The sequence below is a fragment of the Pseudomonas sp. LBUM1673 genome (genome assembly GCF_059695645.1).
Genome location: NZ_CP166780.1, coordinates 4,002,811 through 4,232,907 on the forward strand (window position 1 = coordinate 4,002,811; position 230,097 = coordinate 4,232,907).

Consider the following 230,097-nt stretch of genomic DNA (forward strand, 5'->3'; position numbering starts at 1 on the left):
AGCGAACATGATCAGGTACTCCATCAGCAAGGTCGCGTTGCAACCTTGCGTGCTTATTGTTGTTATCGAACGGACGGACTATTTGAACGTGTCGACGTTTTGCAGCGTGATCAAGCGATACGGCACCCACACGGCCGGCTCAACCGGTTCGTTCTTGGCCATTTTCACCGCCGTGTCGATCGAACCGTCCGCCTGACCCTTGGCATCCTGGAACACCGAGACCAGCAGAGAGCCCTTCTTCACCGCGTTCAAACCGTCGGGCGTACCGTCGACACCGGCGATCAGCACACTGCCTTTGGCGACGCCAGCCTGTTGCAGGGCCATTGCCGCGCCAATCGCCATCTCGTCGTTGTTAGAGACCACCGCGTCGAATTTGCGGCCCTGGGTCAGCCAGTCGTTGACCAGGGTCATGCCCTTGTCCCGCGACCAGATGCCGGACTGCTCTTGCTCGATCTTGATGTTCGGGTACTTGGTCAGCACCTCTTTTACGCCCTTGGTGCGGTTGGTGGTGGAGTTGTTGGCCAAATCACCGAGCAGAATCACGATGTCGCCCTTGCCGCCCATTTTTTCGGCCAGGTACTGCATCTGCATCTGGCCGGCTTCCAGATCGTTGGAGGCGACAGTGACCACGCCTTTGGGCAGGTTCAGGTCATCGGGACGACGATTGACGTACACCAGCGGAATACCGGCCTTGACCGCCGCTTCGGTGATTTTTTTGGTGGCGGCGGTATCCACCGGGTTGACCACAATGGCGTCGACCTTCTGACTGATGAAGCTTTCTACCTGGCTCAACTGCCTGACCACGTCGCTGCGGGCGTCTTCGAACTGCAGCTTGACGCCATCGGGATAGGACTTGGCTTTGGTGTCCATGGATTCGCGCAGGTAGGTCAGCCAGGTGTCATCGAACTGCGACATGCTGACGCCGATCTTCATGTCAGCGAGTGCGGCGCCGCTGGCGAACATCAGGGACAAGGCCAGTGAGACGAAACGGATCTTGGTCTTCATGAAAAGTCTTTCTCCACATTCTTGTTGGTTTTATGGATAAGGCGTGACGATTTCAGTGAGTGGGCAAGCGGACAATCGGTGCCCCCGGAATACAGCAGACCTGGGCGCCGTTGCGTTCGACGCAAAGCAAGCGAAAGAAGGAATGGAACGAGACGCGAGGCAGATCGCGAGAGAGGTGCAGCGCGGAACGTAAAGCATGCAGAGCAGAGTTGAAGGTTTTCATCGACGGTACCTGGCTTTTGTTTCTTGTTTTTGGTGCGTCCTTCACTCGTTCAAGGCCTGCTTGAGCGTGATCGGACGTTGATAGTCGGCAACCTGGAAATGACTTTATTGGAAAATAATTTCTATATCAACTCATTTTAGAATTTTATTCTGATTTTATTCCATGACTCTCGAACGGGCTCAGCGCCACCACTTGATGCCGCTCGAAGCTGAGCCGCGCAGCGTCTAGTACGCGGGTGGTCGCCAGTGCATCACGGGCGTCGACCGGCAGTGGGCCACCGCTCTGTAACGCGGTTTGTAGCTGCAAATAGAACTGATTCCAGCAGCCACGCTCGGACGGCACCCGCTCACGCACCTCGCCCTGCTCGAACCACCCCCAGCGCCGGTGCTCTTCGACGCCCCAGCGCTCGCCTTCGGATTTCGGCGTAAGCCCGGCAAGGGTCGACGCCTCTTGCCCATCCAGACCGTCGACGCTGTAGCAGCCCTGGGTGCCGGTCACGCGAAAGCGCGGGCCGGGGGTGTTTTGCAGGCAACTGCCGCCCAAGTGTGAGATCACGCCGTTGGCATGGGTCAGGGACATAAAGAAGCCGTTGTCGAAAACCTGGTCTTTTTCGAGGTAATCCAGTTCGGCGTAAACCTGGGTGACAGGGCCGAACAAGAGCAGCGCCTGATCCACCAGATGGCTGCCCAGATCGCGCAGGAAACCGCCGCCGCTGCCGTTGTTCACCGACTGTGGCCAATAGCGCTCGATCCGCGATTCGAAACGGGTGATCTGGCCCAACGCACCGGACTCGATGAGTTTGCGCACGGTGAGAAAGTCCGAGTCCCAGCGCCGGTTCTGGTAGACGCTCAGTTGCACGCCCTGACGCTCGGCCATGGTAATCAGGGTTTGCGCCTGTTGCGCATCGGCCGCGAATGGCTTGTCGCTGACCACCGCCACACCGTGTTCGATGGCGTCGAGCACCAGCGCCGGGCGACCTTTGAGCGGTGTGGAGATCACCAGCACATCGACCCCGGCTTCGACCAGTTGGCCGATTCTGTCGAAGGCCGGCACGCCGGGATGTTCCGCTGCCAACAATTGCCGGCGCTCGGCGGAACGGGTGACCACGCCCACGAAGGTCGCCGCCGGTAAACTGCTGATCAGCGGAGCATGGAAAAACCGGCCGCCATGGCCGTAACCGACAAGTCCGATACGCATGAAAGTATTCTCCTTATAGAACGCAGCCCCTGTGGGAGCGGGCTTGCCCGCGATAGCGGTCTGACAATCACAGAGATGTTGAATGTGCCGCCGTCATCGCGGGCAAGCCCGCTCCCACAGGTTTTGTGTATGCCGCGGTTATTGACAGAGTTCGCGGGTCACGCGTTCGAGCATCATGCGGTTGGACTCGTCCGGCCGGTCTTCCCAGGCGAATACCGAGACGGTCGCGATGCCATCGAACTTGATCTCGCGCAGGGTGCCAAAAAAAGCTTCCCAGTCGACCTCGCCCTGGCCGATATCCAGATGCTGGTGCACGGTGGCGGTGACGCCCGGCGGGTTGACGATGTAGCGCAAGCCCGAGGAAGCCTTGTGGTTGTAGGTGTCGGCAATGATCAGGTGCGTCAGTTTCGATCCGGCGTACTTGAGCATCGAGGCGATATCACCGACACCGTCGTCATAGAAAAACGTGTGCGGCGCGGCGTAAAGGTAGTTGATCCAGTCACGGTCCAGACCGCGGATGATGTCCACCGACTCGTTGTTGCGCTCGCAGAAATCATAAGGGTGGGCCTGGATATCGAGCTTGATGCCTTCGCGTTCGAACTCGGGGATCAGTTCGTCCATGGAGCGCATGAACTGGTTTTCGCACACCAGCGGATTGTCCGACTGGCCAGTGAACTCGGTGTTGACCAGTTCGCAGTCCATCTCCACGGCAATCTGGATCGCGCGCTTCCAGTTACGCACCGCGGCCACGCGCAAACCTTCGTCGGCGGCGGCCCAGTGGTACATCGGTAATAAAGAAGAGAGTTTGACCCCGGTGTCGCTCAGGGCTTTGCGAAATTCCTTGATCCGCGCCTTGTCGACCCGCGGGGCTTTGTAGAACGGCAGGAAATCTTCCCGAGGCGACAGCTCGATGTGTTCGTAACCGAGCTCGGCAACCTTGTCGACCATCTTGCCCAGGGACAGGCTGCGGTACATGTAGGGGTCTAGTGCGATGCGCATGTTTTTTTGTTCTCCTTAACCAAGATCTCAGCCTTGTCCCCCTGTGGGAGCGAGCCTGCTCGCGATGACGCCAGCACATCCAACATCAATGTGACTGTCAAATCGCAATCGCGAGCAGGCTCGCTCCCACAGGGGATTTGTGGTTAGCCGTAGAAGCGTGGGCGGTCTGGCAGGCCGACTTTGACGATCTGGCCGCTGTTTTGTGCTTCGATGCACGCATCCGCCGCCACCGCTGCCGCGTAACCATCCCATGCCGACGGCCCGCCGACCTGCCCGGCCCGTACGCCATCGATGAACGCCTGCAACTCGACGTCATACGCGGCGATGAACCGGTCCTTCCAGTCCATCAGAATCGCATTGGACAGCTTCGCCCCGCTGCGCAATTGAACCTGCGACGGTTCCGGCAGTTTGGCGATGCCGGTCTCCCCCACCACTTCGCACTGGATGTCGTAGCCGTACTGGCAGTTGACGAACACTTCCACGTCGATGCGCGTGCCCTTGGCGGTTTCCAGCAGCACGATCTGCGGGTCTTTCAAATGGGCGTGGGCCTTGCTGGTCTTGCGCGGGAACACCACTTGTACCGACACGTAATCGTCGTCGAGCAACCAGCGCAACACGTCCAGTTCATGGATCAGCGTGTCGGTGATCGCCATGTCGGTCTTGTAGTTTTCACCCACGGTCGGGTTGCGATGCGCGCAATGCAGCATCAACGGCTCGCCGATCTGGCCACTGTCGATCACTGCCTTCAACGCCCGGTAACCTTCATCGTATGGGCGCATGAAACCAACCTGCACCAGACGCTTGCCATGGGCCACTTCGGCCTCGACGATCTTGCGACAGCCTTCGGCGGTGACCGCCAGCGGCTTTTCGCAGAACACCGGTTTGCCGGCGGCAATCGCCGCCAGCACGAACTCTTCGTGGCTCGGGCCCCAGGAGGTCACGAGGATCGCCTCGACTTCGGGTGCCTTGATCAGCGCATGGCCGTCGGGATAGACCTCGGCAGTCAGCTTCAGATCGGAAACGACCTTGGCCGCTTGCTGCAAATTGATGTCGGTGACCGCGACGACCTGGCTGTTGAGCAAGGTCTGGCTGCAACGACGGATGTGATCCTGGCCGATGGCCCCGGTGCCGATGACGCCAATGCGCAACGAATTAGAAAGCAAAGACATGTAAACACTCCTGTTTGTTCGTTTCAGGGCAATCAGTACTGACGGGCCTTGGCCAGTCGTTCGTTCAGGGTCTTGGCCACCGCATCGGTGCGGGCGCTGCTGGAGACTTGCGCCACGCCGACCCGCCACCACGACAGGTATTTGTGAATCATGGTTTTGGGCAGGACCTTGATATCGATCAGCGTCGACACCGTCTGCAACCGCGCATCCGCCAACGCAGATTGCAACTCTTCAACGGTGTTCACTTTGTAAGTCTTGCAGCCGTAAGCCGCCGCGCTCATGGCGAAATCCACCGGTACGAAACCACCATCGAGCTTGCCGGTTTCAGGATTGCGGAAACGGAACTCGGTGCCGAAGCTGTCCATGCCGTGTTCCATTTGCAGGTTGTTGATGCAACCGAAGGTCATGTTGTCCAGCAGCACCACGTTGATCTTGCGCCGCTCCTGGATCGAGGTCGCCAGTTCCGAGTGCAACATCATGTAGGAGCCGTCGCCCACCAGCGCATAGACCTCACGCTCAGGCTCGGCGAGCTTCACGCCCAGTGCAGCGTTCACCTCATACCCCATGCAGGAATAGCCGTACTCGACGTGGTAGGTGTTCACGCCCTTGCTGCGCCAGCTGCGTTGCAAGTCGCCGGGCAGGCTGCCAGCGGCGGCGACGATCACTGCATCATCGGCCAGGGTGTCGTTGAGCACGCCGAGCACCCGGCTCTGGGTCAGGCAGGAACCGGTCAGCTCGATGAATTCGCGCAGCACCGCCGAGTCCATGTGGTCGTTGATTTCCGGGACGAAGTCCTGAGTCTGGTATTCGACCTGATAGATGCGGTCCACTTCTTCGTCCAGTTGCGACTTGGCCTGTCTGGTTTGATCGCCCCAGCTGGAGCGATAGTCCCCCAACACATCAGCCAACGCCTGCAAACCGGTTTTGGCGTCCGCCAGCAGCTGCACGCCGTCGAGTTTCAGGGCGTCGCAGGGGCTGATATTGAGGTTGAGAAATTGCACCTGCGGGTGTTTGAACAAGGATTTCGAGGCGGTGGTGAAATCGCTGTAGCGCGTGCCGACGCCGATGATCAAATCAGCATCCTTGGCCAACAGGTTCGCCGCCAGGCAACCGGTTTCGCCGATCCCGCCGACGTTCAGCGGATGGCTGGACACCACCGCGCTCTTGCCGGCCTGGGTTTCGGCGAAGGGAATCTCGAAGCGCTCGGCAAAGGCCTGCAATGCGGCGTTGGCGCCGGAGTATTTGACCCCGCCGCCACAGATGATCAGCGGTTTACGCTTGCCTTTGAACAGCGCCAGTGCATCACCGAGCATCGCTTCGGTGGCCGGACGGCGCTCGATGCGGTGCACGCGTTTTTGCAGGAAGTAATCGGGGTAGTCGTAAGCCTCGGCCTGCACGTCTTGCGGCAAGGCCAGGGTCACGGCGCCGGTTTCGGCGGGATCGGTGAGCACGCGCATGGCGTGGATCGCCGCGGTCATCAGTTGCTCGGGACGGTTGATGCGGTCCCAGTATTTGCTCACGGCCTTGAAGGCATCGTTGGTGCTGATGCTCAGGTCGTGGAACTGCTCGATCTGTTGCAGAACCGGGTCCGGTTGGCGGCAGGCGTAGACGTCACCGGGCAACAGCAGCAAGGGAATACGGTTGGCGGTGGCCGTCGCGGCAGCGGTCAGCATGTTCGCCGCGCCCGGGCCCACCGATGAAGAGCAGGCGTAGATCTTGCGCCTCAGGTGTTGCTTGGCGAAACCGATGGCGGCGTGGGCCATGCCTTGCTCGTTGCGCCCCTGATGGACGATCAGGTCGCCGCTGTCCTGTTCCAGGGCCTGCCCCAGACCCAGCACATTACCGTGGCCGAAAATGGTAAAGATCCCGGCGACGAATTTGCTCTGAACCCCATCGACCTCGATGTACTGATTATCGAGGAATTTCACCAGGGCCTGGGCCATGGTCAGTCTTGTTGTGGTCATGCTTGCACCTTTTTGTGAATGCAAATCCGATCAATGTGGGAGCGGCGGTGCGGCGATCCGACTTGCTCGCGAAAGCGGTGTGTCAGGCGGCTTCAATGTTGAATGTGCCGCCGTCTTCGCGAGCAAGCCCGCTCCCACAGTTGATCTCCATAAGCCTTAAAGCGGTGTCAGGTCAGGGATTTCTGCAGGTGTTCCATGCTCGCACCGATCGCCGTCTGGATATCCGCCAGGCCATGGACGCTGTCGGCGAACGGCTCGAACGACAGGTAGCCGCTGTAGCCGGTAGCGAGCAAGGTTTCGATCTGCGCCGCGTTGCCGAGGATGTCGCCCTCGCCCACCAGCACCCGATGACCGTCGCGGATAGTCGCCAGCGGCGCCTCGGCATCTTCGACACCGGAGATGTGCACCAACCCGGTCAGCTCGGGGAAAAATTCATGTTCACTGGCCAGGTGATGGTGAAAGGTGTCATGCACCAGACGGAACACATCCAGCCCACCGATGGCTTTGATTGCATCGACCGCCGTGCGTTTGCGTCGTAGCGAGCATTCTTCGAAACCCAGCGGTTCGATGAAGCCGAGGATGCCGTGATCACGCAGGATCGGCGCCAGTTCACTCAGCGCCGTGCGCAGCCCGCAAGCACGCTGCGCCTCGGTGCGTGGATCGGCCCGGTCGTTCAACGGGCACATGACCAAACCCTGCGCACCGCAATCCCGGGCATAAGCAGCGAGCTTCACGGCTTGCGCACGGCGTTCGTCATTCCAGACATCGAACGGATACAGCGCGTTGATCGACAGCACGGTAATGCCTTTGGCCGCGCACAGCTCACGCACGTGTTCGGGCGCGGTGCCGTCCTCGATCTCGACGCCCTTGAGGTCGTTGCGGATCTCGATGGCGTCGGCCTTGAGGGTCACCGCCAACTCGATGAACGCGGGCAGGGACAAACGTGGGGCAACCATACGGTTCAAGGCGAAACGCAGGGGTTTGCTCATTATTTTTGTTCTCCGCACAAGTGAATTATTTGGCCGTCGGCATGCTGAATTCAGGGCCCTTGGCAATGCTGTCGGGCCAGCGCTGCATCACGCTTTTATAGCGGCTGTAGAAGCGGATGCCTTCTTCGCCGTAAGCGTGGTGATCACCGAACAGCGAGCGCTTCCAGCCGCCGAACGAGTGCCAGGCCATGGGCACCGGAATCGGTACGTTGATGCCGACCATGCCGACCTTGATGCTGCGTGCAAACGAGCGGGCGATGCCGCCGTCGCTGGTGAAGCAGGACACGCCATTGCCGAACTCATGGGCGTTGATCAGCGCCACGGCGCTGGCGAAATCCGGCACGCGCACGATGCCCAGCACCGGGCCGAAGATCTCTTGCTGGTAGATGCTCATCTCGGTGGTGACATCGTCAAACAGCGTCGCGCCGACGAAGAAGCCATTCTCGGCCCCCGGCACCTTGAAGTTGCGTCCATCGACAATCAGTTGTGCGCCCTGGGCCACGCCTTCGCCGATAAAACCCTCGACTTTGGCCTTGTGCTCAGCCGTCACCAGCGGCCCCATGTCGCTGTCGCCCTGCATGCCGTTGCCGACCTTCAGTTGATCGATGCGCGGCAGCAGTTTGGCAATCAACTGGTCGCCGACATCACCGACGGCCACGGCAATCGAAATCGCCATGCAGCGCTCACCGGCCGAACCATAAGCCGCGCCAATCAGCGCATCTGCCGCTTGATCCAGATCCGCGTCGGGCATGACGATCATGTGGTTCTTCGCCCCGCCCAGCGCCTGTACACGCTTGCCGCGCGAAGTCGCTTGCTGGTGGATGTATTCGGCAATCGGCGTCGAACCGACGAAGGAAATCGCCTCGATGTCCGGGTGTTGCAGCAAGGCGTCGACCGCGGCCTTGTCGCCCTGGACCACGTTGAACACGCCGTCCGGCAATCCGGCTTCGGTCAATAATTTCGCCATCAGCAAACTGGCCGACGGGTCGCGCTCGGACGGTTTGAGGATGAAGCAGTTACCGGTGACCAGCGCGATCGGAATCATCCACAGCGGCACCATCACCGGGAAGTTGAACGGCGTGACTCCAGCGCAAACGCCCAGCGGCTGGCGCAGGTTCCAGTTGTCGATGCCACCGCCGATGTTGTCGCTGAAATCGGTTTTCAGCAGGTTCGGCGCACCGCAGGCGTATTCGACGATCTCGATGCCGCGCGTCACTTCGCCCTTGGCGTCCGAGAAAACCTTGCCGTGTTCGCGGCTGATGATTTCCGCCAGTTCGTTGTGATGGCGATCGAGCAATTCCTTGAACTTGAACATCACCCGCGAACGGCGCAAAGACGATTGCTCGGACCAGGCCGGGAACGCCTTCAGGGCCGAAGCGACGGCGTTGTCCACGGTCTTCTGGCTGGCCAGTCCGACCCGCGCCTGAACGCTGCCGGTGGCCGGATTGAAGACATTGCTGAACCGCTCGCTACCACTGTCCTGCACCTGACCGTCGATGTAATGGCCTATTACCGGGGCGTCGCTCATTGTTCTTGTTCTCCGTTCGGATGTTGGAATTCAGAGATCCAGCAGCCAGCTATGCTGCGGATCGTTATGGAACTGCCAGACGCGTTTCGGCCCGGCCATCACGTTCAGGTAATACGACTCGTAGCCGTAGGGCACGCTGACCGGGTGATAGCCCTTGGGCACGACGACCAGGTCGCTGTTTTCCACGGCCATGGCCTGATCGATGCTGCGATCGTCGGTGTAGACCCGCTGGAACACGAACCCTTGGGGCGGGTTGATCTGGTGGTAGTAGGTTTCTTCGAGAAAGCTCTGGTGCGGTAGATCGTCGGTGTCGTGCTTGTGGGGTGGATAGCTCGACGAGTGCCCGGACGGCGTCCGCACTTCCACCACCAGCAGCGAATGGGCGGGCTCGGTGTCCGGCAGGATGTCGCAGACGTAACGGGTGTTGGCGCCCTTGCCGCGCACGCTGCGTTTCATGCTGTCGGGTTTGATCAGCCGGGGACCGAGGTTTTTGGTGGTCGAACCGGGTGCGGCGCAAACGGCGATTTGCACATCACTCAACGCCACCACTTGCGCCTGACTGCCCGGTGGCAAGTACGCGGCGAACGGGGATTTGTCTTCGAACACCGACTGGCGATCGCCGATGTTGTCCCAATCGAACGCGCCCTGCCCCGGCGCCTCGCCTTTGATGCTGACCCGACCGCTGAGCAGCACCAGGCACAGCTCCTTGTCAGCTGCACCGACCGGCAGGGTTTCGCCAAGGCTCAGGCGGTAGGCGGCAAAGCCGACGTATTCCAGCTCCCCCTGCCCCAATTCGACCATGGTCCGGCCGCGGGCCTTGCTTTTGACCAACAGGCTCATCGTGCAACCCTCTCGTCGAGCAGTGCACGCAAGGTGTCGTAGCCTTTTTTGGCGTAGACGTAACTTGGTGCCACCGCTGGGTCCTGTTCGGCCTCGACCACCAACCAGCCGTGGTAATCAGCGGCCAGCAGCACGTCGAGCAAGGCGCCGAAGTCGATGTCGCCATCGCCGGGCACGGTGAACGTGCCGTTGATGATGCAGTCCGGGAAGCTCCACAGGTTGTTGCGCGCCAGTTGCACCACAGGTTTGCGCACGTCCTTGAAATGCACGTGGCAGATGCGTTCGATGTGTTTGCGCAACACCTGCAACGGTTCACCGCCGCCCATGTAGCAATGGCCCGAATCGAACAGCAGGCCGACTTCGCTGCCGGTCAACGCCATCAGTTTGTCGATGTCAGCCGGGGATTCGACGTAGGCACCCATATGGTGGTGATACGCCAGACGCACGCCTTGGGACAGGGTGAAACGTGCCAGTTCGGTGAGTTTGTCGGCGTATTCCTGCCAGGCCTGCTCGGTGTGAAAACGCGGGCGCTCGACCAGTGGAATGCGCTGGCCTTGAATGGAGTCGGCGACTTCGCCGTACACCAGCACCTTGGCGCCGTTCTTGGCCAGCAGCTCGACATGGCTGCCGATGGCGTCGATTTCCTCGGCCACGGAACGGCGGGCCAGACGGCTGGAGTACCAGCCGGAGACCAGCGCCAGATCGTAAGGCCGCAGCACGTCACCGACGCCTTTGGCATCCTTGGGGAATTTACCGTTGAGTTCGAAACCTTCGTAGCCGATGTCCTTGCCTTCGCCGAGGGCGGTGCTCAACGGCGTCTCGCCACCGAGGGACGGCAAGTCGTCGTTGCTCCAGGAGATCGGGTTGATGCCAATTCGGATAGCGGGCATGGCTGCACCTTTTATTGTTTTTACTAAAATGTTCAACCGATCACCTGTGGCGACGGAGCTTGCTCCCGCTCGGCTGCGAAGCAGTCGCAAACCTGTGAATGCGGTTTACCTGATATACCGGGCCGGTTGATTTGGGACTGCTTCGCAGTCCAGCGGGAGCAAGCTCCCTCGCCACAAAAGCCCGATCAATCAGCTAATTTGTTCAAGCGCGGGCCGTGCGCCAGGCATCGATCAGTTCGACGAAGGTGCCCTGCACCCGGTGGATCAGCGTTTCGTCGTCGATTTCACCGGCCATCCACGCGCGGCTCGGTTCCTGGAAAATCGTCCGGCCCACGGCAAAACCACGGCAGGTCTGGCTCTGGCTGGCCTGCTGAAACCCTTCGGCCAACGCCGCCGCCGGGGCATTCAGGCCCAGCAGCACCACGCCACGGCAATACGGATCGCGCTCTTGAATCAGTGCGTCGAGTTGTTTCCACTCCTCCGCGCTTTGCGCTTCGATCTTCCACCACGCCGGGTAGATGCCCAGGTTGTAGAGGCGTTTGAGGGCGCGATACAGCACGTCCGGATGGGTCGACGGGTGATCCTTGGGCGGAATGATCTCCAGCAGCAGTTCATGACCGCTGACTTGCGACGCCTGATACAAACCCTTGATCTGCGCTTCCTGCTCCAGACGCAGCAGCGGCTCGTCGTCGGGATGGAATTGCACCAGGCATTTGATGATCTGTTCTTGTGGCCAGGCGATCAGGTTGCTGCCAATCGAACGCCCGTGTTCGAACGCCAGTGGCCGCGAACCCTGCACTTCCACCGGCCGTGCCACCCACCAGCCGCGACCGGTGGCGGCGTTCAACGCGTCCTGACCGAAACGTTGATCGGCCAGCAAGCCGACATTGGCGTCGACGCCCTGCTCACGCAAATCCGCTTCGACCCGCTCCACGGCTTTGATAAAGAGTTGTTTGAGTTCACCAATGCTGTTCAGGTCGCGGCCACCCTTGTGCGCCAGTTCCACCAGTTGCCCGCGATGGTCGAAGGCAAAGATGAACAACTGCTTCCACTGTTTGCGCGGCACGCTGACCTGATGCAAACGCTGCAACACTACGTCCTGATCCGGCCGGGTGATGGGCACCGGGCTGTTGAACAGGTAATCGAGTTCGGCGCGGGTTGGCATGGCTGGGGCACAGGCGTGGCGCGACACCACCAGACCACCGCAGGCATTGGCCAACTGGCAGCAGCGCTCGTCGCTCGCATCCTCCAGCCAACCACTGAGGAAACCCGACATGAAGGCATCGCCGGCCCCCAGCACATTCAACACTTCTACCCGAACGCCGGGATAAATGGCGCCGTCTTCGAGACGTTCCGGGATCACCCCGTGAATCACCGTGCAGCCTTGCGGGCCGAGCTTGACCACCAGGGTGGCCGCACTCAGGCGCCGGACATTGCGCAGGGCGGTGAGCAAATCCTCGGAGCCGCCGGCGATCAGAAACTCCTCTTCAGTGCCAACGATGAGGTCGAAACGCGGGAGGATTTTCTGCACGTGCTGGCTGACGTTCTGGTCGGCGACGAAACGGGTTTCGCCATCAGCCTTGCCCGCCAGGCCCCAGAGTACCGGGCGGTAGTCGATGTCCAGCACCCGTTTGACGTTGTGCTTCTCGGCGTAGTCCAGCGCCTGGATGCTCGCCTTGTAGACACCGTCGCTGGAGAAATGGGTGCCGGTGATCAGCAAGGCTTTACTGGAGGCAATAAAGGCTTCGCTGATGTCTTCGGCGCGCAACGCCATGTCGGCGCAGTTTTCGCGGTAGAAGACCAAAGGAAAGGTTTCGCGATCCTTGAGACCCAGCAGGACCATGGCGGTCAGGCGTTCCGGATCGACCTTGATGCCGCTGACCTCGCAGCCTTCACGGGCCAGGGATTCAACGAGGAAGCGACCCATGTGGTCGTCCCCTACCCGGCTCAGCATCGCCGACTTCAGACCCAGCCGAGCGGTGCCGAAGGCGATGTTGGCGGACGAACCGCCGAGGTATTTGGCGAAGCTTGAAACATCCTCCAGCCGCGCCCCGACTTGCTGCGCATAGAGGTCGACGCCAAGGCGCCCCAGGCAAATCAGATCCAATTGACGCCCACTGGCAAAACGAGTCTGGCCCATGCTGGCTCCTGTTATTTTTATCAGCCTGCGTTCGGGGCGACGAAGGCGCCGAACACTCTTGGTGGATGCAGACTAAAACGACCGAGGCCGAACAATCAATAATTATTCTAAATATTTTTTACATGGAATATTTTTTCCAATAAACTTTGGCGCAAGCGTTCCAGACACATGCATCGTTTCAGCAAACCCCATTGCGGCCGCAAGCTCAAGATTTTATTCCGGCCGACCCTGTAGACTGCGCACAGCCAACCTAGTGTCAGGGGATGACGCGACCTGTCATCTCTATAAGAACAAGCCAGAAGGATTTCTTATGTCCCGCACCGATCAGCCGGCTACGCCCGAGAGCACGCCCGACAGCGATCTCGCCAGCCCCCCGATCAATGCCGAGCGTCTGCTGCAGCTGATCACCAACGAATACGAAAGCCTGCCGCGCCAGCTCAAACGCATCGCCAGCTACATGAGCCAGCAGAGTGACCGGATCATGGTCGACCGCATCAGCGACATCGCCCGCGAATGCGAAGTGCACCCGTCGGCCATCGTGCGGTTTTCCCAGCGTTTCGGCTTCAGCGGTTTCAGCGAAATGCAGGCGTTGTTCCGCGAGGCCTACACCCACAAGACCACGCCGGTGCAGAACTACCAGCAGCGCATCCGCAGCATGATCGCCAACAAGTCCCAAAAGGCCAGCGGCGGCGATCTGGCGCGCGAATGCATCAACGCAACCCTGTCGGGTATCGAACGGTTGGGGCTGGAACTCGATGACCAGGCCTTCGACAAGGCCGTGGACCTGGTGGTGAATGCCGACAACATCTACGTGGTCGGGGTGCGCCGCTCGTTCGCGGTGGCCGATTACCTGGTCTACAACCTGCAACACACCAACAAGCGCATCCACCTGGTGTCGGGCCTCGGCGGCAGTTACCGCGAGCAGATGCGCAGCGTGCGCGCCAATGACCTGGTGATCGCCATCAGCTTCACGCCCTACGGCAAGGAAACCCAGCACTGCCTGCGCATCGCCCAGCACCATCAGGCGAAAACCCTGATCATCACCGACAGCAACCTCTCGCCGTTGGCCAAACGCGCCAATACCGTGCTGCTGGTCAACGAGGGCAGCTCGTTTGCCTTCCGCTCGTTGAGTGCGACCTTGTGCCTGTGCCAGGCGCTGTTTATCGCCGTGGCTTATCGGCTGGAATTGAAGGTCGATGAGATTCATGAGCAGGTAGGCTTTGAGGATTAGACTTCGAGGATTAGCGCGAGACCGTTTGCAGGTCGCTGAACCTCAGCTAAGGTTGTCCGTCCCCCAAGGACCGTCTGCAGGAGAGGCTCAATGAAACTGATCGGCATGCTGGATTCGCCCTACGTGCGGCGCGTCGCCATTTCCGCCAAATGCCTGGGCATACCGCTGGAGCACGAGTCGGTTTCGGTATTCAGGACCTTCGAGCAGTTCCAGCAGATCAACCCGGTGGTGAAGGCACCGACCCTGGTGCTCGATGACGGCGAAGTGTTGATGGATTCGACGCTGATCATCGACTACCTGGAGGCCCTGGCCGCGCCGGGTAAAAGCCTGATATCCAACGATCTGGATCAACGATTGAGCTCATTGCGACTGATCGGCCTGGCATTGGCGGCGTGCGAGAAGTCGGTGCAGCTTTACTACGAACGCAATCTGCGACCAGCGGAGATTCAGTACACGCCTTGGGTGGAACGGGTCGAAGGGCAATTGGCGGCGGCGTATTCGGCGCTGGAGCGGGAACTGGAAAAACAGCCGCTGAAGACCGACGGTTCGATCGCGCAAGACGGGATTACCCTGGCAGTGGCCTGGAGCTTTACCAACCTGGTGGTGCCGGATCAGGTGGGTGCCGTGCGGTTCCCACGGATCAACGCGTTCACGGCGTATGCCGAAGGGCTTGAGGTGTTTGTTGGTACACCGATCAACTAGGCAGCACGCAGTAAGCTGAAACACCACAAATCCCTGTGGGGGCGGGCTTGTGTGGCGAGGGAGCTTGCTCCCGCTCGACTGCGCAGCAGTCGCAAAGCTTTGGGGCCGCTTCGCGCCCCAGCGGGAGCAAGCTCCCTCGCCACACAAGCCCGCTCCCACAGGTTCCGCACTGGGCTAGCTTCCCCATCACAGGAACTTGCGCCCGATTGTGAGAGCGATCTGGCTAATTACTGCTTGGCCAACTCCATAATCATCCGCGACAACAGATAAATCCGCGGTGCCACGCTCTCAACCTCGGCATATTCCTCCGGCGTATGGATGTTCCCGCCGACAATCCCGAACCCGTCCAGCGTCGGCGTGCCAACACCGGCCGAGAGACTGGCATCCGCCGCCCCGCCGCTGCCTTCTTCCGTCAACTTGCGGCCGATTTCGCCGTAAATCCCCTGGGCCATGGCCATCAAGCGATCCGACTCCGCCGTTTGCGGCATCGGCGGCAAGCCGCGCTTGAGGGTGGTGGTGACTTCGGTTTCGGGAATCAGCTTGTCCTTGGAAACCCGCGCCAGATCCTGCTCGATCCGATCGAATTCTTCCGGCACCGCTGCGCGCACGTCAGCCTTGGCGGTGGCCTGATCCGGGATCACGTTGGTGCGGTCCCCGGCCTTAAGCACCGTGAAGTTGATGGTGGTTTTCTTCTGCGCATCGCCCAGTTTGCCGAGTTGCAAAATCTGGTGCGCGGCCTCCATCGCGGCGTTGCGCCCCAACTCCGGAGCGACGCCTGCGTGAGCCGCCTTGCCTTTGACCTCGACCACGGCGGTGGCGCTGCCTTTGCGCCACACCACCAGGCCATCCGCCGGGCGGCCCGGTTCGAGGTTGAGGGTCACGTCGTGGGCCTTGGCGGTTTTTTTGATCAGGTCGGTGGCGACGTCCGAGCCGGTTTCTTCGCTGGCGTCGAGCAGGAAGGTGATCTGCGCGTAGTCCTTGAAGTCGAGGTTCTTCAGGACTTGCAGCGCGTAGATCCCGGCGACGATACCGCCCTTGTCATCCATCACGCCCGGCCCGTAAGCGCGGCCGTCCTTGATGTGGAACGGGCGCTCAGCGGCCGAGCCTTCCTTGAACACGGTGTCCATGTGCGCCATCAGCAGGATTTTCGCCTTGCCGGTGCCTTTGAGCGTGGCCAGCACATGGTTGCTCTTGTCCGGGGTGTTGGGCACGAGTTCGATGGTGGCACCGAGTTTCTTCAACTCTGCGATGGCGATGTCACTCACCTGGGTCAGGCCTGGTTCATAACCGGAGCCGGAGTCGATGTTTACCAGCCGTTCCAGCAATTTCAGGGCTTCGCCCTTGTACTGTTCGGCATCGGCGAGGACTTGTTTGTGGGGTTCGGCAAAGGCTGCGGGGGTGAAGGCGCCGAGGGCGAGGGTCAGGCCGAGGCTGGTGGCCAAGAGGGAGCGAGAGCGCTTGAACGTCATGAATCGATCCTTGTTTCGTGTCGGGGGTCGAAAATACCCTACCTGACTACGACGCAAGGCTCTACACCGGATGCGACATACACAAACCCGATTGACCACATATCCCCTGTGGGAGCGGGCTTATGTGGCGAGGGGGCTTGCCCCCGTTGGGGAGCGAAGCACCCCTAAAACCAGTCACCACGATCTTGAATTAGACCGCGGTGACTGGTTTTACGACTGCTTCGCAGTCGAACGGGGGCAAGCCCCCTCGCCACATAAACCCGCTCCCACAGGGGATTTGGGGTGATCGGTCAGACCGAATCGAGCAACGCTTTATGCGGTTTACCATCGCTGTGGCAGATGACGCGGTTGCGGCCGGTGGTCTTGGCTTCGTAGAGCGCCTGGTCGGCGTCGTTGAGCCACAGGGTCGCGTCGTCGTGAGCCGGGTTGAAGGCCGCCAGGCCGATGCTCAAACTGACTTTCAACGCCGGGTTCTGCTCGTAGCCCAGCGTGGCGAAACGATCACGCAGCGCATCCATCGCCACGGCGGCGCGATCCAGCGGCAGGTCCGGCAGCAGCACGCAGAATTCGTCGCCGCCGTAGCGCCCGGCGACATCGGCTGCCCGCAGGTTCTGCTTGAGCATTTTGCTCAGCTGACGCAGGACGATGTCCCCGGCGACATGGCCGTAAGTGTCGTTGATGACTTTAAAATGGTCGATGTCGATCAGCGCGATCGCCCCACCCTGCTGCTGGCGTTGGCAACGCTGAAATTCGATTTCCAGTTGATCTTTCCAGGCGCCGTGGTTCAGCAGGCCGGTCAGGCTATCGGTGCGGCTCAGGGCCAGCAACTCGCGCTTGTGCCGGCCAAGGGTGTGGGCCTGACGGAAACAGATCCAGCCCAGGCTCATCGGATAAATCGACAGCAAAGGCAAACAGGCGTACAGCTGAAGCGGATTGGTCTGCGGGACAAAAGCCGGCATGAACACCAGCAGCCCGAGGCCTATCCCGAGTATCTGCGCGACGGCGCCCACCAACAGAAAACGCAAACCGCCGATGGCCACGTTGTGCATCGCCATCATCGACAGCGTTGCCGCGCTGGGCAGCGGATTGAACTGCATGGCGGCCACCCAGAAACCGCCGAGAAACGCGTCCACCAAGATGTTGCGATGTTCGGCGTGGAAAGGAACGTTCGCCCGACGCGCCCATTGATAAGCCACATGCGGCCAGAGCAGCCCGTTGATCAGCATCACCACCCAGACCCATGGCGCCGGGTCGAGAGGATACATCCCTGCGCCGACGCACAATAATCCAAGGGCCAGCCCCAGGATTCGCGACCCATAAAGCCTCCTGGCCAGTGAAAGTCCCTTTCCTCCCTTTTTTTCCATAGCGGCCTCTGTACCACTGAACGGAGCCAGACAACACACGGGATTGAAAGTGTGTTTGAAGTCTATCAGGGCAACGGCAAATAGCCATCACCGGTTGGCGGTCTGAATTACCAGGCATCGCCATGAGGCGAGTGCCCAATGTTTGTCTATACATGAAGGGAGGGATCGATAAACAACGATGGGGAGGTCCATGCAGAGTCCTGCCGACCACATTCTGTCCTGATCACTGCAAGGAATCGCCTGATGCTTTTGTTGGTTGTCGTTATCGCAGTCTTCGTGGCCTGGAGCTGGTTGAGTTACCCGGCCATCGGTTACTGGCTCTATGACTTGAACATGGCGCTGGAGGCCCGGCTGTATCGGCTGCACAAGATCGTCGTGCCGATCGCCGAAATGACCGTCTCGACCTGGCAAGGCGGGCCTTACGAAGCCTCCAGCAGTGTGCTGATGCTGCACGGCTGCAGCGCCGACAAGAACATCTGGCTGCGCTTTGCCCGGCATTTTGTCGACGACTACCGGGTGATCATCCCCGACCTCGCCGGCCATGGCGAAACCGGCTTCAAGGCTGGCGGCGGTTATGACATTCCGGTCCAGGCCAAACGGTTGATCCAGTTGCTCGATGTCTGCGGGGTCGAGAAGGTGCATGTGATCGGCAACTCCATGGGCGGTTACATCGCGGCGTGGCTGGCAGCCACTTACCCGGAGCGCATTATCTCGCTGGCGCTGCTCGACCCGGCCGGCGTCACCGCCCCGGAGCTCAGCGACATGGAGCGGCACCTGGCCCGCGGCCACAACCCGTTTTTGATTCATTCCCGGGAAGAATTCCAGTATTTCTACGCCATGACTATGGCCTCGCCGCCGTGGGTGCCGGGGATCGTGCTGGACGCCGTCGCCCAGCGTTATGAACAGCAGCGCGACGAGCTGGAAGAAATTTTCAGGGACTTTCACGCCAGCCCGCCGATGGAGCCGAAACTGCCCGACATCAAGTGCCCGGCGTTGCTCCTGTGGGGGCGCAAGGACCGCTTGATCGACGTCAGTAGCGTGCCAGTCTGGAGCAAGGGCATCGCCGATCTGCAGGTGGAAATCTGGGACGGTGTCGGTCATATGCCGATGGTTGAGCAACCGGCCAACACGGCGCAGTTGTACCGGGAGTTTTTGGAGACACATCGCCCGTAGCAGCTGCCGAGCCTGCGAGGCTGCGTTCGGCTGCTCAGCAGTCGTGAATCCGGCTGATGCGGTTTGCCTGATGCACCGCAGGTTCTGGCTTGACGACTGCTTCGCAGCCGAACGCAGCCTCGGCAGCTGCTACAGGGATGTTCGGGGTGATGTTCGCGATTCATACGAGGCGCGATGATGAACATTCTTTACGACGAACGCATCGACGGTGTGCTGCCGAACGTAGACAAGGCGGCGCTGCTCAAGGCCTTGCAACAGGAGGTGCCGGACCTGGACATCCTCTGGCGCGAGGAAGAGCTCAAACCCTACGAGTGCGACGGTCTCTCGGCCTATCGCACCACGCCAATGCTGGTGGCCCTGCCCCGGCACCTGCAACAGGTGCAGGCGCTGCTCAGGCTCTGCCATGCCCGGAATGTGCCGGTGGTGGCGCGCGGGGCCGGCACCGGGTTGTCCGGTGGTGCACTGCCGCTGGACAAAGGCGTGCTGCTGGTGATGGTGCGGTTCAACAGCATCCTGCACATCGACCCCGCCGCCCGCACCGCACGGGTCCAGCCGGGGGTGCGTAACCTGGCGATATCCCAGGCGGCGGCGCCCTTCGGTTTGTATTACGCGCCGGACCCGTCCTCGCAAATTGCCTGTTCCATCGGCGGCAACGTCGCGGAAAACGCCGGCGGCGTGCATTGCCTCAAGTACGGCCTGACCGTGCACAACCTGCTGAAACTCGAAGTGCTGACCCTCGAGGGCGAACACCTGACCCTCGGCGCCGATTCGCTGGACGCGCCGGGGTTCGACTTGCTGGCGCTGTTCACCGGTTCCGAAGGCTTGTTGGGGATCATCACCGAAGTCACGGTCAAACTGTTGCCCAAACCCCAGGTCGCCAAAGTTTTGCTGGCCAGCTTCGATTCGGTGGAAAAAGCCGGCCGCGCGGTGGCCGAAATCATTGCCGCCGGGATCATCCCGGGAGGCCTTGAGATGATGGACAACCTGGCGATCCGCGCCGCCGAGGATTTTATCCATGCCGGTTACCCGGTGGACGCCGAGGCGATCCTGCTCTGCGAACTGGACGGTGTCGAAGCCGATGTCCATGACGACTGCGAACGAGTCCGCGAGGTGTTGCAACAGGCCGGCGCCAGCGAGGTACGCCAGGCGCGGGACGAAGCCGAACGCGTGCGGTTCTGGGCCGGGCGCAAGAACGCCTTCCCGGCAATCGGCCGCCTCTCGCCGGATTACTACTGTATGGACGGCACCATCCCCCGCCGCGAACTGCCTGGTGTGCTTAAGGGCATCGCCAGCCTGGCGCAAGAATACGGCTTGCGCGTGGCCAACGTGTTCCATGCCGGCGACGGCAACATGCACCCACTGATCCTGTTCGACGCCAACCAGCCCGGCGAACTGGAACAGGCCGAAGCCCTCGGCGGCAAGATCCTTGAACTGTGCGTGAAAGTCGGCGGTAGCATCACCGGCGAACATGGCGTCGGCCGGGAGAAAATCAATCAGATGTGCGCGCAGTTCAACAGTGACGAGTTGACCCTGTTTCACGCCGTCAAAGCCGCGTTCGACCCAAAGGGTCTGCTCAACCCTGGCAAGAACATCCCGACCCTGCACCGCTGCGCGGAATTCGGCGCGATGCACATCCACGCCGGGCAACTGCCGTTTCCTGAGCTGGAGCGTTTCTGATGCCGGACTTCGATGCCAGTGAAGCTCTGCTTGAGCAGGTCAAACAGGCGCGGGAGAACGCCACGCCACTGCGCATTCAGGGAGGCAACACCAAGGCGTTTCTCGGCCGGGAAGTGGCCGGAGAAATACTCGACATCCGCGCCCATCGCGGCATCGTCAGCTACGACCCGACGGAGCTGGTGATCAGCGTTCGCGCCGGGACGCCGTTGAGCGAACTGTTTGCCGCACTGGATGCGGCGGGGCAAATGCTGCCCTGCGAGCCACCGTCATTCGGCGAAGGCGCCACCGTCGGCGGGATGATCGCGGCGGGGCTGTCCGGACCGCGGCGCCCGTGGTCCGGCTCGGTACGGGATTTTGTCCTGGGGACGCGGGTGATCAGCGGCCTCGGCACCCATCTGCGCTTTGGCGGCGAAGTGATGAAAAACGTCGCCGGCTACGACCTCTCACGCCTGATGGTGGGCAGTTATGGCTGCCTCGGCGTGCTGACCGAAGTCTCGCTCAAGGTGCTGCCCAAACCCCGGCAATGCTTGAGCATCAGCCTGGACATCGACTGCGCCCGCGCCTTGGCCAATCTGGCGCAATGGGGCCAGCAACCTTTGCCCATCAGCGCCGCCAGCCACGATGGCCAACGTCTGTATCTGCGGCTGGAAGGCGGTGAAGGTTCGGTGGCGGCTGCCCATCAACGGCTCGGCGGCAAACCGCTGGACTCCGGTTACTGGGCCGACCTGAACGAACAACGACTAGACTTTTTCAATGAGGGCTTGCCGCTGTGGCGCTTGTCATTGCCCAACAACCTCGGGCCTCTGGACTTGCCCGGCGAGCAACTGATCGACTGGGGCGGCGCACAACGCTGGCTGAAATCCGCGGCCGACAACATTCAGTCGCGGGCCCTTGAACTCGGCGGCCACGCCACCTGTTTCAGCCATGGCGTCAGCGACACGCCTTTCCAGCCGCTGGCCCCGGCACTGCTGCGCTATCACCGGCAACTCAAGGCGCAACTGGACCCGCAAAGGCTGTTCAACCCCGGCCGGATGTACGCGGAGCTTTAGGGGGCGCTCTCCATTAGTTTCCCCGCCGCGTTGTCGCCTTAAAGCGGGCCAGGCAAGGCGCAGGCCGCTGTGGGAATGGTTGTTCCCTTTCCAAGGCCTGCAACGCAGTCTGGCCCGCTTTAAGGCACAACCCGAAGGGCCGGGCCTGCTGTTGTGCAGGGCTGCGTTGCTCGAAGCTTATTTGGAATGACCAAACCACGCTCCTCGCGCCTTGCCCTGCACAACAGCAGACCCGGCGCGGCGGGGAAACTAATGGAGAGCGCCCCCTATGCAAACCAACCTCAGTGAACAGTCTCGGCAACTGCCCCGCGCCGAAGAAGCGGACAAGATTCTGCGCACCTGCGTGCATTGCGGGTTCTGCAACGCCACGTGCCCGACTTACCAACTGCTGGGCGACGAACTGGACGGGCCGCGCGGGCGCATCTACCTGATCAAGCAAGTGCTCGAAGGCGCCCCCGCCACGGCCAAAGCCCAATTGCACCTGGATCGCTGCCTGACGTGCCGCAACTGCGAAACCACCTGCCCGTCCGGGGTTGATTATCACAACTTGCTGGATATTGGCCGCGCCGTGATCGATCAAGCGGTGCCGCGCCCGGCCAGTCAGCGGCTGTTGCGTCAAGGACTGCGGGCACTGGCGCCGAACCCGAACCTGTTCAAGATCTTGCTGCAAATCGGCGCCACCTTCCGGCCGTTGCTGCCACGGGGCGTTGAGGCGAAGTTGCCCCACGACCTCCCCGCCACCGGCGAGCGCCCTGCCCCTCGGCATGCGCGTCGGGTGTTGATGCTCGAGGGCTGCGTGCAGCCCGGTCTGTCGCCCAACACCAATGCCGCAACCGCGCGGGTGCTGGATCGGCTGGGGATCAGCGTGATCCCGGCACCCGAAGCCGGCTGCTGCGGCGCGCTGGACTATCACCTCGATGCCCAGGCCATGGGCCTCAATCGCGCCCGACGCAACATCGACACCTGGTGGCCACATCTGGAAAACGGCGCCGAAGCCATCGTGCAAACCGCCAGCGGTTGCGGCGCCTTCATCAAGGATTACGGGCATCTGCTGGAGCGCGATCCGGTCTATGCGGCCAAAGCCCAGCGGGTCAGCGAATTGGCCCTGGACCTGGTGCAAGTGTTGGCCGATGAACCTTTGGAACGGGTCTGCGCCGCCACCGACCGACGGATCGCCTTCCATTGCCCCTGCACCTTGCAGCACGCACAGAAACTTGGCGGCGCGGTAGAAACCGTACTGACCCGATTAGGCTTCAACCTCACGGCAGTGCCCGACAGTCATTTGTGTTGCGGATCGGCCGGCACCTACTCGATCACCCAACCGGAACTGGCGCGGCAACTGCGCGACAACAAACTCAACGCCCTGGAAAGCGGCCACCCCGAGGTCATCGCCACCGCCAACATCGGCTGCCAGAGCCACCTCAACAGCGTCGGACGAACGCCGGTCAGGCACTGGATCGAACTGGTCGACCAAGTGCTGCAATAACCGAACACCCCTGCGTTACTAGAACAGTCCTTGGCAGAATGAAGTTCGTCAGAAACTTCGTTTGTCGGCGCCGCCGAAGGCTGCGATCTTTTCCGGCATCCGTTACGTCACTGCGCCAGGAAACTTTTCATGAGCCATCCGAACTTCGTCAGCCCTGACCTGATCCGCCAACGCTTCTCCAAAGCGATGTCCGACATGTACCGCGAAGAAGTGCCGCTGTACGGCGCGCTGATGGAGCTGGTGGAACAGACCAACCGCCACGTGCTGGACAGCGACCCACAGATCGCCCGACAGTTACACAGCACCGGAGAAATCCAGCGGCTGGACCTGGAGCGCCACGGTGCGATCCGCGTCGGCACCGCCGCTGAACTGGCGACCCTCGCCCGCCTGTTCGCGGTGATGGGCATGCAGCCGGTGGGCTATTACGACCTGACCCCGGCCGGCGTGCCAGTGCATTCCACCGCGTTCCGCGCCGTGCATGAGGCGGCGCTACAGGTCAGCCCGTTCCGGGTGTTCACCTCACTGCTGCGCCTGGAACTGATCGAAGACGCCGAACTGCGGACCTTTGCCCAGTCAGCGCTGGACAAGCGGTCGATCTTCACTCCGGCAGCGCTGACCCTCATTGAACGCGCTGAAACCCAGGGCGGCCTGACCGAATACGAGGCGCAGGACTTCGTCGCACAAGCCCTGGAAACCTTCCGCTGGCACCACAGCGCTACCGTCACCGCCGAGCAATATCAGAAACTCAGCGCCCAGCATCGGCTGATCGCCGACGTGGTGGCGTTCAAAGGCCCGCACATCAACCACCTGACGCCCCGCACCCTGGACATCGACATCGTGCAGGCACAAATGCCCGCCCATGGCATCACCCCTAAAGCGGTGATCGAAGGCCCACCCCGCCGGCAATGCCCGATCCTGCTGCGTCAAACCAGCTTCAAGGCGCTGGACGAGCCCATCGCCTTCACCGATCAAGCCCAAACCCGTGGCAGCCACAGCGCCCGCTTCGGTGAAATCGAGCAGCGCGGCGCGGCGCTCACCCCCAAGGGCCGGGCGCTTTACGACCGTTTGCTCAACGCCGCCCGGGATGAACTCAAGGACTTCCCCAACGAAGCCAACGCCGCACGCTACAACGCGCTAATGGCGCAGCACTTCGGCGAATTCCCTGACACCGTCGAGGACATGCGCCAACAGGAACTGGCGTACTTTCGCTACTTCGTGACAGAAAAAGGCTTGGCGGCGGATGAACTGAAAGGCACCTCGCTGGGGGATTTGCTCCGTGACGGGTATGTACGGGTAGAACCGCTGGTGTACGAAGACTTCTTGCCGGTCAGTGCGGCGGGGATTTTTCAGTCGAACCTGGGGGATGCGGCACAAACTCACTATGGCGTGCATTCGAATCAGCAAGCCTTCGAGAAGGCCTTGGGGCGTTCGACGATTGATGAGTTGGGGTTGTATGCGCAGACGCAGCGGCGCTCGATCGAGGACTGCTGCAAGACCTTGGGATTGCCGAATCTGATTTGACCCAAAGAGTTCTCGGTCAAACGCACTTTGGCGCGAGGGAGCTTGCTCCCGCTTGAGTGCGTAGCACTCACAAAATCTCCGCTCGTACGCAGAATTTTGGGGCCGCTACGCAGCCCAGCGCGAGCAAGCTCGCTCGCCACATAAATTTCGACCCGCTGGCTATCTGGCTTACCCCAACTTCGCCAACAGCGCCTTGGAGTAGAGGCCACCGTTGGCCTTTTGCGCCCATTGCCGGGGTGACGGCTCATGGCCTTGATGCGCAAGAAATTGCGCAACCGTATCTCTGAAAAAGCCCCCCAAGCGACGCTGGACGCCCGGCTTATCAAGCCCTCCAGCCGAGTGAGCAAGAAGTTGCGCAGTGGTGCGCAACTTCTTGCGCACATTCTCAGGTGATCGTTGCCGGAAAACCTTTCGGTGCTTGGAAAATAATCTCAACCGACTGATTTATATAGTTTTAATCGCCTATGGCACGGACATTGATAACAGTCAGGCACCCACCGGGCGATACCGCCTCCCGGGCACCCTCACTCTTATTTAGCAAGGAGAGCATCCATGGCTACACCCGCGTATATGTCCGTTACTGGCGAGAAACATGGCCTGATCACTGCCGGCGCCTTCACCGCCGACTCCGTTGGCAACACCTACCAGGAAGGTCATGAAGACCAGGTCATGGTTCAGGGCTTCAGCCACGAAGTGATCATCCCGCGTGACCCGCAGTCCGGCCAGCCAACCGGTCAGCGCGTTCACAAGCCAGTTGTCATCACCAAAGTGTTCGACAAGGCCTCCCCGCTGCTGCTGGCGGCCCTGACGTCGGGCGAGCGCATAACCACTATCGAAATCAAGTGGTACCGCACCTCGGCTCAAGGCACCCAGGAGCACTACTACACCACCACACTTGAAGACGCGATCATCGTCAACATCAAGGACTACATGCACAACTGTCAGGACCCGTCGAACTCGCACTTCACCCACCTGGAAGACGTGCACTTCACCTACCGCAAAATCACCTGGACCCACGAAGTATCCGGCACTTCTGGTTCCGATGACTGGCGTTCCCCGGTCGCTGGCTAAATCTGGCCGACCGTTTCAAGCATCGGCCAGCTCTGCTGGCCGATGTTGTTTGTGCCCTTCAAGAATTTCAGCCCCCGCGTAATGCTGTTCACTTAAGCCGTGATGCGATCTGTAGCAGCTGGCGAAGCCTGCGTTCGGCTGCGAAGCAGTCGTAGAATCAGTCATTGCGGTGCGTCAGGTACACCATGGCAGCCGAACGCAGGCTTCGCCAGCTGCTACAAAAAATGCGTCGCGGCTGAAATTGCTCAAGTGAACAGCATTACGCCCCCGCGAGGCTTCTGCTGCACTTGCGCCAGACACTGACTCACTATCGCGAACACTGAAAGACCAAAAACTGGCTATTCGGTCAACTAATCCTTCCCCCGTTAAAAACATCAGCAGCGTCGGTAAACACACGACTTGTTTCCTTCTCAATATAAGCGCCGTCATCACCCGGAAAGAGCAAAACAACAAAACAATGGTTTTCAGTCAGTGTTCAAACTATGCTTGGGCATGCAGTATGGAGGCTGTGATGTTCAAACTCAGACTAAAAATATGGGTTTTGCTCTTGGTTTACATCGTAGGTGTCAGTGGCTATATCTACTATCTCTACGCCGAGACTCAACAAATACTCACTGAAAATATCAATAGCAAGCTGCTGCATGCCGCGTTGGGTGCTTCGGCCATCCTCGGCGATCGCTACCATGACAATCTGATCGACAAACAGTCCAAATCCGAAGCAGAAGATTGGGCTGCCATTCAGCGACTCTCCGGGTTCAACGAGTCCATGGGGACTGCCTTTGTCTACAGCGTGGTCAAACGCGCGGGCGAGGCTTATCTAGTCAGCTCCAGCGCCTCTAAAAAAGAGATTCTGGACAAGAATTTCGTACGCTTTTTCGATCCCTATCCGGATGCCAGTCAGGCGTTGCTCGAAAATTTCGAGCGCACCGAACCCACCTGGATAGATTATTCGGATCATTGGGGAGACTTTCGCGCCGTCTTTGTCCCATTAAAATCGCAAGACGGTACGGTTTATATTGTGGGTGCGGAGATGACGTTGGCGGACTATCACAACCAACTTAATCAGGATTCCCTGCACCATATCATCCTTGCCATTCTGGTATTTCTCGCCTTCAGTCTATTGTTCGTGATCAATTTACACATGCGTGCTCATCTCCAACAATTGCAAATAAACGAACAGGTATTGAATCAGGCAAAAAATGCCGCCGAGGACGCTGATCGTTCAAAAACCAGATTTCTGGCTACCATGAGTCATGAAATCCGCACACCCATGTATGGCGTCATCGGCGCGACAGAGTTGCTGGCGGGGTCCGCGCTGAATCCCGAGCAAAGCAGTCTGCTAAATACGATTCATACGAGCGGACAAACTTTGCTGTCTCTTATCGATAACATTCTCGACCTTGCAAAAATCGAAGCAGGCAAACTTGAATTGAAGCCTCGTGTGTTCGAAGTGAGAGCCCTGGTTTCATCCAGTATTGAAATGATCCGGCAAAACATCCAGGACAAACCAATAGTCCTTGAGGCCCAGGTTTCACCGGACGTACCTTTCCTGGTCAAAACCGACACCGATTGCCTTCGCCAGATATTGATCAACTTGCTGGGCAATGCGGTCAAATTCACCGAAGCCGGAACAGTATCGCTCGTGGTCACGACCAGGGGTTACGGCCCTCGAGCCCGACTCGACTTCTCCATACGCGATACCGGCATAGGTATCCCCATGGAACGGCAAGGCAGTCTATTCAAACCCTTTGTTCAGTTCAAAGGGCCAGCCAGTCAACGCTTTACCGGGAGTGGACTCGGTCTTTCGATCTGCAAAACTCTGGTCGAGGCGCAACAGGGGACTTTATCCTTCACCAGTCAGCCTGGCGTCGGATCGACGTTCTCTTTCTCACTCCCCATGGAGCTTTTTTCAGCCTCGGAACTACCCATCGGGAACGATCATGTATTCGTTGGTTTCGACTCATCTTTTGCCAGGGATTACCCGCTTGATATCCTCTTGGTAGAGAATCATCCCGTGAGTCAGAAAGTTGCCATGGCGATGTTACAGGAGTTGGGTTATACACCCGCCCTTGCGTCAAATGGCCTGGAGGCGGTCAATGCGTATATGACTTCGACTCCAGCTATCATTTTGATGGATATCAATATGCCTGTTATGAATGGGCTAGAGGCCATCCATCACATCCGCGAACTACCACTTGGCGATAGATGCTACATCGTTGCTTTCACCGCAAGCGCATTTGCGAGTGAGATTGATCGTTTCAGGGCTGCCGGTGCCAATGATATTTTAACCAAACCGGCAAACTTTCAGGCCTTGACCCGAGTGCTTCAACGTGCGGCCAATTACCGGCAGCAGCTCCAGGCCAGCACTGCGGTAGTGGATGCAACTTCAAGTCGCAATGGACTCAGGGCACAAACACCATCACGGAAACAGGAGAGCCCGATCTCTCTTTAAGCCGAGCACGCCAAAGCTGTTCTGTTGGTGGCGTAAACGTAGCCTGCCCTGGATCAACTCCATTCCCTGGGCGGGACGCTTGGTGTGTGATACGGAACTGTTGCAAGCGTTCACGCGGGTGTTGGCCATCCCGTTGCGTGACGGCTGCGATTGGCTGGATGTGGTCGGGTGGCGGTTGCGGGGTGCAGCTTTAAGCCAGCCAATAAAAATGGGCGACTTCAAGGTCGCCCATTTTTTATGTCCGAAACTTTTAACCATTGCGTTCCAGAGGAGGTGTTCGCCCAGTGTAATGGCCTGGCAATCCATGCACCGGTAAAGAGCCCTGACACCGGGCGAACGGGAAGGATTTTAATAGAATTTGGCCGATATGTCCTCGGTATAAACATGAAATTTATGCACGTAATATTTCGTAAGTCTTTGTTAAAAATCGGATACAAATTTCTTGAACTCACCAGTTCGACCATCAAAACTGATTGTTCTTGTACCACTATTTGTACAAGAACAATCAATACGTACAACTAATGATCAGCTTGGATGCTGGCTGGTGACTTCCAACCTATCGGTATCGATCACCACAACGCCCTGTTCTACGTTCAGATCTTTCATTTTCACCTGCATAGACGCTGCTCAGGGAGTGTCCGCCGTTTCTTGTGCGGTGGATTCTCCGCTGTCTGTGCCCTTGCCGCTTTCCTTGCGCCGGGTTGGGTCGGTGGGGCGCAGGGCGTCGTTGTCGCGCTCGACTTCGCCTGGTGGCCGGGGTTCGTCGGGGTTTTCCGAAGGGGTGGTCGGTTTGGGATTCATGGGGTTTTCCTCAGGCTTCGGGATCGTCGACTTCATGGGCGACGTTCACGGCGGGCGAGTATTTGTGGGATTGATCGGCCTTGGTTTTGAGGATCTGCCATTGATCGAGGTCTATGGCGCCCTGCCCCAGCAAATCGTCGGCGATGCGCAGCAATTCGCTGTAATGCGCGTCGGGAGATCGCTGCCAGTAGGCTTTGTCGTCGAACAGCCGCTGCCAGGCGGCAAGGTCGGGCGGTTTGAGGTCGTCGCTCATGACGGGCTCCCGTGAATGGGCTTCATTACGTAGGAAAACGGCGTGGTGTCGAGAGTTCCGGGTCAATACCCGGTCATTTCCAGATACCCCTGCCCCCCATGACTGCCGCGCAGCCGCACCGGCCCTTCCCAATAGGGAATGCGCAAGTCCATCCAGGCCTTGGGGTTGAGAGCGTCGATAGTGATATCGAGTTGTTTGTCGGGGATTTTGATCGACCAGCGCACGGGCATCGAACGCCCGGCCACGTTGGCGGTGTCTTGGGGTGTAAGGATGATGTCGTCGGCGTGCAGTAATTGCGTCTGCCCTTGAGCGTCGATCCAGGTGCCGGTGAGGTATGGCGCACCGTCCTTTTGGCGCATGCGGTAGAGCATGACCTGTTCGCCGCTGTCCAGGTGCAGGGAGAACCAGTCCCAGCCGGTCTGGTTGGCGGTCAGGGGTTGGCTGCTCCACTCGCGGTCGAGCCAGGCCGGGCCGCTGACCGTGTAGGTTTTACCGTCGATTTCCAGGGTACCGCTGGCTTGGAAAAACGGCTGACTGTAGTAGTACGACGCCTGGCCTTGTTCGGATTTCTGGCTGAAGCCTTTGTCTCCCTGAAGCACCAACGGCCGGTTTGAGGTCAATCGAAGCTGGTAGCTGAAAGCCTTGTCGCGAGCGCTGAGTTGCAGGTCCGCCAGCGGGTTTTCATCGGTGGCCTGACTGCCGAAATGCCAATCGTCGATCCATGCCTTGAACGGCGCCAGGCTCACTCCAGCCTGGCCGACGCCACCTCGGGCGTAGCGTTCGGCGGCGTGGTGAATAGTGGCGGAAGTCACGGCCGCATGGCCCAGCCAAATGGTCGGATTGCCCCAGCCAGGTTGCTCGGGCGTCGCTTTCAAGGCGCTGCGAAACAGTGTCCATTGCGCGCCGAACTCTTGGCCCTGATCGTCCTTGAGGTTGGCGGTGACGTACCACCATTCAATGCGAAAGCCATCGTGGGGGCCGTGGTCCGCCGGGAAGCTGAACACTCGTCCGGGCACCACCGGGGTAAATGCAGCGGCCTGATGGCCCAGGCCGGCGAAGCCCTTTTCCGGCGCAGGCGCGTTGTCGCATCCGCTCAGCAGCGCCAGTAACAACATGCCGACCTTAATCTTCATGAGCAAACGTCCTCAGCAGATCCGCCGGTTGCGTGCGATACAGCGAGTACAACGGCCACGCCGACGCCAGCAACGTGGCGAGTAACGCCAGGCCCATCAACTGCAACAGTTGCAGTGGAAACACCCGTAGCGGCAAGCGCCAGCCGAAGGCCTGAACGTTGACCACCGTGTCCAGGCACCACGCCAACGCGATGCCCAACGGTAATGCCAGCACCAGCGTCAAAGTCGCCAGCAACCAGGTTTGCCCGAGGTTCAGCAGCATCAGCTGCCGCCGCGTCACGCCCAACGCCCACAGTGGCGCGAGTTGTCCGAGGCGGCTCTGACTCTGGGTCAGCAAGCTGATGAACAACGCCACGCCTGCGACGCAAAGGGTCAGGCTGTTGAGCGCGGCGGTGGCGGCAAAGGTGCGCTCGAACACTTGCGTGGACCAGCCCTTAAGCCGGGCCTGATCGACGATGCGGCTGTCTTCCAGGGCGAAGCGGGCTTGCAGCGCGGTCAGCAACCCGGGGATCGATGCCGGGTCGATGCGCAGGTTGAAACGGTTGGGCGTCAGCTGCGGCCAGCCGCGCAGCAGGTGATTGATGTTGACCAGCAAGTGGCCTTTGGGATTGCCGTAGTCGGCGTAGATCCCGACGATCCGCGGCGACCATGGGCCGTTGGGCGTGGGAATCGTCAGGTGATCACCGAGCTGCACCTTCAACCGCCGGGCCAGTTGTTCGCTGAGCATCAGCGCGTCGTCCTTGGCCAGTCGCTCCCAAGGGTTGTCGCCCAAGGCTTCCAGCAGCGGCCAGTGCTGACGATAGGTCGGGTGGTCGATCACGCCAAAGACGTCCGCCGGCCAGCCCTGCAACTGAATCGACACCTGCCAGTTCGGCAGCACCGCCGTGACTTGGGGTTGCTGTTTGAGCCAAGTGTGCAGCTCTCGGGCCTGGGCGGGATTTTGCGGACTGAGGTACAGCTCGGCGGTCAGGCGTTGTTCAAGCCAGTTGCTGAATGTCTGACGGAAACCAGCGGTCATGCTGCCGGCGCCGATGTTCGCCGCCAGCGCCAACAACAGCGCCATCAAGGCCAGGCTCAGGGCCGGCAGCTGTTGTCGGCAGTCAGCGAGAAACCATTGGCCGAGCACGGAACGACTTCGCTGAAGCACCAGGTTGAGCAGAGTGTTGAGCACCACCGGCAAGGCCAGTGCGGCGCCGATCAACAACGCGGCCATCAGCACGAAGCCGCTGGTCAGGCTGTCGCCCAGGATCAACGTCAACAAGGCGATCACCGCAGCTATCACCGCGACCCAACCCTGGCGTCGCAACCAACGCGCATGGGCCTGATGCCAGGCTTGCGGATTGGCCAGCGCCAGCAACGGCAAACGCGCCGCCCGCAGCAAACTGTTGGCGCCGGCCAGCAAAACGCCGAGCAGACTCAGGCCGATACCGCTGAACCACCACAGCAGACTGAGATTCAACTGCCCCGGCACTTCGGCACCGTATAAGCCGCGCAAACTGGCGGCCACGTCCGGCAACAGCACGCCGGCCAGCAGGTAGCCGCTGACGACGCCAGCAAGGCCACCGATCAGCGCCAGCCCCCCCAGCTCGACGGCGAGACAGGCAATCAACATACGCGCGCTCACGCCACAGGCGCGCAGGGTTCTGAGCAAGCCTCGGCGTTGCTCCAGCGCCAGGCCGATCGCTGCGTGAACGATGAACAGACCGACCACGAACGACAGAAAGCCCAAGGCATCGAGGTTCAGGTGGAAGCTCTCGGTCAGGCGCGCGAGATTGTTTTCTTCGCCGCTGCTTTTGAACTGGAGTTGGCCCTTTAACTCATCAGGCAGGGTCGCGGTGAAATCCTTGGGCAGCAGCAGGCGCGACAATTGATCGGGCAACTGCAGAATCTGCTGGGCGAAGCCGATGTCCACCAGCAACACACCGGGCGCCATGTCGGTCTGGACACGCAGCGGCGGCAAGGTGATGCCGCTCTGGGCCACCGGTGTTTCACCTTCGTGCAAGCCCAACGCCTGCAAGGTCTGCGGCGAAATCCAGGTGCTGCCCGGCGGGGTGAAAAACTCGACAACCTGCTCGATCGCCAACGACCGCCCGGCCACTGCGGAACCGGTGGGCAATGACACCGGCTCAATGCCCATCAACTGTAAGCTCTGGTCTTCATGGCCCTTGAGCATCACTCGGCCTCGCAACACAGGTGAAACCGGCCAACCCGCACGACGCAGGTCAACAAACAATTGCTGAGCGAACACCCCACCGCCGGGCGCACGGAGGCTGGCTTGCGGTTCGCCGCCGATCAACTGACTGGCCCGGGCGTAGCTTTCTCGCGCCTGGCTGTTCAGCGCTTGCACGCCGGTCAGCAGGCTGGTGGCGAGCCAGAGCCCGGTCAGCACGCTGAAAAATTGCACCGGGTGCTGTCGCCAATGGCTGAGCAGCGCCCGCAGCGTCTCGCGAAAAATCCGCACCTCAGCGCTCGTCCGCGCCAGCCAGACGGCCACCGTGCAGCACCACTTTGTCCGCTAGTCGCGCGGCGACTCTTGGGCTGTGAGTGACCATCAACAAAGTCGTCGGGCTGTCGTCGAGCAGCTCCAGCAACAACTTCAACACCTCATCGCTGGTGGCTTCATCGAGGCTGCCGGTCGGCTCGTCGGCCAACAGCAGTTTCGGTTGCGATGCCAGAGCACGGCCCAACGCAACCCGTTGCTGTTGCCCGCCGGACAACTGTTCTGGATAGCGCCGCAGTAGATCTCCCAACCCGAGACGTTGCACCAGATGCGCCTGCCAACGCGGATCGTGGCGCCCGGCCAGACGCGCCTGAAATGCCAGATTGTCCTCGACCCGCAAGCTGCCGATCAGGTTGAACTGCTGGAACACCAAGCCGATTTCAGTCCGCCGCCAATTCGCCAATTGGCCTTCGCTCATTTGTTCCAGCCGGTGTTCGCCGCTGCGGATGCTGCCGCGATCGACCTTGTCCAGCCCGGCGATCAGGTGCAGCAAGGTGCTCTTGCCACTGCCCGACTCGCCCATCAGCGCCAGGCTGCTGCCGGGTTTCAAAGTGAGGTCGACGCCTTGCAGCACGGGCAATGGGCCTTGGGGGGTGGCGTAGCTTTTGAAGACGCCCTGGACGTGAAGCATGAGGGGGAACTCTTTTGATGAGCGAGGGGCAAGGATAGAAGAGTACACCCGATAATCTTGGGTTGAACGGTCTGACGCCTTCGCGGGCAAGCCTCGCTCCTACAGGTACGATATTGCGCACGACATAGATCCGTAGGAGCGAGGCTTGCCCGCGAAGAGGCCCGCTCAATCGCTCAAAAACTCACTGCCCCACCGCCACACTCGGCACCACCTGCCCCGGCGTGACGATGCTGTTCAAATCGATGTACTTCCACGCCGGCACAGCGCCGAGCCGCGCATTGAACCGATAGTTAAACGTGAAATCGTCCCCCGTCAGCACACTCAACGGTTTGCCATACACCGCCTCAACCCCCGCCAGGTCATAACCCATCAACTGCAGCAACGTCGGGAAGATGTTGTAGTGACTGGAGCGATCCTTGTTGGCCGGCAACTGCGCCTGCCAGTCCAGGGCCTTCAAACCGCTGCCCGAAATCACCACCAGGGGCACCAACCCCTCCTCCTCCACCGGATCACCACCGCAGTGAGTATTGAGCCCCGGGTTACCACGCTCGTGCAGATCCTGCCCGTGATCCGAGGTGTAAATCAGCAGCGCATGGCTCAAATCCGCCTGGGCGAAAACCCGCGCGAAAAACTCGCCGACATTCCACAGCACAGTATTTTTGTAGGCGTTGCGGTACAGCAACCAATCATCCGGCTGACCGTTGAAACCGTCGCGTTTGCCCGTGTCCGCCACCTCGACAAACTGCCCCCGCGGCAACGTCGGACGGTAAGCCATAAACGCGTCCGGGTACTTGTCATGCACCGGGAAATGCGCGCCGACCTTGTTGATCACCACCAGTTCCGGCTTGCCGTCGTTGACCAACTCGATCAGCTTGGCGGCCGCCGCCATATCACGGTCACGCACGCTGGTCCGGTCGAATTGCACGAACTCGTCGATGTCCTTTTTCTCGGCCGCATCCATCAGGTTCTGCAAGTTGCCGCCGGTGCGCTGGGCATCGATGTAAACGGTGCGCAGCCCGGCCTTTTTGGCGTACTGCCAGATCGACGGCAGCGTGCTGTTGATCCGCATGTAGTCGCCGCGGGTACCGCCATAGCGCAGGGTGACATTGGTGTCGGCGCTGCAATTGGCGATGGACGCCGCGTAGCCGTAATTGAAAATGTCCACGCCCGGGCGCGGTTCCTTGAGGTTGCTGTGCACACCGAACGGCGTGTTGATGTCCAGGTAGTTGCCGGAAATGCTCTCGTCGATGATCAGCACAATGTCGTGCCCCACCGGCTGATCGATGCGCGTCAGGCTCACCGGTTCACGCGGGCCGACGGTGTTGTGCAGCGCTTCATAGGTAAACAGATTCAAATAGGCCAACGGCGTGTACATGATCGGCAAGCCACGGGCACCTTCGCCAGAGCGCACGAACAGCACCGCACTGAGCAGTAGCACCCCGAGCACTGGCGACGCCACCAACAGCGCCCCCGGCAATGGCAGCCGTCGACGCGGCTTGAGCCCGATACCGAACAGTAGCAACAAACCACTGACCGTCCCGCTGATGATTGCATCGCGGTACTGGAACGCCGCCTCTTGAATGAACCCACCGGAATACACCAGCGACACAAAACTGCTGTAGGTCATGTAACCGGCAGTCACTTGCGTATAGACGTCGAAGAACACCGCCGAGCCAAACATCGCCAACGCGAACAGATGACGGATCAGCGTCTGACGGATGTACGCGGTCATGAACAGCGCCACCGTCAGTGCCACGAACATCGCGCCATACAGCAGCATCGGGAAACCGATGCCCAGTGCAGTGAGGCGATCAAGGTAGTCGTCGTAGTTTTTGAGTAAATACAGAACCAGCAACAGTTCCTTGAGGTATCGGATCATGGCAGTTGGAGTCACTCCGCGAACAACGTTGGCCAATAGATTGTCGGCCATTTTCTGACACTAGCACCGGGCCTTCGAAGCGCAAGAAATGCCGGTTTTTTTCCTAAAGCGTCAAAAAAACGTTGCCTCAAATCTGACACACTCAAACGTCTGTAACCCTTGTGTTTCAAGCCTTACGACCGTTTATCGCTTTCTTCAAATCCTCACCAACCCCTCAAAACCGCGGCAAATCCAGCAGTGGCAAGCACTTGATGTCAAATAGCCCATGAAATAGGGGTTTTCCAGGTCGAGTTACCCGTCATTTTGCTGACACGCTTTCCCACGGCTGGGCTATACCCCTTTTGACAGTCTCATTTCAGTTACATCCACCGTCTTACGAGGCACGCCAATATGGACGTGAGCGTATTTGGTACGGGCTACGTCGGCCTGATTCAAGCTGCAGCATTGGCTGATGTCGGACATCGGGTGTTGTGCGTCGATATCGACCCCAACAAGATCAAACAACTGCAGCAAGCCGTGCCCCCGATCAGCGAACCGGGACTGTCCAGCACACTGGAAGACAACATCAAGGCCGGTCGCCTGCTCTTCTCCACTCAGGCCAGCGACGCGGTCGAGCATGCCGAGCTGATTTTCATCGCGGTGGGTACTCCCGCCGATGAAGACGGTTCCGCCGACCTCAGCCATGTACTGAATGTAGCCCGCCAGATCGCCAGTTTCATGGAGGCCGATCGCACCCTGATCATCAAGTCCACCGTGCCGGTCGGCACCGCGGACAAGGTGGCGAGCGCCGCCAACGAAGAACTGCAACGTCGTGGCAAAGAGGCGTTGAACGTGCGAGTGGTGTCCAACCCCGAGTTTCTCAAGGAAGGCAGCGCCCTGGCCGATTGCATGCGCCCGGACCGGATCATCGTCGGCACCAATGACGATGAGGCGCGCAACCAGTTGAGCGAACTCTATGCACCGTTCTGCCGCAACCGTGAAAAGCTCATGTTCATGGACAACCGCAGTGCCGAGCTGACCAAGTACGCGGCCAACGCGATGCTCGCCACCCGCATCAGCTTCATGAACGAACTGGCTAACCTCACCGAGCTGCTGGGGGCCGACATCGAAGCGGTGCGCAAAGGCATCGGCTCGGACCCGCGCATCGGTTACCACTTTATCTACCCCGGCTGCGGCTTCGGTGGCTCGTGCTTCCCCAAGGATTTGCGTGCCCTGCTGCACACCGCCGAACACAATGGCATGCCATTGCGTCTGCTGCGTAGCGTCACCGAGGTGAACGACAGCCAGCGGCACATTCTGTTCAGCAAACTGCAGGCGCGATTCCCGCAAGGGCTGGCCGGTAAATCCATCGCGATCTGGGGCCTTGCGTTCAAGCCCAACACCGATGATATGCGCGAAGCCCCCAGCCGTTACCTGATGGAGGCGCTATGGGCCGAAGGCGCGAGCGTGCAGGCTTACGATCCGGAAGCCATGTCCGAATGCCGGCGCATTTACGGCTATCGCAATGAGCTGCACCTGTGCGCCACCCGCGACGACACCCTGGAAGATGCCGACGCGCTGGTGATCTGCACTGAGTGGAAAAATTTCCGTGTGGTCGATTTCGACCTGCTGGCCAGCAAACTGCGCGCGCGGGTGATCGTCGACGGGCGCAACCTCTACAACCCGGAACATGTGGCGGCGGCCGGTTTGCACTACAGCGGCATCGGGCTTCGGCACTACGCTCCCGAGGCGCCACGGCCATGAAAATACTCGTCACTGGAGCGGCCGGTTTCATTGGTGCCCATTGCGTGTTGCGGCTATTGCGCGACGGGCATCAGGTGTGTGGCCTGGATAACTTCAACGACTTCTACGACCCGCAACTCAAACACGACCGCGTGGATTGGGTACGTGGGCAAGTCGGTGATTTCCCGCTTTCGAAAGTCGATGTGGCCGACGCCACGGCCCTCGACGCTCTGTTTGTTCGTGAGCAACCGGAGGTAGTGATTCACCTCGCGGCTCAGGCCGGAGTGCGTTACTCCCTGGAGAATCCCCGGGCCTACCTCGACAGCAATCTGAGCGGGTTCCTGAACATCCTCGAAAGCTGCCGCCACCACCCGGTCAAGCACTTGATCTACGCCTCGTCCAGTTCGGTGTATGGCGCCAACCAGCACACGCCTTACTCGGTCAAGGACTGCGTCGACCATCCGTTGTCGCTGTACGCCGCGACCAAAAAAGCCAATGAGTTGATGGCCCACAGCTACAGCCATCTGTTCGGCATTCCCTGTACCGGTCTGCGTTTTTTCACCGTGTACGGACCCTGGGGTCGGCCAGACATGTCGCCGATCCAGTTCGCCCGGGCGATTGCCGAAGGTCAGCCGCTGAAGCTGTTCAACTACGGCCAGCACCAGCGTGATTTCACCTACATCGACGACATCATCGAGAGCATCGCCCGTCTGATCGAGCGCGCCCCCCAAGCGGCACCGGACTGGAACCGCGAACAACCGGACCCGGCCAGCAGCATGGCGCCATGGCGCATTTACAACATTGGCGGACAACAGCCAGTGGAGCTCAAGGACTACCTGGCGCTGCTGGAAAAACACCTCGGACAAAAAGCCCTCGTCGAGTTGCTGCCCCTGCAACCGGGCGACGTGCTCAACACCTGCGCCGATGCCAGCGATCTGGCCCAGGCCACCGGTTTCCAGCCACGGATCGAGCTGGATGAAGGACTCGGACGATTCATCGCCTGGTTCCGTGACTACTACCCACTGCGCAACGCCCACTCGCCACTCGCGTCCGGGCTTCAGCGGAGGCTTCTATGACTGGACATGAAAAAGGCGTGTTGCTCAATCACATGCAGCGCGACAAACGCCTGGACCCCGAACACCGAATGCGCCTGGACACGGCGATCCACATGCAGGGTCGCGGCTGGCTGACCGGTCGCGATGGCGGTCGGCCCTGGACCCTGTCGCGAACCAACCGGGTGGTTGCATGCCTCGGCGCGCTGGTGATTCTGCTGCTGATCTCCCCTGTGCTGCTGGGCCTGGCACTGGTGATCAAGTTCAGCAGCCCGGGGCCGGTAATGTTCGTGCAAAAACGCACCGGCTACCGCGGCCGCCTGTTCGGCATGTACAAGTTCCGCACCATGGTGGCCAATGCCGAGGAGCTCAAGGAGTCCCTGCGGTACCTGAACAAGCACGGCGCCGACGCCATCGACTTCAAGATCGACAACGACCCGCGGATCACTCCTATCGGCGGCTTTTTGCGGCGCAGTAGCCTCGATGAGTTGCCGAACCTGATCAATGTGATCACCGGTGACATGCGTTTGGTAGGTCCGCGACCGACCTCGTTCAACGCTTATCGCTACAAGGACAACCACCTTGCTCGCCTGAGCATCTACCCCGGCATGACTGGCCTGTGGCAGATATCCGGGCGCAGCAATATCGACTTCGACCAGCGCGTTGAGTTGGACCTCAGCTATATCGCCGAGCAGAGCCTTTTGCTTGATCTGAAGATCCTGTTGAAAACACCTTTCAAAGTATTCAGCGGCCACGGAGCAAGTTAAATGGACGGTTCATCGAACAAAAGCCTGACCATTGCCAGCCCGAGCGAGTCCAACCTGACCTCGACCGTGCTCGACCTGGATCTGCGGATCCTCTTTCTGACCGCCGCCAACACCGGCGCCGGCACCACCACCAGCGCCCTGGCGCTGGCCAGCCAACTGGCGTCAATGAGCAGCGGCCAAGTGCTGCTGGTGGACGCCAGCCAGTCGGAGAGCAACCTCACGCAACAGCTGGGGCTGATCAAAGAGCGCGGCTTTCGCGACCTGCTGTTCAACGCCTCCCCGCCGCTGCTGCAGGACTGCTTGGTGAATATCTCCAGCCTGCCCTTCCACATCCTGCCGAACGGGCGGCACATCCGCGGCGCCGAGCACCTGACGTCCGAACAGCTGCGCCCGTTGCTCAAGCAACTGGGCAGTCGCTATCGCTTTGTGGTGATTGACGGCGACGCGGTGTATTCGGCCGCCGACACCTTGGTCATCAGCACCTTGGTGGACGGCGTGATCATGGTGGTGCGCGCCGAAGACACGCGTTGGGAAGTGGCCCAGGCCGCGGTCCAGCGCCTGACCCAGGCCGGCGCAAAACTGGTGGGCAGCGTCTTCAACCGGCGCAAGTACTACATGCCCAAATGGCTTTACAAAAACCTGTAAGCAAACCGCAGAAAAGGATGACGCCATGAACGCCAAAATGCTTGTCCTGCTGTTGCTGCCGCTTGCAGGTTGCTCCAGCACCAGTGAAACCCAGCATATGCCGGTGCAAATTCTCACGGCCGAGCCGGCCAATGCCCAGGCCACCGACATGCCGAGGGTCGAACAGACCCTGCGGCCCAAGGACGTGCTGGATGTGATCTTCCACATCAGCACCACCAGTGGCTCGGGCGCTTACCGCATTCAGTCGGGTGACCAGGTCGCCCTGAACTTCACCGCGGCCAGCCAGCTCAACGGCACTCAACTGGTGCTGCCCGACGGCACCATCGAACTGCCGGGGGCCAATACCGCGGTAAAAATCGCCGGGCTGACGGCTGTCGAAGCGCGGCAGGAGATCCAGCGCACCTATGAGCGCAAATCCCTGTTCCAGCCCAATCGCAACCAAGTGACTGTGCTGGTCACCAGCCCGCTGAGCAGTGAGCAGAACCTCAAAACCACCCTGAGCCAGCCCGGTACCGGTATGACCCGGGAGATCACCGTGGGCAACGACGGCTATGCGAGTTTCCCGGAAATAGGCTCCGTACCGCTGCAAGGCATGACGGTCAACCAACTGGAAACTTTCCTCAATCAACGTTACGCGCAACTGCCGGGGCGGATGAGGGTCGACGTCATGCTCAAGTCCACGTCGGGCAACGAAATCTATGTGCTGGGTGAAGTCGCGCAACCGGGCTCCTACCCGATTCGCCGGCCGGTCTCGGTACTCGAAGCGTTGACCCTGGCCCGTGGCACGAGCGTCAAGGCACGACTCGATTCGGTGGTGATCATGCGCCGCACCGGCAACCAGGTGCAGGCCGTGCACTACGACGTGGAAAAAGCCTTGTCCGGTGACGCGTCGCAGATCGCCTACCTGCAACCTGACGACATGCTCTACGTGCCCAAGACCAAACTGGCCAGCGCCGGTGAGCTCGCACGGCAATTGGCGGACGTGGTGTTATTTCAGGGGGTCGGCTTCAGCTTCGGCTACCGCGTCGACAACAAAGGCAGTGATAACTAACGCTCAGGTGACCGACCATGAACCCAAAGGAAAACTACCTGCATGAGTTCTTCAGGATCTTCTTCGCCAACAAAAAGTTGGTGAAGCGAGTCTTCCTGGTCTTTGCAGTGATCGCCCTGATCTTGCCGCTGATGCTCAAACAGAGCTTCGACATCACCGCGCAGGTGATCGTGCAGTCCAAAAAACTCTCCCAGGGAGACGCCACCACATCCCTGACCCAAGGTGATGCCTCATTCATTCCGCCCTCACTGGCAGACATGGAAACCGAGAGCAATATCCTGCGTTCGCCGGCCCTGATCCGTCAGACCATCAGCGACCTGCGGGATAAAGGCGAGTACGCGCCCAACCCCGGGATCTTCAGCAAACTGGTGACCGAACCGATCAAACGTTTTGTGACCACCCCCTTGCGTGAATACGTGGTCAATCCGGTGCGCGATGCGTTCGGGCTTGACACCGATCCCGTGCGCGATACCGACCTGGATGTCTTCACCCAGCAGGCCACCGAAAACCTGAAAATCGAAACCCTGCCGGGTTCCAACGTAATCTCCATTGTCTACAGCTTTGGCGATCCCGCTCAGGGCACCCGGTTTGTCGCGGCGCTGCTGCAAAATTACCTGGCCAACCGTCAGGAACTGCAATCGATCGAACTGCCGCAGAGCTTCTACGAAACCAAGAAGAAGCAATATCAGGTGCGTCTCGATGGCCTGGAAGGCACTCGACTGACGTTGCTCGAAGGGGTGGGTTCTTCCGATCCGAAGGAAGAAATCACCTTCCGCCTCAACGCCATCAACACTGAGGAACAGGCCCTGAACCTGTATCAGGATCGCCTGTTGCAAAGCCAGCGCTGGCTCGACTACCTGAAAACCGCCCTGACGTCAGCCACCAATACGTCCCGGCTCAGCGATTACACCTTTCCCTACACCTTCACCACCACGGTGGACAACATTGCGTTCGAAGACCGGGAGATCAGACAGCTCGGTGAGCAACTGACGACTCAGGTCAGCCGCTACATGAACGACCTGGCGATCTTCCAGCCGGGCAGTGAACCGATGCTGTTGACCCGCGAGCAGATTTCCCGCACCCGTCAGCAGTTCCTGAAAATCGTCAGCAACCGGATTCAGGAGCGGACCAATGACCTGGCGATTGTCACCTCGGTGATCAAGCAGAAAACCGCGCGCATCGCCGAGTTCAAGGACCGCATCCATCAGTTGCAAGTGGCTCAAAGCAAGTTGCAGCAGATGGGCACCGAGATCACTGCCTTGCACGCGGCGTTCTCCACCTACGCCCAACGCTTTGCCGAAAGCAGCTCCGCCGGTTTGCTGGACAACGATATGTCCAACGCCCGGGTACTCAGCCCGCCGTACGAACCGACCGACGCAGCGTTTCCCAAACCGATACTGATCATTCCGTTCGGGATGCTGACCGGTCTGCTGCTGGCGATTGCCTTCGTCTACGTGCGTGAGTTCTTCGATCACCGCTTCAAACACCCAGCGCAAATTACCCATGAACTGGGCTTGCCAGTGCTGTTGGTGATTAACGAGCAAGACGTCCTGCCGAACAACCCGCACAAGAACTGGACCGTGCCTAGCTTCATGCATTGGGTGCGCCATTGAACGGGCCGCTCAGCGCCAGCGCTCTGCCGATCATGCATTTGATCAGCAGCGGCGGCTTCTATGGGGCTGAGCGGATGCTGCTGGACCATTGCCTGGCGACGCCGGGGCAGCACCAAGTGCTGTTTCTCGATGCGCCGCCAGCGCTGATCGCGCGATTTCGCGGAGCCGGGGTCGACTGCCGCGGCTGTGCGGGATTGAGGGAATTGCTGCGTCATTTACGTCAGCGGCGGGCTGAACAGCCGCTGATCAACACGCACAATTTCAAAGGTTTGTTGTTTGGCTGGATGGGCGCGACGTTGCTGGATTTGCCGTTGGTGATTACTCAACACGGTTTCACCCCGCGCAGTCGCAAGCAACGCTTCTACGGCTGGCTGAGCCTGCAACTGTGCCGCACAGCCTCGGTGCATCGCGTGGTTTGCGTGGCCGAAAGCATCGCCGTGCTGCACCGCAAGGCCAGTGTCCGGATGGAGAAACTGCAAGTGATTCCCAATGGTCTGCCCAAAGCCAGCGGCCTGCTGCCCCACAATGCCAGACACCCGCGCTGGCTGGCGGGCTACGTCGGTCGGCTGAGCGATGAAAAAGGCCCGGACCTGTTTCTCGATGCCCTGATTCCGCTCTGTCAGCAACACCCGCAACTGGACGCCGTGATGCTCGGCGACGGCCCCGAACGGGAAACCCTGCTGGCGCGGATTGCCGCTGCCGGCTTGCACAAACGCATCACCTTGCCGGGCTATCAGACCGACATGAACCGGTGGTGGCAGCAACTCGATGCGCTGGTGATCAGCTCGCGCACCGAGGGCACGCCGATGATTTTGCTGGAGGCGATGCAGGCCGGGGTGCCAGTGGTGGCGTTCAGCGTCGGTGGGATTCCCGATGTGCTGGAGGACCGGGACAACGGCCTGCTGGCGACACCCACCGACAGCGCCGCCCTCGCCCGGCAGATCGATACGCTGCGGAGTGAGCCGGCACTGGCTCGCAAACTGATCGACAACGCAAAACGTACGCAACTGGACCGTTACGACCTGAAGGCTTTGGCCGAACGCTGGTCGCAGCTTTATATCCGTACTGCACGGGAGGCACGCGCGTGATCTTTCCGCTCTCGATCGTCAGTCTGCTCGCCCTGGTCTGCCTTGGTTTGCTGGCCAGCCCTTACCCGTATCTGGCGCCGGGCGCCGTGCTGGGCGTGGTGGCTGTCGGTGTGCTCTACCGAAAACCCGCCTGGGGTTTATTGGGCATCGCGGCGCTGGTGCCCTTCGAAGGTTTCTTCAAGGGCAATGCGCTGTCGGGCACCAAGTTCATCGGGGCGTCACTGGCACTGATCCTGATGTTGCAACTGGCCATTCACCAGATTCCGTCCGAACGCCTGCGCAGCAACATCTGGCGCTACCTGATCTGGTTCATGGTGTTGTACTTGTTGAGCATGATCAATACCGACAACCTGGACATGTCCCAGAGTCATCTGCGGGAGCTGTCTGTCGGCCTGATTCTGTTTGTGATTACCTTGCTGATCGGCCGTGAGCTGAACCTCGATCTGTTCGCCCGGCTGGTGACCCTCAGCGTCAGCGCGACCTGCGTGCTGGCCATGTTTTCCATCAAGTATCAGGACCAGGGGCGCGCTGCCGGGTTGCTGGAAGACCCGAACTCGTTTGCCCTGCTGATCGCCTTCGCCGTGCCGTTAGGCCTGCTGCTGGTGATCCGTGGCCCGAACCTGTTGCACCGATTGTTCTGGGGCGGCTGCTGCATTTTGCTGCTGGGCGGCATGACCAAGACCGAATCCCGTTCCGGGCTGGTGGTGCTGTTCCTCAGCTTGATGATCGGCGCCTGGCACTACCGCGCCCAGCTGCCACGCATCCGTCCACGCCACCTGGGTTTTGCCATGCTCGGTCTGGTGCTCGTGATTCCGCTGGCCATTTATTCGATGCCGGCCGGTTACGTCGCGCGTATCCAGTCCTTGAGCATCTTGAAGGCCGGTGCCAAGAGCCAGGACGAATCCCTTGGCCGTCGCGCGTCATACCTTGTGGTCGGCAGCCAGGTCATTAGTGAGCACCCGTTACTCGGTTCCGGCCCCGGCACCTTCCCGCTGCAGTACGCCACCACCGGGTACGCCAAGGCGTTTTCCGCCAACCGCAAGCCGGGTGACCTGTACCGCCGTGCTCACAATACTTACCTGGAAATCTTCAGCGAAGTGGGGATTCCCGCCGGGCTGTTGTTCGTCGGCATGCTGGGCCTCGGGATGTACAACCTGGTCCGCGCCCGACACGCCTGGTTGCTGCGACGCAACTGGGAACAGGCCGACCTGATCACTCACCTGGGCATGAGCTATCTGTCGCTGATGTTGTTTTTGATGTTCCTCAGTGCACCGAATCACAAATACCTGTGGATCATGCTCGCCCTGACCTGCGTGTTGCGCCTCAAGGCAGAAGAACATTCGCCGACGGAGGCCAAGGCATGAGCCGCATCAGCCTCGTCATTCCGATGTACAACGAAGCCCGACACATCGCCCGGACCCTGCTCGCTGCACAACGCGCCGCCAATGCCGCAGGGCTGGAATGCGAGTTGATCGTGGCCGACAACGGTTCCAGGGATCAAGGGCCGCACATTGCGCGGCAGATGGGCGCGCAGGTGCTGGTTCTGCCGGGGCTGCTGATCGGCGCGCTGCGTAATCGCGGCGCCGCCGTTGCCACAGGCGAATGGCTGGCCTTCATCGATGCCGACATCGAAATGCCCGAGGACTGGCTCACGCTGTTGTTGAGCATCCAGCCCGTGGTTCAGGTCGACGTCCTGGGACTGGACCTGCACACCCCGGCCGAAGCCCCGTGGTATGCCAATGCCTGGCAACGCCGCACGTTGCGTCCGAACGATGAATCGGTGAAAACAGTGCGATGGCTGCCCAGTTCCAACCTGTTGATGCGTCGTCCATGGTTCGACAAGGTCGGCGGCTTCAACGAAAACCTGCGCACCGGCGAAGACAAAGATTTCACCATGCGCCTTTCCCACTCTGGCGCACGCCTGCTGTCCGTCAACCAGAGCGTTGCCCTGCATTGGGGTTACGAGAGCAGTTGGCGCGAATGGATGGGCAAGGAGTTCTGGCGTCAGGGCAGTCACCTGCAATTACTGCGCAGCCACGGCATGAATCTGCGTTTACTGCGTTTCCCGATGCTGTCGATCATCGCCTGGGTGTTGGATTTCATGGCGCTATCCGCCCTGCTCAACGGTTCCCCCCCACTGGCGCTATTGATGCTGTTCGTCACCAGCCTGCCAGCGCTCGCCCAGAGCCTGCGGCAAAGCCTGATACACCATGACCTTCGCCTGATGCTGCAACTCTGGGGCCTGCACTGGGTGCGTCTGCACCTGGCCGGTGCTGCGCTCATTTTGAGCCTTTGTCATTGGAATGCCAGGAGGCCGGCCCGTGGCTGAATTCATTTTCTGGTTGTGCCTGTTGCTGCCGGTGTATACCTGGCTCGGCTACCCGCTGCTGCTGACGCTGCTCGCGCCATTGTTTCCCGCGCGGCGTCATGCGCCAGCAGAACCGATGAACGTCAGCATCATCATCGCCGCGCACAACGAGGCCCGGCATATCGAAGACAAGCTGCGCATCCTGCTCGCCCAGGATTATCAGGCGCGCTCGCTGCAAATCATTCTGGCCAGTGACGGCTCCACCGACGACACCGTGGCCTGCGCCCACAAGGTCATCGACCCGCGCATCAGCGTGCTCGACCTGCCCCGTCAGGGCAAGGCGGCCACCTTGAATGCCGGGGTCGCCCTGAGCACGGGCGAGATTCTGGTGTTCACCGATGCCGACAACCAATGGTCGACCGACACCCTCGGCCAGTTGCTCGCGCCCCTGGCCGATCCAGAGGTCGGGGCCTGCGCCGGGCACATGTTGATCCCGGTGCCGGGCAAGGGCCTGAGCCTGGGCGACAGCCTTTATCGGCATTACGAAGGCTGGTTGCGCAAGGTGGAAAATCGCACCGGCTGCATGGTCTCCGCCGACGGCGCCCTGCTCGCCCTGCGCCGCGAGTTGTTCCAGCACGTGCCGGCGGAGGTCAATGACGACTTCTTTATCAGCACCTGCGCGCCAGTGGCGTTCAAACGCATCGTCTATGTGCCCGAAGCACAAGTGAGCGACCAGGGCGTCGACGAAATTGCCAAGCAATGGCGCCGTCGCCAGCGCGTCACCGTCGGCGGTCTGCAAAGCCTGGCCCAGCGCCGGGAGCTGCTGAACCCTTGGAAGTATGGCCTGTATGCGATTGCGCTGATCAGCCACAAGCTGATTCGACGCCTGGCACCGATCCTGTTGCTGCCGTTGCTGCTGAGCAATTTCTGGCTGTGGAATGTACACGACCTCTATCGCCTGAGCCTGATCGCGCAACTGCTCGGTTACGCGATGGCCATCGTCGGTCTGCTGGATGTGCAACACCGTTTGCCCAAACCCTTTCGCCTCGCCGCGTTTGTTCTGGTGACCCTTGCCGGGATGAGTATCGGTCTGTGGCAGTTCTTGCGCGGCCAGCGGTACGCGCAATGGAACCCCGAGCAAAATCGTTGAAAGGACCGTGCCATGGCGATCAAACAATTATTAAAACGCACCAGTGGCTGGCTTTATCTCAACTCGCCCGTAGGCCGTCACCAATTGCACGGTGCCGGGGTGATCCTGATGCTGCACCGGGTGCTGGCCAATGACCGCGCCGCCGACCTGCCCCATCGCAATGAACTGTGCGTCGGGCCGAAGGCCTTTGCACATCTGCTGCTCTGGTTGAAAAAACACTTCGACTGCGTGCCGCTGATGGATATCTTGCAACCCGGCTCCGTCAGATCCGAACGGCCAAAAGTCGCGCTGACCTTCGACGACGGCTGGCGCGACAACGCGCTGAACGCTTTCCCGTTGCTAAAGAAGTATCAGGTGCCGGCGAGCATTTTTCTCTCCACCGATTTCATTGGCAGCCGGCAACGCTTCTGGTGGGAAAGCCTGGGGGAAACCCTGTGGCACAGCCACGGTGAAAAAGCCCGGACGCATTTGATTGAGTACCTGCAACAGCTTGGGCGACCGCTACCGGTGCTGCTCGATGATCTGGATGTGCAGCGCCGTAGCCTGGCGCTTTTGCATTTTTTGCAAAGTCTGAAAACCCTGCCCCCGGGCGAACTGAACCGGCTCACCGATCAATGCCCGGAGGAGTCGTTGCCCCAGGCGCTGGACTGGCATCAGGTACGCGCGCTGGAAGCCAGCGGGTTGATCCGCTTCGGCCCCCATGGCGCCAGCCACGCGATTCTCACCGGCCTTGACGATCAACGCCTGGATGAGGAACTGAGCCGCAGCCGCAATGCCCTGCTGAACGGTTGCAACCGGCCACTGCCGGTCTACTGCTACCCCAATGGCAACCATGACGCGCGGGTGCGCGAACACGTGGCCGCCCATGACTTCCCGTTTGCCCTGGGCACCGTCGCCGGGATTTATCGTGGCCTGAACGATCCATTGGCCTTGCCGCGTATCGGCATCAGCCATCGCACGGCGCGCAATCCGGAGTTGCTGTCCTGGCGCATCTACCGCGGAGCCCGGCCATGAGTCGCAGCCACTACCTCAAACACCTGGCCCTGAGCATGGGCACCAAACTGGCGATGATCGCCTTGCGGCTGCTGCGCAACGTGTTGCTGGCGCGGATTCTGGGGCCCAGCGAGCGTGGTCTGTTTGCGCTGCTCAGTACCCTGCCCGACTTGATCAGCGCCGCCACCAGCGGCGGGCTGAATTCGGCGGTGGGTTATCAGGCGGCCAAGCAACGGCCCATGGGACTGTTGCTGAGCCAGGTGCTGGTGTTCGGTTGTCTGCTGGCGGGTTTGCTGACGTTGCTGGTGGTGGCGCTGGTGCGCGAGTTCGGCAGCGAACTCGACGTCACCACGCAACTGGGATTGCTCGCCTGGCTGTTGCTGCTGGCGGTGCCGCTGACCGTGCTCAAGAGCGGCCTGCTGACCCTGCACAATGCGTCGGGCGGCGTGGGGGCGTTCAATGCCTTGCGGCTGGTGGAATCCCTGGCACCACTGCTGCTGTTTCTGGCCTTGTTCTGGATGTGGAAAGACGCCGCGCTGGAAGCGGCGCTGATCAGTTGGCTGGCCGGCATCAGCCTGGTGGTGCTGGCGGGTTGGTTCTGGCTCAAACGCGCTCAACCCTTGAAATTGCAATGGGACCGCGCCAGCCAGAATGAACTGTTGCGCTACAGCGCCCGCAGCCATCCAGACCTGCTGTTCCAGCAAGTGATTTTGCGCTCCGATTACCTGTTCATCGGCGCCCTGCTCGGCAGCACCGCGTTGGGTCATTACGCCATGGCCAGCGCTGCTGCCGAGTTGCTGCTGATCGTGCCGGAAGCGGTGACCACGCCGCTGATGAAACGCCTGCTGCAACAGGACGAAGGCATGGATCGCCTGACACCGTTGGCCCTGCGCCTGACCGCTACGGTGATGCTCGGCGGCTGCCTGACCATGGCGGTGATCGGTGAATGGCTGATCGTCACGCTGTTCGGCATTGCGTACCAGCCGGCTTACCCGGCGTTGCTGGCGCTGCTGCCGGGGCTGTTCGGTCTTTGCTATGCGAGCATCCTGCGCCTGGACTTGCTGGGCAAAAATCGCCCTGGCACGATTTCGCTGTTGATGGGCCTCGGCGCGTTGCTGAACCTGGCCCTGAACCTGTTGCTGATCCCGATTTATGGCATCGTCGGCGCCGCAACGGCATCGTCCATCGCCTACCTGGCAGTCACCCTCGCGTTGCTGGTGATGTACTGCCGGTTAAGCGGCGTACCGGCCTGGCAAACCCTGATCATCCTGCCCAGCGATGTGGCACCGATGCTTCAAATGCTGCAACGGAAATCGGCATGAAACGCCTCATGCTGCTGTTGAGCCTGAGCCTCGGTTTGAGCGCCCAGGCGGCGCCCATGCGCTGGGCCGATATTCGCGACGGCAGCCTGTACCTGCAAGCAGACCGCCCCGACACGCTGACCGTTCGCTGGGTTGCGGCGTGGCAGGCCGATGCCAACGAAGAACACCTGTACCTGCTCGACGGCAATGGCAACCTGAAGGGCGAACGCCTGATCGCCGCCAGCGAAACCCGAGGCAAGCAGAGCTGGCCATTGGCACCGAGTGCCGCCAGTTATCGACTGGAAATTCCGGGCTACAGTTTCCGCCGCTACACGGTCGAACATGACGAACGCACCCTGGCGTTGTTCGCCCCGGCCAAGGTGCATTTCAGCGCCGAAACCCGCGGCGGCGATGAGCTGTACTTCAAGGTAGCACCGGGGGAACACGCGGTGCTGGCCGGCAAGTTTCACGGGGGTGTCAGCGCCCTGCTGGCCCAGCGTGTGGGCGATAACAAACAAGTGTCCCTGGCACTGAAACCCTATCGCGGCTATTGGCAATTCGATCATGTGGCATTACCCGTCACTCAGGACGAACAAGTCTGGCGCCTGCGCCTGCAAGGCAGCGGCAAAGTTGCGTTCTGGCTCGATGGCACGGCGAACCTGTTCGCCCAGAACCCACAGCAACTCAAACCGCTGCGCGAGGACGATGGCCAGACCCGCTTGACCCTGCATGCAGAGATGCTCGGCCCAACCCCGAACCTGGGCATTTACTTGCCCTACGTGCTGCCGCCTCAATCCAGTTTCGCGGTGCTCGATGCCCTCAAGCCCCAGGCGGGCACCTATTACAGTTTCGTCGACGTCACCGCGCAAAATCCGCACCACGAAGATGCGTTCCGCCAGCTCTATCAGAACCGCTTCGGCATCACCCAGGACATCACGCTGCTGGCCGGCAGCCAACGCCAGGCCGATCTGCGGGCCGACACCCTGAGCAACGCCGGCCTCGACGCCTGGCTCGCCGCCACTCGCGCCCTCGGCGGCAACGGTACTCACTACATCGCTTTCGCCGACGAGCCGAACCTCAATTACCCGAGCTACGCCGACTACCAGGCGATCTTCAACAGCATGGCCCGGCAAGTGCGCAGCGACCCGGCCAACGCCAAGGCTGGTGTGCGCATCGCCATGCCGGCCACTTCGCGCTTCGTCAACGGTCCGTTCGCCGACAACGCCGTCGACAAGCGCGGTATCGACTGGGCACGGCGCCTGTTGGCCGAATCCGGCGAGCAGATCGACGCCCTCGCCTGGCACGAATGGATGATTCGCGACCTGCTGGCGACCCGGGTTTATCGCGACAGCGTGCGCCGTGCCGCCGAACTGGTGGGCCTCGATGCCAAGGGCCGGCCACGCAAGGCCTTGCTGCTGGACCAGACCAACCTGTCCAGCGGCTCAAGCCTGAGCCCCTACGATCAGGAAACCCATTACGCCTCGCTGTGGTGGACTTCGGTGGTCATCAACTCGGCGCAGGATGGGTTGCTGGACATGCTTAACTGGTTTCAGGCCGCCGACGAACCGACCTACCCCAAAGGCATGGTGCGGGTGCTTGGCGGCGATCGTTTCGAACTCAAGCCGGTGGGCCTGGCCCAGCAATTCATCCAGCAGCATTGGCTGAAAAACGTGATGCGCCTGGACAACGACGCCTTCGAAGTCGATGTACTGGCCATGGCCACCGAGCGCCAACGCAGTTTGCTGGGGGTCAATAAGGGCATGCGCTTGCAGCGTGTCGATCTGGTCGGGGCGACATGCCCGCTCGCCAAGGGAGCGCTTGTATATTTCGGTGCCGATAGCCGCAGCCGCAGCGCTCAGTTCAACTGTCACGAGGGCCGCGTCAGCTTCGACCTGCCGGGCGAAACCCTGTTCGCCCTGAGCTGGAGCGCCTCATGAACGTCCATGATTTATGCGGCAGCCTGAACCTATGATGACTCGATTCGAATGGCGCACGTCGCTGTGCGCTCCGGACTTTCCGACCGCCACCTATGAGGGGTTGCGCTGGCGCGTGACGGACCACACGCCGTTCAACACCCTCGCCTGGCTGCGCGCATCGGAACAGGCACTGACCGCTGAGGAACACTTGCACGTTCTGCTCGGCTGGCAAGGCGACGAATTGGCTTTGTGCCTGCCGCTGGTGGTCTCTGTGGAGCGCTTTGGCGGGCTACCGTTTCGGGTCCTGCATCACCTCGGTTATCCCCTTGCCGATCGCCTGGCCCTGCTCAGTTGCCTCGATGCCGACAGCATGCGCAAGGCGCTGGTGATCATCCGCCGTCGCTTGCCCCATGCGATGCTGCAACTCAATGAATTGTCGGAACCCATCGGCGAAGAAAGCGCGCTGACCACATGGATGGCCCACAGCTCGACCGGCGAGCGCCGCCTCAGTTGCCAAGTGCCGGTGCATTTGATCAGCGAGACCGACCGCCAGGAAGTGTCCGGCGACCCGCGCTATAAATTGCGCCGGGCGCGTAAACGCATCCTGGCCTATGGTGCCCAGGTCCGCCGCATAACCCCTGACGCGGCCACCATCGGGCCTTTATTGCAGGCCCTCAGCGAAGTCGAAGCGCAGAGCTGGAAAGGCCTTGAAGGCATCGGGATTTTCACCAGCGGCAGCCGACAATGGATCGAGCAGGCCTTCACCGCCCTCGCCGAACAGGGCCTGATGCGGGCGGTGGTGCTGGAACTGGATGGGCGCTGCATCAGCTACCGCATCGGGTTGCTGGAACAGGGCCGGCTGTACGACTACAACCTGGCGTTCCTGCCGCAATACGCCGACCTGGGCAGCGGTCGTGTGCTGCTCGAAGAGTGGATTCACTGGGGCCTGGACGACAACTGGCGCTGGATCGACGCTTCGCGGGTCAGCCTGAAGAACTCCAGCCATCAACTCCAGGAGCGCATGACCGGGCAACTTGAGCACTGGCGCTGGAGTTTCTACTCCTGGCGCCCCAGCGGTCTCGCCCTGGGGCTGGCCATGCGACTCTGGCACCGGCTCAAGCCCTGGTTGAAAAAGTGGCAGGCCAGGCAAGCAGCGCTGGTCGTTCCTGCACCCGCTCCGGCCGACAAAGGCCCTGCGCCTACCGAAAAAACCAAGGAGGGCGAACATGCCTCGCCAAGTCATAGTCAACGCTGACGATTTCGGCCTCAGCCCGAGCGAAAACGCGGTGATCCTGGGCGCCTTCCAGGCCGGGGTCATCAGCTCCGCCACCGCCATGGCCAACATGCCGGCCTTCGAAGCCGCCTGCGTCCTGGCCCGGCAGCCGTTGCTCAAGGGGCGGATCGGGCTGCACTTCAACCTCACCTATGGCCGGCCGTTGAGCCCGTCGATTCTCTTGCGTTCGACCTTCTGCGACAGCCAGGGCGAGTTCGATCTCAACCTGCCCCGCCACAGTCTCTGGCTCAACCGCCTGGATCGCGAGGCAGTGCTGGAGGAGCTCGAAGCCCAATGGCAATGCTGCCTGGACAACGATCTGCGCCCCAGCCACCTCGATTCCCATCAGCACGTGCACAACATCTGGCCCATCGGCGAAATCCTCGCGCGCTTCGCCGCCCTCCAAGGGGTGCCCGTGCGGCTGGCGCGCCATTTGGGCAATAACCTGAGTGTGCCCAAGCGAGTGTTCAAGACGTTGCTAAACCATCGGTTAAATCGTCTGGCCGGAGCGGCCGCCCAATACGTATGCACCCCCGTCGACCTGCGCAACGTGGCAATGCCGCTCGATGGCCTGCTGGAAATCGTTGTCCATCCGGTCCATATCGGCACCGACTTTGGCGATGCCTACCTGAACCCGGGAGAGTCTCTGAGCTACGTACTGGAACAACGGCTTGGGGGTGTTCCAAGAGTGTCCTATGCCATTGTGCCAAAAACTTTAAAAAAGGAGCCGCCACACTTGACCGAGCTAAGCACGGTACAACCTTGACTTATCGCCATCGAAAGCATCATCCACAACACCCTGGCGTCAGCCTCGGAGGACTTCATGAGCGTCATCGACAAGCTTCGCGAACGCATCAAACAAAAAGGTCTGCTCCACACGCTCCAGTCTCTCTGGAAGCGCTATGTGTACTTTCACCGGGAGTTGTTGTGGCTGGGGCGCGATCTGGTCACCCCGGTGGCACCGCACAAACTAAAGCCCTATACGGGCTTGCGTCTGGTGACCATCACCCCGGAGAACGCCACGGCTTTCAGCAAGTATTACGGTAACCGCGTCAAAGCCATGGCCGAAATCGCCGCCGAGGGTCACACCGGGCACATGTACGTGGACGAGGCAGGTGATGCCATCGGATTTATCTGGGGCAGCGCCAGGGACTACTTCGACCGGCACTATTACGGCTGCTGGTTCCGGGTCAATCCCGGTGAATTTTTCGAGTTCGGCGGTGAAATGATCCCACTCTACTTTGGCACCAGTCTGTCGGTAGACGCCCAGTTCAATCTCTGGAATGCGATGCGGGCCAAAGGGTACAACAAGATCGTAGACGTCTGCGATACCCGCAACATCCAGGCCATGAAAATGCACATCCGCATGGACTACAAGGAGCAAGGGCGCATCACCCACGTCTACGACCTGTTCGGCCGCTGGCGCTTCTTCCGCGAAACCCACTACAGCGGCTCGCGGCTGACTGAGCTGCGCAAACCGGAGCAGTCGAGGGTGACCGCGGCGCAGGCCTGATTGGTTTTGCGGTCGACTCGGACCGATGTGGGAGCGGGCTGGCTCGCGAAAGCGGACTGACAGTCGACATCGATGTTGAATGTTGAATGTTGAATGTTGAATGTTGAATGTTATGACGCCTACACAGTTCAGGGAAAATTACACGCTAGACCAGAGAATGACCTGACTGCTCGTCTGTATTCATATGGATACAGTCGAGCAATGAATTATCTTATTCAACAAACCACAAATTTCGTGGCATGGCATGCCTCGATTCGCGACTTGCGGGCCAAGGTTGCTATTGCTCGTCGCATTGACCGCGCCTCTACAGGTAATCTGGGTGATATCAAGCCGGTGGGTGATGGCGTCTCCGAAATGCGCGTGGACGTCGGTGCTGGCTATCGGGTCTACTTTACGATGCGAAATGGCGTCGTCATCGTGTTGCTGGCAGGTGGTGACAAGTCCTCGCGAAACACTGATATCCGGCGGGCGAAAAAATTGGCAAGGGAGGTTTAAACATGGGCCAGACTTTGACTGCATTCAACATGGCGGCACTGCTCGACAGTGACGAAGCCATCAGCGAGTACCTCTCTCAGGTACTGGCAGAAGGCGACAACGAAGAATTTCTTCGTGCTATCGGCTACGTGGTAAAGGCCCGTGGCATGACACAAATTGCCAAAGATTCTGGAATGGGGCGCGAAAGCCTGTACAAAGCCTTCGCACCAGGTGGAAACCACGTTTTGATACGGTTCTAAAGGTTATTCATGCCCTTGGCATCGATCTCTGCGCACAGCCTGGACATGCGGCAAATCACTCCACTCGCTGAGAATGACCCTGGCACTACGTTGCTCGCTTAACCGCCACCAACGTGTAGCACAACGGCAACTGCGCCTTTTGCTGCTGATACTGATCGTAGAGTTCTTCGCGATTGGAATGCGGGTACTCCTTGAAGTGGCTGATCTGCAACCCTGCCTCGACCGCACCGGTGAAGATGGCGCCCAGGGTGTGGACGAACCAGTAGGACGCCGAGGCCTGCTGTTCCACTTTGCCTTCGTAGACGATCGGCTGGTTCTGGACGAAAGGTTCGCTGCGAAAATACGAACTGTCCGGGCGATAGGGATCGGCTGACTCGGGGTCGAACATTTCCAGGAACGGATGGGTTTCATACACCACAAGAGCACCGCCAGGTTTGAGGGTTCTCGCGGCATGGCGCAAGAATTCGGCGATGTCCGGCATCCAGTTCAATACACCGATGGTAATCAGCGCCACGTCGAAGCGCTGATGCAGTTCAGCCGGCAGGCGATGGATGTCAGCCTCGATGAATTCGGGCTCATGGGGCGAACGGGATGCCAGCTCCCGAGCCTGATCGAGAAAGGCGACGGACTGATCGACTCCCACCACGAAGCGGGCACCCAGCGCAAACAGCGAAAGACTTTCCCGTCCGTTGTTGCAGCCCAGTTGCACCACATCCTTGCCGTCGACACCGACCTGCTGGAGTAATTCGGTGAGGGTGTCATCCAGGCAGGAAAAATCGTCATGACTCACGGCGTTCAGGCGCGCCCGCCACTCGGGGGTGTCTTTGTGGTGTTGGGCGGAGTCGTTCCATGCATCGCGATTGCTGGCGATGGCTTTTTCTTTTGTCGGCCTTTCCATTGCGCACTCCAGAACCCAGGGTTTCGATTGACCGGCACGAGTCTAGATCGGTGTCAGGAAAAACCACATTCGGGCTTTGTTGCGATCTTGTAATCAGCGGTGGTGCGAACCCTCGCGGTTTTGCTCGCGAAAGCGGTGTACCCACCAACATCAATGCTCAATGACCCACCGCCTTCGCGAGCAAGCCCGCTCCCACATTTGATCGAGGGTGTCCGCATCATTTGTGCCTGGCACCAATCCCCCTGTGGGAGCGGGCTTGCTCGCGAAGACGGCGTGTCGGCCAACATCAATCCCATGACTCAGCGAGCATTCAGCGCAACCGCCCGCCAGGGACGGGGTGGACTCAACAGATCATCCAGCACCGCCATACCCTCTTCACACAGCATCAATATCTGAATAAGGTCTTTTGCCTCGAAGATAAACGGCTCGGTTTTGTAGGTCATGGCAAAAAAACGCTGGGCCAGTAACGCGCCGCCACGTTGCAGGGCGGCTTGATCGGCGCGACTGATGCGGCCCGGAAAAAACGCCGACATGACCGCCGTTCCCAAGGCGCGCATACCTCGCGACGGTGTGAAGTAATCCCAGTGCCAGCGCCCCTTGGCTGGACAATACGTCGGGTTTTCGTCCCCGAGCATGTAACCCCACTCCTTGCTGTCCCACATCCATTGTGGTGCCAATAGCCACGAGCCAGGCCTGATTGTCACCTCATGAGTCTGCGTATTGCCCCAAAGACTGAAGGGCCAATCCTGAAAGTGCGCCCTGACCTGCCTGAAGAGACCGGCCTTTCTGATTTGCCAGGCCAGATAATCATTGACCTGCGACTGGGTAGCGCCATTCGCGACAGCAAGCACCGTTTCGCCCAGGGACTCCCCGCGCCCATGGAGCGTCGTCAGGTTCAAGTACGTTCTACCCGCCAGCGGCTCCGGCAGGTGAGCTTCACATCCCGGCTCAAGGATCATCGGTATGATCTTCACGTCGTCAGCGGTGGCCATTCCAGCCAGCAACTTCAACTCCCTGTGCAGCCCGGAACCGACGATTTGCGCAGACTTCAGATAATCGGCATCGCAAATGCAGAAAACACTGATCGGCCGCGGGCTGAGGGCCTTCGCGATACAGTGATCGATCGACTCCCCGAAGCCAATGCTGTCACGGTCCCAGAACACCGAATATTTCCAGTCGAGGCTTTTGACGATGTCTTGCCTGATCCATTCCTTTTTTTCCAGCCCGCCACCCCAAGCGTAGGAAATGAAAATGGTCCCTTTGCTTTCCGTTTCGCTCATCTGCTCCCATCCATCAGCGTCAACACCGTTCCCTGATTCAACCTAAGTACACAGCAGGCCGTTACGCCAGCGAAAAAATCCCCTTCATCGCCGCATATTGCAGCAACATAATAGTCTTCGCATCGCAGATCTCCCCGCGATAAAACGCCTCGAGTGCATCGTCGAACGTCCACTCCAGTACTTCCAGTTCTTCGGTTTCTTCCTCCAGCCCACCGCCCTCACTGACTTTCGAAGACGCGTCGTACTCGGCAATAAAGAAATGCAGTTTCTCCGTGACCGACCCGGGGCTCATGTAGGCCTCGAAAACCTTCTGCACATGGTGAACGCGATAGCCGGTTTCTTCTTCGGCTTCAGCGCGAATGCGCTCTTCAGGCGCAACGCCTTCCAGCAGGCCCGCCGCCACTTCAATCAGCAAACCATCGTGGCCATTGACGAACACCGGCAGCCTGAACTGACGGGTCAGCACGACGGTTTTCTTCTCGCGGTTAAACAGCAGAATCGCCGCGCCGTTGCCCCGGTCGTAGACCTCGCGAGTCTGACGCTGCCAGTCACCATTGTTGCGTAAGTAATCGAACGTGATTTTCTTCAGCAGATACCAGTCGTGGGACAGCACCTGGGACTCGATGATGTTGACCCGCTCGGCTGTGTTCGACATGACTATCCATCCTTATTTTCGTCAGAAGGCGTCCATGTTAGGCGAAAACAGAAAAGCCCGGCATGGCGGGTTCCTCAGTTCCATGGGATAGAACAATTGCCGCGACCCAGATAGGATCCGGTCTCACCGCCATAAGGATGTAGCCATGACCCTGCGAATCGAACTGTCGCCCAATGCCACTCAGGAAGAGCGCGAGGCCATCCTCACACCCCTGCGCGCCTACAACGTTTCAAAGGCCGGGCCCACGGTGTCAGAGCAGATTGCTTTGCTGGTACGCGATGACCGCGACGAGATTCTCGGCGGGCTTTATGGCCGAGTGTTTTACCAATGGTTTTTTATTGAGTTGTTGTCGGTGCCGGAGCAGGCCCGGGGACAAGGGATGGGCTCGAAGCTGATGCAGATGGCCGAAGACCTGGCGCGGGAGAAAAAGTGCATCGGGATCTGGCTAGACACCTTCGACTTCCAGGCGCCGGCGTTCTACAAGAAACACGGTTACAGCGAGTTAGGGCACATTGCTGATTACCCGCCAGGCCACAAGCGCTTCTTTTTCCAGAAACGCCTGACTGATTAAAACGCAAAACCTGTGGGAGCGGGCTTGCTCGCGAATGCGGTGTATCAGTCAACATTGATGGCGACTGACACTCCCTCTTCGCGAGCAAGCCCGCTCCCACATTGGAATGGCGCCGGCCGGCCGTCTGGGGATTGAGCCTCAAAACTGGCTCAGAGGCAGGTAGCCAACGCCGCCAATCGGCGCTTGGCGACAAAATCGTCATGTTGGGCGTAGTAGCTCAAGGCCGTGCCTGAAGCATCGGTGGTCACGTCCACGAAGGACTCGGCCGAACGGGTGTAGACCGTCGAGCCACCCTTCTTGCCCGGCTGCAAATACGCGCCCGCATCGACGCCGAACACCGCCTCGTCCTGCCAGGCAAACTGCACGCACTGGGCGACGACTTTTTCCGGTTTGTCCGAGGTCAGGGTTTTGTACGGGGTTTTGGTGCGGGCGTCGTTCATCGCCGATCCGGCGCAGCCCGCCAGCAAGGTTGCGGCCAGCGCCATCATCAGAATTCGCATTGCGTTCGCTCATCAAGAAAAAGCGGACTGTATCACCGCAGCACGGCGTATCGTTCTGCTTTACTTCATTTATACCGCGACACCGCCCAACGATTCGCGCACCCTGTCGCGCCATTAACGCCGCATCGCCCATTTTTCCGGGCCCATTTTTCTGGAAAGGTCATGACACCCAACGCCGAATACTACAAACCGACCGCTGAATACGCCGACAAGCTGATCAGCCAGATCGGTCAGACGCCTTCCTGGATTGCCAAGCGAATTGGCGTTACCGACAAGCGGATTCGTTACATTCTCGACGGAGAAAGAACCGTCAAAGGCGAAACCACGCCCATCCAGATGACCTACCCCGAGCAGTTTGCCCTCGAGTGTCTGGCCGCGGCCGCCAAGGCGAGCAAAAAGCAGTCTTCGTAATCCCCCTCAAGGAGTGACCATGGCGGCAACCGAACAGCAACACGAGCAGGCGCTGAAAAGATTTCTCGATGAGCGTCCTGAGCTGCACATCGAACTGGACAACCTGAATCCACTGTTGGCCCAGGCCAAGGGCGAGACAGTGGCGCAGTACCGCGACGAACGCTTGCATGAGGCGTTCGAAGCCGAGGCTGAGCGCCTGGGTTTGTTTGCCTGGGAACTGACGCTGCAACTGACCACAGCCACGCCTGAGGATTACCAGGCCCAACGCATGGAGGTGCACAAGGAAGTCGCGGAGATGGCCGGCATGGACTGGCTGGAGTATTGCGAGTTATATGGGTTAACCAAATAATCATCGCTGCTCAAGGAAGCTTTCGCCGATGCTGCCTTCGCCCTTAAGTACCCGGGCCACGCCGGGCCATTTGCATACCCATAAATGGCGCGGCCGCATCGGCCTGTCTCTGGTCGCCAGTTTGTCGGTGCTCGCCGGCATGACCGATGCCATCGGCTTCATGGCCAGCGGCGACTTCGTGTCCTTCATGAGCGGCAACACCACCCGCCTGGCCGTGGCAATCAGCGATGGCGACCTGGGGCTGACCCTGCGTTTGATAATCCTCGTGACCACATTTGTCGCCGGCAACGCCCTGGGCATTGTCGTCAGCCGTTTCGGTGGTCGACGGGCGTTGCCGTTGCTGCTGTGCATCGCCACCCTGCTCTGCGGCGCTGCGGCCTGGCCCTACGAGACGCAATTGCCGGTGTTGTTGGCAGCGATCATCGCCATGGGCATGCTCAATGTCGCCGTGGAAGAAGTGAACGGCCTGCCGGTCGGGCTGACCTACGTCACTGGCGCGTTGTCGCGATTTGGCCGCGGGCTGGGGCGGTGGATGCTTGGCGAGCGGCGCAACGGCTGGCGGGTGCAACTAATCCCGTGGGCCGGGATGTTTGCCGGCGCGGTGCTTGGTGCCGTCCTGGAACATCATCTTGGGCTCAAGGCCCTGTTTGTCAGCGGGCTGCTGGCGGGGGTGCTGGGGTTGGTGTCGTTGAAGATACCGCGGCGTTGGCAATTGGGTTATATGCCACGCTGATCGGGTTATCACATTCAACATTGATGGTGCCTGACACTCCGCTATCGCGAGCAGGCTCGCTCCCACAGGGGGCTGTGGTGGATTTCAATGTTCTGTACGACACCAATCCCTTGTGGGAGCGAGCCTGCTCGCGATGGCAGCGACTCGGTCTACGAGTAAACGCCCTTCGCCGCCCCGCCGATAAAGCTTTATCATGGCCGCAGTTTTGCTGATCGAGTCCGTCATGAAGTTCGCCATTGCGCTGTTTTCCGCCGCCCATGCGCCCTCCTCGCGCCGAGCCTTGCTGTTTGCCCAGGCCGCGCTGGCCGGCGGGCATGAGATTGTCCGGCTGTTTTTTTATCAGGATGGCGTCTACAACGCGTCCGGCAGCGTGGTCACGCCTCAGGATGAGCAGGACTTGCCCAAACAGTGGCGCAACTTTGTCACCGAGCATCAACTCGATGGCGTGGTCTGCATCGCCGCCGCCCTGCGCCGCGGTGTGTTGAACGAGAAAGAAGCCCAGCGCTATCAGCGTGAAGCGGTCGCGGTGGGTGCGCCGTGGGAATTGTCCGGCCTTGGCCAGTTGCATGACGCGGTGCAGGACGCTGACCGTTTGATCTGTTTCGGAGGCGCTTGAGATGGCTAAATCCTTGCTGATTATCAGCCGTCAGGCGCCGTGGTCCGGGCCGAATGCGCGGGAAGCGCTGGACATCGTGCTGGCCGGTGGCGCCTTCGATCTGCCGATCGGCCTGCTGTTTCTCGATGACGGCGTGTTCCAGCTCGTCGCGAAACAGGACGCCAAGGCCCTGCAACAGAAAGACCTGAGTGCCAACCTGCAAGCCTTGCCGATGTTTGGTGTCGAAGACCTGTTCGTGTGCGGTGAAAGCGCCGCGGCCCGTGGTCTGGACCCCAAAGGTCTGTCGCTTGAAGAAGCCCGGGTGCTGGCCGCCCAGGAAATCACCGCCCTTATTGACCGTTACGACCAGGTGATCACCCTCTGATGTCGACTTTGCATGTGTTGTCTCATTCCCCTTTCGGCGACGAGCGTCTGAGCAGCTGCCTGCGCGTGATCGGCGCCGACGATGCGCTGCTGCTGAGTGGCGACGCGGCTTATGCCTTGCAGCCAGGCACCGCACCGTTCAGCGCGCTGCATGCCCGCAGCCTGAAACTGTTCGTGCTGGCCGAAGATGCTCAAGCTCGGGCGCTGGAAATCCCGGACTGGGCCAAGGCCATCGATTACCCGGCCTTCGTCGAGCTGTCGATTCACTACGACAAGGTCAACAGTTGGCTATGAAATCCCTGACGGTCGGCGCCCGCGCCATTGAACTGGACAAGGACGGTTTCCTGGTCGAACTGAGTGACTGGTCTGCCGAGGTGGCCGCGGCCCTCGCCGCTGCCGAAGACATCGAGTTGAGCCCGGAACATTGGGAGATCCTCGAACTGCTGCGCAGTTTTTACGACGAGTTCCAGCTGTCTCCGGCGACCCGCCCGCTGATCAAGTACACCGCATTGAAACTCGGCCCCGACAAGGGCAACAGCTTGCACCTGAACCAACTGTTCAAAGGCACCCCCGCCAAACTCGCCGCGAAACTGGCGGGTCTGCCCAAACCGACGAATTGCTTATGACCGACTATCCAGCGCTGACCCTTGAAACACCTGCAGAGCACCCGTTCGCGCAATTCGTGCGGATCCTTGGCAAAGGCAAGCGTGGCGCCCGCGACCTGACCCGAGAGGAAGCCCGCGAGGCCATGGGCATGGTGCTCGACGACAAGGTCGAGGACACCCAGCTCGGCGCCTTCCTGATGCTGTTGCGGCACAAGGAAGAAAGTGCCGAGGAAATGGCGGGGTTCACCCAAGCCTTGCGTGAGCGCCTGAATCCACCGGCGCTGGCGGTCGATCTGGACTGGCCGACTTATGCGGGCAAGAAGCGTCACCTGCCGTGGTATCTGCTGGCGGCCAAGTGCCTTGCACACAATGGCGTGCGCATCTTCATGCACGGTGGCGGCGCACACACGGCGGGTCGGCTATACAGCGAACAACTGCTCGAGACGCTGAACATCCCACTGTGCCGCAACTGGCAGCAAGTCGGCGTGGCACTCGATCAGAGCGGCCTGGCATTCATGCCGCTGGTCGATTGGGCACCGCAGCTGCAACGAATGATCGACCTGCGCAACACCTTGGGCCTGCGCTCGCCAATCCATTCCCTGGCGCGGATTCTCAACCCGATGGGCGCCCGTTGCGGTCTGCAAAGCATTTTCCACCCTGGTTACCAAGCTGTGCATCGCGATGCCAGCGGTTTGCTCGGGGACACGGCGATCGTCATCAAGGGCGATGGCGGTGAAATCGAGATCAACCCGGACGCCGACAGCCACCTGTATGGCACCACTGGCGGCGAAAGCTGGGATGAAGAATGGCCGCAACTGTCGGCCCAACGCCACGTCAAACCAGCGAGCCTGGATCCGGAGCATTTGAAAGCCGTGTGGCGTGGTGACGTGGTCGACAGCTATCCGCAAATGGCGTTGATCTCGACCATGGCCCTGGCTTTACGCGGCCTCGGCCAGCCCCGCGAGCAAGCGTTCGAAACCGCTCAGCAGTATTGGGATGCGCGGGACAGATCGATTTAATCGATCATGAACCCCCAACCTTTGTACTTTTTGTTCGAACCTATGCGCATAGACTCCTCTCCAACGCTTATGGGTTGAGGAGTCAGGAAAATGGGTTTGTTAGTCGAAGGCCGCTGGCAGGATCAGTGGTACGAAAGCAGTAAGGACGGCACATTCCAGCGTGAACAGGCGCAGCGTCGCCATTGGCTGACCGCCGACGGCAAGCCAGGCCCGACCGGCGTCGGTGGATTTGCCGCCGAGGCCGGCCGCTATCATCTCTACGTGTCCCTCGCCTGCCCGTGGGCCCATCGCACGCTGATCCTGCGTAAGCTCAAAGGCCTCGAAAGCCTGATCGATGTGTCGGTGGTCAGTTGGTTGATGCTGGAAAACGGCTGGACCTTCGACAAGCACCTCGGCTCGACCGGCGACAAACTCGATCACTTCAATTTCATGCACCAGCGCTACACCGCCGATACCGCCGACTACACCGGCCGCGTCACCGTGCCGGTGCTCTGGGACAAGCAGACGAATCGCATCGTCAACAATGAATCGGCGGAGATCATCCGCATGTTCAACAGTGCGTTCGATGACTTGACCGGCAATGAGCTGGATTTCTACCCGGCACCGCTGCGAAGCGAAATTGATGCGCTGAACGAACGGATTTACCCGGCAGTGAACAACGGCGTGTACCGCGCAGGGTTTGCCACGTCGCAGCAGGCTTATGAAGAAGCATTCGATGAGTTGTTTGGAGAGCTGGATCGGCTGGAGCAACTGCTGGGCGCGAATCGGTACCTGACGGGTGAATACCTGACGGAAGCTGACATCAGGCTGTTCACCACCCTGATTCGTTTTGATGCGGTGTATTACGGCCACTTCAAATGCAATCTGCGACGGATTGCCGATTATCCGAATCTGTCGAACTGGCTACGGGAGCTGTATCAGTGGCCGGGGATAGCGGAGACGGTGGATTTCACCCACATCAAGCACCACTACTACGGCAGCCACAAGACCATTAATCCGACCGGGATTGTGCCTAAAGGACCGGCGCAGGATTTCACCGCGGCTCATGATCGGGCGCGGTTGAGCGGGAAAGGGGTTTGGCGTAAAGCCTGATAGAACACTGAAACCTGAGAGTGATCACGATCAATTGTGGCGAGGGGGCTTGCCCCCGTTCGGCTGCGAAGCAGTCGCAAACCGGCGGACGCGGACTTTCAGTAAGACCCCGTTCTCCGCTTTTAGGGCCGCTGCGCGCCCCAACGGGGGCAAGCCCCCTCGCCACAGGTCAGACCTGCGCCTGAGCCCCTTCGAACCACGCCAGTTTCTCACGCAGTTGCACCACTTCCCCAACGATCACCAGCGTCGGCGCATGCACTTCATGCTCCGCCACCAGCCGTGGAAGGTCGGCCAGGGTGCCGGTAAACACTCGCTGATTGACCGTGGTGCCCTGCTGGATCAACGCCGCCGGGGTATCAGCCGCGCGACCGTGCTTGATCAACTGCTCGCAGATGATCGGCAGGCCCACCAGCCCCATGTAAAACACCAGGGTTTGCGCCGGCGCGACCAGGTCGGCCCACGGCAAATCGGTGGAACCGTCCTTCAGATGCCCGGTGACGAACCGCACCGACTGCGCGTAATCGCGGTGAGTCAGCGGAATCCCGGCATACGCCGCGCAACCGCTGGCGGCGGTGATGCCCGGTACGACCTGGAACGGGATGCCATGGGCCGCCAGTTCTTCGATCTCTTCGCCGCCACGCCCGAAGATGAACGGATCGCCGCCCTTCAATCGCACCACGCGCTTGCCGGCCTTGGCCAGATCCACCAGATGCTGGTTGATCTGTTCCTGAGGCACGGTGTGATCGGCACGGCGCTTGCCGACGTAGACCCGCTCGGCATCGCGACGGCACAAATCCAGAATCGCCGGCGCCACCAGCCGGTCATACAGCACCACATCGGCTTGCTGCATCAGACGCAAGGCGCGGAAGGTCAGCAGATCGGGATCACCCGGCCCTGCACCTACCAAATAGACTTCGCCAGTGGCTACAGGCGCTTCACCATTGATCTTCGCCAGCATCAAGCGCTCGGCTTCAGCGCCCTGCCCGGCCAGTTGCCGGTCGGCAATCGGGCCCTGGAATACATCCTCCCAGAACGCCCGGCGCTGCTGCACATCCGGGAACAGACCTTTGACCTGAGTGCGAAACCGCGCCGCCAGACCGGCCAGTTGACCGTAGGTGGAAGGAATCCAGGTTTCCAGCTTGGCGCGAATCAACCGCGCCAGCACCGGGGCATCGCCGCCGCTGGACACGGCAATGATCAGCGGAGAACGGTCGACGATTGCCGGGAAGATCACACTGCACAGGGCCGGCGCGTCCACCACATTGACCGGCACGCTACGTCGATGAGCATCGGCGGAGACTTGCGCGTTCAGCGGTTCGTCGTCGGTGGCGGCGATGATCAGCCCGCAACCGTCCAGATCCGTCTCGACGTAGCCACGCAACAGACATTCGCCACCGCTATCGCCCACCAGTTTGCTCAGTTGCGGTTCGATTTCAGGGGCGACCACCCGCAGCAGCGCACCGGCTTCGGCCAGCAGGCGGGATTTGCGCAAGGCAATCTCCCCTCCGCCGACGACCAATACACGACTGCCGCGAAGGTTATGAAACAGCGGCAGATAGTCCATTTAGCCGATGACCTCAAGGCCACCCATGTACGGCTTGAGCACCTCAGGCACACGGATCGAACCGTCGGCCTGCTGGTAGTTCTCGAGCACCGCCACCAGGGTACGACCGACCGCGAGGCCGGAACCGTTCAGGGTGTGAACCAGCTCAGGCTTGCCGGTTTCCGGGTTGCGGAAACGCGTTTGCATGCGGCGGGCCTGGAAATCGCCACAGTTGGAGCACGACGAAATCTCGCGGTATTTGTCCTGGCTCGGAATCCATACTTCCAGGTCGTAGGTCTTGACCGCGCTGAAACCCATGTCACCGGTGCACAGTGCCAGGGTGCGGTATGGCAGCTCCAGCAGTTGCAGGACTTTCTCGGCGTTGGCGGTCAGGTTTTCCAGCGCTTGCATCGAGGTCGACGGCTCAACGATCTGGACCATCTCGACCTTGTCGAACTGGTGCTGACGGATCATGCCGCGAGTATCGCGACCCGACGCACCGGCCTCACTGCGAAAGCACGGCGTGTGCGCCACGAACTTGATCGGCAGCAGTTTCGGGTCGACGATTTCGCCAGCGACGATGTTGGTCAGCGACACTTCAGCGGTCGGGATCAGGTACAGATCGGCTTCACCTTCGCGGCTGATCTTGAACAGGTCTTCTTCGAACTTCGGCAGCTGACCGGTGCCCTGCAACGCAGGCGCTTGCACCAGGTACGGGGTGTAAGCCTCTTCGTAACCGTGTTCGTTGATGTGCAGGTTGATCATGAACTGGGCCAGCGCACGGTGCAGACGAGCGATCGGGCCACGCAACAGGGCGAAACGGGCACCGGACAGCTTGGCGGCGGTTTCGAAGTCCAGCCAGCCGAACTTCTCGCCCAGGGCCACATGGTCCTGAATCGGGAAATCGAAAGTCTTCGGCGTGCCCCAGCGGCGCACTTCAACGTTGCCTTCTTCGTCATCGCCGACCGGCACCGATTCGTGCGGCAGGTTAGGAATGCCCAGCAGAATCGAATCCAGTTCGGTCTGGATCGCGTCCAGCTCGACTTTACCGGCACCCAACTCACCCGCCATGCGCTCGACGTCCGCCATCAACGGCGCGATGTCTTCGCCGCGCTGCTTGGCCTGACCGATGGACTTGGAGCGCGCATTACGTTCAGCCTGCAGCGCTTCGGTGCGGGTCTGGACGGTCTTGCGCTGTTCTTCCAGCGCTTCGATACGCACAACATCCAGGGCAAAGCCACGGGATGCCAGGCGGTCCGCTACGTCCTGAAGGTTGCTACGTAACAGTTTGGAATCGAGCATGTCGGTTTCTCGTTATCAAAGTTTGGTCAAGGACAGGCCGGCCCAAGTGGCGAGCAGCCCGCCGAATACGCTGATCGCCGCATAGCCCAGGGCCATCGGCATTTGCCCGGTTTCCAACAGGCGCACCGTATCCAGTGAAAAGGATGAAAAAGTCGTCAGCCCCCCAAGGAAGCCGACCATCAACCCGGCACGCACCTCAATCGGTACTTCCGGGCGTATCAAAAACAGACCGTATAGAGCGCCGATCAGCAGACAGCCCACGATATTAACGGCCAGCGTCGCGGTATAGAAGTGCCGCGGCCAATTAGCGTTGATCCAGTTGCCGGTGGCGAAGCGCAACAGCGTACCGGCGGCACCGCCGACAGAAACAGCAACGATCAATGGAATCACTATTTTCTCCGCTGCCGGGGACTGAGACGGTCGAGTTGAGCGAGGTGGTTGAGCTTCTCGCCGATCTTCAGCTCCAGGCCACGTGGCACGGGCTGATAGAACGGTTGCGGCTCAAGCGCTTCCGGAAAGTAGTCTTCACCAGCGGCGTAGGCCTCCGGTTCATCGTGGGCATAACGGTATTCGTCGCCATAGCCCAATTGCTTCATCAGCTTGGTCGGCGCGTTGCGCAGGTGCAGCGGCACTTCGAGCGAACCGTGTTCGGTGGCGCTGCGCATCGCGGCTTTGAAGCCCATGTACACCGCGTTGCTTTTCGGCGCGCAGGCCAGATACGTAATGGCCTGGGCCACCGCCAATTCACCTTCGGGGCTGCCGAGGCGCTCCTGCACTTCCCACGCCGCCAGGCACAGGCTCAGGGCGCGGGGGTCGGCGTTACCGATGTCTTCACTGGCCATGCGCACCACGCGCCGGGCCAGGTACAGCGGATCGCAACCACCGTCGATCATCCGCGCGAACCAGTACAACGCGCCATCGGGATTGGAGCCGCGCACCGATTTATGCAGGGCGGAAATCTGATCGTAAAAGGCTTCGCCGCCCTTGTCGAAGCGCCGACGGGTATCGCCGAGCAGACTTTGCAGCAGATCGACGCCGATTTCGCTGTTGTCTTCGGCCAGGTCCGAGGCGTTTTCCAGCAGGTTGAGCAGACGCCGGCCATCGCCATCGGCGGCGGACAGCAGCATCTGGAAGCCCTCATCGCTGAGGGTCAGTTGCCGCTTGCCTAGCCCGCGCTCCTCGGTCAACGCGCGATGCACCAGCTTGCGCAGAGCCGCTTCGTCGAGGCTTTTGAGCACATAGACGCGCGCCCGGGACAGGAGCGCGTTATTGAGTTCGAACGAGGGGTTTTCGGTGGTTGCGCCGATGAAAATCAGCGTGCCGTCTTCAACGTAGGGCAGGAACGCATCCTGCTGGGACTTGTTGAAGCGGTGCACTTCGTCGACGAACAGGATGGTGCGTTTACCGTACTGGCCGGCCTGTTGCTTGGCGACTTCCACCGCCTGACGAATCTCTTTGACCCCGGCCAGCACCGCCGAAACCGTTTCAAAGTGCGCATCCGAGACTTCCGCCAGCAGCCGTGCCAGGGTGGTTTTGCCCACCCCCGGCGGCCCCCAGAAAATCATCGAGTGCAGGGCACCCTGCTCCAGGGCTTCGCGCAAAGGCTTGCCGCGAGCGAGCACGTGTTCCTGACCGACGTACTCGTCCAGATTGGCCGCACGCAAGCGGGCGGCCAAGGGCTGAGCAATCGGGGCACTGCGAAACAGGTCCATCACTACTTATGAAACCTCACTGGGTCCTGATGCCGATCAGTCAAAGCGCTAAACACCACAATCCCTGTGGGAGCGGGCTTGCTCGCGAAGAGGGCGTGTCAGTCGCCATCAATGTTGTCTGATACACCGCCTTCGCGAGCAAGCCCGCTCCCACAGGTTTTGCGTTTATTCCTGGATCACGTCCGCACCCTTGGGGATGTCGAACTTGAACTTGGACGCCGGAATCGGCTCGTTGGCCTTCACGCCGGTGAACAGAATGTTGGTGCGCTGGCCGACGCTGTCGATCAATTGCATGTCATTGACCAGACCGTTACGGAACGACAGACGCAGGCTGTCGAACAGGGTGTCTTTGGTCTTCGGCTTCAGCGTGAAATCAATCACGCCGCCGGCTTCCTTGGCGCTGATGTCAAAGCTCTGGCTGATCTTGGACACGTCACCGGACAACAACAGTGCCGGAGTCTGGGTCAGACGCTGGTCGAGGGTCTTGATGGTGACCTGTTCCAGGTCCGGGTCCCACAGGGAAACCTTCTTGCCATCGGACACCATCAGTTGCTCTTGCGGCGCATCGGTGTGCCAGTAGAACAGGCCCGGGCGCTGCAAAGACATTTGACCGGCGGTTTCCTGCAACTGGGTGCCGCTGCCATCAAGCGTCAGTTGGGAGAAACGCGCGGTCAGGGTCTGGGATTTTTCCAGCAGTTGAGTCAGACGCGCCACGTCCTTGTCATCGGCGTGGGCCGAGAGCGTGGTCAAAGCCAGTACCGGCAGCAACAGCATGCGGATAAGACGCATGGGAGTCCTCATAAACATTCGTGGGAGTGCGGGCGGCGCCTCAAGACGCCGCCCCTTTCAAAACCGGATCAGTCGCGTACCGGGCCAGGGGCCAGGACTTCACGCGAACCATTGGTGTTCATGGACGTCACGACCCCGGCCATTTCCATGGCTTCGATCATGCGCGCCGCGCGGTTGTAGCCGATTTTCAGCTTGCGCTGAACCGCGGAGATGGACGCACGACGGCTTTCCAGTACGAACTGCACCGCTTCGTCGTAGAGCGCATCGGTTTCGGCATCATCGTCACCGCCACCGCCGCCGTTTTCAAAGCCGCTACCGGCCTCTTCGACACCGGCGAGGATGTCGTCGTTGTATTCCGGCGCGCCGCGCAGTTTCCAGGCTTCAACCACCCGGTGAACCTCGTCGTCGGACACGAACGCGCCGTGAACACGAATCGGCAGGCTGGTGCCCGGCGGCATGTACAACATATCACCGTGGCCCAGCAGTTGTTCGGCGCCGCCCTGGTCGATGATGGTCCGCGAGTCGATCTTGCTCGATACCTGGAACGCCATACGGGTCGGGATGTTCGCCTTGATCAGACCGGTGATCACGTCCACCGACGGCCGCTGGGTCGCGAGGATCAAGTGGATGCCGGCCGCACGGGCCTTCTGGGCGATACGGGCGATCAGTTCTTCAACCTTCTTGCCGACGATCATCATCATGTCGGCGAATTCGTCGACGACCACGACGATGGTCGGCAATTTCTGCAGCAGCGGTGCCTCGTCGTGGATGCTTTCGCGCTTGTACAGCGGATCGCTCAACGGCTCGCCGGCGTCCTGGGCTTCCTTGACCTTGGCGTTGAAGCCCGACAGGTTGCGCACGCCCATCTTCGCCATCAGTTTGTAGCGCCGTTCCATCTCGGCGACGCTCCAGCGCAAGGCGTTGGCGGCGTCCTTCATGTCGGTGACCACCGGGCACAACAGGTGCGGAATGCCTTCGTAGATCGACAGCTCAAGCATTTTCGGGTCGATCATGATCAGCTTGGCGTCTTCCGGGCCAGACTTGAACAGAATCGACAGGATCATCGCGTTCACACCCACCGACTTACCGGAACCGGTCGTACCGGCCACCAGCAAGTGCGGCATTTTCGCCAGGTCAGTGATGACCGGTTTGCCGCCGATATCATGACCCAGGGCCAGGGTGACCGGAGACTTGAAGTTATCGTACTCGGGGGTCGACAAGACCTCGGAGAACCGCACGATCTGCCGGTCTTCGTTAGGGATCTCGATACCGACCGTGGTCTTGCCCGGAATCACTTCCACGACACGCACACTGGTCACGGCCAGGGAACGGGCCAGGTCTTTCGCCAGGTTGGAGATGCGGCTGACTTTGACGCCGGCCGCTGGCTGGATTTCGTAACGGGTAATCACCGGGCCCGGGTGAATCGAATCCACCGAGACTTCGACGCCGAATTCCTTGAGCTTGATTTCCAGCAAGTGGCCGACGGCCGCCAGGGATTCAGGCGAATAATTGAGTTGTTTCTTTTCCGCGGGGTCGAGAATCGAGATCGGCGGCAAGGTGCCTTCCACGGCACTGTCGACGAACAACGGCGCCTGTTTCTCTTTCTGTACGCGTTTGCTTGGCTCGGGCGCCCTGGTCGGAGCCGGGGCAATCACCGGCGGCACCTGCTTCTCGCGCTCGGACATGTGCTTGCTCAGGGCCTGCTCACGCTCGATCAGGCGCTCCTTGACCTTGGCTTGTTCGCGTTTGTCGGTGACGGTCGGCGCGACCACGTCATGCACGCGATCGTCGACTTCACGCAATTGGGCGACCAGTTGCTTGCGTTCGTTACGGGCCGCCCACCAGCGATTGGCCGCGCCCTGAAACAGTTCGAACAGGTCAAGGGTGATCTTGCCGGTGACGTCCATCACCTTGAACCACGACAGGTCGGTGAACACCGTCAGGCCAAACAGGAACAGCGCGATGAACAACAACGTGCTGCCCTGGATGTTCAGTGCGTTCCTGGCCAGATCGCCGAGGCTTTCGCCCAAAGCGCCACCCGCGCCGGCCGGCAGACCGGTCGCCGCATGAAAATGAATGTGGGCCAGCGCCGCGCCCGACAACACCAGAAACACCAGGCCGATCAGGCGCCAGGAGAACAGCCAGCCGCTCCACTGCCACGGCTCGTGGCGCTGGCGGAAGATCTGATAGGCCTTGATCGCCAGCAGCAACGGGAAAATGTAGGCGAAGTAACCCAGGACCATGAACAGGATGTCGGCGCTGTAAGAGCCGGCAGGCCCGCCGAAGTTCTGCACATCGTCGATCTTGCTGTTATGGCTCCAGCCTGGATCGTCCTTGCCGTAGGTCAACAAGGCCATCATCAGGAACAGGCACAAGGCGCCGATAGCAATCAATGCACCTTCCTTGAGCCGGTAGTGCAAGTGCTGGCGCCAGGCCGGAACGACTGTTTTAGGTGCTGCGGTGGATTTCTTCAAAACGCTTCTTTTCCTGCGCCCATGGCGCGTCCATCTGTTGAATGACTATAAAAACTGCCCAATCCAGGCAGGTAAAAAAGTTAACAGGTGCAACTGGGACTACTTTTAACACTGCGCCCCGGTTTTTCGAAATACGGCACGCACCGCTTTTTTGATACAAACACTGTTACAAGCAGGCATTGTACGGGTTTGTTCGCCCAATGCCATGCTTGAGACCCTTGGGTGCAGCCTAGCCAACAGCACAGTACGCGCAGTCCAATTTGAGCATGCATTCTCTTTTGTGACAAAGGCTTATGAGGTGTTTTTATGAGTGAAGCGAAGCATTCCCGCCTGATCATTCTGGGGTCCGGCCCTGCCGGTTACAGCGCAGCCGTTTATGCCGCTCGCGCCAACCTCAAACCCGTTGTCATCACCGGCATACAGGCAGGTGGCCAGCTGACCACCACCGTCGAAGTCGACAACTGGCCCGGCGACGTCGAAGGCCTAACCGGCCCGGTACTGATGGAACGCATGCAAAAACACGCCGAACGCTTCGACACCGAGATCGTTTACGACCACATCCATACCGCCAAGTTGCAACAGCGCCCGTTCGAGCTCATCGGCGACAGCGGCACCTACACCTGCGATGCGCTGATTATCGCCACCGGCGCTTCGGCACAATACCTGGGGTTGCCATCGGAAGAAGCCTTTGCCGGCAAAGGGGTTTCGGCTTGCGCCACCTGCGATGGCTTCTTCTACCGCAACCAGGTGGTCGCGGTGGTCGGCGGAGGCAACACGGCCGTTGAAGAAGCGTTGTACCTGTCGAACATCGCCAAGGAAGTTCATCTGATTCACCGTCGCGACAAACTGCGCTCGGAAAAGATTCTCCAGGACAAGCTCTTCGAAAAAGCCGCCAATGGCAATATCCGCCTGCACTGGAACCAGAATCTGGACGAAGTACTGGGCGATGCCAGCGGCGTGACCGGTGCCCGCCTGCGGCACAGCCATACGGGCGAAACCAATGATTTGTCGCTGGCTGGCGTATTCATCGCCATCGGCCACAAGCCCAACACCGACCTGTTCCAGGGCCAGCTGAAAATGCGTGACGGCTACCTGCTGGTCAAGGGTGGCAGCGAAGGTGACGCCACCGCCACCGACATCGAAGGCGTGTTCGCCGCCGGTGATGTGGCCGATCATATTTACCGCCAGGCGGTGACGTCCGCCGGGGCCGGCTGCATGGCCGCGCTGGACGCCGAGAAGTATCTCGATGACATCCCCACCGTTTGACGGTTAACCTCCTTCAAGGCGGGCTCAACGGCCCGCCACCGCCCTCCCCTTCTGCAAAGCCCGGATGCCATGCTGACTTGGTTACAACGCAACACCCTGACCTTCCCGCCGCTGGAAAAAGCCATGCGCGCCCCCAACGGGCTGCTGGCCGCGGGCGGCGATTTGTCCGCCGACCGTCTGATCCAAGCCTATCGCCACGGCTGCTTTCCGTGGTTTTCGGAGGGCCAGCCAATTCTCTGGTGGTCGCCGGATCCGCGTACGGTACTGTTTCCCGACGAACTGCATGTCTCTCGCAGCCTGAATAAACTGTTGCGCCAACAGCGCTATCAAGTGACCTTCGATCGGGATTTTGCCGCGGTCATCCGCGCCTGTGCCGCACCACGCGAGTACGCCGACGGCACCTGGATCACCCAAGCGATGCAGGACGCCTATGTCGAACTGCACAGGCGTGGTTATGCCCATTCGGTGGAGGTCTGGGACGATGGTGTGCTGGTCGGCGGGCTCTACGGCCTGGCCATGGGGCAGTTGTTTTTCGGCGAGTCGATGTTCAGTCGCGCCGACAACGCCTCCAAATATGGCTTTGCCACACTGGTGCGACATCTGAAAGACTCGGGTTTTGTGCTGATCGATTGCCAGATGCCTACCGATCATCTGCACAGCCTCGGTGCCCGAGCGATTCCCCGCAGCGAATTTGCCGGCTACCTTGCGCGGCATCTGGATCAACCCGACCGTGCCACCTGGGTTTGCTGAGCGACTTTTGCGCGCGTGGCTTACACTTAATGCGGGGGAAACGAATTGAGAACACCCCCTAATCAAAAGTTTATCCCGAGGGTTGATCATGACCGAGTTGGCGCGCTTGAAGTTCTATGCCACTCAGCCTCACTCTTGCAGTTATCTGCCCGAGGAGCAGGCCACGACGCTGTTCCTCGACCCTAGTCAGCCCATGGATGTGCACGTCTATGCAGATCTGTCGGAAATGGGCTTTCGTCGCAGCGGCGATCATCTCTACCGGCCCCATTGCCAGCATTGCAATGCGTGCGTACCGGCGCGCATTCCTGTGGCGCAATTCACCCCCAACCGTCAGCAAAAACGCATTCTCAAACGCAATGCCGATTTGCAGGTGCGTCCGGCCAGGCCAAAATTCAGCGAAGAGTACTTCGACCTCTATCAGCGCTACATCGAACAACGTCATGCCGATGGCGACATGTATCCGCCGAGCCGCGATCAGTTTTCGACGTTCCTGGTGCGTGACCTGCCATTCTCCCGTTTCTACGAGTTTCGTCTTGAAGGCCGACTGCTGGCAGTGGCTGTCACCGACCTGCTGCCCAACGGTCTGTCAGCGGTCTACACCTTCTACGAACCCTGCGAGGAACGCCGCAGCCTGGGGCGTTACGCGATCCTCTGGCAGATCGCCGAAGCCCGGCGCCTGGGGCTGGAAGCGGTTTATCTCGGCTACTGGATCAAAAACTGCAAAAAAATGAGCTACAAGACCCAATATCGCCCTATCGAACTGCTGATTAATCAACGTTGGGTCATCCTGAACTAGAACCCCTTGGCTTAAACCCCATTTTTCGGGCACAATGCACGCCGCTTTTGCCTGGCGCAGTTGCACCGGGCCATTCATTGGACACCGAGGGCTTTACTGCATGTCGAAAGAAGACAGCTTCGAAATGGAAGGCACTGTCGTCGACACCCTGCCCAACACCATGTTTCGTGTGGAGTTGGAAAATGGGCACGTCGTAACCGCGCATATCTCCGGCAAGATGCGCAAGAACTACATCCGTATTCTTACCGGCGACAAAGTGCGCGTCGAGCTGACGCCCTATGACTTGAGCAAAGGGCGCATCACCTACCGCGCTCGCTGATCAAGTCAATACAAAACGCCCGGCTATGCCGGGCGTTTTTGTTTGCGCGTGAATTGGCCGCCACATTTCGAGCCATTGCGCAGATCCTGTGGGAGCGGGCTTGCCCGCGATAGCGGTGGGTCTGCTTGCTGGATGCTGAATGTGCCGCCTTCGCGGGCAAGCCCGCTCCCACAGGGTTTTGTGTTAATTGCTTGAAATCAACCAGAAAGCAAAAAGGCGCCAATCGGCGCCTTTTTGCTTTGTTGCGGTTTAACGTCAGGCCATTTCAGCCGTGGTCTCGAACTCGAAGGTCAGCTCGCCGTCCTTGATGTCGATGTGTACCACACCGCCATGCTCGGCCAGTTCGCCAAAGAGGATCTCTTCGGCCAGCGGACGCTTGATCTTGTCCTGGATCAAACGCGCCATTGGACGAGCGCCCATTGCCGAGTCGTAACCACCGGCCGCCAGCCAGCTGCGAGCAGCATCGGTGACTTCCAGCAGTACACGCTTGTCTTCCAGCTGCGCCTGAAGTTCGGTAAGGAACTTGTCCACCACGCTTTTGATGACCTCATGGCTGAGGCGACCAAACTGGATAATGGTGTCCAGACGATTACGGAATTCCGGCGTGAAGCTCTTCTTGATCACTTCCATCGCATCGGACGAGTGGTCCTGATAGGTGAAACCGATCGAAGCACGCGCTGCGGTCTCGGCACCGGCGTTGGTCGTCATGATGACGATCACGTTACGGAAGTCCGCCTTGCGCCCGTTGTTATCGGTCAGCGTACCGTGGTCCATGACCTGCAGCAGCAGGTTGAAGACTTCCGGATGCGCCTTCTCGATTTCATCGAGCAACAGCACGCAGTGAGGCTGCTTGGTGATGGCCTCGGTCAGCAGACCACCCTGGTCGAACCCGACATAGCCTGGAGGCGCACCGATCAGACGCGATACGGTGTGGCGCTCCATATACTCGGACATGTCGAAGCGAAGCAGCTCGACCCCCAACGCTTTGGCCAGTTGCCGCGCGGCTTCGGTTTTACCGACACCGGTCGGCCCTGCGAACAGGAACGAACCGACAGGCTTGTCAGGCGACTTGAGGCCGGCACGGGACAGCTTGATCGCGGTCGACAGCGAGTCGATCGCCGCATCCTGGCCGAATACCGTGAGCTTCAGGTCACGCTCGAGGTTACGCAGCAGTTCTTTGTCGGAGCTGGTGACGTGTTTTGGCGGAATTCGCGCGATTTTCGCAACAATGTCCTCGACCTGAGGCACTTCGATGCGTTTCACGCGTTTCTCGATCGGTTGCAGACGCTGATAGGCACCCGCCTCGTCGATGACGTCGATGGCCTTGTCCGGCATGTGCCGGTCATTGATGTAACGTGAGGCCAGTTCGGCAGCGGCGCGCAGGGCTTCATCACTGTATTCGATGTTGTGGTGCGCTTCGAAACGCCCTTTCAGGCCACGCAGGATGCCAATGGTGTCTTCCACCGAAGGTTCCGACACATCGACCTTCTGGAAACGCCGAGCCAGAGCACGGTCCTTCTCGAAGATCCCACGGAATTCCTGGAACGTGGTCGAACCGATGCAGCGAATATCGCCCGAAGACAGCAATGGCTTGAGCAGGTTCGAAGCATCCATAACACCACCGGACGCAGCGCCCGCACCAATGATGGTGTGGATCTCGTCGATGAACAGGATCGCCTGTGGACGTTTTTTCAGCTCATTGAGCAGCGCCTTGAAGCGCTTCTCGAAATCGCCGCGGTATTTGGTCCCGGCCAGCAAAGCCCCCAGATCGAGGGAATACACCACGCTGTTGGCCAGCAGGTCAGGCACCTGGTTGTCGACAATGCGCTTGGCCAGGCCTTCGGCAATCGCGGTTTTACCCACGCCCGCCTCGCCCACCAGCAGTGGGTTGTTTTTGCGACGACGCGCCAGGATCTGCGCGACGCGCTCGACCTCCAGCTCACGGCCTACCAACGGATCGATACGACCCTGGCGCGCGAGTTCGTTGAGGTTGCTGGCATAAGCATCCAGAGGATTGCCTGAAGAAGAAGACTCACCGCCCTCGTCGTCCTGCATATCTTGTTCACCTTCAGAGTGATCGCCGTGCCCTGGCACTTTGGAAATGCCATGGGCGATGTAGTTGACGACATCGATGCGCGCAACGCTCTGCTGTTTCAGCAGAAACACTGCCTGACTCTCTTGCTCACTGAAGATTGCGACCAGCACGTTGGCGCCAGTCACTTCGCGTTTGCCCGAGCTCTGTACGTGAAAGACAGCACGCTGCAATACACGCTGGAAGCCCAGGGTTGGCTGGGTTTCACGATCCTCGTCATGAAGGGGGATCAATGGCGTGGTGGAGTCGATGAACTCCTGCAGATCATGCTTGAGTTTGTCGAGGTTTGCGCCGCAGGCACGCAAAACGGTGGCGGCAGCCTCATTATCCAATAGGGCCAGCAGCAGGTGTTCGACGGTCATGAATTCATGACGTTTCGAACGAGCCTCCTTGAAGGCTAGATTGAGGGTGACTTCGAGCTCGCGGTTTAACATAGCTTCACCTCATACCCAAGTGGTCGGCGATTAACCGTCCTTCTCGATTTCACAGAGTAGCGGATGCTGGCTTTCCCTGGCGTACTGGTTGACCTGCATGGCCTTAGTCTCGGCGATGTCGCGGGTAAACACTCCACATACTGCCCGTCCTTCTGTGTGGACGGCCAGCATGACCTTGGTCGCCAGCTCGCGATTCAGGTTAAAAAACACCTCGAGCACTTCGACGACGAAATCCATCGGTGTGTAGTCATCGTTGAACAAAACCACCTTGTACATCGGTGGTGCCTGTAAAGCAGGCTTAGCCTCCTGAACAGCAATGCCTGCGGAATCGTCGTCGTGTAAATCAGGGCGATCCTGATTGAATGTTAGTCGAATCTGGCTGATTGCATGCATGGAAAGAAAGGTTCGTCAGTTGTGCAAATACAGTGGTGGGGGCGGCTATGAACGTTTTCAACTCCGACGGCCCGGTCACCTTGACTATCGGAAAATCGGTGTTACAACCAATAGAGCCCACAGTGGGTAAAAAAGGTCCGCGGAGTCAATCTATTTGCAAGATTAGACTGCGGATTAACTGGATGATACTCCAGTGATGGAGTCTGTTGCAGAGGGATATGGGTATGTCAGTCGGCAAGGTGAAATGGTTCAACAATGCCAAGGGGTTCGGTTTCATTAACACCGACGCCAGAGAAGGTCGTGACGAGGATGGCAAAGAAATCGATTTCTTTGCCCACTATTCGGCCATTGAGATGGATGGATACAAGACCCTCAAGGCTGGGCAAGACGTTAGCTTCGAGATCGTTCAGGGCCCCAAAGGGTTGCATGCGGTAAAGATCGCAGCCACGCCCTCAAACCAACGGACCGCACCTGCCGCCCGGCAAGAAACAGTGTCGAGCTGACGCGACCTGTCATCCAGTCATAAAAAAACCGCCCGAAGGCGGTTTTTTGTTGTGCCCGGATGACTTACATGTGCGAAATCAGCGCATCACCAAACGCAGAAGACGACAGCAGTTTCGCGCCATCCATCAAACGTTCGAAGTCATAGGTCACGGTTTTGGCGGAGATCGCGCCGTTGGTGCCTTTGATGATCAGGTCGGCCGCTTCGGTCCAGCCCATGTGACGCAGCATCATCTCGGCTGACAGGATCAACGAACCCGGGTTGACCTGGTCCTTGCCGGCGTATTTCGGCGCGGTGCCATGGGTCGCTTCGAACATCGCCACGGTGTCGGACAGGTTTGCACCCGGTGCAATGCCGATACCGCCCACTTCGGCCGCCAGGGCGTCGGAGAGGTAGTCGCCGTTGAGGTTCAGGGTCGCGATCACATCGTACTCGGCCGGGCGCAGCAGGATCTGCTGGAGCATGGCGTCGGCGATGGCGTCCTTGACGATGACGTTCTTGCCGGTTTTCGGGTTCTTGAACTGCATCCACGGACCGCCGTCGAGCAGGGTTGCGCCGAACTCTTCAGCGGCCACTTCGTAGGCCCATTCCTTGAAGGCACCTTCGGTGAACTTCATGATGTTGCCTTTGTGCACGATGGTCAGCGAGTCGCGGTCATTGTCGACCACATACTGCAGGGCCTTGCGCGCCAGACGCTTGGTGCCTTCCAGAGAAACCGGCTTGACACCGATACCGCAGTTTTCGTCGAAACGGATCTTGGTAACACCCATTTCTTCTTTTAGAAACTTGATGACCTTGGTCGCTTCCGGCGAACCGGCCTTCCATTCGATACCGGCATAAATGTCTTCCGAGTTTTCGCGGAAGATGGTCATGTCGACATCGCCTGGCTTCTTGACCGGGCTCGGCACGCCTTCGAACCAGCGCACCGGGCGCAGGCACACATACAGGTCGAGTTGCTGACGCAGGGCCACGTTCAGCGAACGGATGCCGCCGCCAACCGGAGTGGTCAGAGGGCCCTTGATGGAAACCACGTAATCCTTGACTGCGTCCAGGGTTTCCTGAGGTAGCCAGGTGTCCTGATCGTAAACCTGAGTCGCTTTCTCCCCGGCGTAGACTTCCATCCAGGAAATTTTGCGCTCGCCGCCGTAAGCCTTCTTAACAGCAGCATCGACAACCTTGATCATGACCGGGCTGATATCAACGCCAATACCATCGCCTTCGATGAAGGGGATGATCGGGTTGTTAGGAACATTGAGAGAATGGTCCGCGTTGACGGTGATTTTGTCGCCGACGGCTGGAACCTGAATCTTCTTGTATCCCATGCTGAACTCCATTGTTTGGATTGAACATCTGGCTGCGTTCGAGCGTACCCCAGTTAAATCGGCGCGCAAACCCTATGTTCCGCCCATCTGCCGCAAAGCTGCACAGTTCGCGACGTACAAGCCTGAAAGCAAAGGGAAAAGCGCCAAACTCAAGCACGGCGAACGACTCTACGCCCCACACCGGCCTGCGACCTTTAGACCAATGGACGAAAAACGTTGCATATGAACCATCGGCAGATTGCCAGCTACCTATGTATAATGCCGCCGCTGACCACAGAGTCACGACGGCCGACCGCTCTATCACAAGACGTTGGGCCCGAATAAGCCGGATTGCTACCGCAGTCCACCCGCTTGACGCTCGACTGATGCACCCAACATCACCGCGAAGAAACCTCGACATTCGGCTCATGGATGACTTTGAACGAACGCGCTTACCCGGCGCCCCTCGAGTTTCTGCGCACGCTTTAGCAAAGAAGAGAGAGTTAATCCGAATATGCCCACCCGCTCGAAGATCATCTATACCTTCACCGACGAAGCCCCAGCCCTCGCCACCTATTCACTGTTGCCTATCGTAGAGGCCTTCACCGCCTCCGCTGATATCGCCGTTGAAACCCGCGATATCTCTCTTGCAGGGCGCATCCTGGCCAGCTTCCCCGAGCAATTGGGTGACAAAGCCGTAGCCGACCACCTCGCCGAACTGGGCGACCTGGCCGTTACGCCTGAAGCCAACATCATCAAGCTGCCGAACATCAGTGCTTCGGTTCCGCAACTGCAGGCCGCGATCAAAGAGCTGCAAGCCCAGGGCTTCGCACTGCCGGACTACCCGGAAACCGTGACCAGCGATGCCGACAAGCTCGCCAAGTCGCGTTACGACAAGATCAAGGGCAGCGCCGTGAACCCGGTTCTGCGCGAAGGCAACTCCGATCGTCGCGCACCACTGTCGGTCAAAAACTACGCGCGCAAGCACCCGCATAAAATGGGCGCCTGGGCTGCGGACTCCAAGTCCCACGTGGCTCACATGAGCACCGGCGATTTCTACGGCAGCGAAAAAGCGGCCCTGATCGACGCCGCTGACGCCGTTAAAATCGAACTGATCGCTCAAGACGGCACCACCACCGTCCTGAAAGAAAAGACCACCGTACAAGCCGGTGAGATCCTCGATTGCGCGGTCATGAGCAAAAACGCGCTGCGTAGCTTCATCGCCGCCGAGATCGAAGACGCCAAACAACAAGGCGTGCTGCTGTCGGTCCACCTGAAAGCCACCATGATGAAGGTCTCCGACCCGATCATGTTCGGCCAGATCGTTGCCGAGTTCTATAAAGACGCCCTGGCCAAGCACGCTGACGTGCTGGCCCAGATCGGCTTCAACCTGAACAACGGCATCGGCGACCTGTACGCTCGCATCAAGGCTTTGCCTGCCGAGCAACAAGCGCAGATCGAAGCGGACATCCAGGCGGTCTACGCCGTTCGTCCGTCGTTGGCCATGGTCAACTCCGACAAAGGCATCACCAACCTGCACGTGCCAAGCGACGTCATCGTCGACGCCTCGATGCCGGCCATGATCCGTGACTCCGGCAAAATGTGGGGCACCGACGGCCAACTGCACGATACCAAGGCAGTGATCCCGGATCGCTGCTACGCCACCATCTACCAGGCGGTGATCGAAGACTGCAAGCAACACGGCGCCTTCGATCCGACCACCATGGGCAGCGTGCCAAACGTCGGCCTGATGGCGAAAAAAGCCGAAGAATACGGCTCCCACGACAAGACCTTCCAGATCAAGGCGAATGGCGTGGTCCGGGTTTCCGACGGCGCTGGCCGCACCCTGCTGGAACAAACCGTGGAAGCCGGCGACACCTTCCGCATGTGCCAGACCAAAGACGCGCCGATCCAGGACTGGGTCAAACTGGCCGTCAATCGTGCTCGCGCAAGCGCAACTCCGGCCATTTTCTGGCTGGACCCAATGCGCGCCCACGACGGCGTAGTGATCGAGAAAGTTCAGGCGTACCTGAAGGATCACGACACCGCAGGCCTGGACATCCGCATCATGTCGCCAGTCGACGCGATGAAGTTCACCCTGGCTCGCACTCGCGAAGGCAAGGACACCATCTCGGTGACCGGCAACGTATTGCGCGACTACCTGACTGACCTGTTCCCGATCATGGAACTGGGCACCAGCGCCAAGATGCTGTCGATCGTTCCGCTGATGAATGGCGGCGGTCTGTTCGAAACCGGCGCCGGCGGTTCGGCACCTAAGCACGTTCAGCAGTTGCTGGAAGAGAACTTCCTGCGCTGGGATTCCCTGGGTGAGTTCCTGGCCCTGGCCGCTTCCCTCGAGCACCTGGGTGTTACCTACAACAACCCTAAAGCGTTGGTGCTGGCCAAGACCCTGGATCAGGCCACCGGCCAGTTCCTGGATAACAACAAGTCGCCATCGCGTAAAGTCGGCAACATCGATAACCGCGGCAGCCACTTCTACCTGGCGCTGTACTGGGCTCAAGCCCTGGCCGCCCAGACCGAAGACGCTGCACTGCAAGCGCAGTTCGGCCAGCTGGCCAAGACCCTGACCGAGAACGAAGCGACCATCGTCGCCGAACTCAACGCGGTTCAGGGCAAGCCAGTGGACATCGGCGGTTACTACCACGGCAATGCCGAGCTGATCAGTAAGGCCATGCGCCCAAGCAACACTTTCAACGCCGCGATCGCTGCGCTGGTTTAAGGTTGTAAGGATGCAAGGAAACCCCGGCCCAGTGCCGGGGTTTCTGTTTGTGCCCCCCTGCGATGTGAACACCGACTAAATGTGGGAGCAGACTGCTCGCCGCGAAGAGGCCCTCACCGTCGCTGCAATCTCAAACAGCCAGCAACCGCTCCCGCAACTTGCCAATCTCGTCGCGCAGCTGTGCCGCGGCTTCGAACTCCAGGTCGCGAGCGAGCTGGTACATCTTCTCTTCCAACTGACGAATGCGCTTGGTGATCTCGCTCGGCGAGCGTAGTTCGGCCTCGTACCTGGCGCTTTCCTCGGCGGCCTTGGCCATGCCTTTGCGCTTCTTGCTGCGCGAACCCGGCACCGTAGCGCCTTCCATAATGTCCGCAACGTCCTTGAACACACCCTTGGGCGTTATGCCGTTGGCCAGGTTGAAGGCGATCTGCTTGTCGCGACGACGCTCGGTTTCGCCAATCGCCCGCTCCATGGAACCGGTGATGCGATCTGCATACAGAATCGCCCGGCCGTTGAGGTTGCGCGCCGCCCGACCGATGGTCTGGATCAGCGAGCGCTCGGAGCGCAGGAAACCTTCCTTGTCGGCGTCGAGAATCGCCACCAGCGAGACTTCCGGCATGTCCAGACCTTCACGCAGCAGGTTGATACCCACCAACACATCGAAGGTGCCAAGACGCAAATCACGGATGATCTCGACCCGTTCCACGGTGTCGATGTCCGAGTGCAGATACCGCACGCGAACGCCGTGATCGGCCAGATAATCGGTCAAGTCTTCGGACATGCGCTTGGTCAGTGTCGTGACCAGCACCCGCTCTTCCAGGGCCACCCGCTTGCCGATTTCCGAGAGCAAATCATCGACCTGGGTCAGCGCCGGGCGAATTTCGATTTGCGGGTCCACCAAACCGGTCGGGCGCACCAATTGCTCGACCACGCGCCCCGCGTGTTCCGCCTCGTAATTGCCCGGCGTGGCCGAGACAAAAATCGTCTGCGGACTGATGCCTTCGAATTCGTCGAAACGCATCGGCCGATTATCCAGCGCCGAGGGCAGGCGGAAACCGTACTCCACCAGCGTCTCTTTACGCGATCGGTCGCCCTTATACATGGCGCCGACCTGCGGCACGCTGACATGGGACTCGTCGATTACCAGCAAGGCGTCGGCCGGCAGGTAGTCAAACAAAGTGGGCGGCGCCTCGCCGGATGCACGGCCTGAGAGGTAGCGCGAGTAGTTTTCGATGCCGTTGCAATAGCCCAGCTCCAGGATCATCTCCAGGTCGAAACGGGTGCGCTGTTCCAGTCGCTGGGCTTCCACCAGTTTGTTGTTGGAGCGCAGGTATTCCAGGCGCTCCTGCAACTCGACCTTGATCCCTTCGACGGCGTCGAGCAGGGTTTCCCGCGGCGTCACGTAGTGGCTCTTCGGATAGAAGGTGAAACGCGGCAGTTTGCGGATGACCTCACCGGTCAGCGGGTCGAAGGCGGACAGGCTCTCCACTTCGTCATCGAACAGCTCGATGCGGATCGCTTCAAAATCGGATTCCGCCGGGTGGATATCAATCACATCGCCGCGCACCCGGAAGGTTGCCCGGGCGAAGTCCATGTCGTTGCGGGTGTATTGCAAGTCGGCCAGACGACGCAGCAGCGCACGTTGATCCAGCTTGTCGCCGCGATCCACGTGCAACACCATCTTCAAATAGGTTTCCGGACTGCCCAGACCGTAGATGCACGACACGGTGGTGACGATGATCGCGTCCTTGCGCTCCAGCAACGCCTTGGTGGCCGACAGACGCATCTGCTCGATGTGGTCGTTGATCGACGCGTCCTTCTCGATGAAGGTGTCTGACGATGGCACGTAGGCTTCGGGCTGGTAGTAGTCGTAGTAGGAAACGAAATATTCAACAGCGTTGTTCGGGAAGAACGCTTTGAACTCGCCATACAATTGCGCAGCCAGTGTCTTGTTTGGCGCCAACACCAGAGTCGGACGCTGCACCTGGGCGATCACATTGGCGATGCTGAAGGTCTTGCCCGAGCCGGTCACACCGAGCAGCGTCTGGTGCGCCAGCCCGGCCTCAATGCCCTCGACCATCAGGCGGATGGCTTCCGGCTGATCGCCGGCGGGCTCGAAGCGGGTGACTAGCTGGAATTCAGACATAAGTACCTCTCGGTTCTCGGTGCGGTGTTTCTCATTCCTGCCCGATTGCTCAGGACAGGAATGAGAAACACCGCAAACGACCGATGTCGCCCGAGGAAAAAACTGGATTGTGCTCAATGTGGAGCCGATTGCCATCGTTTTCAAGGTAAACGTCCTACATCAGGTAAAACCTTTAACGATGCCACTCGACCAACGACCGAAAATTAATTCAAAAAACTTACCGTAAAAGCCAAATCGCCTGTCGCCATCAATCGGTAATGGCCTCTATACTAGCTCCCCGTTTGTACACCGCTCTAGTGCATTCGGCTGGAGCGCGACACGTCCCTCCTCACTCCATTCAGAGCCGCAATAATGAGCCTGTTCTCCGCTGTCGAAATGGCACCCCGCGATCCAATCCTGGGTCTCAACGAAGCATTCAATGCCGATACCCGTACCAACAAGGTCAACCTGGGGGTTGGTGTTTACTGCAACGAGGAGGGACGAATTCCACTCCTGCGCGCCGTTATCGAAGCCGAGACGATTCGCGCCGCTCAACATGCTTCCCGTGGTTACTTGCCGATCGACGGCATCGCCGCCTACGACCAGGCCGTGCAAAAACTGCTGTTCGGCAATGATTCGCCGCTGATCGCCGCTGGCCGGGTCATCACCACCCAAGCCGTCGGCGGTACCGGCGCGCTGAAAATCGGTGCCGACTTCCTCAAGCAACTGCTGCCGAACGCCGTCGTGGCAATCAGCGACCCGAGCTGGGAAAACCACCGCGCACTGTTCGAAACTGCCGGTTTCCCGGTGCAGAACTACCGCTACTACGACGCCGCGACCCACGACGTAAACCGCGCGGGCCTGTTGGAAGACCTGAACGCCCTGCCGTCCGGCTCCATCGTTGTGCTGCACGCTTGCTGCCACAACCCGACCGGCGTGGACCTGAGCCCGGCGGACTGGAAAAACGTGCTGGAAGTGGTGAAAGCCAAAGGTCATGTGCCGTTCCTCGACATGGCCTACCAGGGCTTTGGCGACGGTATCGATGAAGACGCCGCTGCCGTGCGCCTGTTCGCCGAATCGGACCTGACTTTCTTCGTCTCCAGCTCGTTCTCCAAATCCTTCTCGCTGTACGGTGAGCGCGTTGGCGCCCTGTCGATCGTCAGCGATTCGAAAGAAGAAAGCGCGCGCGTCCTGTCGCAAGTCAAACGCGTGATCCGCACCAACTACTCCAACCCGCCGACCCACGGTGCAAGCATCGTCGCCGCTGTGTTGAACAGCCCGGTACTGCGCGCCCAGTGGGAAGAAGAACTGGCAGAAATGCGCCTGCGGATTCGCGGCATGCGCATTCAGATGGTCGACCTGCTGGCGAAAAACGCTCCACAGCGTGATTTCAGCTTCGTCGGTCGCCAACGCGGCATGTTCTCCTACTCCGGCCTGACGGTTGAGCAAGTGACCCGTCTGCGCAACGAGTTCGGCATCTACGCCCTGGACACCGGCCGTATCTGCGTTGCCGCTCTGAACCAGAACAACATCGACGCCGTGACCAAGGCCATCGTTCAGGTGATCTGAGTCGTGCGGTGATACGAAAACGGGAAGCCACATGGCTTCCCGTTTTTTATTTGTCTTCGATAATTCCCAGCTCGGGATCCGGTCGCTCTAGACTGCACACAGATCAAAAAATGTGGGAGCGGGCTTGCTCGCGAAAGCGTTCTACCTGTCACATTGATGCTGGATGTGCCGCCGTCTTCGCGAGCAAGCCCGCTCCCACAAGGTTTTATGTACACCCGAGATTTTTTGAGAACCCACATGAAAAACGATGACCTACGCGCCGACCGCGACGAGCTGGACCACTTCGTGCCCCGCTCCTCGGCCAAACGCGGTAATAACCTGGTGCTGCAAGTGGCTGCGGGCGTGTTCCTTGGCGGCCTGGCCTTGTGGCTGGTGCAACTGGCCGCCACGATGCTGTACGCCAAATTGATGCTCGGCACCATTACCTTCGGCGGTTAGGCCAGTTCGCTCGCGCGCTGGCTGGCCGCGTCGTCATAGGCCACATAAAGCGACTCGGCCACCTGGCTTTTGATGGCTTTGGTGCTTTCCAGGCCCAGGACAAAACCTTCGGCCTTGCCGCCCGCGCGGTTCAGCTCATCCGCCGTGCTGGCCTGAGTGATTGCGTCGAATAGCTTCTCGGCGTGCGGGCCGACACCTTTGGGCAGGCTGATCTGAGCGATGCTCATGCGAACACCTCGCTATTTTGAGGTGTGAGAGTCAGGTGATTCATGGCGCGTACCTTTTCGGCTGAGGGCCGGCAGCGCGTGTCACCACTTCCGGGCGGCCATGGTAGACCTCTACCGCGCTTCTGGTAACCGCCAATGGCCGATAAACCACCCTCTGATCCGATGAAAACATCAAGTTGCCAACAGAAGCTTGACTTCCCTTTTTGAATCAGTAACATAGGCGCCATTCCGCGATAGCTCAGTTGGTAGAGCAAGTGACTGTTAATCACTGGGTCCCTGGTTCGAGTCCAGGTCGTGGAGCCAGACAGCAAAACCGAGAAGCCCCTGAATCGAAAGATTCAGGGGCTTTTTTGTGCTCACCATAAAGTCAAAAGATCGCAGCCTGCGATCTTTTGATCTTCCGGCTTTAAGCCGTCAGACATGCTCACTGCTTTTCGCATGCACTGCCCGCGGCTCAGCATGCCCATGCTCTGTCTCCACCACCGGGATCTCATTCCCGTCGCAGTCATGCAGCTTACCTTCGCTGAAGTAATCCCCTTCCCGCAACGCCGCCAGGTCCTGATAACGCAGGACTCGCTCGGTACCGGCCGCAAACACCGATTGTTGATCCGAGTTGCCGGCAGTGAGGTGGTTGAAGGTCAGGTTCAGCACGATGGCCATGATCGCCGAGGAGCTGATGCCCGAGTGGAAGATCGTCGCGAACCAGCTGGGAAAGTGGTCGTAGAAGTTGGGTGCGGCGATGGGGATCATGCCGAAACCGATGGAAGTGGCGACGATGATCAGGTTGACGTTGTTGCGGTAGTCGACCTTGGACAGCGTCCGAATGCCGCTGGCGGCGACAGTGCCGAACAGCACGATGCCGGCGCCGCCGAGCACGGAGGTCGGCACGGCGGCGATGACCCGGCCCATGAATGGCAGCAATCCGAGCACCACCAGAAACACCCCGCCGGTGGCCACCACGAAACGGCTCTTGATCCCGGTCACCGCCACCAACCCGACGTTCTGGGCGAAAGCACTCTGGGTGAAAGAGCCGAAGATCGGCGCGATCATGCTCGACAGCATGTCGGCGCGCAGGCCATTGCCCAAACGTTTGGAATCGACTTTGGTGCCGATGATTTCACCGACGGCAAGGATATCGGCGGAGGTTTCCACCAGAGTCACCATGATCACGATGCACATCGACAGGATCGCGGCGAAGTGGAAGGTCGGCATGCCGAAATGGAACGGTGTCGGGAAGCCGAACATCGGGCCTTGGGTGACGGACGAGAAATCCGCCATGCCGAGGAACACGGCAATGACCGTGCCGATGACCATCGCCAAGAGGATCGATAAACGGGAGATGGTCGCGCTGCCGATCTTGCTCAGCAGCAGTACCAGCACCAGCGTCACCGCCGCCAGACCGATGTTCGCCATGCTGCCGAAATCCGGGGCGTGGCTGTTGCCGCCCATGACCCAGCGCGCAGCCACCGGCATCAGCGTCAGGCCGATGGTGGTGATCACAATGCCCGTCACCAGTGGCGGAAAGAACTTGGTGATTCGCGAAAACACCGGCGTGATCAGCAAGCCGATCAGCGACGCGGCAATCACCGCCCCGAGAATAGACTGAAAGCCGCCCTCCCCACCGCTGCTGACAATCGCCACCATGGTCGCAACGCCGGAGAATGACACGCCTTGCACCAGCGGCAACTGACAACCGAAAAACGGCAAACCCAGGGTTTGCAGCAGTGTTGCCAGCCCCCCTGCAAACAATGAAGCAGCAATCAACAAACCAATGTCCGCCGGCGAGAGCCCGGCCGCCTGGCCGATGATCAAAGGCACCGCGACGATACCGCCATACATGGTCAGAACGTGTTGCAGGCCGTAAGCCATATTCGCGCCGATCCCGAGATTCTCGTCCTCAGGCCGTTGGTGTGAAACATGGGGTGTTTTCATGGTTGGGGGGATCCCTGGTTTTTGTTGTGCGCACACTGTATGCAATAGTCAGGACAAATGTCTATAGAGTTGTATACAACCAACCAGTCAGATTATGGACATGTGTCCATGCCGTCCTTTTGCCCATGGCACCTCCAACCTAAAACTCTTGCAATACATCCTTCCTCCCCTTTCCCTCCCCGCCGCTAATCTTTTGCTTTCCAAGCGACCGCCGGCACGGACGCCCCTCGCTTATACATATAAAGTATGCATAATGAAGTCATTCGAAATTCAGTATCACAAGGCAAAGAACGCGGCCAACAAACTAAAGCATCAAGGCGTCAGCCTCGCCGAGACAGAACCCGTGTTTTATGACGAACGAGCCCTGACGCTTCAGGACAACCACCACGATGAGCAGCGATGGATCATCATCGGGCTGGATGCCAAAGGTCGCTTGCTGGTCGTTGCATACACCTACCGCGATCCGAATTTCGTGCGAATCATTTCTGCGCGCATCGCCACCAAAAACGAGCGTCGCCACTATATGGAGGCTTGACCGATGAAAGATGAATACGACTTCAGCAACGCCAAGCGTGGAGCGATTGCCTCCAGCAAGGGCAAGACCCGAATCACCATCATGCTCGATGATGTCGTCATAGAGACCGCACGCGCACTGGCAGAAAGCGAGGGGTATGGCTACCAGACGGTGATCAACAATACCTTGCGCCAGGCATTGCTCAGCGATAAAGGCAACATGGCGAAGCCCGATCAGAACACTGCCGGTGCAAATGTCGGGCATTTCAAAAAAGGCATCACCGCCTCCGAGCTGAAAAGCCTGGAGAAAAAATTGTCAGAAGCCCTCAGCGAAATCCATCACGTGATGGAGCTTGAAGTTCGTTCCTAGCCCCCTACCCACGCCTGGATCGACCAACAGAAAAAGGGGCGAATTGATCAAATCCGTCCCTTTGCATCGCGCTCAATTTGCCTGCTACACAGACCCGATCAACCGCTCAAACACCTGCTTCAACGCCTCCTGCGCCGGCACTCGAATCCCGAATTCACTTTCCAGTAACCCGATCAATTCCTCAGCGTCTGTCACCTGCCGCCGCTCGCTCTCGCTGCCCATGCGATGAATGGCAAAACTGCCGTTGTTCAGCGTACGCCGCCATCCCTCCCCTGTTCGCGCCACCATCAGTTGTTTGATGAAGGACGATTCGGGATGGGTCGAGACGTACCAATTACCGAGGACATAATCGATGTCTTCCTGACGTTGCAGGTCGAAGATATACATCGCCCGCCACTCGCCGCCAACGTTGGCGCGCAGGGTGTAGCCGTCTGCATGGGGCTCGATGCGATAGGGTTCGTGGGGTGTCAGCTGTTCGGCTTCGGTGTCGAGCATCAGCGGTGCGGTGGGCACCATGCCGCCGAAGCCGACGTCGGTGATGTAGCGCACGCCGTCGAGGGTTACCAGGCTCAAGCGGTGAGTACGGGCGGTCCACGCGCCTTCGGACTGGTTCATGACCACGCGGCCGGTGATGCCGCGAGCCTCGAAACCCAGCGTCTGAAGCAAGGCCAGGAACAGGTTGTTGAGTTCATAGCAGTAGCCACCACGACCATCGTGCAGGACTTTCTGCTCTATGGACGGCAGATCGATGAGCACCGGCTCGCCCAATAACGTGGTGAGGTTTTCAAACGGAAAGGCACCGGTGTGGCGCAGTTGCAGTTGACGCAGGGTTTGCAGGGTCGGTGCCGGGGGCGCGTCGAAGCCCAGGCGTTGCAGGTACAGCGCAGGATTCGTCAGTCGTGTCTCGCTCATCGCTCAATCCTTTATGCAGAGGTCCGCGGATCGCTCCGCCGATGGGCGCCATGTATAAGGGAAAAAGCGCTCGGACTGACAATTGATTTAGCCAATCGCCGCACACGCCAGAATTATCACCGCTTGCGCGTGCCCAATCGAATCCACGCCGGCGCATGATCGCTGGCATGAGGTTCATTGCGAACCCAGGCATCCACGCCGGCCTCTTGCAGATAAGGACTCAGGGCCGGGTTGAGCAGCAGATGATCGATGCGCAACCCCGAGTTTTTCTGCCAGTGCTGACGGAAATAATCCCAGAAAGTGTAGATCCGCTCCTCTGGATACAGATGACGCAGGGAATCGGTCCACCCCTGATCCAGAAGCCGCTGATAACACGCGCGGCTTTGCGGTTGCAGCAGCGCATCCTTGAGCCAGGAGCGCGGATTGTAGATGTCCAGATCGGTGGGCACCACGTTGTAGTCGCCGGCCAGCACCACCGGATGCTCGCTGCTCTGGAGGTCCTTGGCGTGCGAGATCAGCCGCTCGAACCACGCCAGTTTGTAATCGAACTTCGGCCCCGGCTGCGGATTGCCATTGGGCAGGTACAAACAGCCCACCAGAACCCCGTGCACGGCGGCTTCCACGTAGCGGCTATGGGTATCGCTGTCATCACCCGGCAAACCGCGCCGGCTCTCCAGCGGTTGCGCATCGCGCGCCAGAATCGCCACCCCGTTCCACGCCACCTGGCCGTGCCAGATGGCGCCATACCCGGCCGCCTCCAGTTCGGCGACGGGGAATGCGCCGTCGACCGATTTGAGTTCTTGCAAGCAGGCGATGTCTGGCTGTTCCCGTTCCAGCCACGCCAGTAGATTCGGCAAACGGGCGCGCATGCCGTTGACGTTGAAGGTGGCGATTTTCAGGTTCTTCATGATCCGACGCTCGCAACGGATTGGGCGGTATCCAGTTGTGACCGGGGTGCGCCACGGCAGTTGCCGCGGCGAACGAAACAGGCGACTAAAGGCGCGAGCTTACAGCGGATAATCGTCCCATGATGCCTTGAGCAACGGCAGCAGCGCATACCTGTCAACCGGGCGACTGAGGTAGAACCCTTGTACTTCATGGCACTGGTCCGAGATCAGGAAGTCCAGTTGCTCCAGCGTCTCGACCCCTTCTGCGGTGACGGTCAGGCCCATGGCCTTACCCAGATTGATGATCGCCTGCACCACGGCGCGGTCATTGCTGCCGTTGCTCATGGACGAAATGAAGCGCTTGTCGATCTTGATCCCGTCGAACGGATACGTGCGCAGGTAACCCAGCGAAGAATATCCGGTACCGAAGTCGTCCATGTTCAACCGCACGCCCAACTCCTTGAGCGCGCTCATGGTCGCCAGGGCGCCATCGACGTCGTTGAGCATCACGTTTTCAGTGATCTCCAGCTCCAGCCGACTGGCGGGCAAGCGGGTCTGGATCAACACTTCCCGAACATCCTCGATCACATCGCTACGGGAAAACTGCACCGGCGACAGGTTGACCGACACCATCATCGTGCCCGGCCAGGTCAGTGCCGTCTCGCACGCCTCGCGCAACACCCAGCGCCCTAATGGCACGATCAGATCGGTCTGCTCGGCCAACGGAATAAACTCGTCAGGGCTCAACAAACCTTGCACCGGATGCTGCCAGCGCAGCAGCGCTTCGACCGAGACGATCTGCTTGCCATCGACGTGATAACGCGGTTGGTAATGCATCACGAATTCGTTGTTCTTGATCGCCTGACGCAGGTCATTTTCCAGTTGCCGGCGGTGCTGGATCTGATCGCTCATGTGCGCCGCAAAGTAGCACCAGGTCCTCTTGCCATCAGATTTGGCCTGATACAACGCGATATCGGCACAGCGAATCAGCTCCTCCGGGAAGTGCCCCTGGCGCCGACTCAGGGCGATACCGATACTCGCGCCAATGTGCAGCGTGTGGTGATCGTAATGAATCGGCTGATGCAGGCTGTCGAGCAAGCGCTGGCAAAACCGGTCGATTTCCGCGTGGCTGTCCATGCCATGGAGCACCAGCACAAACTCGTCGCCGCCCAATCGGGCGACCAGGTCAATGTCCCGCGTGCATTCACGCAAACGGACCGCCACTTCCAGCAGTACCGCATCACCGGCCGGGTGGCCCAGGGAATCGTTGATCGGTTTGAAGTTATCCAGGTCGATCATCAACAGCGTCAGTGCCGCCGACTGCTCTTTCAGCGCCAGCGCCTCTTCGAGGTAGCGCGCCAGTTTGTTGCGGTTCGGCAGGCCAGTCAGGGCATCGTGCAACGACAGGTGCTGGATCTGCGCATGGGCGGCGACTTCATCGGTGATGTCGCTGGCCGTCCCGCGAAAACCCAGCACCACGCCCTTGCGCTGGATCGGTCGCGCCGACACCCGGCAGACCCGTTGTTGCCCCGAGTGATCGCGGTAGGAACAGCGCAAATGGCTGACGGACTGTTCTTCATCGAGTTTGTTCAGCCACAGCGACAAAGGCGTGGTATCGCAGTTGAGCAGTTGCTCGATGTTCTGCCCCAGCCATTGCTGATCGGAGAACCCGGTGACGGTGCTGAAGCGTCCCGACAGGTAAGTGATGCAATGCCGGTCATCGATTTCCCAGATCCAGTCGGAGGCGGCCTCGGCCACCGCACGAAAACGCTCTTCACTGGCCTCCAGCGCCTGATTCGACAAGTCGAGGTGGGTGTAGCTGGCGTCCACATGGCGGGACGTGCGCAAGACATAGCGAAAGAAATAAGCGGTCAACAACGTCAGAATCAACAGCGCCCCGCCCAGCGGCGGCAACAGCGACCAGAGCAATTGATGGCCCGGCTGCTCGAGCCGGGATACCAGGCTGTAAGTGGTGCCTGCGAGAGTGACGGCGGGTTGACCGGGAGCGACAGCGTCGTCGGGCGTCAGGCTCAAGTCATGCAAACCGTAGTCGGCACTCAATGCGCTGAGCTTTTCAGGGTTCAACTGGTCGACGTAGATCAGCACCGAAGTGCTCTTGGGATCGACCGCCGGGCGTTCGTCATTGGGCACGATCGCGGCAGCCGTCAACAGCGCCGGTTTGCCCTCGAACAAGGTGTACCGGCTGACAGGGTCGATGAGGCTCTCCTGACTTTGAACCTCCTCAACCAGACTCGCCATCGATGTCGACAGATAAGCCGTCGCCTCATCTTGCACCTGAAGCCCGCGCACCACGGCGTATTTGGTTCGCTGACGATCGACCACGAAAACGCCATCGTAGCGATCGATAGTAAATAAGGTTTTACCCAAGTTCTGGTCGATGTAGGCCCACTGAACATCGACCTTGCCGTTCAAGTGGTCGTAGGCGGTCGTCCAGTTGGCATAACTGGCGATATAGTTTTTCGTGGCGGTGATACGGTTTTCCAGTGCGCGCTGGGTATAGAAAGTGGTCTTGGCCAGGTCCTGGGCATCGAGCCGTCCGGCAATACTGAACAGGGCGATCAGCGCGATCAGTACCCCAACGACAAACAACAGACCGACGACCAACATCAGGTTACGGGTGATCGGGGTATGGCGTGCGGGTGCAGCGGTAATGGCGGTCAATTCCATGCATTTGATCCTGTCGATCGATCGCCTGATCGGGTGAGACCGGCGGGGTCTGGTCTAACGATCATGACAGCCAGGCTCTCGACTGACCATAGCAGCCATGCTCGGTCATCGCCCCTGGACTGTAGCAGCTGCCGAAGGCTGCGTTCGGCTGCGGAGCAGTCGTGAATCCGGCTAATGCGATCTGCCAGATGTACCGCAATCTCTCTGATTTTACGACTGCTTCGCAGCCGAACGCAGCCTTCGGCAGCTGCTACACAGTGTGCATCGTTTTACCCCCCAGCCATGGTGGAAAGTTTCAACGATCCGAGCGCATCAGCGCCTCGACGCCCCCTTCCATGGACAACACCGCCGAGCGATTTCGCCCCGAGTGCTTGGCTTGATACAGCGCCGCATCCGCCCGCTCGATAAACATATTGGTGCTGTCGTGCCCCGTCGGCACAAACGAATAACAGCCAAGACTGACCGTCACGTAGCCCGTGGGTGAACCGCTGTGGATGATGTTTTTGTCCATGACGCTGCGGCGGATATGCTCGGCGATGGTCAGCGCGCCATGGATGTCGGTATCCGGCAGCAACACCGCGAACTCTTCACCGCCGTAGCGCACGGCCAGATCGGCTTTGCGTTGACAGCAACTCTTCAGCGCCCGCGCCACTTCGGCCAGGCAATGGTCCCCGGCCACATGGCCGTAAGTGTCGTTATAGCGTTTGAAGTAATCGATATCGAGCATGATCAAGCTCAGCGGGCTCGACCGCCGGGCACCGCGCCCAAACTCGATCTCCAGCGCCCGCTTGAACAATCGACGGTTGGCCAACCCGGTCAGGCTGTCGTGGGTGGCGATCAACTCCAGCGTTTTCTGCGCCTTGCGCAAATCCGCCTCGATGCGCTCGCCCGCGCGCACCTGATGAATGAACACCCAACCGAATAACCCCACGCCGAGGACGACCAGAGCGACGATCACACTGGATTGAATCGCCGTGTCGTACCAGTCCTTGAGGATTGCGTCTTTGGAGGATGCCGCCGCGACCACCACTGGATAGGCATCGAGCTGACGATAGCCATACAACCGAACGATGCCATCCACCACCGAGTCGATCATGGCGTTACCGGAGGTTGCATTGGGCAAGAGCTTTTGAAAGATTTCACCCTGGGCCAACGACGTACCAATCTGCGATTCCACAAACGGCCGTCGCGCCAGCAGTGTTCCGTCGGTCAATCCCAAAAACATCGCACCGTTGTCATCGATGCTGAAGCTTTTGAAGAACTGATCGAAGTACGACATCTTGATCCCGGCCAGCAACACGCCCTGGAAATCGCCGTTCTTGTCGTTTATCCGTTTGGAAACCGGAATGATCCACTCGCCATTTTCCCGACTGCGAATGGCCGGGCCGATGTGCGCCAGGGTCGACACGTTTTGCTGGTGAAACCTGAAATAGTCACGGTCCGCCACACTCGGCCCGCGGGGCAGATTCTTGAACGACGTCACAGCCCATTGCCCCTGCCTGTCGAACAGAAATATACCGTGCAACTGATGCAGCGCCTGTACCCGCCGCGCGAAGGTTTTCTGCAAGTGTGGCGTCTGGTCAGCGTCGAAACCATCAGCCTGAATCCAGTCCACCAGACTGGTCAGCACCAGGTCGGCTTTCATGAACGTGTCTTCGGCCTGCTGCGCCATAGCCCGGGTCAGGTTCGACGACGACACCTCGGCCAACGCCAGATCGTGCCGGCGCGACTGCTCCAGCTGCAGGAAAAGCAGACCACAGAGGCAGAGGCACACCGCCACGATAAACAGCACCGCAGCCTTGAGCAGAGGCAGCCGTTTCAAGGCACCGCCGGGCGTGGGGTGCGGATCGTGAATGGGGATAGGCAAAAGCATGTCCTGAAAGGGTAAGGCATGGGCAGAGGCCCAAAACCCTTATTTTTTGTGAGCGTAGTCTACGGGGTTGTGCGGGACAAACGCAGGGTTGGGGGATCAATGGTCATAGCGCTTAGTATTACTGAGCCAGTACTTGTGGCTTTCCAGAAGGCAAGACCATTGGCCGGAACATGACGCCGGGCAAAACCCGCATTACCTTGGAGGAGCTACGATTAACTGACATCACGACAGGAAATCGACATGAGTAAAGCAGACGAGCTCGCCGTGAAGCTGAAACAATCCCGGCAAACCAGTGCCGATGCGACCATCGCCGATCAGGCCATCGACAGCTGGCCCACCCAGGTCTACGAGCTGTATCACCAGATTGAAACCTGGCTACAGCCACTGATAGAGGTGGGCCTGAAGCTGCGACGCAATTCCACTCACGTGTTCGAGAGTGCCCCGGACGGGGCGACCTACGAATACGCCATCGATCAACTGCTGATCGAAGGCAACCACCACAGCATCACCTTCGACCCCGTCGCTCGCTTCACCGCAGACGGTGCCGGGCGGATCGAGGTCCACTCGATCGGCAAGGAACTCGCGCTGTTGCGAACCGTGAACGAACACGGCGAGACGCAGTGGTGGCTTCAGGCGATCGAACAGTCCGGACAACAACCGGATGCGATCGCCCTGACAGAACACAACCTGCTCCTGGCAGTGCAGGAGGGGTTGGGGCTTTAAGGGCTACAACTTGCTCTGCCCCACCGCCATCGAGGGAGGCGCCGCTCGCCTCCCGTCCAGCGTTGGCCGTTCCGAAGGCAGGTTCAACGCCCGCAATACCGGGGTGTCGTACCCATACACATCAGGCTTGAACGTCACGCGCCCATCAAGACTCAGGTCCACTGTCCAATAGGCCAACAGCACCGGCACTTTCACCGGGAGCCTGATGTTCTCCGTCTTACCGTTGGCTAACTGCTTTTGAATCCCTGCGCTGCTCCAGCGAACCGGGTCGTTGAACAACAGCTCCACCAATTGCAGCGGGTTTTCTACCCGGATACAGCCGGAACTGGTCGCGCGATTGGATTGCGCAAACAACTCGCGATGCGGTGTGTCGTGCAGATAAATCGCGTAGTCATTGGGAAAGCGAATAACCACCTGCCCCAGCGAGTTATCCGGCCCTGCATCCTGACGCAGCGTAAGGCCACGCGGGTTGTCCCAATCGACGGTGAACGGGTCGAGCACATTGCCTTCTCGATCGATCACGCGAATTCGATTGGCATCCAGATAACCAGGATTGTTGCGAATCTTCGGCAGCATGTCCTTGACGAGAATCGTCGGCGGCACGGTCCAGGTCGGGTTGAACGTGACGTAGGTGACCTCCGATTGAAAAATCGGCGTGCTGCGAAACGGTTTACCGACCTGCACTCGAGAACGCCATATCGGCTTGCCATCGCGATAGAAAGAAACCTTGTACCCGGCGATGTCGACGATGACAAAAGTGCCCTGGAGTTTGTACAGCAGCCATCGCGCCCGCTCCATGTTCACCCGCACTTGGTCGATTCGCGCCTCGACCGGTACGTTCAACGCCGCGAGGGTCGCCGGCCCCGCTACACCGTCTGCCCCGAGGTATTGCTCGGCCTGATACTTCTTCACCGCCGCCGTGACGGTGTCGTCGTAGTCGGTGCGCGCGGTCATTTGCGGGGCCAGATAACCACCCGCCGCCAAACGGGCACGCAACTGCGCAACCGAGGCGTCGTCCATGCCGGGCCTGAGCGTCTGCCCTTCGGAAATCTTCGGCCAGCCGCCACTGCCGCGAACCCTGCGCAGTTGCGCCAGGCCCTGTCGCAACGTGCCATAAATCGCTTCTTGTGGCGGCGCCTGGGTGAATGCGCGCGCGACGTCATGGCTGTCGAGTGCGGCGAAGAAAAGATTGACGTCCTCTCGAGGGTCGATGCCGACCGGGTCGAAATTCCAATGAATGTCCAGCCGCGAAGGGTCGACCTTGCCACGCCGCAATTGCAGCAGCGCCGTGATGAACGTCTGGGTCGCCGAGATATCAAAAGCTGCCCGTTGCCCGGGGGTTGGCGCGGTTGTCTGCATCGACGTTCTGGCCGTGACCAGTTCGGCAATTCGAAAATCCGCAGGGTCCAGGCCATCGACCTCGGTGTCGCTCAGGCTTTTCAACAACTGGACGACATCGTCATCATCCGTCCAGGCAGCGCGATAGCCACGATGGCTATAAAAATCCAATACCGCTCGGTTGATGTCGGTCCGTTGATGTCCCGGTGATGTGAGCAACGGAGGAAACGCCGAGCTCAATGGCGCCAACGCCGCCTGAATCGCCTGACCGGTGTAATCGCCCGGCGCGGCATCCGCACCGACGCTAACGGGAGATGGCGGCTCAATCGGCGAAGTTTCCGCGATTGCCATGCCGCTTATCAGAAAGCCCATAAAAAAGATGCGGCTTATGACGAATAACCTTGTTAACTGCCCCATGGATAATCCTTAATCTCCCGTTTTCAACCGGCTAGCGTCGTGCGCGCTGCTAGACTCGAAACAATCAGATGAGACTTGCATATGGCCCTAGACCGCTTCGGTTTTTTAATAACGGCCCTGTTGCTGACCGCGTTTACACTACCGGCAGCCTACGCCGATTCGCTTGAAGCCGCGCTGATCAAAGCGGCCCCAAAGGCCAACGCCAAGGTCATTGCCCTGGCCGTACGCGCCTCTCAATGCAGCCGGGCCCAAGGCACGGCCCCGGTTCAAAGACTAGCAGTCATCGATTATTCCCTGCCCTCGACCGCGCAACGTCTTTGGGTGTTCGACCTTAAACAACGCAAGTTGTTGTTCCACGAACTGGTCGCCCATGGTCGCAACAGCGGCGAGAACATGGCCCGTCAGTTCTCCAACCAGAATGCCAGCTACGCCACCAGTCTCGGTTTGTATCGCACCCAATCCAGCTATGTCGGGCAAAACGGTTATTCGTTGCGCATGGAAGGTCTGGAACCGGGCTTCAACGACAACGCCTTCGAACGGGCGATCGTCATTCATGGCGCGCCGTATGTCAGTCCGGACCTGGCGCGGGCAAATGGCCGGATCGGCAGAAGTCTGGGTTGCCCGGCTGTAAGACCTGCGATTGCGCATCAGTTGATTGACTCGATGAAGGATGGGCAACTGTTGTTTTCTTACTATCCGGATCAACGCTGGTTGAAGTCTTCTTCGTATATCAATTGCGGTAACGCCACCGTGGCGGACTCGTCCAAGCCCAATAGAAGCCATTGAACACCGCGTGAAACTGTCAAAATTGTAATCTTGGCTTCAGCCTGCTGAAAGGCGCCGCCCGTTAGCCTCGCCTTATAGACGTTCTCTGCCCTCCGCTCAGGATGGACCCGAGGGCTTCACCAGGCTGACGGACGGGAAAAAACGGCATGCATTCCAACACCTCAAGACGCACCTTCGTGAAGGGCCTGGCCGCTGGCGGGGTTCTCGCTGGCCTCGGGCTGTGGCGCACGCCGGTCTGGGCGGTGACCAGCCCCGGCGAACCGAGCGTGCTGGCCGGTTCCGACTTCGACCTGTTCATCGGTGAAACCCCGGTCAACATCACCGGCAATCCTCGAACCGCAATGACCATCAACGGCGGCATTCCCGGCCCTCTGCTGCGTTGGCGTGAAGGCGACACGGTCACGCTGCGGGTGAAAAACAAACTCAAGGACAGCACTTCCATTCACTGGCACGGCATCTTGCTGCCGGCCAACATGGACGGCGTGCCGGGCCTGAGTTTTCACGGCATCGAACCGGATGGGATGTACGTCTACCGGTTCAAGGTCCGGCAGAACGGCACTTACTGGTATCACAGCCATTCGGGCTTTCAGGAACAGTCCGGGGTTTATGGCCCATTGGTGATCGACGCCAAGGACCCGGAGCCTTTCCAGTACGACCGCGATTACGTGGTGATGCTCACCGACTGGACCGACGAAAACGCGGTCAGCCTGATAAAGACGCTGAAAAAGCAGTCCGATTACTACAACTATCACAAACGCACTGTGGGCGATTTCATCCACGACGTCAGTGAGAAAGGCTGGGGGTCGACGGTCGCCGATCGCAAGATGTGGGCCGAGATGAAGATGAACCCCACCGACCTGGCCGACGTCAGCGGCGCCACTTACACCTACTTGATGAACGGCCAGGCGCCAGACATGAACTGGACTGGCGTATTCCGTCCCGGAGAAAAACTGCGACTGCGGTTTATCAACGGCTCCGCCATGACCTACTTCGACGTGCGCATCCCCGGCCTGAAAATGACCGTGGTCGCGGCGGATGGGCTGTACGTCAAACCGGTGAGCGTCGACGAATTTCGCATCGCGGTGGCGGAGACGTTCGATGTGATCGTCGAGCCGACCCAGGACGCCTACACCCTATTCGCGCAGTCGATGGATCGAACGGGTTATGCGCGAGGCACCCTTGCGATGAAGGCAGGATTGTCGGCGCCGGTGCCACCGCTGGATCTGCGGCCGCTGGTGACTATGGATGACATGGGCATGGGCGGGATGGATCACGGCAGCATGGGTGGCGACATGGCGGGCATGGATCACAGCGCCATGTCAGGCATGGCCGGCATGCAGTCCCATCCGGATACGGAAAAAGACAACCCGCTGGTGGACATGCAGGCCATGAGCACCTCGCCAAAACTCGATGACCCGGGCCTGGGCCTGCGCGACAACGGCCGCCGCGTGCTGACCTACTCCGATCTGCGCAGCACCTTCGAAGACCCGGACGGCCGCGAGCCCGGCCGCACCCTCGAGCTGCACCTGACCGGCCACATGGAAAAATTCGCCTGGTCGTTCAACGGCGTGAAATTCTCCGACGCCGAACCGCTGCGACTCAAGTACGGCGAACGGGTTCGGGTGGTGCTGGTCAACGACACGATGATGACTCACCCCATTCATTTGCATGGCATGTGGAGCGACCTCGAAGACGAGAACGGCCAGTTCATGGTGCGCAAACACACCATCGACGTGCCGCCGGGATCGCGGCGCAGCTACCGGGTCACTGCCGATGCACTCGGGCGCTGGGCCTATCACTGCCATCTCCTGTACCACATGGAAATGGGCATGTTCCGTGAAGTTCGCGTGGAAGAATGAGGCGCTACCCATGACCAGACTGACTAGCTCCACCCGCCTCGCTTTGGCACTCGCTGGACTCACGGCTTTTTCGGCTATGGCCGCCACCGACGACATGCAGAACATGGACCATAGCCAGATGCCGGGCATGGATCACAGCCAAATGCAAAGCATGGACGAGGGCCAGATGCAGCCCGCCACGCCAACCCAAAGCCGCACACCGATCCCGGCATTGACTGACGCCGACCGCGCCGCCGTGTATGTCAGCCCCGCCGGCCACAGCGTGCATGACACCGCGCTCAACTATTACTTCCTCGCCGACAAACTCGAATGGCAGGACGCCGATGACGGCAGCGCGCTGGCGTGGGATCTGTCCGGCTGGATCGGCGGTGACATCGATCGTCTGTGGCTGCGCTCCGAAGGCGAACGCATCAACGGCAAAACCGAAGACGCCGAGGTCCAGGCCCTCTGGGGCCACGCCATCTCCCCCTGGTGGGACGTGGTAGCCGGCGTGCGTCAGGACTTCAAACCCGGCGACCCGCAAACCTGGGCCGCGTTCGGCGTGCAAGGCATGGCGCTGTACAACTTCGAAACCGAGGCCACCGCCTTCATCGGCGAAGGCGGCCAGAGCGCTGCACGGCTGGAGGGCGACTACGACATCCTGCTCACCAACCGGCTGATTTTGCAGCCGACCGCCGAGCTCAACCTCTACGGCAAAAACGATCCGCAACGGGGCATCGGTTCCGGGCTGTCCAACACCGAAGCAGGCCTGCGGCTGCGCTATGAAATCCGCCGGGAATTCGCGCCCTACATCGGCGTGACCTGGAACCGCACCTACGGCAAAACCGCCGACTACGCCAGGGACGAAGGCGAGGATCGCAGCGAAGCCCGTCTCGTCCTCGGCGTTCGGCTGTGGTTTTAAACGCACTCACTCAAAATCTAAAAACCAACCGCTTCGCGCGGTAAGGGGCCTTGCATGCGCATGATCAAAACCACCGCTGTTGCCATCGCACTTTCCACCGGGCTGCTCATGAGCACACTGGCTCAAGCCCACCCGAAACTGCTCTCCTCCACCCCGGCCGAAGGCGCGGACGGCGCAGCACCCAACAAAATAGAACTGCACTTCTCCGAAAACCTCATGACCCAATTCTCCGGCGCCAAACTGGTCATGACTGCAATGCCCGGCATGGCCCATTCACCCATGCCCATGAAAGCCAAAGTCTCCGGCGGCAGCGACCCGAAAACCATGATCATTACCCCGCTCTCACCACTGCCCACCGGCAGCTACAAAGTCGAATGGCGCGCGGTGTCTTCGGACACTCACCCGATCACCGGCAACGTTACGTTCAAAGTGAAGTGATGAATGAGCGACTCGGTCGGCATTGCCCTGCGGTTTGCGTTGTATGTGGATTTGATGCTGTTGTTCGGGGTGGCGCTTTTTGGGTTGTACAGCCTTAAAGGGCAAGAACGAGTGTCGGGAGCGGTGTTGCCGTTCCGGTCGATGTTGGCGGGGACGGCGGTGCTGGGTGCGGTGTTGTCTATCGCGAGCATGGTGATGATGACGAGTGCCATGAGCGGAGAATCGGACTTCGCCGATCTGCGTCCGCACATCGAGATGATGGTGTTCGAGACGGATGTGGGATTGGCCTGGGGGGTTCGCATCGTTGCGCTGGTGGTTGCTGGTTCAGCGGTGATGCTCCGTGCGCCTGGTTTCAGTTTGTTGGTCGCGGCTTTTGCCGGTGGTGTCGCCCTCGCCAGTGTGGCCTGGAGCGGGCATGGGGCGATGGATGAAGGCAGTCGTCGTTATTGGCATTTCGCGGTGGATGTTCTGCACTTGCTGGCGGCGGGGGCATGGGTTGGGGCGTTGGCGGCGTTTGCGTTGATGGCGAAGATTAATGCTCTGCAAACCGAAGTACGCATCAGGTTGTTGGTTCGCGCGGTTAATCGGTTTGAGGTGATTGGCGCGGTCATCGTGGTGCTCATCACAGTGACGGGGGTTGTGAATTATCTGTTCATCGTTGGGCCGAAGCTGGATGAAGTTTTTCTTAGCACTTACGGGATTTTGCTGTTTATCAAAGTGGTGCTGTTTGCCGGAATGCTCGTGCTCGCCGCATTGAACCGGTTTCACCTTGGGCCGTTTTTGCAGCGGTCGTTGCAGGACGGGCAATACACAGTCGCCGCCAATGCGTTGCGGCGCAGCGTGGTGGTGGAATGGGCGGCGGCGGTGTTGATTGTGGGGTTGGTGGCTTGGTTGGGGACATTGAGTCCGGAGATGGACGCTCTGTAGAAAATTACGCAGGGAGACACTATCTACATCATCCGATGACCGGCCAAAGCAGTCAGTGGACAGGATGAGGGTCCTTTACTAGCGTCTAACCACACCAGATTTCAAGCCAAGGGTTCAACACCCAAGCGCCAAGGTGAAAAAGAGGCGCAATTATCGAAAAGGAGATCGAAAATGGCTGAAGTAATGAAAGTAGTGGATGTCGAGTTAAAAATACTTAAATCAAACCCACCGCAGCTACACATATCGGCAATTGGCCTCGTGGGTTCTGCTGGATGGACAAACCCGAGATTGGAGCCACGGGTTTATATACAGTTCCCGCCTGACGGCATTCAAGACTTCGATTTTGTTGCTGATCCGCCCCAAGGAACTGTTATACAGGTCGTCCTTCCCATCGACGCATCAACGCTTTGGAAAGAGCCGCCACTCGATAAACTCAAGGGAGTAAGAGTCCACTCTGCTACCAATTCAGTTGAAGCGTCTGTTGAGAGTTGTAAGTCTTTGGCTGTTGGATAAACAACTCATGTGGAGGGGTACGTGCCAGGCCTTGCCTGGCACGTATCACCCATCGGAGTGAACGGGATTTTGGACGGTGGATGACAGCCAAGAAGTGCTTTGACTACACTGATTCCCGCTTGAACCCCACTCCATCACAAAAGCCCGATAACCATGAAAACCATAAAAAGCACAATGATGCTCTGTGGCCTGCTGGCGCTATCCTGCGGCGCTCAGGCAGAGCAAAACCCTTCGCACCTGGACACCGTCCTGCAACAGGGCCAACTGCGCGTTTGTACGACGGGCGACTACAAACCCTATACCTACAAAGGTGAGGACGGCGAATACTCGGGGATCGACATCGCCATGGCACGCACGTTGGCCGACAGCCTGGGGGTGAAGGTTGAGTGGGTCCAGACCACCTGGAAAACCCTGATGCCCGACATGCTCGCGGGCAAATGCGACATCGGCGTCGGCGGCATCTCCGTCACGCTGGAACGTCAGAAAAAAGCTTTCTTCAGCACCACACTGGATGTCGACGGCAAAATCCCACTGGTGCGCTGCGAAAATCAGGCGCAATACCAGACCATCGAACAAATCAACCAGCCTTCCGTTCGCCTGGTCGAACCGGCCGGCGGCACCAACGAAGCCTTCGTTCACGCCTTCCTGCCCAAGGCGCAATTGCGGCTTCACGACAACGTGACCATCTTCCAGGAGCTGCTGGACAAAAAAGCCGACGTGATGATTACCGACGCCTCGGAAGCGCTCTACCAACAGAAACTCAAACCGGGCCTCTGCGCCGTCAACCCGACGCAATTCATGCAGTATGGCGAGAAGGCTTACCTGCTGCCGCGCGATGACATCAGCTGGAAGTTGTACGTCGATCAGTGGCTGCACTTGGCCAAGGTGACAGGCAATTACCAAAAAATCCTGGGTCAGTGGATAGCAACGCCAGAGGCTAAATAACCCGCCGCGATCCATTCCATGTAGCAGCTGGCGAAGCCTGCGTCCGGCTGCACAGCAGTCGCAAAATCAGAACACGCATTACATCAGGCAAATCACGCAACGGCGGAAACCTCAGCCGTTGCGTCACCTTTAATCGTGCAGCAACCCCGAGCTGTACTCATTAAAGCTATTGCCGATGGCGCTGCCGCCAAGGTTCAACTTGTTGGGGCTATGGCCATCAAACTGTTGGCAGTCTTCTGAAAAGCAGGAACTGGTGCTCACACCCGAACAGGCGCTCAAGAGCAAAGCACCGGCGATCAGCACGACTTTGAAGAGGTTCGAGATCATTTTTCAGTTCCCTGTGGGCTGCAAGCGTGGCGACGTGATCTTAGGTGGTCATCCTATGCCGCAAGCCTGCCGGACTTGATGAAACATTGCTGAGCGACAGCGTTTGTTCAGCTAGTGCGGTTTTTTGAGGAAAAAAGGGTGCTCCCCAGACAAACTGTGAAAAGAGTAGCGTCCTACACCACACTAGGAATTGTCCGTACACTTATCCATTGCTGCGCTTTTGTCACGAGGCCTATAGTCCACCCGACGCCCAAATGGCGTGTCGGGTTTGGCGACTCGATGGCAATTGAACTGAAGCCTTCGACCATTTTCGGAGCGCTTCGGAACGCACCTAGCTGCCTGTTTTATGGTGGCTGTGCGCGGGAGACCTTAGGGTCATCCTGACGTCAAAAAGGGGCGCCCTCCCCGGACGCCCCTTCGGCCTCATCGAAGTCAGCCGAAAAATGCCGCCCCGTGTACCGCTGTCGCGGTTTGCCCGGATCCCTTCAATCACATAAGCTGGTCAGCATGAATACACATCCTTCGGAGGCTCCGATGGCCACCACTAAAAAAACCGACAAGCCCCGCAGAAAGGTCGTCCATAAAGAACTGACGTTCCTGGATGTTCGGGAAGCAGCGCGTGATGGGCAGAAAGTCTTTGATACGTTTGTGATCACTGGCAAGCTTCCTATTACAAAGTAGGCCTGGATGCCGGCAGTCAAAATTGCTGCAGTTTTTCAAGAAGTAAAACACTGGGAAATAATTACCGCACAGTTCTACAACTACAAGTTGTTCGGTGACCTGCCTGCCATCTTTGGTAGAGACGAGAAGCTCGACCTGAGCGAAATGCATCATATCCACCTCGCGAGCACAGAAGAGATACAAACCCGTTGGGCAAAAATCAGTCGTCAGTATTATCGCACCGCACTTGTTGATGATCCTGACAATGACTTCTGGCTCATCTATGCTTACGACGACTTCAGAGATGAATACTTACTGCTCACGGTCACGGGGGGCCGGATGCTCACAATCGTAAAGAATGGGGTTCGTTCCTGCGTACGATGCGCAACGATATCGTAGAGCCCTGGATTGTCGGCAAGATCAGATTCCCTGATCTGGATGATCTGTGAACTGTCCGCAAAAAACCCGGCGCTTGACCGGGTTTCTTTGATTACTACTTACCGCGAAAAAGCAAATCGAAAAAAACTTAAACCATTTCTGCAGCCTCTTCCTCGTTAGCCTCCTTTACTTTGAACTCTGGCACGAAAGAGAAGCCTGCTGCCTCCCAATCACGCCAGTCGGGCTTGACGCCCTCACGCCAAGGAGACTCGAACGGCCTGATAGGGTGATACTCAAATTTGTCATCGGCCTCCAATTTCAGATACCAGCCTGCCTCCACCCCATCCGGCTTTTCAACGGCAAGAGCCAGGACATGGTCTTCACTTTGAATGCCTTCCAACCGCCAATCGGGACGAAGCTTCTTTTTAATGTCATGTAAGCGTTGCGTCTGCAACTCTTTCAACACATCCGCCAACTCTTCATAGCCGCAACTACGTTGCTTATCCCCGACGCCCACAAACTTCGAATAGCCGATCGACTTCTGATCGAGCGCCAACTTATCCAGCTCCTCGCCCGTTCGAACGTGGAACACTATGTCTCCGACATCCAGATCGCTGTCGTTGAAGGTGATGCCGGACTTCATTTCCGCAAGGATGTAGAACTGCGCAGGAAACACAGTTTCCTTGAGGTTCTTGTCGTTGATGATGTTCCAGCGACAGGTCTTGTTCAACCGCCAGTTGGCGGGAGAAGCAGTACTCTTGATCTCGACCGTAGCACCCCACGTTAGCTGGAGATCGAAAACATCACCGTGGGGCTGCACCCTGTAGTGTTTGTCGATGCTATTGCTCAAATCACCATCACCCAAGTTGTAGGTGGTCAGCCTGCTTACCGTTTCACCAACAATCTTGTCGCATTGCGAAATCAGCTTTTTGGCAACGAGGTATTCGATCAATACGCCACGTAGCACAGGCACGTCCATATTGGAAAACGCCCATTGCCAGAAATCGTTGGCCGTATGAGCGGTGGTTGATTCACCAAAGGAAAATTTCGTTTGAGCGTCCAGTAAACGCTTCAGATTGATGTTCGACATTTCTTCCCTGCTTTAGTCAATGATGATTCAACCCTGACATGGGGCAAAATGATGGCACCTTCAAGTCCCGGCAAAAAATCCCACCCACTGTCGTGATGACAGTTCGAAAACTCCTTTCACTACACTGATTGTTGGCCGACAGCCTGGGCGTGAAGGTTGAGTGGGTCCAGACCACCTGGAAAACCCTGATGCCCGACATGCTCGCGCGAAAATGCGATATCGGCGTCGGGGGCATCTCCGAGGTATCGGCTAGCGCATGGTGGTCGAGCGCCCGTACCTTTCCTCATGCAACATGATCTACACAAAGCCATGATTCTAAAAATCCGGAAATCGCTTTTTCGAAGGCAAAGAAAAACCCGGCATTTCTGCCGGGTTTTTCATACCGCTCTAAGCGCGCCGTTTGATTGCGACCTTCGACCAAAGGGTAAAGGCAACTGGTGGTGTCCAGCCTAAGTTTGATGTGTGCTCTTGCAGGCACAAGTACCTATTGCCTTCGTAAGTCACGCCATCCTCCTTGCGATACCGATGGTTCAATTGCCATTCAGGATACTCTGGGTCTGTTATGTCTCCAGCGGTTCTAACGCTCAGGCTCTTGCTTGGAAGCGACTCTTTTCCCGAAGAGTCTGTTGCCGTAACAAAGTAGCTGTATTGAGTGTTCGACGTTAGACCTGAGTCTTCCAGTGTCAAGGTCGCCGTATGGCCTATTGGAGTCCCATTTCGGTACAGCGTGTATGTCTCGATCGGACGAGGACCGGCTGAAGCCCCCCAACTCAAGGTCATGCTGGTTTCAGCCACGTCCCTGGAGGACAAATTTTCGGGAGCCGTTGGCCGGTCACCAATACCCGTCTCACCGTGAATCAACGGAGCATAGCGATTGTAGAACTCCCAATCGTAGGGAACATTGTCCTTGCTAACGCCATCGTCCCAGTTGATCGACCAGGTCATCAGCCCTTTGATGGAATGGCCGGCAGCATCGAGACGTTTGAAAGCATTTACCACTGCTGCTGGATCAATCACATAGCCGGTGGCCGCAGCGTCAACGTTGGCGGGTAAGCCAATGACAAACTTGTCCGCGGGAATGGCGATGTAGTCCCGAATGCCAGTGACCAGGCTTTCGGTCAGGTAGTAAAGAAAGTCCTCTTTCATCGCATCATTGTTCTGCGCAATCCAGGCACCTTTACCGTCATCGGCCTCTTGAACCCAGATCCCGTCGCCACCCTGGTTGTAGTATTGAGGCGCAATGAAATCGTAGTACCCCTCGAGCGCCTGAATGTAACCAACGTACTTGCCGTCAACCCTGAGATAGGGAAACTCAGGCGCCATGCTGATGATGAAATGTTTCCCCTCACCCTTGTAGTGATCCTTCACCAGTTTCAAGGCTGCAGGCAGCACCGTCTTGTTGTCAGCGAAATCAATGGCGTTTTGCTCAAGGTCGATATCCAAGCCATCGAAGCCGTAGATTTCAACCAAACGGATGATCTCATTCGCCAGAGGTTGTTCATCCCCTTTGTGCAACTCGATATGAGCGTCGGCGCCACCCAACGAGATCAAGACAGCCCTTCCCTGGCTGTTCAGCACGCCTACCTGGCGGCGAAACTCGTCATCGGAGAGGTTATAGGGTTTGAAAGTAGGAATGCCCTGGCCTTTCATAAAAGCCACAGCAACAACGTTGTAGTCCTTGGGTACATCCACCAGATCCAGATTGGCGAACTGCCCACCTTGATAACCGTCAGCATGGCCAGCTGGCCAGTTATGCCAGAAACCCATCAGAATTTTTTTATTGGCAATACTAGGCATCAAAGATGCTGAATCACTTACTTTTGACTTCAGCAATGAAAAATCAATCTTGGACATTGTTCTATTCCTTCAGAACTATACTAGGAGCCGTACATGGCCCGATTTTATTTAAAGTTTACGTCAAACGCCTGATAGAACGCATTACCCGTATCAGCAACAACCCACAGCAGGACAATAACATGATGACCTTGCTTACCCATTGGCAGCTTCACTTCATGTTCAACCTTCGCCTTCAATTCGGCGGCATGTTCGTAGAAGGGAACCTGAGTATAAAAATCATCATAGAAGGACTTTGGCTCAAGCTGAGCGCGGCTGATACGCTTTTCAGGATCCCAACCATCCTTAGTAATAAACCAGCTAAAGCCCCGAGTCACGTGAGGCATGGTGTATACCCATTTGACATGAAACGCCTGGCCCGGATCGACATTCAATAGAGGCCAGGTAAATGGGCGATTTAGTTTTTGGCTCATTTCCTCGTTGGTAAAGTTAACGCAGTCGCGTTCATCAGTCTGGCCACCGCTGAGGATATAACCATCCGCCGGTGGCACCAGGCTCGCGAAGTCAGTCTCATAAGGTCTTGGGAATGGGCCTGCCGTCAATGATGGAAAGTTCTTACCTCCTTCCATTGCATTAGCATGCCAGTCAAGAATAAGGCCCTCGTCTGTAGCAATAGCAGAACGACTAGGAGGGGAAATTACACGACCGTGCCTCAACTGCGGATTGGATTCTGGCTTATTCATTGATTCATTCCTTTGATTAATTGATCTCCTCTCTAGAGGAGCACCCTCAGGCTAGCGCAAGGTTTTAGATTGTCCACCATAAAAAACAAATACGACTCAAAAGCAAAAGAACACAAACCGGTGAACTCTCCCAACACCCGTCTCTCACCGCTTCTACCCAAAAAACGGACGGAACGGTACTACCAAGCGGAGACATATCTATAACCTTTCGAAATAGATATCCAAAAACGTATAGCTTTAGCTTCTTGAACAAGAAGCATGGGCCCTGAAAATGTCGGCTAAGGTGAGACAGCGCCCTAGTGAGATGCGCATTTAAACTCCGATTGGGCGAGAAAAACTCAGGACACTTGCGCAGAGCATGGCGCATATTCTTTTGCAAGGAGGCGTACAAACATGGGCACTACAAAAGGCACTTCGGAATTCATTACAATCACTGAGGATAACAAGACATTTTCAACCTTACAGAAAGGCTTTAATCTCCGATGGCCGCCAAATGCCGGAACGGGAGCGAAACGAATCTACGTATGCAAAGCACCAGAAGAAGTACTGGACGCTGCGAATGAAGCTCTATCGCTAGACTTTCGGATCACCGTCAGGAGCGGAGCGCATTGCTATGAAGGCTTCGTATCGAACCAGCTAAACAACGAAAACCTGGCAATTATTGACGTGGGCGAACTCAAAGGTTTTTCTCATGATACTGACGGTAACATTCAGCCTTTATATAAACATGACAGCAATACCCCAACAAATTATAAATACGCCGCATTCACAGGCAGTCAGAACTGGGATGGTTATGTGGCAATGTATAAACAGAGCGGTAAGACAATACCTGGTGGTTCGTGCTACTCCGTAGGGGTCGGTGGCCACATCAGCGGCGGCGGATACGGTTTACTGTCTCGCCTTCAGGGGTTGACTGTCGACTGGGTAACAGGAGTGGACATCTTGATTCCGGACCCTGCCAATAGCGGCAAATCGTTAGTCCCTGTCCATGTCAGCCCGAGTTCAACTTCTAAAACACATCGAGAACTTTTCAAGGCTTGCTGCGGGGCGGGCGGCGGCAATTTCGGCATCATTATCCGATACTACTTCAACGACCTGCCCGAGGCCCCACAAAAAGCTTATTGGACGACCCTCTCGTGGGAGTGGTCAGACTTCGATAAAATTAGCTTTAGAAAGTTTCTGCGCGGATATCATGACTGGTTCGCCAAAAACGACTCAGACGCAACCTCCAATACTTTATCAAAAGCAAACGGTGGTCTTTTCACCCTACTGAAACTGAATCACATCGACTCCAACCCGAAAGTTATTCTGGCCATCCAATACACGGGGCGCGATGGCATGGTGGGCGATCATGAACGAGATGCACCCTTTAACGATTTTCTCTCAGCAATAAACAGTGCAGCACCAGGTCACGGCAAACTGTACGACGGCTTCGTATTACCAAACATCGCACCAAGACCTCATAGCATGGCGGGCAGTGCTATCACCAAAGCGTCGCCAGGACTTCTTATGGACTGGTTCTACATCACCCAGATGATTAATGCGTCAGGAAACAATCAAAGAGGAAAATACAAATCTGCCTACCAAGTGGATAATTTTACCGACGAAGAATGCGATGCATTTTACAACAATCTCAGCATCCCTTCCAAAGATGGGACATTCAGTCAATCGCTTGTCCAAATAGACTCTTATGGTGGAAGAATCAATAGCTTCGGCCAAGGAGATACCGCAGTACCGCAGCGCAAATCCTTATTAAAATCTCAATATCAAACCTACTGGACTGACCCTGCTCAGGATAACGTTCAACTCGCATGGATCAATAAAATCTACGAAGACGTCCACGCTAGTCAACCCGACAAGCGACCTGGCGTCGAGGGGCGATATGAAGGGTGCTACATCAACTATCCGGATGTGGACATGCTATTGGTAAACGGCACGTCCAATGATAGTTGGCTTGAGCTTTACTATGGAAATGCGGGTTTGGTAGAGGAGTTAATTACCTTGAAAAACCAGGTAGACCCTAACAACCTTTTCAGGCACCAGATGTCGATACCCCTCGCACGAGACCGTAAAAGACAATAAGGGACACACATTCCCGACTGCATGCACTGCTTCGGCAGTGCGTGCGCCTTCTTTGGGATCAATTAGCCGCCTGACAGGCCACCAGTGCGATCAGTCCTTGGTCGCCGGCATCCTCAACACCCACGCCTCCTCCCCCAATCCTGATAAACTCTGTCATCGCCTCACCCTCATTCTATTTAGATATCTCCATGTCCCCAGCAACCACGCCAACCGCCGTCCCAGCACTCTCCCGCCGCTTCTCCGTCGCCCCGATGATGGATTGGAGCTACTAAGCTTGAGAACCATCGCAATAAAGGCCTCCATAGATGGAAAACTTTTCTCGTACCACTTTCGTACCAGCGCTATTTGTTAGACAGCCTCAAGTTGCTGCTTAAGCGGGCCGATGTTGACAATCGAGTTACGGCCAGGGCAGCCCTACTACCCTTTCTAGAATGGAGCCGCTAAGTAGCGGTGGTCAAACCACAGAAAAAGAGACGACAGAGACTCCGAGCAAACCTATAACTGTCTACCGGAACTCACAATTATAGTTATTTTCCATTCGCACTCATTGCGGAACCATTAATCGCTGCCCCAAGAACACCAATTGATTTATCAACAATTTCATTTTCAGCCATGTCAGGATGGGCCTCCTGGAGCTTATTTATAAAGCTACTATAATAGCTATCCCCCCCTACCATCATCAAAGATGAATTTACCAGCGAGTTATATGTCTCCACCACTTTCATCGCACTGTTTGGCTCCAGCAGTGCACCTGCTTCTGCTACCACAGAACAAACTATATCCTTTTCAGTACCATCCTTCTTTTTTTCCGTCTCTTTACATTTATTAGTAAAATAAATATTTGCCAGTACGGTTGACATTTTAGCGCTAGACACTATCAACTCAGGATTGTTGATAGTAAAAGCACTGCTTACTCCTGATACTTCAACAGCACTTACCTCAAAAGTCGCTAACGCTATTAATCCTACTATGGCTGATCTCATATGTTGGCTCACTTTATCCAATCACTTTTTGGCTGTTTTCCGCCCCCAAACAAGATCAATGACATCCTTGTCCTTTTATATTTTTAGCACATATGGGGGAAAACGCAGTGATTATAGCGTCCAAAAACCAGCCCCTTCTGGTTTCAGAGCCCCCACCGATGACCTCTAACTGTTGAACGAGGGGCCCCCTTCTTGACCTGTGACCGCTTCAGACCAATAAGGCCTTGGTGTTTTGCTTCTCGCTTGGCGTACTGCGGTCTTTGGCGGCCCTTGATTTTCTCTGAATTTGCACAAGACCTAAGGCTTATCATAAAAAGAAAGCATCGCTACTTAACGGAGACCAAGACATCGTTCTAGCCGGTCAAGCTGGGCAGGGATGCCGGGTACCACGAGCGGGCCGCGCTTGCCGTACGCCTCTCGCAGGCCGAGCAGGCCCATCGCTGCAATCGGGGGGGCTACCGCTTTGCCGCTACGATGCACGCCCTCCTGACAGTCGATAATTGAAACCAAGCATAGCCTTGGTATCAGTACCACGCGCCGATTTTACTTGGTGCCCTGTACTCCCAAATAACTCGTTGGCAGGTGAAGCGCAACGATGTGCAGGCCAAGAAAGATCGCAAGCTTGAGCTACTCAGTCCTTCCAGCAGCACGCGGGAGAGGCGGTCTATCAAACGCCACCAGCAATACAGGGCCCTTGGAGACGGATCACGAATGGACTCTGCGATAGCAGGCTACTCTCTAAGAGAAGTCACTCACCAAAAGCAGGGAAGAAGAATGGTCGATTTTAAAAAGCGGTTAAAAAACAAAACAGTTGAGTCCAGGGTGGAACCTATTGAACTCTACGACTCATTAGATCGTCGGAGCGAGGCGGGCCCATTACGTGAATCTCAGCGCGCTATTCTTACAGAGTGGCATCAGTCTAAAAGAACAGATAAAGACGTAATCGTAAAACTCCACACTGGCGAAGGAAAGACTCTGATTGGATTACTCATACTGCTATCAAAGTTAAACGAAACGGGGGAACCATGCCTGTTCCTTTGCCCAAACATCTATCTCGCGACGCAGGTTAGATCTGAAGCAAAAAAATTCGGCATCCCCTATTGCGAAATCGAAGAAGACAATGAAATACCCGATGGATTCTTACTAGGAAAGAACATACTCATAACTCACGTACAAAAACTTTTCAATGGAAAAACAAAATTCGGACTAAATAACAAATCAATCAGTACGGGAACGATAATACTTGACGACTCCCACGCGTGCATTGATTCGATAAGATCATCTTTAACCATCAAAGTGAAAAGAGACCATAAGCTATACGACCGCCTTTTAGCTATTTTTGAGCAGGAGTTGCGGGACCAAGGGGAAGGTAGCTACCTGGAAATAGAAAGCGGTAGTTACTCAACAATGCTGCCTATACCTTATTGGGCCTGGTCAGAAAGAAAGGACGAGGTGATACCTATATTGATGGAATATAAAAAGGATACCGAAATTGCTTTTGTGTGGGAGCTAATCAAAGACAACCTCCAAAATTGCCAAGCATTCGTTTCAGGAGCGTTCTTAGAAATCTCTCCTATTTTGATGCCTATTGATGCATTCGGCACTTTCTCCAAAGCGAACCAAAGAATACTCATGTCCGCGACTACGCAAGATGATGCATTTGCTATAAAAGGACTTGGTTTTGATGTTAGCTCAATTCGCGCTCCCTTAACAAACACCAATCTTCGATGGTCTGGAGAAAAGATGATTCTCTTGCCATCTCTTATAGATGCCACTCTTGATCGAGAAACAGTAATTAACTGGTTAGCGAAACCGTACGATTCAATGCAGTTTGGCATCGTATTCCTTACACCAGATTTCAGCAAAAGAAGCCAGTACGAACGTATAGGGTCAAGAGTCGCGGATACGGGTAACATATTTGAATATGTTCAAAAGCTTAAGTCTGGCGAGCACTCCACACCTATAGTATTCGCCAATAGATACGACGGCATCGACTTACCGGATGACGCCTGCAGAATATTAATTCTTGACTCCAAACCTTATTTTGACTCTCTCCTTGATCGATACGAAGAAGACTGCCGCGTAGATAGCGACATAATCAATATCAAAATCGCACAAAAAGTGGAACAAGGTCTAGGCCGCAGTGTCCGGGGCGAAAAGGATTATAGCGTTATTCTGGTAACTGGCGGCGACCTTACAAAATTTATAAAAAGCCAATCAAGTAAGAAATATTTTTCACCACAAACCATAAAACAAATTGATATAGGAATCCAGAGTACGTCATTTGCAAAAGAAGATCTAGAAACCGACACGCCTGCAAAAAAAGTTCTGGCCAACCTGGTTAATCAGTCATTAGCCAGAGACGCCGACTGGAAAGAATTCTATATAGAAGGAATGAATGAAATTACTGAAACAGCACAACCCGAAGGTATCTACGACACATTAAATCAAGAATATCAGGCTGAACGTGAATTCGCTGCTGGGAAAATTCAAAAAGCCTGTGAAATAATGCAGGGGCTTTGTGACAAGTTCAATGACATAAAAGCAGAAAAGGGTTGGTACACACAGCAACTTGCTCGATACAAATACGGCATCAGTAAAATCGAGTCAAACACCATTCAAATCACTGCATTCGGATTAAACACCCAACTACTAAAGCCAAAAACAGGAATAACGTACAAATCTATAAACTATATAAATGAAAATCGCCATGCACGAATAAAAACCTGGATAAAACAATTCAAAACCAATGAAGAACTACAACTTTACACCAATGGATTACTGGATAACTTAGTATTCGGTGTTGCATCGGAAAAATTTGAGGCCGCGCTCAAAACGCTAGGAAATGCTCTCGGTTTTGTCAGTCAGAGACCAGACAAAGAAATCAAGAAAGGCCCAGACAACTTGTGGTGCATAGGGACAAATAGTTATATTTTACTTGAATGCAAAAATGAAGTAGATGGTAGCAGATCAGAAATAAACAAACATGAAGCTGGGCAGATGAACACTCACTGCGGATGGTTCGAAGAGAACTACAACGATGCCGACTGTAAACGCATACTAATCATCCCACCAAAAAAATTATCTTACCATGGTAATTTCACTCACGAAGTTGAAATCATGAGAAAAACCGAATTAAACAAACTCCGCGCCAACTTCAAATCATTCATAATGGAACTGTATGCTACCGATCTGGATCACATAGATGATGGCAACCTTCATAAACGCATACAGTTCCATCAGCTCGACATTCAGAGCCTGCTAAACTATTATTCCACACCATATATAAAATCAAACAGCTGACAAACCGCTCAGTTTGAAAAATGCCAGCCACATAGTAGGGGCCTCTCACAGTTTAGAAAAATAGGCGCGAAGCCCCTACCGATTTCGTAAATAAAAAATCGGTCGCTCCCCGCCTTATTTCAAGAAAATAGCGTTATTTTCGGCGCTTGAAAGACAGAACCGTACCTTGTGATCTTGTTGAATCCACATCATGGCCATGATCTGCGATCACCAGGGGCTTTGAGGGACCGATTGTAACGGTGAGCATGGGGTGTTCAAGCATAACGCACACAGACATAAAACGATCTCCAGTTTTCGAGACAGCACTCGGAAACGAGTAAGATTGGTAAAACGCGCCACAATCTCGACTTAGAGTTTTGATTTCATTGGCTTTCGAAGACAGCGAGCACGGTAATTTTTAAGTAATGTAGAAGCAAGGTAATTACTCTTTAGTAATGTAATTTTTATTTTTACAAAACTCTTTATAAATCAATAACTTAAGCTAATTTTACCTTTCTCATTACTCAAAATCACCTTCCGAAGTAATCCAGCAAAGCTAATGAATACAGCGCTTTCGAAGATCCCGTCGTCCTCGCATTTCTCCATTACCTTTTTCCGATAGCCTTCCCGAAAATCCATGCTCGCTTGATCGATCAATACAGAGCAGCCAAACGCCGCCGTGGCGACCTCTCGCTTTTTTGCCTACACCTCGCAGGGATACGCGGGCTTCTTTCACCCTATAACGCCCTCTCCAGCGCCCAGCCTTTGCCGTCCTCAGACTGATGCAGCTATGCAGAAAAAAAGACCTATTTAGCCCGCAGGCGAGGTGGGGGGACGACGGCGCGCGCCGGGCATGTAGCAGGTCACCACCCCACAACGGGCACCAAAACAGTGCGAAAATATATTCCGTTCAGTCCCCTTCGAAGTGAATCTTCACAACCTATACTTGGCCTTGATGTGAACAATCCTGCCGAGAGAAGAATTAAATGCGAAGAGACATGGACTTGATCCGCGCCATTGTCCTCAAGTTGGAGTCATGGGAACTACGACCGGGGGCAATCATTGTTATCACTGACTTCGAGAATGACTTCCCGATTGAGGGGTATACTGCTGAACAGATTCGTTACCACATCAAGTTGATCGAAAGTGACGGATGGATCGATTCGGGCGGGCGGGGCTCGCTCTCCGCGTTCACATTCCGTAGCCTCACCTCTCGGGGTCACGATTTTGCCGACTCAGTCCGAGACGACAACATTTGGGCCATGACAAAGGACGGAGCGCTCAAAGCCGGGGGGTTCACTCTGGAGTTGTTGGGGAATCTTGCGAAAGGATTTGTCAAAAAGCAGTTGGAAAAACACACTGGCATCGAACTTTAAGCACGCAGCGAATAGCTGCATTGGGATTTTCCACCCACCTAGAATTTCTAGAGGCAGAAAAAAGTCACCAATCCAGGCGGCTTGTTGTGGTGGGGGCGCTGATTGCTATGAAGTGGGGCTCAACTCAAACGGCTTGAACCGTACCACCACCTCACCGACCCGGCCATTGAGCAACGCCAAACGCGGCTGGGTCGCTTTCAACTCCATGGTTGTTCTGACCTCCTCTGCCTCCTTCGGAGGGCCAAAGCCCCCAGCATTATTCGGCACGATGCACGTCTGCATGGGATAGACCCGCACCACTTCAGTAAAAACCAGGATGCCTAGTTGATTCTGCCGCTCTTATGAGACAGAGTACTTAGCTTTTACAAACTGGCTAAGACACACCTACCAACAATAGAGAACGATTATGATAGAAGTTAAAGAAGCCGTACTTGCTGCAAAAACAGCCGCCAAGGACTTCCTTTCCGACGACGTAGAATTAACAGAGCTACTTCTGGAAGAAGTTGAGCTAGATGAACGGCAGGGAGTATGGGTAATCACTCTTGGCTTCAACATGCCCAACAGAAACGCCCTAACAGGCCTCGGAACGGTCTTCAGCAATGACCGTTTCATTCGCAAATATAAAATATTCAACGTTGACATTAATACCGGCGCGGTCAAGTCGATGAAGATTCGGGATCTATGATCGAACATTACATAGCAAAGTATCGTACAAAAGGTATTTTGGTAGACACCAATCTTTTGCTGCTGCTCATGATCGGCAGGGTGTCGGAAGATCAGATACAGACATTCAAAAGAACAAAGATATTTACTAAATCCGATTTCCACCTCTTACTAAAAACAATAGACAAATTCGACAAACTCATAATAACACCAAACATACTCACTGAAGTCAGTAATCTTTCGAATGGTTTATCCGGCAGGAGCTTGGAGAGTTTTCACGACTCAATCAGATTTTCACTAGAAACAATTAAGGAAGTTTACATCACTAGTACTGTAATAACGGAAATTAACGGATTCTCAAAGTACGGCTTGGCTGACTCGGGGATCATTGCTGCCGCAAAAGATAACTACCTTGTTCTTTCTGACGACCTAAGATTCACAGGCTTTGCAGCACAACGAGGAATTGACTGCATCAATTTTAATCATGTGCGCGATGCGGAGTGGAGGCAATAATCTCTATTCACGAAGTTGATGTGTTCAACTCATAGGGCGAAAATTGAATCACCTCCTCCCCGATCCAATTATTCAATTGCATCATCCGTGACTGGATAGGCTCCAGCTCATTGGCTACCCAGATCTCGGTTGCCTCCCTAATCGAGCCAAAACCGCCCGCGTTCTGGGGAACAATGCCCATCAGTTGCGGCGGTATCCGTAGGCTGGCCAGCACATCATCACGGGTCTGATTCTTGATCGAGTTGAACTCGTCCTTTGCCGCCACCTCACTGACCGGGATCAGCTGAATTCCGTCTTTCTTGCCGGTCGGCGAGTACACAAATAGATTGCGAAAATTCCCCGGCCCCTTCGCATCCTTGAGCGCTTTACGCAGTGCATCGATATCGGCCTCCGTCTGCGCGGCGTCGGTCATGTACAAGATGAAGCCAGCATGACTGCCATTCTCGTAGTACTTACGCCGGAACAGAGTCGCGGACTCGTTGAGCAAGGCTGATTGCAGTGCGCTGATCCACTCCGGCAGCCCATAAATCTCCTGGTGCAGATCCGCCTCACGCAGGTGAAAGACGCTACCCGATTCGAACGCATGCTCATTTTTGAAGCCCTGCACCTGGTAGAACTTGCCCTCTGGCCCCGCCCGCATGTACTTCGCCAGCGGCGGTACCAGTTGCCGAGTGCCACCCAACACCGAGCGGCGGCGCTCCAGGTAACCGTTACCCAGGCATAACGAGTCCAGAGCGAATTGCTCAAATGCGGCTCGGGAAAACATCGGGTGCGGGATAAACGTCTTGCTCAGCAAGTTGCGCTTGAACATCAGTCCTGAGTGCAGGTGCACGCTCGCCCCGACCGAACGGGCCAGGCCGTCCAGGGACAGCGGCGGCTCGTACCAACGGCCGTTGAACCAACATTCCAGGTAATCGAAAACCTCCCGACCACCCAGTACGGGCGACGGGTCACCGAAACTGAAAACCTGCGTGCCCTGGCTAACTGGCGGCGTTTCGATGGCTGCGGGCACCAGGGCCTGATTGGCGTGCTGTTCGGTCATTTGAAAATCTCCATCCGCCCAGTATTGGCAGCGGTCTGCCCCTCAAGCGGTTCGTGATGCAATGCATGAAAGAGCGCCCACGCCAGGTCGGCATGGCCGGTGTTGTCGTTGCGCCCTGCGGTGTAGGTGTATTGGCGGCCGCCAGCGGTGACGGTCTTGCGTATCGCCATCAACGACTGCGCCATGTCCGTCCAGCCAGCATCGAACTCCAGCCGCCCCTTGTGGATCACGTCGTAGGCCTTGAGCACCAAACGGGTTTTCACTTCAGGCGAATAGCTGAAGGTGGTCACGGCCGGGAAGAACTGGCGAACCAGCTGGGCCACGCCGCTACCCAGCCCGGTGACATCAATGCCGATGTAGGTCACCCAGTAGCGGTCGCAGACGCTCTTGATAAAAGCGGCCTGCGCCGCAAAGTCCATCCCGCGAAACTGATGCCGCTCGAACACACGGAATTTGCCGCCCGGTACCAGCGGCGGCGCAACCACCACCAGCCCCGAACAGTCGCCCGTCTCGGCCGGGTCATAACCAATCCACACCTGCCGGTCGCCGAACGGCCTCATGGCAAACGGCTTGTAGTCCTCAGCCCACTCGACCCAGCTGTCGACCATGCAGGACTGCAACAACGCCAACGGGAAGATGCTCGCCCCATCGTCGACAAAATCGCACATCAGCAGGTTCGCGAATGCCTCGGGGCTGTACTCGCGGCGCAGCTCTTCGATGTCGAACAGGTCACAGCCACCCTGCTCCGCGTCGAGGATGTTGACGATCTGCCGCCACAAGCGATCCTCGCAGAGCCGCCCCTGCTGGAGCGCTCCATGGGACACGTCCACCTTCGTGTGCTGCGCCGCAGGCTTACCCTTGTTAAAGCGCTCACCCGTCCAGAAGGTGTACGCCTCATGGGCCATGCTGGACGGCGTCGAGAAGTAGGTTTTACGCCACTTCTTATGCATCGCCATGCCCGAAGCGACCTTGTTCAGCTCTTCAAACTTGAACGTCCAGAAGAATTCGTCGAAGTAGAAATTGCCATGGTAGCCCTGGGCAGTACGGGCATTGGTACCGAGGAAAAACAGCTCAGCGCCGTTGGGCAGCACAATGGGATCGCCGGTCAGCTCGACGCCGATCACCTCGCGGGCAAAGGCTTGGATGTAACCACGAAACAGGTACGCCTGGTTCTTCGAGGCCGACAGAAAAATCTGATTGCGCCCGGTGTCCAGGGCATCAATAAACGCCTCGCGGGCGAAGTAGTAAGTCGCGCCGATCTGCCGGCTCTTGAGGATGACACGAGTCCGCTGATTGCCGGCCCGGTACCAGTCTTTCTGGTAGTCGAAACAGCCATCGATAAACGCCTCGCGCAGCAGCTCGATCTGCTCTTCACTGATGTCGTTTTTCGGGGTTTTCTTCTTCGGCCCTTCGTTGCGCTTGGCCAGGTTCGGGTTAAGGTCGGTTTCGGTACCGCCGCTCTGAAAACGCTGAATGCGTGCCTGACGCTCAAGCTGCCGGTGCAGCAGATCGATCTCTTTGAAATCGCCGCCGCTCTTGTTGTCCTTGAGGATCAGCTGTACCAGCCGCGCCTCCAGCGCCCCGCCAATGCGCTCGACGTTGTCCGCCCGGTCCCACTCGTCGCGAGCCTTCCAGCTGTGTAGCGTTTTTTCCTTTTCGCCCGTAGCCTCGGCAATCTCGCAGACGCGCCAACCCATCCAGTACAGAAACTTGGATTGACGGCGGGGATCGATGGGCAGCAGTGCGGTCGTAGTCATGGCCGCGATGCTGCCGCCCATGCCTGCGACTCATATAGCACCATCCGTTGTATCCCGCGCCCCTACAGTCCCACCACGTTGTCGCCACTCGCGCGCGTCACGACCATGCCCCTCATCGCACCGCTTTCAGCGCCCCACGCATTGAGGATTCCCGGCATGAAGAAGTTTCGCAGCAACTGGTTCCGCGTCGCCGTCGAGGGCGCGACCTCGGACAAGCGCACTATCAAACGCGACTGGCTGGAACAGGCCGCCAAGAACTTTAACCCGTCCACCTACGGCGCCCGCATTTGGCTGGAGCATTTCCGCAGCCTGCTTCCGGACAGCCCGTTCAAGGCCTACGGCGATGTCCTCGCGGTGAGAACCGAAGAAATCGACATCAACGGTCAGAAGAAACTGGCGCTGTTCGCTCAGGTCGAGCCCACCGCCGACCTGATCGCCATGAACAAGGCCAAGCAGAAGATCTACACCTCGATTGAAATCGACGACAGCTTCGCCGACACCGGCGAGGCCTACATCGTCGGTCTTGCGGTCACTGATTCCCCGGCCAGCCTCGGCACCGACGTCCTCGCCTTCTCGGCACAGAAGCCGGACGTCAGTCCGTTCAAGGACCGCCACTATTCCGCGACCTCGATGTTCACCGAGGCGGTGGAGACCGAGTTGAAATTCGAAGAGTTCGAAGAAAAACCGAGCCTCGGCGCCCAGCTCTTCAGCAAGGTACAAGTCCTGCTCAAGGGCAAACAAACCAAGGACGACAACGAGTTCGCCCAGTTCAGCGAAGCGGTCGAAGCCGTCGCCGAACACGTCAAGGATCTGCCCGAACAACTTGCCGCCGAGAAGGCATTCACCGCTGGGCTAAAAACCCAGCTCGATCAACTGAGCCGGGACTTCACCGAGCTGAAAACCAAGCTCTCGACCACCCAAGACCACAACCAAAAAACACGTCCTCCGGTAACCGGCGGCGGAAACCAGGTCATGACCGACTGCTAACAGCCGGCCCACCCAGCCCCGAATAACCAAGGACGACTTCCATGCGCAACGACACCCGCAACCTCTTCAATGCCTACCTCGGCCAGTTGACCAAACTGCACGGCGTACCCGACGTCACCACCAAATTCGCCACCGCACCCAGCGTCACCCAGACATTGGAAACCCGCATGCAGGAGTCCAGTCAGTTCCTCAGCGCGATCAACATCTACGGCGTGACCGAGCAGATGGGCGAAAAGATCGGGATGGGTATTGGCGGGCCGAACGCCGGCACCACCGACACCACCCAGAAGGATCGCGAAACCACCGACATCACCACCCTTGATGACCGCGGCTACTTCTGCTCGCAGACCAACTTCGACACCCACCTGCGCTACAGCAAGCTGGATGCCTGGGCCAAGTTCCCCGACTTTCAGGCGCGCATCCGTGACGCGATCCTGAAGCGCCAAGCGTTGGACCGCATCCTGATCGGCTGGAACGGCACCAGCCGCGCCGCCACGTCGAACCCGGTGACCAATCCGCTGCGCCAGGACGTCAACATCGGTTGGCTGCAAAAGATGCGCACCGAGAACGCCGCCCGGGTGATGAAGGAAGTCGTCGAGGGTACAAACAAAATCACCATCGGTGCCGGCAAAGACTTCACCAACCTAGACGCCCTGGTCTTCAGCATGATCGAAGAATTCATTGCGCCCTGGTATCAGGAAGACCCGGATCTGGTGGTGATCTGCGGTCGCCAGCTGCTGGCTGACAAGTATTTCCCGATCATCAATAAAGAACACGCCCCGACCGAAATGCTGGCTGCTGACATCGTCACCAGCCAGAAGCGCCTGGGCAACTTGCCGGCGGTACGTGTGCCCTACTTCCCGGCTCGCGGGCTGCTGGTCACCAAGCTGGAAAACCTGTCGATCTACTGGCAGGAAGGCAGCCGCCGTCGCACCGTCCTCGACAACGCCAAGCGCGACCGCGTCGAGAACTACGAATCGGTCAACGACGCCTACGTCATCGAAGATCTGGAATGCGCGTCCCTTGCGGAAAACATCGACATCGCGGACGGCGGCCGCCCATGACCAATCCCTGCCGCCGTCATTTCCAACGCGTCACCGCCGCCATCGAGGCAGCAGCGGTCGCGCCCAACCAAACCATGGCCGGTGCCAACGCTTACGAACATCAGCTCAACCAGCTGCTGCAAGACCGCCTGCGCCTGAAACAGGTGCAATCGAATCAAGGCAAGGCCGAACTCAAACGCCAGTTGCTGCCGGACTACGTCCCCTACGTGCAAGGTGTACTGGAGGCCGGTCTGGGTGCGCAAGACGAAGTGCTGACCACCGTCATGGTGTGGCGCTTCGATGCTGGCGACTTCAGCGGTGGCCTCGACATCGCCATCTACGTGCTCAAACACAACATGGTGATGCCCGATCGCTTCGCCCGCACGTTGGGCTGCCTGGTCGCCGAAGAAGTCGCCACCGCGGCGTTCAAGGCCCAGAAAATCGGCGAGTCGTTTGACCTGGCGATTCTGCACCGCACCGCGCAACTGACCGACCCCGAAGACATGCCCGACCAAGCCCGCGCCAAGCTGTTCCTCGCGACCGGCCGCGCCACGTTGGAAGGCATTGCCGATGAGCAACCCGGTCAATCCGGCCAGCTGCAAGCGGGCATCGACCTGCTGAAAAAAGCCATCGCATTGCATGACGCTTGCGGCGGCAAAAAGGATCTGGAGCGGGCCGAACGCCTGCTCAATAAATTGACCGCCACTGGCGGCTAACCGAGCGTCCCCACGCACCCCGCCGGCTCGGGGCGGATCGGCCAGGCCACGTAACTGAACGTGAAGCCCCGACCACCGGCGACCCATTGAAGAGCGCACTGACATGAGCGGATTCATCGCCAGCGGCAAAGCGCCCGCCGGCCACATCAACACCGACCCCTTCTGGCCCTCCATCGACCTCGACGACGTGCGCGGCACCCTGCGCCTCGACGCCAGTGTCACGGCGATCCGGCTGGAAACCGCGACCATCGCCGCCGCCATCAGCCTCAATCGCGAACTCGCGGATTGGCACCAGACCAAACAAGCCGACGGCTATGCCACGCTGGCCGATGTGCCAGCCGGCAAGATCAAAAACGTGTCCGAGTACATCCACCTCTACCGGCGTGCCCTTTACGCCGCCACCGGCGCGGAAATCTGCGAACGCTATCGCTCCTACGACACCACCCACATTGGTCACCAGAACGCCGACGACCTCACCCCGGCCATCGACGAACTACGCCGCGACCAGCGCTGGGCCGTGCGTGATTTCCTCGGCCTCGGCCGCACCACCGTGGAGTTGATCTGATGCCCGTCACTGTCCGCACCCAGCAACACGACACCGTCGACGTGCTGTGCTGGCGTCACTACGGTCGCACCGCTGGCGTGACCGAAGCCGTGCTCAAAACCAACCCCGGCCTCGCCGATCACGGCCCGGTTCTGCCCCAGGGCCTAACCGTGCAAATGCCTGAAGCGCAAACCGCCGCGCCGCAGCGGCAGATGGTGAACCTATGGGACTGACCTACCACTCTGGACACTGGAGCCATGCGCATGCCTGACCGTCCCGACACCTGGGCCTGGCTCGAACAGCACTGGCCGACCCTCTACGCCGGCTTGCTGGCCCTGATCATCGCCGCCCTTCGCATCATCTACGGCGGTGGCACTTTGCGCCGCATGACCATTGAAGCCCCACTGTGCGGCGCACTGGCACTGGCCGCCAGCCATGGCTTGCCATTGCTGGGTATTTCCGCCACCACTGCGCCTTTTTTCGGCGGTATTATCGGCTTGCTCGGCGTGGAAGGAACCCGCGCCGCAGCCAGGAAATTTTTCATTCGCAAGGAAGCCTCACGATGAGCTCATTACGTCACGGCGACCGCTCGCAAGCGGTACGCCACCTGCAAACCAACCTGAACAATAACGGCGCCCGACTGATCGTTGACGGGCACTACGGCGACGCCACTGAAGTAGCCATGCGTGCCTATCAGCTGAGCGTCGGTCTGGTCACAGATGGCATCGCCGGCAGCAAAACACTGGCAGCGCTCGCCGGCGATGACTGCGAGCAGTTGCTGAAGCACGCAGACCTGGTCAACGCCGCACAACGTCTCGACATGCCGCTGGCAAACCTCTACGCCGTCAACGAAGTCGAATCAAAGGGCCGCGGTTTTCTCGACATCGGCAAGCCGGTGATCCTGTTCGAGCGGCACATCATGTACCGCCAGCTTTCGAAAGTTCGCCATGAACGCGATAACCCCGGCGAACTCAAACGCCGCGCCGATCAACTCGCCACCGCCCACCCGACCATCGTCAACCCGAAAGCCGGTGGCTACATCGGCGGCGCCGCCGAACATCAGCGGCTAGGCAGCGCCCGCGTTCTTGACAACATTTCCGCCCCGGAATCCGCCTCCTGGGGCGCCTTTCAGATCATGGGCTTTCACTGGAAACGCTTGGGCTATGCCAGCGTGCAAGACTTCGTCGCTGCCATGAGCGCAAACGAGTCACAACAATTCGACGCCTTCGTCCGCTTCATCGAGACCGACCCCAGCCTGTACAAGGCACTGAAGACCCGCCAATGGGCTGTGTTCGCCAAGCACTACAACGGGCCAGACTATCGACGAAACCTGTACGACATCAAACCCCAACGCGCCTACGAACGGCACGCTAAATGTGACTGCGGGCAGAACCGCGTCGATGCACCGCGGCCTGCAAGCGTCCCTCAACAGCAGCAGGCCTCCCCATGAACAAACCCGAAAGCCTGCGCACCCATCTGCTCGCCACCATACCCGAACTCCAGCACAGCCCCGACCGACTGCTGATCTTCATCGACAATGGCAAGGTCCGCTGCACAGCGGCCGCGAGCCTGTCATTCGAATACAGTTATGAGCTGCAGATCATCCTCACTGATTTCGCCGGGCATCCCGACAGCGTCATGCTGCCGGTGCTTGGCTGGGTAAGCGTGCATCATTCTCAGTTGCTGGAAAACCTGAACAAATCCGCTGACGGCATTCAGTTCGAGGCCGACATCCTTGACAACAGTAAAGTCGATCTGAGTTTGACTCTGCCACTGACCGAACGGGTGGTGGTGGGTAAGGACGACCAGGGCAACACCACCATCCGACATCCCGGCGAACCACAGAGGGCCGCCGCATTCCTCGATCCAAACTGGGTACCCGGAGCGCAGGGCACCGGTAGCGAATGGGTGCTGCCAGAATGACCAACCGCCTGGAAGCGCTGGAAGACTGGGCAGCCGGCCTGCTTGGGCAGCTTGAACCGGCATCGCGGAACAAGCTGGCTCCCAGCCTCGGCCAGGCGTTGCGCCGCAGCCAACAGCAACGAATCATTGCCCAGCGCAATCCGGATGGCAGCAAGTACGCGCCGCGTAAACAGAGTAATCTGCGGGGTAAACAGGAACGGGTGAAGCGAAAGGTTCAGATGTTCCAGAAGCTGCGTACCGCCAGACTTTTGAAGGTCCGGGTTGATGGCAATATAATCAACGTTGGATTCACGGGACGCATTGCGCGAATTGCCAGGGTGCACCAGTACGGTTTGAAAGACCGCGCCGAACATGGTGCCCCTTATGTGCAGTACGTACAACGGGAAGTGCTAGGCTTTACAGAAACGGACATTTATCTAATTCAAGAAGTAATACTCCGAAACCTAACACCACAACAAAAACAGAATAAAAAACAAAACCTTAAAACAACTAGACACTAAACAGCGGGAAAAATAGCCGATTCATCACACAAAACTTTAATATATTCTTTGTCAGGCTGCGCCCCCGCAATGCTAGCTAGTTCGCACCCTACGCCAGTAAAGGGAAACACTTTCGTATAAGCCACATCCAACCTCTTATCAGAAGATTCAGGAACAATATAATAACCATCAGAAAAATAATTCAGAAAAACTTTATCAGGATCATCTTCTTGAGCACCATACCAAATAAATCCATTATTCAGCAGGCCAATATCCTTAAGATGAGTTTCATTGTCAGTTGTAAGACCATTTACTCGTACAAACTCATAAAAACCCGTTGAAAAAACTGGTAAAACTCGACTTCCATCGTCCATCAAAAAAGAAAAACTACACAATCGAGTGAACAGATTTGCCTCCTCTGGAGTAAGAGACTTTACGGCTTGAAGAGTACGGGGCTTAAAACTCCCCGGCCTTGCTACCTCTCCGGCTAAAAGCTTGGACCAAATCTTTTGCATCTCAACATTGCCAATATCTTGTCCGAGATCAAAAAAATTGACAATCCAGTCTTCATCTACCTCCTGTACCGAAACTTCATTCGGGAGATATTCAGCGGCCCCTATCACTATTGCATCAATATTGTTTTGACGCCTAATTTCTCGGTAATTCATACGTTCCAACGCTCTGAGCGATACCGCATCGACTTGAGCATTCGCCTTTGCCAAAATCAAATTTGCTTTGGCTTCTGCCTTAGCATTACGAACTTTTCCAGTAGGCTCGTACAAAGCACCAATGCCCTTTGAGACCGACTCAATTAGCTTCGTCAGTGGTTCTGAGATGCCTTTAATATCGATCAAAGAAAACCCATCACTCATATCTACCGCCCCTTTATTCAACGCCATTAAATATTATAACGACTCAAAACCTCATAGGAGCTAAAGCAGCTAGCCACTTGAGAAATTTCGCTCAATACAAACACAAAAAATACATGTTGTTTGTAGTAAGTGACACTACAAACAATATTACGTGCTTGCACGAAGGTCCAGCGCCACCATTGGTGACATGAACGACTTAGCCACCCTTGCCCGCCTGATCGAAAACCTCATCCGCTTCGGCACCATCGCCGCCGTCCAGATGAAGCCCCCGCGTGTGCAGGTCAAAACCGGAACACTGACCACCGGTTGGCTGCCGTGGATCGCCCCGCGAGCCGGCGCCGACCGCGAGTGGAACCCGCCCACCGTTGACGAGCAAGTCATCCTGTTCAGCCCCTCTGGCCAGCTCGGCAATGGCATCGTCCTGACCGGTCTGTTCAGCGATCACACCCCGGCCAACGGTGACCGCGAAGGCCTGCATCGCTGCACCTACCGCGACGGCACCGTGATCGAATACGACAGCATCACGCATCACCTGAACGCCACGCTGGCCGAAGGCGGCACCACCAACCTGACCAGCACCGGCGGCATCCGCATCGTCGGCCCAATCACCCATGAGGGTGACTACACCCAGACCGGCAATCAGACCATCACCGGCAAGGTCACCGTGTCGGTGGATGTGGTCGCGGCCGACATCAGCTTGGTCAACCACCCGCATGGCGGCGTGATGACTGGCAGTGGCAAAACAGGGAAGCCGGAATGAACCGAGAAACCGGCGCCACCCTCGGCCTGGTCGAACACATCGCCCAGTCCATCACCGACATCCTGACCACCCGAATAGGCACCCGCGTAATGCGCCGCGAGTACGGCAGCTTACTGCCCGAGCTGGTGGATCAGCCGTTCAACGATTTCACCCGCTTGCAGGTCTACGCCGCCACCGTCATGGCCCTGATGCGCTGGGAAACCCGCATCAGCCTTAGCCGTGTGCAGTTTGTCGGGGCGAATCTGCAAGGTCAGGCGTCACTGGACTTTGAGGGCACCATTGTCGACGGCAACCAGCCGCTGAGCCTGAGCGTGCCTCTGCACTTGGGGGGCAGCGCATGAACACCTTCGTCGCCATCGACCTCGGCCAACTGCCGGCGCCACAGATCGTCGAACAGATCGACTACGAGCAGATTCTCGCCGAGCGCAAGGCCTACGCCATCAGCCTCTGGCCAGCCGAAGAACAAGTGGAAATCGCCGCCCGCCTCGACATGGAATCGGAGCCGCTGACCAAATTACTCGAAGAAAACGCCTACCGCGAAACCATCTGGCGTCAGCGGGTCAATGAAGCCTCCGTCGCCAACATGCTCGCCCTGGCCAAGGGGACCGACCTCGAAAACCTGGCCGCTAACTTCAACGTCAAGCGGCTGCTCATTCAGGCAGCCAATCCCTCGGCCGTACCTCCGCTTCCAAAACTGATGGAAAGCGACGACAGCCTACGCGAGCGCGCGCAAATGGCATGGGAAGGCCTCAGCACCGCCGGCCCGCGCAATAGCTACATCTTCCATGCACGCTCCGCAGACGGTCAGGTCGCCGACGCCACCGCCGAAAGCCCAGCGCCGGCCGAAGCCGTGGTCACCGTGCAATCCGTGTTGGGCGATGGCACCGCCTCGCCGGCCCTGCTCGACAAGGTCGCAGCCTACCTCAGCGACGACGACCGCCGCCCGGTTGCGGATCGCCTGACCGTTCAAGGCGCGGAAATCATCAACTACCAGATCAAGGCCAAGCTCTACCCGCTGACCTCCGGTCCAGAAACGGAACTGATCCTCGCCGCGGCTGAAGCGCGATTGCTTCAGTTCGTGCATCAGCGTCGTCGCCTGGCACTGGAGGTGTCCGAATCGATCATCCATGCCGCGCTGCATGTGGAGGGTGTGCGCAAGGTCGTGCTGGAGGGTTGGACGGACATCGTCGCCACCAAATATCAGGCGCCGTACTGCACGCACATTGAATTGGCATTGGGGGTTGAGTGATGGCCGACCAGCCGCTGCTGCCAAGTAACTCGACGCCGTTGGAACGCCAGGCGGCTATGGCCGTCGCGCAGATCCAGCGCGTGCCGATCCCGTTGCGCACGCTGTACAACCCGGATCTATGCCCCCTGCCCCTGCTGCCGTATCTGGCTTGGGCGTTCTCGGTGGATCGTTGGGACAGCAAATGGACAGAAGCCGCCAAGCGCGCCGCCTGCCGGGCTGCGTATTACGTTCACTCACACAAGGGCACCATCGGCGCGCTACGGCGTGTGGTAGAGCCGCTGGGTTACCTGATTGAGGTCGTGGAGTGGTGGCAGACCGTGCCACAAGGCCCACGCGCCACCTTCGCGCTGAGAATCGGTGTGCTCGACACCGGCATCACCGAAGCGATGTACCAGGAACTGGTCTGGCTCATCGATGACGCCAAACCGCTGACCCGGCACCTGTCCGGCCTCGACATCATTCTAGAAACCCGACTCGACGCCCACGTCGGTTTCGCCGTGTACGACGGCGACGAAATCGACGTCTACCCCTGGACTAACCCGGATATCGACGTGACGGTTCAGGGCTTCAGCGGCGTGAGCCTTTACACCCTCGACGAACTGGATGTGTACCCCCATGGTTGATCAGAACTCTATTTTCGGCGGCATGCTGACGACGCTGGGCGCTGCCAAGAAAACCAACTGCGACGCCCTCGGCATCCCGTGGGAACCGAGCCATATGCTGATCGGTGATGCCAATGGCACCGACCCGGTACCCAGCCCGACCCAAACTCAACTGATCAATCAACGACACCGCGCGCAGATCAACCAACTGCGCGTGTCGCCAACAGACGCCAACGTGCTGATCGCCGAAGTCGTCCTGCCGCCTGATGTCGGTGGCTGGTGGATTCGGGAACTGGCCATCGAGGATAAGGACGGTGTGTTCTCTGCGGTGGCCAACGTCGCCCCCAGCTACAAGCCGCTGCTCGTCCAGGGCTCGGGCCGTAACCAAGTGGTGCGTATGCACATCATCACCAACGGGACGGCCAACATTCAGCTCAAGATTGACCCCAGCGTGGTACTCGCCACACGGCGCTATGTTGACGAGAAAGTGGCAGCAGCCATCGACGGCCTCGCGACAGAGGACTTCGTCAAGGATCTGGCCTCCGACGACTTGCCCAAGGCCGACGCCACCGCAGCACCCGGCCAGTCGGAAAACTATTCCCGTGAGGATCACGTTCACCCGAAAGATCTGACCCGCGCCGGGATCACCGATTTGCCTTACCGAGGATCGATGGCTTGGGCCGTAGCAGGAGTCTATCAGTGGACTGTTCCTGCCGGCGCCACCAAGGGTTATGTGGTCGTGAAGGGTGCAGGAGGTGGTGGTCGAAACAGCCAGGTATTCGGTCCTGGTGGCGGTGGAGGTGGGGTTGCTGAAGGTTTGGTGACCCTTGTACCTGGAACGGTCATTACGGTCACGGTCGGTGCCGGCGGCGCAGGCGTGTCCTATAGCGTCAGCGGCAGCCCTGGTCTGTCCGGTACGGGTTCTTCGTTTGGCGGCTTCATGTCGGCCACTGGTGGTGGTGGCGGCGATGCAAGTGGTGGCGGGGGTAAAAGCGGCGTTGGAACAGGCGGGGATATCAATTATGGGTTGGGTGACGGCCAGTCTGGTGGCCGGGCAAATTCAACCTCATATGGTTTCCCTGGCAGCGGTGGCGGCCCAGGCGGAGCCGGCGCTGTAGTCGATGGCTCCGGTGTTGGGCAAACGCAGTTGAGAAATGGTCAAGGCCCCGGCGGCGGCGGTGGTGGCCGCATGGACAGCGGTGGTCTCTCTGGTGCCGGCGCTGCCGGCTCTGTATCGATAAGGTGGTGAATTATGTGGGCATTGATTAATGACGAATCCGTCACCGAGTTGACGGATACCGACCCCGAGGGCCGCTATCACGCGTCCTGGCACTGGGAACCTTGTGACAATCAGGTCAAGATCGGCTGGCGGTTCACCGAAACAGGCTTCAGCGAAGCGCCTGGTCCCACCGCAGAGGCGCGCATGGCGAACGAAAGAGCCTGGCGCGACGGCGAGCTGAACCGCAACGAGTGGCTAGCGGCTCGCCACCGCGACCAGCAGGACATGGCGGTCACCACCACGCTCACCGACGAACAATTCGCGCAGCTCTTGAGTTTCAGGCAGGCCCTGCGCGATTGGCCGGAGTCCGGAGCATTCCCTCAAGAAATCGCACGACCGCAGGCCCCCGAATGGCTCGAAGCGGCCTTTCGGCAATAACTCCCCACCACCTGTAGCGGCCCTTATTACAAGCCACCGCGCTCGCCGATCCGGCGCGCGCGCGGCAGCCTTGCACTGTCATCTCATTCATTGCGCAGGCAAAACCCATGGCCGATTATCTTCACGGCGTGCGGGTGCTCGAACTCAACGACGGCACCCGCCCTATCCGCACTATCCCCACCGCCGTAATCGGCATGGTCTGCACCGCCGACGATGCCGACGCGACGGTCTTTCCGTTTGACACCCCTGTCCTGATTACCAACGTCCAGACCGCCATCGGCAAAGCCGGCGTGAAAGGCACCCTAGCCGTCAGCCTGCAAGCCATCGCCGACCAGACTAAACCCTACGTCATCGTGGTGCGTGTCAAAGAAGGTCAGGATGAAGCCGAGACCACCAGCGCCTTGATCGGCACCACCACCGACACAGGCAAGTACACCGGCATGAAAGCACTGCTCGCGGCCAAGTCGAGGCTAGGTTTGGTACCGCGCATTCTGGGTGTCCCAGGCTTGGACACCCTCCCCGTCGCCACCGCACTAGTGTCCATCGCCCAACAACTGCGGGCGTTCAGTTATGTCAGCGCCTGGGGCTGTAATACCAAGGAGGAAGCGGTTGCCTACCGCAAAAATTTCGGTGCCCGCGAAGTCATGGCTATCTGGCCAGACTTCCTCAACTGGGACACCGCCACCAGCAAGACCGTCAACGCCACCGCAGTCGCTCGCGCCCTCGGCCTGCGCGCCAAAATCGACCAGCAAACCGGCTGGCACAAAACCCTCTCCAACATCGCCGTCAACGGTGTTACTGGCATCAACGCCGACGTGTTCTGGGACCTGCAAAACCCCGCCACCGACGCCAACTACCTCAATAGCCACGAGGTCACCACGCTGATCAACGAGGGCGGTTTGCGCTTCTGGGGCAGCCGCACTTGCAGCAACGATCCGCTGTTCGCTTTCGAGAGCTACACCCGCACCGCGCAAGTGCTGGCCGACACCATGGCCGGCACGCAGATGTGGGCCATAGACAAACCGCTGCACGCATCTCTGGTGCGCGACATGATTGAAGGTGTGAATGCCGAGTTCCGCAGCAAGGTGTCCGCCGGCTACCTGATCGGTGGGAGCTGCTGGTACCCCGAAGACATCAACACCAAGGACACCCTCAAGGCCGGCAAGCTCTGGCTCGATTACGACTACACGCCGGTCCCGCCGCTGGAAGACCTCACCCTGCGCCAGCGCATCACCGACCGCTACCTCATCAACTTCGCCAGCCAGATCAATCGCTAACCGGAGAACAGCGCTATGGCCATGCCGCGCAAACTCAAAAACCTCAATCTGTTCAATGACGCCAACAGCTACGTCGGCGTGGTGAAGTCGGTCACCCTGCCCCCGCTCGGTCGCAAGATGGAAGCCTATCGCGGCGGCGGCATGAATGGCCCGGTCAAGGCTGACCTGGGCTTCTCCGACGACGGCATCCAGTTCGAATGGAAGACCGGCGGCCTCGACCTGATTTCCCTGCGCCAGTTCGGCGCCGTCAACGCGTCGGGCATTGCACTGCGGTTCGCCGGATCTTTCCAGCAGGACGACACCGGCGACGTCAGCGCCGTGGAAGTGGTCCTGCGCGGCCGCCACGAAACCCTCTCCATGGGTGACCACGAGCCCGGCGAAGACACCGAACACAGCGTCACCACCACCTGCTCCTACTACAAGTTGATCGTCGACAACGAAGACATCATCGAGATCGACTTGCTCAATTTCATCGAGAAGGTCAACGGCGTAGACCTGCTTGAAAAGCAGCGCGCCGCCATTGGCCTCTAACCCCTCCCACAGCCCTCTGGAAAACCCATGCAAACCATCGAAGTTCAGCCCATTGCAGAAGACAACACCGTCACCCTCGACACGCCGATCACTCGGGGCAAAAGCACGATCGACACCCTCACCTTACGAAAACCACAGTCCGGCGAATTGCGCGGCGTGCAGTTGGTGGAGTTGTTGAACATGGACGTGGCCACGCTGATCAAGATCCTGCCGCGCATCACCAGCCCAGGCATCACCGCACCGGAAGCCGCCGGCATGGACCCGGCCGACCTGCTCGCGTGCGGCAGCAAGATTTCCGGTTTTTTGTTGCAGAAATCGGTGAAGACGGACGCCTCCCTCGTTGCGTAGAGGACGCCATGGCCGACTTGGCGGTGGTCTTTCACTGGGCGCCGGCTGATATGGATCAGCTGGGCCTACAAGAACTGATGGAATGGCGCGAGCGCGCCAGGGTGCGGAGTGTCGCCGATGGCGAATGATTTAAAACTTCGGGTGCTGCTGAGCGCCATAGACAAGGCCACGCGCCCGCTGAAGGCAATCAATAACGAGAGCATTGGCGCCGCCCGCGCCCTGAAAGATGCGCGCGATCGCCTCAAGGCACTCAACGCCCAACAGAAAGATGTCAGCGCCTGGCGTACCCTGCGCGCTGCAGTCCATCAGACCGAGCAAGCCCTAAACGCCGCCCGCGACAAGGTCAAGGCACTCAGTCAGCAGTTTGCCGCCACCGGCGTGCCCACCAAGGCGATGGCCAAAGACTTTCGCGCCGCCGTGCGTGAAGCGCAGAAACTCAAACAGCAGCATCAGCAACAGGGCGAACAGCTTCAGAGCCTGCGTACCCGTTTGCATGCCGCCGGGATCAGCACCCAAAACCTCGGCAGCCATGAGCGTCAATTGCGCGAGAGGGTTCACGCCACCAACCACAGCATCACCGAACAAACCAAGCGACTGGCCGCGCTGGCCGATCAACAGAGACGCTTGGCAGCGGCTCGCGCGACCTTTGATAAAACCAGAAGTCTCGCCGGCGACATGGCAGGCAAAGGAACCACCGCCATAACAGGCGGCGGTGCAACGCTGTACGCGGGCACCAAGCTGCTCACGCCGGGCATCGACTTCGACGCCAGCATGAGCAAAGTGCAGGCTATCTCCCGACTTAAGAAAGACTCAGAAGCACTCGGGGCATTGCGCAAGCAAGCGCGAGAACTGGGCGGCTCAACGCAATTCACCGCTGGCCAGACCGCCGACGCTCAAGGCTTTCTCGGCATGGCCGGATTCGATCCTGCGGCAATAAAAGCTGCGATGCCGGGGATGCTCGACCTCGCAACGGCCGGCGGCGCCGAGTTGGCGCAGACCGCCGATATCGCCTCGAACATCCTGTCTGGGCTCGGCATGCGGGCCGACCAAATGGGCAAACTGGGCGATGTATTGGTGGGCACCTTCACGCGCTCCAACACCAACCTGCAGATGCTCGGCGAAACGATGAAGTACGTCGCCCCGATGGCAAAAACCTACGGCGTCGAGCTTGAGGTGGCCGCTGCAATGGCCGGTAAATTGGGCGATGCCGGTTTGCAGGGCAGCATGGGCGGCACCGCGCTCAGTACCATCATGAACCGACTAGCCACCCCGCCCAAAGCCGCGGAAAAAGCCTTGGCACAACTGAAAGTCACCACCGCCGATGCCCATGGCAACCTGCGAAACCTGCCGGACCTCCTCAAAGAGATCCACGACAAAACCCAAGCCCTGGGCACTGCCGACAAAGGTGGATTGCTCAAAGACATTGCTGGTGCAGAAGCGGTCAAAGGCATGGCGCAATTGGTGGAACAAGCCGGTACGGGTGACCTGCAAAAACTCATCGTGAGCCTGCGCCAAAGTCAGGGTGAAGCCTCGCAAACGGCCTCGATCATGGCCGACAACCTCAAGGGCGATCTGACAACCTTGAGCAGTGCCTGGCAGGATCTGGGCATCGAGTTGCAAGCTCAGCAGGATGGACCGTTGCGCGGGCTGACTCAGTCGGTCACCGAAGTCATCCGAGGGGTCAAAACCTGGGCCAGCGAAAACCCGAACCTCGCCGCTGGCCTCGTCAAAACCGTCGCCATCCTCGCAGCGCTGGCCGTGGCGCTGGGCGGGTTACTGGTCACAGTGGCCAGCGTACTGCTGCCGTTTGTGGCTCTGCGTTTTATGCTCGCGCAACTGGGTATCCGCTTGCCCGGCTTGATCGGCCTGCTGTGGAATCTCGGCAAGTCAGTGCTGCCCTTTGTGGGCAAAGCGCTGCTCATGGTGGGACGTGCGCTGATACTCAACCCCATCGGATTGGCAATCACGGCCATCGCTGGCGGCGCCTACCTGATCTACAAAAACTGGGACGCGGTGAAAACGTACTTCACCGGTGCCTGGCGCGAAATCAAAGCCGGGTTCAGTGACGGCATAGGCGGGATTCTCAAAGTCCTGATCAACTTCAGCCCCATTGGACTGATCTACCAGGCGTTCGTGGCGGTGATGAAGTACCTGGGCATCGACCTGCCCAGTCGCTTCACCGAGTTCGGCGGCATGATCATCGACGGCTTGGTCAAAGGGCTGAAATCGGGCTTCGGCAAGCTCAAGAACGTCATGGGCGACATCAGCGATTCAACCATTGGCTGGTTCAAGGAAAAGCTCGGCATCCAGAGTCCGTCGCGTGTGTTTGCCGAACTGGGTGGTTTCACCATGGCCGGCCTGACTCAAGGTCTGGAAGGTGGCCAGAGCGGACCATTGGGCGTCATGACCGACATTAGCAAGCAGCTCACCACGGCCGGCTCCATGGCATTGGGTACAGCGCCTTGGCCAGGTTTAACGGTCGATAGCCGTGCCCCTATCAGCAACGCCAACAGCGTCGTCTACGACAGCCACGACACCTACGAAATCCACATTCCTGCAACGCCAGGCATGGACGCACAAACCATTGCCCGCGCAGTGCGCGCCGAACTGGCCCGCATTGAAAGTGAGAAAGGCGCCCGTCAACGCAGCAGACTATCCGACCTGGAGTGATCCCCATGATGCTTGCCTTGGGCATGTTCGTATTCAGCCTTTCCACCGCTGCCTACCAGGAGCTGCAACGCCAGACCGATTGGCGCCACGCCAGCAACAGTCGCATCGGCGCGGCGCCGGCACGGCAGTTCGTGGGTCGTGGTGAAGACGCGATCACCCTACCCGGCATCATCCTGCCGGAACTGGCCGGCAGCACCCTCAGCCTCGACGCTTTGCGCCTGATGGCCAACACCGGCAAGGCCTGGCCCATGGTCGAAGGCAGTGGCCGGATCTACGGCTTATGGGTCATCGAGAGCCTGAGCGAAACCAAAACCATCTTCTTCCGCGACGGTACGCCACGCCGCATCGAATTTACCCTCAACCTCAAGCGCATCGATGACGACCGGATCGACCTCATAGGCGCGGGTACCCGCGCAGGCGTTAGCATCATGAGGTCGTTCCTGTGATCGATACCGCCCTTTCCCGCGTCACCGGTTTTCTGGATGACACCGTCGAACGCTACCGCCGCGAAGCCGGCTACCCGGTGCCGGCGTTCCGCATCACGGTCGATGGCAACGACATCGCCAAACTGATCAGCCCGCGGCTGATGAGCCTGGAGCTGACCGACAACCGCGGCATCGTGGCCGATCAGTTGAGCATCACCCTCAGCGACCACGACGGACTGCTGGCCATCCCGCCCAAAGGTGCAGTGATTCGCCTGTGGCTCGGTTGGAGCGACACCGGCCTGGTCGACAAAGGTACCTACACGGTCGACGAAGCCGAGCACAGCGGCGCGCCCGACGTGCTGAGCATCCGAGCCCGATCGGCGGACCTGCGCAAAGGCCTGAAGACCAAGCGCGAGCGCAGCTGGAGCAACATCACCCTTGGCGACGTGCTGGGCGACATTGCCCTGGGCAACGGGCTGACCGCGATCATTGCCGGCGCCCTCGATGGCTTGCCCATCCTGCAGCTCGATCAGGCCAACGAATCCGACGCCAACCTGATCAGCCGCATAGGGGAAGAATTCGACGCGGTGGTCACCGTCAAAGCTGGCTGCCTGCTCTGCCTACCAGCGGGTGGCGGCAAAACCGCCACCGGCGCCGAACTGCCCCACATCACCCTGACCCGCGCTGACGGCGACCAGCACCGCTACCTGCAAGCCGACCGCGACAGCTACGACGGCGTGCGCGCCTACTTCTACGACGTGAACAGCGCCAAAAAACAGGAAGCCATCGCCGGCGGCGGCGAAAACCTCAAGGACCTGCGCCACACCTACAGCGACCGCCAGTCCGCCTTACGCGCTGCCCGGGCCGAGTTCAATCGCCTGCAACGCGGCAGCGCCACGCTCAGCTACACGCTGGCACTGGGACGGCCGGACCTGATTCCCGAGCTGACTTACACGCTCCAGGGCGTGAAGGACGAGATCGACGAAATCATCTGGTATGGCGGGAACGTGCAGCACTCCCTCAGCGCGGACAACGGCTACACCGTCAGCCTGGAGCTGGAGAGCAAACTGCCGGAGGACACCGTCGAAGATCTGGCCGAAGAGAACAAGGGAGACTTTACCGGGATCGTTGCCCACTACCGCGACAAGAAAACCGGGAAAGAAAAGACCGTGACGGCTGGGGATCAGAGCAAGCCGAAGCGGTTGCATTGGTTGTACACCACCGAGACAACGGCGAAGCGGGCGACGGATCGGGAGTGGAGGCGGATGCAGGCAGAAAAAACATGAACCCGGTTGTTTATAAAACCGGGGCATTTCGCGAAACGCTTACGACTGACTGATTCCCCATCAAGGACGATTTCATGCAAGACATACGTTGCGGCCACTGCTGTCGCAAACTTGCCGCCGCCAGCGGCTTCCTTGAATTACAGATCAAGTGCCCGCGTTGCCGGACACTGAACCACTTGAAGGCCCAGAGCCTCCCCCCAGCGTGCCGCGAGCATCCAGAACAACGAGTTCATGAATGCAGCAGCTCACCATTGGAAGCCTGTTCGCAGGCATAGGAGGTTTTGATGTCGGATTTGAAAACGCCGGTTACCGCAGCGCCTGGCAAGTTGAACTCAACCCGGTCAACCGGGCTGTGCTTGCCGACCGATTTCCCCATGCACGCCAATTTGAAGACGTGCGCCAATGCGGCGCCCACAACCTGTCCCCCGTCGATGTCATCACCGCCGGTTTCCCCTGCCAGGACATCAGTATTGCCGGTGCCCGAGAAAGCAACCGAGACAGCCGCGGACTACGCGGAGAACGCAGCGGCCTGTTCTGGGAGGTCATACGAATCCTCAAAGAAACTCAACCTCGCTGGGTGGTCCTTGAGAACGTCGTTAACCTGCTCGCTGTCAACGATAGCCAAGACTTTGAAACAGTCATCCGGGCCCTTGCGGACTGCGGGTATGTGGGATTTTGGCGAGTGCTTAATGCTCAATATTTCGGAGTCCCCCAGCAACGTCGTCGAATATTCCTGGTCGCAGGTTATCGACAAATGCCCCCCTTCGAGTTCCTGGCTGACGCCGCACCAGTGGACGCAATACCTCCAGCGTCTCGCTCGATCCAATGGCCACGCCCCGCGGATGCCTGGGCTGCCAATACTCTATTGGCAAGCAAAGCCGGCTCCCAAATCTCTTTGGGCTGTACCACTTTCGTCGCTCACGCGAACGGATGGGATCAGATGGCTGAGCGGCAGCGAGCGTCTGAAGATGATGGGTTTTGCCTCGGACTGGATGCGGCCAACCTTGCAGAGGCTTTCGCTGCCGGAAACGCCGTTGTTACGCAGGTCGCGGAGTGGATTGGACGGAGGTTGATTCGGGTGGGGTAATCCGAGGACGTCAGCGCGTTGCAAGCCATGGCCACAACGCACAAACGTCACGGGGGTATTCGCTATTTGCTTAACCGCGGCTTCATCCACGATCGAATCACGGAATCATCGCCCATTCGCCACTGAATGACCTCTCCAAATTCCACGGCAGCTTCCAATACCGTTATTCCTCTATACAGCTGAACAAACCCTCCCGGTCTCAACGCTGCATAGATCGGCGCTGGCATCGTGTTTTTTTAGCCAGGCGCCGATCAGGCGATAGGTTTCGTCGTAACAGGCAATGGCTTCACTGACCGTATCGTGGCGAATTTCGTAGTGTCTGTGGACTTCGAAGGATAGGACGTAGGGCATTAGAAAATCCTTTTCTGATGCCTAGGGCGACTTGCCGTAGGGAGGTATTTTTTTAGCAAGAAAGCGCTTTCTGGATATGTGGGAGGGTTCTTGTTTGAGAGGGCGTTGGGCAGGGCTGAGACGAGGAAAAAACACCGGAACGGCTTCATTTGATGGATTTTTTGTAGGCAAAAAACCGCCTCAGCCGAGGCTGAAGCGGTTCCCTTTTCAGATCTTACAGATCATCAAAGTAGTCTCGGAGCAATTCGTATACGTGATGAACACGTACACAAACCACCACGAAGTCCCACGTACGTCTGAACTTAGACATACTTGGCCCTCCCTAGGTTGGGCCAAACCTCCAGTACGCTTACCGGAACATGCGTACCTTCGGGGAGCTTGCACTAAGCGTTCCCTGTGAGGCGGCAGATCTAATGCCTCCCGAGTGAATCCGGCACGGGTTCCTAATCCGTGTCAGGAGGGCAAAAAATCCCCGTGCATTGGTGACCAGCTCAAGAGCTGATCAGCACGGGAATGTACGCATGGTAACGAGAAAATTCGCTAGGAAACAGCCAATCCCAGCACATCCGAGAAACATAACCGACAGACCGCCATGCGATGCAGTAGTCTGAATACTGCCGGAAACGAGGCGCTAACAGAGCCCAAAATGCGCCACCCCCTTGCAGATAAAGGTGCCGGGGCACTATTGCCACTAATCGACATATATTGCATTGCAGTAGTACGAGCATATAAGCTTTCGTGGCACTAAGCGTTCCCTGTGAGCGTGCAAGCCTGGCTCCTAACCGGTCTTGCGAAGAAAAACCGCCCTCCTAAGGCGGTTTTTTTTTGCTCCGAACTCCTGTCAGGTCGCCTTGAGGCATGGAACGTCTAGTCTTATCGAATCTGGCGGTCTACGTTCAGCGTTTTCTGAAGGAGCGAATGATGCAAGGAATGCCGAAAACAAGCTCGCTGTTGCTCGTCATATTTCCACTACTGGCTGCATGTACCACCCCGCGGTCGGTTGAGGTCGACGGTAGATTCCAGCAAGTACAGGATGCGGTGCTTTCTAGCACTCAACGCTCTAGAGTTGAGATTTCTACCGTTGATAACTGCGCAGTCGGGTGCCCATCTGGCGGTGGCGAGGTAACAATCGTTCGCGATGCCTACACGCTGAATAACAACGGCTCAACGAAATTCGCCAATTGGGTCGCCTACAAAATCACCAAGGACACCCCCGCCCCCAATCGCCCGCGCAACTGGGAACCAGACCCAGATATACCTGCGAAGGAAACGCTGAACCCGGTGGACTACAACGGGGCCTATGTTGCCTTGGACCTGGACAGAGGCCATCAAGCCAACTTGGCTTCGATGGGAGGGATTACTGATTGGCAACCTCTGAACTATCTGAGCAATATTACGCCGCAAAAAGAAGGCCTGAACCGGGGCGCGTGGGCTCGGTTGGAGGATCAGGAGCGCAACCTGGGTAAAACGCCTGGTATCGATGCGGTCTACGTAGCGACAGGACCGTTGTACGAAAGGAAGATTGGGTCTCTCCCGGGCACCAATAAAGTACACACGATCCCCAGTGGTTATTGGAAGGTGATCTTCTTGGGCAGCACGCCTGCCGACGGCCAATTTGCGGCTTTCATCATGGAGCAGGAAACGCCACGCGCGGCGAACTTCTGTGACTACCAGGTGACGGTCGCGGACATCGAGGAACGTTCGGGCCTGACGTTGTGGAGCAACCTTCCGGACAACGTTCAGGCCGCACTGAAGTCGAAGCGGGGAAATTTACCGCGAAAGATCGGTTGCACCGCAGCCGTTGAGCAGCCTACTCAATAGACCAACCCGGAAGGCTGACGGGCTCAGCACCATCCTTGAAAGAGCCTTAACTTTGGCAGTGGCCGGACCCAGCCATTGCCTCACGAACTCCAATCGTAAAACCTGAACGGCTAGCCACACCTTGGGAGCCGAGGAAAAAATGCCCGAACTATCTGATCTGGTGGATTTTCTGTAGGCAAAAACAACCAAACCTAGGCAAAACATCAGGCGTCAACCAACGTCCGATTCCGGAAGTGAAGGAGTTTTCTCTATATATAGAGAACTTCTACTCTGTATATAGAAAATTTGGAAAAACCCAAAGACGCTCAAAAAATATACAGCTATCAATAGATATCTTTGGATATCTATTAACAGCCACCTACCGTTCGTCGGATAGCAACTTTACACTAAAGGGTAAACAATAGGCAATCTTGCCTATTTGACCTATTTGCTGGTCGAGGTGGCACCACCGTTAAACCCGCTGTTTTCCACGGCCTCCGTTAAAGATTGGAATCTCCGTCGTTTATAAACGACGAAACCCGCGCAGAGGCGGGTCCCGAAGGCAAAAATTTTGTGGTTGATTCCCGGAGGAATACCTGTGGTAATCTCGCCTCACCACTTGCAGCCGTACACCTTTGTTACTCGCATCTCAAAGGGTATTGGCCTGTGGCCGAACCGTCAACCGTGCGTTAATTCGTTAATTCGTTAATTCATCCTTTAACCATTCCGATGAGCTTGCGAATTAGTTCAAGGTTTGTCATAGCGCAAGTGGAAAGTTATTTGTTCCGGCGTTACATCGGAGCAAATTCCGCCAACCCTTTGGAGAATTCGCCTATGCGGTCCTTCATTCAGAAGTATCTTCCCGAAGAACTGATTCGGGCGTTTCAGGCTGCTTATTGGTCGATTCGTTTGATCAGGATTATTCAGGAGGTGTAAAAGCAAAACGGGGGCCATTTGGCCCCCGTTTTCGTTCGGGTTGCCGTAGGAATTTATAAGACTTTAAGCACTGCAAACGCAGCGAAGCCTACAAGGTGCATTGACTTGGCGTTTGCAATTGAGAGGTGAGCTCCGGACAGGTATCGTTATGCCATCACCATCACCAAGGGTTCTGTTATGAGCCACAAGATCTTCCTGAGCCACAACCACGCAGATAAACCAATCGTTGAACCGGTGGCGATCAGGCTTGCCCAAATATTCGGTGAGTCGGAGGTCTTTTACGACTCTTGGTCCATTCGCCCTGGCGACGGCATCATCGATCAGATGAACAAAGGACTCGAGGCGCCCGAATACGTTTTCTTCTTCGTGTCTGCCAAAAGTCTAGCCAGTCAAATGGTACAGCTCGAATGGCAAAACGCTCTGCATGCTGCGACACGCGGCAAGACCAGGATGATCCCTGTTAGGGTTGACGGCAGTCCGATGCCGGCACTGCTCACTCAAACTTTGTACATCGATATGCACTCGATTGGGCTGGAAGCAGCGATTGCCCAAATTGTTAGCGTTACCCAAGGGAGCGCGTCGTTTACGCCTCAGCATCAAGGGTTCTCCAACTTAACCTACACGGAGGTCTCGGAAGCGGATGGCTCAATCATGGTGACCATCCAAGCTTCACATCTGATGGAGCCCAACGCGAGCTTTCTGCTCGGTACCACGAACGCTGAAGACGAAATTACTTGGTCCATGGTGAATGGCCAGGCTTTCTTTGGTGGCTTCAACAAGGACACGTTGACCGACAAAAATGGAGGCAAAGCACACGCCATTTTGTTTCGAACCATGGGGGGAGCGATTACTCCCAAACATCCTCTGCGCATCAAGCTTGGTAAATCGAAAGACGTGCCATTAGTACTGTTGGGCGTCTTACACGAAGTCGCCGAGAATCAGTGGAATCCGATTCCACGAAAGGCATAAGTTGTTTCATTGGGTTCAGGCTAACTCTGGGGGCGTCAGCCCCCATTGCTCCTCGCTTTTCATTAGTCGCTATCCCTCTCGACACCACCAAGACTGCGCATATGCACAGCCATCGATGTACTCGATCCCACTCAATACAAACCCGGTGACCGCCATACCTGCGAGCGTTGCGTCCAGCAATGGGGGAAGTGGATCGGGATCGAGCGGCATGCCCACCTCCACGCGAGCGACGTTAGACGCTCGGCCCAGTTGCTCGCAGACCGCTGAATTGACCATGACATTACCTCGGATCGCGGCGTACTGACGTCGAGCTTTGGCATCAAGTGCGATGCCGCGTGATCTCATAGGGGTGACCAGTACGTACATTTTTTCAGCCCCCTACTCGTCAGGGTCGATGTCGAGCATCGCTTCGACGGCAAAAGCCAGTGCGCCGTCTGCCATTTCCAGCAGTTCTCCTAGATCGTCTTTGTCGATCAGTTTGTCTCGGTGCAACGCATGAGCCAACGTCAGTAGGGCTTTGTGATGCGCACCTGGGCGAGCAGTGCGGTTTTGTCTGCGAGCATGGTTTGCCAGTGGGGGAGATCCTTTCCCAAAGCGGAAACCGTTGGAATAGTGGAGGTGTTCATCAGTTCAGACCTCAATGCAAATACTGTGCATACAACCAGTATATTCGGAGTCCTCGGATGACACCTACAGATGCCGACGAAATGCCCTACTCTAGCCAGCAAGTCGGCTGATTGAAATATTACTTTTGACAGCTTAATGAGACCAAAAAAAACCCGCATCAGCCGAAACTGACACGGGCTTTTCCCCACATCAACGACCGTTACTTCAGGTCGTCAAAGTGGTCTCGCAGGAACTCGTAAAAGCGAAACGCTTTAAACAATCTCCATACGAGGCTCAACGTACGCAACAAAAGCTTCATACGTTTTGGCCTCCAAGGTTGGGGGCCAAACCTCCAGCACACTTACCGGATCACGAGTGCCTTCGGACATGCACGCCAGTGCCGTCTGTGAGGCGGCCGGTTGAGATCCCCCCGAGCCATCATTCCGGCACGGGTGCAAAACCGTGTCAGAGGGCCTGAAACTGTTATGTCACCGGCCAAACCTCACCGCTGCACTAGCGTGCGAGCGACGGCATATTAACCTAGAAATTCAAACGCAACGGCTTATCTTTGAGGCCTGAGAGCCAAGGGATTAACTGTTTTTGTAAAACGTTATTTCTGTCAGAGTTATATGCCCTATATTAAGCGCCGTAAATCGCTTTTGATGCCCTCTGATAACACTATTCGTGGAGGGCAAAATAACGTTGCAAGGTTGAGCAAAGATTAATAAGATGGTGCCACGCCAGTGCTGTCCGTGAGACGTACTAAGCCTCGGCCGCAAGCTGAGGCTTACAAAAGAACCGCCCCCGCAAAGGCGGTTTTTTTTCGCCTGTCGTTCAAGTCATGTGCATTGCGCTTGGGCCAGCACTGCCACGTCTCGGCGTAGCGGTTGAGGGTTTGATTCGTACGCTGTGGGGCAGCGTCTTTCTTTTTGTTCCAGCCATGGGGTGCGCCCTCGCTTGGCGAACGTCTCCAGGTATCCGCGAATACCTCAGCAAAGGCTTCTTGCAACGTATCGACTGACTCGCCATGGAAGCCAACGATGTCCTTGATGCCCGCGTTATGTCCGATCAAAAGGCCGTCTTCGTCCCTGTACTCGATTTGTGCGGTGTAACCGTCGGCTTTCATCACGTTCACTTTTCCACTCTTAGCTGTGTTCTTTTCAGAATATTGGTTGGACTCATGTCGAAGTTGTAGGCAAAATCCGAAAGTTGCGTAAGGTGTTACGCTTGCTGTGCTTTTGAGCACGGTACTGCCTTGTTAATCCAGTCTTTGCTGGGATACTCTCCAAACATCGCTGCATATTCAGCGATCGGGCGTGAGACCCCGGGGACTATCAAGGCGCAAAGCGCCAAAAAACCTATTGAGGCGTTTTTTTCGTCTGCAATTAGGTTTTATGGCGGCTGTGCGTGGAAGGCCTTCGGGCCTACCGGTTACCTTGATTGCCGGGTCTCACACCACGCATGGCTGCCACCCAAGCTTTGAGACAGCTAAGTGGCAGTTCCTCAATCAAGGGAATTGATAATGAACAAAATAGATCTGTCCGAAGTTCGTCCGATTACTAACCCTCTTTCTTCGCTGCGCAGCTCCCCGCCTCTTCACCTCTGCATCTTTGGAGGTGATCAATGACAGACCAAGCAGAAGCAAAAACCATCGGTTTCACCCCCTGCATCTATTGCAAAGACAACGCACTGTTCCACGTCAGCGCTGGCGTTCCTGTCGACGCAGCATTGGCAATGGCTTCTGATCTGCTGTTCCTGGCCAAAGCACTGACAAAAGACGCTGCTTACGACAGAGAATCCGACCGTTTTTCATGGGCCGCGCACTATTTGACGGCAATGGGAAAGGCGGTGATTGACGATGTGGTCAAAGCAGTAACACCGAGACCTGTCAGAGCGAGTATGAAAGTCGCCAAATAGTATTCAATGAGCGCACAAAAAACCCGGCGGATAGCCGGGTTTTTTAAGAGTACTCGGTGCAGTCAAACAATTATTTAACTAGCTTCCCTATTGCTCCACACCGATCAGAGCGCCGCCAGTGCCTGCGCAACATGCCGGATATAACCTCGATCCGTATCAGACATTTCTCTGTACCATGTAAGAAGTTTCCACTCATCTTGTGTCAGCTCAGAATTTTCGCTATTGGTTTTATCCCCGCGAATGTTCTCTTTTTCATCCTGATCCAACATGCCCACTACTCCTTTAAGTGCATTGCGGGCGCAACGTTACTTAGGAGTGCGGAAAATCAAAACTGAAATCCGTCGTAACGAATGTTTTAAATATCGACGAGTTATTTCTTGGCGTTTGAAAGGCTGGTGACTTCGGACATCGCACCGACGATCCGATGCACAGCTTTTTGGTCATACTCGGACAGCGTCCTGAACTGATGGATCAACTGTTTTTCTGCCTCATCCAATCCTTCGACAGCCTGCTGCAAACGCCCGCCTGTCAGAACGTACAACACATCAACCCCCGCCGTGGCCACGGCCGCAAGGTAGGCGGAATCAGGGTTTCGCTCGCCCTTCTCATAGCTCCCCTGGGTGTTGCGGGTGATGCCGCCGAGCTGCGCAAAGGCATCCTGATTGAGGCCCAGCAGCGTCCTTTCTTCGCGTAAGCGCTCGCCCACGCCAACGTCCAAGTCTTGTTTAGATGCACAACTTTTCAAGCTTTCACCCTTTACAGGCCCAACTGTTTGGGCATAATGGCGCCAAATCAACACGGATGCCCACGAATGGACACTATGCCCGCCACCCTCACACCCGAGCAAGCCCGAGCAGCACTTGATCGAAAAGGTCTCAGCATTGCCGAGTTCTGCCGCCAGAACGCGCTGAACAGCAATCTGGTCAGCGATTTGCTGAATGGCCGGAAGAAGGGACGCCGCGGCCAGGCTCATCGCGCGGCTGTGTTCTTGGGCATTAAGGAAGGCATCGTCAGCTGATCGAGTACAAACCCGGCCACATCGCTAGCACAGCGCAAGGATGCACCTATTGAGCACTTACAAACTGGTCTGCCCTCACTGCCAATCCCGAATGCGGATACGCACCAGCGAAGGGACGCACATTTTTCTGCGTGTCGCTTACTTGCAGTGCACCAATGAAGCCTGCGGCTGGTCGGTACGCGCTGAGTTCGAAATGACCCATGAGATGAGCCCCAGCGGTATGGCTAACCCCACCGTCAAGCTCCCTCTGGCCGATACGGCGTTGCGTCGTGAAGTCATGAAACAAGCCAGCGATCAGTTGGAGTTACTGCCGAACCAAGGACAGGAGACTGCACCATGACCCCTACGCAACATTGCACACAGGATTACCGCACCAGCATGCAGGAAGCGGCTCGCGCGTACCTGCTGCGCCACCAGGCGGAATACTTGGCCGATTCAGACCAGCTCTTCGAAAGCTGCGTGCGCCATCTAAGCGTGGCGCTTGAAGTGCCCACCAGTATCGCAACAAAATTGGTGCACTTGGCATGGAGTGAAATCCAGGACCACGTACAATAGAGCACATCGCTCCACGCAAATGACCTGACGAACACCAGGTAACCCCCAGCTCAACAAACCTCACACCTATGCCCGACTGGGTATGGGTGAGGTGCGCCCAAAATTTGAGACACACATGGAAGACGACGTGGATATCTTCACCACACTGCCCCGTGAACAGGCAGTCATTTTGCTTGAGACGCTTCGCGCGAATTACGCCGACCAGTTCAACGCGTACTGGTATGAGGAGCGCTTTAACGCTGTCCCTGAATATCTGCGGCATGACTCACTGATCGCAACCTTTCCGATGATGGCAGCGCAGAAGCGATTGATCGGCACGCTCTCGCTCAGCCTCGGCCAAAGGTTCTAATCGTGATGGAGTTATCGAACACGCTTCGCGCCGAGATATTGCAGCGTCTTGCGAACGACTACGGCCTGAAGAGACGCCTCAGCACCGACTATCTGCGCGGCGGTAAATGCCCCGCGTGCGGCAAAAAGGAGCTGTACACCCGCGACTCCAATCCCTGGCTGATCATTTGTGGCCGTGAGAGCAAATGCGGGCAGCGTTGGCACCTGAAGGAGATCTATGAGGACCTGTTCGACGACTGGAGCAAACGCGCGCCCTCCTCCGATCAATACCCTACTGCGACTGCTCGGGCTTATCTGGAGTTTGCCCGAGGTTTTCGCTTTGAGTTGATCCAAGGTTGGTTTACCCAGGAGACGTACTACTCCGGCGAATTGAATGCCGGCAGCGCGACCGTGCGTTTCGCCCTGGACAAGGGTGGTTACTGGGAACGGTTGATCGACCGGCCGCACCGCTTCGGCAAGATGAAAGCCCGGTTTCAACCGGGTGAAAGTTACCGAGGCACATGGTGGTGTCCGCCTTGTGTTGAATTGCTTGAGATCAAAGAGCTGTGGATTGTCGAAGGCATCTTTGATGCGATTGCCCTGGCTCATCACGGTATCGCGGCCGTGTCGGCCATGTCCTCCAATGTGTTCCCTGAAACATCGCTTAAAGAACTCTCTCGCCATCGCGGTGGAAAGCTCCCCAAATTGGTTTGGGCACTGGATAACGAACCCGGCGCTCACCGCTACACAAAGCGCTGGGTCCGCGAAGCGCGTGCCTTGGGTTACACCTGCGACGCCGCGCAGATCCCACAGCCAGACAACCGCAAGGTCGATTGGAACGACCTGCACCAACGCTGGCAATTCATCGAAGACAGCGAGCAACGCGCCGAGCAAGTCGAACACGACCTCAGGACTGCGCGGCACTACGGCGCCCTGCTGATCGCCGAAAGCGCCGCCGAGAAAGGCGTGCTGATGTACGAATGGCGTGAAAGCCATGAGTTTCATTTCGGGTACGAGAGCCGCCTGTACTGGTTCAAGATGGACCTGGATAAATTCAACAAGGCCATGCTGGCGCTGGACACCTCCGAGCGCCATGAAGATCAGCAACTCACCGACAAGCAGCGTCGGGCCAAAGCCTTGCGTCAGTGTGGTGGTGTAGTGGAGATCGCGAACTGCTATCCCCAGGCCTTGTACTTCCAACGCAACGACGTCACCGATGAGTCCTGGTACTACTTTCGCGTTGATTTTCCCCATGACGGCGGAAGCGTGAAAAACACTTTCACTGGTGGCCAGGTTGCTGCGGCCAGCGAGTTCAAAAAGCGTCTGCTGAGCATGGCGGCCGGCGCGGTGTTCACGGGTAGCGGCAAACAGCTCGACAGGATCCTCAAGGATCAGCTGTACGGCCTGAAAACCGTAGAGACGATCGACTACGTGGGGTACAGCAAGGAATACGGCGCTTATGTGTTCGGTGATGTGGCCATGCGCAATGGGCTGGTGTGCGAGGTGAACAAGGAGGACTTTTTCGAGTTTGGGAAGCTGCGGCTCAAGACACTGCAGAAGTCGATCAAGATGCATATTCAGCGAGATCATAAGCAGTACCGGACCGACTGGCTGCCGATGCTCTGGTTGTGCTTCGGCACCAAGGGAATCGTCGCCCTGGCATTCTGGTTCGGCGCGTTGTTCGCCGAGCAGATACGGGCCAAGTACAAATCCTTCCCATTCCTTGAAGTCACAGGCGAAGCCGGCGCCGGCAAAACCACGCTGCTGACCTTTCTGTGGAAACTGTTGGGCCGGGAACACGAAGGGTTTGATCCGTCAAAATCGACTCGCGCCGGTCGGCAGCGAGCCATGGGCCAGGTGTCCAACATGCCGGTGGTTCTGATCGAGGGCGATCGCAACGAACCGGACAAGGCACACGCCAAGAGCTTCGACTGGGACGAGCTGAAAGACTTCTTCGGAGGCGGCACGCTCGGCACAAAGGGCATGAAAACCAGTGGCAACGAAACTTATGAACCGCCGTTTCGCGGCGCCATTGCGATCAGCCAGAACGCGGATGTCAGCGCATCTGAGGCAATCCTGACCCGGATTATCAAGTCTCACTTTGCACGGCCAGAAGTCACCACCGAGAGCCGTGCGGCCGCCGACAACCTCAACGTGATCCCGGTTGAGCAGCTAAGCCACTTTCTCGTGATGGCAATTCGTGCAGAACCGCAAGTCATGACGAAATTCGCCGAGCGTGTGCTTGTGCATGAACAGCGCCTGCGCAAGATCAAGGAAATCCGTGTTGAGCGGATCATCAAAAATCACAGCCAGATGATGGCCTTGGTCGATTGCCTGTGCCTGATCTGCCCGTTGGATGAGAACCAGGTCGTCACGACTCACCAGCAATTCACAGCCATGGCTCTGGAGCGACAATCCGCGATCAGTGCTGACCATCCTCTGGTTGCTGAATTCTGGGAGGTCTACGAATACCTCGAAAGCCTGGGCGATGGTCCGCAGGTCAACCACAGCACCGACTCGAAACTCATCGCTATCAACCTCAACGAACTCGCTGAAAAGGCCAGTGAGCACCGACAGAACCTCACCGACCTCAAGACGTTGCGCGCGCTGTTGGTCGACAGCCGTAGCCACAAGTTGCTGGAGATTAATAAAGCCATTTACAGCGCCGTTCGCGCTTCGCAAGCGACGAACAACTCGATGGTCAAGAAACCAACCACCGTTCGTTGCTGGATATTCCAGAACGCGTAACGGCTCAATTCAGTTGAAGGAACAACACGATGAAAACTCTGTTCGTGCTCATGGCCCAATACAACGGCCAAGTGGTCATTCCCCTAGACCGAGTCTGCAAGGACTACTTCACCCACCTCACCACTGACATGTTCCAGCGCAAAGTGATGGCAGGCCAAATAAGAATCCCGATTACACGCATGGAAGCGAGTCAGAAGAGTGCCAAAGGCATACACATCACCGATCTGGCGGAATATCTGGATGTGCAGCGCGCCGCTGCGATTAAAGAGAGCAATCAACTGACCGGCGCGCTTAGGAGGGGCTGAGCTACTTCAACAGTCTGGCGCCCAGTGCCACCGGCGCTTGCAAGATTTTATCCTTCCATTCCCACTTAACATAGGCATCACCTCGGCCACGCAAATGTGTGTAGCGGCGCATTGAGTTCCAGTCTCGATGCCCTGAAACGCTCGCCACCCGAGGGATGTCCCAGTCCATTTCGAACAACCGACTTACGCCTTCGTGCCGCAGGTCATGAAAGTGCAGGTCTTCTATTTCAAGAAACTGGCAGGCCCTAGTCCAGGACGCGGAAATTGACTCGGCATTATAAGGAAAGATCTCGGGCCGCTCTTTGGGCATTGTTTGAAGAATGGCCCATGCTTCTGGCGGCAAGTGGCACCAGACGTCATTGCCGATCTTCTGGCCAGGGTTTTTCATGTCGCGTACCAGCACCCGATGGCCGACCTCATCCAGATCGGCCCACTGAATTCGAGTAATTTCCTCTTGGCGGCGAGTGGAGAACAACGCGAACCCCGCCATCTTGAGCATATTGATAGCCGTCGGACGGCGGGCTTGGATGCCTTGAAAGTGCATCAGTAGCCGATCCAGTTCATCGAACGTAGGACGGCGGTCTCGCTCGCGGCTGCGCATGTTGTAGCCAAGTTTTTTCAGTACCTTTCGGGCATCACCCATCGCCTGCGAATCAACTTCATACCCCCAGGCAGGGCGAGCAACTGCAAGCACCGCGCCCAGGTGGGAAAGATCGTTACCGGCCGTCTGTGGTTTGACGTCTCCGCCCTCTTTACCCATCCGCCACAGCGCATACTCCACCAACTTCTGGCTGTTGATGTCTTTGTCGTGCAGCCCGCCAAAATATGACTCGCCGATGGCATTGAGAGTGGCGAGCTTGGTTTTGCCCAGCGGCCGGACTTTCTTCATTTCAAGCAAATAGCGTTCGATCATCTCCTTGACTGTCGCACCTTTGCGGTTTGCTCGCTCGATAGCGCCTGGTTGGTCCAGCTCGGCTTCGCGATTTCGAACCCAGGCCTTGGCGGCCTCTTTTCGGGCGAAGGTCTGGCTCTCTTGGTAAACTTGGGCACCGTCGCGAAACAGGCGTATCTGTGCCGTGTAGCTGACGCTGCCGTCGGTGCGTTTCCTTGCTCTGATCGTGGCCATGGTCACCTGGTACAATTGCAAAATGGATTGGTACATTGTACCAACCACTGGTACAAAACGCCGTTTTACCCCCCAAAATAGGCCTCAAACGCGTAGAGCAAAATGATACAAAATCTTGCTACAACCCCAGTAAATTCAAGCTCTACAGTGTCTAGGCGCTTCAGCGTTGCGCCCATGATGGATTGGACAGACCGCCATTGCCGCTTCTTCCTGCGCCTGCTCTCCAAGCACGCCCTCCTCTACACCGAAATGGTCACCACCGGCGCGCTGCTCAACGGCGATCACGAGCGCTTCCTGCGTCACAACGAAGCCGAACACTCGCTAGCCCTGCAACTCGGCGGCAGTGTTCCGCTGGACCTGGCCGCCTGCGCACGCATGGCCCAGGAGCACGGCTACGACGAGGTGAATCTGAATGTCGGCTGCCCGAGTGATCGGGTACAGAACAATATGATCGGGGCGTGCCTGATGGGGCATCCGCAGTTGGTGGCCGATTGTGTGAAGTCTATGCGTGATGCGGTGTCGATTCCGGTGACGGTGAAGCATCGGATCGGGATTAATGGGCGGGACAGTTACGAGGAACTGTGTGATTTCGTCGGTACGGTTCGGGATGCCGGGTGCACGAGTTTTACGGTGCATGCGCGGATTGCGATTCTGGAGGGGTTGTCGCCGAAGGAGAACCGCGACATTCCACCTCTGCGCTATGACGTGGCGGCGCGGTTGAAGGCGGATTTTCCGGAGTTGGAGATTATTCTCAACGGCGGGATCAAGACGCTGGAGGCCTGTCACGAGCATTTGCAGACGTTCGACGGCGTGATGTTGGGCCGTGAGGCGTATCACAACCCTTATGTGATGGCTGAGGTGGATCAGCAACTGTTCGGCAGCACGGCGCCAGTGATCAGCCGGGCCGAGGCGCTGGCGCAGTTGCGGCCTTATATTGCCGAGCATCTGCTGGCGGGTGGGGCGATGCATCACATCACCCGGCATGTGCTGGGGCTGGGTACCGGGTTTCCGGGGGCGCGGAAGTTTCGGCAGTTGTTGTCGGTGGATATTCACAAGGCTAAAGAGCCTTTGGCGTTGCTGGATCAGGCTGCGGAGTTGTTGGAGGGGCGTTAATGGTCAGTTGCTTTGAACCTGCGCCCCATTTCAGCATCGTATCTACCGATACCACGCCCCGCCTTTCAAACATCCATTTTCAGGATGTTGCCGCTGGGGCCATCGATACATGTATGCGCCCTTGAGTGGCTGCAAGCGCTCGGGTAATGTCATTAGACCCATAGGACAGAGCACGCCCATGACTTCCAAGCTGGAACAACTCAAACAAATGACCACCGTGGTTGCCGACACCGGCGACTTCGAAGCTATCGCTCGCGTTAAACCCGTGGACGCTACCACCAACCCTTCCCTGCTGCTCAAAGCGGCGGCCATTCCCGGTTATGCCGAGTTGCTGAACGTTTGTGTCAGCGACTGCAAGGGTGATGTGGGCCTGGCCAGCGATCGTTTTGGCGTTGCGGTAGGGCAAGAGATTCTGAAAGTGATCCCTGGCCGTATTTCCACCGAAGTGGATGCGCGCCTGTCGTTCGACACTGACGCCGTATTGAAGCGTGCGCACCGTCTGATCGACCTGTACGAAAAGGCCGGCGTTGGCCGTGACCGTGTGCTGATCAAGATCGCTTCGACCTGGGAAGGCATCCGCGCTGCCGAGAAGCTGGAAAAGGAAGGCATCCAGACCAATCTGACCTTGCTGTTCTCTTTCGCTCAGGCCGCGGCGTGTGCTGACGCTGGGGTTTTCCTGATTTCGCCGTTCGTGGGTCGTATCTACGATTGGTACAAGAAGGCCAACGGCAACGACTACACCGGCGCGGATGATCCGGGTGTGCAGTCGGTGACGCGCATCTACAACTACTACAAGGCCAATGACTACAAGACGGTGGTCATGGGCGCGAGCTTCCGTAACCTGAATCAGATCGAGCAGTTGGCTGGGTGTGATCGCCTGACAATTAGCCCGGATCTGCTGGAGAAACTGGCGGCGGATACTGGCAAGCTGGAGCGCAAATTGGCACCGGGGCATGCCGGTGAAGCGCGTCTGAGCTTGAATGAAGCGCAGTTCCGTTGGTTGTCCAACGAGGATGCCATGGCGACCGAGAAGCTGGCTGAGGGGATTCGTCAGTTTGCTCGGGATCAGGAGAAGCTTGAGGCGTTGTTGCAGGCCAAGCTGTGAACTAGTTTGACGCAGTGCAAAAAGGGCGAACCTTAGCGGGTTCGCCCTTTTTTGTGTGTTGGCGGTGGAGATTGGATGGGCTTCGCGCGGGTGGATGTGGTGATCGTTGTGGCGCCTTCGCGAGCAAGCCCGCTCCCACAGGGAAATTGTGATCGAGGCAAGATTAATGTGAGAGCGGGCTTGCTCGCGAAGGCGTCGGGTCAGGCGACCCAGCCTTCGGAATTGATTAGCAGGCTGTCATCACCTGACCAGGAATCAATGACGCTCCAGCGCATTCACCAGGTCATGAAACGCCTCACGGTTGGAGTCGTTCAGGCCCATGAGGATTTTGTGCGCTTCGAGGACTTTGATCCGCACCACTTCTTCGGACTGGTCCTGGTCTGGCAGGTCGGTCAGGCATTCAGGGCATGGGATCGGGCGGTCAACGATGTTGAACACTTGCTCGAAGCCCATGGACTGCAGCAGACGGGTGATGTCTTCGTGGGTGGTGACGACGGTCGGCAGCAGGCCGACCTTTTGCCGCGACAGGATTGACAGTTTGGCCAGCAGGCCCAGGGTGGTGCTGTCGATGCTGCGGGTTTCGGTCAGGTCGATCACGATGGCGTTGAAATTCAACGCGGTGAAGATCCGCTCAATAGTCGCATCCAACGCCGAACACAGGGTCAGGCGAACTTCACCGACGAACTTCAGGACGAAGGTGCCGTCCTGCTCGGCGAACTGGATTCTACCGGTACTCATTAAAGATTCCTGCTCAACACCAACAGGGCGATATCATCCGGCATCTCCCCTAGCGTGGCCAATCCAAAAACCTGGCGCAGACCATCCAGGCTGCCGCCCGCCGCCATCACCCTTTGAGGTAAGGCAGCTTCTTTATCTTTGAGTGTGGGTTCTGGCAAAAGGTCCAGAATGCCATCAGACATCAGCGTCAAGCTGAACACCGGTGGCAGTTCCAGTACGTGGTCTTCGTAGGTGGCTTCATTGAAGAGGCCCACCGGCAGACCGCGCCCTTCCAGGTAACGAACACTGTCTGGCGTGTACAACACAGGCAACGGCAGATGACCGCCGATGCTATAGGTCAACAAACCTGTCTCCTCGTCGATGACTCCACCGACCATTGTGACGTGTTTACCCAGCTTACAACTGATCAGCCCCCGGTTGATATGACCAAGGACCTCTGAAGGCTTGAATTCCGGCAACGTGCCGTTGCGCTTGGATTCGAACAGCAAGCGCGTGGTCATGAATTTCAGTAGTACGGTGACGAAGGCTGAAGAAGCGCCATGACCGGAAACGTCTGCCAAATAGAAGGCTACCCGACGCTCGTCGACCCGAAAGTAGTCGACGAAATCGCCCGACAGGTACAGTGACGGGATGATCTGGTGAGCAAACTGGAACTCGTTGATGCTCCAGGGGCTGACCGGCAGCATGTTCATCTGCACCTGGCGACCGGCGTTCTGGTCTTCCTGGAGCAGGTTCAGGCTGGCTTCGAGCTCGCGGTTGGCCTTTTCCAGCTTCTCGCGGTAGCGCTGGTTTTCCAGCAGCAGGCGCGCACGATCCAGGGCCCGGCGCACGGAATGCTCGAGCACGGCCAAATCTTCGAGAGGCTTGATCAGGTAGTCCGCCGCACCCAGGCGCAGGGCCTCGACCGCGTCGTTCATCACACCGGCGCCCGACACCACGATTACCGGGGTTTGCGGCGACAGCTCGGTGACCTGGCGAATGAGTTCGAGTCCGCCCATCTGCGGCATGCGCAGATCGCAGATGACCAAGTCGGGCTTGTCTTGCTCGAATACCTGAAGACCCTGCTGACCATTACTGGCCTGCAAGACACTGAAACCACTGTCTTCCAAGTAGGCCGCGAGGCTCGCGCGCACTACTTCGTCATCATCGATTATCAGCAGCGTGGCACTGGTTTTTGGCATGTGGGCAAACGGCGCCAGAATTAGGTTGGCGTAGCAGGCTGGGCATTGGGCCCTGCACACACTACTGGATTCGCTTTCTAGCCTCTCTGCCGCACCGTTTTCGAGCGCTTGCCCTACTTACAGGTACACCAAAGGTGCCCTTCTAAGGCGCAGACGGTACTCCCATCCGCGAGGCGTTTCAAGCTCACGCCGATGGTCGCTTGACGTCTTTACTTGTCAAATCACCGGGAGTTATAAGAACAGGCAAAACCGTAACCCAATGGAAGGATCAAGCCCATGAGCCAAACTGATCGGGACTACAGCGAAAAGCGCGATTTCATCCGCATGCGGGTCGATGCCGATGTGTCGCTGATTCATGAAGGCGACGAGGTGCCAGCCGTCTGCATCGACCTTTCCAGCAGTGGCATGCAGGTTGAGGCGGCCCGCCTGTTCAAAGTCGGTGACCGGCTCAGTGTGCGGATTGATTCCGATCATGCGGCGCTAAAAGGCCTTGAGGCCGATACCGAGGTGGTGTGGGTGAAAGCACAGGACGGTGCCAGTCAGAAACTCGGGCTTACAATCCTGAAAATGAAATAACCCAGATTTAATCCGCAAGCCAAACGAAGAAGGCAGCCAAATGGCTAATGCCTGTCAGTTAAGGAACGAAACCTGTGGGATTTCGCTTAACTGACAGGCATTAACCAAATGGCCGCCTTCTTCGCTTTACCGGTCGAGATTAAAAATCGTCTTCGACCTGGCCGTCTTTGACTTTGAATTCGCGGTTTTGCAGGTACGCATTGCGAATAAAGGTGTATTTGTCGCCGCTGACCAGTTTCTCGGCCGACAGCAAGCTGGCGCGAGTGTCGACGATGTTCAGGCCGAAGATCGAGTTACGCACTGGCACATCGTGGATGTAACTGTACGGACCGGTATAGCCGTCGACATACTTGGAAGGCGCATCACGCAAGGTGCTTGGCCCCAGAAGCGGCAGCATCAAGTACGGACCGCTACCCACGCCCCAGTAACCGAGCGTCTGGCCGAAGTCTTCGTCATTGCGATGCAGGCCCATCTGGGTGCCCACGTCGAAGAAGCCCAGCAGGCCGAAGGTGGTGTTGAAAATCAAGCGTGCGGTGTCGACGCCAGCCGCGGCGGGTTTGGCCTGCAACACGTCGTTGGCGAGGTTGGTCACATCGCCGACGTTGCGGTACATGTTGTGGATGCCATCTTCCAGAAACTTCGGCGTGACGAACTGATAGCCTTGGGCCAACGGTTTCAGTGCGTAGGTGTCGACAAAGTCGTTGAACTTGTAGATCGGGCGGTTGATGCTTTCCCAAGGGTCTTCTTCCGTGGCAGCCTGGACCGCGAACGGAACCAGCAATACACTGGCACATATACAAAGCTGAGCGAGTTGATTGCTCCAGCGCATAGAGAAACTCCTTGGATTTGTACTGACGCGGGCGCTTGGCCCAGACGCAAAGGCCGCTAGTATATGATGGAAACCCGGTTTAGGCAGCACCGTGCGTGCGCGGCGCGCGGATGATTCTTCCTGGCTGTGAGCGATTCACATCAGTGTCACTCAACTGTCACCGTCCACGAATAGCCTTGTCCCTATTTCAAGGATGTTGATATGCCACGCACCGAAACCTCGCCTCTCATCGCACCCAGCCTGACCGCTGTACTGTTCGGCCTCAGTGGATGTCTGGTGGATTTCGGCGCCCGCACCCGTCAACCCGGCACACTGACTGCCGAGCACGCCGATGTCACGCCCGGCACTCTGGAGAGCCTGTCCAGCTTGCAGCGCCAACAGATTCCCTGCGCGTGGCTCGATGAACTGCCCCCTGCCCTCAGCCACTCTCTGGCCATGACACTCCCGGCCTGGATCAAACCTTCGCAACACCCGGCAACAATCAATCCATGGCCGGCCCCGAATGCCTGCTGGCAAGCCTTGATGGCGTTGAATGTCGAGCGTCTGGACGGTTGCGTGCTGGTCAGCGGCGAACCGCGATTGCTGCAATCGGGCCTGAACGCCGGGTTGTGGACCATTGGCCTGGCGTCCTGCGGCTCGCTGTGCGGGCTGGCCCCAAGCGAATGGCAGGCCTTGAGTCAAAAGGAACGGGAACACCTGCGCGGCAAGGCGACGGTGCAGTTGTTCGGCCTGGGCGTGCATTCGGTGATCGATCACCTGGGCGAACTCGACACCTGCCTGGCCGATATCAGCCTGCGTCGGCTCAAGGGCGAAAAGCCCTGATCGCCACCTCACACCTATGAATGCATGCAGGCTGCCCGGGAGTGGATTAATCTAAAGGTCAGCCATAGACCTTTGGCGCGCTGCTGCGGTCTATGCCAGTGCCTATCGAGAAAAGGAAGAACGCCATGCCTGCCCGCGAACTGCAAGAACAGCTCAACAAACTGCGCGAGCAATTGGAACAGAATCCACCGCTGACCGAAGCCGAGCGCGCTGACCTGCACGCGCTGATGGAACAGATCGAACTTGAGCTTGAGCTGGAAACCAAAACCCAGGACACCAACCTCGCCGACAATGTGAACCTGGCCGTCGAGCGCTTCGAAATCGACCACCCGACCCTTGCCGGGACCTTGCGCAACATCGTGCAAGCCTTGGGCAACATGGGGATCTGAACCCGCCAGATGCAAAAAGCCCCGCTATCGATAGCGGGGCTTTTTAATATCTGCGACCTGAAATGCAATCCGTTGTGGGAGCGGGCTTGCTCGCGAAAGCGGTCTAGCAGGCACGTTGATGTTGAATGTGCCGACGTCTTCGCGAGCAAGCCCGCTCCCACATGGATTCTTTACTGACGGACCAGACGATGGTTCGGCAGTTGCACTTCTTCGGTGCTGCGATACGGGTTGATGTCCAACCCGCCGCGACGCACATACCGTGCATACACCGTCAGTTTCTCTGGCTTCAGCAACCGTTGCAGGTCGAGGAAAATCCGCTCCACGCACTGCTCATGGAAGTCCGAGTGCTGACGAAAACTCACGATATATTCCAGCAAACTCGCATGATCCAGCGCCGCGCCGCGATACTCCACCGCCACGCTGCCCCAATCCGGCTGGCTGGTGACCGGGCAGTTGGATTTGAGCAAATGGCTGTGCACGCACTCTTCAACAATGCGCGATTCATCGCACCGCAGCAGTTCCGGGCGCGGATGCTCATAGTTGCTGACGCTGATGTCCAGGTCATCAATGCACACACCCGGCAACGCCACGACACCTTCAGCCTCAACCTCTTTCAGGCTGCGAATCCGCACGCCCACCGGTTTGCCGGCAGCGGCCGAGAGGTCTTTCGCCAGTGTCGCTTCAAGGCTTGCGGTATCGGCAAACGCCGTTTGGTTCAAGGAATTGAGGTACAGCTTGAACGACTTCGATTCGATGATGTTCGGCGAATCCGCCGGGATGCTGAATTCGCCAATCGCCACCACAGGCTTGCCCGACGGCAGCAGCCACGACAGCTCGAAGCAGTTCCAGAAGTCCACGCCCTTGTACGGCAGGGTTTGCGCCGTCAGGCCCAGCTCGGCCCATTTCGCGGTGCGCGGGATCGGGAACAGCAAGGACGGCGTGTAGGTGGCGATGTATTCGCTGGATTTGCCCAGCGGCGAGTGTTCGGCTGCGGGATGCATGGCGGAAACCTGACTGAAGAATCAGCGGATTCTACCAGTCTTTGCTTCCGCCTTTGAGTGCTTACTGACTGACTGTCAGTTTGCCGACCATGCTGGCCTGATAGTGGCCTGGGATATTGCAGGCAAATTCCAGTTGGGTGGCCTTGGTGAAGGCCCAGATCAGTTCGCCCGTTTTGCCCGGCTCCACCAGCACACTGTTCGGATCATCGTGTTTCATCCCATGCCCTGCGGAGGAATCGCCCATTCCGGCCATGGAGCCGTGGTCCATTGCCTTCATGCCTGTAGGCGTCAGCATGCCGCTTTGCTGCATCTGGAGCATTTCCTGCTGATGCCGGGCATGCATCGCCGCGTTGCCGAGGTTGAATTCATGCAGTAACTGGCCTTTATTCACCAGCACAAAACGCACGGTTTCCCCGGCCTTGATCTCGATCGCCTTGGGAGTAAACGATATATCGCCCATCACCACTTCAACGCTGCGGGTCGCCTGGGCGGCCGAGGCCGGTTGACCGAAGTCGTAGGTCTGCGCCGGCGAGGCCTCCAGCCCGAAACTCAGGGCCAGCAAGCAAGCGGCCAATACCAGACGCTTTCGCAAAAACATAGTCGCACTCCAACAAGATAAGGTTCAGCTTGTGGGAAACTCTAACCCGCGTGTTCTGCCACCCACCTGACAGGCAGATTACAACTTTGTCAGATTGACCTGCATCGCCGCCGCCCACGGTATAACGCACCTGTTCCAACTGCCCCCGAGTCGCCCATGAAACTGCTGATCGTCGAAGACCAACCGAAAACCGGCCACTACCTGCGCCAAGGCCTGACTGAGGCCGGTTTCAACACCGAACTGGTGGCCGACGGCAGCACTGGCCAGCAACTGGCGTTGAGCGGCGACTACGCCTTGTTGATCCTCGATGTGATGCTGCCCGGTCGCGATGGCTGGCAGATTCTGCAAGCGGTACGCGGGGCAGGCCTCGACACGCCGGTACTGTTTCTTACCGCCCGAGACGCGGTGGAGGACAGGGTCCACGGCCTGGAACTGGGCGCCGACGACTATCTGGTCAAACCTTTCGCCTTCTCCGAATTGCTGGCCCGGGTACGTAGCCTGCTGCGGCGCGGCAGCGCTACGCCTCAGGAAACCAGCCTGCAACTGGCCGACTTGCGCCTGGACCTGATCCGTCGCCGGGTCGAGCGCAACGGTCAGCGCATCGACCTGACCGCCAAGGAATTCGCTCTGCTGGAAATGCTCCTACGGCGTCAGGGCGAAGTTTTGCCCAAGTCGTTGATCGCTTCCCAGGTGTGGGACATGAATTTCGACAGCGACACCAACGTTATCGAAGTGGCGATCCGCCGTTTGCGCCTGAAGATCGACGATGACTTCCCGAACAAGTTGATCCACACCGTCCGCGGCATGGGCTACGTCCTTGAGGAGCGCCCTGCCTGATGCGCCGACTTTCATTAAGCAGCCGTCTGGCGCTGCTGTTTGCGGCCTGCACCGCGGTAGTGTCGTTGTTCGCCGGGGTGCTGTTCAGCCGCGCCAGCGAGGCGCACTTTGTCGAGTTGGACCAGCAGTTGCTGGACGGCAAACTGATTGGTTTGCGCCGGGCGCTGGATGACATTCAGTCCAGCGAAGCCGAGGCCCGACTGGCTGATGAATTGAGCCGACAAGCCGATCTTTCGCTGCGCATCCTTGGCAGTGACGGTCAGCGGTTGTACGACAGCTCGGCCCGTATACCCAAAGATTTGCCGCGCCAGCCGGGCCTGTCCACGGTGAGCGACGACGGCACCGACTACCGCGTCCTGAATGCGCCGCTATTCCCCGACAAACCCGACTCACCGCAACTGACCTTGCTGCTGGACATCACCCATCACCAGCACTTTCTGCAACGCATGCAGCACCTGATCTGGCTGACGGTTGGTTTGTCGGCGCTGGCCACCGCCCTGCTCGGTGCTTGGGCGGCGCGCAGTGGTTTGCGCCCGTTGCGGCGCATGAGTGCGGTCGCCAGTGGCGTGTCGGCGCAATCGCTCAACGCGCGCCTGCCAGAAGCAGACATGCCGCCGGAACTCGCGGAAATGGCCCACAGCTTCAACGCCATGCTCGGACGCCTCGACGACTCTTTTCAGCGGCTCTCGGCCTTCTCTGCCGACATTGCCCATGAACTGCGTACACCGCTGTCGAACCTGCTGACCCACACCCAAGTCACCCTCACCCGCCCTCGCCCCCTTGAGGATTACCGCGAAGCGCTGCACAGCAACCTCGAAGAACTGCAATGGATGGCGCAACTGGTCAACGACATGTTGTACCTGGCCAAGGCTGACCATGGCTTGCTGATGCCCAAGCGCGAACCGCTGGAATTGGCGCAAGAAGCGGATGTGCTGCTGGAGTTTTTTGCGCCACTGGCCGAGGACGCCCAGGTGCAGTTGAGTCGTGACGGCGGCGCGAGCATGCAGGGCGACCGCAGCATGTTGCGTCGGGCGCTTTCCAATTTGCTGGACAATGCGTTGCGGTTTACCCCGGTCGGTGGCGCGGTGCGAATCAATATCATTGATCAGCCCACCGGCTTGAGCCTGACCGTTGAAAACAGTGGGGACGGGATTCCTGAGGATTTGCTGCCGCGCTTGTTTGATCGTTTTTACCGAGCCGATCCGGCGCGCCGTGAAGGCAGCAGTGAACATGCGGGGTTGGGATTGGCGATCACCCAGTCGATCATCCGCGCCCATGGCGGGCAGATTCGTTGCGAATCGGATAAGGGGTGGACGCGGTTTGTGATTGAGTTGCCAAAAGGGGATTGAGGCCAGCAGGGCCGGCCCTATCGCGAGCAGGCTCGCTCCCACATTGGACCTGAGTCGACTCGGAAAATGTGGGAGCGAGCCTGCTCGCGATGGCGGTGTAAAAGGCTACGAATACCGCAACGCGGTAGCCGGCTCGACTTTCGCCGCCCGCCACGCCGGATACACCGTCGCCAAAAAGCTCATGATGAAACCGGCGGAACAGATCAACAACACATCCGCCCCCTGCAATTCGGACGGCAAGTTACTGACGAAGTACACATCGGAACTGAAGATGTGCTGCCCGCTGACCCGCTCCATCCAGCCCACCAGCTCACTGACGTTCAACGCTGCGATCACACCCAGCACACCACCGATCAACGTGCCGACAACCCCGATCACCGTACCTTGCACCATGAAGATCGCCATGATCTGCCGAGGTGTCGCGCCGATGGTGCGCAGGATCGCGATGTCCGCGCCCTTGTCGTTCACTACCATGATCAGCGTGGCGATGATGTTGAACGCCGCCACCGCGACGATCATCAGCAACAGCAGGCCGATCATGGTTTTTTCCATCTTCATCGCACTGAAGAGACTGCCCTGGGTGTGGGTCCAGTCATCAGCCTTGTAAGTGGCGCCCAGGCCGGTCGCGATGTCGCTCGACACTTGCGGCGCGGCGTACAGATCCTTCACCGCCAAGCGCACGCTCTGCACCTGATTCGGCTGCCAGTGCTGCATCTGCGCGGCATCGGCGAGGTGGATCAGCGCCATGGAGCCGTCCAGCTCGGCGCCAACCTTGAACACGCCGACCACGTTCAGCCGCTGCATGCGCGGGGTAATCCCGCCCGGTGCGGTACTGACTTCCGGTACGATCAGGGTGATCTTGTCGCCGACGCTCAAACGAAAACGCCGCGCAGTGATCTCACCGATCACCACGCCAAACTCGCCCGGCTTCAAGGCGTCGAGCCGTCCCTGAACAATGTGCTGGGCAACGATCGACACCTTGCCTTCCAACGCCGGGTCGACACCGCTGACCTGGATCGGCTGCATGGTGCCCTTGTAGGACAGCATGCCCTCCATCTCGGTAAACGGCACTGCCGCTGTCACTTCAGGATTCTTCATCGCCGCGGCGGCCACCGGCTGCCAATCGTCGATAGGGTTCACACCGACGATGGTCGCGTGGGGCACCATGCCCAGGATGCGCGAACTCATTTCACGCTGGAAGCCGTTCATCACCGACAGCACCACGATCATCGCCAGCACGCCCAGGGCGAGGCCGATCATCGAGGTCATCGAAATGAAGGAAACAAAGCGATTGCGGCGCTTGGCGCGGGTATAGCGCGTGCCGATAAAGATCGATAACGGTCTGAACATTCGCTGGGGCACCGTATAAAAAAAAAAGACCCGACGCACTGTTCAGTGCGCCGGGTTTCGGCCAATCAGATGGGAGTCAGGTAACCTTCCTGCAAATGCAGGACGCGATCCATCTGGCGAGCCAGGTTCATGTCGTGGGTCACCACCAGGAACGCCGTGCGCATCGAGGTGCTGAGTTCCAGCATCAAATCCTGAATGCCCTGGGCGGTATGGGAGTCGAGGTTGCCGGTCGGCTCGTCGAGCATCACCAGGCCTGGCTTGTTCACCAGGGCGCGGGCGATGGCCACACGCTGGCGTTCGCCACCGGACAATTCCGCCGGTTTGTGCTCCAGACGATGGCCCAGCCCTACCCGCTCCAGCAACGCCGTCGCACGCTGACGCGCTTCGGGGATTGCGGTTTTGCCGATCAGCAGCGGCATGCAGACGTTTTCCAGCGCGGTGAACTCAGGCAGCAAGTGGTGGAACTGGTAAACGAAACCCAGCGACCGGTTGCGCAGCAGGCCACGGGCCTTTTCGTTCAGTGCCGAGAGCTCTTCACCGGCCAGCCAGACGCTGCCCTTGGTGGGCGTATCGAGGCCGCCCAGCAGGTTGAGCAAGGTACTTTTGCCCGAACCCGACGTACCGACGATCGCCACACGCTCACCTGGATGCAGTTCCAGTTGCAGACCCGCCAGAACCTCTACCGATTCCGGGCCTTCCACGTAGGATTTGCCCAGGTTGCGGCAACTCAAGATTGCTTTATCACTCATGCCCGACTCACTCATAACGTAGCGCCTCCGCAGGCTGGGTGCGCGCGGCACGCCAGGCTGGATACAGGGTGGCGAGGAAACTCAGGACCAACGCGGCCGCGCAGACCATCAACACGTCCTGGCTCTGCACTTGCGACGGCAGGTAATCGATGAAATACACGTCGGCGTTCAGGAATTTGTGGCCGATCAGCCCTTCAAGGGCCGAGATCGCGGCGCTGACGTTCAGCGCGGCGAAGATCCCGACCACGGCGCCAATCAGCGTCCCCACCACACCAATGACCGTGCCCTGGACCATGAAGATCGCCATGATCTGCCCCGGCGTGGAGCCGAGGGTGCGCAGGATCGCGATGTCGCCCTTTTTGTCGTTCACCACCATCACCAGCGTGGAAATGATATTGAACGCAGCAACGGCGACGATCAGCAGCAACAGCAGGCCGATCATGGCTTTTTCCATGCGGATCGCCTGATACAGATTACCGTGGGTGCGGGTCCAGTCGCGGGCGTAGTAATGGTCTTCGCCGAGCTGCTGGGCGATGCTCCACGCGGTTCGTGGGGCCTGGAACAGGTCATCGAACTTCAGCCGCAGGCCCTGGACCTGATCCGGCTTCCAGCGATGCAGCTTCGCCAGATCCTGCAGGTTGGTGATGCCCAGATAGCCGTCGATCTCACCGGCGCCGACATGGAAAATGCCGACCACGGTAAAGCGTTTCATGCGCGGGAACATCCCGGCCGGGGTCACGGTGACTTCCGGTGCGACAAACGTCAGCTTGTCGCCGACCGCCACGCCGAGCTTGGCCGCGGCCTTGTCGCCGATGACAATGCCGAAACTTCCGGGCGCCAGGTCATCGAGTTTGCCCTGCTGCATGAAGTTATCAATGATCGACACCTGCCGCTCCTGCACAGGATCGATGGCATTGAGCAGCACTTTGGACACCTTGCCGTTGTTGGTCAGCAGGCCTTGCATCTGGACGAAGGGCGCAACCGCCGTCACTTGAGGGTTCTGCTTGACCTTGGCGGCCAGGCTTTGCCAGTCGCTGATCGGCTCACCGGACTCGATGGTCGCGTGGGGCACCATGCCCAGCACACGGGTGCGCATCTCATGATCGAAGCCATTCATGACCGATAGCACGACGATCATCACGACCACGCCCAGGGCGAGGCCGATCATCGAGGTCAGGGAAATGAATGACACAAAATGATTGCGACGCTTTGCACGGGTATAACGCGTGCCAATAAATACGAAGAGAGGTCTGAACATGTCGGGGCTTGTTCGGAGGGAAAAGGAACGTCCTTGTGGCGGGGGTCGATAACCAGCTTTACACTCAGACCACCGCCGCTACCATGGGTTCGCCATGTCGACATTAGATGAAGAAGATCGCCGCGAATACTACCGTATCGAGGACACGATCGCACTGGAAATTAGGCCCCTGTCCGCTCCCGAAGCCGCAGGCCAGGAAGTGTTGCAGGATGCTTCCCCGCTATTCAACCTGCTCAGCGAACTGCACCTGAGCGAATTCGAGTCGCAACACCTGCTGCGCCAGATCAGCGAACGCGACCGCAACACCGCCGCTTTCCTGAAATCACAGAACAAACGCATCGATCTGCTCAGTCAGGTGGTCGCCCTGACCGTGCTCGGACAGATCGGCGAACCGCGGCCAGTGATCATCTCCGAAGGGGGAATCGACTTCCAGCATCCGACGCCCATCGCCATCGGCGCGCACCTGTCGGTCAAACTGGTACTCATGCCGCAAGCCCTCGGCCTGTTGCTGCGGGCCCGCGTCACCCATAGTGACCGCAAGGGCGACGGCTACGACGTCGGCACCGAGTTCGAATACCTGTCCGATGCCCAGCGGCAATTGCTGGCCCGCTACATCTTGCAGCGGCAGGCACAAGAACGACGCCAGGCGCGTGAACAAAACGAATCAGGCCATTAATTAAGGAAGAACCGTGACTCTCATCTACGGCCATCGCGGCGCCAAGGGCGAAGCACCGGAAAACACCCTGACCAGCTTTCAGGAATGCCTCAAGCACGGCGTGCGCCGTTGTGAACTGGACCTGCACCTGTCCAGGGACGGCGAGTTGGTGGTGATCCACGACCCGACCCTCAAACGCACCACCGACCGTCGCGGCAAAGTGGCCGAGCATACCGCCGCCGAATTGGTGACCTACGACGCGCGCAAGGGAGGCCCGGGCTGGATCAAGCCCTGCCCGATTCCAACGCTGGAAGCCTTATTCGAGCAATGCGACTTCGAGCACTGGCAGCTGGAAGTCAAAAGCGCTTCGCGCACCCGCGCCGCAACCACCGTGCTGGCGATTCGCGAAATGGCACAGCGTTTCGGTGTGCGGGACAAGATCACGATTACGTCGAGTTCACGGGAAGTGTTGAAAGCCGCGCTGGACCTGGTGCCGGACGTGTCTCGCGGACTGGTGGCCGAGTACGCCTGGCTCGACCCGTTGAAGGTCGCGCAAAACTATGGCTGCGAAATTCTGGCGCTGAACTGGACCCTGTGTACGCCGGAACGCCTGCAGAAGGCGCAGCGTCAGGGGCTGCATGTGTCGGTATGGACAGTCAACGAGCCCGCGCTGATGCGCAGGCTCGCCGACTTCGGCGTTGACAGCCTGATTACAGACTTTCCCGGTTTGGCCACTGCCACGCTCGAGAATTGCTGAAATCGGTCTCCCCGGCCGGCTCAGGCCACCGGCCGGAGCCGCTCAAAAAAGCCGGTTGAGGCCATCGTACGCCGCTACCCGATAGGCTTCAGCCATGGTCGGGTAGTTGAACGTCGTGTTGACGAAGTACTTCAGGGTGTTCAGCTCGCCCGGCTGGTTCATGATCGCCTGACCGATGTGCACGATCTCCGACGCCTGATAACCGAAGCAGTGAACGCCCAGCACTTCCAGCGTCTCGCGGTGGAACAGGATCTTCAGCATGCCTTGCGGCTCGCCGGCGATCTGCGCCCGCGCCATGCTCTTGAAGAACGCCTTGCCCACTTCGTACGGCACCTTGGCCTGCGTCAGCTCTTGCTCGTTCTTGCCGATCGAGCTGATCTCCGGAATGGTGTAGATGCCGGTCGGCACGTCGTTGACGAAGCGCCAGCTGTTGTTATCAACGATGCTGCCAGCCGCCGAACGGCCCTGGTCGTGAGCGGCACTGGCCAGGCTCGGCCAGCCGATCACGTCACCGGCACCATAAATATTCGGCACGCAGGTACGATAGTTCTCGTCGACTTCGATCTGGCCACGGCTGTTGACCTTCACGCCGATGTTTTCCAGACCGAGTGCGTCGGTGTTGCCGGTACGGCCGTTGCACCAGAGCAAGGCGTCGGCCTTGATCTTCTTGCCGGATTTCAGGTGCAGGATCACGCCGTTGTCTACGCCTTCGACGCGGTCGTAGTCTTCGTTGTGGCGAACCGTAATGTTGTTGTTGCTGAAGTGGTAGCTCAGCGCCTGGGAAATTTCCGAGTCCAGGAAGCTCAGCAACTGACCGCGGTTGTCCACCAGCTCGACCAGCACACCCAGACCACTGAAGATCGAGGCGTATTCGCAACCGATCACGCCGGCGCCGTAAACGATGAGTTTGCGCGGGGTGTGGCCGAGGCTGAGGATGGTGTCGCTATCGTAGATACGCGGGTGATGGAAATCGATGTCCGCCGGGCGATAAGGGCGCGAACCGGTGGCAATGATGATGTGCTTGGCCACCAATTTTTCGACCACGCCGTTGGCGCAGACCACTTCGATGGTTTGCTCGTCGGCGAAGCTGCCGGTGCCAAAGAATACGTCGACGCGGTTGCGGGCGTAGTAGCCGGTGCGCGAGGCGACTTGTTTGGAGATCACCTTCTCAGCGCTTTTCAACACGTCCGGGAACGAGAACCAGCGCGGCTCACCAATGGCCCGGAACATCGGGTTGGTGTTGAACTGCATGATCTGCCGGACCGAGTGACGCAAGGCCTTGGACGGGATGGTACCCAAGTGGGTGCAGTTGCCGCCGACCTGGCGACGGCTATCGACCATCGCCACCTTGCGTCCTGCCTTGGCGGCGTTCATTGCCGCGCCTTCTCCCGCTGGGCCGGAACCCAACACCACCACATCGTAGTTGTAGACAGCCATGCGTACTCCTCAGAACAGGCCGCGGCGCCATCGGCACCTACGGCTAAATCACGCCGATCTGCGGCGTGAAGGAACAATTTGGGGCCAGTGCAAAAACCCGGACACAGTCTATAGAAGCGTCAACGCCGCGCACATTAACCCTTGGTCGCGCCGTAGGCTAGTTTTGCCTGCACTACAACGCCATCGAAAAATGCTTTTGCCGCCGTAATCACTCGGTTTTCTCACCCGCCAGGCGTTCAAAAGCCTGATTGGTGCGTGTGACAAAACCTGTATCGGCACGAATCACAAAGAATGCACCAATGTCATGGGTTTGGGCATAGTCCCAACCCCGTTCAGGACCAAGAATCAGCAACAGCGTCGATAAGCCATCGGCCATTAACGCTGAAGGATGAATCACCGTGACTGACGCCAGGGTGTGTAGGACCGGCGCACCGGTGCGGGCATCGAAGGTGTGGGAATAGCGCTGGCCGTTCTGCTGAAAATAATTACGGTAGTCACCGGAGGTGGAAACGCCAAAGCCGTCGACGGCGATGATGCGTTTGGCCACTTGCTGGTCGTCCCGGGGCTCTTCCAGGGCGATGCGCCAGGGTGAGCCGTCGAGTTTTTTGCCGACGGCCTTGAGTTCGCCAGTGACTTCAGTCAGGTAATTGTGGATACCCAGCGCTTCAAGTTTCGCGGCAATCGCGTCGACCGCGTAGCCGGCAGCGATGCTGTTGAAGTCGACTTCGACCGCGGCGTCCTTGCACAACTGATCACCGTCGATGCGCAAGTGGGTATAGCCGACGCGTTGCTGCACCTCGGCCAGCGCTTCGGCGGTCGGGACTTTTTCCTCACGTGCCTGCGGGCCAAAACCCCAGAGGTTGAGCAGCGGTTCCACCGTCAGGTCGAAGGCGCCTTCACTTAGCGAAGACAGTCGCTCGCCGACGCGGACCAATTCGAGGATCGGCGCGGGCATTGTCTGGCAGTGGTTGGCGGGCAAGTTATTGAAGCGTTCGATGTCGGAGTCACTGCGATAGGTCGACATTTGCTGATCGACATCAGCGAGAATTTTTTCGACCTGGACGCGGACTTCCGCCGGTGCGGGAAGACCGGCATGGCGCACGTATTTGATTGAATAGCTGCTGCCCATAGTCGGGCCGTCGAAGCGTTCCAGGCTGTCGCTGTCGCCGTTGCCGCAACCGGACAAAACGCCGGCCAGCACCACAAGACTACCCCACCGTCCAGTTAACAAATCTTCATCTCCCCTCAAAACCGCGCCCGCCATTATGGGCGTCAGAGCGCATGAGAGCGAGGTCTGCCCCAGCGCCAGTCAGTCAGACGCAAAACCTGTGGGAGCGAGCCTGCTCGCGATAGCGGTGACCGGTTTTACGATTGCTTCGCAATCGAACGGGAGCAAGCTCCCTCGCCACACAGACTCGCTCCCACAGGCTCAGCGTGTTCAAACAAGATTTACCAGCGTGAGTACCTAAAAATGTCTTCCAACACGAGCAATGGCAAGGAGATTTTTCGCGTTGTCAGCGGTAACTTTCTCGAAATGTTCGACTTCATGGTCTACGGCTTTTACGCCACGGCCATTGCCAAAACCTTCTTTCCTGCCGACAGCGCTTTTGCGTCCCTGATGTTGTCGCTGGCCACTTTCGGGGCCGGTTTCCTGATGCGTCCGTTGGGGGCGGTTTTTCTCGGCGCCTACATCGACCGTCACGGCCGCCGCAAAGGCCTGATCATCACGCTGGCAATGATGGCCGCCGGCACGGTGCTGATTGCCTGCGTGCCGGGTTACGCCACGCTGGGTGTCGCGGCACCGCTGATCGTGCTGTTCGGTCGTCTGTTGCAAGGCTTCTCGGCAGGCGTGGAACTGGGCGGTGTGTCGGTGTACCTCGCCGAGATTTCCACACCGGGCCGCAAAGGCTTCTTCGTCAGTTGGCAGTCCGCCAGTCAGCAAGCCGCGGTGGTATTCGCCGGCCTGCTCGGCGTGGGTTTGAACCATTGGCTCAGCCCCGAAGAAATGGGTGAGTGGGGCTGGCGCGTGCCGTTCCTGATCGGCTGCATGATCGTGCCGGTGATCTTCGTGATTCGCCGCTCGCTGGAAGAAACCCCGGAGTTCCAGGCGCGTAAACACCGCCCTACCCTGCAGGACATCGTCCGCTCGATCGGTCAGAACTTCGGCATCGTCCTCGCCGGCATGGCGCTGGTGGTGATGACCACGGTGTCGTTCTACCTGATCACCGCCTACACCCCGACCTTCGGCAAAGCCGAACTGCATCTGTCGGATCTGGATGCGTTGCTGGTAACGGTGTGCATCGGCCTGTCGAACTTCTTCTGGCTGCCGGTGATGGGCGCGCTTTCCGACAAGATCGGACGTAAACCCCTGCTATTGGCGGCGACGATTCTGGCGATCCTCACGGCTTATCCGGCGCTGTCGTGGCTGGTGGCGAACCCGAGCTTCAACCATTTGCTGATCGTCGAGTTGTGGCTGTCGTTCCTGTATGGCTCGTACAACGGTGCCATGGTGGTGGCCCTGACCGAGATCATGCCGGTAGAAGTTCGCACGACCGGTTTCTCCCTGGCCTACAGCCTGGCGACCGCAACGTTCGGTGGTTTCACACCGGCGGCCTGTACGTACTTGATCCATGTGCTGGACAACAAGGCGGCACCGGGGATCTGGCTCAGTGGCGCGGCGGTGCTGGGATTGATCGCGACACTGGTGTTGTTCCGTGGCAATCGGCATGCGTTGCGCACGGCGCAAGCGGCGATAGTCGGCGGCGGCGCTCACTAAAAGGAACACAGCGCGGCCAATGCCCTGTAGCAGCTGGCGAAGCCTGCGTTCGGCTGCGAAGCAGTCGTCAGTCCGGTAAATGCGGTCTGCCAGGCGTACTGCAATTTCTGATTTTACGACTGCTTCGCAGCCGAACGCAGCCTTCGGCAGCTGCTACAAAGAGTGCGTCGCTGCTGCAGTGCCTTAACTGACTGGCATTTACACAGAGAGACTGTCACACGGCACACAGCCAAGGCGGCCCCTTTGTGAATCTGGCCTCCAGCCATTCCTTGAACGCCATGAGCGTCGCCGGTGAAACCATTGCCTGACTCCTTCACTTCAGCGCAGCCCATCTGCGCGATGTGCAGGAAGTATCGGTATTCGATTTCAGGTGAACAATACAGCTTCACTGCAGTTCATCACTGCATGAAGTGCAGCAGTGGGAAACTCTCAGCGCCAGCGCGACAGCAAGGGCCAGGACAATCAACACCGCGGCGACGGCAAACGTCATTCGCATGCCACTGGCGATGGCTGCGGGAGATGCCGTAGTGACATCTGCCGTCGCCGAGGCAAGCGCAAACACCGCGCCCATGACCGAGGCCCCGGTGATCAGCCCAAGATTGCGTGACAGGCTGAGCAGGCCGGAAATCACGCCGCGCTGGTCCGGGCGGATGTCGGTCATGATCGCGGTGTTGTTGGCCGCCTGGAACAATGCGTAGCTGGCCGTGATCAGCGCGATGGGCGCGACGTAACCGAGGAGGCCGGAACCCGCAGGCATCATGGATAAAACAGCCGCGCCGAGCTCCATGGCAGCGAGCCCGATCAGGGTCATGCGCCGAGTGCCAAAACGGTCCACCAGACGACCGGCCGGGACACCGGCCAACGCAGCCACCAGCGGGCCGACCGACAAGGCAAGGCCAACAAGCGCCGTACCGAGCCCAAGCGCACCCGACAGATAAAACGGCCCGACCACCAGCGTCGCCATCATCACCGTCGAAACGAGCGTGCTCATGGCCAGGCTCGCGCTTAATCCCGGCTCGCGGAACAGCGCCAATTTAATCAATGGCGATGCCACCGTGGCCTCAACGAATATGAAAAGCCCAGCGCCGAAAACAGCCGCCAGCAGCAGTGCGATGTTGAACGGCCCCAGATCACCGTGCCCGGTCGTCATGGCGAGCGCATACGCCCCAAGCGTCAGCGCCAGCAACAACGTACCTGCCTTGTCGAAGCCCACCCGCCCTGCTTTCTCTCGCTGAGAGTCCGCAGGCAAATAGCGATACGCAAGCCAGATATTCAGAACACCCAGCGGCACGTTAATCAGAAAAATCGCCTGCCAACCTGCGCCTGCGATCAACACTCCACCGAGCGACGGCCCCAGGGTGGTGCCGATCGCCGACATCGTGCCGAGCAGCCCCATGGCGCTGCCGGTCTGCGTTTTCGGCACCGTCTCACCGACAAACGCCACGGTCAGCGCCAGCATGATCGCCGCCCCGAGCCCCTGCACCGCCCGGGCGCCGACCAGCCACCCGAGCGACGGTGCCACACCGCATGCCAGCGATGACAGGGTAAAAATGCCAATGCCCGCCAGCAGCAAGCGCCGACGGCCGACGATGTCGCCCAGTCGTCCGACGCTGACGATCAGCGTGGTGATCGCCAGCAGATACGCCAGAACGATCCACTGCACTTGTTGGAAGGAAGCATCGAACGCCTGGGCCAGTGTCGGCAAACCTGCGTTGGCGATGCTGGTGTCGAGGGAAGGCATCAACATCGACAGCGAAAGGCTCGCAAGCGCCCAGCGCACCGAGTCTGATTGAGTGATGAGTTTCATGGCTTGGCCGCATCTGAAAGGTAGATCAGCAGCGTATGCCCGCGCGTGACAAGGCGGAAGGCGCATGCTTTGCACTTGATAGATGCGCTTGACGCCATGTCAGCCTCACGCCGTGCTAACGTTGAGGCATGACGACTCCCGACCTGAACCTGCTGATTACCCTGGATGTGCTGCTCGCCGAAGGCAGCGTCGCCCGCGCCGCCCAACGACTGCGCCTGAGCCCGTCGGCCATGAGCCGGGCACTGGCGCGATTGCGCGAAACCACGGGCGACCCGCTGCTGGTCCGGGCCGGACGCGGGCTGGTGCCGACGCCCCGGGCGCTCGAACTGCGCGAACACGTCAGTCGATTGGTGCAAGACGCCGAAGCGGTTTTGCGCCCCGCCGAACAGCTCGACCTCAAGCAACTGGTTCGAACGTTCACGCTGCGCACCAGCGACGGTTTTGTCGAAAACTTCGGCCCGGCGTTGATAGCCCGCGTCAGTGAGGAAGCACCCGGCGTGCGCCTGCACTTTGTGCAGAAACCGAGCAAGGACAGCGCCGCGCTTCGTGACGGTTCCGTCGACCTGGAAACCGGCGTGGTCGGCGGCACAACGAGCCCGGAGGTGCGTACCCGTGCGTTGTTTGAAGATCGTTTCGTCGGCATCGTGCGCACAGGGCATTCGCTGAGCGAGGGCGAGGTCACCGCCTCCCGTTATGCCGCAGGCAGGCACATCCTGGTCTCACGGCGCGGGCTTGATAAGAGGCCGATGGATGAAGCCTTGAAAGTGCTGGGACTGGAGCGCGAGATCACCACCATCGTCGGCGGCTTCTCGGCCGCGCTGGCACTGGCTCGCGCCTCAGACCTGATTGCCACCGTGCCCGCTCAACACACCCGAAACCTGCGCACCGGCCTACACAGTTTCGCCCTTCCGTTCGAACTGCCGCCGATCACCATTTCGATGCTCTGGCACCCACGGATGGATGCCGATTCAGCGCATCGATGGCTGCGTGAATGCGTTCGGGAGGTTTGTACACGACCCTAGAGTTTCATCCCCGCTATCGAGAGCGCGATGAACTGCTGGGGAACCTGGTCAGCGGCGCCATCGAGCGATTCTTCGTACCCCTGTTGTAGCAGCTGTCGAGCCCCAGCGAGGCGGCGTTCGGCTGCGTAGCAGTCGTAAAATCAGAAATTGCGGTACATCAGGCAGACCGCATTAACCGGATTCACGACTGCTTCGCAGCCGAACGCAGGCTTCGCCAGCTGCTACGGGATCGCATTCGGCTTAACTGAGTGGCATTACCCTCAAACCTTCCTTTTCTGAAGCCCCTTCAACCGCAAACTCGCGCGTTGCACCGCCGCCATTTTTTCCGGACGCTTCATGCGTTTCCATTTTCTGATGTCGTCCTTGGTGCGGCCACAACTGACACACAGCTCACCACTGAGCTGGCAAACGGAAACACACGGATTTTCGATATCCTTGGCCACGTTTCAACCCCGCGTCGAACGCTTGGGCGCCAAACGTTGCTGCCAGTTGCCGGCATTGGCACGCCGACATTGCTCTTCAGAATCAAACTGCACATGGGCCGCAACCGGGCTGACGAAAACATCCGCTGCACTTAACGCCACGGCCGTCAGTTCGACCATGCGCTCGCCCTGCCCGCTCGCCAGCGCCTGATCCTTGTTGGCTTGCGTATCGAAGACCCAGACCACCCGCAGGCTGGAAGGAAAGGCGTCGTAATCGACTACATGAGTCAGCCAGCAGAACCCGATTATTTCCCCTTTGGCTGTTTCACACCCCTCGGTCAGAGTGGCCACCAGGCGGCGTTCGATGTGCGCCTGATCGCGCTTGCTTAAAGACATCGGGTGAATCCTTGGGTGGCCGTCAACGGAAAAGGCTCATCATACGATACCTTCCATCACTCGTTTCCTCTCAGCGTCATTGATCTGATCTGAAAGCTTTTGTGTTTGTGCTGCCGTCTTCGCGAGCAAGCCCGCTCCCACAGGGGATTTATGTCGTGCACATAAAAATATTCCAACACACCCTCCCTGTGGGAGCGGGCTTGCTCGCGAAGAGGCCTGAATAAACAGCACAAATCCCGACCCGGAAAATACTCAGAGCCCCCCATGGCTCCCAGTCTTTCTCATGTGTATAAGCGCTACACGGCGCCCATCCTGCGACACCCGTTCCTCAACCCCAAACGGTACAAACCCAAGCTGCGGATACAAAAGCAGCCCAGCCGTATTCTCGTTGAAACACGAAAGCTGCACCTCGCTTGCCCGATGACGTTCAAACGCCAGCCCCACCATCGTTTCCACCAAAAACCTCGCGACACCTTTCCCCCGAGCCCTCGGCGACACGATCACATTGCCGATCGCGCAAACGCCATCGCGCTCAAACGCATAAAAATTAGCGAAACCCACGACAGAACCATCCCCTTCAACCACCGTTGAGTCCGAGCGTTGAGCAATCGATGCACGCAGTTGAGCGTCCGTCAGCGGGTACTGGGCCTTCGGAAACATGAAAAACAGCTCTTGGGGGTTTTGAGGAAAGTCGCAAATCGTCAGCACATCTTCTGCACTGACGGGGCGGTGGGAGAGTTGCATGATTTGGCTCCATCCAAATGTCGGTGCGACAGAATACGTTTTGCCGGCACTGGATAGAAGCAGGAGCGCCTCATTACAGCGGCTCCATCTTGAGGGTTCAAGTAAAAGACTATGCCTATCACCCCCCAATACTCCACCTATTAGCTGACTGCTTTATAGACGTCTAACCTTATTGGAGCGCTGGCGGAAGCTGGCCGGTTGAGACCTGATAAGAAGATACGAATGAGTCAGAAAGCATACTAGGCTTGCCGTGGGCCACCGTGCTGGCAACTCGATTGCCGCTATCCGGATTTCCCGTGTGACCACGACGATCAATTGATCGAACGGCTCCAGCCTATGTCATTGATTTCGCTCGTCGCTATTGCGCGCCCACCCCGGGCCGGATAGCCGGATGAATACGACCAAAGGTAGCGCTCACATGGCAAATGAATCGAAATGCCCGTTCAATCACGCCGCCGCTGGCGGTGGCACGACGAACCGCGATTGGTGGCCGAACCAACTGAATCTGAAGATCCTGCACCAGCACTCGTCCCTATCCGACCCTACGGACGAGGGCTATAACTACGCCGAAGCGTTCAAAAGCCTGGACTTTCAGGCACTCAAACAAGACCTGCATGCACTGATGACCGATTCGCAAGACTGGTGGCCTGCGGACTTCGGTCACTATGGGCCGCTGTTTGTTCGCATGGCCTGGCACAGCGCCGGCACCTACCGCACCGGTGACGGTCGTGGCGGTGCCGGCTCCGGTCAGCAGCGCTTCGCACCGCTCAACAGTTGGCCGGACAACGTCAGCCTCGACAAGGCCCGCCGGCTGCTTTGGCCGATCAAGCAGAAATATGGTGGCAACATTTCCTGGGCCGACCTGATCGTGCTCACCGGTAACGTCGCGCTGGAATCCATGGGCTTCAAGACCTTCGGTTTTTCCGGTGGCCGGCCAGATGTTTGGGAACCGGATGAGGCCGTCTATTGGGGCTCCGAAAACAAGTGGCTGGGCGGTGACACCCGCTACGACAAAGACAAAAAAGAACCGATGCAAGAACCCGGCGAAGGCCCACTCATTGCTGAGCCGGGGAAAAATGAGGACAGCCGCACCGAGGGCGGACGCAACCTGGAAAACCCGCTCGCCGCGGTGCAAATGGGCCTGATCTACGTCAACCCGGAAGGCCCGGAAGGCAACCCGGACCCGGTCGCTGCTGCGGTGGACATCCGCGAGACCTTCGGGCGCATGGCCATGAATGACGAAGAAACCGTGGCACTGATCGCCGGCGGCCACGCCTTCGGCAAGACCCACGGCGCCGGCCCTGCCGACAACGTCGGCGCCGAGCCCGAAGCCGCTGGCCTCGAAGCTCAGGGCCTGGGCTGGAAGAGCACCTTCGGCAGCGGCAAGGGTGGCGACACCATCACCAGCGGCCTGGAAGTGACCTGGACCACCACGCCCACAAAGTGGAGCAACAACTACCTGGAAAACCTGTTCGGCTTCGAATGGGAACTGACCAAGAGCCCGGCGGGTGCCAACCAGTGGACGGCGAAAGGCGGCGCTGGCGCGGGCATCATTCCGGATGCTCACGACCCGTCCAAGCGGCGTAACCCGACCATGCTGACCACGGACCTATCCCTGCGATTCGACCCGATCTATGAACCGATCTCACGGCGCTTCCTGGAGAACCCCGATCAGTTGGCCGACGCCTTCGCCCGCGCCTGGTTCAAGCTGCTCCACCGCGACATGGGGCCCCTCTCCCGCTACCTCGGCCCGGAAATGCCCAACGAAGAACTCCTGTGGCAAGACCCCATCCCGGCGGTCGACCATGCCCTGGTCAACGACAGCGACATCGCCGCTCTCAAGGGCAAACTCCAGTCCTGCGGCCTGTCAGTCTCGCAACTGGTGTCGACCGCCTGGGCGGCGGCTTCCACCTTCCGCGGCTCCGACAAACGCGGCGGCGCCAATGGCGGGCGCCTGCGCCTGGCCCCGCAGAAATTCTGGCAAGCCAACCAGCCTGAACAACTGGCGAACGTACTGGCGAAACTCGAAAGCATTCAGAGCGAGTTCAACAGCGGAGGCAAGAAAATCTCGCTGGCGGACCTGATCGTGCTGGCCGGTTGTGTCGGCGTCGAACAAGCAGCGAAAAATGCCGGCCAGACCGTGACGGTGCCGTTCACACCGGGACGAATGGACGCGAGCCAGGAACAAACGGATGTTGAATCCTTCGGCTTCCTCGAACCCGCCGCCGATGGCTTTCGCAACTACCTCAAGAGCAAATACAGCGTATCGGCCGAGGCGTTACTGATCGACAAGGCCCAACTGCTGAGACTCACCGCCCCAGAAATGACCGTGCTCATCGGCGGCCTGCGTGTGCTGAACACCAACGTCGGACAAACCCAACACGGCGTGTTCACCAAGCAACCGGAAGCGTTGACCAACGACTTCTTCAAAAACCTGCTCGACATGGGCGTGGAATGGAAACCGGTGTCGGAGGCCAATGAAGAGTTTGAAGGGCGTGATCGCAAAACCGGCGACCTCAAATGGACAGCTACGCGTGTTGATCTGGTGTTTGGCTCACATGCGCAGTTGAGAGCGTTGGCTGAAGTCTATGCCTGCAACGACGTGAAGGAGAAGTTTGTGAAAGACTTCATTGCGGCTTGGGTCAAGGTGATGAATCTGGATCGGTTTGATCTGAGGTGATGTGAACTGACCCGGGGGACGGCAGCTGCTGATCAACACCGAGCTGCCGCAGGCTACGATCTTTTGATCTTCTAACGCAAAAAGCCCCGCCCCACCTAAAATGGGGCGGGGCTTTTTACTGCGAAAACGTTGAAGCCATGCCCTCGCCTACCTGCGGATCCACCTGATTCAACACCCGATTCCTCGGTACCAAACACATTACAACGCATACACGTCGCGTCCGACAAAACCGGCCATTGCGCCGTTTTTTTGTACCTCATTTTCGGCCTTCCACCTGCGCCCAGGCCTGACCTCAGGGTTGTGTGACAGTCGCTACGAGACTTTCAACCCAACGTCCCGCTACAGGTTTTCTGTTTGGCGCCCACACCTCCTCAAATCTCGTTCTTGTATTTCCATAACCCTGCGTCACAAACCCCGAGCTACTTCGTCCTGCATGTTCCGGCCAGATTACTGATTGCTCTATGTAGAGCCGTCCAGTGCTGGCGTCGCGGTCGATCAAGGAACGATTATGGCGAGGCACATGGAAGTAAGCCCATGTAATGTCAGGTTGGGTGCCGTGCAGGGAGCAATATGGATATTTCTAGTGGACAACGAAGCAATCATGCGAAAACGATGTCGGCAGTTAACCCGAAGCCCGCAGGATGCTGAAGACGCACTCAGTGAACTGCGTTTGCATCTGTTCAACCTGTTCCACAGAGAACCTGAACGGTTGACCACAATTGATAACGTTCAAGCCTGGCTAAGGCGTGTGACCTCCAACCTCTGTATCGACCGGATACGCAAAACACCGTCCACCTGCAGCCTCGAATGGCTGGATCACGATCTGTATGAAAGCGTGACCTGGCAGCCGCTGAACTACAGCCCCGAGCACACCGCATCCCTGCAAGAAACCCTTGAAGCATTGAATGTCGCCATAAACCAGCTACCGGCTTCGCTCTCCGAAGCGCTTGAGCTGCGCTGTATTGACGGTGCGGGATACGAAAGCATGGCCGGTATGCTGGAGATCAGCGAGTCGAATGCGCGTAAGCGTGTGCAATTGGCGCGGCAACAACTGCGCGTGTTACTGGGTACATTCGGCGAGGATGGTGAGGAGTTTGAATGATCCGCCGTCTTCTTCCACAGTCGCATCAGCACTATCGAAAATAACGCCTGCCTCGTTTGACGAGGCAGGCGTTCAACGTTTAAAAACCGGCTATCGGAAAGGCCGTGTTGACCCACCAGAGGCCGCCGATGTTGTTCAGGTAACCGCTGACGGTGAATGGATATCCGTTCTCGCCTACACAGTAACCAGGCGCATTGAGATAAGGCACTGAGGGCCCGTAAAAGGCTGCCGCTGGAGGCGGGGTCACAGAGCTCAGCAGGTGCATGTAGGCATAACGAATAGACTCCACGACCTCCTGCTGCGTACAACTCTCAGGGAAAAAGGTCGATGGTCCGGCCTTGGGCACCCAAGCATTCGCCACCGTATTGAAGATCTGCACGCCGTTGTTCATGTAGCGATACGGTTGCGGGTTATTCATGCCAGGGGGCACGATGTAAACCAGCGCACCTACTGTACGCGCCGCCACCGGGGCCATCGGGCCATTGCCCAGGCTTGGATCATGGCCGGCGGGCCGGGAGTGAAACCCGACTGCGTTACCTGCTGCATTGATTTCGCCACAGAAGATGTGCCGTCGGTTGATCTGCGGGTTGACCCGGCTGTTGGGGATGGCCGCGTTGCTGACCTGCACCGGCACAGGATTGACCCCGGCCGCGCCTGCAGCGCAATTGATCTGCGCTGTGGCGGACAAGCTCAATAATGAAGTCGCCAAGCCAGCGGCGATTGCATGAATGGTACGCATGATGAGACTCCTTTCTGACATCGGGGCGGGATGCCCCACTGTCAGGACGCAGTCGCCCCAGACGTTGTGAAATGCCATGCACCGTCTAGAGTTGGCATCCAGGCATTCACCGAGCTCTGTCCTTGACTTCCATAGTGTCTCGTTCGCAGTCGCTCTCAGCCCAGTGAGTGGAGCTGAAACACAGAACCGGGAACGCAAGGCTCAGGCATCCTTTCGAGGAATCGAATAACTGCCCCCATTACCAGCAGCTCCTTGATGCCGATCAGAGTCGTTAAAAAAGACGTTTCACAAGGCGCTTCAAATCCCGTCTGGAGATACAAGCCAAGGCGTTTTGCTGCGGCTTCTACAGGGAACAAGGAGAAGGACGATGACTATTTTCAATGTCAATTTCGCTGTCGACGATATGGAAGGCAAGACCGTGCTGGTGTTTCTCAAACCGCAACAGCCTCAGCGTGACTATCGGATCCATGCCTGGCAGATCCTGACTGGCTCAGCCGGGTCTACCGAGTCATTCGACTACGAAGCTCAGATCGAAACCGATGTGACTACATTGGGTGAAAAAATTAGCAACACCATCATTTCCGGCCGTCGCACCATCAACCCCGGGAGCTTGCTCCAGGCGGTCAGCCCTAACGGTCTGTCGCCTTATCTGGAACCGGCGTCTGCTTCCCTGGCGCAGCAAAAACTCACTCCGCAACAGTGTGGTGTCATCAACAAGACCAATCCGTACATCCAGTTCGACAGCAACTGGTACGTCAATGGCCGGCCGGTGGTAACCATGCCCCAAGTGGATTCAAGCATGACGGTGAGCTTCGAATACGAGCCTAACTTCTACTTTATGGTGGCGACGCCACCGATGACCGGGCAAACCTACATCGTGCAGAACTTCTCTGACATGACCCGGTATGTCGCGCCCATCACGGCGACTGAAGTGGATGTGACCGTCAGCCGTGCCGAGGGTCTCTGGACGTTCGACTTCCTCGCCCAGTAAAACCTGCGCGCGCAGCGAGAAAATCGCTGCGCGCGTTTCTTACCAACCTTTGGTGTTCAGGATCTGCAACGCCTCCCTGTGTGGAGGCGTTGTGCTTTTTGCTGATCGCAGGAAGAGACTAAACGGGGGAGATCGTGGCAAGCGCACCAATCAAAATGGTCAGCACCAGAAATCCACCCAGGAAAATTGCCATCTTGCCCATAGGGCCTCCTACGTTATGAGTTTGCGGTGCAGCGACTGGCGCGACGGCTGACCGTGCTGTCATTGTGAGCCGGCGGCTGGGGGCATTACAGATGCAGAAAGCCCGGAAAAATACGGATCAGCCCCAAAGCTGGAGCTGTCGAAAGCTGCGATCTTTTGTAACCGTTCGATCACTACCGTATCGACTATCCGATCGGCATAGTCTTCATTGGGGTAGGAACCTTCCGATTTTTCCATGGGCCTCTGAGAGGTCTCTATCAGCCAAGATGGGCCCTCTGCTAGGCTAGCCGTCAGGATTAAAGGGCCACAGGGAGAAGGCAGGATGCTCACATTCGACACGTTATGGAAAAGCCACCCAGAAATATTTGGAGACGCCGCTCCGTGCAGAACCAACGGCGCCAAAAATTTCAGTGATCAGTGTGCTATCAACCTCGGCGTGGCACTACGCCGGGCTGGTGCCGATCTCGGCAAGCTCAAGAGTGTCCGCCACTGTTGGCAGCACCCCAAGAGCGAAGGGCATGTATTGGCAGCAGAAGAAATAGCGCAGGCGTTAAGCCAAGCCAAAATTCCCGGCCTGCACGCCGTCAAAAAAATAATGCCGAAGGACTTCGAGGATGATCTTGAAGGGCAGCAAGGCATCATTTTCTTCAAGGACTTCTGGCGGCGAGGAAACGAGACCATCGGCAATCGCAGCGGCGATCATATCGACCTATGGAACGGGCGTAGACTAACGGACTGGCTGAGCTACCCTCGTATTCAGTTGGGGTTTTCCATTGAGGGCAGTTTCTCCGACTACCACGAGTCGAAGGAAATATGGTTTTGGAAGGTCATATGAAAATTGTAAAAGGAACTTTGTTCGTCATCCTTATCGTTTCCTTGGCCGTCGGGGCGTTTAATTTGATATTCGTGGCAGTGTCTAGCTACTTTGGGCCGTTCTACGAGGGCGATGCGGACCAGAGTCGGAACTTTGCAATTTGGCTTTTGGGTAATGTGGGGGTTGGGTTGCTTTCGGTTGTTATGGGTGTTGTTTTGTATCGGCGATATCTGCGCAGGGCACGTGTTTGAACGACACGATGGCAAATAGTAGCTTTGGGGTACGGGGCACCCACAAAAAACTCGTCACCGTGTAATTCGAAGCAACTGAATTCCGGACAGTAAAAAGCCCACTGACCGTCACCGGTTCAGTGGGCTTTTTACTACGTGACACGTTGAAGTTTGGGATGGGGCAAGCTGTGCGGCAAACACTTACGTGCAGTGCCAATTATGCATTCGTAGGGCTATTTGAGTGCCCCTCACAATTTGCCTACACAGATACATCAACGCCCACACGAGCCAGCAGCCACTCCTGATGGACCGCAGCGCTGTAAATCGATAAGTCGCCATTGTTAGCGTTGATGGTTTTCTCCTCAAGGCCTCCGATCTCTATCAGATGCTGGAGGTCTTCCAGCCCATGCGAAGTGTCGCTTTTGCTGAGGGACTGCACATTGGGCGGTTCGATAGAGTTGCTTTTCGTGTCGAACATCATCCGGTTTTGATCAGATTTATAGCGGGCTGTCAGCTGTTCAAGATTGCGTTCTGTGTCGCGAAAACTTTCATCGATCTGTGCCTGGATTTCCGCTGTCGCATTTGCGACCTGGATCTTGCCGGCGGTCACCTTGCCACTCTCCAAAGACCTTCTGAGCCCATCAACATACTGCAGGGGAGGTAAGTTGCTTCCGATCATTTTGACACTCCTTGGTTGGTAACCGAGTAGCAGAGCAAAAGTCAGGCCATTTGCTTAGTACTTGTCCTTTAGGGCGTTGGCGGGTCGCTGAGGTGAGTCGGTGGCACACTCTTGCCGAGAGCGGCGAAGCGTTGCCATAGCGTCGGCCTGGTCCTCCTGAAAATCCTCCGTAGGCGGTTCAGTTCAATTTCACCTCCAGGCAAAACTGTGGGGTTGTGGGGCACGATTTCCCTCGGCACGAATGGAAAGCCTAAGCAATGGGGAGAATTTTCTGTGGGTTCATGGGCGTTCTCGAACTGCTTGGCAGGAGCAGCAGGAGCAGCCGCCTGACCAATCACCGGCGACGGAGTCAGTTGTAGCACGTTGGCGGTATAAGACCACTCTTGACAGACGGAACCATTCCCCCCCCCAGAACCACAGATAAAGGAACCATCAGAAACAAACATCAAGGAGTGTCCATGCGGCCGATCGAGGCAAGGGAGCGGCTGTGTCAGTGGCTGCGCACGCGGGGTATCGTGGACGCGCTGGAAGGTCAGCGTGAGCGTTATGCCGTGCGCACCGCCAATGGCGAGGAGTGTCTGCTTTGGCTGCCCAAACAGGACACGACGCTGTTTATCTTCGTCCTGGTCGCCGAACTGTCGATGCCGCAGGACAATGACATTCTGGCCATGGCCATGGCGCTGAACCTCGAGCCGAGCCGAACCCACGGTGGATCCCTCGGTTATAACCCCGGTTCGAAGCAACTCATGCTGCGCAGCGTGCACCCCATGAACGATCTGGACGAGCCCGGACTCGACCGCATCATGACGCAGATGGGCACTTTGGCCGGAGCGCTGAAGCGCTATATCAAGGGCTATCGACGTCAGGAAACAGCCAGTCGGCGCGCGCAGAAAGGCCCCCTGCTTTCACCGGCGTTCCAACTGGGCGCGCGACTTTTCAGGACGGAATAAGGGGGCACAGCATGCAGATTCAGCACTTGGGCGCCTCGTCAGGTGTCACCGCTGCGGCGGAACAGGGCCAAACCTCTTCGTCAGCCGGGCTCCAACCCGGTTCGCCCGAAGCATTCGCTCATTTTCACCCTCACGCGGCGGGCGCCCTGGTCCCTCTGGGCAGCGGTGAGGATGTCTTTTTCGACGCGCATTCCTCGTTCTCGTCGGTCGACGCCGCCGACCTGCCCAGCCATGAAGAAGTGCAAGCGCAGCATCGCTCGTTGCGCACCTTGCTGCCGGATCTGATGACGTCTCTCGCCTCGCTACGTGATGACGCCACGCACTACATCAAGACCAAAACCAAGGAAATGGCGGACAGCAGCATGGGGGGAACGGCGAATATCGAGGCGAAACGGCAGATTGCCGAGGAGCACAGCTGCCACCTTGTCTCCCCGTTCAACCAGAACAAGTTTCTCTTCGACAAGACCATCGACGACGGGAAGTTCGCCGCTGACTACGGTCGGGCCGGAGGCGACGGGCACGGCTGCTTCGGCCTGTCTGTCAACTGGTGCCAGAGTCGCGTCAAGGGTCAATCGGACGAGGTTTTCTTCGACAAGTTGGCGAATTACCGCGAAGACGCATTGCTGCCTCGCGTACTGGGCTTCCAGCATATTGAGCAACAGCCCTACAGAGACAAGATCCAGAACGCCGGCCCCATGCTCCTGGACACGCTGCCCAAGCTGGGCATGACGCTGGGCAAAGCTCCAGATGGCGTACGTCATGCCCACTATGGAATGAGGACGGATGCCATCGATCACGAGCTGAAAGCCGTATTGAAACCCGGCAAGAACCAGACCTTCCTGTTATTGAGCGAAAGCCACGCGATGGCCCTGCACCAGGACAGCCAGAACCGCCTGCACTTCTTCGACCCGCTCTTCGACCCGCTCTTCGGCGTGGTCCAGGCGGACAACCGAGAAAACATGAGCAGCTTCCTCTCTGACGTTTTCAAGCGCGATGCCGGCAACCATTGGCGGGGGGAGAATCACCGCTTGCAGATCAGCGAAGTGGTGCCGGGGCCGGCATTTCATCTGCGTTGATCGAGGGCCGGATGTACGGTCGGTAAGTTAAGAAAACTCAGGCACGAGGCACTCGTTGTAGCCGCTGCCGAAGGCTGCGTTCGGCTTGTAGCAGCTGTCGAGCCCCAGCGAGGCTGCGTTCGGCTGCGAAGCAGTCGTAAACCGGAACTCGCGGTGTGTCAGGCAGACCGCATCAGCCGGATTCACGACTGCTACGCAGTCGAACGCAGGCTTCGCCAGCTGCTACAGATCGCATTACGGCTGAATTTACCGACATCAGGGCAAGCCCCCTCGCCACAAAAAACCGTCAACCTCAGGTATCGCACAACCTGCAAGAACTGAATCCGAAGCACAAAAAAGCCCACTGACCGTCACCGGTTCAGTGGGCTTTTGATTGGGCCTCTAGTTACAGAGCCATATCAGTTGCAGCATTAGCCTTCGGTGCCTTGGCAGGAGCAGCCGGAGCAGCCGGAGCAGGAGCCGTCTGACCAATCGCCGGCGGCGGAGTCAGTTGCAGCACCTTGGAGGTGTAAGCCCACTCTTGAGCCACTTTCTCAGGGCTGCTGTTCAGCTGAGTGCCATAGCTAGGCACGATCTGGTGCAGCTTCTCTTGCCAGGCTGGCGAAGCAACCTTGTCCTTGAACACTTTCTGCAGCACGGTCAGCATGATCGGTGCAGCGGTCGAAGCACCCGGCGATGCGCCCAGCAAACCGGCAATGCTGCCGTCTTGCGAAGCAACAATCTCGGTACCCAGCTTCAGCACGCCACCGGCGGCTTCATCACGCTTGATGATTTGCACGCGCTGGCCGGCTTGCCACAGGCGCCAGTCTTCGGCTTTGGCGTTCGGGAAGTATTCTTTCAGGGCGTTGAGGCGGTCTTCGTCAGACAGCATCAGTTGGCCTGCAAGGTACTCGACCAGCGGGTATTCCTTGATGCCGACCTTGGTCATTGGCCACACGTTGTGCGTGGTGGTGGTGGTCAGCAGGTCCAGGTACGAGCCTTCTTTCAGGAACTTGGTGCTGAAGGTCGCAAATGGGCCAAACAGGATGACGCGCTTGCCGTCCAGAACACGGGTGTCCAGGTGCGGAACCGACATTGGCGGAGCGCCAACGGAGGCTTTGCCGTAGGCCTTGGCCAGGTGTTGCTCGGCCAGGGTCGGGTTTTCGGTCACGAGGAACGAGCCGCCAACCGGGAAGCCTGCGTATTCCCGGGCTTCAGGAATGCCGGACTTCTGCAGCAGGTGCAGTGCACCGCCGCCCGCGCCGATGAACACGAACTTGGCGTCGGTTTCGGTTTCGGTGCCGTCTTTCAGGTTTTTGTAGCTGACGCGCCAGGTGCCGTCTTCGTTCCTGGTGATGTCTTGCACTTCGCTAGACAGCTTCAAGTCGAACTTCGGCGTGGTTTGCAGGTGCGCGACGAACTGGCGGGTGATCTCGCCAAAGTTCATGTCAGTACCGATCGGGCTCCAGGTGGCCGCGATTTTCTGGTTCGGGTCACGCCCTTCCATCATCAGCGGAACCCACTTCTTGATCACAGCCGGGTCTTCGGAGTACTGCATGCCGGCGAACAGCGGGCTCGCTTGCAGGGCTTCGTAGCGTTTCTTCAGGAACTTGATGTTGTCATCGCCCCACACAAAGCTCATGTGCGGAGTGGAGTTGATGAACGAACGCGGGTTCTTCAGCACGCCTTGCTGAACTTGCCAGGCCCAGAACTGACGGGAGATCTGGAAGGCTTCGTTGATTTCAACGGCTTTCGTGATCTGGACGTTGCCCTTATCGTCTTCCGGGGTGTAGTTCAACTCGGCCAGGGCGGAGTGACCGGTACCGGCGTTGTTCCAGCCGTTGGAGCTTTCCTGGGCGACGCCGTCGAGGCGCTCGACCATCTCCATCGACAGACCGGGTTCCAGCTCATTGAGCCACACACCCAGCGTTGCACTCATGATGCCGCCGCCAATGAGCAGCACATCGACTTTCTTTGCCTCTTCCGCGTAGGCGGACGTGATCCCCATCGACAAAGCCAGCCCCAGCAGGGCCGTGTTCAGTTTCTTAAACATCTGTAGCACCTATGATAAACGCCATCCGCCCTCAATCCTCACTCATGAGCAACCCAGGTGTACGGGTCCGCAGGCAGCGTGCCGTGGGTTCCTGCACTCACAAGAAACTTGAAGGTGGGCACACAAGGCCGACGTGACTCCATCGACCTCAGTTATATGTCCCTCGTGTACTGATTTTTATCATTATTGGCTCAGCTACTTTGAGCGACATTGATTCTGTCAGCACGTCTGTGGACGTACGAACTGAATAAGTCAAACCAAGTTAATGCGACAGAATATCACGCCTCGGCCAGCCTGCGCGCCCGAAAGGACTCAACAGTCTAGACGGGACGCCCCCCGTGCACGGCGTCTGTGTCCAAACGTTCCAGCACAAACGCCTTCGCGTTGCGCGTCATCTGGTCGAGATGCCGGTCGCGTTGCTTCTCTGCATCGATCATTGCCCGCTTGCCGTGTTTTTGCAGCAGATACGTATGTATCTGCCGCACCTCCACAGAACTGTAGATCGAAGTGACATCCAGTAAGCCCATCAAGCCTTCCGTGCCGTGATCACGGGTATTCATCAGCACCTGAGTGCCGCGCACGCCCAGCACTTGAAAGCCCATCGACTCGAACCAGGGCACCTTGGCGACGGTGCAGGTCAGTTCGGCATGCGGGTAGCGGCCGAGCATGTCTTGCAGCATCGCCCGGGCGACGCCCCGCCGCCGATGGCTGGCCTGCACCGCCATGTACGCCACGCCGCACGCCTCGGGATCGTCCTTGACCGGCAGGTACAGCAGAAAACCGATGACCTGCGCAGGGTCTTCGTCGTCCGTGGCGACGATCAATTCGACAGCAATCCCTTTGGATCCGCCGAGCGCTTCCAGGTAGAGATGAACCTCGTATCCCACCGTGTATTGATACACGTTGTACAACGGGTTGCTCGGCGCGATGCCCACCATGCTGATGTCGGTTAAATTGTCGACGACCATCTGCAGTATCTGGCTGTTGATGGGCTCCGGGCACGGAGTGGCGAAGTGGGTGAGCTGGGGCATTACGTTTCTGACTCCTAAGGCTTACTGAGCATCAGCCCCGCTATTGTCACAGATCGAGCGCCTCGCAGGAAAATCACCGTTCAGGCGCGACGATGCGGAAGCGGATGTTGATGTCGTTGGAGACAACCTTGTCGGCCCACTCCCCTTCCCCGATGTTGAAGTCCCTGCGTTTCACAATGATGTCGCCATCGAAGATCCCGATGGCCTTCTCCGGCTTCAACAGCACTTTCACCTGCAACTCGCGCGTCATGCCCCTGAGCGTGAGGTTGCCGGTGATCAAGTAGCGATGGTCGCCCAGTGCTTTCACCCCGGTCGATTCAAAGGTCGCCACCGGATAGTCCGCCGTGTTGAACCAGGCAGGCTTTTGCAGCTCGCTGTTGGCGTCGCTGCCCCCGGCGTCGATGCTGGCAAGGTCGATGGTCAGCCTGGCGTGGGCCGAGGCGGGGTTTGCCGTGTCGAAATCGAGCGTGGCGTCGAACTTGCCGAACCTGCCGTACGCCCTCGAGCCGAACTGGCTATAGGTGAACGATATCTTGCTGGCGGTGGTGTTCACCTGGGTGTATTCGACGGCGTGGGCACAGGAAAAGGTGCCGGCCGTGAGGATGGCGAACAATGCGGCGAAACGCGGGAATCGAGGGCTCATGGGATTCTCCGGTTGAAACGCCTTGGGATTCAATCACCGCACAGGTGTCTCAATGGACTTAAGCAAATATTCGATGTTTATTCCAGTGGAGCAGTGTCCTACAGTCTTTGGACTCGCCGGAAAGCCCGATGCGCCTAAAGTTGTGTTCTCGGCCGCCGACTTCCTATTATTAATCCCTCTTACGAAGGACCGTAAAGTAGTGAACCTGCAGCGTAAAATTGACGAGGTTTTCGGGGGAAAAGCCTTCGAACGGCCGCTGTTCTATTCCTGCCCGGGAGGTTTGCGATTTAGCCTTTCCGAAAAGGGAACTGCCATTGAACAGTTTCTTCTGGCGCTGCAAAAAGCACGATGCATTTGCGAGGACATTTTCCCTGACGAAGGATCGCTCGTTGTGTGTCTTCGTGTTCGCTCCGGAACAAATCCATTTGCACTCCGACCTGTTTTAGCAGAGCTTCGGACCGCCGGCATCAGGATTCCCTCGAATCATTCCCGATGGCATACCCTCATTCATCCGGACGATTGGTTTGATGAAAGTGAAGAAGAGTGTTGGGTAAACGTCGCCTTTCATGCCCCTTTGTCGCTACTTCAGAATCTTCTATGGTGTGCATTGGCGAAGGATTTTGGAGACATTCGACCGCGTCCGTTTTGTGACATCTACTTCTTCAACCTGAGCCTGCAGGTCATGGCATTTCCCTACGATGATCGCGGCATGGATGTCGTCGGTCCGAACAGGGCTGCTCTGGCGCAGCTATATCAGAAGCACCAGCGCTTTTTACTACCCCATGATCGGCCAGTGATGGATGAGGTATTCGAAGTCCGAACTTCATCGTAGATTCGCTGGCAACGATGCCTGAACGAGTCGCTTCCGAAATTTTGGCTCGATGGGGCGATAACGCAGGCTCAACCCGAAATGCTCTTCGGCAAAGGAAAGTGTAATGCCAGCACTGATATGGGACCCGTTTGAGCTTTTCAACGTACTTGGAGTTATTCCCACTGAGGGAGAGTCCGGGATCTCACACCGATACATCGTCGAACAGGGCGCTGTAAGACTGCAATTGACCATTTGGCAATTTGATTGCGATGTTGAAGTCCAGCTGTGGGCGGCTCCGCTACCAAACCCCATAGTCCGGTACTCAATGCTCGACTGTCCGGGTATACGGGTCGTTGACGATAAACGCGGTCGTTTTTTAGAGTTCGCGGCGTCTAATACTTTCTCGGGCCGCTACGACGGCTATTCCGTCATTCCTTATGGCTTAAGACTCTGGACAGATCCGCAAATTTTTCTTGAGCCATTCTCCTACTCGTAATTGATGCTCCCACGTCTTTACCCGCCCCACCATTACGGGAGCGCTTACTGTCAAATTCAGTGAGATTGTAATGCGCTAGGTGCGGGAATAAAGGCACCCTACTGGTCGCTGGAAAGTCCTCGATGTCGAGGACCTTCCTGGTTTCTTCAAACGGTAGCTTGACCAGAAGATTCACAACCACCGATCCGCGATATCCGAAAAGATCAGGCGCCCGGATGGGTATGGTAAATCTTGCTGACGATGGTCCACTTGCCTTCTACCTTCAGCAGGTTGAAGAAGTCAGTGAAGCGGAACCCTGAGACGTTGTCGGTATCGACCCGCGCACTGGCTGCCGTACCGACGATGTCGATGCGCACGATGGCGGCTTGGGCTTGCGGGGACGGGCGGAACGCGTTGTCGATGACGTCGTAGAGATTCTGGATTGCGCCGCCGACGAGTTTGTCGCCATCGACACCAAACATCGTGGCCTGCTCGTTGAAAGCGGGCTTCATCAGCGCACTGTCGGCCTTCGCGCCACCTTCGTTGTACTGGTTAAGCACATCGACGATCGCTTTGTATTCCTGAACGTAAGTAAGACTGCTCATTTGCATGACTCCTGATATGTAACGGGTATGGAACCTGTGGGAGCGGGCTTGCTCGCGAAAGCGGACTGACAGTCGACATCGATGTTGAATACCATGACGCCTTCGCGAGCAAGCCCGCTCCCACAGGGATTGCGCTTAACTGACTGGCATTAGGTTTTCTGCGCTACTTGGGTAGTCCCTGAAGGCTCAATGCCGACCTTTTCCCACTTGGCGATGACCAAGGGGGCAATCGCATTGCCCAGCACGTTCAGGGTGGTGGTGCCGCTGTCGATAATCCGGAAGATGCCGGCAATCAGCGCGACCCCTTCCAGTGGAAGACCGGCAGACGCCAAGGTGGCGGACAGGATGATGATGGCGAAGCCGGGAACGCCGGCAGCGCCTTTGGAGGTCAGCACCATCGTCACCACCAGCAGTATCTGCTGGGACAGCGACAGGTCGATCCCATAGAGTTGCGCGACAAAAATCGTCGCCACGCCGAGGAAGATCGACGCACCGTCCAGGTTGAATGCATAACCCACCGGCACCACAAAACTGACGATACGGCGCGGCACACCATAGTGTTCCAGCTTGCTCATCAACTGCGGCATGACCGATGCCGACGCGGCGCTGGAGAACGCCAGAATCAGCTCATTACGGAAGTACTTGATGAGTTTGAAAATATTCTCGCCAATCAGGTAGCAAATACCGCCCAGCACCACCAGCGCAAAGACAATCAGCGCCAGGTAAACCACACCGATCAACTTGAGCAACGGCAATAATGAGGCAAAACCGAAGGTCGCCACGGTAGCGCCGATCATGCCAAATACCCCGATCGGCGCATAAGCCATGACGATTGAGACGACCTTGAACATTGCATCAGAGATGCCTTGAACCACCGCCACCACCGGCGCGCTTTTCTCTCTGGGGAGTGAGTTCAATGCCAGGCCAAACAGCACGGCGAAGAACAGTACCGAGAGCAACTTCGCTTCCGACATCGCGACAAAAACGTTATCGGGGACGATGTTCTGCAAGATGACGAGTGCGCCCTTCGAGGGCTCCATGTTGACCGACGCGGTGCTGTGGGAAATGCCCGAAATATCAGTGCCCGTGCCGGGCTCGAAAATATTGGCGAAACACAGCCCCATCACAATGGCCAGGCCGGTAATCGCGAAGAAATACCCCAGCGACTTGACGCCCATGCGCCCAAAGGACTTGTTATCGCCGCCGCCGGCAATCCCCAGGATCATGCAACAGAACACAATGGGAACAACGACCATCTTCATCATCTTGATGAAGATATCGCCAAGGGGTTTGAGGATTTCAGAACTGATCCACCCTTGATATTGCGGGTGTGTATTGAAGTACCAACCGACGAGCACGCCAAGCAACAGCCCGGCAACTATTTGCCAAACCAAAGGGATACGTTTCATGTCTAGCCTTCTTGTTGGAATGAAAGGACTGCGTTACAGGGCAGTTGCTAGAGTCATGAGCTTCCAGCTCATTTGAAATCAAACGGCACAACCACGTTGTGCCGTTACTTTTATTACTTTGCGAAGAGCTGGCTCATATCCTTGAACGCCTTGAACTCAAGTGCGTTGCCACACGGATCGAACAGGAACATCGTGGCTTGTTCGCCGACCTGCCCCTTGAATCGAATGTAGGGTTCAATCACAAACTCGGTGCCAAAGGACTTCAGGCGCTCGGCCAGGGCTTCCCACTGCTGCCACTCCAGGATGATGCCGAAGTGCGGAACGGGTACGTCGTGGCCGTCTACAGGATTGCTATGCACACTCTCCTGAGAAGCGGTCTTTGGATGCTCATGAATAACCAGTTGGTGACCGTAAAAATCAAAGTCGACCCACTGCGTGCTGGAGCGCCCCTCTTGCAGCCCGAACACTTCACCGTAAAAGGTGCGTGCCGCCGCGAGGTCATAAACAGGGATCGCCAGGTGAAAAGGAGAAAGGCTCATCGGAACTCCATCGGTTTTGTTTTTGATTACGGAGCCAATCGTAGAGCCGCAGACCAAGCAAAAAAATCAATATATATTTCTTAGAAACACAATTAATATTTGTGAATGATCAAAGAACTGAAAACACTCATCGCCGTTGCGCGGGAAGGCACCTTTGCCGCTGCCGGCAACAGGATCGGGCTGACGCAGGCCGCCGTGAGCGCCCAGATGCAACGTCTGGAGGCCGAGCTGGGTTTCCAGATTTTCGACCGCAAGGGCCGCTCGGCTCACCTGAACAGAATGGGGCATCAGATACTTCTGCAGGCGCAGGAGCTGCTTCGCCTTTATGACAATCTGGGGTCCACCACGGTTGGGCTGCCAGCCAACGTTCTGGTGAACATCGGCGCCATCGCTTCCGTGCAGCGCTCGTACTTACCGGATGCGCTCGCCAAATTTCACCAACAATGTCCGCAATGCCGAACCCGTGTGATCCCAGGTCTGTCGATGGAGTTGGTCAACCTGGTGGATGCCGGCGAGATCGACATGGCGGTGATCATTCGCCCGCCCTTCTCGCTGCAAAGCGATCTGCGCTGGACGACCCTGGCACTTGAGCCCTACCGGCTGATCGTTCCGCGTGACATGCCCGGAGAAGACTGGTCGGAACTGCTTTCCAGCCACTCCTTCATTCGCTATGACCGATCATCCTTCGGCGGCAGGCAGGTCGATCGCTTCTTGCGGCAGATGCATTTCACCTTGCGTGAAGTGTGCGAGCTGGATGAACTGGAGGCCATTATCAAGCTGGTCGAAAATGGCGTCGGTGTGGCGCTGGTGCCGCAAACAGCGACCCATCAGGCTTGGCCCGCCGGCGTGCGCGCGCTGGATCTGGGGCAACACACCTTCCATCGTGATATCGGCCTGGTACATCGGGCTCGGCAAAGTTTTACCGAACCGGTACGGGTACTGGCCCAACTGATCGTTGAGCAGGTTCAGAGCGGCGCTTGAATCAAACCTGCACAGCCACGACACACACTCTGTAGCAGCTGGCGAAGCCTGCGTTCGGCTGCGCAGCAGTCGCAGAATCAGAGATTGCGGTACGTCAGACAGACCGCCTCAGTCGATTCACGACTGCTTCGCAGCCGAACGCAGGCTGCGCCAGCTGCTACAAAAGTTGCGTCGCGGCTGATTACGAATAAGCCCCAACCATCCACTTCACTTTTTCCAGCGCCTCGCGCAATGCGCCCATCTCCACGGAGCCCAGCGCCAGGCGAAACGCATGGGGGACGTTGGCCGATGTGGCAAACGGTTCAGCAGTTGAAACCGACACGTTTTCCCGCATCAACGCCATGGCGATCTGATCGGCCCTTGCGTCTTCCGACAACGGCAGCCAAAGAAAATACGACGATGGATGACGAATGCAGCGCAGCCCCGCCAGTGCCTCGCCGGCCACGGCTTGCCGCGCTTGCGCGTCCTGGCGCTTTTCCGCTTCCAGTTGCATGACAGTGCCGTCGTCGAGCCATGTGGTAGCGATCGCCGTCATCACACCCGGGGTATTCCAGGTGGTCGCTTTGATCGTGCGCTCCAACGCAGGCACGTTTTTGAGGGGGGCGACGACGAAGCCTACGCGCAGTCCCGTGGCCACACTCTTGGAAAGCCCTGACACGTAAACCGTCCTCTCCGGGGCGAGTACCGCCAGCGGTGCGGGGGGATTCTCCGCCAGGAAGGCGTAAGCGGCGTCCTCAATGATCAGCAGCCCATGCCGGCGCGCAATCGTCACCAGGTACTCCCGTTGATCGGCACTCATCACCCATCCCAGCGGATTGTGCAGGGTCGGCATCGTGTACACGGCCCGCACGCGTCGATGGCGGCACAGGTTTTCCAGCGCCTCCAGATCAGGTCCGTGATCGAGCACCGCAATGGGCACGATTTCAAGGTGCAGTGTGTCGGCCAGGACCTTGAATCCGGGATAGGTCAATGCATCCGCTGCAATCACGTCACCGGGTTGCAACAGCGCCATCAGGGTCACGGCCAGTCCCTGCTGGGCACCGTTGACGATCAGCACCTGCTGCGCCTCAACCGCCAGGCCTCGAGCGCGCAGATGGCGTGCCACCGAGGCGCGTTCATGCAGACGCCCCGCGTGTGGCTGGTAGCGCAGCAATGATTCCAGATCACCGGCCGATGCGAGCTGGCGCAAGGCATTTCGCAACAGTTCTGCCTGCCCGGGAAGCGCTGGATAGTTGAAGTTCAGGTCCGTCATGCCGGCGGCAACGCTATGTTGATCGATAGCCTGGTTTGGCGACCACGACGTTTCCCTGACGAACGTCCCCCGCCCCGCTTCCCCGCTGACCAGACCCATGGCTTCGAGCTCTGCATAGACTCGGCTTGCCGTCACCAGGGCCAACCCATGCGATGCCGCCAACTGGCGGTGAGTCGGCAAGCGCGTGCCCGGTAACAGCTGTCCTGAGCGGATATCCGCCGCGAACGCATCCACCAGTGATTTGTACCGAGAACGAGGCATGTGCAAGTGTATCCATGACAATATTTTGATTGTATTGAGTTTCGTCCATACGATGCCTTCCATGCAACCTGAGTAAAGGGGATCCTCAATGGAACGCACATCGAACCTGCAACAACACACGACGGAAAAGACCGCGAGCGGATGGCTCAACGGGTTCATCGGCGTGCTCATTTTCAGCGGCTCGCTGCCCGCGACACGGGTAGCCGTTCTGGAGTTTGACCCGGTTTTTTTGACCGTTGCCCGGGCCAGTATCGCTGCCATTCTGGCGCTGTGCATGCTGCTGCTTTTCAACGAAAAACGGCCGGCCAAGCGTCAGCTTCCCTCCCTGGCAATCGTGGCCCTGGGCGTTGTATTGGGGTTTCCGCTGCTGACGGCACTGGCGCTGCAATATGTGACGTCTGCACATTCCATCGTCTTCGTTGGCCTGTTGCCACTGGCCACCGCAGCCTTCGGGGTCTGGCGCGGTGGCGAGCGTCCCCGGCCGGTTTTCTGGTTCTTCTCGGTGTTGGGAAGCCTGCTGGTGGTGGGGTTTGCCGTCTCCCAGGGCCTGACCGCTTCTCCTGCGGGGGACATCCTCATGTTGCTGGCCATCCTCGCCTGCGGGCTGGGCTATGCAGAAGGTGCGAAGCTTTCAAGAACACTGGGAGGCTGGCAGGTGATTTCCTGGGCCCTGGTGCTGTCGTTGCCCATCATGGTCCCGCTGACCTGGTTCCTGGCCCCGTCTTCGCTCTCAGGAATCACCCCGCCCGCGTGGTTCAGCCTGGCGTACGTCTCGCTGTTTAGCATGCTGATTGGTTTCGTGTTCTGGTACCGCGGGTTGGCTCAGGGCGGGATTGCCGCGGTCGGTCAACTTCAGCTGCTACAGCCGTTTTTTGGCCTGGCGCTGGCGGCCACGCTGCTTCACGAACAAGTCAGCCTTGGCATGCTGGGGGTGACCGTTGCGGTGATCCTTTGCGTGGCCGGTGCACGAAAGTTCTCGAAATAGACGGCTCGCAGTCAAAGCGACTGCTGGTTGGCCCCCCGGACCGCAGAAAGACTAACCTTTTAAGGTAAGGCCTGAATTGCGAAATTGCACTCCACTTGAGCACCCGTTTGCATTCGACCTGACCAGTCATTTGCATTCGTTCGGGCCATCGATTGCATCGGATTTGACCAACACGCTTTCCAACCATGATCGGTTGAGAACGGCCAGAAGCTGTCATCGAGCACCTTGGAAATTTAGGACGCTTCAGGCTGTCACAAGCTCGTGATGGCAAAAGCGAAGTCGGTATCGGAACCGCAGATCACAGCATGACATCAGCGAAATCAGCTGCAATTCCGCTGGTGCAATTTAATTAAGGGCTGACAATGACCTTGATGTCCGAGCCCGAGATACTCTTGATGTATGAGTAGCTCGTTCCCAAGACGGCCAACTGTTCCTTCGACACCTTCTTCGCTGATATCGCGGGTTGGACGATCACAAATTTGAAGATCAGCTCATGGTCGTGGCATTTGTTGCGCAGTATCTCCAACTGCTGAGGCGTGCCCTTCAGGATTCTGTCGAAGTCCTTCAGCAGTGATTGCTGGTAACGATCCATCAGTCGGTTGAAGAACTTATCGTCCGTGTACAGCCATTTCACCGATCTCGACGCCTGACCGCATACTTCATAGACGTCGGCGACGCGGGCCCCGGGGGCGTCCGTCACGGGGCAGAATTTGCAATGGTAAAGGTCGACGTAAATGGCGTCCTTGTTTTCCCGAATTGCCACGAGATCAGCAATTTCGCCTTTGCCGTCATCGTTGAAGACTATGGAGTAGTCATCAGCGATCTTGTCAAAGGTGAAGCCTTGTACTGAGTCCTTACGTCGGTCTGCACGCATGGACTCTTGATGGATTTTCGTCGTTCCCCAATCCCAGGGTTCGAGCAAACCGGCAGGCAGTTTTACATCCATGCTGTTGAGCGAGTACTGACGGTAGTTGCCTTGCACCATGGAACCGTCGACCTTGAGCAAAACAAGCGGCTCTGCATCCAGGTAGGAGTCCAGTGGCATTTCGTGGGGGTAAAGGATCTTCACACCTGGGCAGGAGGTCTTGTATCCGTCCTCCAACAACTTGATGGCGATGGTAGTGAGGCGACGTTCTTCGCCATCGTTACCCACGACAAGGACGGGGATCTCCAGCGTCCGCACTCCACTGTACTCAGGCTTACCAAGCTCGACGTCGAGAAGGTTGAAAGTCTCTCCCTGAAAATATAGCGAGATCCTTTGCTCGTTTTCGATCGCGATCGACACAGGCCAGTCGGCGTAGAACAGGCCTTCTGGCCATCTGTCCTTGATTTGGTCAACACGCATGACATTTTTGAGTACGTCAGCAGGGTCGATGGTGTTGTCGTTGAGTTTGACCGACATGCGCTTGCACCACTCGACCCAGTAGTTGATTGGAGAGGAGTTCATCTCCCAAATCTTGCCCTTGTGCGAGCAGCCCACAGTGGTTCGTTCTCCATCCTCAAAACCGGTGGCGAAGATGTTGGACTTTGTCGCATTGCCTTTCTCGATGTCGCTAATCACCTGGTTGATATCGCGCCCCACGTGCATCGTGAATCGCAGGTCTTTCCGGGCGCGGGACAGGCCAACGTTCTGCAGCTTCATCAGCTTGATGTCGTGGAGCGCACGGAAGGTCGGCTCACCATTGATGCGACGAGGGTCTTTGGCTACCAGGTTGAGAAAGCGAGTTGCCTGGGTATCGTCACCTGAGGTGTGAATGAACAGGGTTTTCTGCGCCTTGTTATAGAAAGCAATGTACAGATTCCAATTGGTATCGACGATTTCTTCGGTTTGAGCCCACCCAACCATAGTCTCTCGCCGAGTCACGGCAATGACGGTATCGGCCTGATCATTGATCGAGATGTACTGCAGTGTTTCCCTGCGTCCATCCAGACCCTGCGCACGCTGTGGTGTCCAGTCTTTAGAGGAGACGTGATACGCCACGGCGCTGATTTTGGGGTTCGGGTTCAGCCCAAAAATCACTTGGGCATCGTCACCGTCAGCAAACTGCTCGTTGAAGTCAGCCCTCTCAATTTCCCGACCTACCTTTTGCTCGCTCACGTTGCGAATGACTGCACCCCAGTCAGCACTCTCCTTGTAGAGTTCTGCCATCTGGTGGTCGGTTTTCTGATTAGCGATGTTCGCCACGAACTTGGCATCACCAAGGGCGGCATCAACCCTCGTCAACCGACCAATGAACTGGAGCGTCACCGCGGGGCTTTGATGTTGATCATGAATTGCGGCGATTTTGAGCTCAGGCAGATCGAAGCCTTCCCCAAGCATGTCGACGCAGACGATGATCCGGTGCTTCTTCTCGACGATCTCCGCCATCACTCTGGCTTGGTTCGTCACCTTGCTGTGAATCAGGACTGGCGTTAGGTCGACGTGCTGCTTATAAATCTCAAACAGGTCTGTCGCCCGCTTGTGCGACTTGGCTCGCACCATCATCAAATGGTTGTACCCAGCCTTGAGGTCAGCCCGGAGCAGCTCAACAGCCTTGTCTGCGATGGCCTGGTCAGACAGCTTGAGGTTGTATTCTCGTACCGGATGGAACTCGATGCCTTTGAAATAGCCATCAAGCTGCGCATCCCGGAGCGGGTAGTTGTAGATGATCTTGCCGGCCAGAGCCAGACCATCCTCCCGGAATGGCGTCGCTGTGAACTGAATACAAGGTTTGCCGCTGAAGGCGGTTTTGATTCGGTTCCAACTCGCTGCCACCACATGGTGAGCCTCATCGATCATCAGGTGGCTGCACATGTTCACCAGCGCCCCCAAGGCAGCGTCTTCGAATAGCAGTAGGGCCTGGGGGGTGGCCACAATGATGTTGGCAGTAGCTAATTTTGCAACCTGCGCCTGAGACAGCTTCGAATCGATGGCTGCAACAATGGGGTTGCGCGCTATGTCCGATACCGCCCCCACGGTGCGGAGTGTCTTCATCTCCGTGCACTTGCCCACCAACTGTGTTCTGAGGGCATCCGAGGGAACCAGGATCAAGGTTCTGGCCATCCTCGCAGCGATGATTAGTGCGAGCATGGTGTCAGTCTTCCCTGTACCGGTCGGCATGACCACTGTGGCGGTCGAAGAAGGATCAACCACCAGGTGCCCCAAGGTGGCGTAAAGCGCAGCCAGTTGCGGCTTGCGCAGCCCGGGTGCGTTCGTCTTGGGATCGTCGATACTGAAATTGAAGAGATGGTTTTGCCAGCTCTGGTACACATCCAAATGCGTTATGACTACATCGTCCATGGCGAATACCTAGAGGCAGAAAAACTTCTTGGGAAAAGATGGCGATATGGTAGCACGCCCCTATTTTTTCCATGACCTTAACCGCTTAGAGATACGGACAAAACGAGTCGAGCCCCACGCAGGATGGCCGAACTGTCGTGCCCGCTTTTGCCGAAAGCTGTCGTACGTGAGCGTCGGCTATCGGCCGATTCTGTTGAAAAAGTCGGCTTCGGATTCCACGGCAGAAAAGTACGTGCCTGAGATTGAAATCTGTGTTTTGGGCAGAAGGCTCAGGACTCGGATTTCACGTAGCAGCGTGCAAAAGTGGTGTTTTCACCCATCAATATTCGTGCGTTTTGGGCAAACCGACTTTTTCAACAGAATCGGCCAATAGCGGTCAGTGAACATCTACCCTATTCTGTTGTGCAGGTACACTTTCTAGTGTTGAGCGTCACTTATCTTCCGCCTGCAAGGAATGACAATGAGACCGCCAATAAATGTCACATACCGCGCTGTTCATAAAAACACTGCGTGGCGGAAGTCGCGGGGTCATACATCGCTAGAGAACGCGCTATACGGTCAAAACGACGGAGCGCCTGGATTATTCGAACATCGGGCGCGAATTGACTATGAAAAGCATGGTGAGCCGCTTTATGTCGTTATCTGGGAGGACGGTGAGCCCCTCGGCTACGTAGTTAAGAAGGACAGTTCGAGCAGTGACGGTACGATACGGGTGCAAGTGGACGTCGGTTTACTACGGAAGTACGACGCCAACGGCGGCGCCACCGTTACTGAACTGGAAGCCCACTTCTCGTCAGCAGTCGTTAATCTGGGACTGCCCGCAAAAATACCACTAAGGGAGTCTTCTATCGATCAAGCAGAGGAAGGGGCTCTTTCGCTTGGGGAGCATCTCCTGCGGGAGCGCAATGCTGCACTAGTAGAAGCAAAGAAAGCCGATGTGTTTCGCGCCACCGGCCGCTTAGCTTGTGAGGCGTGTTGTTTCGACTTCGCGGTGATGTATGGTGAGGTTGGCAACTACTACTGTGAGGTTCACCACACGGAATCGCTTGGTTCACGGTTAGGTAGCGAAAAAACATCGCTCCAAGATCTCGTCGTATTGTGCTCAAACTGTCACAGCATCATTCACCGAACCAAACCCATGTGGAGCGTTAACGCTCTCGTTACGCATTTGAAGACAACCCGGACCAAGCTCCCATAATGCGGGAGCTTTGGATAGAAAATGAGGCAGTTTCGTCTCGACTAACCGCATTGGGTCGGTTGCAGCCGGTCGTGGCAGGCAGAAAACGGCCGATTCTGTTGAAAAAGTCGGTTTGCCCAAAACGCACGAATATTGATGGGTGAAAACACCACTTTTGCACGCTGCTACGTGAAATCCGAGTCCTGAGCCTTCTGCCCAAAACACAGATTTCAATCTCAGGCACGTACTTTTCTGCCGTGGAATCCGAAGCCGACTTTTTCAACAGAATCGGCCAATAGCGGACCTAGGAAAAATTTACCCTAAGCAGCCGTTGGCCCCAATGCCAACGCGTATGGCATTTTTTGTTTTTATACCGCACATTTAGCGAATGGCGTCTTCTCGCGATCGCATTGCCAGTCGCAGTGTTTGAGGGAATTAAAGTGACACGTTCAGCACGTAAATTGGCCTCTACTTTAGTTGGTGCATGTGCCATCACAATCGCGCTTCAGTGCATGGCGGAATCGACTCCTTCTAACGTAGAGTCGCTAATTATCGGCGACAACTGGAAAGAGGCATCGCGGGCGATTTTCCTGGAAGCCAAGTCGGTGGACCGTTTTGAGTGGACCATCCCCACAGGACAGGCCAAAGCCGGCTTTCTCGAAGATGCCCTCGATACGATTGCTGGCATGCCCCCGAACACGCAGCCTGGAGCACTTCTGGCACTTGTTGTCGATGTCCCATCAATTTCGCCGGAAATGAAAGCGGGGTTGGTTCAACGGGCATTAGATGCAGCCAGGAAAATTTCTGGAAAATCTGCGAACTACCTGAAATCCGGGGATTTAACCAAGGTCGCACTTTTCTATTCTCGGAACGGTGCAGAGTCTGAAACCCGAGCAGTCTTTGAAGAAGCGCTAAGAGCCGCCGAGAGCGGCATAAATGAAGAAGGTAGTGGTGGATACCGACAGGTTACTGAAGCCATGGTACGCGAATCTACTGGTAACCGGGACTGGATGATTGCGTTAGTAAAGCAACACCTTCAGCGCACAGAGAAATCGGCCGAATCTGCATTTGCCTATCGAGATCTAGCCCAAGTCGCAGTACGGCTTCAAAGAAATGAACTGGCCATAGACCTCATTGAGCTAGGTATCTTATCAGCGAATACTATCAACCAAGCTCCTATGCAGAAGTTGGCGCTTGAGAGTTTGACTGGTGTTGCAACAGAGGCGGGGTACACCAAGAGGCTGCCAGAGAAGTCTCCGTACGCAGTTGCCATTCAAGAGGCAAGGTCTGGTAATCCGCAAAAGGCTCACGCGATTGTTTCAGGGCTATCATCGAATCTATACGTTGATCATGCATTAGACGCCTTCAAGAGCGTGTTCGAAGATGCGGTGAGACGGGGAGACCTGACCACGGCGCTCTATTTTGCCGAGCATCCGGTGAGAAAAATTTCCTGGGTAGAGTCCGATGTCTGGCGACAAGTTGCTGAGATACAGGTAAAAAATGGAGTAAGAAAGGATGCTGCGGCTAGTTACCACCGGGCAGTACTAGCGATTTCAAATAGTCCGGAAAAAATTCGTTACTTTGAGGAAGTAAAAGCAACGGTAGCTCTTGCGGAGTCCATGCGTCAAAACGGGTTTGATGCGGAAGGCGGTAAAGCAATCCTTGATGCTCTGGCCATGATTGACCTGATTCCAGAAAGACTTGCAGATGACCGTATCAAAGCATGTACGTTACTTTCCGAAGCACTTTGGCGCAGTGGAATGTACGCCGAGGCGAAGCAGCAAATTCTTCGAGCCTACCGGCTCGCTAACAGTTATGGAGGCAAGGCGGGCTCGGAGAAAAGTCGTCTACTTTCCGGAATAGGACGAGCCACCTCGACATTCATCCCTCAAGCTGGTGAGCAGTGGGTGTCAAACAACAATCAGAAGAAGTCGAAATAAAGTTCGTCATTCGAGGGGGCTATGACAGACTCCTTCCGCTTGGCGAATACGCAAAGTCCGCACGGCCGCTTTCATAACAAGCGTCTGACCGCTTAGGGTCGATTTCGGCCGGTGGCGACCGGCAGAAATCGGCCAAAAGCGGACGTTTACTGTGATTTATGATCTGAATTACGAATTTATTTGTTTGAGTTTCACCCGCTCGCTAGGCTATCGACATATTCGAGTAGAGAACCACTTCTATGGATGCACATTCTGTAATTGCCAGAAATTTTGTTGGGTGCGAAGCGTACGATGAAAGATCATTTATTGGACGATTGCACGAAGCAGAAACCTGGGCTCACGACGAATACTGGTTACTGGAGTGGGCACTGTACCAACTTGCAATAGAAGCAAGCTTCACCCAAGAGCTTTCTCAAAGAGTATTCGAAGTATTCAGCTACAGCTTTTTGCTATTTGGATGCCACTTCGATCGCAAGGATCGCTTCAAGATTCGAAATCTCAGAAGGAACCAGGTTTACGATTTTCGTGAAAGATTCAAAATGGTTTTCGAAGGCTTTTTCGCTGAAGAAATGCCAACAACAACTTACTTTGCCGAACCCAATCCGCTACTTGTAGAGAGTTCATGCACTGACTGCACGGGATCGGCAGCGGATGACGCCTGAGGGATGAAAATGGAAATTGACCTCCTCCTTCAAAAGCGGCAACTGAATGTGCAAGAGCAGAATGCTGTTATTGCCCATAGGCTCATGAAAACTGCAAGGCTCTGGCTAGAGGCTGGGGTTCCCGATGCCTTGGCACGCTTCGGGGAGAGCCAAGGCGTTGATTGGTCAGAAACCGTCGTACTTGATCTTCAAGTCGACTTTCCTGGAATGCCACGCCTTTATGGCCTGATCCTCAATCAAGCGGAACAGTTCATAGCGTTTGAAATTGACACAGATAGTGATCATCGGCACGTTGAGTTCGTGAGCCAATGGGAAGATGTAACTGCTGATCAGAACTTTACGATTTCCCAGCGAGGGACGGGTAAAGGCTTCGCTGTATTAGCTCTGCAGGTCAGGCGTGAACTTCTTGCTCAACGGTAGGCGCTAGTTTTCATGCGATGGCCGATCGTCAACAGCAGCTTTTGCGACAGGCGGCATTTGGTCGAAAGCAGTTCGTTGATAATGTCGCTTTAGCAGCTTGTACTGGCGCTTAGCTAGCAGCTACGCTGTTCGATTTCATGGAGCACTGTAGATGCCTGTTTTTGAAATCTCGCCGCTCCAAGCAATTGGCCCTGTGCGGCTTGGCGTATCTCGCACTATGGCAAGACAAGCAATGTCTGCGATTGGATTCCCGCTCGAGCATTCCCATGATGGCGTTGATTATTTCTGCGAATCCTGCATGCAGCTTTCTTACGGACCAAACGATGAAGTCCGGTTTATTGGTGTCTCCGGAAACCTGCAGTTCACATTCATGTTTAAGGGGGTCGATGTTTTCGATCTCTCTGCAACCGAAGTGTTTTCACTGATGGCTGCTTCGGACAATTCCGGCCCACATGATTTCACTTCATATGAATACTGCTTTCCAAACCAGATCCTCACACTGTGGGACGCTGATGAACAGCATGACCGCCAAAGAGGGGAGACCCGCGAGGTATGGGGTCAGGTTGGGATCGGTAATGACGCTTATTTAGCAGCCATTAGTGCCATCAAGAGAAAGATGTAACTGGCTATCCCTTCGCTTTGAATGCGTTGCATTAAAGGGCTGCTTTGGGTCGGTTAGCGACCACCACGCACCGTGACTGATTCACCCTTGTCCTCCCTCAACGTGGAGGACGAGCCATGAACACTATTGCTAGATACAGTCATCAGCCCTGGAACAAGGGAAAGCTTGTCGGGCAGAAAGCCCCGCTCCGAGTCAGAGATATCTGGGCTATTCGGGTCAGACTCCAGCTCGCGGAGAAGACACGTGATTTGGCGCTCTTCAACTTGGCCATCGACAGCAAGCTGCGTGCCTGTGACTTAACCAAGCTGCGAGTTCGAGACATCGCCCATGGGGAGCATGTATCGTCACGTGCCGTCGTGATGCAGCATAAAACTCAGCACCCAGTGCAATTTGAAATCACTGAGCAAACTCGAACGGTTTTGGAGGCGTGGATGCATCAGGCGCATCTCCGCAGCGAGGACTTCTTGTTTCCGACCCGGTTGCACGGCTCAGACCATCTATCCACCAGGCAATACGCTCGAATAGTCAAAGCGTGGGTGACAACCATTGGCCTTGACCCAACCATGTACGGTACTCACACGCTCCGGCGAACCAAGGCATCGCTGATCTATCGCAGGACGAAGAACCTGAGAGCTGTGCAACTCCTGCTTGGTCATACGAAGCTTGAAAGCACTGTCAGATACCTGGGTATCGAGGTCGATGATGCCCTGGAAATGGCTGAACAGACGGAGGTGTAATTCCTCTGCGATGGTCGCAACTAAACTGTCGCCAATAACTGCCAGTGAGGTGAACCGGACTGACTAACCGAATTGTAAGCGCTCCATAAACCCCACCTGCACATGAAGCGCCGATTCAAGGATGCTGAGCTCCCATTTCTCGCTCGGATCGACCGATCCGCCGGACGGTCTGTTAGTCGTTACGTGTCTGTTCAAGCCGCTTATCAAGCTCGCTTGGCGGCAAGTTCGGCGTCGAGTGAAGCGTCAGCCAGACGGCCCGCAGAATGTTGATCGCGGCCATGTTCAGGTGTTGTTCGGCGGCGTGCAAGGCCAGTTCGGCTGCCAGGCGCTTGTCGGCAGCACTGAGGTGCGCCGTTTTGTGGGTCATGTCCGCATCGACATTGGCCAACAGCCCCTGGAGTTCCTGCACCGCCTGATCCGATGCCTGACGCATGTCCGCCAGCAGGCGGCTGGCTTCAGCAGGCGTCATGGCCAAGGCGCGGACGCTGCGAAAAGTCAGGCGGGCGGGCAAGGTGGCCAAACTGAACCCCGTCGAAATTAACTTGCCAATCATGCGAACAACTCCTGTAAACGAGTGCTTCAGCAGCGTATCAGAGTAAATCGCAAAAAAATGTCTGCTCATCGCTTGCCAGAATCAACTCTCCGCCTCTTTTTGGCATCAAGCGTCTAATCGTCGTCAGAACCCTCGAACGATGCGCCCATAGGCACTTTGGAGTCGGATTCAGGCAGCCTTGGCAAAGGTGTGCCTAGCCGATGTCCAATTTCTTCAATCGAGCCAGGCCTTGTTTGATATGACCGGCGTTTTCACCCATGGTCCACAGTGCACCACGGACATTTCCGCCCACTTCCTGTGCCCCTTGCTCCTCAATCAGCAGGGTCAACTCCATAATGGCCGCCTCTAAGGCCTGCTGATTTTCGAACAGCCTTTCCAGTACATCCGACAGTGAATAATCGCTTGGCATGGTGTCGATTCCTTTCGAGAAAGCTCAAGCATAGCAGCGACAGTGCCCCCAATTGGAACCTGCAATAGGTTGATTGGAGTATGGTCAATTGATGAAGCTGTCACCGGCTACTTTCGACCCAGGCTGTGTGAAAACGCGCTAAATATCTCAAAAACTGAGAGTCGCGAGGGTTGCCTATGGAATCAGCGGGCGGAAGCGCGAATTAGCTTAGTCAGTGACATAGACGTTCGTAATGCCGTTTGGGTCGCTAACTGGCGAGCGAAACGGCTGGATTCACGCCCTGATCGCCTCAAGCAGTCCTGCGATGCCGAAGATGCTCATCATTCGTTTGAGGTTGTAGGCGAGCACATGAAGGCTCATCTCAGTGCTCACCCTCGGCAGGGTTTTGGTCAGGAAGTGGGTACTTCCCATCCAGTACTTGAGCGTTCCAAAAGGATGTTCAACGGTCTGTCGACGAACCCTCATCATCGCTGGATCATGTTCTAGCCGAACCTGCATCGCGTCGACTACAGCCTCATGTTCCCAGCGCTTCACACGGCGCTCCTTTCCCGTCGTACATTGCTTTTGCATTGAGCAGGACTGGCAGCCCGAGAAGTAGTAACAATGCAATAACATGCCGTCTTCCATCGACGAATGCCGCCTGGTTAGTAACTGCCCCGCAGGGCATCGATACTCGTCCGACGCAATAAGATAAATGAAATCCTGCTTGCCGAATCTGCCTTCGGCTTTGCTGCCAGATGTGAGGGGTTTCGGTACGTAGGTAGTGATGCCGGCTTGCTCGCAAGCAAGGATTTCCAGACCTTTGTAATAGCCTCGGTCGGCAACCACCGTTAGCGATTCAGCCTCGATTTCTTCACGCGCTTGGTTCGCCATATTGCTCAGTTGCCCACGATCATTACCAACGTTGGTCACCTTATGGGCAATGATCAGATGGTATTTGTCGTCGACAGCTGTTTGTACGTTGTAGCCAACCGTTCCGGTGCCTCGGCCGCTCGTGGCCATTGAGCGTGCATCTGGGTCTGTGAGGGAGATCTGCTGGTCTGGACTTTCGTGGAGCTGCACCTCGATTTCCTTGAGTTTCTGCATCTGCTTTTTCAGTGTTTCTATCTTTTCTTTAAGCCGCTCTGCTTTGGCCTCGGCCACTTCGGGCGTTGCCCGATCCGCCGAATCCATCGCCGCCAGATAGCGATCAATGCTCTGCTCGATCTGCTGCATGCGTGCCTTCACCTTGCCCTGAGTGAAGTTGCGGTCGCGATTATTGACGGCTTTGAATTTGCTGCCGTCGATGGCGATGATCGACTGAGAGAAGAGATTGAGGTTGCGGCAAAGAACTACGAACTGGCGGCATACGCTGCGAATGGCTTTGCCGTTGTCTTTGCGAAAGTCGGCAATGGTTTTGAAGTCCGGAGCCAAGCGCCCCGTTAGCCACATCAACTCGACGTTGCGCTCGGCCTCACGCTCAAGCCGGCGGCTGGACTGAATCCGATTGAGGTAGCCGTAGATATAGATCTTCAGCAACACCGCTGGGTGGTAGGCCGGACGACCAGTTGCGGCAGGATCGACGCCCTCAAAACCAAGTGCGCCCAGGTCGAGTTCATCGACGAAAACATCGACCACGCGCACTGGATTTTCTTCGGCTACGTAATCGTCCAGACACTCTGGCAGCAGCGTTACTTGCGTCCGAGCCTCACCTTCAATAAATCGCTTCATGATCGCCCCCGATACGATCTAGACGATCAGAAGATTAGACAATTGCAGGTGTTTTCACACAGCCTGGACCCATAGCTGACATTGAGAACAAGCGCAAAATGGCCGATTGCTGCCGGCGACGACCAGCCCTGGGGCGACCAAAAGTGCCCTTTAGGGGGGGCGACATGATGGTGATGCAAACGCCATTTTCTCCAGATTGTCGTCAGAACCTAAAGACTAAAAGATTGATCTCTTCCCCGTTCTTTAGCTACATAGAGAGCCTTATCGGCTTGCGCCAGCAGTACGTTAGACGGGTGCAGTGGACCAAATGTATGAACTGAAAAACCGATGCTTATCGTCAAGTAGCCTGTGCTGGAAGCGGAGTGCGGTATTCTCAAATCTCGCACTCGTTGGCATAGCGACTTGACATACAGAGCTGCCTGGTCTTTCGCCATGCCGTTGGACAGAATCACAAATTCTTCGCCGCCATACCTGGCTGCAAAATCAGAGCCTCGCTGGAAGGACTTATTCAAACTATCTGCGACACGTATTAACGCTTCATCGCCAACTTGATGCCCATAAATATCATTGAATGATTTGAAGTGATCAACATCAATCATGGCAAGAGTCAATGAGTCGCCATTGCGACATGCAATTTTACATTGAATTTCGAACTGCGTATCAAAGAAACGACGATTGTAAATGCCTGTGAGTCCATCTTTTATGGATAGTTGCTCGAAGTGTATTTTCATTTTTTCGAGAGACTGATGCTCGTCGCGAAGTTGTTGTTGTATTATCATTCTGGGTGTTACATCTTTTTGGATTCCAATAAAGTTGGTTACAGTCCCGTTCTCATCATGAATTGGCGATATGCTCAACTCGTTCCAAAACATAGTTCCATCCTTGCGGTAGTTTCGCAAGGTTACGAGGCAGTACTCGCCTTTTTTAACGGCATTGTGAACAATTTCCAGTTCAGGCTGTTTTCGATCGTTTCTTTGTAGGTATCGACAGTTAATATTAGTAATTTCTTCGAACGAGTAGCCAGTCATTCGCTCAAAAGCAGGATTTACAAAAATCAACGGATTGTCGTCGATGCAATTGTCGGAGATGGTGATGCCGTCCCGTGAGTCCATAACCGCTTGTTTAAGAATTTCAATCTTCATGTAAAGTCCGCTATTAGGATCAAAGGGAGGGCGCTGTTTTCAAGGGAAATAACATCTAGATATCACAATTAATTATACTACTTAAGTTACAAGTGTAGTCGTTGAAAAAAATACAATGTCTGTTTTTCTATACTATTCGATAATAGTGGGGATTGATTTCAGTCAAAAGCTCCGCTGAAATGGCCTTAGCTGCGTTGAATTGCATCAGAAATGACACTACATTGGGGCACAATGACATCAGCCATATTAAGGGCTTAACCGGTCACTTCTTTTCCGCGCGACCGCCTGATGACAGACAGCTTCTGTCCGTTAGCTTCCCGCCGCATGCATATTACTTAGGCATCAAGCTTTGAAGCATGATTGGCAAAATCAATGGAACCGTCGATGGGGTAGGTAACTATGCGCTGGGCGAGCGAGCTAGCCAATCCTAATTTGAGGATGCGCAGGGAGATGATGAGCCATAGCTTCACGACACTGGTTGATCAGCTATGGACTGTGTATTGCCGGTTGTCCGCATTACCTGGTGGCTTCATCCGATTGCCCAGGCTGAATTATTTTAAGTTATGGCTCAGCAATAATTATCGCTGGGATATAATTTTGAGGGCGTTTAGCGGTCAACTCGCAGGCGGGTTTGCGGCACTCAATGAGCGGTACCAGTCCGTATAGGATGTATTGGTAATCTAACGTCTGTTGAAGTCAGAGTTCACGTCGTCCCACCAAACTGGCCCGCGCTCCCCAAACGCTTCCTTCGCGGTTTGCACGAATGCTCTTGCCGCCGACAACTGCCCAGGGTCTCCAGAGGCTTTCGCGGCGTATACCTCACGGCGTGCTGTCATGAGTTCGTCGACGAGACTCTGCCGAACATCCGCAGGCAACGATGGGTTGCTACAACGCTATAGCTGCCCTTTGACTACAAAGTAGCGACCGTCGGGAGTCGTTGGATACATGTTGGGTACGCCTTGTGAATCCAAAAGCCGTGCGCGGCTAGCACCACCAAGGCGGTTCTCAGCAGCTAAATCTAGACAAGGCCGACAAACGACAGAATAACGAGGGCGATCACAACTGCCCCGACGATGTAGATAATATTGTTCATTGAAGCCACCTCTCATTTGAATGGGATTTTGACACCAAGGTGCCTAATACAGACGACACCTTCACTAGCGATTCCGTTCCGCAAACCGTTCTCAAAGATTGCGCTATCGCGGCAATCTTCCGTATTTGCGCCTTTTCAAGCCTTCTCTCGTCGCCACTTCATGCACGTCTTTGTTTTTGGTGTAACGTGGGGAAACTAACTAAAAAGAGGTTTTCCATGTCGAAGCTCGCAGAATTTCGCCAACTTGAAAAACACCTGGCCGAGCAGCTCCAGGCCCTCGAAGCTTTGAAGGGTGACGCTGGCTTAAAACAGGAAATCGAATTTGAAACCAAGCTGCGCGCTTTGCTGGCCAAATACGGTTTCAGCTTGAAAGACATCGTAAATTTGCTTGATCCGCAAGCTGGTCGCCGCGCACCTGCGACAGGGCAAAAAGCCGGCAGTCGTAAGCCTCGCCAAGTGAAGATTTACAAGAATCCTCAAACTGGCGAGGTCGTAGAAACTAAGGGAGGCAACCAAAAAACACTGAAAGAGTGGAAAGCGAAATATGGCTCCGACACCGTCGAGTCCTGGCTTTCCAAGTGAGTTTAGTTTGAGTACAAAACGGCCCGAGAGGGCCATTTTTGTTGGCGTTGCGGAAGAATGCGGTTAAACGTCCGGCTAACACAGATGTTAGTGAGTACCAATGCTAACGTGGGAAATATCCAATTCAATTCGCAGGTTGGGATGGGTGGTAAGCCGGCTTCACATGTTTGATGAGGATGAACCCACCGTGCCGAGAATTTTGACTTCCCAGATAAGTGACACCGCACTAAACGAGCACAATGCCAGGATGTTCGGGTCGCCAAAGGAGCGCTTGGATTTTTACCGAAGAGAGATTCAGTACGAAACCAGCATCTTGGCTAATCGAACTGACGCCTTTTTGGCATCTCAGTCTTTTTTGGTCATCGCATTTGCCTCTTCTATGGGCAATCTCAACCCCGAATGGGGCAAGTTGTTCACGCTGGTAGTACCACCGTTTCTTACGTTGCTTGGAGTGCTAAGTTCGTTGAATGCTTGGCCCGGTATTCGTGCGGCATACGACATTATCGGCCATTGGCATTTCAAGCAGAGCGAGCTATTGCATAGCGAGCCTGTAGTGGGGTTGGCGTATGACGAATCGCCTTTATTTTGTGAGAAAGAGTCCACGCAAAAGGGGTATCGAAAGGCGTTGCTGTTTTCGGTGCGCACGCCTTGGATCTTTGCGACGTTCTGGATATTGCTTGGCATTTGGTCGGTTTGTATCCAAATCACCAAACTAGGTGCTTGAGAGAGATATTCGGACATCATCAGCTCTGCGTCCAAATGAAAACTCGATCACAGGTTATAGGGTGTACCATCGAGAGGTGCCCATCAAAAATTACTGAGCCATGTCCAGGGAAAGCGAAGAGGGCCGCCAGAACGTAGCTTCTCTGGCGCGCCGGGTTGGTGACATTGCTGATCTTGCAAAGACCGTCCATGCAATTATTTCAACCTTGCAGGATATGGACGCAGCCCTCAGACCCATCATCGGCCAGCAAGGGGTTGCTGCGCTTTATCGCCGCAGCCTCAATCTGTGCGTTTCAACTCATCCGCGACTGGCCGGCACCTGTGACAGAGTGCAGGCAGGCATGGATCTAGTTGTCCTCAAGTCTGTACTCATCGAGCAAAGCGAAGTCGATGCCCTGTTTTTCGGTGAAGTGCTGCTGGCCACCTTTTACGAGCTGCTGATCACGCTGATCGGGCCCTCGCTCACCGCACGTTTGCTTCGTGGTATGTGGGAACCTTTATTGAGCGACACCCCTTCGCAGGAAAATTCGCCATGAGCACCAAAGTGACTATCAACCGCCTGGCCACCGGTGTGCCAGGACTGGACGAGGTGCTGGGCGGAGGATTGCCGGAGTTTTCGTTCAACCTGATCGCCGGCCCACCTGGCTGTGGCAAAACGACCCTGGCGCATCAGATGATGTTCGCCCTGGCGACGCCCGAGCGCCCGGCGCTGTTCTTTACCGTATTGGGCGAGCCGCCGCTGAAGATGCTGCGTTATCAGCAACAATTCGATTTTTTCGACAGCTATGCGATCAACCAGTCGATTCGTTACATCAACTTGACCGATGACACTCTGGCCGGGAATCTGGACGAAGTGCTGCGGCGCATCGTCAGCGAAGTCGAGGCGCACTCTCCAGCGCTGGTGTTCGTCGACTCGTTTCGTTCGGTGGTGCTGGCCAGCCAGACCCAGGACAACCCCAACAACAACCTGCCGCAGTTTGTTCAGCAACTGGGCATGTTGATGACCACCTGGCAGGCGACGACCTTCCTGATTGGCGAATACTTCACCGAAACCGACACCAACCCGATTTTCACCGTGGCCGATGGCTTGATCTGGCTGCGTCAGAGCGTGCAGCGCAATTCCATGGTACGCAAGATTGAAATCATGAAGATGCGCGGCCAGCCCACGTTGCCGGGCTTGCACACCTTCCGCATTGCGACGTCGGGGATCAAGGTCTTTGCACCCGCGCCACTCAACCCGGTTGAAGCACCGCTGGAGTTCCCTATTAAGCGCCTGAAAATGGGCGTGCCACAGCTCGACGAGATGCTGGGTGGTGGCCTGCCCCGTGGTTATTCCTTGCTAGTGGCTGGGCCGTCGGGGTCGGGCAAAAGCATCCTGGCGGCGACGTTCCTGGCCGAAGGCGCACGCAACGGCGAAACCGGCGTGATCGCGGTGTTCGAACAACGGCCCAATCATTTTCAAAATGCCGCCCTCATTCAGTTGATCCAAAGCGGTCAGGTAGGCTTGGTGGACAGTCGTGCACCGGACCTGTCCATCGACGAAATCGTCCAGTTGCTGTTGGCGGAGATCTCTCGCCTGAAAGCCACTCGTGTGGTGATCGACTCGTTGTCGGGCTTCGAACTGGCGCTGGCGCCGACCTTCCGCGAAGACTTCCGTGAATCGCTGTCGCGCATGGTCACCGCGCTGACCAGTGTTGGGGTCAGTGTGCTGATGACCTCAGAGCTGGAAGACCGCTACACCGACTTGCGTTTTAGCCCTTACGGCACGGCATTTCTCACCGACGCCATCATCGTCCAACGCTATATTGAAGTAGAGAGCCGCTTGCTCCGCATCATGGCCGTGGTCAAGCTTCGGGCTAGCGCCCACTCCGATGAGCTGCGCTTGTATCGCGTCGATGAAAACGGCTTGCAGATTGGCGAAATGCTTCATGAACAAGAAGGTCTGCTCGGAGGCCGACCCACAAAGCGGATTTCAGGTGTATCACATCCAGGAGATAAAAATGCTTGAGCCCGACTCATGAGTAATGTCGATGGCACGAATGAGCGTGAAATCGCTAATGCCGCTCACGAACTCTTCCTGCTTGGTCAGAAAACCGTTGAAGCACGCGCCGTGCTGGCAGCTCTTCAAAAAGAGTTGAGCGACACCAGCAGCCGGCTGGTGGATAGTCAGCAGGTCGAACAGGTGATTGAGGCTAATCCGCAACACGTACCGGCGAAACTGCTGGTGCCGTCAGACGCTATAGTCGCCCCACGCTTGGAAGAGCAACGTTTGTACCAGGAACTGCGTGAGGCTAATGCACAGCTGGTCATAGCCGCGCTCAGCGCTCAAGACCTTCAGGCTGTAGCCGAGCGCGCACTGAGTCAGCAAAAAAGCATACTGGCGACAGTGGCCCATGAGCTACGTAACCCATTAACACCCATCAGCATGATTGCAGAACGTATGGTGCGTTTACCTAGCGATCAGCTGCCTCGGATGCGGGAGTTGATCGAAGGCCAAGTGCAACATATGTCACAGCTGGTCGATGATCTGCTGGATGTCTCCCGTGCCAGCACTGGCAAGTTGCGAATTGATCGCCGCGATGTCGACATAATTCAAGTTCTGCGTGAAGCCATTGATGCGTGCCGCCCTTTGATGAGCGCACAAGAGCAGCATTTCAACGTCCATCTTCCCAATGGCATCTTGATGGTCAATGGTGACCCGGGGCGCCTCGCGCAGATTCTCCACAACCTTCTGGCGAATGCGGCTAAATACACACCGACCCACGGTAGAATCGAACTCTCTGTAACAGTAGCGTCCGACGTTTTGAAGATAAACATTTCCGACAATGGAATCGGCATTTCCGCTAAAGCGCTCCCGTTTATTTTCGACCCCTATGTTCAAGACGTGCATGCCGTCGGATTCAATGGGTCAGGCTTGGGCATCGGACTGACAGTAGTCCGCGAGCTGGTTGAGGCGCACGGCGGCGAAGTTACCGGTATGAGCGAGGGTGATGGCATGGGTAGCGAATTTGTGGTCACGTTACCTATGGTTATCCATTCAAGCGGATAAAAAGGCGTGTACAGCGATTTATCTGAATCCAGGGGCATAGGTCAGCTCTCACCAGACAAGATTACTGCCGTCCATCGCTCTGGCTGATCCATAAAAAACCGCAATCAAGTTTCTTGGTGGGTACTGCAACTCGTAACATAGAGTCAGACCCGCTGAGCACAGGATCCGACATGAACGCAGCGGACGACTTTAGATTTAAATCTCATGAGCTGCTTTAGATCTGGATGCAGCTATTAACCAAATGATGATGTTGGTCGCAACTCGCGACTTTCCGGTAAAAGGTGGTATGCGGCTGTAACCCAACATTCGGACGCGTATGCAGCTTGGAATTCTCATCTGAATGAGTCATCTCTACCGAACTCTCATATCCTTTGAGTCGGAGAAATCACCTCTGGGTCACTGAGCGAAAAGAGAGCGGTCGTGCGACCAACCGGGCCAAGCCTTATGCTACGGCATGACGCCCCAAGTCACGATTCTCCTGGGGAACCACCCACTGGCTATGACTGAGATACCTGACTAAATCTCAGAAAAAGCTTCTACGCTAAAAACATGCCCCAGAGCATACCGATCACGACAAAAGCCATTGCTATGGTGCAGCTCCAGCCCAATACCCTCAGCCCAAGGTGAATGACGAAAGCGCCCATTATTTCTTTGTGCGATGCCATCAACATCATGATGAACATGACAGGCACCGCAATCACGCCATTGACGACTGCACTCCAAAACAATGCTTTGATGGGGTCGATCGGAGCAAAGCAGATCAATACACCTAACAATGTTGCCGCAGTGATAATGCTATAAAACGCTTTGTTTGTTTCTGGCTTGGCCGCCAGGCTATTGCTCCATCTAAAGGTACCGGCTACTGCATAAGCAGCAGAGCCTGCCAGCACGGGAACCGCTAACATACCGGTCCCGATGATGCCTGCGCTGAACAACCAAAATGCGAATTCCCCCGCAATCGGTCGTAAAGCACCCGCCGCCTGTGCGGACGATTGAATATCTGTGGTGCCATGCATATTTAGCGTGACAGCTGTAGTCAACATAATAAAAAACGCAATGAGGTTCGAAATTCCCATACCCACTATTGTGTCAATTTTGATGCGCGTAAAGTTGGCTCGCGCCTGGTCTGGCGCATCAATCAGCGTCTGAGCCTTAGGGTCAGCCTCCATGTCTTCAACTTCCTGTGATGCTTGCCAGAAAAAGAGATAGGGGCTGATGGTTGTGCCAAAAATGGCAACCACCATGGTTATATACTCCGGCTTCCAGGACATGTGAGGCCACACAGTCTGGCGAACGACCTGCCCCCATGGAATCTGCACGGCAAACATAATGCCCACATAAGCCAGCAACACGAGTGTCAGCCACTTGAGTACCCGCACATAGCGCTTGTATGGAATGAACACCTGCAAAAGCAGAGAAACCAGACCAAAGCCGACTGCGTAGAATTGAGACGATCCGCCTATCAACAGCTTCAACGCCGCCCCCATCGCTGCGATGTCCGCTGCAATATTGATGGTATTGGCAAACATCAATAGGGCGACGATGCCATATAAAAAAGGCCAAGGGTAATGTCTGCGGATGTTGGTAGCGAGCCCGTGCCCGCTGACTCGGCCTATTTTTGCGCTGATGATCTGAATGCCGACCATCAGGGGGAAGGTGAAAAGCAACGTCCAGAGCGTATTAAAGCCAAATTGCGCACCTGCTTGCGAGTAGGTCGCTATACCGCTTGGATCATCATCCGCCGCGCCTGTGATGAGGCCGGGCCCTAGTTTTTTTATCCACGAACGATGGGGAACAGCCGGAGGCTTGCCTATGAGTTCTTTCTTATTCATTTTTGATTTCTCAGGGGCACCGGATGCCACACCAAGTTTTGACTAAGGCTTTTTAACGGGAGTTCCGGAATTTTTTCAGAGTTTTTTTGCCAAGTGACTTCCCGTTCACATTGGGCTTAAGTAGAAGCGGCGAGAGGATTCCGTTCACTCAGGTCTTGCGCTATCCCCTCAATTGAACCAAGCGTAAAGCTTTTTAGGTAGCCGTAAGCACGTTACCAAGGCGTTACATCACCACTAGCCAAGTCATCATGTTCGGTTCGACTTGCGGCTCCCTTGTCTTACGTGCCATCACGTTCTGTTGCTGTGCCTTCAGGTTGAAAAAATCGCGCTGGAAAGCATGCCTGTCCTGTGCACCTACTACGGCTGAATTTTGGGGATGGTGAGAACAGCTTGATCATGTCCACAGGGGACGCGACACCGGAGAAAACTTCAGAGCAGGCTGAGTTGGTAGGGCTGACGCAGATTAAGGTCGTCGATCAGCCCAGTTAATGCCAGGCAGCAACCAGCAACGCACGCCAAGGCAGATTAGACAGTCTGCTTTTGGCCGATTCTGTTGAAAAAGTAGCTCCCCTGGCTGGCCTCCGGCAAAATCTCTGCATTGGCCGACGGGGGATCACACAGCATGATGGGACAGTTATCGAGTGGGCAGGAGCGACTGTTTTACTCGTTCAACCTTGAAGATCACATCCCAGCCAATCACCTTCTGCGCAGCATTGATCAATGTCTCGATCTGAGCGACCTGCGCCATTACCTCGCCGATTTCTATAGCCCGATTGGGCGTCCGTCGATTGATCCTGAACTGATGATCCGCATGCTGATCGTCGGCTACTGCTACGGTATTCGCTCAGAGCGGCGATTGTGCGAAGAGGCCCATTTGAACCTGGCATATCGCTGGTTCTGCCGGTTGAGCCTTGAGGATGAAGTCCCTAATCACTCGACCTTTTCCAAGAACCGACACGGCCGTTTTCGGGACAGTGATCTGTTTCGCTGGTTGTTCAATGAAGTGCTGCGTCGCTGCATGGACGCAGGCCTGGTTAAAGGCGAAGGCTTTGCCGTGGACGCCAGCATCATCAAAGCGGATGCCAGTCGGCAGCGCGGCGTACCGGGTGATGAACAGGTCAACTGGAGCGATCCGGCCCTGAGCACCCGCGCCGTGCGTGAGTACCTTGCAGGCCTCGATGAAGAGGCTTTGGTCGAAACGCTACCGAAGCGCCTGTCGCTGACGGATCCTCAGGCCCGCTGGACCGCTGCTCCAGGCGGCCCAGCTTTCTACGCTTACTCCACGAATTATCTGATCGATACCGAGCACAGCGTGATCATGGATGTGGAACCCACACCGGCTCATCGAACCGCAGAAGTCGAGAGCACCAAGACCATGATCGACCGGGTTGAAGCGCAGTTCGACATCAAGCCAGAGCGCCTCATTGGCGACACCGCTTACGGTACAGCGCCGATGCTGGCCTGGATGGTGGAGGAAAAAGACATCGAACCGCATGTGCCGGTGTGGGACAAAACTGAGCGCAAGAACGACAGCTTTTCGAGTAACGATTTCCACTGGAATGAAGAGGCCGAGGAACATCGCTGCCCAGCCGGCAACGTATTACGCAGCGAATGGCGAGCCTTCAAGAACGAGCGTTCGCACGTCACCAAAGCCAACACCATCATCTTCCGATCCAGACAGACCGACTGTGCTACGTGTCCGATGAAAGCCAAGTGCTGCCCGAACACTTCGATTCGTAAGATCGTCCGCAGCGTCCATGAAGCCGCTCGTGATGTGGCTCGACGCATCGCAGCGACGCCGGAGTACGTGCGCTCTCGCCACGAACGTAAGAAGGTCGAAATGTTGTTTGCCCACCTCAAGCGCATCCTGAAACTGGATCGCTTGCGACTACGTGGCATGAGTGGCGCGTCCGATGAATTCACGCTGGCCGCTGCGGTGCAGAACCTACGACGTCTGGCCAAACTTGCATCTCAAGGGCCACCTTCTACGGGATAGGTGCGCCTGCACGAAGCAAAAAACCTCAAACTAACCCACTAACAGAGCAGCAAAGATCAACGAAGGGCCGAGAAACCACTCAATGTGGTGAGTAGGTTCTCCGGTGGTGGTCGTGCCTGAGTTCAGGCGAGATGAAAATCCGACTTTTTCAACAGAATCGGCCAAAAGCAGCCCTTCGCGTTCGCCTTTTACTTTTATCCGAGCGCTCGTGAACCTCAGAGCCTAGTTTTTGTTGCAACCTTGGCAGATTGCTGTAACTGAATTATGATCCAATCGCTCACTCAGGACTCGCATTTCTAAGATTGATTCGTCTTAGCTTGTTGTACTTACACCTTTGACTCTTCGAGTCGCGCGCAGATGGATAGCTCTGCGTAGTTGGAGTCCTGAGTGTGCTTTTCCATTTAAAGGACTTGAGATGGCTATTCCCCAGGTAAAAAATAATCAAGACCTCGCGAGTTTCATCGGGGTCAAAAAGGGGGTGGTTGCGTATTATGCTTATTATCTCGACTCCACTAAAGCGTACACCTGTTTTTCTATCAAAAAACGTTCAGGGGGTGAGCGCACAATTGATGCCCCCGTCCGGGGTCTAAAAGAGCTTCAACGAACGATCCTCAACAAACTATCTCAGGAAGTGACTTTCAGGCACTGTGTCTATGGGTACATTCCTGGGCGGGGTATTCTTCAAAATAGCGCTATCCATGTTAGGCAAAGGTGGGTGCTAAGAGTCGATATAAAAGACTTTTTCCCAAGCATAACTATTGGGCGTGTCTCTGGGATGTTTAGAAACCCGCCTTTTGACATGGAGCCAAAGGCCGCACGAGCGCTTGCGCTGATCAGCACTAAAGATGGAGTTCTACCACAAGGAAGCCCATTAAGCCCATGGATTACAAACGTTATTTGCAAGGGCTTAGACTATAATTTGAAGCGCCTGGCATCCAAGCATAAATGCTATTACACTCGATACGCAGATGATTTGTTTTTTTCTACCAGCAATGGTTCGTTCCCCACCGCACTGGCACGAAAAAGCGATACCGAGAGTAATGTGATAATTGGAGAAGAGTTGAAGCTTGAGATTCTGCGCGCGGGCTTCCTGCCGAATGAAGAAAAAACCTCTCTTAAGCCGATCTCTCAGCGCCAGGTCATAACTGGAATTGTCGTAAATTCCCGTACAAATGTACCGCGTGAGTATATTAAAAAAATTCGAGCAGCGCTTTATTCTTGGGAGAAGTTTGGCTTAGAAGCTGCCGAGGAGCATTGGCGCAGTAAAGTAGATTCAAAGAGCAGGGTAGGTGAGCCTCCGCGATTCCGATGGGTTGTGCGTGGCCAAATCAATTTTGTAAAGCATGTTAAAGGCGAGGCTGATCCGGTCTATCTAAGCCTCGCTAAGAAGCTTAAGAGATTGGATGATAAATTCACATTCGACGCCAAAGTGTCGGCCTTATCGGTTATCGAAGAGGTCCAGCTTTTTGTAGAGGGTGTGACTGATAAAAAACATATAGAGAAAGCTTTCAGAGATGCTCAGAGTAAAGGGTTGTACCTAGATCTCAATCTGACGTTTCCCAACCAAAGGGAATATGGAAGCAGCAACTTAAAGTCCTTGTGCGAGACTCTTAGCGCAAATGCTCAGCGCTGCCTTACAATTTGTGTATTTGATCGAGATGAGCAGCCTTATGTAAAAAGTATGGGTGGCTCATCTGGCGACTACATGGATCATAACAATAATGTTTTTAGCTTGATTATACCTCGGCCTGATTTTAGAGTTGAAGTCGATATCTGTATAGAGCATCTGTACAAGGACTCAGACCTATTTAAAGTTGATGTCGCTGGAAGGCGCTTATACTCAAAAAGTGAGTTTGATAAACATAGTTGCCATCTCAAAGATCCTTGTGTCTTTATCAGAACCCCTCCAAAATCATTGATCTGCGACTCAGGTGTTATAAATATTTCCACAAAGGCTAGTGTGGCGTTAAGCAAGTTTGATTTCGCAACAAATATTTATGATGGTGTCGCTCCTTTCGAGGATGTCTCATTTGAAGGCTTTCTTCCATTATTTACAAAGATCCAAGAAATTAAAAATCTTTTTAGGAAGTGATTCCAGATAGCTCACTACCTGCTTTTGACTAAACAAAGTATTTACGAAGGACCGCTTTCGGCCGATTCTGTTGAAAAAGTCGGTTTGCCCAAAACGCACGAATATTGATGGGTGAAAACACCACTTTTGCACGCTGCTACGTGAAATCCGAGTCCTGAGCCTTCTGCCCAAAACACAGATTTCAATCTCAGGCACGTACTTTTCTGCCGTGGAATCCGAAGCCGACTTTTTCAACAGAATCGGCCATTAGCTGTCATTCCTGACGTGCAACAATCAGACGTAAGCAGTCGGTCACGAGCGTCTGCTTCTGGCCGATTCTGTTGAAAAAGTCGGATTTTCATCTCGCCTGAACTCAGGCACGACCACCACCGGAGAACCTACTCACCACATTGAGTGGTTTCTCGGCCCTTCGTTGATCTTTGCTGCTCTGTTAGTGGGTTAGTTTGAGGTTTTTTGCTTCGTGCAGGCGCACCTATCCCGTAGAAGGTGGCCCTTGAGATGCAAGTTTGGCCAGACGTCGTAGGTTCTGCACCGCAGCGGCCAGCGTGAATTCATCGGACGCGCCACTCATGCCACGTAGTCGCAAGCGATCCAGTTTCAGGATGCGCTTGAGGTGGGCAAACAACATTTCGACCTTCTTACGTTCGTGGCGAGAGCGCACGTACTCCGGCGTCGCTGCGATGCGTCGAGCCACATCACGAGCGGCTTCATGGACGCTGCGGACGATCTTACGAATCGAAGTGTTCGGGCAGCACTTGGCTTTCATCGGACAGGCAACGCAGTCGGTCTGTCTGGATCGGAAGATGATGGTGTTGGCTTTGGTGACGTGCGAACGCTCGTTCTTGAAGGCTCGCCATTCGCTGCGTAATACGTTGCCGGCTGGGCAGCGATATTCCTCGGCCTCTTCATTCCAGTGGAAATCGTTACTCGAAAAGCTGTCGTTCTTGCGCTCAGTTTTGTCCCACACCGGCACATGCGGTTCGATGTCTTTTTCCTCCACCATCCAGGCCAGCATCGGCGCGGTACCGTAAGCGGTGTCGCCAATGAGGCGCTCTGGCTTGATGTCGAACTGCGCTTCAACCCGGTCGATCATGGTCTTGGTGCTCTCGACTTCTGCGGTGCGATGAGCCGGTGTGGGTTCCACATCCATGATCACGCCGTGCTCGGTATCGATCAGATAATTCGTGGAGTAAGCGTAGAACGCTGGGCCGCCTGGAGCAGCGGTCCAGCGGGCCTGAGGATCCGTCAGCGACAGGCGCTTCGGTAGCGTTTCGACCAAAGCCTCTTCATCGAGGCCTGCAAGGTACTCACGCACGGCGCGGGTGCTCAGGGCCGGATCGCTCCAGTTGACCTGTTCATCACCCGGTACGCCGCGCTGCCGACTGGCATCCGCTTTGATGATGCTGGCGTCCACGGCAAAGCCTTCGCCTTTAACCAGGCCTGCGTCCATGCAGCGACGCAGCACTTCATTAAACAACCAGCGAAACAGATCACTGTCCCGAAAACGGCCGTGTCGGTTCTTGGAAAAGGTCGAGTGATTAGGGACTTCATCCTCAAGGCTCAACCGGCAGAACCAGCGATATGCCAGGTTCAAATGGGCCTCTTCGCACAATCGCCGCTCTGAGCGAATACCGTAGCAGTAGCCGACGATCAGCATGCGGATCATCAGTTCAGGATCAATCGACGGACGCCCAATCGGGCTATAGAAATCGGCGAGGTAATGGCGCAGGTCGCTCAGATCGAGACATTGATCAATGCTGCGCAGAAGGTGATTGGCTGGGATGTGATCTTCAAGGTTGAACGAGTAAAACAGTCGCTCCTGCCCACTCGATAACTGTCCCATCATGCTGTGTGATCCCCCGTCGGCCAATGCAGAGATTTTGCCGGAGGCCAGCCAGGGGAGCTACTTTTTCAACAGAATCGGCCGTTCTCTGCCGGTCATGTCTCCACAAGTCTCGCTGGTCAAATACGGTGCACATGACTGGTCAGGTCGAAAGCAAATGGGGGGCAACCTCGTGCAATTACCCAACTGTGATCTGAATATGGCCGAGAGCAAAATCCTCATGCTCTGAGGAATCCATTCAAAGCATCTGGTCAAGTCCCATGCAAACAGCTGGTCAGGTCCAATGCAAATGGGTGGTCATATGCAACGCAAACGGGTGGTCAAGTAGGGTGCAATTTCCCATGAATCTTGTTCTGTTGTGGTGGACCGACCTGCGAGGTGTTCCCGGCCCACCGCAGTATTCGAGAGGAGGAATGAAAATGGCCAATTTCGCGAAGAAAATGCCGGTGCACACCGACGACGAAAAAACCAATCAACAACCGCTGGCGACAGACCCTTGGCGGCCTCTGGAAAAACTGCGCCAGCAGGTCGATCACCTGTTCGAAGACTTCAATCGTGGCTCCGGGCTGACGCCTTTCCGGCGTGGTCTGTTTGATGTCGAACCGTTCTGGAGTCGGGAATTTATCGGCCGCAGCCTGCCTGCGGTGGACATCACCGAGAAAGATGAAAGCTTCGAAATCACCGCCGAACTGCCGGGCATGGACCAAGAGAATATCGAGCTCAAACTGTCCAACGGCAATCTGATCATCAAAGGTGAAAAGAAAGAGGACAAGGAAGAAAAAAGAAAGGGCTATCACCTGTCAGAGCGTCACTATGGCTCCTTTCAGCGGGCGTTCAGCCTGCCCAAAGGCGTCGACGCCGACAAGATCGAAGCGAATTTCAGCAAAGGCGTTCTGAGCATTTCGCTGCCGAAAAAGCCCGAAGCCATGAACGCAGACAAAAAAGTGCACATCAAATCCAGCTGAATCGCCGAGACAGCCCCTCGCGCAGAAAAAGCCCCTTGTCGGGAAACCGGCACGGGGCTTTCTTGATGTGGTCTAACAGGTTGTAGAAACCAAATAACCGGGCGGTCGCGTAATGCCAGTCGGCTAAGCACAATCCATGTGGGAGCGGGCTTGCTCGCGAAGGCGTCGGGTCAGCCAACATCAATGTTGAATGACACACCGCTTTCGCGAGCAAGCCCGCTTCCACAGGTTTCGTAGGTGGTCGCGGCCCGTTGTAAATGCCCCTGCGTTCCCACTCTGAGCCCAGGCCATGAAAAAGAATGAGCAGTGGAACCTGTCCTACTTCGCGATCGCTTTTATCGTGCTGAGCCTCGGGCAGATACTTTTTGGCGAGCGCCAGGCCGTGCAACCCCTCCCCTACAGCCAATTCCTGCAACTGTTGAACGAGCAAAAAGTCAGTGATTTGCGGGTCGAGAAAGACCAGATCAGCGGCAAATTGCAAGAGCCCATCGACGGACGCGACCGGTTCTCCACTGTGCGGGTCGATCCGGCACTGGCGACCGAACTCTCCCAATCGGGCGTCGGTTTTACCGGAGCCACCGAAAACACCTTTATGAACAGCCTGTTGGGCTGGTTGTTGCCGTTTATGCTGATCATGGTGTTCTGGCATTTCCTGTTTCGCGGAATGGCGGACAAACAAGGCCTTGGCGGGCTGATGAATGTCGGCAAGTCGCGGGCCAAGGTCTTTGTCGAACGCGACACCGGGGTGACCTTCGCCGATGTCGCGGGCATCGACGAAGCCAAGGCTGAACTGGTGGAAATCGTCTCGTTCCTCAAGGACAAGGCTAAATATGCACGCCTGGGAGCGCACATTCCCAAGGGCACTTTGCTGGTTGGCCCGCCAGGCACCGGCAAGACGCTGGTGGCCAAAGCCATCGCTGGCGAAGCCAGTGTGCCGTTTTTCTCGATCTCGGGGTCCGAGTTCGTCGAGATGTTCATCGGGGTCGGTGCCGCCCGGGTACGCGACCTGTTCGAACAGGCACGACAGGCGGCGCCCTGCATCATCTTCATCGATGAACTCGATGCGCTGGGCAAGATGCGCGGCGTCGGTACGCTGGGCGGCAATGACGAAAAAGAACAGACCCTCAATCAGTTACTGGCCGAGCTGGACGGCTTCGATCCCCGTGAGGGCGTCGTGTTGCTGGCCGCGACTAACCGGCCGGAGGTCCTCGATCCGGCGCTGTTGCGGGCCGGCCGCTTCGACCGGCAGATTGTGATCGACCGCCCCGATCGCAAAGGGCGAGAGGCGATCCTCAAGGTTCATCTCCAGAAAGTCACCGTGGAGCCAGGGCTTGATGGCACGCGTATCGCCGAGATCACCACCGGTTTCACCGGCGCCGACCTGGCCAACCTGGTTAACGAAGCGGCCATCGTCGCCACCCGACGCGGTGCCGAAGCGATCAGCCTGAACGATTTCACCGCGGCGGTAGAACGCCTCATCGCGGGGCTCGAACGCAAGAGCAGCCTGCTCGATCCCGACGAGCGCCGGGTGGTGGCCTATCACGAAATGGGGCATGCCCTGGCCGCCAGCAGCCTGCCGGCCATGGACCCGGTCCATAAAGTGTCGATCGTGCCCCGCGCCATCGGCTCGCTGGGCTATACCCTGCAGCGACCGACCGAGGATCATTTCGTGATCAGTTGCCAGACGCTCAAAGACCGGATTGTCGTGCTGATGGCCGGGCGCGCCGCCGAGTACCTTGCCTATGGCCAGATATCCACCGGGGCCGCCGATGATCTGGGCCGCGCGACCGATATCGCCCGCCAACTGATCACCCGGTTCGGCATGAGCCCCGAACTCGGACAATCGGTGCTGGAGCGGCAAACCGCAACGTACCTGGGAGACCGCATGGCCACGTTGGGCGAGAAGGATTACTCGGAACAGACCGCTCGGGAAATCGACCTGGGTATTCGCGCCCTGCTCGATGAAGCCTACCAACGGGCGAAGGCATTGCTGGAGAGTCGTCGGGCCGACCTGGATGAGGGTGCCCGCCTGTTGCTGGAAAAGGAAACCCTCACGCCCGAGGAGTTCCCGCCGCTGATGCCATTCAAACCTGCCCCGGCATTACCGCCACCGTGACGCCACCGATCAATCGTTGGTGGTAATCCAGCCGCTCGATGTTTTTCCGACACTGTTCGCCAACAACGCTAGGCTTACAAAGAATGTGGTGATTATTCGCCATTTTGCAGGGAGCGCAAAAATGGAATTCATTCACCATTGGCGGTGTCTCTCTCTCAGGATGGCCCAGGGAGAAATGCCGCAATGAAGCTTTCTAGTCGTTACAAATGGCCTGCCTTGACTGCCATCACGTTTACCCTCCTCAGCGTACTGATCTTTTTGCTGATCAAATCATATTCTTACGACACATCGACCTACTTCGAATCGCGCGACTTCGTTCGCCAGCTCAAGCAGTTCGATGCCAATTGGAATGTGAAAATTCTGAGAGCAAAAATCGGCATGAACAACAATTTGCTTCTGGTGGCGCATCCTGAAGCAGAGCCGCGATGGAAGCAGCTCGACACCCTCAACGCTACTGGCCCGCTTTCGACCCTTTGGCAATCTCGACGGCAGGGTTATCTGGATGCGGTGGAAAACAAAACCCGGTTGGTTGAGCAATTCAAACAGCACAACACGGTCTTGCGAACTTCACTGGATGCCCTGCCTGAGCTGGAAGATGACATTCAAGCGCTGCGGGAAGATTTCAACGACAAACACCCGTCGGTGCATGTTGCGGCGGCCTCACTGGTGCTCGATCTTACGTTGGACACCTTTGAATACGCCCTCTATGTCTCCAGCGAAAGGGCTGAGGAAATCTCCGAACATCTGAAAGATCTGAATGAATACATCAATCAATTGCAGCCTGAACAGCGCCCGCCTTTCACTGCATTTGTCGGCGCTGTTAATGCCATCGTTCGAGAGCAGCCCATCGTCAATGACCTGCTGGATCGCATCAGTGTCATTCCGGTCGCACAGCAACTGGACAGCATCAACGAGTTATTGAACGAGACACAACGGCGCACCGGTGCGACAGACCGTCAATACCACCTTTATTTGGGGATATGCGCCGGCATCATGGCGCTGCTGTTGTTGTACCTGGCCGCCCGCCTGATTCGCAGTTATGCCGTGATCAACAAGATGAACAATGAGTTGCAGACGGCAAACGAGCGACTGGAACAACGTGTCGAGGAACGCACCCGCGAACTGATCGAGGCCGAGCGCGAACTGGTAGAGGCTGCGCGGATGGCCGGCATGGCGGAGATCGCAACCAATGTGCTGCACAACGTCGGCAATGTGCTGAACAGCGTTAACGTCTCTGCAGATGTGATCACCCGAAAATTGGCGACCAGCAAAACACTTGGCCTGGGTAAAGCAGTGAAAATGATGAACGAGCATGCGCAAGACCTGGGGCAGTTCATGACGGTCGATGAAAAAGGCAAATTGCTGCCCCTTTACCTCAATCAACTGGTCGACTCCATCGCGGTCGAGCAATCGAGCATCGTTGACGAACTGTCGCAACTCACCAAAAGCATCGATCACATCAAAGACATCGTTTCCACTCAACAGGCCTATGCCGGCGCCGCCAGGCTGGTCGAGCCGTTGAACGTCGTCGATCTGTTTGAAGATGCATTACGCATGAATTCCGGAGCCTTGAGTCGGCACCATGTCACCGTCACCAAAGACTACCAGGCCACACCGACCATCGTTGGCGACAAACACCGGCTGTTGTTGATTCTGATCAACCTGATCAGCAATGCCAAATATGCAATGTCCAAGGTCAGCGACCGTCAGCGCCATATGACGCTGGGCATCAAGATTATCGATAACGCAACGCTGCGTTTCAGCGTAGAGGATCAGGGCGAAGGGATCGCTGCCGAGAACATGACCCGCATCTTTAATCACGGCTTCACCACGCGCAAGGAAGGTCATGGCTTTGGCCTGCACAGTTGTGCACTCGCGGCGGTAGAGATGAATGGACACCTTCACGTCCATAGCGATGGGCCAGGCCAGGGAGCACTTTTCACCCTGGAGATTCCGCTGGAAACTGCCGAGGCGACTGCCGAGGCCCTGTCATGACGTCGCGTGGAACCTGTGTGCGGGCTTGTGTGGCGAGGGGGCTTGCCCCCGTTCGGCTGCGTAGCAGTCGTAAAACCATTGCATGCGGTGTACCTGATACACCGCGATTGCAGGTTTTGGGGCCGCTTCGCGACCCAACGGGGGCAAGCCCCCTCGCCACACAAGCCCGCTCCCACATGGATTGCGCGGTCGCCTCGTTACTTTGCCAACGCGACTACCCCATAAGGGCAATCAACTGTTGGCGTTGCGCATCCGTGAGCATCGGGCCGAAACCTGCACCGGCGTTTTCCGCCATGTAGCGCGGGTTGCCGGTGCCGGGGATGACACAGGCCACCGCCGGATGAGCCAGCAGGAACTTGAGCGCCAGTTGCGCCCAGCTATTGACCCCCACTTGCGCAGCCCATCCCGGCAGCGGTTTGCCTTTCAATCGAGCGAGCAGGTCACCGCCGCCGAAAGGCCGATTGCAGATCACCGCCACCCCGCGTTCGCGACACAGCGGCAGGATTCGTTTCTCGACGCCACGGTCGTCCAGGGAATAGTTGATCTGCAAAAAGTCCATCGGCTCGGCCTTGAGCACCGCTTCCACTTCGTCATACGCCGACGCCGTGTAATGGGTGATACCGATGTAGCGGATGCGCCCTTCTGCCTTCCATTGACGCAGGGTGGGCAGGTGGGTTTTCCAGTCCAGCAGGTTGTGAATCTGCATCAGATCGATACGGTCGGTCTGCAACAGCTTGAACGACTGCTCCATCTGCGCGATGCCTTCTTCGCGGCCACGGGTCCAGACCTTGGTCGCCAGAAATGCAGGAGAACGAGGCCGATGGATCGACAGCAATTCACCGGTCGTCTGTTCGGCGCGGCCATACATGGGCGAGCTGTCGATCACCTTGCCGCCCTTCTCGAACAACGCGCTGAACACGGCGGGCAGTTGTTTGTAAGCGGCGTCGGAAGGCGCGACATCAAAGCCGCGATACGTGCCCAACCCGACCAAGGGCAACGGCTCGGTGCTGGAAGGAATGGCTCGGGTCAGCATGTTCTTGCCTCCTGTTTCCATCGACGGCATCGATGCAGCAAAGGCCGGATCGAAGGTGAAGACCGCCGAAGCACCGGCAGCCAGCGTGAGTATTTTTCTACGGGTGTAAACAATCATAGATATGGGCCAATACCCGTCAGTTAAGCCGCGGGAACCTGTGGGAGATTCTATGGTTGAGGGGAAGCCCCTCAACCGGCTTTGGGTTGGTATTCGCTCTGTCCTTTCAGTAGAGCGAATACGATCCGAGCAAGCTTGCGAGCCAGTATCACCAGCGCCTGAGTGGTGCTGAAGCCTCGAGCTCTTTGCTCTTCGTAAAAGCCTTTCCAGGCTGGCGTACGACTGGCCGACATGGCCGCGTTGTGCAGAAGCCGGCGAGCTTCCGGGTCACCTCGCTTGGTCAAGCTCCGGCGACCGTCTTTTTGTCCCGACTTCGACACCCGTAAATCCATTCCCAGAAAGGCAATAAAGGCATCTGCGTTTCTGAAGTCGCCCCGCTGAAACGCCGTGAGCAAGCGAGCCCCGGTCAGAAATCCGATGCCTTCAACTTTCAGGCAACGCTTCAACTGGCCGAGCAAACCGGCTTCTTTCAGATGATCGTTAATCGTCTTCTCGACCAGCGTCTCAAGCTGCTGCATCGATTTCACTTGCTCGGCAAAAGCCGCCTTCAGCAGCGGCTCATTCGCCCAGCTTTGCACCAGGCCGACTCGAGCCTGAACCAAGGCTGCGCGACGACGAAAAAGGCTCAAGAGCTGGCGGTACAGCGGTGATGGCGGGGTCCAAGGATGAAGATCATCACCCTCGTTCTTCAGATAGCGAGCGAGTAGCCTGGCATCCAGCGCGTCGGTTTTGGCGCGGACATTCACCCCTTTGCGGTAATGGCTGAGTTCGTAGCCACCCACCATGTAAATCACGCAGCCGGCCTCATAGGCCAGATCGGCGAACTCCAGGTGATAGATATTGGTCGATTCAATGGCAATAGCGACAGTCCCCGACAAGGCCTTCAACCACTTCTTGATGGCTGCCTTGTTGTTGGGAATCGTTTCAAGCAGGTCAAGTTCGGCGTGATAGATCACCAGTTCATTCTTGGCAACATCCACGCCTACGATCGGCTTTGAGACAGAAACCAGCATTGCCATTAAATTTCCTCCGGGATATGGTTTTGAGCACTTGAAGGGCTCACCCAGAGGCGCAGGCTTGTTCCTATCGTCGGTCTAGCCAGATGCATTCTTTATCGGCGCTTGGGTGAAAGGAGGAGGGGCGAAATCTCCCACGGATCTGTACTGCGTCAACAGTCAGAATCGGGCTTTGTCCCTCCTCCTCCCTTCAAGTCCTACCATACAAGCGGGCTTGTGTGGCGAGGGGGCTTGCCCCCGTTCGGCTGCGTAGCAGTCGTAAAACCATTGCATGCGGTGTACCTGATACATCGCGATGCAGGTTTTGGGGCCACTTCGCGACCCAACGGGGGCAAGCCCCCTCGCCACACAAGCCCGCTCCCACAGGGGTTGCGCGTTACTGACTGGCATTGGGCAGCTCTCCTGTACAGCGCAAATGGCTGAACTACACTTTGGCGGCGCTCA

At 57.5% G+C, this 230,097-nt stretch carries 220 protein-coding genes, 1 tRNA gene and 3 pseudogenes (1 of these 224 only partly in view); 136 read left to right on the forward strand and 88 right to left on the reverse strand.

The genetic code is table 11. The features are described from left to right. The 11 genes from ACA044_RS18420 to ACA044_RS18470 all read right to left on the reverse strand — a co-directional run. Positions 1-9, reverse strand: the start of a protein-coding gene (locus ACA044_RS18420) for a sugar ABC transporter ATP-binding protein (RefSeq protein ID WP_497442672.1). The gene continues 1,557 nt to the left of window position 1, outside the view; the window shows 9 of its 1,566 coding nt (coding positions 1-9); it begins with the start codon at positions 7-9; its stop codon lies beyond the left edge, outside the window. 69 nt (positions 10-78) lie between these two features. Next, the gene (locus ACA044_RS18425; RefSeq protein ID WP_497442673.1) at positions 79-1,005 is read right to left on the reverse strand and encodes a sugar ABC transporter substrate-binding protein; all 927 of its coding nucleotides are present in this window, start codon (positions 1,003-1,005) and stop codon (positions 79-81) included. 367 nt (positions 1,006-1,372) lie between these two features. Continuing rightward, on the reverse strand, positions 1,373-2,425 hold the full coding sequence (locus tag ACA044_RS18430; RefSeq protein WP_497442674.1) for a Gfo/Idh/MocA family protein: 1,053 nt from the start codon (positions 2,423-2,425) through the stop codon (positions 1,373-1,375). 138 nt (positions 2,426-2,563) lie between these two features. Further along, positions 2,564-3,424, reverse strand: a complete 861-nt coding sequence (locus tag ACA044_RS18435; RefSeq protein ID WP_497442675.1) for a sugar phosphate isomerase/epimerase family protein — start codon at positions 3,422-3,424, stop codon at positions 2,564-2,566. A 143-nt stretch (positions 3,425-3,567) separates the two neighbouring features. Next, positions 3,568-4,593 (reverse strand): bifunctional inositol 2-dehydrogenase/D-chiro-inositol 1-dehydrogenase, encoded by a 1,026-nt coding sequence (gene iolG / locus ACA044_RS18440; RefSeq protein ID WP_201060774.1) that lies wholly within the window; start codon positions 4,591-4,593, stop codon positions 3,568-3,570. A gap of 32 nt (positions 4,594-4,625) precedes the next feature. Then, entirely contained in the window at positions 4,626-6,557 is a 1,932-nt protein-coding gene (gene iolD / locus ACA044_RS18445) for a 3D-(3,5/4)-trihydroxycyclohexane-1,2-dione acylhydrolase (decyclizing) (RefSeq protein WP_497442676.1), read from the reverse strand. Between the two features lie 167 nt (positions 6,558-6,724). Further along, positions 6,725-7,546, reverse strand: coding sequence for a TIM barrel protein (locus ACA044_RS18450; RefSeq protein ID WP_497442677.1), 822 nt, complete (start codon positions 7,544-7,546; stop codon positions 6,725-6,727). Between the two features lie 25 nt (positions 7,547-7,571). After that, on the reverse strand, positions 7,572-9,074 hold the full coding sequence (locus tag ACA044_RS18455; protein WP_497442678.1) for a CoA-acylating methylmalonate-semialdehyde dehydrogenase: 1,503 nt from the start codon (positions 9,072-9,074) through the stop codon (positions 7,572-7,574). Positions 9,075-9,104: 30 nt separating this feature from the next. Continuing rightward, the gene (gene iolB / locus ACA044_RS18460; RefSeq protein ID WP_497442679.1) at positions 9,105-9,914 is read right to left on the reverse strand and encodes a 5-deoxy-glucuronate isomerase; all 810 of its coding nucleotides are present in this window, start codon (positions 9,912-9,914) and stop codon (positions 9,105-9,107) included. Next, entirely contained in the window at positions 9,911-10,804 is an 894-nt protein-coding gene (gene iolE / locus ACA044_RS18465) for a myo-inosose-2 dehydratase (protein ID WP_497442680.1), read from the reverse strand. Before iolE ends, iolB begins: the two co-directional genes overlap by 4 nt. 202 nt (positions 10,805-11,006) lie before the next feature. Further along, entirely contained in the window at positions 11,007-12,944 is a 1,938-nt protein-coding gene (locus ACA044_RS18470) for a bifunctional 5-dehydro-2-deoxygluconokinase/5-dehydro-2-deoxyphosphogluconate aldolase (RefSeq protein WP_497442681.1), read from the reverse strand. Positions 12,945-13,254: 310 nt separating this feature from the next. Between ACA044_RS18470 and ACA044_RS18475 the strand changes: the two genes are divergently transcribed. Then, complete coding sequence (locus tag ACA044_RS18475; protein WP_497442682.1) at positions 13,255-14,175, forward strand: MurR/RpiR family transcriptional regulator; 921 nt, start codon at positions 13,255-13,257, stop codon at positions 14,173-14,175. A gap of 90 nt (positions 14,176-14,265) precedes the next feature. Continuing rightward, the gene (locus tag ACA044_RS18480; RefSeq protein ID WP_497442683.1) at positions 14,266-14,877 is read left to right on the forward strand and encodes a glutathione S-transferase; all 612 of its coding nucleotides are present in this window, start codon (positions 14,266-14,268) and stop codon (positions 14,875-14,877) included. A gap of 227 nt (positions 14,878-15,104) precedes the next feature. On the opposite strand, the gene ACA044_RS18485 is transcribed toward ACA044_RS18480, so the two are convergent. After that, positions 15,105-16,346 carry a M20/M25/M40 family metallo-hydrolase gene (locus ACA044_RS18485; protein WP_497442684.1) on the reverse strand — a complete coding sequence of 414 codons (1,242 nt, stop codon included), beginning with the start codon at positions 16,344-16,346 and terminating at the stop codon, positions 15,105-15,107. A 290-nt stretch (positions 16,347-16,636) separates the two neighbouring features. Continuing rightward, complete coding sequence (locus ACA044_RS18490) at positions 16,637-17,710, reverse strand: diguanylate cyclase (protein ID WP_497442685.1); 1,074 nt, start codon at positions 17,708-17,710, stop codon at positions 16,637-16,639. 243 nt (positions 17,711-17,953) lie between these two features. On the opposite strand from ACA044_RS18490, the gene ACA044_RS18495 reads away from it, so the two are divergent. The 8 genes from ACA044_RS18495 to ACA044_RS18530 all read left to right on the forward strand — a co-directional run bounded on the left by ACA044_RS18495 (position 17,954) and on the right by ACA044_RS18530 (position 28,139). Next, entirely contained in the window at positions 17,954-18,883 is a 930-nt protein-coding gene (locus tag ACA044_RS18495) for an alpha/beta fold hydrolase (protein ID WP_497442686.1), read from the forward strand. Positions 18,884-19,060: 177 nt separating this feature from the next. Next, positions 19,061-20,560 (forward strand): glycolate oxidase subunit GlcD, encoded by a 1,500-nt coding sequence (glcD, locus tag ACA044_RS18500; RefSeq protein ID WP_497447259.1) that lies wholly within the window; start codon positions 19,061-19,063, stop codon positions 20,558-20,560. Then, entirely contained in the window at positions 20,560-21,609 is a 1,050-nt protein-coding gene (glcE, locus tag ACA044_RS18505; protein WP_497442687.1) for a glycolate oxidase subunit GlcE, read from the forward strand. The genes glcD and glcE overlap by 1 nt, the downstream gene beginning before the upstream one ends. 268 nt (positions 21,610-21,877) lie before the next feature. Further along, complete coding sequence (gene glcF / locus ACA044_RS18510; protein ID WP_497442688.1) at positions 21,878-23,095, forward strand: glycolate oxidase subunit GlcF; 1,218 nt, start codon at positions 21,878-21,880, stop codon at positions 23,093-23,095. A 129-nt stretch (positions 23,096-23,224) separates the two neighbouring features. Next, positions 23,225-24,616, forward strand: coding sequence for a 2-oxoadipate dioxygenase/decarboxylase HglS (gene hglS, locus ACA044_RS18515; protein WP_497442689.1), 1,392 nt, complete (start codon positions 23,225-23,227; stop codon positions 24,614-24,616). A 246-nt stretch (positions 24,617-24,862) separates the two neighbouring features. After that, complete coding sequence (locus tag ACA044_RS18520; RefSeq protein ID WP_497442690.1) at positions 24,863-25,009, forward strand: hypothetical protein; 147 nt, start codon at positions 24,863-24,865, stop codon at positions 25,007-25,009. A gap of 159 nt (positions 25,010-25,168) precedes the next feature. After that, positions 25,169-25,687, forward strand: coding sequence for an Hcp family type VI secretion system effector (locus ACA044_RS18525; protein WP_497442691.1), 519 nt, complete (start codon positions 25,169-25,171; stop codon positions 25,685-25,687). Between the two features lie 511 nt (positions 25,688-26,198). Beyond that, the gene (locus ACA044_RS18530) at positions 26,199-28,139 is read left to right on the forward strand and encodes an ATP-binding protein (protein WP_497442692.1); all 1,941 of its coding nucleotides are present in this window, start codon (positions 26,199-26,201) and stop codon (positions 28,137-28,139) included. A gap of 627 nt (positions 28,140-28,766) precedes the next feature. On the opposite strand, the gene ACA044_RS18535 is transcribed toward ACA044_RS18530, so the two are convergent. The 6 genes from ACA044_RS18535 to ACA044_RS18560 form a co-directional block, all read right to left on the reverse strand. Then, a complete protein-coding gene (locus tag ACA044_RS18535; RefSeq protein WP_497442693.1) occupies positions 28,767-28,940 on the reverse strand; it encodes a hypothetical protein in 174 nt (57 codons plus the stop codon). A 10-nt stretch (positions 28,941-28,950) separates the two neighbouring features. Next, positions 28,951-29,193, reverse strand: a complete 243-nt coding sequence (locus ACA044_RS18540; RefSeq protein ID WP_497442694.1) for a hypothetical protein — start codon at positions 29,191-29,193, stop codon at positions 28,951-28,953. A gap of 62 nt (positions 29,194-29,255) precedes the next feature. After that, positions 29,256-30,326 (reverse strand): lipocalin-like domain-containing protein, encoded by a 1,071-nt coding sequence (locus tag ACA044_RS18545; RefSeq protein ID WP_497442695.1) that lies wholly within the window; start codon positions 30,324-30,326, stop codon positions 29,256-29,258. Beyond that, positions 30,316-32,787: an ABC transporter permease gene (locus ACA044_RS18550; RefSeq protein ID WP_497447260.1), complete on the reverse strand. Its 2,472-nt coding sequence runs from the start codon at positions 32,785-32,787 to the stop codon at positions 30,316-30,318. Before ACA044_RS18550 ends, ACA044_RS18545 begins: the two co-directional genes overlap by 11 nt. Before the next feature lies 1 nt (position 32,788). Continuing rightward, positions 32,789-33,457: an ABC transporter ATP-binding protein gene (locus tag ACA044_RS18555; RefSeq protein ID WP_497442696.1), complete on the reverse strand. Its 669-nt coding sequence runs from the start codon at positions 33,455-33,457 to the stop codon at positions 32,789-32,791. Positions 33,458-33,638: 181 nt separating this feature from the next. Further along, positions 33,639-35,336 (reverse strand): sulfatase-like hydrolase/transferase, encoded by a 1,698-nt coding sequence (locus ACA044_RS18560; RefSeq protein WP_497447261.1) that lies wholly within the window; start codon positions 35,334-35,336, stop codon positions 33,639-33,641. A 390-nt stretch (positions 35,337-35,726) separates the two neighbouring features. Between ACA044_RS18560 and ACA044_RS18565 the strand changes: the two genes are divergently transcribed. The 18 genes and pseudogenes from ACA044_RS18565 to ACA044_RS18650 all read left to right on the forward strand — a co-directional run bounded on the left by ACA044_RS18565 (position 35,727) and on the right by ACA044_RS18650 (position 54,533). Next, positions 35,727-37,079: a UDP-glucose dehydrogenase family protein gene (locus ACA044_RS18565; RefSeq protein ID WP_497442697.1), complete on the forward strand. Its 1,353-nt coding sequence runs from the start codon at positions 35,727-35,729 to the stop codon at positions 37,077-37,079. Next, positions 37,076-38,134, forward strand: coding sequence for an NAD-dependent epimerase (locus ACA044_RS18570; RefSeq protein ID WP_497442698.1), 1,059 nt, complete (start codon positions 37,076-37,078; stop codon positions 38,132-38,134). Before ACA044_RS18565 ends, ACA044_RS18570 begins: the two co-directional genes overlap by 4 nt. Next, positions 38,131-38,877 carry a sugar transferase gene (locus ACA044_RS18575; protein WP_497442699.1) on the forward strand — a complete coding sequence of 249 codons (747 nt, stop codon included), beginning with the start codon at positions 38,131-38,133 and terminating at the stop codon, positions 38,875-38,877. The genes ACA044_RS18570 and ACA044_RS18575 overlap by 4 nt, the downstream gene beginning before the upstream one ends. Continuing rightward, positions 38,878-39,522, forward strand: coding sequence for a CpsD/CapB family tyrosine-protein kinase (locus ACA044_RS18580; RefSeq protein ID WP_497442700.1), 645 nt, complete (start codon positions 38,878-38,880; stop codon positions 39,520-39,522). It begins immediately after the preceding gene. Positions 39,523-39,547: 25 nt separating this feature from the next. After that, complete coding sequence (locus ACA044_RS18585) at positions 39,548-40,573, forward strand: polysaccharide biosynthesis/export family protein (protein ID WP_497442701.1); 1,026 nt, start codon at positions 39,548-39,550, stop codon at positions 40,571-40,573. Between the two features lie 17 nt (positions 40,574-40,590). Next, on the forward strand, positions 40,591-42,186 hold the full coding sequence (locus tag ACA044_RS18590; protein ID WP_497442702.1) for a GumC family protein: 1,596 nt from the start codon (positions 40,591-40,593) through the stop codon (positions 42,184-42,186). A 32-nt stretch (positions 42,187-42,218) separates the two neighbouring features. Then, positions 42,219-43,274, forward strand: coding sequence for a glycosyltransferase family 4 protein (locus ACA044_RS18595; RefSeq protein WP_497447262.1), 1,056 nt, complete (start codon positions 42,219-42,221; stop codon positions 43,272-43,274). Beyond that, on the forward strand, positions 43,271-44,638 hold the full coding sequence (locus tag ACA044_RS18600) for an O-antigen ligase family protein (protein WP_497442703.1): 1,368 nt from the start codon (positions 43,271-43,273) through the stop codon (positions 44,636-44,638). The genes ACA044_RS18595 and ACA044_RS18600 overlap by 4 nt, the downstream gene beginning before the upstream one ends. Further along, positions 44,635-45,603, forward strand: a complete 969-nt coding sequence (locus ACA044_RS18605; RefSeq protein WP_497442704.1) for a glycosyltransferase family 2 protein — start codon at positions 44,635-44,637, stop codon at positions 45,601-45,603. The genes ACA044_RS18600 and ACA044_RS18605 overlap by 4 nt, the downstream gene beginning before the upstream one ends. Then, on the forward strand, positions 45,596-46,732 hold the full coding sequence (locus ACA044_RS18610; protein ID WP_497442705.1) for a glycosyltransferase: 1,137 nt from the start codon (positions 45,596-45,598) through the stop codon (positions 46,730-46,732). The genes ACA044_RS18605 and ACA044_RS18610 overlap by 8 nt, the downstream gene beginning before the upstream one ends. A gap of 12 nt (positions 46,733-46,744) precedes the next feature. Continuing rightward, the gene (locus ACA044_RS18615; RefSeq protein ID WP_497442706.1) at positions 46,745-47,746 is read left to right on the forward strand and encodes a polysaccharide deacetylase family protein; all 1,002 of its coding nucleotides are present in this window, start codon (positions 46,745-46,747) and stop codon (positions 47,744-47,746) included. Next, positions 47,743-49,047, forward strand: coding sequence for a lipopolysaccharide biosynthesis protein (locus tag ACA044_RS18620; protein WP_497442707.1), 1,305 nt, complete (start codon positions 47,743-47,745; stop codon positions 49,045-49,047). The genes ACA044_RS18615 and ACA044_RS18620 overlap by 4 nt, the downstream gene beginning before the upstream one ends. Continuing rightward, a complete protein-coding gene (locus ACA044_RS18625) occupies positions 49,044-50,963 on the forward strand; it encodes a hypothetical protein (protein WP_497442708.1) in 1,920 nt (639 codons plus the stop codon). Before ACA044_RS18620 ends, ACA044_RS18625 begins: the two co-directional genes overlap by 4 nt. Before the next feature lie 31 nt (positions 50,964-50,994). Then, on the forward strand, positions 50,995-52,197 hold the full coding sequence (locus ACA044_RS18630; protein ID WP_497442709.1) for a GNAT family N-acetyltransferase: 1,203 nt from the start codon (positions 50,995-50,997) through the stop codon (positions 52,195-52,197). Next, complete coding sequence (locus ACA044_RS18635; RefSeq protein ID WP_497442710.1) at positions 52,169-52,981, forward strand: ChbG/HpnK family deacetylase; 813 nt, start codon at positions 52,169-52,171, stop codon at positions 52,979-52,981. Before ACA044_RS18630 ends, ACA044_RS18635 begins: the two co-directional genes overlap by 29 nt. A gap of 57 nt (positions 52,982-53,038) precedes the next feature. Continuing rightward, entirely contained in the window at positions 53,039-53,728 is a 690-nt protein-coding gene (locus ACA044_RS18640; RefSeq protein WP_497442711.1) for an N-acetyltransferase, read from the forward strand. A 201-nt stretch (positions 53,729-53,929) separates the two neighbouring features. Beyond that, positions 53,930-54,223 carry a type II toxin-antitoxin system RelE/ParE family toxin gene (locus tag ACA044_RS18645; RefSeq protein WP_497442712.1) on the forward strand — a complete coding sequence of 98 codons (294 nt, stop codon included), beginning with the start codon at positions 53,930-53,932 and terminating at the stop codon, positions 54,221-54,223. A gap of 2 nt (positions 54,224-54,225) precedes the next feature. Then, positions 54,226-54,533 (forward strand): annotated as a pseudogene (locus tag ACA044_RS18650) (addiction module antidote protein). Positions 54,534-54,547: 14 nt separating this feature from the next. Here the strand turns inward: ACA044_RS18650 and ACA044_RS18655 are convergent. From ACA044_RS18655 to ACA044_RS18665, 3 genes are all read right to left on the reverse strand, one after another. Continuing rightward, entirely contained in the window at positions 54,548-55,360 is an 813-nt protein-coding gene (locus ACA044_RS18655) for a class I SAM-dependent methyltransferase (RefSeq protein WP_497442713.1), read from the reverse strand. A 299-nt stretch (positions 55,361-55,659) separates the two neighbouring features. Then, positions 55,660-56,640, reverse strand: a complete 981-nt coding sequence (locus ACA044_RS18660; RefSeq protein WP_497442714.1) for a TIR domain-containing protein — start codon at positions 56,638-56,640, stop codon at positions 55,660-55,662. Positions 56,641-56,701: 61 nt separating this feature from the next. Further along, the gene (locus ACA044_RS18665) at positions 56,702-57,295 is read right to left on the reverse strand and encodes an NUDIX domain-containing protein (RefSeq protein ID WP_497442715.1); all 594 of its coding nucleotides are present in this window, start codon (positions 57,293-57,295) and stop codon (positions 56,702-56,704) included. A gap of 145 nt (positions 57,296-57,440) precedes the next feature. Here ACA044_RS18665 and ACA044_RS18670 point away from each other — a divergent pair, with 145 nt between their 5' ends. Next, positions 57,441-57,866, forward strand: coding sequence for a GNAT family N-acetyltransferase (locus ACA044_RS18670; protein WP_497442716.1), 426 nt, complete (start codon positions 57,441-57,443; stop codon positions 57,864-57,866). A gap of 149 nt (positions 57,867-58,015) precedes the next feature. Here ACA044_RS18670 and ACA044_RS18675 read toward each other — a convergent pair whose 3' ends face one another. Beyond that, positions 58,016-58,366 carry a hypothetical protein gene (locus ACA044_RS18675; RefSeq protein ID WP_497442717.1) on the reverse strand — a complete coding sequence of 117 codons (351 nt, stop codon included), beginning with the start codon at positions 58,364-58,366 and terminating at the stop codon, positions 58,016-58,018. Between the two features lie 162 nt (positions 58,367-58,528). Here ACA044_RS18675 and ACA044_RS18680 point away from each other — a divergent pair, with 162 nt between their 5' ends. The 9 genes from ACA044_RS18680 (at position 58,529) to ACA044_RS18720 (ending at position 63,554) form a co-directional block, all read left to right on the forward strand. Beyond that, positions 58,529-58,777, forward strand: a complete 249-nt coding sequence (locus tag ACA044_RS18680) for a hypothetical protein (protein ID WP_008154823.1) — start codon at positions 58,529-58,531, stop codon at positions 58,775-58,777. Between the two features lie 19 nt (positions 58,778-58,796). Next, positions 58,797-59,126, forward strand: coding sequence for a DUF6388 family protein (locus tag ACA044_RS18685; RefSeq protein WP_497442718.1), 330 nt, complete (start codon positions 58,797-58,799; stop codon positions 59,124-59,126). Between the two features lie 28 nt (positions 59,127-59,154). Beyond that, positions 59,155-59,859 (forward strand): YoaK family protein, encoded by a 705-nt coding sequence (locus tag ACA044_RS18690; protein ID WP_497442719.1) that lies wholly within the window; start codon positions 59,155-59,157, stop codon positions 59,857-59,859. 223 nt (positions 59,860-60,082) lie between these two features. Further along, positions 60,083-60,475, forward strand: coding sequence for a sulfurtransferase complex subunit TusD (tusD, locus tag ACA044_RS18695; RefSeq protein WP_497447263.1), 393 nt, complete (start codon positions 60,083-60,085; stop codon positions 60,473-60,475). Position 60,476: 1 nt separating this feature from the next. After that, positions 60,477-60,839, forward strand: a complete 363-nt coding sequence (tusC, locus tag ACA044_RS18700; RefSeq protein WP_497442720.1) for a sulfurtransferase complex subunit TusC — start codon at positions 60,477-60,479, stop codon at positions 60,837-60,839. After that, entirely contained in the window at positions 60,839-61,132 is a 294-nt protein-coding gene (gene tusB, locus ACA044_RS18705) for a sulfurtransferase complex subunit TusB (protein WP_497442721.1), read from the forward strand. The genes tusC and tusB overlap by 1 nt, the downstream gene beginning before the upstream one ends. Further along, a complete protein-coding gene (locus ACA044_RS18710; protein WP_497442722.1) occupies positions 61,129-61,464 on the forward strand; it encodes a TusE/DsrC/DsvC family sulfur relay protein in 336 nt (111 codons plus the stop codon). Before tusB ends, ACA044_RS18710 begins: the two co-directional genes overlap by 4 nt. Beyond that, complete coding sequence (locus ACA044_RS18715; protein WP_497442723.1) at positions 61,461-62,462, forward strand: glycosyl transferase family protein; 1,002 nt, start codon at positions 61,461-61,463, stop codon at positions 62,460-62,462. The genes ACA044_RS18710 and ACA044_RS18715 overlap by 4 nt, the downstream gene beginning before the upstream one ends. Before the next feature lie 90 nt (positions 62,463-62,552). Next, a complete protein-coding gene (locus ACA044_RS18720; protein ID WP_497442724.1) occupies positions 62,553-63,554 on the forward strand; it encodes a glutathione S-transferase family protein in 1,002 nt (333 codons plus the stop codon). A gap of 169 nt (positions 63,555-63,723) precedes the next feature. Here the strand turns inward: ACA044_RS18720 and cysG are convergent, their stop codons facing one another. The 6 genes from cysG to ACA044_RS18750 all read right to left on the reverse strand — a co-directional run bounded on the left by cysG (position 63,724) and on the right by ACA044_RS18750 (position 71,374). Next, positions 63,724-65,118, reverse strand: a complete 1,395-nt coding sequence (gene cysG, locus ACA044_RS18725; RefSeq protein WP_497442725.1) for a siroheme synthase CysG — start codon at positions 65,116-65,118, stop codon at positions 63,724-63,726. Continuing rightward, a complete protein-coding gene (serS, locus tag ACA044_RS18730) occupies positions 65,119-66,399 on the reverse strand; it encodes a serine--tRNA ligase (protein ID WP_497442726.1) in 1,281 nt (426 codons plus the stop codon). Between the two features lie 15 nt (positions 66,400-66,414). Then, positions 66,415-66,789 (reverse strand): fluoride efflux transporter CrcB, encoded by a 375-nt coding sequence (gene crcB / locus ACA044_RS18735; protein ID WP_497442727.1) that lies wholly within the window; start codon positions 66,787-66,789, stop codon positions 66,415-66,417. Then, the gene (locus ACA044_RS18740; RefSeq protein ID WP_497442728.1) at positions 66,789-68,111 is read right to left on the reverse strand and encodes a replication-associated recombination protein A; all 1,323 of its coding nucleotides are present in this window, start codon (positions 68,109-68,111) and stop codon (positions 66,789-66,791) included. Before ACA044_RS18740 ends, crcB begins: the two co-directional genes overlap by 1 nt. A gap of 165 nt (positions 68,112-68,276) precedes the next feature. Beyond that, on the reverse strand, positions 68,277-68,900 hold the full coding sequence (gene lolA / locus ACA044_RS18745; protein WP_007904916.1) for an outer membrane lipoprotein periplasmic chaperone LolA: 624 nt from the start codon (positions 68,898-68,900) through the stop codon (positions 68,277-68,279). Between the two features lie 68 nt (positions 68,901-68,968). Further along, complete coding sequence (locus ACA044_RS18750; protein ID WP_497442729.1) at positions 68,969-71,374, reverse strand: DNA translocase FtsK; 2,406 nt, start codon at positions 71,372-71,374, stop codon at positions 68,969-68,971. Positions 71,375-71,680: 306 nt separating this feature from the next. Between ACA044_RS18750 and trxB the strand changes: the two genes are divergently transcribed. The 4 genes from trxB to infA all read left to right on the forward strand — a co-directional run bounded on the left by trxB (position 71,681) and on the right by infA (position 74,505). Further along, positions 71,681-72,640 carry a thioredoxin-disulfide reductase gene (gene trxB / locus ACA044_RS18755; RefSeq protein ID WP_305446144.1) on the forward strand — a complete coding sequence of 320 codons (960 nt, stop codon included), beginning with the start codon at positions 71,681-71,683 and terminating at the stop codon, positions 72,638-72,640. 69 nt (positions 72,641-72,709) lie between these two features. Further along, a complete protein-coding gene (gene aat, locus ACA044_RS18760) occupies positions 72,710-73,390 on the forward strand; it encodes a leucyl/phenylalanyl-tRNA--protein transferase (protein WP_497442730.1) in 681 nt (226 codons plus the stop codon). A gap of 88 nt (positions 73,391-73,478) precedes the next feature. Beyond that, positions 73,479-74,186, forward strand: a complete 708-nt coding sequence (locus tag ACA044_RS18765) for an arginyltransferase (protein WP_497442731.1) — start codon at positions 73,479-73,481, stop codon at positions 74,184-74,186. Between the two features lie 100 nt (positions 74,187-74,286). Then, complete coding sequence (infA, locus tag ACA044_RS18770) at positions 74,287-74,505, forward strand: translation initiation factor IF-1 (RefSeq protein WP_002553999.1); 219 nt, start codon at positions 74,287-74,289, stop codon at positions 74,503-74,505. Positions 74,506-74,760: 255 nt separating this feature from the next. On the opposite strand, the gene clpA is transcribed toward infA, so the two are convergent. Both clpA and clpS read right to left on the reverse strand, forming a co-directional pair. Continuing rightward, positions 74,761-77,031 (reverse strand): ATP-dependent Clp protease ATP-binding subunit ClpA, encoded by a 2,271-nt coding sequence (gene clpA, locus ACA044_RS18775; RefSeq protein ID WP_461966123.1) that lies wholly within the window; start codon positions 77,029-77,031, stop codon positions 74,761-74,763. A gap of 30 nt (positions 77,032-77,061) precedes the next feature. Further along, entirely contained in the window at positions 77,062-77,424 is a 363-nt protein-coding gene (clpS, locus tag ACA044_RS18780; protein ID WP_015094394.1) for an ATP-dependent Clp protease adapter ClpS, read from the reverse strand. A gap of 224 nt (positions 77,425-77,648) precedes the next feature. On the opposite strand from clpS, the gene ACA044_RS18785 reads away from it, so the two are divergent. Further along, positions 77,649-77,927: a cold shock domain-containing protein gene (locus ACA044_RS18785; protein ID WP_497442732.1), complete on the forward strand. Its 279-nt coding sequence runs from the start codon at positions 77,649-77,651 to the stop codon at positions 77,925-77,927. A gap of 64 nt (positions 77,928-77,991) precedes the next feature. Here ACA044_RS18785 and icd read toward each other — a convergent pair whose 3' ends face one another. Continuing rightward, positions 77,992-79,248, reverse strand: a complete 1,257-nt coding sequence (icd, locus tag ACA044_RS18790) for an NADP-dependent isocitrate dehydrogenase (protein ID WP_497442733.1) — start codon at positions 79,246-79,248, stop codon at positions 77,992-77,994. Between the two features lie 493 nt (positions 79,249-79,741). On the opposite strand from icd, the gene ACA044_RS18795 reads away from it, so the two are divergent. Then, on the forward strand, positions 79,742-81,967 hold the full coding sequence (locus ACA044_RS18795) for an NADP-dependent isocitrate dehydrogenase (RefSeq protein WP_497442734.1): 2,226 nt from the start codon (positions 79,742-79,744) through the stop codon (positions 81,965-81,967). 130 nt (positions 81,968-82,097) lie between these two features. Here the strand turns inward: ACA044_RS18795 and uvrB are convergent, their stop codons facing one another. Further along, positions 82,098-84,113, reverse strand: a complete 2,016-nt coding sequence (uvrB, locus tag ACA044_RS18800) for an excinuclease ABC subunit UvrB (RefSeq protein WP_497442735.1) — start codon at positions 84,111-84,113, stop codon at positions 82,098-82,100. Between the two features lie 351 nt (positions 84,114-84,464). Between uvrB and ACA044_RS18805 the strand changes: the two genes are divergently transcribed. Next, positions 84,465-85,661, forward strand: a complete 1,197-nt coding sequence (locus ACA044_RS18805) for an amino acid aminotransferase (RefSeq protein ID WP_497442736.1) — start codon at positions 84,465-84,467, stop codon at positions 85,659-85,661. Between the two features lie 237 nt (positions 85,662-85,898). Beyond that, positions 85,899-86,099, forward strand: a complete 201-nt coding sequence (locus ACA044_RS18810) for a hypothetical protein (RefSeq protein WP_007935214.1) — start codon at positions 85,899-85,901, stop codon at positions 86,097-86,099. On the opposite strand, the gene ACA044_RS18815 is transcribed toward ACA044_RS18810, so the two are convergent. After that, positions 86,096-86,326 carry a hypothetical protein gene (locus ACA044_RS18815; protein ID WP_019649343.1) on the reverse strand — a complete coding sequence of 77 codons (231 nt, stop codon included), beginning with the start codon at positions 86,324-86,326 and terminating at the stop codon, positions 86,096-86,098. The genes ACA044_RS18810 and ACA044_RS18815 overlap by 4 nt on opposite strands. A 227-nt stretch (positions 86,327-86,553) precedes the next feature. Between ACA044_RS18815 and ACA044_RS18820 the strand changes: the two genes are divergently transcribed. After that, a tRNA-Asn gene (locus ACA044_RS18820) sits at positions 86,554-86,629 on the forward strand. Between the two features lie 111 nt (positions 86,630-86,740). Here the strand turns inward: ACA044_RS18820 and ACA044_RS18825 are convergent. Next, complete coding sequence (locus ACA044_RS18825) at positions 86,741-88,258, reverse strand: nucleobase:cation symporter-2 family protein (RefSeq protein WP_497442737.1); 1,518 nt, start codon at positions 88,256-88,258, stop codon at positions 86,741-86,743. A gap of 253 nt (positions 88,259-88,511) precedes the next feature. On the opposite strand from ACA044_RS18825, the gene ACA044_RS18830 reads away from it, so the two are divergent. Next, complete coding sequence (locus tag ACA044_RS18830) at positions 88,512-88,793, forward strand: BrnT family toxin (protein ID WP_476214329.1); 282 nt, start codon at positions 88,512-88,514, stop codon at positions 88,791-88,793. A 3-nt stretch (positions 88,794-88,796) separates the two neighbouring features. Next, positions 88,797-89,141 (forward strand): BrnA antitoxin family protein, encoded by a 345-nt coding sequence (locus ACA044_RS18835; RefSeq protein ID WP_497442738.1) that lies wholly within the window; start codon positions 88,797-88,799, stop codon positions 89,139-89,141. 84 nt (positions 89,142-89,225) lie between these two features. Here the strand turns inward: ACA044_RS18835 and ACA044_RS18840 are convergent, their stop codons facing one another. From ACA044_RS18840 to ACA044_RS18855, 4 genes are all read right to left on the reverse strand, one after another. Continuing rightward, the gene (locus tag ACA044_RS18840; protein WP_497442739.1) at positions 89,226-90,053 is read right to left on the reverse strand and encodes an arylamine N-acetyltransferase family protein; all 828 of its coding nucleotides are present in this window, start codon (positions 90,051-90,053) and stop codon (positions 89,226-89,228) included. 116 nt (positions 90,054-90,169) lie between these two features. Continuing rightward, entirely contained in the window at positions 90,170-90,961 is a 792-nt protein-coding gene (locus tag ACA044_RS18845; protein ID WP_497442740.1) for an exodeoxyribonuclease III, read from the reverse strand. Between the two features lie 99 nt (positions 90,962-91,060). Then, complete coding sequence (locus ACA044_RS18850; protein WP_497442741.1) at positions 91,061-93,628, reverse strand: bifunctional diguanylate cyclase/phosphodiesterase; 2,568 nt, start codon at positions 93,626-93,628, stop codon at positions 91,061-91,063. 295 nt (positions 93,629-93,923) lie between these two features. Next, positions 93,924-95,495, reverse strand: coding sequence for a sensor domain-containing diguanylate cyclase (locus ACA044_RS18855; protein ID WP_497442742.1), 1,572 nt, complete (start codon positions 95,493-95,495; stop codon positions 93,924-93,926). A 246-nt stretch (positions 95,496-95,741) separates the two neighbouring features. On the opposite strand from ACA044_RS18855, the gene ACA044_RS18860 reads away from it, so the two are divergent. Continuing rightward, positions 95,742-96,224: a hypothetical protein gene (locus ACA044_RS18860; protein ID WP_497442743.1), complete on the forward strand. Its 483-nt coding sequence runs from the start codon at positions 95,742-95,744 to the stop codon at positions 96,222-96,224. A gap of 3 nt (positions 96,225-96,227) precedes the next feature. Here the strand turns inward: ACA044_RS18860 and ACA044_RS18865 are convergent, their stop codons facing one another. Beyond that, entirely contained in the window at positions 96,228-97,979 is a 1,752-nt protein-coding gene (locus ACA044_RS18865; RefSeq protein ID WP_497442744.1) for a L,D-transpeptidase family protein, read from the reverse strand. Positions 97,980-98,060: 81 nt separating this feature from the next. Between ACA044_RS18865 and ACA044_RS18870 the strand changes: the two genes are divergently transcribed. From ACA044_RS18870 to ACA044_RS18900, 7 genes are all read left to right on the forward strand, one after another. Beyond that, positions 98,061-98,765 carry a murein L,D-transpeptidase catalytic domain family protein gene (locus tag ACA044_RS18870; protein WP_497442745.1) on the forward strand — a complete coding sequence of 235 codons (705 nt, stop codon included), beginning with the start codon at positions 98,061-98,063 and terminating at the stop codon, positions 98,763-98,765. 146 nt (positions 98,766-98,911) lie between these two features. Beyond that, the gene (locus ACA044_RS18875) at positions 98,912-100,624 is read left to right on the forward strand and encodes a copper resistance system multicopper oxidase (RefSeq protein ID WP_497442746.1); all 1,713 of its coding nucleotides are present in this window, start codon (positions 98,912-98,914) and stop codon (positions 100,622-100,624) included. A gap of 10 nt (positions 100,625-100,634) precedes the next feature. Next, positions 100,635-101,525: a copper resistance protein B gene (locus ACA044_RS18880; protein ID WP_497442747.1), complete on the forward strand. Its 891-nt coding sequence runs from the start codon at positions 100,635-100,637 to the stop codon at positions 101,523-101,525. A 54-nt stretch (positions 101,526-101,579) separates the two neighbouring features. Then, complete coding sequence (copC, locus tag ACA044_RS18885) at positions 101,580-101,963, forward strand: copper homeostasis periplasmic binding protein CopC (RefSeq protein WP_497442748.1); 384 nt, start codon at positions 101,580-101,582, stop codon at positions 101,961-101,963. A gap of 3 nt (positions 101,964-101,966) precedes the next feature. Next, positions 101,967-102,890 carry a copper homeostasis membrane protein CopD gene (copD, locus tag ACA044_RS18890; protein WP_497442749.1) on the forward strand — a complete coding sequence of 308 codons (924 nt, stop codon included), beginning with the start codon at positions 101,967-101,969 and terminating at the stop codon, positions 102,888-102,890. A gap of 171 nt (positions 102,891-103,061) precedes the next feature. Further along, a complete protein-coding gene (locus tag ACA044_RS18895) occupies positions 103,062-103,403 on the forward strand; it encodes a hypothetical protein (RefSeq protein WP_497442750.1) in 342 nt (113 codons plus the stop codon). Between the two features lie 153 nt (positions 103,404-103,556). Then, entirely contained in the window at positions 103,557-104,348 is a 792-nt protein-coding gene (locus ACA044_RS18900) for a transporter substrate-binding domain-containing protein (protein ID WP_497442751.1), read from the forward strand. Positions 104,349-104,477: 129 nt separating this feature from the next. Here the strand turns inward: ACA044_RS18900 and ACA044_RS18905 are convergent, their stop codons facing one another. Continuing rightward, positions 104,478-104,675 (reverse strand): hypothetical protein, encoded by a 198-nt coding sequence (locus tag ACA044_RS18905; protein WP_497442752.1) that lies wholly within the window; start codon positions 104,673-104,675, stop codon positions 104,478-104,480. Between the two features lie 534 nt (positions 104,676-105,209). Between ACA044_RS18905 and ACA044_RS18910 the strand changes: the two genes are divergently transcribed. Further along, positions 105,210-105,356: a hypothetical protein gene (locus ACA044_RS18910; RefSeq protein WP_192343297.1), complete on the forward strand. Its 147-nt coding sequence runs from the start codon at positions 105,210-105,212 to the stop codon at positions 105,354-105,356. A 6-nt stretch (positions 105,357-105,362) separates the two neighbouring features. After that, positions 105,363-105,734, forward strand: coding sequence for a type II toxin-antitoxin system YafO family toxin (locus ACA044_RS18915; protein WP_497442753.1), 372 nt, complete (start codon positions 105,363-105,365; stop codon positions 105,732-105,734). A gap of 127 nt (positions 105,735-105,861) precedes the next feature. Here ACA044_RS18915 and ACA044_RS18920 read toward each other — a convergent pair whose 3' ends face one another. Further along, positions 105,862-106,803: a hypothetical protein gene (locus ACA044_RS18920; protein WP_497442754.1), complete on the reverse strand. Its 942-nt coding sequence runs from the start codon at positions 106,801-106,803 to the stop codon at positions 105,862-105,864. A 131-nt stretch (positions 106,804-106,934) separates the two neighbouring features. On the opposite strand from ACA044_RS18920, the pseudogene ACA044_RS18925 reads away from it, so the two are divergent. Next, a pseudogene (locus ACA044_RS18925) lies at positions 106,935-107,042 on the forward strand (transporter substrate-binding domain-containing protein); the annotation flags it as partial. A gap of 148 nt (positions 107,043-107,190) precedes the next feature. Here the strand turns inward: ACA044_RS18925 and ACA044_RS18930 are convergent. Further along, positions 107,191-108,657: a carbohydrate-binding protein gene (locus ACA044_RS18930; protein WP_497442755.1), complete on the reverse strand. Its 1,467-nt coding sequence runs from the start codon at positions 108,655-108,657 to the stop codon at positions 107,191-107,193. Positions 108,658-108,704: 47 nt separating this feature from the next. Beyond that, on the reverse strand, positions 108,705-109,340 hold the full coding sequence (locus tag ACA044_RS18935; protein WP_497442756.1) for a lytic polysaccharide monooxygenase auxiliary activity family 9 protein: 636 nt from the start codon (positions 109,338-109,340) through the stop codon (positions 108,705-108,707). Positions 109,341-109,733: 393 nt separating this feature from the next. Between ACA044_RS18935 and ACA044_RS18940 the strand changes: the two genes are divergently transcribed. After that, on the forward strand, positions 109,734-111,422 hold the full coding sequence (locus ACA044_RS18940) for a BBE domain-containing protein (protein ID WP_497442757.1): 1,689 nt from the start codon (positions 109,734-109,736) through the stop codon (positions 111,420-111,422). Positions 111,423-111,949: 527 nt separating this feature from the next. On the opposite strand, the gene ACA044_RS18945 is transcribed toward ACA044_RS18940, so the two are convergent. Beyond that, the gene (locus ACA044_RS18945) at positions 111,950-112,405 is read right to left on the reverse strand and encodes a hypothetical protein (protein ID WP_497442758.1); all 456 of its coding nucleotides are present in this window, start codon (positions 112,403-112,405) and stop codon (positions 111,950-111,952) included. Between the two features lie 711 nt (positions 112,406-113,116). Between ACA044_RS18945 and ACA044_RS18950 the strand changes: the two genes are divergently transcribed. From ACA044_RS18950 to ACA044_RS18965, 4 genes are all read left to right on the forward strand, one after another. Then, on the forward strand, positions 113,117-115,708 hold the full coding sequence (locus ACA044_RS18950; protein WP_497442759.1) for a DEAD/DEAH box helicase: 2,592 nt from the start codon (positions 113,117-113,119) through the stop codon (positions 115,706-115,708). 977 nt (positions 115,709-116,685) lie between these two features. Further along, the gene (locus tag ACA044_RS18955; RefSeq protein WP_497442760.1) at positions 116,686-117,063 is read left to right on the forward strand and encodes a DUF2513 domain-containing protein; all 378 of its coding nucleotides are present in this window, start codon (positions 116,686-116,688) and stop codon (positions 117,061-117,063) included. Positions 117,064-117,469: 406 nt separating this feature from the next. Further along, positions 117,470-117,748: a hypothetical protein gene (locus tag ACA044_RS18960; protein ID WP_497442761.1), complete on the forward strand. Its 279-nt coding sequence runs from the start codon at positions 117,470-117,472 to the stop codon at positions 117,746-117,748. Then, the gene (locus ACA044_RS18965; protein WP_497442762.1) at positions 117,745-118,239 is read left to right on the forward strand and encodes a PIN domain-containing protein; all 495 of its coding nucleotides are present in this window, start codon (positions 117,745-117,747) and stop codon (positions 118,237-118,239) included. Before ACA044_RS18960 ends, ACA044_RS18965 begins: the two co-directional genes overlap by 4 nt. A gap of 7 nt (positions 118,240-118,246) precedes the next feature. On the opposite strand, the gene ACA044_RS18970 is transcribed toward ACA044_RS18965, so the two are convergent. Together ACA044_RS18970 and ACA044_RS18975 are read right to left on the reverse strand one after the other, a co-directional pair. After that, entirely contained in the window at positions 118,247-119,281 is a 1,035-nt protein-coding gene (locus ACA044_RS18970) for a phage portal protein (RefSeq protein ID WP_497442763.1), read from the reverse strand. Next, complete coding sequence (locus ACA044_RS18975) at positions 119,278-121,038, reverse strand: terminase ATPase subunit family protein (protein WP_497442764.1); 1,761 nt, start codon at positions 121,036-121,038, stop codon at positions 119,278-119,280. The genes ACA044_RS18970 and ACA044_RS18975 overlap by 4 nt, the downstream gene beginning before the upstream one ends. Positions 121,039-121,194: 156 nt before the next feature. On the opposite strand from ACA044_RS18975, the gene ACA044_RS18980 reads away from it, so the two are divergent. The 9 genes from ACA044_RS18980 (at position 121,195) to ACA044_RS19020 (ending at position 126,751) form a co-directional block, all read left to right on the forward strand. Next, positions 121,195-122,025: a GPO family capsid scaffolding protein gene (locus tag ACA044_RS18980; RefSeq protein WP_497442765.1), complete on the forward strand. Its 831-nt coding sequence runs from the start codon at positions 121,195-121,197 to the stop codon at positions 122,023-122,025. 41 nt (positions 122,026-122,066) lie between these two features. Continuing rightward, entirely contained in the window at positions 122,067-123,089 is a 1,023-nt protein-coding gene (locus tag ACA044_RS18985; protein ID WP_497442766.1) for a phage major capsid protein, P2 family, read from the forward strand. Beyond that, entirely contained in the window at positions 123,086-123,784 is a 699-nt protein-coding gene (locus ACA044_RS18990; RefSeq protein ID WP_497442767.1) for a phage terminase small subunit, read from the forward strand. The genes ACA044_RS18985 and ACA044_RS18990 overlap by 4 nt, the downstream gene beginning before the upstream one ends. A 103-nt stretch (positions 123,785-123,887) precedes the next feature. Continuing rightward, complete coding sequence (locus ACA044_RS18995) at positions 123,888-124,349, forward strand: head completion/stabilization protein (protein WP_497442768.1); 462 nt, start codon at positions 123,888-123,890, stop codon at positions 124,347-124,349. Beyond that, positions 124,349-124,561: a tail protein X gene (locus ACA044_RS19000; protein WP_497442769.1), complete on the forward strand. Its 213-nt coding sequence runs from the start codon at positions 124,349-124,351 to the stop codon at positions 124,559-124,561. The genes ACA044_RS18995 and ACA044_RS19000 overlap by 1 nt, the downstream gene beginning before the upstream one ends. A 30-nt stretch (positions 124,562-124,591) precedes the next feature. After that, complete coding sequence (locus tag ACA044_RS19005) at positions 124,592-124,894, forward strand: phage holin, lambda family (RefSeq protein ID WP_497442770.1); 303 nt, start codon at positions 124,592-124,594, stop codon at positions 124,892-124,894. Then, complete coding sequence (locus ACA044_RS19010) at positions 124,891-125,778, forward strand: N-acetylmuramidase domain-containing protein (RefSeq protein ID WP_497442771.1); 888 nt, start codon at positions 124,891-124,893, stop codon at positions 125,776-125,778. Before ACA044_RS19005 ends, ACA044_RS19010 begins: the two co-directional genes overlap by 4 nt. Then, complete coding sequence (locus tag ACA044_RS19015; RefSeq protein ID WP_497442772.1) at positions 125,775-126,251, forward strand: phage tail protein; 477 nt, start codon at positions 125,775-125,777, stop codon at positions 126,249-126,251. Before ACA044_RS19010 ends, ACA044_RS19015 begins: the two co-directional genes overlap by 4 nt. Further along, a complete protein-coding gene (locus tag ACA044_RS19020; RefSeq protein WP_497442773.1) occupies positions 126,248-126,751 on the forward strand; it encodes a phage virion morphogenesis protein in 504 nt (167 codons plus the stop codon). Before ACA044_RS19015 ends, ACA044_RS19020 begins: the two co-directional genes overlap by 4 nt. Here ACA044_RS19020 and ACA044_RS19025 read toward each other — a convergent pair. Continuing rightward, positions 126,748-127,602, reverse strand: a complete 855-nt coding sequence (locus tag ACA044_RS19025) for a DUF2806 domain-containing protein (RefSeq protein WP_497442774.1) — start codon at positions 127,600-127,602, stop codon at positions 126,748-126,750. The two genes, ACA044_RS19020 and ACA044_RS19025, sit on opposite strands and share 4 nt — an antisense overlap. A 187-nt stretch (positions 127,603-127,789) precedes the next feature. Here ACA044_RS19025 and ACA044_RS19030 point away from each other — a divergent pair, with 187 nt between their 5' ends. The 15 genes from ACA044_RS19030 (at position 127,790) to ACA044_RS19100 (ending at position 139,494) form a co-directional block, all read left to right on the forward strand. After that, complete coding sequence (locus tag ACA044_RS19030; protein ID WP_497442775.1) at positions 127,790-128,362, forward strand: phage baseplate assembly protein V; 573 nt, start codon at positions 127,790-127,792, stop codon at positions 128,360-128,362. Then, positions 128,359-128,703 carry a GPW/gp25 family protein gene (locus ACA044_RS19035; RefSeq protein WP_497442776.1) on the forward strand — a complete coding sequence of 115 codons (345 nt, stop codon included), beginning with the start codon at positions 128,359-128,361 and terminating at the stop codon, positions 128,701-128,703. Before ACA044_RS19030 ends, ACA044_RS19035 begins: the two co-directional genes overlap by 4 nt. Next, complete coding sequence (locus ACA044_RS19040) at positions 128,700-129,611, forward strand: baseplate J/gp47 family protein (protein ID WP_497442777.1); 912 nt, start codon at positions 128,700-128,702, stop codon at positions 129,609-129,611. The genes ACA044_RS19035 and ACA044_RS19040 overlap by 4 nt, the downstream gene beginning before the upstream one ends. Next, on the forward strand, positions 129,611-130,234 hold the full coding sequence (locus ACA044_RS19045) for a phage tail protein I (RefSeq protein WP_497442778.1): 624 nt from the start codon (positions 129,611-129,613) through the stop codon (positions 130,232-130,234). Before ACA044_RS19040 ends, ACA044_RS19045 begins: the two co-directional genes overlap by 1 nt. Then, positions 130,227-131,462, forward strand: coding sequence for a phage tail protein (locus ACA044_RS19050; protein WP_497442779.1), 1,236 nt, complete (start codon positions 130,227-130,229; stop codon positions 131,460-131,462). Before ACA044_RS19045 ends, ACA044_RS19050 begins: the two co-directional genes overlap by 8 nt. A gap of 3 nt (positions 131,463-131,465) precedes the next feature. After that, the gene (locus tag ACA044_RS19055) at positions 131,466-131,870 is read left to right on the forward strand and encodes a phage tail assembly chaperone (RefSeq protein WP_497442780.1); all 405 of its coding nucleotides are present in this window, start codon (positions 131,466-131,468) and stop codon (positions 131,868-131,870) included. Between the two features lie 107 nt (positions 131,871-131,977). Further along, on the forward strand, positions 131,978-133,147 hold the full coding sequence (locus tag ACA044_RS19060) for a phage tail sheath protein (protein WP_497442781.1): 1,170 nt from the start codon (positions 131,978-131,980) through the stop codon (positions 133,145-133,147). 15 nt (positions 133,148-133,162) lie between these two features. Next, entirely contained in the window at positions 133,163-133,678 is a 516-nt protein-coding gene (locus tag ACA044_RS19065; protein WP_497442782.1) for a phage major tail tube protein, read from the forward strand. 27 nt (positions 133,679-133,705) lie between these two features. Then, positions 133,706-134,026 carry a phage tail assembly protein gene (locus tag ACA044_RS19070; RefSeq protein ID WP_497442783.1) on the forward strand — a complete coding sequence of 107 codons (321 nt, stop codon included), beginning with the start codon at positions 133,706-133,708 and terminating at the stop codon, positions 134,024-134,026. A gap of 8 nt (positions 134,027-134,034) precedes the next feature. Beyond that, on the forward strand, positions 134,035-134,154 hold the full coding sequence (locus ACA044_RS19075; protein ID WP_111450164.1) for a GpE family phage tail protein: 120 nt from the start codon (positions 134,035-134,037) through the stop codon (positions 134,152-134,154). Then, positions 134,144-136,696 carry a phage tail tape measure protein gene (locus ACA044_RS19080; protein WP_497442784.1) on the forward strand — a complete coding sequence of 851 codons (2,553 nt, stop codon included), beginning with the start codon at positions 134,144-134,146 and terminating at the stop codon, positions 136,694-136,696. The genes ACA044_RS19075 and ACA044_RS19080 overlap by 11 nt, the downstream gene beginning before the upstream one ends. 5 nt (positions 136,697-136,701) lie before the next feature. Then, positions 136,702-137,142: a phage tail protein gene (locus ACA044_RS19085; protein ID WP_497442785.1), complete on the forward strand. Its 441-nt coding sequence runs from the start codon at positions 136,702-136,704 to the stop codon at positions 137,140-137,142. Next, entirely contained in the window at positions 137,139-138,407 is a 1,269-nt protein-coding gene (locus ACA044_RS19090; RefSeq protein WP_497442786.1) for a phage late control D family protein, read from the forward strand. The genes ACA044_RS19085 and ACA044_RS19090 overlap by 4 nt, the downstream gene beginning before the upstream one ends. A gap of 74 nt (positions 138,408-138,481) precedes the next feature. Next, a complete protein-coding gene (locus tag ACA044_RS19095) occupies positions 138,482-138,682 on the forward strand; it encodes a Com family DNA-binding transcriptional regulator (RefSeq protein WP_497442787.1) in 201 nt (66 codons plus the stop codon). Then, the gene (locus ACA044_RS19100; protein WP_497442788.1) at positions 138,643-139,494 is read left to right on the forward strand and encodes a DNA cytosine methyltransferase; all 852 of its coding nucleotides are present in this window, start codon (positions 138,643-138,645) and stop codon (positions 139,492-139,494) included. Before ACA044_RS19095 ends, ACA044_RS19100 begins: the two co-directional genes overlap by 40 nt. A gap of 171 nt (positions 139,495-139,665) precedes the next feature. Here ACA044_RS19100 and ACA044_RS19105 read toward each other — a convergent pair whose 3' ends face one another. Continuing rightward, positions 139,666-139,845 carry a hypothetical protein gene (locus ACA044_RS19105; protein WP_497442789.1) on the reverse strand — a complete coding sequence of 60 codons (180 nt, stop codon included), beginning with the start codon at positions 139,843-139,845 and terminating at the stop codon, positions 139,666-139,668. A 921-nt stretch (positions 139,846-140,766) separates the two neighbouring features. Here ACA044_RS19105 and ACA044_RS19110 point away from each other — a divergent pair. Together ACA044_RS19110 and ACA044_RS19115 are read left to right on the forward strand one after the other, a co-directional pair. Next, positions 140,767-141,666 (forward strand): DNA/RNA non-specific endonuclease, encoded by a 900-nt coding sequence (locus ACA044_RS19110; RefSeq protein WP_497447264.1) that lies wholly within the window; start codon positions 140,767-140,769, stop codon positions 141,664-141,666. 1,092 nt (positions 141,667-142,758) lie between these two features. Continuing rightward, positions 142,759-143,550: a toll/interleukin-1 receptor domain-containing protein gene (locus ACA044_RS19115; RefSeq protein ID WP_497442790.1), complete on the forward strand. Its 792-nt coding sequence runs from the start codon at positions 142,759-142,761 to the stop codon at positions 143,548-143,550. Positions 143,551-143,619: 69 nt separating this feature from the next. Here ACA044_RS19115 and ACA044_RS19120 read toward each other — a convergent pair whose 3' ends face one another. Beyond that, entirely contained in the window at positions 143,620-143,916 is a 297-nt protein-coding gene (locus ACA044_RS19120) for a hypothetical protein (protein ID WP_497442791.1), read from the reverse strand. A gap of 1,027 nt (positions 143,917-144,943) precedes the next feature. After that, complete coding sequence (locus ACA044_RS19125; RefSeq protein WP_497442792.1) at positions 144,944-145,291, reverse strand: hypothetical protein; 348 nt, start codon at positions 145,289-145,291, stop codon at positions 144,944-144,946. A gap of 488 nt (positions 145,292-145,779) precedes the next feature. Between ACA044_RS19125 and ACA044_RS19130 the strand changes: the two genes are divergently transcribed. After that, complete coding sequence (locus tag ACA044_RS19130; RefSeq protein ID WP_497442793.1) at positions 145,780-146,073, forward strand: DUF3077 domain-containing protein; 294 nt, start codon at positions 145,780-145,782, stop codon at positions 146,071-146,073. Between the two features lie 104 nt (positions 146,074-146,177). Here the strand turns inward: ACA044_RS19130 and ACA044_RS19135 are convergent, their stop codons facing one another. Beyond that, positions 146,178-146,342, reverse strand: coding sequence for a hypothetical protein (locus ACA044_RS19135; RefSeq protein ID WP_497442794.1), 165 nt, complete (start codon positions 146,340-146,342; stop codon positions 146,178-146,180). A gap of 101 nt (positions 146,343-146,443) precedes the next feature. Next, positions 146,444-146,779, reverse strand: a complete 336-nt coding sequence (locus tag ACA044_RS19140) for a helix-turn-helix domain-containing protein (protein ID WP_497442795.1) — start codon at positions 146,777-146,779, stop codon at positions 146,444-146,446. 114 nt (positions 146,780-146,893) lie between these two features. Here ACA044_RS19140 and ACA044_RS19145 point away from each other — a divergent pair, with 114 nt between their 5' ends. The 6 genes from ACA044_RS19145 to ACA044_RS19170 all read left to right on the forward strand — a co-directional run bounded on the left by ACA044_RS19145 (position 146,894) and on the right by ACA044_RS19170 (position 151,026). Next, positions 146,894-147,091: a DNA-binding protein gene (locus tag ACA044_RS19145; protein ID WP_497442796.1), complete on the forward strand. Its 198-nt coding sequence runs from the start codon at positions 146,894-146,896 to the stop codon at positions 147,089-147,091. Positions 147,092-147,140: 49 nt separating this feature from the next. Further along, entirely contained in the window at positions 147,141-147,431 is a 291-nt protein-coding gene (locus tag ACA044_RS19150) for an Ogr/Delta-like zinc finger protein (RefSeq protein WP_497442797.1), read from the forward strand. Further along, positions 147,428-147,646 carry a hypothetical protein gene (locus tag ACA044_RS19155; RefSeq protein ID WP_497442798.1) on the forward strand — a complete coding sequence of 73 codons (219 nt, stop codon included), beginning with the start codon at positions 147,428-147,430 and terminating at the stop codon, positions 147,644-147,646. Before ACA044_RS19150 ends, ACA044_RS19155 begins: the two co-directional genes overlap by 4 nt. A gap of 115 nt (positions 147,647-147,761) precedes the next feature. Continuing rightward, positions 147,762-147,995: a hypothetical protein gene (locus tag ACA044_RS19160; RefSeq protein WP_497442799.1), complete on the forward strand. Its 234-nt coding sequence runs from the start codon at positions 147,762-147,764 to the stop codon at positions 147,993-147,995. Between the two features lie 5 nt (positions 147,996-148,000). Beyond that, complete coding sequence (locus ACA044_RS19165) at positions 148,001-150,721, forward strand: toprim domain-containing protein (RefSeq protein ID WP_497447265.1); 2,721 nt, start codon at positions 148,001-148,003, stop codon at positions 150,719-150,721. A gap of 29 nt (positions 150,722-150,750) precedes the next feature. After that, positions 150,751-151,026: a pyocin activator PrtN family protein gene (locus ACA044_RS19170; RefSeq protein WP_497442800.1), complete on the forward strand. Its 276-nt coding sequence runs from the start codon at positions 150,751-150,753 to the stop codon at positions 151,024-151,026. 1 nt (position 151,027) lies between these two features. On the opposite strand, the gene ACA044_RS19175 is transcribed toward ACA044_RS19170, so the two are convergent. Further along, entirely contained in the window at positions 151,028-152,152 is a 1,125-nt protein-coding gene (locus ACA044_RS19175; RefSeq protein WP_497447266.1) for a site-specific integrase, read from the reverse strand. 102 nt (positions 152,153-152,254) lie between these two features. On the opposite strand from ACA044_RS19175, the gene dusA reads away from it, so the two are divergent. Continuing rightward, the gene (gene dusA / locus ACA044_RS19180; protein ID WP_497442801.1) at positions 152,255-153,265 is read left to right on the forward strand and encodes a tRNA dihydrouridine(20/20a) synthase DusA; all 1,011 of its coding nucleotides are present in this window, start codon (positions 152,255-152,257) and stop codon (positions 153,263-153,265) included. Between the two features lie 178 nt (positions 153,266-153,443). Then, on the forward strand, positions 153,444-154,370 hold the full coding sequence (gene tal, locus ACA044_RS19185; RefSeq protein WP_497442802.1) for a transaldolase: 927 nt from the start codon (positions 153,444-153,446) through the stop codon (positions 154,368-154,370). A gap of 255 nt (positions 154,371-154,625) precedes the next feature. On the opposite strand, the gene rssC is transcribed toward tal, so the two are convergent. Then, a complete protein-coding gene (rssC, locus tag ACA044_RS19190; RefSeq protein WP_007935262.1) occupies positions 154,626-155,108 on the reverse strand; it encodes an anti-sigma factor antagonist RssC in 483 nt (160 codons plus the stop codon). Further along, positions 155,108-156,289 carry a two-component system response regulator RssB gene (rssB, locus tag ACA044_RS19195; RefSeq protein WP_497442803.1) on the reverse strand — a complete coding sequence of 394 codons (1,182 nt, stop codon included), beginning with the start codon at positions 156,287-156,289 and terminating at the stop codon, positions 155,108-155,110. The genes rssC and rssB overlap by 1 nt, the downstream gene beginning before the upstream one ends. Before the next feature lie 276 nt (positions 156,290-156,565). Between rssB and ACA044_RS19200 the strand changes: the two genes are divergently transcribed. After that, positions 156,566-156,865 carry a PilZ domain-containing protein gene (locus tag ACA044_RS19200; RefSeq protein ID WP_497442804.1) on the forward strand — a complete coding sequence of 100 codons (300 nt, stop codon included), beginning with the start codon at positions 156,566-156,568 and terminating at the stop codon, positions 156,863-156,865. Between the two features lie 139 nt (positions 156,866-157,004). Here the strand turns inward: ACA044_RS19200 and ACA044_RS19205 are convergent, their stop codons facing one another. Beyond that, complete coding sequence (locus ACA044_RS19205; RefSeq protein WP_497442805.1) at positions 157,005-157,694, reverse strand: MlaA family lipoprotein; 690 nt, start codon at positions 157,692-157,694, stop codon at positions 157,005-157,007. A 201-nt stretch (positions 157,695-157,895) separates the two neighbouring features. On the opposite strand from ACA044_RS19205, the gene pcrP reads away from it, so the two are divergent. Both pcrP and ACA044_RS19215 read left to right on the forward strand, forming a co-directional pair. Continuing rightward, positions 157,896-158,516, forward strand: coding sequence for an HAD superfamily inactivated hydrolase PcrP (gene pcrP / locus ACA044_RS19210; RefSeq protein WP_497442806.1), 621 nt, complete (start codon positions 157,896-157,898; stop codon positions 158,514-158,516). A gap of 125 nt (positions 158,517-158,641) precedes the next feature. Then, a complete protein-coding gene (locus tag ACA044_RS19215; RefSeq protein ID WP_497442807.1) occupies positions 158,642-158,905 on the forward strand; it encodes a DUF4404 family protein in 264 nt (87 codons plus the stop codon). A 170-nt stretch (positions 158,906-159,075) separates the two neighbouring features. Here the strand turns inward: ACA044_RS19215 and queF are convergent, their stop codons facing one another. Both queF and copI read right to left on the reverse strand, forming a co-directional pair. Further along, a complete protein-coding gene (gene queF / locus ACA044_RS19220) occupies positions 159,076-159,906 on the reverse strand; it encodes an NADPH-dependent 7-cyano-7-deazaguanine reductase QueF (protein WP_497442808.1) in 831 nt (276 codons plus the stop codon). A gap of 61 nt (positions 159,907-159,967) precedes the next feature. Continuing rightward, the gene (gene copI / locus ACA044_RS19225) at positions 159,968-160,504 is read right to left on the reverse strand and encodes a copper-resistant cuproprotein CopI (protein ID WP_497442809.1); all 537 of its coding nucleotides are present in this window, start codon (positions 160,502-160,504) and stop codon (positions 159,968-159,970) included. A 156-nt stretch (positions 160,505-160,660) separates the two neighbouring features. Between copI and ACA044_RS19230 the strand changes: the two genes are divergently transcribed. Both ACA044_RS19230 and ACA044_RS19235 read left to right on the forward strand, forming a co-directional pair. Beyond that, on the forward strand, positions 160,661-161,341 hold the full coding sequence (locus ACA044_RS19230; protein ID WP_258696483.1) for a heavy metal response regulator transcription factor: 681 nt from the start codon (positions 160,661-160,663) through the stop codon (positions 161,339-161,341). Beyond that, positions 161,341-162,690 carry a heavy metal sensor histidine kinase gene (locus tag ACA044_RS19235; protein WP_497442810.1) on the forward strand — a complete coding sequence of 450 codons (1,350 nt, stop codon included), beginning with the start codon at positions 161,341-161,343 and terminating at the stop codon, positions 162,688-162,690. The genes ACA044_RS19230 and ACA044_RS19235 overlap by 1 nt, the downstream gene beginning before the upstream one ends. Positions 162,691-162,795: 105 nt before the next feature. Here ACA044_RS19235 and ACA044_RS19240 read toward each other — a convergent pair whose 3' ends face one another. The 3 genes from ACA044_RS19240 to ACA044_RS19250 all read right to left on the reverse strand — a co-directional run bounded on the left by ACA044_RS19240 (position 162,796) and on the right by ACA044_RS19250 (position 166,047). After that, entirely contained in the window at positions 162,796-164,040 is a 1,245-nt protein-coding gene (locus ACA044_RS19240; protein WP_497442811.1) for a lipoprotein-releasing ABC transporter permease subunit, read from the reverse strand. Between the two features lie 65 nt (positions 164,041-164,105). Next, a complete protein-coding gene (lolD, locus tag ACA044_RS19245; RefSeq protein WP_020700644.1) occupies positions 164,106-164,789 on the reverse strand; it encodes a lipoprotein-releasing ABC transporter ATP-binding protein LolD in 684 nt (227 codons plus the stop codon). Positions 164,790-164,796: 7 nt separating this feature from the next. Then, a complete protein-coding gene (locus ACA044_RS19250; protein WP_497442812.1) occupies positions 164,797-166,047 on the reverse strand; it encodes a lipoprotein-releasing ABC transporter permease subunit in 1,251 nt (416 codons plus the stop codon). Between the two features lie 94 nt (positions 166,048-166,141). Between ACA044_RS19250 and ACA044_RS19255 the strand changes: the two genes are divergently transcribed. Together ACA044_RS19255 and ACA044_RS19260 are read left to right on the forward strand one after the other, a co-directional pair. Continuing rightward, entirely contained in the window at positions 166,142-166,723 is a 582-nt protein-coding gene (locus ACA044_RS19255) for a PilZ domain-containing protein (RefSeq protein ID WP_497442813.1), read from the forward strand. Positions 166,724-166,736: 13 nt separating this feature from the next. Continuing rightward, a complete protein-coding gene (locus ACA044_RS19260) occupies positions 166,737-167,459 on the forward strand; it encodes a glycerophosphodiester phosphodiesterase (RefSeq protein WP_497442814.1) in 723 nt (240 codons plus the stop codon). Positions 167,460-167,501: 42 nt separating this feature from the next. Here ACA044_RS19260 and sthA read toward each other — a convergent pair whose 3' ends face one another. Then, complete coding sequence (sthA, locus tag ACA044_RS19265; protein ID WP_497442815.1) at positions 167,502-168,896, reverse strand: Si-specific NAD(P)(+) transhydrogenase; 1,395 nt, start codon at positions 168,894-168,896, stop codon at positions 167,502-167,504. Positions 168,897-169,104: 208 nt separating this feature from the next. Then, positions 169,105-170,160: an FAD:protein FMN transferase gene (locus ACA044_RS19270; RefSeq protein WP_497442816.1), complete on the reverse strand. Its 1,056-nt coding sequence runs from the start codon at positions 170,158-170,160 to the stop codon at positions 169,105-169,107. A gap of 207 nt (positions 170,161-170,367) precedes the next feature. On the opposite strand from ACA044_RS19270, the gene ACA044_RS19275 reads away from it, so the two are divergent. Continuing rightward, positions 170,368-171,672, forward strand: coding sequence for an MFS transporter (locus tag ACA044_RS19275; RefSeq protein ID WP_497442817.1), 1,305 nt, complete (start codon positions 170,368-170,370; stop codon positions 171,670-171,672). A gap of 385 nt (positions 171,673-172,057) precedes the next feature. On the opposite strand, the gene ACA044_RS19280 is transcribed toward ACA044_RS19275, so the two are convergent. Further along, positions 172,058-173,479: an MFS transporter gene (locus ACA044_RS19280; protein WP_497442818.1), complete on the reverse strand. Its 1,422-nt coding sequence runs from the start codon at positions 173,477-173,479 to the stop codon at positions 172,058-172,060. 128 nt (positions 173,480-173,607) lie between these two features. On the opposite strand from ACA044_RS19280, the gene ACA044_RS19285 reads away from it, so the two are divergent. Then, positions 173,608-174,501 (forward strand): LysR family transcriptional regulator, encoded by an 894-nt coding sequence (locus ACA044_RS19285; RefSeq protein ID WP_497442819.1) that lies wholly within the window; start codon positions 173,608-173,610, stop codon positions 174,499-174,501. Between the two features lie 260 nt (positions 174,502-174,761). Here the strand turns inward: ACA044_RS19285 and ACA044_RS19290 are convergent, their stop codons facing one another. The 3 genes from ACA044_RS19290 to ACA044_RS19300 all read right to left on the reverse strand — a co-directional run bounded on the left by ACA044_RS19290 (position 174,762) and on the right by ACA044_RS19300 (position 176,063). Continuing rightward, on the reverse strand, positions 174,762-174,944 hold the full coding sequence (locus ACA044_RS19290) for a DUF1289 domain-containing protein (RefSeq protein WP_497442820.1): 183 nt from the start codon (positions 174,942-174,944) through the stop codon (positions 174,762-174,764). 3 nt (positions 174,945-174,947) lie between these two features. Continuing rightward, complete coding sequence (locus tag ACA044_RS19295; RefSeq protein WP_497442821.1) at positions 174,948-175,319, reverse strand: hypothetical protein; 372 nt, start codon at positions 175,317-175,319, stop codon at positions 174,948-174,950. Between the two features lie 252 nt (positions 175,320-175,571). After that, positions 175,572-176,063 (reverse strand): GNAT family N-acetyltransferase, encoded by a 492-nt coding sequence (locus ACA044_RS19300; protein WP_497442822.1) that lies wholly within the window; start codon positions 176,061-176,063, stop codon positions 175,572-175,574. 391 nt (positions 176,064-176,454) lie between these two features. Between ACA044_RS19300 and katG the strand changes: the two genes are divergently transcribed. Together katG and ACA044_RS19310 are read left to right on the forward strand one after the other, a co-directional pair. Further along, positions 176,455-178,743 (forward strand): catalase/peroxidase HPI, encoded by a 2,289-nt coding sequence (gene katG / locus ACA044_RS19305; RefSeq protein WP_497442823.1) that lies wholly within the window; start codon positions 176,455-176,457, stop codon positions 178,741-178,743. 583 nt (positions 178,744-179,326) lie between these two features. After that, a complete protein-coding gene (locus tag ACA044_RS19310) occupies positions 179,327-179,845 on the forward strand; it encodes an RNA polymerase sigma factor (RefSeq protein ID WP_497442824.1) in 519 nt (172 codons plus the stop codon). Between the two features lie 79 nt (positions 179,846-179,924). Here ACA044_RS19310 and ACA044_RS19315 read toward each other — a convergent pair whose 3' ends face one another. After that, a complete protein-coding gene (locus tag ACA044_RS19315) occupies positions 179,925-180,584 on the reverse strand; it encodes an EndoU domain-containing protein (protein WP_497442825.1) in 660 nt (219 codons plus the stop codon). Positions 180,585-180,951: 367 nt separating this feature from the next. On the opposite strand from ACA044_RS19315, the gene ACA044_RS19320 reads away from it, so the two are divergent. Then, positions 180,952-181,575 (forward strand): hypothetical protein, encoded by a 624-nt coding sequence (locus ACA044_RS19320; protein ID WP_320390938.1) that lies wholly within the window; start codon positions 180,952-180,954, stop codon positions 181,573-181,575. A 261-nt stretch (positions 181,576-181,836) separates the two neighbouring features. Here the strand turns inward: ACA044_RS19320 and ACA044_RS19325 are convergent, their stop codons facing one another. Further along, positions 181,837-182,013 carry a hypothetical protein gene (locus ACA044_RS19325; protein ID WP_497442826.1) on the reverse strand — a complete coding sequence of 59 codons (177 nt, stop codon included), beginning with the start codon at positions 182,011-182,013 and terminating at the stop codon, positions 181,837-181,839. Between the two features lie 85 nt (positions 182,014-182,098). Here ACA044_RS19325 and ACA044_RS19330 point away from each other — a divergent pair, with 85 nt between their 5' ends. Next, positions 182,099-182,611, forward strand: a complete 513-nt coding sequence (locus tag ACA044_RS19330; RefSeq protein ID WP_497442827.1) for a type VI secretion system amidase effector protein Tae4 — start codon at positions 182,099-182,101, stop codon at positions 182,609-182,611. Further along, positions 182,608-182,841, forward strand: coding sequence for a hypothetical protein (locus tag ACA044_RS19335; RefSeq protein ID WP_497442828.1), 234 nt, complete (start codon positions 182,608-182,610; stop codon positions 182,839-182,841). Before ACA044_RS19330 ends, ACA044_RS19335 begins: the two co-directional genes overlap by 4 nt. A 238-nt stretch (positions 182,842-183,079) precedes the next feature. Here the strand turns inward: ACA044_RS19335 and ACA044_RS19340 are convergent, their stop codons facing one another. Beyond that, positions 183,080-183,499, reverse strand: coding sequence for a hypothetical protein (locus ACA044_RS19340; protein ID WP_497442829.1), 420 nt, complete (start codon positions 183,497-183,499; stop codon positions 183,080-183,082). Positions 183,500-183,957: 458 nt separating this feature from the next. Between ACA044_RS19340 and ACA044_RS19345 the strand changes: the two genes are divergently transcribed. Then, complete coding sequence (locus ACA044_RS19345) at positions 183,958-184,449, forward strand: CesT family type III secretion system chaperone (RefSeq protein WP_497442830.1); 492 nt, start codon at positions 183,958-183,960, stop codon at positions 184,447-184,449. An 11-nt stretch (positions 184,450-184,460) separates the two neighbouring features. Continuing rightward, positions 184,461-185,525 carry a YopT-type cysteine protease domain-containing protein gene (locus ACA044_RS19350; protein ID WP_497442831.1) on the forward strand — a complete coding sequence of 355 codons (1,065 nt, stop codon included), beginning with the start codon at positions 184,461-184,463 and terminating at the stop codon, positions 185,523-185,525. A 385-nt stretch (positions 185,526-185,910) separates the two neighbouring features. On the opposite strand, the gene mqo is transcribed toward ACA044_RS19350, so the two are convergent. The 3 genes from mqo to ACA044_RS19365 form a co-directional block, all read right to left on the reverse strand. Beyond that, positions 185,911-187,557 carry a malate dehydrogenase (quinone) gene (mqo, locus tag ACA044_RS19355; RefSeq protein ID WP_497442832.1) on the reverse strand — a complete coding sequence of 549 codons (1,647 nt, stop codon included), beginning with the start codon at positions 187,555-187,557 and terminating at the stop codon, positions 185,911-185,913. 320 nt (positions 187,558-187,877) lie between these two features. Continuing rightward, positions 187,878-188,588 carry a GNAT family N-acetyltransferase gene (locus ACA044_RS19360; RefSeq protein ID WP_497442833.1) on the reverse strand — a complete coding sequence of 237 codons (711 nt, stop codon included), beginning with the start codon at positions 188,586-188,588 and terminating at the stop codon, positions 187,878-187,880. Between the two features lie 73 nt (positions 188,589-188,661). Beyond that, on the reverse strand, positions 188,662-189,231 hold the full coding sequence (locus ACA044_RS19365; RefSeq protein ID WP_497442834.1) for a YceI family protein: 570 nt from the start codon (positions 189,229-189,231) through the stop codon (positions 188,662-188,664). A 52-nt stretch (positions 189,232-189,283) separates the two neighbouring features. On the opposite strand from ACA044_RS19365, the gene ACA044_RS19370 reads away from it, so the two are divergent. Next, entirely contained in the window at positions 189,284-190,063 is a 780-nt protein-coding gene (locus tag ACA044_RS19370) for a DUF3885 domain-containing protein (RefSeq protein WP_497442835.1), read from the forward strand. A 103-nt stretch (positions 190,064-190,166) separates the two neighbouring features. Next, positions 190,167-190,538 (forward strand): Ypar14, super integron cassette, encoded by a 372-nt coding sequence (locus tag ACA044_RS19375; protein ID WP_497442836.1) that lies wholly within the window; start codon positions 190,167-190,169, stop codon positions 190,536-190,538. Between the two features lie 203 nt (positions 190,539-190,741). On the opposite strand, the gene ACA044_RS19380 is transcribed toward ACA044_RS19375, so the two are convergent. The 3 genes from ACA044_RS19380 to ACA044_RS19390 form a co-directional block, all read right to left on the reverse strand. Next, positions 190,742-191,122: a nuclear transport factor 2 family protein gene (locus ACA044_RS19380; protein WP_497442837.1), complete on the reverse strand. Its 381-nt coding sequence runs from the start codon at positions 191,120-191,122 to the stop codon at positions 190,742-190,744. A 149-nt stretch (positions 191,123-191,271) separates the two neighbouring features. Then, on the reverse strand, positions 191,272-192,531 hold the full coding sequence (locus tag ACA044_RS19385; RefSeq protein WP_497442838.1) for a cation:dicarboxylate symporter family transporter: 1,260 nt from the start codon (positions 192,529-192,531) through the stop codon (positions 191,272-191,274). A gap of 113 nt (positions 192,532-192,644) precedes the next feature. Further along, positions 192,645-193,070 (reverse strand): VOC family protein, encoded by a 426-nt coding sequence (locus ACA044_RS19390; RefSeq protein WP_008013629.1) that lies wholly within the window; start codon positions 193,068-193,070, stop codon positions 192,645-192,647. A 105-nt stretch (positions 193,071-193,175) separates the two neighbouring features. On the opposite strand from ACA044_RS19390, the gene ACA044_RS19395 reads away from it, so the two are divergent. Beyond that, on the forward strand, positions 193,176-194,051 hold the full coding sequence (locus ACA044_RS19395) for a LysR family transcriptional regulator (protein WP_497442839.1): 876 nt from the start codon (positions 193,176-193,178) through the stop codon (positions 194,049-194,051). Positions 194,052-194,232: 181 nt separating this feature from the next. On the opposite strand, the gene ACA044_RS19400 is transcribed toward ACA044_RS19395, so the two are convergent. After that, the gene (locus tag ACA044_RS19400; RefSeq protein WP_497442840.1) at positions 194,233-195,564 is read right to left on the reverse strand and encodes an aminotransferase-like domain-containing protein; all 1,332 of its coding nucleotides are present in this window, start codon (positions 195,562-195,564) and stop codon (positions 194,233-194,235) included. 88 nt (positions 195,565-195,652) lie between these two features. Between ACA044_RS19400 and ACA044_RS19405 the strand changes: the two genes are divergently transcribed. After that, positions 195,653-196,549: a DMT family transporter gene (locus ACA044_RS19405; RefSeq protein WP_497442841.1), complete on the forward strand. Its 897-nt coding sequence runs from the start codon at positions 195,653-195,655 to the stop codon at positions 196,547-196,549. A gap of 349 nt (positions 196,550-196,898) precedes the next feature. Here the strand turns inward: ACA044_RS19405 and ACA044_RS19410 are convergent, their stop codons facing one another. Continuing rightward, on the reverse strand, positions 196,899-199,829 hold the full coding sequence (locus ACA044_RS19410; protein ID WP_497442842.1) for a DEAD/DEAH box helicase: 2,931 nt from the start codon (positions 199,827-199,829) through the stop codon (positions 196,899-196,901). A gap of 460 nt (positions 199,830-200,289) precedes the next feature. On the opposite strand from ACA044_RS19410, the gene ACA044_RS19415 reads away from it, so the two are divergent. The 6 genes from ACA044_RS19415 (at position 200,290) to ACA044_RS19440 (ending at position 205,387) form a co-directional block, all read left to right on the forward strand. Further along, positions 200,290-201,027 carry an HNH endonuclease gene (locus ACA044_RS19415; RefSeq protein WP_497442843.1) on the forward strand — a complete coding sequence of 246 codons (738 nt, stop codon included), beginning with the start codon at positions 200,290-200,292 and terminating at the stop codon, positions 201,025-201,027. A gap of 419 nt (positions 201,028-201,446) precedes the next feature. Beyond that, entirely contained in the window at positions 201,447-202,946 is a 1,500-nt protein-coding gene (locus ACA044_RS19420; protein ID WP_497442844.1) for a hypothetical protein, read from the forward strand. A 239-nt stretch (positions 202,947-203,185) separates the two neighbouring features. After that, entirely contained in the window at positions 203,186-203,608 is a 423-nt protein-coding gene (locus ACA044_RS19425) for a hypothetical protein (RefSeq protein ID WP_497442845.1), read from the forward strand. 9 nt (positions 203,609-203,617) lie between these two features. Beyond that, positions 203,618-204,028 (forward strand): hypothetical protein, encoded by a 411-nt coding sequence (locus ACA044_RS19430; RefSeq protein ID WP_497442846.1) that lies wholly within the window; start codon positions 203,618-203,620, stop codon positions 204,026-204,028. A 151-nt stretch (positions 204,029-204,179) separates the two neighbouring features. Further along, positions 204,180-204,650, forward strand: a complete 471-nt coding sequence (locus ACA044_RS19435) for a hypothetical protein (protein WP_497442847.1) — start codon at positions 204,180-204,182, stop codon at positions 204,648-204,650. A gap of 116 nt (positions 204,651-204,766) precedes the next feature. After that, on the forward strand, positions 204,767-205,387 hold the full coding sequence (locus ACA044_RS19440; protein ID WP_497442848.1) for a tyrosine-type recombinase/integrase: 621 nt from the start codon (positions 204,767-204,769) through the stop codon (positions 205,385-205,387). A 172-nt stretch (positions 205,388-205,559) separates the two neighbouring features. Here ACA044_RS19440 and ACA044_RS19445 read toward each other — a convergent pair whose 3' ends face one another. The 5 genes and pseudogenes from ACA044_RS19445 to ACA044_RS19465 form a co-directional block, all read right to left on the reverse strand. Continuing rightward, on the reverse strand, positions 205,560-205,940 hold the full coding sequence (locus tag ACA044_RS19445; RefSeq protein WP_009043509.1) for a hypothetical protein: 381 nt from the start codon (positions 205,938-205,940) through the stop codon (positions 205,560-205,562). Between the two features lie 193 nt (positions 205,941-206,133). Beyond that, a complete protein-coding gene (locus ACA044_RS19450) occupies positions 206,134-206,349 on the reverse strand; it encodes a hypothetical protein (RefSeq protein ID WP_053184852.1) in 216 nt (71 codons plus the stop codon). Between the two features lie 273 nt (positions 206,350-206,622). Next, complete coding sequence (locus tag ACA044_RS19455) at positions 206,623-208,059, reverse strand: IS1182 family transposase (RefSeq protein WP_497442849.1); 1,437 nt, start codon at positions 208,057-208,059, stop codon at positions 206,623-206,625. A 209-nt stretch (positions 208,060-208,268) separates the two neighbouring features. Beyond that, positions 208,269-209,201: a GGDEF domain-containing protein gene (locus ACA044_RS19460; protein WP_497442850.1), complete on the reverse strand. Its 933-nt coding sequence runs from the start codon at positions 209,199-209,201 to the stop codon at positions 208,269-208,271. A gap of 680 nt (positions 209,202-209,881) precedes the next feature. Beyond that, positions 209,882-210,148 (reverse strand): annotated as a pseudogene (locus ACA044_RS19465) (hypothetical protein). Between the two features lie 362 nt (positions 210,149-210,510). On the opposite strand from ACA044_RS19465, the gene ACA044_RS19470 reads away from it, so the two are divergent. The 5 genes from ACA044_RS19470 (at position 210,511) to ACA044_RS19490 (ending at position 214,648) form a co-directional block, all read left to right on the forward strand. Continuing rightward, positions 210,511-210,876 (forward strand): histone-like nucleoid-structuring protein, MvaT/MvaU family, encoded by a 366-nt coding sequence (locus ACA044_RS19470; RefSeq protein WP_497442851.1) that lies wholly within the window; start codon positions 210,511-210,513, stop codon positions 210,874-210,876. Positions 210,877-211,063: 187 nt separating this feature from the next. Beyond that, positions 211,064-211,600: a hypothetical protein gene (locus ACA044_RS19475; protein ID WP_497447267.1), complete on the forward strand. Its 537-nt coding sequence runs from the start codon at positions 211,064-211,066 to the stop codon at positions 211,598-211,600. Positions 211,601-211,700: 100 nt separating this feature from the next. Continuing rightward, positions 211,701-212,135: a hypothetical protein gene (locus ACA044_RS19480; RefSeq protein WP_497442852.1), complete on the forward strand. Its 435-nt coding sequence runs from the start codon at positions 211,701-211,703 to the stop codon at positions 212,133-212,135. Beyond that, positions 212,132-213,607, forward strand: coding sequence for an ATPase domain-containing protein (locus tag ACA044_RS19485; RefSeq protein ID WP_497442853.1), 1,476 nt, complete (start codon positions 212,132-212,134; stop codon positions 213,605-213,607). The genes ACA044_RS19480 and ACA044_RS19485 overlap by 4 nt, the downstream gene beginning before the upstream one ends. Positions 213,608-213,616: 9 nt before the next feature. After that, positions 213,617-214,648, forward strand: a complete 1,032-nt coding sequence (locus ACA044_RS19490) for a sensor histidine kinase (RefSeq protein ID WP_497442854.1) — start codon at positions 213,617-213,619, stop codon at positions 214,646-214,648. Positions 214,649-215,184: 536 nt separating this feature from the next. Here the strand turns inward: ACA044_RS19490 and ACA044_RS19495 are convergent. Beyond that, positions 215,185-216,480: an NRAMP family divalent metal transporter gene (locus tag ACA044_RS19495; RefSeq protein WP_497442855.1), complete on the reverse strand. Its 1,296-nt coding sequence runs from the start codon at positions 216,478-216,480 to the stop codon at positions 215,185-215,187. Between the two features lie 622 nt (positions 216,481-217,102). Here ACA044_RS19495 and ACA044_RS19500 point away from each other — a divergent pair. Continuing rightward, positions 217,103-218,476 carry a transposase gene (locus tag ACA044_RS19500; RefSeq protein WP_497442856.1) on the forward strand — a complete coding sequence of 458 codons (1,374 nt, stop codon included), beginning with the start codon at positions 217,103-217,105 and terminating at the stop codon, positions 218,474-218,476. 415 nt (positions 218,477-218,891) lie between these two features. Next, entirely contained in the window at positions 218,892-220,568 is a 1,677-nt protein-coding gene (locus ACA044_RS19505; protein WP_497442857.1) for a reverse transcriptase domain-containing protein, read from the forward strand. Between the two features lie 472 nt (positions 220,569-221,040). On the opposite strand, the gene ACA044_RS19510 is transcribed toward ACA044_RS19505, so the two are convergent. Further along, the gene (locus ACA044_RS19510) at positions 221,041-222,414 is read right to left on the reverse strand and encodes a transposase (RefSeq protein ID WP_497442858.1); all 1,374 of its coding nucleotides are present in this window, start codon (positions 222,412-222,414) and stop codon (positions 221,041-221,043) included. Between the two features lie 416 nt (positions 222,415-222,830). Between ACA044_RS19510 and ACA044_RS19515 the strand changes: the two genes are divergently transcribed. The 3 genes from ACA044_RS19515 (at position 222,831) to ACA044_RS19525 (ending at position 227,487) form a co-directional block, all read left to right on the forward strand. Further along, a complete protein-coding gene (locus ACA044_RS19515; RefSeq protein ID WP_497442859.1) occupies positions 222,831-223,376 on the forward strand; it encodes an Hsp20/alpha crystallin family protein in 546 nt (181 codons plus the stop codon). Positions 223,377-223,665: 289 nt separating this feature from the next. Beyond that, the gene (gene ftsH / locus ACA044_RS19520; protein ID WP_497442860.1) at positions 223,666-225,492 is read left to right on the forward strand and encodes an ATP-dependent zinc metalloprotease FtsH; all 1,827 of its coding nucleotides are present in this window, start codon (positions 223,666-223,668) and stop codon (positions 225,490-225,492) included. 183 nt (positions 225,493-225,675) lie between these two features. Beyond that, positions 225,676-227,487, forward strand: coding sequence for a DAHL domain-containing sensor histidine kinase (locus ACA044_RS19525; RefSeq protein WP_497442861.1), 1,812 nt, complete (start codon positions 225,676-225,678; stop codon positions 227,485-227,487). A 214-nt stretch (positions 227,488-227,701) separates the two neighbouring features. Here ACA044_RS19525 and ACA044_RS19530 read toward each other — a convergent pair whose 3' ends face one another. Continuing rightward, on the reverse strand, positions 227,702-228,520 hold the full coding sequence (locus tag ACA044_RS19530) for an aldo/keto reductase (protein WP_497447268.1): 819 nt from the start codon (positions 228,518-228,520) through the stop codon (positions 227,702-227,704). Positions 228,521-228,708: 188 nt separating this feature from the next. Beyond that, a complete protein-coding gene (locus ACA044_RS19535; protein WP_497442862.1) occupies positions 228,709-229,656 on the reverse strand; it encodes an IS110 family RNA-guided transposase in 948 nt (315 codons plus the stop codon). Positions 229,657-230,097 lie beyond the last annotated feature (441 nt).

Coding starts and splice junctions, on each gene's coding strand:
- ACA044_RS18425 (WP_497442673.1), bottom strand. CDS start 1,005: ATGAAGACCAAGATCCGTTTCGTCTCACTGGCCTTGTCCCTGATGTTC.
- ACA044_RS18430 (WP_497442674.1), bottom strand. CDS start 2,425: ATGCGTATCGGACTTGTCGGTTACGGCCATGGCGGCCGGTTTTTCCAT.
- ACA044_RS18435 (WP_497442675.1), bottom strand. CDS start 3,424: ATGCGCATCGCACTAGACCCCTACATGTACCGCAGCCTGTCCCTGGGC.
- iolG (WP_201060774.1), bottom strand. CDS start 4,593: ATGTCTTTGCTTTCTAATTCGTTGCGCATTGGCGTCATCGGCACCGGG.
- iolD (WP_497442676.1), bottom strand. CDS start 6,557: ATGACCACAACAAGACTGACCATGGCCCAGGCCCTGGTGAAATTCCTC.
- ACA044_RS18450 (WP_497442677.1), bottom strand. CDS start 7,546: ATGAGCAAACCCCTGCGTTTCGCCTTGAACCGTATGGTTGCCCCACGT.
- ACA044_RS18455 (WP_497442678.1), bottom strand. CDS start 9,074: ATGAGCGACGCCCCGGTAATAGGCCATTACATCGACGGTCAGGTGCAG.
- iolB (WP_497442679.1), bottom strand. CDS start 9,914: ATGAGCCTGTTGGTCAAAAGCAAGGCCCGCGGCCGGACCATGGTCGAA.
- iolE (WP_497442680.1), bottom strand. CDS start 10,804: ATGCCCGCTATCCGAATTGGCATCAACCCGATCTCCTGGAGCAACGAC.
- ACA044_RS18470 (WP_497442681.1), bottom strand. CDS start 12,944: ATGGGCCAGACTCGTTTTGCCAGTGGGCGTCAATTGGATCTGATTTGC.
- ACA044_RS18475 (WP_497442682.1), top strand. CDS start 13,255: ATGTCCCGCACCGATCAGCCGGCTACGCCCGAGAGCACGCCCGACAGC.
- ACA044_RS18480 (WP_497442683.1), top strand. CDS start 14,266: ATGAAACTGATCGGCATGCTGGATTCGCCCTACGTGCGGCGCGTCGCC.
- ACA044_RS18485 (WP_497442684.1), bottom strand. CDS start 16,346: ATGACGTTCAAGCGCTCTCGCTCCCTCTTGGCCACCAGCCTCGGCCTG.
- ACA044_RS18490 (WP_497442685.1), bottom strand. CDS start 17,710: ATGGAAAAAAAGGGAGGAAAGGGACTTTCACTGGCCAGGAGGCTTTAT.
- ACA044_RS18495 (WP_497442686.1), top strand. CDS start 17,954: ATGCTTTTGTTGGTTGTCGTTATCGCAGTCTTCGTGGCCTGGAGCTGG.
- glcD (WP_497447259.1), top strand. CDS start 19,061: ATGAACATTCTTTACGACGAACGCATCGACGGTGTGCTGCCGAACGTA.
- glcE (WP_497442687.1), top strand. CDS start 20,560: ATGCCGGACTTCGATGCCAGTGAAGCTCTGCTTGAGCAGGTCAAACAG.
- glcF (WP_497442688.1), top strand. CDS start 21,878: ATGCAAACCAACCTCAGTGAACAGTCTCGGCAACTGCCCCGCGCCGAA.
- hglS (WP_497442689.1), top strand. CDS start 23,225: ATGAGCCATCCGAACTTCGTCAGCCCTGACCTGATCCGCCAACGCTTC.
- ACA044_RS18520 (WP_497442690.1), top strand. CDS start 24,863: ATGGCCTTGATGCGCAAGAAATTGCGCAACCGTATCTCTGAAAAAGCC.
- ACA044_RS18525 (WP_497442691.1), top strand. CDS start 25,169: ATGGCTACACCCGCGTATATGTCCGTTACTGGCGAGAAACATGGCCTG.
- ACA044_RS18530 (WP_497442692.1), top strand. CDS start 26,199: ATGTTCAAACTCAGACTAAAAATATGGGTTTTGCTCTTGGTTTACATC.
- ACA044_RS18535 (WP_497442693.1), bottom strand. CDS start 28,940: ATGAATCCCAAACCGACCACCCCTTCGGAAAACCCCGACGAACCCCGG.
- ACA044_RS18540 (WP_497442694.1), bottom strand. CDS start 29,193: ATGAGCGACGACCTCAAACCGCCCGACCTTGCCGCCTGGCAGCGGCTG.
- ACA044_RS18545 (WP_497442695.1), bottom strand. CDS start 30,326: ATGAAGATTAAGGTCGGCATGTTGTTACTGGCGCTGCTGAGCGGATGC.
- ACA044_RS18555 (WP_497442696.1), bottom strand. CDS start 33,457: ATGCTTCACGTCCAGGGCGTCTTCAAAAGCTACGCCACCCCCCAAGGC.
- ACA044_RS18560 (WP_497447261.1), bottom strand. CDS start 35,336: ATGATCCGATACCTCAAGGAACTGTTGCTGGTTCTGTATTTACTCAAA.
- ACA044_RS18565 (WP_497442697.1), top strand. CDS start 35,727: ATGGACGTGAGCGTATTTGGTACGGGCTACGTCGGCCTGATTCAAGCT.
- ACA044_RS18570 (WP_497442698.1), top strand. CDS start 37,076: ATGAAAATACTCGTCACTGGAGCGGCCGGTTTCATTGGTGCCCATTGC.
- ACA044_RS18575 (WP_497442699.1), top strand. CDS start 38,131: ATGACTGGACATGAAAAAGGCGTGTTGCTCAATCACATGCAGCGCGAC.
- ACA044_RS18580 (WP_497442700.1), top strand. CDS start 38,878: ATGGACGGTTCATCGAACAAAAGCCTGACCATTGCCAGCCCGAGCGAG.
- ACA044_RS18585 (WP_497442701.1), top strand. CDS start 39,548: ATGAACGCCAAAATGCTTGTCCTGCTGTTGCTGCCGCTTGCAGGTTGC.
- ACA044_RS18590 (WP_497442702.1), top strand. CDS start 40,591: ATGAACCCAAAGGAAAACTACCTGCATGAGTTCTTCAGGATCTTCTTC.
- ACA044_RS18595 (WP_497447262.1), top strand. CDS start 42,219: ATGCATTTGATCAGCAGCGGCGGCTTCTATGGGGCTGAGCGGATGCTG.
- ACA044_RS18605 (WP_497442704.1), top strand. CDS start 44,635: ATGAGCCGCATCAGCCTCGTCATTCCGATGTACAACGAAGCCCGACAC.
- ACA044_RS18615 (WP_497442706.1), top strand. CDS start 46,745: ATGGCGATCAAACAATTATTAAAACGCACCAGTGGCTGGCTTTATCTC.
- ACA044_RS18620 (WP_497442707.1), top strand. CDS start 47,743: ATGAGTCGCAGCCACTACCTCAAACACCTGGCCCTGAGCATGGGCACC.
- ACA044_RS18625 (WP_497442708.1), top strand. CDS start 49,044: ATGAAACGCCTCATGCTGCTGTTGAGCCTGAGCCTCGGTTTGAGCGCC.
- ACA044_RS18630 (WP_497442709.1), top strand. CDS start 50,995: ATGATGACTCGATTCGAATGGCGCACGTCGCTGTGCGCTCCGGACTTT.
- ACA044_RS18635 (WP_497442710.1), top strand. CDS start 52,169: ATGCCTCGCCAAGTCATAGTCAACGCTGACGATTTCGGCCTCAGCCCG.
- ACA044_RS18640 (WP_497442711.1), top strand. CDS start 53,039: ATGAGCGTCATCGACAAGCTTCGCGAACGCATCAAACAAAAAGGTCTG.
- ACA044_RS18645 (WP_497442712.1), top strand. CDS start 53,930: ATGAATTATCTTATTCAACAAACCACAAATTTCGTGGCATGGCATGCC.
- ACA044_RS18655 (WP_497442713.1), bottom strand. CDS start 55,360: ATGGAAAGGCCGACAAAAGAAAAAGCCATCGCCAGCAATCGCGATGCA.
- ACA044_RS18660 (WP_497442714.1), bottom strand. CDS start 56,640: ATGAGCGAAACGGAAAGCAAAGGGACCATTTTCATTTCCTACGCTTGG.
- ACA044_RS18665 (WP_497442715.1), bottom strand. CDS start 57,295: ATGTCGAACACAGCCGAGCGGGTCAACATCATCGAGTCCCAGGTGCTG.
- ACA044_RS18670 (WP_497442716.1), top strand. CDS start 57,441: ATGACCCTGCGAATCGAACTGTCGCCCAATGCCACTCAGGAAGAGCGC.
- ACA044_RS18675 (WP_497442717.1), bottom strand. CDS start 58,366: ATGCGAATTCTGATGATGGCGCTGGCCGCAACCTTGCTGGCGGGCTGC.
- ACA044_RS18680 (WP_008154823.1), top strand. CDS start 58,529: ATGACACCCAACGCCGAATACTACAAACCGACCGCTGAATACGCCGAC.
- ACA044_RS18685 (WP_497442718.1), top strand. CDS start 58,797: ATGGCGGCAACCGAACAGCAACACGAGCAGGCGCTGAAAAGATTTCTC.
- ACA044_RS18690 (WP_497442719.1), top strand. CDS start 59,155: ATGCTGCCTTCGCCCTTAAGTACCCGGGCCACGCCGGGCCATTTGCAT.
- tusD (WP_497447263.1), top strand. CDS start 60,083: ATGAAGTTCGCCATTGCGCTGTTTTCCGCCGCCCATGCGCCCTCCTCG.
- tusC (WP_497442720.1), top strand. CDS start 60,477: ATGGCTAAATCCTTGCTGATTATCAGCCGTCAGGCGCCGTGGTCCGGG.
- tusB (WP_497442721.1), top strand. CDS start 60,839: ATGTCGACTTTGCATGTGTTGTCTCATTCCCCTTTCGGCGACGAGCGT.
- ACA044_RS18710 (WP_497442722.1), top strand. CDS start 61,129: ATGAAATCCCTGACGGTCGGCGCCCGCGCCATTGAACTGGACAAGGAC.
- ACA044_RS18715 (WP_497442723.1), top strand. CDS start 61,461: ATGACCGACTATCCAGCGCTGACCCTTGAAACACCTGCAGAGCACCCG.
- ACA044_RS18720 (WP_497442724.1), top strand. CDS start 62,553: ATGGGTTTGTTAGTCGAAGGCCGCTGGCAGGATCAGTGGTACGAAAGC.
- cysG (WP_497442725.1), bottom strand. CDS start 65,118: ATGGACTATCTGCCGCTGTTTCATAACCTTCGCGGCAGTCGTGTATTG.
- serS (WP_497442726.1), bottom strand. CDS start 66,399: ATGCTCGATTCCAAACTGTTACGTAGCAACCTTCAGGACGTAGCGGAC.
- ACA044_RS18740 (WP_497442728.1), bottom strand. CDS start 68,111: ATGGACCTGTTTCGCAGTGCCCCGATTGCTCAGCCCTTGGCCGCCCGC.
- lolA (WP_007904916.1), bottom strand. CDS start 68,900: ATGCGTCTTATCCGCATGCTGTTGCTGCCGGTACTGGCTTTGACCACG.
- trxB (WP_305446144.1), top strand. CDS start 71,681: ATGAGTGAAGCGAAGCATTCCCGCCTGATCATTCTGGGGTCCGGCCCT.
- aat (WP_497442730.1), top strand. CDS start 72,710: ATGCTGACTTGGTTACAACGCAACACCCTGACCTTCCCGCCGCTGGAA.
- ACA044_RS18765 (WP_497442731.1), top strand. CDS start 73,479: ATGACCGAGTTGGCGCGCTTGAAGTTCTATGCCACTCAGCCTCACTCT.
- infA (WP_002553999.1), top strand. CDS start 74,287: ATGTCGAAAGAAGACAGCTTCGAAATGGAAGGCACTGTCGTCGACACC.
- clpA (WP_461966123.1), bottom strand. CDS start 77,031: ATGTTAAACCGCGAGCTCGAAGTCACCCTCAATCTAGCCTTCAAGGAG.
- clpS (WP_015094394.1), bottom strand. CDS start 77,424: ATGCATGCAATCAGCCAGATTCGACTAACATTCAATCAGGATCGCCCT.
- ACA044_RS18785 (WP_497442732.1), top strand. CDS start 77,649: ATGTCAGTCGGCAAGGTGAAATGGTTCAACAATGCCAAGGGGTTCGGT.
- icd (WP_497442733.1), bottom strand. CDS start 79,248: ATGGGATACAAGAAGATTCAGGTTCCAGCCGTCGGCGACAAAATCACC.
- ACA044_RS18795 (WP_497442734.1), top strand. CDS start 79,742: ATGCCCACCCGCTCGAAGATCATCTATACCTTCACCGACGAAGCCCCA.
- uvrB (WP_497442735.1), bottom strand. CDS start 84,113: ATGTCTGAATTCCAGCTAGTCACCCGCTTCGAGCCCGCCGGCGATCAG.
- ACA044_RS18805 (WP_497442736.1), top strand. CDS start 84,465: ATGAGCCTGTTCTCCGCTGTCGAAATGGCACCCCGCGATCCAATCCTG.
- ACA044_RS18810 (WP_007935214.1), top strand. CDS start 85,899: ATGAAAAACGATGACCTACGCGCCGACCGCGACGAGCTGGACCACTTC.
- ACA044_RS18815 (WP_019649343.1), bottom strand. CDS start 86,326: ATGAGCATCGCTCAGATCAGCCTGCCCAAAGGTGTCGGCCCGCACGCC.
- ACA044_RS18825 (WP_497442737.1), bottom strand. CDS start 88,258: ATGAAAACACCCCATGTTTCACACCAACGGCCTGAGGACGAGAATCTC.
- ACA044_RS18830 (WP_476214329.1), top strand. CDS start 88,512: ATGAAGTCATTCGAAATTCAGTATCACAAGGCAAAGAACGCGGCCAAC.
- ACA044_RS18835 (WP_497442738.1), top strand. CDS start 88,797: ATGAAAGATGAATACGACTTCAGCAACGCCAAGCGTGGAGCGATTGCC.
- ACA044_RS18840 (WP_497442739.1), bottom strand. CDS start 90,053: ATGAGCGAGACACGACTGACGAATCCTGCGCTGTACCTGCAACGCCTG.
- ACA044_RS18845 (WP_497442740.1), bottom strand. CDS start 90,961: ATGAAGAACCTGAAAATCGCCACCTTCAACGTCAACGGCATGCGCGCC.
- ACA044_RS18850 (WP_497442741.1), bottom strand. CDS start 93,628: ATGGAATTGACCGCCATTACCGCTGCACCCGCACGCCATACCCCGATC.
- ACA044_RS18860 (WP_497442743.1), top strand. CDS start 95,742: ATGAGTAAAGCAGACGAGCTCGCCGTGAAGCTGAAACAATCCCGGCAA.
- ACA044_RS18865 (WP_497442744.1), bottom strand. CDS start 97,979: ATGGGGCAGTTAACAAGGTTATTCGTCATAAGCCGCATCTTTTTTATG.
- ACA044_RS18870 (WP_497442745.1), top strand. CDS start 98,061: ATGGCCCTAGACCGCTTCGGTTTTTTAATAACGGCCCTGTTGCTGACC.
- ACA044_RS18875 (WP_497442746.1), top strand. CDS start 98,912: ATGCATTCCAACACCTCAAGACGCACCTTCGTGAAGGGCCTGGCCGCT.
- ACA044_RS18880 (WP_497442747.1), top strand. CDS start 100,635: ATGACCAGACTGACTAGCTCCACCCGCCTCGCTTTGGCACTCGCTGGA.
- copC (WP_497442748.1), top strand. CDS start 101,580: ATGCGCATGATCAAAACCACCGCTGTTGCCATCGCACTTTCCACCGGG.
- copD (WP_497442749.1), top strand. CDS start 101,967: ATGAGCGACTCGGTCGGCATTGCCCTGCGGTTTGCGTTGTATGTGGAT.
- ACA044_RS18895 (WP_497442750.1), top strand. CDS start 103,062: ATGGCTGAAGTAATGAAAGTAGTGGATGTCGAGTTAAAAATACTTAAA.
- ACA044_RS18900 (WP_497442751.1), top strand. CDS start 103,557: ATGAAAACCATAAAAAGCACAATGATGCTCTGTGGCCTGCTGGCGCTA.
- ACA044_RS18905 (WP_497442752.1), bottom strand. CDS start 104,675: ATGATCTCGAACCTCTTCAAAGTCGTGCTGATCGCCGGTGCTTTGCTC.
- ACA044_RS18910 (WP_192343297.1), top strand. CDS start 105,210: ATGGCCACCACTAAAAAAACCGACAAGCCCCGCAGAAAGGTCGTCCAT.
- ACA044_RS18915 (WP_497442753.1), top strand. CDS start 105,363: ATGCCGGCAGTCAAAATTGCTGCAGTTTTTCAAGAAGTAAAACACTGG.
- ACA044_RS18920 (WP_497442754.1), bottom strand. CDS start 106,803: ATGTCGAACATCAATCTGAAGCGTTTACTGGACGCTCAAACGAAATTT.
- ACA044_RS18930 (WP_497442755.1), bottom strand. CDS start 108,657: ATGTCCAAGATTGATTTTTCATTGCTGAAGTCAAAAGTAAGTGATTCA.
- ACA044_RS18935 (WP_497442756.1), bottom strand. CDS start 109,340: ATGAATAAGCCAGAATCCAATCCGCAGTTGAGGCACGGTCGTGTAATT.
- ACA044_RS18940 (WP_497442757.1), top strand. CDS start 109,734: ATGGGCACTACAAAAGGCACTTCGGAATTCATTACAATCACTGAGGAT.
- ACA044_RS18945 (WP_497442758.1), bottom strand. CDS start 112,405: ATGAGATCAGCCATAGTAGGATTAATAGCGTTAGCGACTTTTGAGGTA.
- ACA044_RS18950 (WP_497442759.1), top strand. CDS start 113,117: ATGGACTCTGCGATAGCAGGCTACTCTCTAAGAGAAGTCACTCACCAA.
- ACA044_RS18955 (WP_497442760.1), top strand. CDS start 116,686: ATGGACTTGATCCGCGCCATTGTCCTCAAGTTGGAGTCATGGGAACTA.
- ACA044_RS18960 (WP_497442761.1), top strand. CDS start 117,470: ATGATAGAAGTTAAAGAAGCCGTACTTGCTGCAAAAACAGCCGCCAAG.
- ACA044_RS18965 (WP_497442762.1), top strand. CDS start 117,745: ATGATCGAACATTACATAGCAAAGTATCGTACAAAAGGTATTTTGGTA.
- ACA044_RS18970 (WP_497442763.1), bottom strand. CDS start 119,281: ATGACCGAACAGCACGCCAATCAGGCCCTGGTGCCCGCAGCCATCGAA.
- ACA044_RS18975 (WP_497442764.1), bottom strand. CDS start 121,038: ATGACTACGACCGCACTGCTGCCCATCGATCCCCGCCGTCAATCCAAG.
- ACA044_RS18980 (WP_497442765.1), top strand. CDS start 121,195: ATGAAGAAGTTTCGCAGCAACTGGTTCCGCGTCGCCGTCGAGGGCGCG.
- ACA044_RS18985 (WP_497442766.1), top strand. CDS start 122,067: ATGCGCAACGACACCCGCAACCTCTTCAATGCCTACCTCGGCCAGTTG.
- ACA044_RS18990 (WP_497442767.1), top strand. CDS start 123,086: ATGACCAATCCCTGCCGCCGTCATTTCCAACGCGTCACCGCCGCCATC.
- ACA044_RS18995 (WP_497442768.1), top strand. CDS start 123,888: ATGAGCGGATTCATCGCCAGCGGCAAAGCGCCCGCCGGCCACATCAAC.
- ACA044_RS19000 (WP_497442769.1), top strand. CDS start 124,349: ATGCCCGTCACTGTCCGCACCCAGCAACACGACACCGTCGACGTGCTG.
- ACA044_RS19005 (WP_497442770.1), top strand. CDS start 124,592: ATGCCTGACCGTCCCGACACCTGGGCCTGGCTCGAACAGCACTGGCCG.
- ACA044_RS19010 (WP_497442771.1), top strand. CDS start 124,891: ATGAGCTCATTACGTCACGGCGACCGCTCGCAAGCGGTACGCCACCTG.
- ACA044_RS19015 (WP_497442772.1), top strand. CDS start 125,775: ATGAACAAACCCGAAAGCCTGCGCACCCATCTGCTCGCCACCATACCC.
- ACA044_RS19020 (WP_497442773.1), top strand. CDS start 126,248: ATGACCAACCGCCTGGAAGCGCTGGAAGACTGGGCAGCCGGCCTGCTT.
- ACA044_RS19025 (WP_497442774.1), bottom strand. CDS start 127,602: ATGAGTGATGGGTTTTCTTTGATCGATATTAAAGGCATCTCAGAACCA.
- ACA044_RS19030 (WP_497442775.1), top strand. CDS start 127,790: ATGAACGACTTAGCCACCCTTGCCCGCCTGATCGAAAACCTCATCCGC.
- ACA044_RS19035 (WP_497442776.1), top strand. CDS start 128,359: ATGAACCGAGAAACCGGCGCCACCCTCGGCCTGGTCGAACACATCGCC.
- ACA044_RS19040 (WP_497442777.1), top strand. CDS start 128,700: ATGAACACCTTCGTCGCCATCGACCTCGGCCAACTGCCGGCGCCACAG.
- ACA044_RS19045 (WP_497442778.1), top strand. CDS start 129,611: ATGGCCGACCAGCCGCTGCTGCCAAGTAACTCGACGCCGTTGGAACGC.
- ACA044_RS19050 (WP_497442779.1), top strand. CDS start 130,227: ATGGTTGATCAGAACTCTATTTTCGGCGGCATGCTGACGACGCTGGGC.
- ACA044_RS19055 (WP_497442780.1), top strand. CDS start 131,466: ATGTGGGCATTGATTAATGACGAATCCGTCACCGAGTTGACGGATACC.
- ACA044_RS19060 (WP_497442781.1), top strand. CDS start 131,978: ATGGCCGATTATCTTCACGGCGTGCGGGTGCTCGAACTCAACGACGGC.
- ACA044_RS19065 (WP_497442782.1), top strand. CDS start 133,163: ATGGCCATGCCGCGCAAACTCAAAAACCTCAATCTGTTCAATGACGCC.
- ACA044_RS19070 (WP_497442783.1), top strand. CDS start 133,706: ATGCAAACCATCGAAGTTCAGCCCATTGCAGAAGACAACACCGTCACC.
- ACA044_RS19075 (WP_111450164.1), top strand. CDS start 134,035: ATGGCCGACTTGGCGGTGGTCTTTCACTGGGCGCCGGCTGATATGGAT.
- ACA044_RS19080 (WP_497442784.1), top strand. CDS start 134,144: ATGGCGAATGATTTAAAACTTCGGGTGCTGCTGAGCGCCATAGACAAG.
- ACA044_RS19085 (WP_497442785.1), top strand. CDS start 136,702: ATGATGCTTGCCTTGGGCATGTTCGTATTCAGCCTTTCCACCGCTGCC.
- ACA044_RS19095 (WP_497442787.1), top strand. CDS start 138,482: ATGCAAGACATACGTTGCGGCCACTGCTGTCGCAAACTTGCCGCCGCC.
- ACA044_RS19100 (WP_497442788.1), top strand. CDS start 138,643: ATGCAGCAGCTCACCATTGGAAGCCTGTTCGCAGGCATAGGAGGTTTT.
- ACA044_RS19105 (WP_497442789.1), bottom strand. CDS start 139,845: ATGCCCTACGTCCTATCCTTCGAAGTCCACAGACACTACGAAATTCGC.
- ACA044_RS19110 (WP_497447264.1), top strand. CDS start 140,767: ATGCAAGGAATGCCGAAAACAAGCTCGCTGTTGCTCGTCATATTTCCA.
- ACA044_RS19115 (WP_497442790.1), top strand. CDS start 142,759: ATGAGCCACAAGATCTTCCTGAGCCACAACCACGCAGATAAACCAATC.
- ACA044_RS19120 (WP_497442791.1), bottom strand. CDS start 143,916: ATGTACGTACTGGTCACCCCTATGAGATCACGCGGCATCGCACTTGAT.
- ACA044_RS19130 (WP_497442793.1), top strand. CDS start 145,780: ATGACAGACCAAGCAGAAGCAAAAACCATCGGTTTCACCCCCTGCATC.
- ACA044_RS19135 (WP_497442794.1), bottom strand. CDS start 146,342: ATGTTGGATCAGGATGAAAAAGAGAACATTCGCGGGGATAAAACCAAT.
- ACA044_RS19145 (WP_497442796.1), top strand. CDS start 146,894: ATGCCCGCCACCCTCACACCCGAGCAAGCCCGAGCAGCACTTGATCGA.
- ACA044_RS19155 (WP_497442798.1), top strand. CDS start 147,428: ATGACCCCTACGCAACATTGCACACAGGATTACCGCACCAGCATGCAG.
- ACA044_RS19160 (WP_497442799.1), top strand. CDS start 147,762: ATGGAAGACGACGTGGATATCTTCACCACACTGCCCCGTGAACAGGCA.
- ACA044_RS19165 (WP_497447265.1), top strand. CDS start 148,001: ATGGAGTTATCGAACACGCTTCGCGCCGAGATATTGCAGCGTCTTGCG.
- ACA044_RS19170 (WP_497442800.1), top strand. CDS start 150,751: ATGAAAACTCTGTTCGTGCTCATGGCCCAATACAACGGCCAAGTGGTC.
- ACA044_RS19175 (WP_497447266.1), bottom strand. CDS start 152,152: ATGGCCACGATCAGAGCAAGGAAACGCACCGACGGCAGCGTCAGCTAC.
- dusA (WP_497442801.1), top strand. CDS start 152,255: ATGATACAAAATCTTGCTACAACCCCAGTAAATTCAAGCTCTACAGTG.
- tal (WP_497442802.1), top strand. CDS start 153,444: ATGACTTCCAAGCTGGAACAACTCAAACAAATGACCACCGTGGTTGCC.
- rssC (WP_007935262.1), bottom strand. CDS start 155,108: ATGAGTACCGGTAGAATCCAGTTCGCCGAGCAGGACGGCACCTTCGTC.
- rssB (WP_497442803.1), bottom strand. CDS start 156,289: ATGCCAAAAACCAGTGCCACGCTGCTGATAATCGATGATGACGAAGTA.
- ACA044_RS19200 (WP_497442804.1), top strand. CDS start 156,566: ATGAGCCAAACTGATCGGGACTACAGCGAAAAGCGCGATTTCATCCGC.
- ACA044_RS19205 (WP_497442805.1), bottom strand. CDS start 157,694: ATGCGCTGGAGCAATCAACTCGCTCAGCTTTGTATATGTGCCAGTGTA.
- pcrP (WP_497442806.1), top strand. CDS start 157,896: ATGCCACGCACCGAAACCTCGCCTCTCATCGCACCCAGCCTGACCGCT.
- ACA044_RS19215 (WP_497442807.1), top strand. CDS start 158,642: ATGCCTGCCCGCGAACTGCAAGAACAGCTCAACAAACTGCGCGAGCAA.
- queF (WP_497442808.1), bottom strand. CDS start 159,906: ATGCATCCCGCAGCCGAACACTCGCCGCTGGGCAAATCCAGCGAATAC.
- copI (WP_497442809.1), bottom strand. CDS start 160,504: ATGTTTTTGCGAAAGCGTCTGGTATTGGCCGCTTGCTTGCTGGCCCTG.
- ACA044_RS19230 (WP_258696483.1), top strand. CDS start 160,661: ATGAAACTGCTGATCGTCGAAGACCAACCGAAAACCGGCCACTACCTG.
- ACA044_RS19235 (WP_497442810.1), top strand. CDS start 161,341: ATGCGCCGACTTTCATTAAGCAGCCGTCTGGCGCTGCTGTTTGCGGCC.
- ACA044_RS19240 (WP_497442811.1), bottom strand. CDS start 164,040: ATGTTCAGACCGTTATCGATCTTTATCGGCACGCGCTATACCCGCGCC.
- lolD (WP_020700644.1), bottom strand. CDS start 164,789: ATGAGTGATAAAGCAATCTTGAGTTGCCGCAACCTGGGCAAATCCTAC.
- ACA044_RS19250 (WP_497442812.1), bottom strand. CDS start 166,047: ATGTTCAGACCTCTCTTCGTATTTATTGGCACGCGTTATACCCGTGCA.
- ACA044_RS19255 (WP_497442813.1), top strand. CDS start 166,142: ATGTCGACATTAGATGAAGAAGATCGCCGCGAATACTACCGTATCGAG.
- sthA (WP_497442815.1), bottom strand. CDS start 168,896: ATGGCTGTCTACAACTACGATGTGGTGGTGTTGGGTTCCGGCCCAGCG.
- ACA044_RS19270 (WP_497442816.1), bottom strand. CDS start 170,160: ATGGCGGGCGCGGTTTTGAGGGGAGATGAAGATTTGTTAACTGGACGG.
- ACA044_RS19275 (WP_497442817.1), top strand. CDS start 170,368: ATGTCTTCCAACACGAGCAATGGCAAGGAGATTTTTCGCGTTGTCAGC.
- ACA044_RS19280 (WP_497442818.1), bottom strand. CDS start 173,479: ATGAAACTCATCACTCAATCAGACTCGGTGCGCTGGGCGCTTGCGAGC.
- ACA044_RS19285 (WP_497442819.1), top strand. CDS start 173,608: ATGACGACTCCCGACCTGAACCTGCTGATTACCCTGGATGTGCTGCTC.
- ACA044_RS19295 (WP_497442821.1), bottom strand. CDS start 175,319: ATGTCTTTAAGCAAGCGCGATCAGGCGCACATCGAACGCCGCCTGGTG.
- ACA044_RS19300 (WP_497442822.1), bottom strand. CDS start 176,063: ATGCAACTCTCCCACCGCCCCGTCAGTGCAGAAGATGTGCTGACGATT.
- katG (WP_497442823.1), top strand. CDS start 176,455: ATGAATACGACCAAAGGTAGCGCTCACATGGCAAATGAATCGAAATGC.
- ACA044_RS19315 (WP_497442825.1), bottom strand. CDS start 180,584: ATGCGTACCATTCATGCAATCGCCGCTGGCTTGGCGACTTCATTATTG.
- ACA044_RS19320 (WP_320390938.1), top strand. CDS start 180,952: ATGACTATTTTCAATGTCAATTTCGCTGTCGACGATATGGAAGGCAAG.
- ACA044_RS19325 (WP_497442826.1), bottom strand. CDS start 182,013: ATGGAAAAATCGGAAGGTTCCTACCCCAATGAAGACTATGCCGATCGG.
- ACA044_RS19330 (WP_497442827.1), top strand. CDS start 182,099: ATGCTCACATTCGACACGTTATGGAAAAGCCACCCAGAAATATTTGGA.
- ACA044_RS19335 (WP_497442828.1), top strand. CDS start 182,608: ATGAAAATTGTAAAAGGAACTTTGTTCGTCATCCTTATCGTTTCCTTG.
- ACA044_RS19340 (WP_497442829.1), bottom strand. CDS start 183,499: ATGATCGGAAGCAACTTACCTCCCCTGCAGTATGTTGATGGGCTCAGA.
- ACA044_RS19345 (WP_497442830.1), top strand. CDS start 183,958: ATGCGGCCGATCGAGGCAAGGGAGCGGCTGTGTCAGTGGCTGCGCACG.
- ACA044_RS19350 (WP_497442831.1), top strand. CDS start 184,461: ATGCAGATTCAGCACTTGGGCGCCTCGTCAGGTGTCACCGCTGCGGCG.
- mqo (WP_497442832.1), bottom strand. CDS start 187,557: ATGTTTAAGAAACTGAACACGGCCCTGCTGGGGCTGGCTTTGTCGATG.
- ACA044_RS19360 (WP_497442833.1), bottom strand. CDS start 188,588: ATGCCCCAGCTCACCCACTTCGCCACTCCGTGCCCGGAGCCCATCAAC.
- ACA044_RS19365 (WP_497442834.1), bottom strand. CDS start 189,231: ATGAGCCCTCGATTCCCGCGTTTCGCCGCATTGTTCGCCATCCTCACG.
- ACA044_RS19370 (WP_497442835.1), top strand. CDS start 189,284: ATGGACTTAAGCAAATATTCGATGTTTATTCCAGTGGAGCAGTGTCCT.
- ACA044_RS19375 (WP_497442836.1), top strand. CDS start 190,167: ATGCCAGCACTGATATGGGACCCGTTTGAGCTTTTCAACGTACTTGGA.
- ACA044_RS19380 (WP_497442837.1), bottom strand. CDS start 191,122: ATGAGCAGTCTTACTTACGTTCAGGAATACAAAGCGATCGTCGATGTG.
- ACA044_RS19385 (WP_497442838.1), bottom strand. CDS start 192,531: ATGAAACGTATCCCTTTGGTTTGGCAAATAGTTGCCGGGCTGTTGCTT.
- ACA044_RS19390 (WP_008013629.1), bottom strand. CDS start 193,070: ATGAGCCTTTCTCCTTTTCACCTGGCGATCCCTGTTTATGACCTCGCG.
- ACA044_RS19395 (WP_497442839.1), top strand. CDS start 193,176: ATGATCAAAGAACTGAAAACACTCATCGCCGTTGCGCGGGAAGGCACC.
- ACA044_RS19400 (WP_497442840.1), bottom strand. CDS start 195,564: ATGCCTCGTTCTCGGTACAAATCACTGGTGGATGCGTTCGCGGCGGAT.
- ACA044_RS19405 (WP_497442841.1), top strand. CDS start 195,653: ATGGAACGCACATCGAACCTGCAACAACACACGACGGAAAAGACCGCG.
- ACA044_RS19410 (WP_497442842.1), bottom strand. CDS start 199,829: ATGGACGATGTAGTCATAACGCATTTGGATGTGTACCAGAGCTGGCAA.
- ACA044_RS19415 (WP_497442843.1), top strand. CDS start 200,290: ATGAGACCGCCAATAAATGTCACATACCGCGCTGTTCATAAAAACACT.
- ACA044_RS19425 (WP_497442845.1), top strand. CDS start 203,186: ATGGATGCACATTCTGTAATTGCCAGAAATTTTGTTGGGTGCGAAGCG.
- ACA044_RS19430 (WP_497442846.1), top strand. CDS start 203,618: ATGGAAATTGACCTCCTCCTTCAAAAGCGGCAACTGAATGTGCAAGAG.
- ACA044_RS19435 (WP_497442847.1), top strand. CDS start 204,180: ATGCCTGTTTTTGAAATCTCGCCGCTCCAAGCAATTGGCCCTGTGCGG.
- ACA044_RS19440 (WP_497442848.1), top strand. CDS start 204,767: ATGAACACTATTGCTAGATACAGTCATCAGCCCTGGAACAAGGGAAAG.
- ACA044_RS19445 (WP_009043509.1), bottom strand. CDS start 205,940: ATGATTGGCAAGTTAATTTCGACGGGGTTCAGTTTGGCCACCTTGCCC.
- ACA044_RS19450 (WP_053184852.1), bottom strand. CDS start 206,349: ATGCCAAGCGATTATTCACTGTCGGATGTACTGGAAAGGCTGTTCGAA.
- ACA044_RS19455 (WP_497442849.1), bottom strand. CDS start 208,059: ATGAAGCGATTTATTGAAGGTGAGGCTCGGACGCAAGTAACGCTGCTG.
- ACA044_RS19460 (WP_497442850.1), bottom strand. CDS start 209,201: ATGAAGATTGAAATTCTTAAACAAGCGGTTATGGACTCACGGGACGGC.
- ACA044_RS19470 (WP_497442851.1), top strand. CDS start 210,511: ATGTCGAAGCTCGCAGAATTTCGCCAACTTGAAAAACACCTGGCCGAG.
- ACA044_RS19480 (WP_497442852.1), top strand. CDS start 211,701: ATGTCCAGGGAAAGCGAAGAGGGCCGCCAGAACGTAGCTTCTCTGGCG.
- ACA044_RS19485 (WP_497442853.1), top strand. CDS start 212,132: ATGAGCACCAAAGTGACTATCAACCGCCTGGCCACCGGTGTGCCAGGA.
- ACA044_RS19490 (WP_497442854.1), top strand. CDS start 213,617: ATGAGTAATGTCGATGGCACGAATGAGCGTGAAATCGCTAATGCCGCT.
- ACA044_RS19495 (WP_497442855.1), bottom strand. CDS start 216,480: ATGAATAAGAAAGAACTCATAGGCAAGCCTCCGGCTGTTCCCCATCGT.
- ACA044_RS19500 (WP_497442856.1), top strand. CDS start 217,103: ATGATGGGACAGTTATCGAGTGGGCAGGAGCGACTGTTTTACTCGTTC.
- ACA044_RS19505 (WP_497442857.1), top strand. CDS start 218,892: ATGGCTATTCCCCAGGTAAAAAATAATCAAGACCTCGCGAGTTTCATC.
- ACA044_RS19510 (WP_497442858.1), bottom strand. CDS start 222,414: ATGATGGGACAGTTATCGAGTGGGCAGGAGCGACTGTTTTACTCGTTC.
- ACA044_RS19515 (WP_497442859.1), top strand. CDS start 222,831: ATGGCCAATTTCGCGAAGAAAATGCCGGTGCACACCGACGACGAAAAA.
- ftsH (WP_497442860.1), top strand. CDS start 223,666: ATGAAAAAGAATGAGCAGTGGAACCTGTCCTACTTCGCGATCGCTTTT.
- ACA044_RS19525 (WP_497442861.1), top strand. CDS start 225,676: ATGAAGCTTTCTAGTCGTTACAAATGGCCTGCCTTGACTGCCATCACG.
- ACA044_RS19530 (WP_497447268.1), bottom strand. CDS start 228,520: ATGCTGACCCGAGCCATTCCTTCCAGCACCGAGCCGTTGCCCTTGGTC.
- ACA044_RS19535 (WP_497442862.1), bottom strand. CDS start 229,656: ATGGCAATGCTGGTTTCTGTCTCAAAGCCGATCGTAGGCGTGGATGTT.